This is a genomic window from Pseudomonas sp. MYb13 (genome assembly GCF_002980075.1).
Classification (GTDB): Bacteria; Pseudomonadota; Gammaproteobacteria; order Pseudomonadales; family Pseudomonadaceae; genus Aquipseudomonas; species Aquipseudomonas lurida.
In genome coordinates this window covers 1-225,223 of record NZ_PCQI01000009.1, presented here as the reverse complement: position 1 = coordinate 225,223, position 225,223 = coordinate 1, and the positions used below count along the sequence as shown (strand labels likewise).

Below are 225,223 nucleotides of genomic sequence, written 5' to 3'. Positions count from 1 at the left end.
GGGGGGACTGTTTGGGGTGGGCGGGGCAGTGGTTGCCACGCCCGTGCTGACCAGCCTGTTCGGCACCACCCAGGTGGTTGCCCAAGGCTTGTCCCTGGCCTTGGCATTGCCCAGCACAGGCGTGACATTGGTAACCTACGCCTGGCACCAGGAGGTGGACTGGATGATTGGCGTGCCGTTGGCCGTCGGCGGTTTGCTCAGTATCAGTTGGGGCGTGAAGGTGGCCCACGCACTGCCGGAGCGCGTACTGCGCGGCTTGTTCTGCGGCTTCCTGGTGGTGTGCGCGGTGATGCTGACCTTTAAAGTCTGAAGCCTTCGAGGATGTAGTCCGCCAGGCATTCGGTGATCGGCGAGGTCATCGCCGGGTTGCGCAGCAAGCGAAGATTCATCGACGGCAGCGGTGGAAAACCTTCTTCGCTGCCGAGGACGCGCAGGTCATCGGTCACCAGGCTTTCCATGCTCACCATCACCGCCAGGCCAGAACTCACCACCGCCTGAATCGCCGCTACATTGGAGCTGTGGTAGGCGAGCCGGTAGTCCCGACCCGCCGCATCCAACGCCGCGCGGGTCCATTGGGTGCAGAAGCTGTCGACGCCGGAAATCGCCAGTGGCAGTGCATCGTGCTCGTCCACGCAGAAGCACGGGGCCGCCACCCACACCATCCGCTCGGTGCGCAGCAACTCGCCGATCTCATTGCCGGGCTCACGGCTGATGACCGTCAGCGCCAGGTCGCGGCGCTGCATCAACACCGTCGACGCCTCGCAGTGCATCTCGATCTGGATCAGCGGATACGCCTTGGAAAACCGCTTGAGAATCCCCGGCAGGAAACGCATCACGTAGTCGTCCGGCGTGCCGATGCGCACCAACCCCACCATGTGCGGCTCGCGCAGGGTGTTGAACACTTCACTGTGCAGTTTCAGGATGCGCCGCGCGTACCCCAGCAACACCTGGCCCTCGGGCGTCAGCCGCACCTGCCGGCCATCACGTTCGAACAGCTTGCGCTGCAACACGTCCTCCTCCAGGCGCTTCATCTGCATGCTCACCGCCGACTGGGTGCGGTTGACCAGCTCGCCAGCGCGGGTAAAACCGCCCTGGTCGGCGATGGCGACGAAGGTGCGCAGCACTTCAGTGTCGATGCTTGGGTAGCCGGACAATTGATCAATCTCCGAGATGTATTGCATAAGAAACATTCGTTGGATTGATCTTAAGCCCGGGCACACACTGCCGTCATCCCCACTGGAGGGCGAGAAGATGAAAGGTCAAAAAGGTTTTGTGGTGATGGCGAAACGTCCGTTTTCCGGGCTGTTTCACAAGGTTGCCCGCTGGCAGGCGCTGCACGAGGAGCGCCAGATGCTAGCGTCCTTGAGTGATGATGCGCTCAAGGACATCGGCCTCAATCGCGGCGATGTCGAGCAGGAGCGTCACCTGCATTTCTGGCAGGACCCGCTGCGAAAATGAGCGCGGATGCAGTAGGGTAGTCGGCGAGCCTACCCGGAGAAACCCATGCCCGCCGACCTGTCTTTTTCACTCAAGCAAGCTCGACGCATGGCACTGGCGGCACAGGGTTTTTCCGGGCGCCAGGCGCCTGCGCTGGTCAAGGCCGCACACCTGAACCGCATGATCGAGCGCCTGGGCGTGTTGCAGATCGACTCGGTCAATGCCGTGGTGCGCTCCCATTACCTGCCGCTGTTTTCCCGCCTGGGCAACTACTCCCCGTTGATCCTTGAACAGGCCGCCTGGAGCCAGGGGCGGCGGCGTTCGCTGTTCGAGTACTGGGGGCATGAAGCGTCGCTGCTGCCGATGGCGCTGTACCCGTTGATGCGCTGGCGCATGGAGCGGGCCAAGCAGGGCCAGGGTATTTATTCGCAGATGGCGCGCTTTGGTCGTGAGCAACAGGCCACGATTCAGCGTGTTCTGCAGACCGTCGAGCAACAGGGCGCGCTGGGTGCCGGTAGCTTGTCGACCCGTGAGGGGCGCGCCGGCCCATGGTGGGACTGGAGCGACGAGAAACATGCGCTGGAATGGCTGTTTGCCGCAGGCCTGGTCACGGTGGCCGGTCGGCGAGGGTTTGAGCGGCTCTATGATTTGCCGGAGCGGGTCATTCCCCGCGACATCCTTCAAGCCACGGTCACTGAGGCCGAAGCCCAGCGCGGCTTGCTGCTGCACAGTGCGACTGCATTGGGCGTGGGCAGCGAAAAGGACCTGCGCGACTATTTCCGCCTTGACCCTGCCGACAGCCGTCATCGCCTGGCCGAACTGGTGGAGGACGGGCAGTTGCAGGTGTGCCAGGTGCAGGGCTGGAAGCCGCTTGCCTACTGCCTGCCCGCGCCGAAAGTGCCACGCAAAGTGCCGGCCAGCGCATTGCTGTCGCCGTTCGATTCGCTGGTGTGGGAGCGCAGCCGCACAGAGCGACTGTTCGATTTCCGTTACCGCCTGGAGATCTATACCCCGCAAGACAAACGGGTGTACGGCTACTACGTGTTGCCGTTTCTGCACAACGAACGGATCGCCGCGCGCGTCGACCTGCGCGCCGAACGCGCCAACGGGCGCTTGGCGGTGCATGCGGTGCACGAGGAAGCGCCAGGGTTGGATGAGGAGGGGATGCTCGCGCTGGCGCAGAACCTGCGGCAAATGGCCGACTGGCTGGGGCTGGACCACGTGCAGCTCAATTGCCAGCGGCCGAGTGCCGACCGGTTGCGGGTGGCAATGATCAATAGCGAGCGTGTGACGTAGGGGCCCATCGCGGGCAAGCCCGGCTCCCGCAGGCGTACGTGGGCACCTGTGGGAGCCGGGCTTGCCCGCGACGGCTTCAGCGACGTCGACTCAACGCCTCAGCGCTTGACCTGTTTCAACGTCTCGGCAATCAGGAACGCCAATTCCAGCGACTGGTCGGCATTCATGCGTGGGTCGCAGTGGGTGTGGTAACGGTCCGACAAGCCATCTTCGGTGATCGGGCGCGCGCCGCCGATGCATTCGGTGACGTTCTGGCCGGTCATCTCGATATGAATCCCGCCGGCATAGCTGCCTTCGGCCTGATGCACCTGGAAGAACTCCTTCACTTCGCCCAGGATCTGCGCAAAGTCGCGGGTCTTGTAGCCGCTGCTGGCCTTGATGGTATTGCCGTGCATCGGGTCCGAGCTCCAGAGCACCTGCTTGCCCTCGCGTTGCACTGCACGAATCAGGTTGGGCAGGTGGTCGCCGACCTTGCCTGCGCCCATGCGCGCGATCAGGTTGAGGCGGCCGGGGTCGTTGTCCGGGTTGAGGATGTCGATCAGCCGGATCAGGTCATCCGGGTTCATGCTCGGGCCGACCTTGACCCCGATCGGGTTGTTCACTCCGCGCAGGAACTCGACGTGGGCGCCGTCCAACTGACGGGTGCGATCGCCGATCCACAGCATGTGGGCCGAGCAGTCGTAGTAATCGTTGGTCAGGCTGTCGCGGCGCACGAAGGCTTGTTCGTAGTTGAGCAGCAGCGCTTCGTGGGCGGTGAAGAAACTGGTTTCGCGCAGTTGTGGCGAACTGTCCATGCCGCAGGCGCGCATGAAGGCCAGGGTTTCGTCGATGCGGTCGGCCAACTGGCTGTATTTCTCGGCCAGGGCGGAGTTGGCGATGAAGTCCAGGTTCCACTTATGCACTTGGTGCAGGTCGGCAAAACCGCCTTGGGCAAAGGCACGCAGCAGGTTCAGGGTGGCGGTGGACTGGTGATAGGACTGCAGCAGGCGGTCCGGGTCCGGCACGCGGCTTTTTTCGTCGAAGCCGATGCCGTTGACGATGTCGCCGCGGTAGGCGGGCAGGGTGATGCCGCCGATGGTTTCATCATTCGCCGAGCGAGGCTTGGCGAACTGGCCAGCCATGCGCCCGACTTTCACCACCGGGCAGCCAGCGGCGAAGGTCATCACGATGGCCATCTGCAGCAGCACCTTGAAGGTGTCGCGGATCTTCGCGGCGGAGAATTCGGCAAAGCTCTCGGCGCAATCGCCACCTTGCAGCAGGAACGCACGCCCCTGGGTCACCTCGGCAAACTGGCGGCGCAACTCGCGGGCTTCACCGGCAAACACCAGTGGCGGGTAGCTGGCCAGGTTCTGCTCCACTTGCAACAAGTGTGCAGCGTCCGGGTACTGGGGTTGTTGCTGGATCGGCAGGGCGCGCCAGCTGTCGGGGCTCCAGGGTTGGCTCATCATGAACTCGATTGGCTGATTGACGGTCGGGCGCCAATGTTATCAGCAATTAGTGCGTGACCTGTTGCCGCCGGTTGGCCGACAATCGCGCCTTTGCCGTGCAGCAAACCCGTTAGGAGTAGTGATGACCGAGGAGCGTGTCGAGCGCCTGCTGGCCGAAGTCCATGATGACTTCGGCATGATCCGTGTGCTCGAAGTGGCCGATTACCGTTTTCTCGAGTTTGGCGACGCCATCGAGCAAAGCTGCGTGTTCACCGCTGACCCGAGCTGGCTGGAGTACGACTACACCCGCGCGATGCTGATTGGCGCGTTATGCCATGAGCAGCCGGACAGCGCGCTGTTCCTCGGCCTGGGTGCGGGCACGCTGACCCAGGCGTGCCTGAAGTTCCTGCCGCTGGAGGACGTCGAGGCCATCGAACTGCGCCCCGACGTGCCGCGCCTGGCCATCGAATACCTGGGGCTGGACGATGACCCTCGGCTGTACATCCGCATTGGCGATGCCCTGCAATTGCTCGACAGCGCCGAGTCGGCCGACCTGATTTTCGTCGACCTCTATACTGACGTTGGCCCCGGCGTCGGGCACCTGGCCTGGTCCTTCCTGGAAAACTGCCAGAAAAAACTCAACCCTGGCGGCTGGCTGGTGATCAACCAGTGGGCCACCGACGACGGCAAACCCCTGGGGGCAGCGTTATTGCGTGGCTTGTACCACCGCCATTACTGGGAGCTGCCGGTGAAGGAGGGCAATGTGATTCTGCTGGTGCCGTCGGAGCTGGACCAGGAGCTGGAGATGGATGCGCTCTCGGCCCGTGCCGAAGCGTTGGCGCCGAGGTTGGGGTACTCGTTGCAGCCGTTGATCAAGGCGATTCGGCCGGCGACTTAGTCGCCTGTGACGACGCCATCGTGGGCAAGCCCGCTCCCACAGGGGAATGCATTTCAACGGGGAATGCGGCCAACATGCGGAAGCGGGCTTGCCGGCCAAGAGGCCGGTATTGCCAGTTCAAATACCCTTGAACACCCCGGGCCGCTTCTCGATCATCGCCCGCACGCCTTCCTTGGCATCCTCGCTGTTGAGCAATTTATCCACCATCGGCGGTAATGCGGCGGCCGCGACGGTCTCGCCTTCCATGCGCGCCAGGCGTGCCGACATCAACGTGGCCTGCACACCCAGTGGCGCCTGGCGGGCGATGCGGTTGGCGAGTTCGACCGCGCGGGGCAGCAGGTCTTCACTGGCCATCACTTCCTGCACCAGGCCCAGGCGCAGGGCGTCATGGGCGTCGAACTCATCGCCGGTGAGCAGCCAGCGCATCGCGTTGCCCCAGCCGGCGATCTGATGAAAGCGCAACGTCGCGCCGCCGAATGGGAAGATCCCACGCTGCACTTCCATCTGCGCAAAGCGCGTGTTGCTTGCGCAAAGATTGATATCGGCCGCCAGCATCAGTTCGATACCGATGGTCAGGCAGTAGCCCTGGGCCGCGACGATCACCGGTTTGCTCACACGCGGGCCGGCAAACACGCCCCAGGGATCGCAGCCCCCCAGCGGTGGTTGCCAGCCACCGGCCATCACGCCACTGACATTGGCCAGGTCCAGCCCGGCCGTGAAGTGATCCCCATGGGCAAACACCACCGCCACCCGTGCGTCGTCGTTTCGATCAAATTCGCCATACGCCAGGCTCAGTTCATTAAGCAGGTCCAGGTCGAAAGCATTGCGCTTGGCCACCCGGTCCAGGCCCAGCATCAGGACATGGCCCTGGAGTTCACGGCTGACGCGGCTGCTGCTGGCTTGATTCATCGGGTGTACCCTCGGGAGCGGGGAAGGCTTTCAGACCAAAGGGGCTGAAAGGTCAGGTGAACCGTTTAAGCGTTATGACCAGGCGGGCCGGGCCTTTGAAAAATAGACCCTGCCGGTGTTATCTGCAAAGGTGGTGACGCAGCGCGCTTTCTCGGTGCATTCCGATAAAAAAAGCTCCCTTTTTCAGCTATTTCCGGTATAGTGCGCGCCGGCCTTTAACCGGGCCGCGTTTAGGTAGCGCAATTCCCCGAAGTCAGCTTCGGCTGCACGTCCGCACAGCGGACTCTCCCTTGACGAATCTTTTTCATTCATTCGTTTTCGCAAATCCCCGCCGACAAAGCAGCCAGGGCGACTCTTGAGTCTCAACACGGCATGCGCAGCTTTGGAGCATGGGTCTTTGCGGATGCACTTAGAGGCAGACCCATGACCCAGGAAACCGGCGGCTTCGCCGCTTTTAATCTTAACCCGAATATTCTTGCAGCCGTCGCAGCGACTGGCTACGAAGAACCTTCGGCGATTCAGCAGCAATCGATCCCGATCATCATGGCCGGCCAGGACATGATTGGCCAGGCGCAAACCGGTACCGGTAAAACCGCCGCGTTCGCCCTGCCTATCCTGCACTGCATCGATCCTGCCAAGCGCGAACCGCAAGCCCTGATCCTGGCGCCAACTCGTGAGTTGGCGCTGCAAGTAGCAACCGCTTTTGAAACCTACGCCAAGCAAATGCCAGGCGTTACCGTTGTAGCCGTTTACGGCGGCGCGCCGATGGGCCCGCAACTCAAGGCTATCCGTAACGGCGCACAGATCGTTGTCGCCACCCCTGGCCGTCTGTGCGACCACCTGCGTCGTGACGAGAAAGTACTGTCGACCGTGAACCACCTGGTTCTCGACGAAGCTGACGAAATGTTGAAGCTGGGCTTCATGGATGACCTGGAAGTCATCTTCAAGGCGCTGCCACCAACCCGTCAGACCGTGCTGTTCTCGGCCACCCTGCCACAGTCGATCCGTGCCATTGCCGAACGCCACCTGCGCGATCCGCAACACGTGAAGATCCAGACCAAGACCCAGACCGTTACCGCGATCGAACAGGCTCACCTGTTGGTTCACGCTGACCAGAAGACCTCGGCTGTATTGAGCCTGCTGGAAGTCGAAGACTTCGACGCCCTGATCATGTTCGTGCGCACCAAGCAAGCGACCCTGGACCTGGCCAGTGCCCTGGAAGCCAAAGGCTACAAAGCTGCTGCGCTGAACGGCGACATCGCCCAGAACCAGCGTGAGCGCGTCATCGACTCCCTCAAGGATGGCCGCCTGGACATCGTTGTGGCGACCGACGTTGCCGCCCGTGGCCTCGACGTTCCACGTATCACCCACGTGTTCAACGTTGACATGCCTTATGATCCAGAGTCCTACGTTCACCGTATCGGCCGTACCGGCCGTGCGGGTCGCGAAGGTCGTGCATTGCTGCTGGTGACTCCGCGTGAGCGCCGCATGCTGCAAGTGATCGAGCGTGTAACCGGTCAGAAAGTCGCTGAAGTACGCCTGCCGGATGCCCAGGCAGTCCTGGATGCGCGCATCAAGAAACTGACCAACAGCCTGGCGCCTCTGGTGGCTGACGCTGAATCGACCCACGGCGACCTGCTGGACCGCCTGACCGCCGATATCGGTTGCACCCCGCGTGCCCTGGCTGCAGCCCTGCTGCGCAAAGCCACCAATGGTCAGGCCCTGACCCTGGCAGCCATCGAGAAAGAACGTCCACTGGTCCCGAACAGCGCGCCACGCGGTGATCGTCCAGAGCGTTCCGGTGACCGCCCAGAGCGTGGTGATCGCGAGCGTCGCGCTCCGGTTCCACTGGCTGAAGGCCGCGCTCGTTGCCGCACCGCGCTGGGCGCGCGTGACGGTATCGCTGCCAAGAACCTGCTGGGCGCTATCCTCAACGAGGGTGGCCTGGCACGTGAAGCCATCGGTCGCATCCAGGTCCGTGACAGCTTCTCCCTGGTGGAGCTGCCGGAAGACGGTCTGGAAAAACTGCTGGCCAAGCTCAAGGACACTCGCGTTGCCGGTAAGCAGCTGAAGCTGCGTCGCTACCGCGAAGATTGATCCGCCCCCGGGCTGATTGATCGAACATAAAAAATCCCCGACTGGTTCGGGGATTTTTTTTGCCTGGCGTTGGGTATGCACGCAAAAGCTACTCGCTTGGTGGGGTAGTGCTTCATAGAGCGGAGGGTGTTTAGGTATTTTCTGAACTATCGGTTTTCGTTGTCAGCTAATGATCACATCAGGTTTAAGAAAAGTCCGAGCGTATGACTGACCTGTCTGGCAGCCTGCTTGTAAGTGAGTCACTAATGTCGAGTGATGATTGAACTCACTGGAAAGAGGCTGTAGCTGTTATGCGCGTTGATAACTCACACCGTCCCCTATCAAGAATACCTGAGCCCGTTATTCATCCTCTCGTGCAACCTTCCTTTAATATGGCTGGTGAGCCACGTAATGATCAGTACCAAGAAGATAAAAATAGCCTTCGGTCATCAGGGGGCTTTAGCGTATTGAATGATGCTCCGAGGCGGCTATTAAGAGAAGTTTCCTCGAAAGCTATTTCGCCCACGATCACAATCCATCACTCGAAGCTTGATAAGGTGAGCGATCCAAAACTCGAAATCAAGAAGGAAGCCACAGCACCCAATGGGTTGTATGGTGTGAGTTACTCACTGTCCGCAACGCACCCTGGGTTGAGCAATATCACGTTTCCAATGAGTATTGACGAAGGCCTCCAAAGAAAGACAGGCAAGGATGCGGGTATTTATTATGCGATGCAATTTGGCGTTAATGACAACAATGGCAAGCCCCTCGGTCGCGGCTATATAGGGATGCAGCCACGTGGAGATGGCAAGGCGCTGGTTACATTTTCCGGATCCGGTTCGCATTTCAAAGCGCCACAAGGTCGCGGCGAGTTTGATGGGGGGAACGGCGCGAGTAATAGCACATTGGTCGATTTTAAGTTTGGGCATAAGTATAATTTGACGGTGGTGCGGGATCCTGAAAATCCCCGGAAGTTGAGCGCTTATATTCAGGATGTCACGGATCCCGATAATCCGGGGCCCAAACAGCACGTCCAAGATCTTTATGTCGACAGAGACGTTGCACTGGCGGGCAGAGAAGTTGGGTTTGTTGAGCAGTATGGCGAGAAAATAAACCGAAGTTCGCAGATTGCGCCAACGGGCGGCAGTTTTTCAGCGCCCTTTACTACAGACGATAAGGGGAATATTAAAGTTGGTGTAATCAACAGTACTGGTTTTTACGGCAGGTACAAGAACTCGATGGTGGGCACCCAACGGGTGACCAAAGACTCCGGTGTAGGAAAGGAAATCCACTTTTCCTTTAAAGGAGTGGGGTCTGAGAAGAAGGCCTAGCCCGTGCCCTTGATAGTTGCAGGGCTATCGCCTTAGTGTCTATCACCTACAGACTGTCCCATTCCAGCGACGGACTCTGTCAACCGAAGCGGTAGATGTCCATGCCCAGCGCGCCCAGGGTGAAGCCCTGGTGTGCCACGCTGAAATCGCCACCGGCACCGCGCGCGAAATACAGCGGCAGTAGGTGCTCATCACTGGGATGGCTACGCACGGCATTCGGCGCTTGGCGGCGATAGTCGTGCAAGGCGTTTGCATCGTTGGCTGCCAGTTTGTCGACGACCCAGTTGCGGAACTCTAGCGCCCATGGGGTGATGGTCTCGGGGCCGGCGCGCCAGTCAAGCTCACCCAGATTATGGGTAATACTGCCGGAGCCGATCAACAGCACACCTTGCTCGCGCAAACCGGCCAGGGCATGCCCGACGCGGGTCTGCAGGGCAGGGCCCATGCGGCTGGGCAGGGACACCTGCACCACCGGAATGTCCGCCGCCGGGTACATCAGCGACAGCGGCACCCACGTGCCATGGTCGAAAGGGCGTTGTGCATCGACGCGTGCATCCAGTCCATCGGCATGCAGCCGCTCGACGATCTCGCCGGCCAGTTGCGGGTCGCCTGGCGCCGGGTACTGCACGGCAAACAATTCGCGGGGGAAGCCGCCGAAGTCGTGCCAGGTCTCGGGCGCGGGACTGCCGCTGACCAGCAGCTCTTGGCTTTCCCAATGCGCCGACACCACCACGATTGCCTTGGGTCGTGGCAGCTCGGCCGCCAGGCGCAGCAATGCCGGGCCGCTGGCACCGGGTTGCAGGGCGAGCATGGGCGAACCGTGGGAGATAAACAGGCTGGGGAGCATAAGTGGGGTCCTGAGCGTTAACATGGGCCCATCTTCAATCAGATCATTGATCTAAATCTAATATAAGTTTTAGTGCCTTTTGATCGAATTTCCGGGGGGATCCATGGAGCCTAAGTTTTGGCAGGAGCGCTGGGCGCGCAATCAGATCGGCTTCCATTTGCCTGAGGTCAACCCGTACCTGCAACGACACTGGCCGCAGCTCGCGCTCGCCGAGGACACCCAAGTGCTGGTGCCATTGTGTGGCAAGAGCCTGGACCTGATCTGGCTGGCCAGCCGTGGGCTGCGGGTGTTGGGCGTGGAGCTGTCGGAGCAGGCCGTCGAGGCGTTCTTCAGTGAGCAGAACCTGGCGCCACGCATCACACAGCGGGGCGCCTTCACGGTTTATCAGGCTGATCGGGTCGAGGTGTGGTGTGGCGATTTCTTCGCCCTGGACGCCGACGTCCTGGCCGGTTGCACTGCACTGTATGACCGCGCCGCACTGATTGCCTTGCCGCCGCTGATGCGTGCGCGATACGCCGAACACCTGAACAGCCTGCTGCTTCCAGGCTGCCAGGGGTTGTTGATCACCCTCGATTACGACCAGGCGCAGAAAGCCGGACCACCGTTTGCGGTGACGGACGACGAGGTGAAGGTGCTGTTCGGTTCGGAATGGACCTTGGAGGCGCTGGAGGCGCAAGACATTCTGGGTGAGAGCTGGAAGTTCGTGCAGGACGGCGTCACGTGGCTCGACGAGCGTGTCTATCAGCTAACGATGCGTTGACAATATAAGCGCCCACAAAAAAGGGGCGATCAAATCGCCCCTTCTTGCGTAACGGCTGGTTATCAGCCCCGACGGCGCAGTGCGTCGATGCGCTCTTCCAGCGGCGGGTGGCTCATGAACAGGCGAGCCATGCCCTGCTTGATGCCACCGTTGATGCCGAAGGCGGTCAGGCTGTCCGGCATGTGCACCGGCAGGCCCTGTTCGGAGCGCAGGTGTTGCAGCGCTGCAATCATCGCCCCGGTGCCCGCCAGGCGCGCACCGGCTTCGTCTGCACGGAATTCGCGCTTGCGCGAGAACCACATGGTGATCGCGCTGGCCAGGAAGCCCAGCACCACTTCAGCGAAGATGGTTGCCACGAAGTAGGCAATGCCGCGGCCTTCTTCGTTCTTGAAGATCACCTTGTCGACAAAGTTGCCAATGATCCGCGCGAAGAACATCACGAAGGTGTTCACCACGCCCTGGACCAGCGCCAGGGTGACCATGTCACCGTTGGCCACGTGGCCGATCTCGTGAGCCAGTACGGCCTTCACTTCATCGTAAGAGAAGCGTTCCAGCATGCCCTGGCTGACCGCAACGAGTGCGTCGTTCTTGTTCCAGCCGGTGGCAAAGGCATTGGCTTCATAGGCCGGGAAGATCCCGACCTCGGGCATCTTGATGCCCGCCTCGCGGGACAACTGCTCGACAGTCTGCAGCAACCATTGCTCATGCCGGGTACGTGGCTGGGTGATGACCTGGGTGCTGGTGCTCATCTTCGCCATCCACTTGGAGATGAACAGCGAGAACAGCGAGCCGGCAAAACCAAAGACCGCACAGAAAACCAGCAGCTGATTGAGGTTCAGGTCAACCCCGTTGGCCGCCATGAACCCGTTGAAGCCGAAAAGGCTCAAGGTGATGCTGGCAATCAGCACGACCGCAAGGTTAGTGGCCAAGAACAGCAGGATGCGCATCATGGTTGTAGAGTTCTCCTCATGCTTAATATGTCGCTTACTGCGGGGTATATAAGGTGCGCCATGGGGTGATTCAACCGAGCGACTATTTCAAACTGTGTCCTACAGCCTGAATGTAGAGCCTTGAAGGGTTTTTCCGTGGTTGAAAAGGCGTCTTGATTGGTTCGCCGTTGCCATGGAACCCTTTAATCATAGGGGGGCGGTGGCGTTTTTGCTGCCAGCGAAGCGTTGATACGCAGGAGGAGCAGAGAAGTGTTGCCAGATACTCGCTGTACGACCGATTGTCGGTCGTACAGCGCCGTTTGCGTTACTGGCGATAGGACTTGAGGAAGTTACCGATGCGACCAATGGCCATGTCCAGGTCATCCACACGCGGCAGCGTCACTACGCGGAAGTGATCCGGCCACGGCCAGTTGAACGCGGTGCCTTGCACCACCAGCAGTTTTTCCGACAGCAACAGGTCGAGCACGAATTTCTCGTCATTGAGGATCGGGCACACTTTCGGGTCGATCCGCGGGAAGGCATACAGCGCGCCCATGGGTTTCACGCAGCTCACGCCCGGGATTGCGTTGAGCAGTTCCCAGGTGCGGTTGCGCTGCTCCAGCAGGCGGCCCTGGGGCAAGACCAGGTCATTGATGCTCTGGTAGCCGCCGAGGGCGGTCTGGATGGCGTGCTGGCTCGGCACGTTGGCGCACAGGCGCATGTTGGCCAGCATGTCGATGCCTTCGATGTAGCTTTGCGCGTTGTGCTTGGGGCCGGAGATGGCGATCCAGCCGGAGCGGAACCCTGCCACGCGGTAGGACTTGGACAGGCCGTTGAAGGTCAGGCACAGCAGGTCCGGCGCCAGGGAGGCGGTGCATACGTGCACGGCGTCGTCGTAGAGGATCTTGTCGTAGATCTCGTCGGAGAACACCACCAGGTTGTGTTGGCGCGCCAGTTCGAGCATGCCCAGCAAGACTTCCCTGGAGTACACGGCACCGGTCGGGTTGTTCGGGTTGATGATCACCAGGGCCTTGGTGTTCGGGGTGATCTTGGCCTTGATGTCGGCCAGGTCCGGGAACCAGTCGGCGCCTTCGTCACACAGGTAGTGCACCGGGTGTCCACCGGCCAGGGTCACGGCGGCGGTCCACAGCGGGTAGTCCGGAGCCGGCACCAGCACTTCGTCGCCATTGTTGAGCAGGGCCTGCATGGACATCACGATCAGCTCGGACACACCATTGCCCAGGTAGATGTCTTCGATACCGACACCTTCGACCTGCTTCTGCTGGTAGTACTGCATCACCGCCTTGCGCGCGCTGAACAGGCCCTTGGAGTCGCTGTAGCCCTGGGCGGTGGGCAGGTTGCGGATCACGTCCTGGAGGATCTCGTCCGGCGCTTCGAAACCAAACGGCGCCGGGTTGCCAATGTTCAGCTTGAGGATGCGGTGGCCTTCCTCTTCCAGGCGTTTGGCGTGCTTGAGCACTGGGCCGCGAATGTCGTAGCAGACGTTGGCGAGCTTGTTCGATTTGCTGACCTGCATGGCGATGTGATCCTGAAAATGAACGATCCAGACGGTGGGGACACTACCGTACTGTGAATCCTGCGGGGCCCGCACCCATAAATACGTTTGAATGCCGGTAGCGCGGGTGCCAGACTGGCGTTTTGAAGAGGCGCAATCATACGTGCCGCCTGATCCATGGAAAAGACACAGATCAGGCTTTTTCAGTTGCCGAGGTGTACCGATGGAAAAGTTGGAAAAAACCCTTCAGGAATGGCAGGACATGCTGGACCCGGCGCAGTACCAGGTGTGCCGTCTCAAAGGCACCGAGCGGCCGTTCTCCGGCAAGTACAACGCCACCACCACGGACGGCGTGTACCACTGCATTTGCTGCAACGAACCGTTGTTCGATTCCAAGACCAAATTCGATGCCGGCTGCGGTTGGCCGAGTTTCTACGAGCCGATTGCCGATAGCGCGATGATCGAGATCCGTGACGTCAGCCACGGCATGATTCGCACCGAAGTGACCTGCGCCAAGTGCGATGCGCACTTGGGCCATGTGTTCCCGGACGGTCCGCCGCCGACCGGCCTGCGTTATTGCATCAACTCGGTGTGCCTGGACCTGGTCCCGCGTTGATAATCCTTCTGCAAGAGCCCGGCAAGCCGGGCTCTTGCAGGGGGTTTGTGATGATTGGGTATTCGTCTGGTCAATTAAATTGCACGCAATTTAATTGCCTACTATGTTTACCCTTCTTTTCTCCCTATCGAGGCACTGCCATGAGTGACAACCTGCTGAGCATCCCTTGCACCACCATCAAGGGTGAGCAAAAGACCTTGGCCGATTTCGCCGGCAAGGCACTCCTGGTGGTCAACACCGCCAGCAAGTGCGGCTTCACCCCGCAGTACAAAGGCCTGGAGCAACTCTGGCAGCAGTACAAGGACCAGGGCCTGGTGGTGTTGGGTTTCCCTTGCAACCAGTTCGGCAAGCAGGAGCCCGGTAACGAAGGCGCGATTTCCGAATTCTGTGAGCTGAACTTCGGCGTCAGCTTCCCACTGTTCAAGAAGATCGATGTAAATGGCAGTGATGCCCACCCCTTGTTCGTTCAGCTCAAAAAACAAGCCCCGGGCCTGCTCGGCTCCAAAGGCATCAAGTGGAACTTCACCAAGTTCCTCATCGGCCGTGACGGCCAGGTGGTCAAGCGCTTTGCCCCGACCACCAAGCCACAAGACCTGACCCAAGAGATCGAAGCCCTGCTCAAATGACCGTATCCCTGGCCCTCGACCACCAACTGTGCTTCAAACTCTATGCCGCCTCCAGGGCCGTGACCCGCGCCTACAAACCGATGCTCGATGAGCTCGGCCTGACCTACCCGCAATACTTGGTGATGCTGGTGTTGTGGGAGTGGCATGCCGCAGCGCCAGCGCAGCCCACGGTCAAGGCATTGGGGGAACGCCTGATGCTCGACTCGGGCACGCTGACGCCGCTGCTCAAGCGGCTTGAGCAGCTCAAATGGGTCAGGCGCCAGCGCAGCGCCCAGGATGAACGGGAAGTGCACCTGAGCCTGAGCCAGGCCGGCGTGCAATTGCGCGACCAGGCTCATGGCCTCAAGACCCGGCTCTTGTGCGCCAGCGGCGTCGACTTGAACCAGGCCGACGCGTTGCGCGATGGCCTGGACCAATTGCTTGGACAGATCAGAGACTTGTCGTCTTCGGCACCCAAAGATCCAGTAGACCGCTGAGTTCCTCGCGGCGGAACGGCTTGGCCAGGTAGTCGTTCATGCCCGCGGCCCGGCAACGCTCGCGTTCTTCGGACAAGGCGTTGGCGGTCAGTGCGACAATAGGCAGGTCCGGCCAGCGCCCGCTGCGACGGATCTGCCGGCTGGCCTCGTAACCGTCCATCACCGGCATATTGCAGTCCATCAACACCAGGTCGAAGCGTTGTTCCTCCAGGCACTTGAGCGCCTCGCCACCGTGGGCGGCCACGATCACCTCGCACCCCAGTTTGCTGAGCATGCCCTTGGCCACCAGTTGGTTGACCGGATTGTCCTCCACCAGCAGGATGCGCGCCCGATGCGCCAGCGGTGCGGCTTCCATCTGGATCGGGTCGAGGATCAGTTGGGTGTCGCTGCGCAAATTACGTTGCAGGATCTGATACAGCGCGTTGCGGCTCAATGGGCGCGCCTGTTGCTGCAGCGGCGCCAGCGCCGCGACTTCTTCGCTGGGCATGAAGTTGCCATACGCGGTTACCACCAGGATGGGCGCGGTGATGGACGGTCGCAGGCGGAACAGGCATTCGGGGCAGTCGGTGATCAACAGGTCCGGGGTTTGCCCGCTCAGGTCTTCATCACGCGAGTAGCAGTGAGGCGTCAGCCCCCAGTGGGGCAACAGGGTGGTGAGCAGTTCCGTCAGGCCGCTGCCGGCACTGGTAATGGCGATCACTTCACCCTTGAGCGGTGTCGGTTGCACGGCGGGCAAATGGATCGGCAGCGGCAGGTCGGCGCAGAACTGGCTACCGAAGCCGACCTCCGAACTGATGCTCAGGCGGCCCTTCATCGCTTCACACAAGTTATGCGTCAGTGCCAGCCCCAGGCCTGTGCCGCCAAACTGGCGGGTGATACCGGCGCCAGCCTGGGTGAACGGCTGGAAGATCTTCACCTGGGCTTCCTGGGCAATGCCGATACCGGTATCACAGACCTCGATGCGCACCCGCCCATCCAGCGCGCTGAGGCGTACATCCACCCGGCCGAAGCGGGTGAATTTCAACGCGTTGGACAGCAGGTTGCTGACGATTTGCCGCACACGAGTCGGGTCGCCCAAGACTTGTGCAGGAAACTGCGGGTCGATCAGGCACGTCAGTTCAACGCTCGGCGCGGCGTTCTGCGACAACAGGTTGGCGGTGTCCTCGACCAGCGAGCCCAGGTCGAAGGGGATGCGTTCCAGCTCCAACTGACCGGCGTCGAACTTGGACAGGTCGAGGATATCGTTGAGCAACTCCACCAGCACCTTGCCCGAGTCGTGGGCGATGGACAGTTGCTGGCGCTGTTCAGCGTTGAGCGGGCTGTCCAGCGACAGCGCGATCATCCCCAGCAGGCCGTTGAGCGGAGTACGAATCTCGTGGCTCATGTTAGCCAGGAACGCCGCACGCGCCTGGGCCATGCCCAATGCATGCATCTTCGCCGCCTCCAGTTCATCGTTGGACTGGCTCAGGCGCTGGTTGCTGGTCTTGAGCTCCAGGGTGCGGGCGGAGACGATGTCTTCCAGTTGGCCCAGGTATTCGGTGAGGCGATCCTCGGCGTGACGGCGTTGCTGGATCTCGGTCTCCATGTTTTCGAATTGCTGGTTGGCCACGTTCACCAATACGCCGATTTCGTCGTGTTCGTGGCCGGGCGGGCAGTCCAGGCGTGCCTGCCTGCGGTTGCTCAGTTCACGGATAATGCGCACCAGCGGCTGGGTGAGCATCACGTAGAACAAGCCCAGCAGGATGCCGGTGAGCAGCAGGCTGCGGACAAAGCCATTGAGCAGGGTGATCTCGGCTCGGTGCAGGAAGCGGCTGCCAAAGGTATAGGTGTCCACGTCCAGGCGCAGCACGCCGAGGGATTCGTTGGGCATATGGCTGAGGAACAGCCGGTCTTCGAACTGGCGGTTGGCACCGAACAGGAAGTCGCTGAGCGGCCGGTAGGTGCTTTCCTTGCGCGGCCGGTCGACGTCGGCCAGCACCACGCCGTTGTTGTCGATCAACTGCGCGCGAATGATCGCGGGGGAGTGCAGCAGGCCCAGGGTCAGTTCCTGGGCCAACTCGGCGTCGATGTTGTAGGCGATGCGTGACGCGGGGTTGTGGCTGATTTCGATCAGTGAACGAATTTCACGGTTGATGGATGCGTCTTCGCTGGCATAATCAATGCCGATTTGGATCAGGCTGAGCAAGGTTCCCAAGACGAAACCGACCAGCACAGTCAATCTGGCTTGTTTATAAGACAAGCGGTGGGCGAACTTGATATCCATTGAGTGTTGAACCACTTCACGTTTCCCTTCGCCCGGCAAGCATAGCCGAACATCCACAGGCTCTGGCTTACCCGGCACGAATCGTTTTTTACGCAGCCACGTGCGGTCTGCCGCAGGGCTGCCAATACGCCATCTTTTGCAAGAACTTGCCAGAGGAATAATCGTGGATTCTCGATTGAATGCCTTTCTTGAGCGGGCCGATGCCGTGCTCGCCCGCCTGGAACCCCTGTTGCCGGCGCCCCGCCAGACCATCGATTGGAACCAATGCCTGGCTGCCCGCTGGCAGCGCGAAGGCCGCAGTGGGTTCCTGTTGCCGCTGGACGTCAGCCTGGAGATGCGCCTGTCCGACCTGATTGGCGTGGACAAGCAACGTGAAACACTGGCACGCAATACCCAACAATTCCTCGACGGCCTGCCCGCCAACCATGCACTGCTATGGGGTTCGCGTGGTACGGGCAAATCGTCCATGGTGCGTGCCTTGCTGGCCCAGCACGCCAAGGCCGGCTTGCGCCTGATCGAAATCGAACGTGACCACCTGGCCGACCTGCCGCGTGTGGTCGAGCAACTGGTCAAGCTGCCACAACGCTTTATCCTGTTCTGCGACGACCTCTCGTTCGAGGCCGGCGAAGGCGATTACCGCGTGCTTAAAAGCGTACTGGACGGCTCCCTTGAGCAAGCCCCGGAAAACGTGCTGCTGTATGCCACCTCCAACCGCCGCCACTTGGTGCCGGAAAACCAGAGCGACAATGACAACTGGAAGCGCGTGGATGGCGAACTGCATCCGAGCGAGGCGGTGGAGGACAAAATTGCCTTGTCCGACCGCTTCGGCTTGTGGCTGTCGTTCTACCCGTTCTCCCAGGAGCACTTCCTGGACGTGGTGGAACACTGGATCGGCGAACTGGCGGCCAAGGCCGGCTTGCAGTGGCAGCGCGACGAAGCACTCGACATCCTCGCCGTGCGCTGGGCCACCGGCCGCGGCAACCGCAACGGCCGTTGCGCGTATCAATTCGCCCGTTACTGGGTGGGTCTTAAATTGCTGGAGCTTCAACCATGATCGATCTAAACAGCGCCGGCACGGGCCTTGATGGCTACGCCATGCTCTGCGCGCAACTGGAGGCGCTGCTCGCCGATGAGCGGGATTTCATCGCCAACAGTGCGCAATTTTCGGCGTTCCTGTTCAACCAGTTGGACGACTTGAACTGGGCCGGCTTCTATCTCAACCGTAACGAAGAACTGGTGCTCGGACCGTTCCAGGGCCAGATCGCCTGTGTGCGCATTCCGTTCGGCCGTGGGGTGTGCGGTGCAGCAGCGGCGTCGCGGCAAACCCAGCGGGTGGAGGATGTACATGCGTTTGCAGGGCACATTGCCTGTGACAGCGCATCGAACAGCGAACTGGTGGTGCCGCTGGTCAAGGACGGCAAGCTGATTGGCGTCCTTGACCTCGACAGCCCGTCGCTCTCGCGTTTTACCCTCCAGGACCAGGCCGGCATTGAACAGCTGGCGGCAATTTTCCTGCGCCTGACTGACTGTTGATCACGCAAGGGGCGGCAACCGCCCCTTACTGACCATCAAGCCCACGAAGCTGCACCTGCAGTGCCCTCTCCAGTTCCAGCATGAGCTTTTCCAGGGATTTCGCCCCGGCTTCGATCAACGCCCGGTCATCGCCGCGGGCACACGCCTGCTCAAGGGTTTCGCACTGCCCGGCCAGTGATGTCGCCTGGACGATACGGGCAGCGCCCTTGATCCTGTGGGCCTGCTCGATGAGGTCCTGGAGCGGGGCATGCCCAGCAATCAGTGCGGTCAGCGCCTGGCGATCATGTCGACTGCTGCTCAACAGCTCCTCCAGCAAACGCCAGCTCAACTGCGGATCGCCGCCGGTCAGGGCCTGGAAGTTGCCAAGGTCCAAGTGCAGGTCGGCGGGCTGAGGGGCGATCTGCGCGAGTTGCCGCTCCAGTGCCGTGAGGCTGATCGGTTTGAACAGGCAATCGTTCATGCCTGCCTGCGCGCAGCGTTGCTTCTCTTCGGGCTGGGCATTGGCGGTAAAACCCAGGACCACGCACGGTGCCAGTTGCTCACGCTGTTCGTACTCGCGGATGGAGCGGCTCAACTCGTAGCCATTCATGATGGGCATGTTGCAGTCGGCGATGACCAGGTCGAAGCGTTCCTGGCGCCAGGCCTGGAAACCGGCTGCGCCGTTCTGGGCCGCCGAGAACTGATGGCCCAGGTAACCCAGTTGCTGGCACATCAGCAAGCGGTTTGCGGGATGATCATCCACCACCAGCACATTGAGTACCGGCGCGTTTGCCGGCGACTCGGGTTTGCGCTCATCCGTTGCCTGCTCCGGCTGCAGGCGCGTCATTTTCAGGCTGACATGCACCTGGGTGCCGACCATGGGCACGCTGCTCAGGCTCAGTTGGCCACCCATCATGGCGCACAGGCTGCGGCAGATCACCAGCCCCAGGCCAGCGCCGCTCCTGGCGAGTTGCCCGGAATTGTCGGCCTGGGCAAAGGGTTCGAACAGGCGCAACTGATCATCCCGGCTGATACCGATCCCGGTATCCTCGACCACCAGCTTCATCTCCACCTGTTGCGCCAGTTCGGTGGGCAATACTTCGACCTTGATGGTGACCTGGCCACGCTCGGTGAACTTGATGGCATTGCTGACCAGGTTCGACAACACCTGCTTGAAACGCAGCGGGTCGATCAGGACTTCGGTGTCGTCGCGGTCGGGGTTGAAGGCCAGGGACAGGCTGAGGGTTTTCTGGCGTGCCAGGCCGTCGAAGACACGCACCACCGACTCGATGACTTCGCGCAGGTTGACCCGTTCCGGCGCGAGACTCAGGCGGCCGGACTCGATGCGCGCGATGTCGAGGATATCGCCGATCAGTTCCAGCAGGTCCTTGGCCGAGTTGTACGCCACTTCGATGGCCGGGCGATCGAGATGGCCCTGGTCGGCGCGCTTGAGGGTCAACTCCAGCATCCCGATCACCGCATTCATCGGGGTGCGTATTTCATGGCTCATGGTGGCGAGGAACGTGCTCTTGGCCCGGTTGGCTTCATCGGCGCGCTCCTTGGCCGCACGGATTTCATCGAACAACTGGCGTCGCTCGCTGATGTCGATCCAGCCACCGATGATCCCCTGGACTTCTCCCGTCGAGTCGCGGTACGGCAGGATCCAGTGGTAGATCGTCAGTTTCTGTTCGCGAATGTGCAGGGTGCGATCGAGGATCAGCGGGTTCCCTTCGGCCATCACCCGCTCATAGTCGGCATGGTATTGCGTCGCGTCCGTTTCAAGGGCCTCGCTCATCTGGATGGCGCTTTTGCCGATGACATCTTCGCGCTTGACGTCGAACACTTGCAGGTAGCTGTCGTTGCAGGTCTGCAGCAGGCCCTTGCGGTCACGCACATAGATCGGATGCGGGGTTTCATTGACCAGCGCGCGCATGAACTCGAACTGGTCATTGAGGGCGCGCTCGGCCATTTTGCGGTGTTTGATCTGGCGGCGCATGTAGGCGTTCCAGGTCAGGGAGATCAACAGTAAAAGCCCAGTGCCGATGATGATGCGGGCGATCAGTTGGTGATAGTTGCGCCAATAGCTGTCGGAGGCGGCCGTGTAGCCACGCCAGCGACTGTTGATCACCCCCAGTTCATCCGGGGCGATGCTTAGCAGGGCCTTGTCGAGAATCGAGCTGAGTTCGGTGGCACTGCGGGCGGTCGCCAGGGCGAAGGTGGCGGGAGCGGTGCCGATGCTGGTGCTGATCTGCAGCTTGTCCTGGAACACATGGGACGACAGCAGGTAGTTGGCGACCACCAGCGAGTTCACTGCACCTTCCACATGCCCTTGGGCGAGCAACTCCGATGCCTTGAAGGTGTCGCTGGCGTCCACCAGTTGGACCCGCGGAAAGTCGCGGCGCAAGAGCGGTTCGAGAGGGTTGCCTGCAGTGATTGCCAGGCGCTTGCCGGCCATCTCCTCCAGGCTCGAGGGCGCGCCGACCTCTTTGCGTGTCAGCAGCACATAGGAGTTTTCCAGGTAGGGACGGCTGAAGTTCAGTTGCGCTTCCCGTTCCGTGCTCGGCACGATTGCGCCGATGATGTCGACCTTGCCGGTGTCCACCTGTTCGATCATCGCGTTTACGTCACGTCCACGCTGAATCTCGAAACGCAGCCCCGTGCGCAGGCGAATCAGTTCCAGCAGGTCGGCGGTGATGCCACGGAAATTGCCATCGGCGTCGAAGAAGGTCAGGGGGGCGAACGTTTCGTTCACGATCACCTTGACCACCGGATGATCGGTCAACCAACGTTCCTCTCGTTGGCTCAGTTGCAGCTTCTCGTCGGTGAGCAGGATGTCGCTGCCCGCGCTCCAGCGCTTGGCGATCGCGTCGCGTTCGGCGGTAGGCACGGCTGTCAGGACCGCGTCGACGATACTCAGGAGGGTGCGCTGGTGATTGGGCAAGGCAAAGCCGAACCCATAGGCTTCGTGCTTGCCGAAGTTGGCCATGCGGATGTTCTTGAGGTAGCCCTTGTTGATCATGTAATGGGTGGAAATGGTATCGCCGAGGAACACGTCGGCCTGGTCGAATGCCACCGCATTCAAGGCGTTCTGATAAGAGGGGTAGGCGCGGATGATCGCCTCGGGGTACAACTTTTTCACCTCATCCAGGGGCAGGTAGTGGTAGACCAGGGCCAAGCGCATCCCGGCCAGGCCATCATTCAGGCTGCGGGTTTCTCCTTCGCGCGTCACCAGTACCGGCTGGTCCACGGCGTACGGTTCGGACACGCTGAGATTCGGGTTCGCTGCCTCGAAGCCGTTCGAGGTGCCCAATAAGTCAATGTCCCCCGTTTCCAGGGCGCGGATGGCGTCCTCTCGGGAAGGGTAGCGCAACACTTTCACCGGCAAGGCCAGCGACTTGGCCAGCAAACCGGCGTAATCGGCGGTGAGCCCTTCATAGTCGTGACCACTGGACGTCAGGTCGAAGGGAGGGTAGTCAGGCGATGCGGTGCCTAGCACCAGTTCGCGCTTGTTTTGCAGCCATTGGCGTTGTGCCTTGTTCAGGTGGGTTTCCAGTTGAACCGAGCCGGCGCGGCTCAACAAGGTGAAATGTTCCGGGCCCGTTTGATGGTTCGCGAGCACGGCGGTGCTGAAGCACAAACCGGCACTCAATGTAATCAGATAGTCCTTTATACGCCTGGGCATCCGCTTTCTCACACTAGCGCGTTTCGTTTTGCCATCTCGATAAGTTCTACCAAGGATTTGGCTTGAAGTTTCTGCATCAGCCTCTTTTTATAGGTGCTTACTGTTTTGTTGCTTAGAAACATACCTTTGGCAATTTCCTTGTTGGTGCGACCTTGTGCAAAAAGTTGCAATACCATTAGTTTCCGGTCGTTGACGGTCTTGAACAATTCAAGTTCCTGGAATTCCACGCCATCGACACCACTGGTCGTCAATGCCTGGCTGGGGAAGTAGTTGTAGCCGGACAACACCGCGCGGATAGCGCTCAGCAACTCGCTCAGGTCGCCTTCCTTGCACACGTAGCCATCGGCGCCCGAGCGCATGCAGCGTGTGGCGAAGAGCGTGGGGGACTGGGCCGTCAGGATCAGGGTTTTCATCGGCGTATTCATCGCGTTGAATCGGCAGAGCACTTCGAGCCCATCCAGCTTGGGAATACTGATATCAAGGATGATCAGGTCAGGCTGGCATTCGCGGACCATTTGAATGGCGTCGCATCCGTTATCCGTTTCGCCCACCACTTTGTAGCCTTCGTGCTCCAGCAACATACGGATGGCAAGCCGTATAACCGGGTGGTCGTCGATAATAAAAACTGAGTTCATGATCACATTCCGTGCAAGTGCAAATAAAGCGGGCACATTAGCTCAGAAGAGGAGGCAGGCGCATGAGCGCAGGGGGGAACAGATATAAAACAGGAAAAGTCCTACATTAAAAAAGGTAAAGGCCTACCGGTTACTGAGGCTTTGTGCACCGATCTGTCAGGGGTTTGAAAATGCGTCGGTCAGATCGTGCTGCCAGGGAACTAAGTGGCGTGTTCAAGCCAACTTTCCCAGGGTGATAATGTTTAAAGTCCTACATTTTTAACCTGAGTAAGGGGCAGATCAAGCGTGCAAGTTCGTCTTTGTTCAACGGCTTGGATAAATAGCCAAGCAGCGGCAAGCCACGTTCCACGGCTTGTGCGATCAGGTTGGCGAGTTCCACCACAGGCAATCCGCTCAACAGGATGGCGGTCGTGGTAAAGCGTCGGCGACTGGCGATTTCTATCAGCTCGAGCCCCGGCAGGTCGGGCAGGCATTGGTCGCACAGGATGATGTCGAAGGGCACCTGCGCCCGCGACATCAAACGGATCGCCTGTTCGGCGCTGTCGGCCGGGGTCACCCGTGCAAAGCCGAAGCTCCTGAGCAGGTACTGGGTCGCTAGGAGTTGAAACGGATGATCCTCCACCAGCAGGATATGAAGCGGGTAACTGGGCATTGGGAGCACACGGTGAGTCAAGCGTCGATGAAGGGCGTGTAGGAACAGTTCTTTTGGGTCGCCCGGAGCGTGCGTGATTATTCATCGTGTGCTTGTGCGAATTCGATCAGGCCGCTCTGTTCCCTTCGTAGGTCGATTCCTTTCAGGGAACAGGCCGCTTGATCGTGCGCTTTATTGCGGGCTGGAACGCCCGGTCATTTCGCGTGCCATCTCGGTGGCATAGCTGTCGGTCATGCCCGCGATAAAGTCGATCATGCGCAGGAACGAGGCGTGCAAAGGCCATTCAGGGTTCGGCGCGTTGTTGCCCAGCAGGTCGAGAATGCGCCGGTTCTTGAACGACGGCGTGCGCCCACCATGCTGCTCCAGCGCCGCCCCGCAAAAGGCGTTCAACAGGATTTCCAGGGTGGTGTAGGCGCCGATCTCATGCAGGGTCTTGCGCTTGTCCTGGAAGATCTTCTTGCGGGCCATGTCCTTGGCGTCCAGTACGCAGCGTTTGGCCGGGCCATGCATGTGCTCGACCAGATCGCCGGGCAGGGTGCCGGCAAGCAAGGCATCCTGTTGTTCGACGAAGGCACTTGCCGCAGCGTTGGTCAGGTGTTCGATGGCCTTGCCGCGCAGGATTGCCAGTTTGCGTCGGCGCGAGTCCTGGGCACCGAGTTGGCGGTAGGTCTGTGGCAGGTCATCGCCCACCAGGTTGAGCAGCAGCGACTCGACTTCGGCATATTCCAGCAACTCCATTTCCAGGCCATCTTCCAAGTCGATCAAGGCGTAGCAGATGTCGTCCGCCGCCTCCATCAGATACACCAGCGGATGCCGCGCCCAGCGCTGTTCCTCGAGTTGCGGCAGGCCGAGCTTGTGGGCGATCTGCTCGAGGATCGGCAGTTCACTCTGGTAACAGCCGAACTTGTGTTTCTTGTAGCCCAGGGAGTCAGCGTGGCGGGCGGTCCAGGGGTATTTCAGGTACGTGCCGAGGGTGGCGTAGGTCAGCCGCGTACCGCCGTCGAACTGGTGGTATTCCAATTGGGTCAGCACACGGAAGCCCTGGGCGTTGCCTTCGAAATTGAGGAAGTCATTGCGCTCGGCACTGCTCATGTCGTCCAGCCAGCCGCGTCCGGCAGCCTGTTGGAACCAGTGGCGGATGGCATCTTCGCCGGAGTGCCCGAACGGCGGGTTGCCGATGTCATGGGCCAGGCAGGCGGACTGCACCACCATGCCCAGGTCGCTCGGGTCACACCAGTCGGGGAGGGCACTGCGCAGGGTTTCGCCGACGCGCATGCCCAGCGAGCGACCCACACAGCTCACTTCCAGCGAGTGGGTCAGGCGTGTATGGATGTGATCGTTGCTGGAGACCGGGTGCACTTGGGTCTTGCGGCCCAGGCGACGGAATGCGCCGGAGAAGATAATACGGTCATGGTCTTTGTGAAACGGGCTACGCCCCAGTTCTTCCGGGCTGTGCAGCGGTTTGCCTAGACGTTCGCGAGTCAGCAGGGTGGGCCAATCCAAGGCGGTTACTCTCCGTGCGGTGAATGACCCTCCCAGCTTCCCGGTTCAGCGCGGCCTGGGCAAGCGAAAATCTACAGCCCGGCCGCGTCGATATCGATTAACAGCAAACGCTGACCGTTATCGAAGAATTGTCCGGCGGTAAGGCAATACTGGTTGGTGGTTGCATCACGGTAGGTCGAGGACAGGGTCAGGCGGCGCTCCTCCCACCCTTCGGCCAGCAGGTGGTAGAAGTACGGGCGCCACGACCAGTTATGGCCCAGGTAGCGGCTGTCGGCCTGCCAGGCGTCCTGGCGCCATTCGAAATTGGGCGTCAGCTGGGTGCCATGCCGGTCGCACTGGTAAAAGCGCAGCAGCCAGGGAAAGGCGGGTAACTGAGGCAGTTTGCTCAACGGCGCCTGCGCCTGGGCCCAGGTTTGCAGGATCTTCATCAGTTCGGCCAACTGGTGGCGCAGTTGCATGATGCGCCCGCGCTCGGCCAGTTTTTGCTGCACATAGGCGCTGCGCAACTGCGCAAAGCGCGGCACGAAGGCGTCGGCGGCAAACCAGTCCAACTGCGCCTGGGCGAACAGGTAGCCCTGCACGTAGCGCGAGCCGCACTCCAGGGCGAAGTTCAGCTGTGCTTCGGTCTCTACGCCCTCGGCAATGATCCAGCACCCGGTCTTCTCCGCCATTTGCGCCAGTGCGCGCACCACTTCACTGCTCGGTCCGCCTCGAGCGGCCTCCTGGAACAGGCGCATGTCCAGCTTGAGAATATCCGGCTGCAGCGCCAGCACCCGGTCGAGTTGGGAATAGCCTGCGCCAAAGTCGTCGATGGCGATGCGCGCACCGGCTTCGCGATAACGCACGACCACGTCAGCCAGGCGCTGGATGTCGCCCCCCAGTTCGGTGATCTCGAACACGATGCGCCGTGGGTCGACGCCATGGTTGTGGATCTGCTTGAGGCTTGGCAGGGCTTGCCCCGGGCGCAGGCGGTTGATCCAGCGTGGCGAGATGTTCAGGCTCAGGAACCAGTCTTCGGGCGCTTCATGCAAACGGCTCAGCGCGTTGTCGCGGATCTGCCGATCGAGACGCCGCAAGGTCACGCCCGGCGTGCGCGGGTCGGCGAATAGCGGGCCCACGGACTGCAGGCGGCCGTCAGCCTGGCGCAGACGGCCCAGGGCCTCGACGCCGGCGATGCGGCCGGTGGCGGTGTCGATAAACGGCTGGAAGCAGGCGAGCGGTTGCCCGTCGATCACGGGGCCTCCTTAAGAGCGGTGGCGAAAAAAAGGCCCGGCCCTCGAAAACGAGGGCCGGGCCGATTCTGTTAGCAAGAATGCAGCCAGCCAGGCTCAACTTTTGCGCGAAGTGCCCTGCATGGCCAGTTTGATCAGTGGAATCAAGCCGGCACCCAGGCGCACCATGCGCGTCAGGCTGCCGATGCCGCCACCCTTGGCGCCTTTGCCGGTGAAGAAACCCATCAGCGTCACGGCCGCCACGCCCCACAGCGGCGCGTGCTTGATCCCCAGGCTGTCCTGCCAGTTCTGGCCCATGTTGCGGACCTTGTTCAGGGGCAGCATCAATTGCTGGGACTCGTGGCGGATTTCCTGGCGGTGCATTTCCATGCGCAGGCGAATCAACGCCTTGCGCATTTCCCGCCGTGAAGTGTTTTGAGGCATTTCGGTCAGGCTCATGGCAGCAGGCGCTCCCGGTCATTGGCCAGCTCTTCGAGGGTGGCGTGGAACGGCGTGGACTCATCGAACACCGCCGCTTTCAGGCGCACCCCGCAGAACGCTGCGGCCAGGCTGTAGAACACGCAGAGGCAGATGATCCCGGTGAGGCGGTAGCCGGTGTCCCACACCAGGATCATCACCAGTGTCGACAACCCCACCAGCAACAGCAGTGCAAACACCAGCGCCAAGCCGGCAAACAGCAGCAGGCTGACGGTGCGGGCCTTCTGTTCCTGCAACTCGATGCCAAACAATTCGACGTGGCTGTGCAGCAAGCCCAGCACGGCCGCGCCCAGACGCCTTGAGGTAGTACCTGTGGCCGAGCCAGTTTCGCCGATAGACATGATTAGCGCCTTGTGGCCAGCAGGCCGATCAGAAAGCCCACGCCGGCGGCAATGCCCACCGACTGCCAAGGGTTGGCCTGCACGTAGTCTTCGGTCGCGGTGACCGCTGCCTGGCCGCGTTCGCGCAGGGAATCTTCAGTCTGCTTGAGGGTTTCGCGGGCCTGCAACAGCGTGTCGTGAATCTTGGCCCGCAACTCATCGGCTTGGTCGCCGGCCAGGACCTTGGTGTCGTCCAGCAACCTTTCGGTGTCAGTCACCAGGGTTTGAAAATCCGCCATCAGTATTTCTTGAGCAGTCTTTGCAGTTCTTCTGGCCATGGTTATCTCCGTGATTGGCTGATCTGTACGTCTGTTTTCGAGTCACCGGCGTCGGTGAAGGTTCAGTTCAATTCTCTGGTACAGCTTTTGCTTTGCCTTGGTGCGCAGGCCCCGGGGCCTGCGCTGAATCCGGGCGGCCCTGGGCAATGCCTTGAAAAACCTTACCCTAAATAACTGAAACTCGCGGAAAAACCCTCTCGGCAAGGGCCTATTGCGTTGATCGCTGCGCTAAAGCGGTTCACACCCTCTGAAGAGGGGTGGGACCGGTGGGGCCAATTTAGTGCGCGCAACCGGGGCTTGAACCGCTTTGGTGCTTTTTGCCCTGACTGCAGGCCTGCCAACCTCCATGGAAAATTTGCAAAGTGCAGTGGACACGCTCGTCCATAGTTCCAACACCCTGTTTATCCTGATCGGTGCGGTCATGGTCCTGGCCATGCACGCAGGCTTTGCGTTCCTGGAAGTCGGTACGGTGCGCCAGAAGAACCAGGTCAACGCCTTGTCGAAAATCCTCAGCGACTTCGCCATCTCGACCCTGGCCTATTTCTTTATAGGCTATTGGATCTCCTACGGGGTGAGCTTCATGCAACCGGCGGCGGTGATCAGTGCCGACCATGGCTACGGTCTGGTGAAGTTTTTCTTCCTGCTGACCTTCGCGGCGGCAATCCCGGCGATCATTTCCGGAGGTATCGCCGAGCGCGCCCGGTTTGCACCGCAGCTCTGCGCGACGGCACTGATCGTAGCGTTTATCTACCCGTTTTTCGAAGGCATGGTGTGGAACGGCAACTTTGGCCTGCAGGCCTGGCTGCTCGCGACGTTTGGCGCCAGTTTCCATGATTTCGCCGGCTCGGTGGTGGTCCACGCCATGGGCGGCTGGCTGGCGCTGGCGGCGGTGTTGTTGCTCGGCCCACGCAACGGGCGTTACCGGGAAGGACGCCTGGTAGCGTTTGCGCCGTCGAGCATTCCGTTCCTGGCATTGGGCTCGTGGATCCTGATCGTTGGCTGGTTCGGCTTCAACGTGATGAGCGCGCAGACGTTGAACGGCGTCAGTGGACTGGTGGCGGTCAACTCGCTGATGGCGATGGTGGGTGGCACCGTTGCCGCGTTGATCATCGGCCGCAATGACCCAGGCTTCCTGCATAACGGCCCGTTGGCCGGCCTGGTTGCGATCTGCGCCGGTTCCGACCTGATGCACCCAGTGGGGGCGCTGGTCACGGGCGCCGTTGCCGGTGGGTTGTTTGTATGGTTTTTCATCGCTGCCCAGGATCGCTGGAAGATCGACGATGTACTCGGTGTGTGGCCCCTGCATGGCCTGTGCGGCGTGTGGGGCGGCATCGCCTGCGGCATTTTCGGCCAGGCGGCCCTGGGCGGGTTGGGCGGCGTCAGCCTGATCAGCCAGTTGATCGGCACGGCCCTTGGCGTGCTGGTGGCATTGGTGGGTGGCCTGCTGGTGTACGGCGTGATCAAGCGCGTGCATGGGCTGCGCCTGAGCCAGGAAGAGGAGTACTACGGCGCGGACCTGTCGATCCACAAGATCGGCGCGGTCAGTCAGGATTGATCGGCGCTTCGTCCGGTGCGTTCGGGTGTGAGTAAAAGCCGTGCAGCAGGCGATAGCGGTTCTGCCGCACTTCATCGACTCGCGCCTGTACTTGCTCGTCCGGCAGGCCCAGCAGGATCAAGGCGTGGGAGGCGAGCATCAGGCTCGATTCCAACAACTCGGGCACCACTTCGCTGGCGCCCGCCGCTTTCAGCTCGGCGAGCTGGCTGTCGTCGCGGGTGCGCACCAGGATCGGCACCTCGGCGTTGATCCGGCGCGCCTCTTTGAGCACCGCCAGGGCGACATCGCTGTTGTCCACCGCAACCACCACCAGCCGCGCGCGCTCCACGCCGACCGCGCTGAGCAGGGCGCCGCGCCGACAGTCGCCGTAATGCACGCTGCTGTCTTCGGTGGCCGCTTCCTGTACCCGTTCAGGGTCGTCATCCAGGGCGATATACGCCTGTTGTTCCTTGCGCAGAAAACGCCCGATCGATTGGCCGACGCGTCCATAGCCGCAGATCACCGCGTGCCCGCGTAACTCGGCGTTCAGTGCAGTGATTTCTTCCAGCTGCACTTGCTGGTTGGGCTTGCGGTGCAGGCGCAGGGCAATGCCCGGCGCGGCGCGCAATAGCAGTGGCGTCAGCAGCATTGAGCAGAAGGTGGCCGCGAGCAGCAACCCGTTGAATTCGTCGGGGATCAACCGGCTCTGCTGCATCTGCGCCATCAAGGCAAAACAGAACTCGCCGCCCTGGGCGAGTGCCAGGCCACTGCGCCAAGCGGTTTCACTGTCACTGCCGCGCAGCCTGACCAGCGCGGCCACCACGCAGCCTTTGACGAGCATGAGTGTCAGGGTGAAGCCGAGGATCAGCAGGCTATGGCTGACAAACAGTTGCAGGTCGATGAGCATGCCGATGCTGACGAAAAACAGCCCCAGCAAGATGTCGCGAAACGGGCGGATATCCGCCTCGATCTGATGGCGGTAGTGGCTTTCTCCCAACAACATGCCGGCCAGGAAAGCCCCGAGGGCAGGGGAGAGCCCCAGCAGGTGGGTGAGCCAGGCGGTGAGCAACACGATCACCAGTGCCAGCAGCACAAACAGCTCCGCCGAATGGGAGGCGGCGACCTCATGAAACAAGCGTGGCAGCAGCCAGCGACTGGCAAGCAGCAGCCCTACGAACAGCACCACGGTCTTGCCCAAGGTCAGCGGCAGTGCCCAATACCAGGCTTGCTCGCCGGTGCCAGCAAACACCGGCACCAGGGTCAGCAGCAACACCGCCACCACATCCTGGAACAGCAATACGCCAATGGCGTTCTGGCCATGGCTGCTGAAGATTTCCCCCAGGCTGGTCAGCTCCTTGCTGACGATGGCCGTGGATGACAATGCCAGCCCCGCACCCAGCAACAGCGCAATACCCGGCGCTACACCCAGGGTCATCAGCAACAGCCCCAGCAGGGCGGCGCAACCCAACACCTGCAAGCTGCCCAGGCCAAACACCACGCGGCGCAGGGCGAGCATCTTCGTCAGGGAAAACTCCAGGCCCAGGGAGAACAGCAGGAACACCACGCCCAGTTCGGCAAGGTCGGGCAGCTCTTCGCTGTCATTCACCCAGTCGAGCGCGGTGGGCCCCACGGCCAGGCCGACGCACAGGTAGCCCAGCACGGGCGGCAACTGCAGTCGGCGAAACAGCGCAATGACCACCAGGGATGAGGCCAGAATGATCAGCAGGTTGGCAAACACACGCATCTCCGTTGCAAGGGGGCAGGCAAAAAGCCGCGAGAATCGCTGAATCAGTTATAGGCCATGCTGACCTGGGTCAGGGTTTTTGTGAGGGTGGGCTTCATGCCGCCACCGGGCTTAGAATGTTGGCCTACTTTCTCATCAGGTCCATTCGCCATGCTTCCTGAATGCCAGCTATTGGGCACCCTGGGTTGCCATCTTTGTGAGATTGCCGAAGCCGAGATCATGCCGCTCGTCGATAACGGGTTGCTCGTTGAACTGGTGGATATTACCGATCCCGAAGACCTGACCGACGTCTACGGCCTGCGGATTCCGGTACTGCGCCGGGTGGACACCGGGGCGGAACTGGATTGGCCGTTCGACACACAACAGGTGGTGGCCTTCCTTCGTTGAGCGTTATGCGATGGCAGGTTTCCAAATATTAAGTTACTGTATGTTTGTACAGCGATTGAATAGAGGGAACGCCCGTGGTGAATGTCGAACAACTGAAAAGCAGCGTCAATCGCATGTCCGCCGACGTCGTGCGCGATGCGGTGAACGAGCTGCGCCTCGATGGCCTGGTCACGGAAGGCAAGACGCCGTTCAACAAAGTGCATTTCAATACCTGCTTCGCCGAGATCGAGGCGCTGTTCCAGCGCGCCGGTTACCACAAGCAATTGGATGTGGTGGGCTACCAGGGCTTGTTGTACGCGCTGTACGATCCGGGCCGCTGGGAAGCGGTGGATGTGCTGCGTTGGCTCAAGGAATTCACAGACGCCGCCAGTGCCTCGAAGGTCTTGCGGGCGGAGTTGGCCAAGGCCTGATATCCGCCCTAGGCTCGATCGCGTTCCATGCGGGATAATGCCTGCCTGTTTTTTTCCAGGCTTCGAGCAATTCCATGTCCACATCCGGTTTTTCCGCGTCCCAGCACCAAGCCAGTACCTTGTATCTGCCGCCCGGTTCCTGGGCGACGGTGCTCGATTGCCTGTGCGAGCACTTCCCGGCGATTGCCCGTGAACACTGGCTGGACCGCATCGCCCGGGGCCGGGTGCTGGACATCAACGGCAGCCCGATCAGCCAGGACCTGGCCTACAAGGAAGGCCTGTGCATCTATTATTTTCGCGAAGTGCCCAACGAGAAAGTCATCCCGGTGCAGGAAACCATCCTGTATGCCGACGAGCACCTGGTGGTGGCCGACAAACCGCATTTCCTGCCCGTGACCCCGGCCGGTGAATACGTCGAGCAAACCTTGCTGCGTCGCCTGATTCGTCGTCTGGACAATCCGTCGCTGGTGCCCCTGCACCGCATTGACCGGCATACGGCGGGGCTGGTGCTGTTCTCGGCCAACCCGGCCAGCCGCTCGGCTTATCAGCAACTGTTTCCCACCCGCCAGATCGACAAGTTCTACGAGGCCATCGCGCCCGCCCTGCCACACCTGACCTTTCCCCTGGTGCATAAGAGCCGCCTGGTGGATGGCGAGCCGTTCTTCCGCATGCAGGAAGGTCCCGGCGCCAGTAACACCGAAACGGCTGTGGAGGTGCGGGAACAGCACGGTGATCTGTGGCGATACGGCCTGTTCCCGGTCACTGGCAAGAAGCACCAGCTGCGCGTGCACATGACCGCACTCGGCGCGAGTATCTGCAACGATCCGTTCTACCCCGACGTGATCAAGGACGCCGTGGACGATTACACCAACCCGCTGAAACTGCTGGCCCAGGGCGTACGTTTTATCGACCCGGTCACCGGTGTCGAACGCAGCTTCCGCAGCCAGATCACCCTCGACTGGTAACCCTCAGAAACGACAAGGCCCGCGCGAGGCGGGCCTTGTGGACAAGCGCTAAGACTTACAGGTCTTTAACGGTGCGGACCTGATCTTTGTTGATACGGGTGCGCTTGCCGTCAAGTTGTTCGAATTCGTAGAAACCCGAATCTTCGTTGTATTTCGGGGTGTCGACGGCCTGGATTTCGCGCCCGTCATTCAGGGTGATCACTGTTGGCGAGGCGCAACCGGCGAGGGTGGCGAGGCCCAGTGCAAGCATGAGAGCGGCGATGGTCCGTTGAGTCATGAGTTCGTCTCCGAGAGAATTCTTTTAAATAGCTGACCTTGTGACGCATACGGCGTCGACAAAGTTCCTTGTGCGAGGTTCATTCTGACACGCCCGACGGCGTCTGTAACAGCTCCGGCGTATTAAGGTTGGCCAGGCGCGGGTCATCCGCCGGGCACTCCAGGCCCACGCCGCCCAGTTGCAGGAAGATCTTGCGCGGGCTGCGCTCACCGGCGTGCCAGGCGCTTTGCACTGCGTCCCGCAGGGCGGTCGGGACGCTGCAGATCAGCGGTTCCCAGAACTGGCCATGGCGTACCATCACCGGTTGTCGCGGGTGGCGCCGCACGGTCTCGCGCAGGTCGGCGAGCAGGTCGGCGTCGATCTGCGGCACATCGCACGGCAATACCAACAGGTGCGCGTGGCGCGCGACGTCGAGCCCGGCGCGGATGCCCGCGAGCGGGCCTGGAAAGTCCGGGCTGTCGTCGCTGACCAGTTGGTCGGCAAACGGCGCGTACCGGTCATGGTTGCGGTTGCACGAGATGATCAAATCGTCTGTGAGCGGGCGCACCAGGCGCTGCAGGTGCGCGATCAAGGGCAGGCCACGCCAGTCGAGCAAGCCTTTGTCCTGGCCGCCCATGCGCTGGCCGCGCCCCCCGGACAGCAGCAGAATCGAGCAGGGCAGGGGTGAAGAATCAATCGACATGGCGGTTCCGCTGCGGCAGGTAAATAGGGGCCTGTGATATAACATCGGGCTGTTCCTTCGACAACCGGACCGTGCCATGAAAGCCAAGGCAGATGCGCCCTTCGTACCCCTGAATATTGCTGTATTGACCGTCAGCGACACCCGCACCCTCGAAACCGATACCTCCGGGCAGGTCTTCGTCGACCGCCTCACTGCCGCCGGCCACAACCTGGCCGAGCGCGTGCTGCTCAAGGACGACCTCTACAAGATCCGTGCCCAGGTTGCCCACTGGATCGCCGAAGACGTGGTGCAAGTGGTGCTCATCACTGGCGGCACCGGCTTTACCGGCCGCGACAGCACGCCCGAGGCCGTGAGCTGCCTGCTCGACAAACAGGTCGACGGCTTTGGCGAACTGTTCCGCCAGATCTCCGTGGCCGATATCGGCACCTCCACCGTGCAGTCCCGCGCCTTGGCCGGCCTGGCCAATGGCACCCTGGTGTGTTGCCTGCCGGGTTCCACCAATGCGGTGCGCACCGGCTGGGACGGCATCCTCGCCGAACAATTGGACAACCGTCATCGCCCGTGCAATTTCGTGCCGCACCTGAAACAGGCCGAGCCTTGTGAATCCCGTGGGTAAGCCCGGCAAGACCGGTGCCCTGATGCCGGTGGAACACGCACTGCAACAGCTGTTGGCCATGGCCGAAGCCGCGCCGATCCGCGAGCAGCAAACCTTGCCCCTGGCGGACTGCGATGGGCGTGTCCTGGCTCAAGACCTGGTCTCCACCCTCGACTTGCCGCCGTGGCCGAACAGCGCCATGGACGGTTACGCCGTGCGCCTGGCGGACTGGACCGGTGAACCGCTGGTGGTCAGCCAACGCATCTTCGCGGGCCAGGCGCCGCAGCCCTTGGCCGTTGGCACCTGCGCGCGCATCTTCACCGGTGCACCGGTACCCGAAGGTGCCGACTGTGTGGAGATGCAGGAAAACGCCGTGGTCCACGCCGATGAGCGCGTGAGCTTCACCGAACCCCTGCACCTGGGCCAGAACATCCGCCCCCAAGGGCAGGAAACCACGGTCGGCGAGCGGGTGCTGACGGCCGGCACGCGCCTGGGTCCGATTGAACTGGGCCTGGCCGCGTCCCTCGGCCATGACGGCCTGGCCGTGATCCGCCGCCCACGCGTGGCCGTGCTGTCCACTGGCGACGAGTTGGTCGAACCCGGTTTGCCGCTGGGGCCGGGCCAGATCTACAACAGCAACCGTCGGGTGCTGTGTGCCTGGCTCAGCCGCATGGGCTGTGAGGTGATCGATGCCGGCATTCTCCCGGATGACCTGGAGAAAACCCGTGCGCAACTGGCGAGCCTGGGCAGTGTCGACCTGATTCTGTCGACAGGCGGTGTGTCGGTGGGCGAGGCGGATTTCCTCGGCATCGCCCTGCGTGAAGAGGGTGAGTTGGCGTTGTGGAAACTGGCGATCAAACCCGGCAAGCCGCTGACCTTTGGCCACTTCCGTGGCGTGCCGGTGATCGGCCTGCCGGGCAACCCGGCCTCGACGCTGGTGACGTTCGCGCTGTTGGCACGCCCTTATCTGCTGCGCCGCCAAGGCGTGCTGGACGTCGAGCCGCTGCGTTTTGAAGTGCCGGTGGGGTTCACATGGCCCAAACCGGGCAACCGCCGCGAGTACCTGCGCGGGCGTATCGAGCAGGGCAAGGCGATCATCTACCGCAACCAGAGCTCCGGCGTGCTGCGCAGCGCGGCGTGGGCGCAAGGGTTTGTGGAGGTGCTGGAGGGCACGACGCTGGAGATTGGCGATACCGTCAACTTCATCCCGCTGAGTGAAGTCCTGAACTGAACACAGATCAAAAATGTGGGAGCGGGCTTGCTCGCGAATGCGGTGTTTCAGCCACTAAATGCGCTGACTGATCCACCGCTTTCGCGAGCAAGCCCGCTCCCACAGTTAGTTTTGTGTTGTCTGTGAGTCAGTAGTCATCCCCACGCTCCGTCACATCCCTCTCCACCGGCCCTGCATTCGGGTCATAGCCCACCGGGAACTTGCCCTTCAACGTCCACGCAAACGCGATGATCTCGGCAACCGTGCGGTACAACTCCTCCGGAATACTGTCGCCCAGTTCCATGCGCGCCAACAGCTTCACCAGCTCGGCGTTTTCGTAGATGGGCACTTCATTCTCGCGCGCCAGCTTGAGGATGGCTTCGGCCAGGGCATCATCGCCCTTGGCCGTCAGGGTCGGTGCCTGCTGGCCGTCGTACTTGAGGGCAATCGCCTGGCGCGGTGGCGTGGGGTTCTTCATGCGGTTTCATCCACCCAGCGTTGCTCCAGTCCGGTCTTTGGCCCACGTGGCGGGGTGCCGAGGTGGCAATCGAGGTCGCCGACGTTGATGCCTGATGTCACCAGGCGTTCGCGCAGGTTGCCCAAGTGGCTTTCGATCAGGCTGGCAGTGAACGGTCGGGAGGCCCATAGCTGGCTGGACAGCTTGCCCTGGCTCAGTTGCACCTGGACCTGCAGCGGTCCCAGCGGCTCCATGTCGAAGGCCAGTTCGACGCGCCAGAGCATTTGCTTGGCATCCTTCTTGTCCTTGCGCTCGGGCTCGTCCTTGTCCGGCGTCGGCTCTTCGCGTTGGAATTTGACCTGTAGCGGCACGATGTCTTGCAACGTGCGCATCGGGATTTCCAACTGCCATGTGGTCTGCAGGCGACCGTCGGCGGTGGTGCCGGTTTGCTCCAGGCTCGACAGCTGGTGGCTCTGCAGCCGCGAGATCGCCCCGGCGGCCAGGCGCAGCAGGTTTTCCAGGTCGCCTTCGCCTTCCAGTTTTGCCATCAGCCGCTCGGGCAACGGGAAGCCGCTTGGTATCTGTCGGGCGCTGACTTGGCCGAGGGTGTTAAGGGGGCTGCGCACGAAGTTGGGTAGCACCTGGGCCAGGGTATTGGCGGCGAGAATGGCATTCATATTGGTGCTGGCAGGCACGGCGGGCAATAAGTCCGCGACCAGGCGCAGCAGTGCGCCTTTCATATCCAGCGGTGGGATCTGAGGGTTTTGCCCCGCGAGCAGTTTGGCTTCAAGAAACGCACCACTGTTCTGGATGACTTGCGCCAGCACCTTGGGGTTGCTGACTTGGGCCAGGTCTGGCAAGGCGGCGAGAAGACGGTCGGCGGCGGCGCGCAGGTCGGCGGAGGTACTGTCGCCACGGGGCAGGTTCTGCAGCGCGGTGAACACCGCGTCCAGCGAGCCTTGGCGACTTTGCTGGGTCGACAGTTGCTGGCTGACGGCCAGTTGATCCTTGAGCCCGCTCAGTGGCACAAAACTCAAGGTCTGGGCGTTCTGCACCACGGCGCTGAGCAAGCTGCCGACGCGCAGGGGTTGCGGGCTTTCCACGGTCAAGGTCGCGCCCGCCAGGGCGTTGTTGAGTACCGTGACCAGCGAACGGTAGATCGCCGGTTGCGCCGTGCCCTGGGGCAGCATCTGGGTGGTCAACACCTTGGCCTGCAACAGCGTGCCTACCGGCATCTGGTTGGTATCGATGCGGGTAAGGGCGGCGACATTGGCGCTCAGGGCCTGCTGCAAGCTGAGGGTGAGGTTGCCCGCCGGCGTCTGGCTCACGGCCACATTGCTGCCCAGCGGCAGCGGCTGGGGGCTGCTCGCCTGCACCAGGGTCTGGCGACCGCCTTCAAGGGTCAGCTTGAGCAGCAACTGGAAGGCTTCGCCGCCTTGTTTCAGGGCAATGACTTCGGCATTCGCGGTTTTCCCAGGGTCGATCAGGCCGATCTGCGGCTCCAGCAGTTTCAGCAACTCGCCGGTCGCAGGCGCAGGGCCGGGCCCGGCTGCAGGGGCGGGTGGAAGCGTAGGAAGGTTGATCTCACCGGTCATCGCGCGCGTCGTCTCTGGGGAAATTGCCCTCTTTAGAGTAGGGCATCACATGTATAATGCCGCCCGTCTGCAAAGAGAGCGGTAAAAACCTCACAACTATTTGATCCAGCTCTCTAAAATCGGTCGCCAAAGCCGTTATTGTGCATTTCTCTTTAACGGCCGCTGCACCGCCGACTTGAACCGTAAAGGCCCGCGATCTTTTGACCAGCCCTCTTCTAGAAGCCGTAGCGCTCTCCTGTGAACGCGACCTGCGCCTGTTGTTCGAGCACCTCGAGCTGCGACTGGCGGGTGGCGACATGGTGCAGGTCAGCGGGCCCAATGGCAGCGGCAAGACCAGTCTGCTGCGCCTGTTGGCGGGGTTGATGCAGCCGACGGCAGGCGTTGTGCGGTTGAACGGCAAGCCGTTGAGCGAGCAACGTAGTGAGCTTGCGCGCAACCTGGTCTGGATCGGCCACGCTGCCGGCATCAAGGATGTGCTCACCGCCGAAGAAAACCTCAGCTGGCTCAGCGCCCTGCATCGTCCTGCTTCCCGCGACGCCATCTGGCAGGCCCTGGCCGCCGTCGGCCTCAAGGGCTTCGAAGACGTTCCCTGCCACACCCTGTCCGCCGGCCAGCAGCGCCGCGTGGCCCTGGCGCGCCTGTACCTGCCGGGCCCGCCGCTGTGGATTCTCGACGAGCCCTTCACCGCCCTCGACAAACACGGTGTTGCCCAGTTGGAAGAACACCTGGCCCGCCATTGCGAACAGGGCGGCTTGGTGGTGCTCACCACCCATCACACGCTTGCCCGCATGCCCGCGGGTTACCGGGACCTGGATCTGGGACGGTGGTCGGCATGAGCGTCTTCGCCCTGTTGGTCGCTCGCGAAGCGCGGTTGCTGTGCCGTCGTCCGGCCGAACTGGCCAACCCCCTGGTGTTTTTCGCGATTGTCATCGCGTTGTTCCCCTTGGCGGTCGGCCCCGAGACTAAACTGTTGCAAACCTTGTCCCCCGGACTGGTGTGGGTCGCCGCGCTTTTATCGGTCTTGCTCTCGCTGGACGGGCTGTTTCGCAGTGATTTCGAAGACGGTTCCCTCGAACAGTGGGTCCTTTCGTCGCACCCCTTGCCACTTCTGGTACTGGCAAAGGTACTGGCACACTGGGCTTTTTCCGGCTTGGCGCTAGTCTTGCTCTCGCCGCTGCTGGCGATGATGCTGGGCTTGCCCGTTGAATGCCTGTCGGTGTTGCTCCTGTCCTTGTTGCTCGGAACGCCGGTGCTCAGCCTGTTGGGGGCGGTGGGCGCAGCGTTGACCGTCGGTTTGAAGCGGGGTGGCCTGTTGCTGGCCCTGTTGATTCTGCCTTTGTACATCCCGGTATTGATCCTGGGCAGCGGCGCTTTGCAAGCCGCGCTCATGGGCATGCCGGCGACCGGTTACCTCCTGTGGCTTGGTAGCCTGACCGCCCTGGCGGTAACCCTGACACCCTTTGCTATAGCAGCTGGGCTGAAGATCAGCATCGGCGAATAATGAGGTCTGGTTAGGCTTAATACCCTTAACCAGTAAAGACCCTGAGAGCTTCTTGCCAAGACAAGAGGCCACCGTGATGGAAACAGCAATGAACTGGACCTGGTTTCACAAGCTCGGCTCGCCCAAATGGTTCTATGGCATCAGCGGCAAGCTGCTGCCGTGGCTGAGCGTCGCCGCCGTGTTGCTGATCGGCATCGGCCTGGTCTGGGGCCTGGCCTTCGCGCCGCCGGACTACCAGCAAGGCAACAGCTTTCGCATCATCTATATCCACGTTCCCGCGGCGATGCTCGCCCAGTCCTGCTATGTGATGCTGGCGGTGTGCGGCGTCGTGGGCCTGGTGTGGAAAATGAAACTGGCGGACGTCGCCCTGCAATGCGCGGCGCCGATTGGTGCGTGGATGACCGCCGTGGCGCTGGTCACCGGCGCGATCTGGGGCAAACCGACCTGGGGCTCGTGGTGGGTGTGGGATGCGCGTCTTACGTCCATGTTGATCCTGCTGTTCCTGTACTTCGGGCTGATTGCCCTGGGCAACGCGATCAGCAATCGTGACAGCGCCGCCAAGGCCTGTGCGGTGCTGGCGATTGTCGGCGTGATCAACATCCCGATCATCAAGTACTCGGTGGAGTGGTGGAACACGCTGCACCAGGGCGCCACCTTCACCCTCACCGAAAAACCGGCCATGCCCGTGGAAATGTGGGCGCCGCTGCTGTTGATGGTGCTGGGGTTCTACTGCTTCTTTGGCGCCGTGCTGCTGATGCGCATGCGCCTTGAAGTGCTCAAGCGTGAAGCCCGCACCCGTTGGGTCCAAGACGAAGTGCAAACCAGCCTGGGAGCACGTGGATGAGTTTTGCTTCTTTCAGCGAGTTTCTCGCCATGGGCCATCACGGCCTCTATGTCTGGACGGCCTATGGCATCTGCCTGGCGGTGCTGGCCCTTAACGTCGCCGCGCCGATCCTGGCCCGCAAGCGTTACCTGCAACAAGAGGCGCGTCGTCTGCGCCGGGAGACCGATAAGTGAATCCGCTGCGTAGAAAGCGTCTGTTGATCATCCTTGCCATCCTGGCCGGCGTCGGCATTGCCGTGGCCCTGGCCTTGAGTGCCCTGCAGCAGAACATCAACCTGTTCTACACCCCGACCCAGATCGCCAATGGCGAGGCGCCTGTCGATACACGCATCCGTGCTGGCGGCATGGTGGAGAAGGGCTCACTGAAACGCTCTTCCGACTCCCTCGACGTCACCTTTGTGGTCACCGACTTCAACAAGGCCGTGACCATCACCTACCGCGGCATCCTTCCGGACCTGTTCCGCGAAGGCCAGGGCATCGTTGCCCTGGGCAAACTCAACGCCGACGGCGTGGTGGTGGCCGATGAAGTGCTGGCCAAGCACGATGAGAAATACATGCCGCCGGAAGTGACCAAGGCTTTGAAAGACAGCGGCCAGTCGGCCCCAACCGCTAATTCACAGCCTGCCAAGGAGGGCTAAGTGATGACGTCCGCACTGTTTATTCCGGAGCTGGGCCAACTGGCGATGATCCTCGCGCTGTGTTTTGCCGTCGTCCAGGCGGTGGTGCCGTTGCTCGGCGCCTGGCGTGGTGATCGCCTGTGGATGAGCCTGGCGCAACCGGCGGCCTGGGGCCAGTTCGCGTTCCTGCTGTTCGCCTTCGGTTGCTTGACCTACGCCTTTATGACCGACGACTTCTCCGTCGCTTATGTGGCAAATAACTCCAACAGTGCCTTGCCCTGGTACTACAAGTTCAGCGCCGTGTGGGGCGCCCACGAGGGGTCGTTGCTGCTGTGGGCGTTGATCCTCGGCGGCTGGACCTTTGCCGTCTCGGTGTTCTCGCGCCAACTGCCGCAAGTCATGCTGGCTCGCGTGCTGGCGGTGATGGGCATGATCAGCATCGGCTTCCTGCTGTTCCTGATCATGACCTCCAACCCGTTCAGCCGCATCCTGCCGCAGATCCCGGTGGACGGGCATGACCTCAACCCATTGCTGCAAGACATCGGCCTGATCGTGCACCCGCCGATGCTCTACATGGGCTACGTGGGTTTCTCGGTGGCCTTCGCCTTTGCCATCGCCGCCTTGCTCGGCGGGCGCCTGGATGCCGCGTGGGCACGCTGGTCGCGGCCGTGGACCATTGTGGCCTGGGCCTTCCTCGGTATTGGTATCACCTTGGGGTCGTGGTGGGCCTACTACGAACTCGGTTGGGGTGGCTGGTGGTTCTGGGACCCGGTGGAAAACGCTTCCTTCATGCCCTGGCTGGTGGGTACGGCGTTGATCCACTCGCTGGCCGTCACCGAAAAACGCGGCGTGTTCAAAAGCTGGACCGTGCTGCTGGCGATTGCCGCATTTTCCCTCAGCCTGCTCGGCACATTCCTTGTGCGTTCCGGTGTGCTGACCTCGGTGCATGCATTTGCGTCCGACCCTGAGCGTGGCGTGTTCATCCTGATCTTCCTGCTGTTCGTGGTCGGCGGCTCCCTGACCCTGTTCGCCCTGCGCGCGCCAGTGGTCAAGAGCCAGGTCGGCTTCAACCTGTGGTCGCGGGAAACCCTGTTGCTGGGCAATAACCTGGTGCTGGTGGTCGCCGCGTCGATGATCCTGCTGGGCACCCTGTACCCATTGGTGCTGGACGCCTTGAGCGGCGCCAAACTGTCCGTCGGCCCGCCGTATTTCAACGCATTGTTTATCCCATTGATGGGTCTGTTGATGGTGGTGATGGCGGTCGGTGTGCTGGTGCGCTGGAAAGACACCCCGGTCAAATGGCTGGCCGGCATGCTGATGCCGGTGCTGCTCGGCAGCGTGGCCTTGGCGGTGATCGCCGGTATCGCTTATGGCGACTTCAATTGGGCCGTACTCGCGACCTTCCTGCTCGCCGCCTGGGTATTGCTGGCGGGCGTGCGCGACATCGTCGACAAGACCCGCCACAAAGGCCTGGTCAAAGGCTTGCCGAGCCTGACCCGCAGTTACTGGGGCATGCAGATCGCCCACATCGGCATCGCCGTGTGCGCCCTTGGCGTAGTCCTGTCCAGCCAGAACAGCGCCGAGCGCGACCTGCGCCTGGCACCGGGCGAGTCCATGGACCTGGCTGGTTACCACTTCATTTTCGAAGGTGCCAAGCACTTCGAAGGGCCGAACTTCACGTCAGACAAAGGCACGGTGCGCGTCGTCCGTAACGGTAAAGAGATCGCCGTGCTGCACCCGGAAAAACGCCTGTACACAGTGCAGAGTTCGATGATGACCGAGGCCGGCATCGACGCTGGTTTCACCCGTGACCTCTACGTGGCGCTGGGTGAACCGCTGGGCGAGGGCGCCTGGGCGGTACGCGTGCATGTGAAACCGTTCGTGCGCTGGATCTGGTTCGGCGGTTTGCTCACCGGTTTTGGCGGTTTGCTGGCGGCGCTGGACCGTCGTTATCGGGTCAAGGTCAAGAGCCGGGTGCGTGAAGCCCTCGGCCTGCAAGGAGCGGCGGTATGAAACGTTGGTTGATGGTCGTCCCGCTGGCGATGTTTCTGGTGGTGGCCGTGTTCTTGTATCGCGGCTTGTACCTGGACCCGGCCGAGTTGCCCTCGGCGATGATCGGCAAACCGTTCCCGGCGTTTTCGCTGCCGACGGTGCAGGGCGATAAAACCCTGACCCAGGCCGATCTGCTCGGCAAGCCTGCCTTGGTCAACGTGTGGGGCACCTGGTGCATCTCCTGCCGCGTCGAACACCCGGTGCTGAACACACTGGCCGAGAAGGGCGTGGTGATCTACGGCATCAACTACAAGGACGACAACGCCGCAGCCTTGAAGTGGCTGGCCGAGTTCCACAACCCGTACCAGCTGGATATTCGCGATGAAGACGGCAACCTCGGCCTGAACCTCGGCGTCTACGGCGCCCCGGAAACCTTCTTCATCGATGCCAAGGGCGTGATCCGCGACAAGTACGTCGGTGTGATCGACGAGGTGGTCTGGCGCGAGCAACTGGCCGCCAAGTACCAGGCGCTGGTCGATGAGGCCACGCCATGAAGCGTCTACTAGCCGCTGCGGTCCTGGCGTTTGGGCTGGCCGGAATGGCCCACGCCGCTATCGACACTTATGAATTCGCCAAGGACGGCGACCGCGAGCGTTTCCGCGAACTCACCAAGGAACTGCGCTGCCCCAAGTGCCAGAACCAGGACATCGCCGACTCCAACGCGCCCATCGCTGCCGACTTGCGCAAAGAGATCTTCCGGATGCTGGGGGAGGGCAAGGACAACCAGCAGATCATCGACTTCATGGTCGACCGCTACGGTGATTTCGTGCGCTACAAACCGGCCCTCACCGGCAAGACCGCGCTGCTCTGGTTCGGCCCCGCCGGGCTGTTGCTGGCGGGAGTGGTGGTGATGGCCGTGATCGTCCGCCGTCGCCGCGCCGCGCCCACCGATGGTTCGGACGCGCTGTCCCCTGAAGAGCGTAAACGCCTCGACCAATTGCTGGACACCAAGACTGATGATTGATTTCTGGCTCGCAGCCGGCTTGCTGCTTCTGATTGCCCTGAGTTTCCTGCTGATCCCTGTACTGCGCGGTCGCCGCGCCCAGCGTGAAGAAGACCGCACCGCGTTGAACGTGGCGCTGTACCAGGAACGCGTCGCCGAGCTGCAAGTGCAGCAGGACGAAGGCGTGCTGAATGCCGCGCAGCTCGACACCGGTCGCGCCGAAGCCGCCCGTGAATTACTGGCCGACACCGAAGGCGTGGAACAACCACGTGAGTCGCGTCTGGGCAAGCCGCTGCCTTTTTTGGCGGCGTTTCTGGTGCCGGTCCTGGGTGTCGCGCTGTACCTGCACTATGGGGCGAGCGACAAGGTCGAACTGACCCGCGAATTCTCCCAGCCGCCGGTGTCCATGGAAGACATGACCCACCGCCTGGAACGCGCGGCCGCCGCCCAGCCGGATTCGCCGGAAGGCCTGTACTTCCTCGGTCGCGCCTACATGGCCCAGGATCGCTCCGCCGATGCCGCCAAGGTTTTCGAACGCACGGTGGCCCTGGCCGGGCGCCAGCCGGAACTGCTCGGCCAGTGGGCCCAGGCGCAGTATTTTGCCGACAATAAGCAGTGGTCGCCCAAGGTCCAGGCTCTGACGGATGAAGCGCTGAAGCTCGACCCGAAAGAAGTCACCAGCCTGGGCCTGCTCGGTATCGCTGCGTTTGAAGGTCAGCGTTATCAGGAGGCGATCGACTACTGGAATCGCCTGCTGGCCCAGTTACCCCCCGAAGACAATTCTCGCGCAGCCCTGCAGGGCGGCATCGACCGCGCTGCGGAAAAACTCAAGGAAAGCGGCGGCACCGTCGCGCAGAAGGCGGTGATGAAAGTCCGTGTGGACCTGTCTGCCGAGGCGAAAGCCAAGGCCCTGCCAACCGACAGCGTGTTCATCTTCGCCCGTGCCGTCTCCGGCCCACCGGCGCCATTGGCGGCCAAGCGCGTCACCGTTGCCGAGCTGCCGATCACCGTCGAACTGGGCGATGCCGACGCGATGATGCCGCAGTTGAAACTGTCGAACTTCCCTGAAGTCCAACTGGTTGCGCGCATATCCCGGGCAGGTATTCCAACCGCTGGCGAGTGGATCGGCCGCAGCCAACCCTTGGCCAGCACCACCACTGCCTTGCAGCAGCTGACCATCGACAGTCCGGACCCGTAAATCGAGGAAACGCCTATGACCGCATTTGCACGCATCACCTTGCTCAGCCTGGTATTGGGCCTGAGCGCTTGTGCGGTCCACCGCCCGCCTGCGGCACCCACCGGCCCGACCATCCCGCCCTCGGGACCGTCGACCCAGCCGAGCACCAAGCCCTCGGGCCCGGTGACTCCAGCGCCGAAACCTGTGCCGACCAAATCGCCGACTTTCGCCCCACCACCGGGCGCCGCCAGCCACTGGGACGGCAAGATGCAGGTGTACGTGCTGGAAGAACAGCCCGACACCTTCTACCGCCAGCGCACTTATTACCGCTGGAGCAACGGCTGGAGCCGCTCCATCAGCCCGAACGGGCCCTGGGAAGAGACCGACGTGCAGGGCGTGCCGCCGGGGCTGAGCAAGCAGTACGCACAATGAAAAAAGGCGACCTTCGGGTCGCCTTTTTCATGCCGGTGAAACGCGCTATCCAACCAAATGAAGCACCCCGTGGGAGCCGGGCTTGCCCGCGATGGCGGCGTATCAGGCGCCGAATCGATTACAGGGGTACCGCCATCGCAGCGGTGCGGCGATCCGACAAGCCAGGTCCCACAGTAGACCTCATCGGCTGTCAGTCCACCGGGCACTCCCGGTTCAGTGTTTCATTAACCCACAACTGCGCAATCTCAATCATCTGCTCTCTGATTTTGCAGCGACCCGCGAAGGTTGGCGGCGAGGTTACTCGGACGCGACCCGAAAACAGTGTAGGGCGGGTCCTGAACGCAGGATATCTGAATACACGGCAATCCCTGTGGCTAGCCTGCTCGCCACAGGGTGAGTCACCACAGGGTCAAGCTGATTTCCGGCACGTTCAACCTTTCACAAAACCTTCATCCAACCGACCCCCTCCAGTCATGTGCAAGTAATAGCACTGACACCTCCCGCGCCTACTGTCGTTTGAACTCAACCGCAGCCATCCCCTGGCTGTTCAAACAAGACAGAGAAGCCCATGACTCACGCTATCCATGTCGATCACTTGAACAAGACCTTTGCGAAGAAATCGGCATTGGTCGACCTCGAACTCACCATTGCCTCGGGTGAGATGGTCGCGCTGATTGGCGCTTCCGGTTCCGGCAAGTCCACGTTGTTGCGTCACCTGGCGGGCCTGGCCTGTTGCGACAAGAGCAACGGCGGCAGCGTCAAGGTGCTGGGCCGGGAAGTGCAGGCCAGTGGGCGCTTGAATGGCAAGGTGCGGCGGTTGCGGGCGGACATCGGCTACATCTTCCAGCAGTTCAACCTGGTCAATCGCCTGAGTGTGCTCGACAACGTGCTGCTCGGTTGCCTGGGCCGCATGCCGCGCTGGCGTGGCAACCTGGGGTTGTTCAATGCCGAAGAGAAGGCCTTTGCCCTCGAATCCCTGGCACGCGTTGGCCTGGCCGATCTGGCTGCACAACGTGCGTCTACCTTGTCTGGCGGCCAGCAGCAGCGCGTGGCGATTGCCCGCGCGTTGACCCAGCGCGCCGAGGTGATTCTGGCCGATGAACCTATCGCCTCCCTCGACCCGGAGTCGGCGCGCAAGGTCATGGAGATCCTCGCCGACATCAACCGCCGCGACGGCAAGACCGTGGTGGTGACCCTGCATCAAGTCGATTACGCCATGCGTTATTGCCCACGGGCCGTGGCGCTCAAGGGCGGGCGTATTCATTTCGACGGGCAGGGCAGCGCGATGAGCAGCCAGTTCCTCAATGATTTGTACGGTGCCGACGTCGACACCAGCCTGATGTTTTCCGACCAGGCCCGCCACACCACCGTCACCCCTCGGCTGGCCCTGGCGCGCGCTTGAAACCCTACTCACGACCCACAGGAGTCCCGTCCATGTTCAACCGTATCGGCCACGTGTTTCTGTCTGCCGTGTTGCTGGCCAGCGTCGCGATGGGCAATGCCCAGGCCGCCGACAAAGCCATCAACTTCGGCATCATGTCCACCGAGTCCTCGCAGAACCTCAAGAGCATCTGGCAGCCGTTCCTGGATGACATGCACAAGAAGACCGGCCTGACCATCAACGCCACGTTCGCCTCTGACTACGCTGGCCTGATCCAGGGCATGCGTTTCAACAAAGTTGACGTGGCCTGGCTCGGCAACAAGGCGGCGATGGAGGCGGTGGACCGTTCCAACGGCGAGATCTTCGCCCAGACCGCCGCCGCCAACGGTGCTGCCGGTTACTGGAGCGTGCTGATCGTGCGCAAGGACAGCCCGATCAACAACGTCGAAGACATGCTCAAGAACGCCAAGAACCTGACCTTCGGCAACGGCGACCCGAACTCCACCTCGGGCTACCTGGTGCCGGGCTACTACGTGTTCGCCAAGAACAATGTGGATGCCGCCACGGCGTTCAAACGCACGCTGAACTCCAGCCATGAAGTCAACGCGTTGAGTGTGGCCAAGGGGCAGTTGGACGTGGCCACCTTCAACACCGAGAGCTGGGACCGTCTTGAGGTCACCCAGCCTGACAAGGCCGCCATGCTCAAGGTGATCTGGAAATCGCCATTGATCCCTGCCGACCCGATGGTGTGGAACAAGGCGCTGAGCGACAGCGAGAAGACCAAGATCCGCGACTTCTTCGCCCACTACGGCGACACCGATGAAGAGAAGGCCGTGCTCAAGAACATGCAACTGGGCAAATTCCTCGCTTCCAACGACGACCAGCTGTTGCCAATCCGCCAACTGGAGCTGTTCAAGCAGCGCACCACCATCAGCGCCGACGACAAGCTGGAAGCGGCTGACAAGGCCAAGAAGCTCGCCGACATCGATGCCGACCTGGCCAAGCTGCAACAGCGCATCTCCGAGCTGGACAAAAAGACCGCAGCCAACGGCTAACCCCCGGGGGAGTGGGCTTGCCCGCGATTGCGGTGCATCAGCCAACACCGGTGTACCTGGCAGACCGCTATCGCAGGCAAGCCGCTCCCACACTGAGATTAAGGCGATCCAATGACTACCTTGCACGCTGAAGCCGTCGGCAAACGCACCTGGCCGCAGTACCTTGGCTGGGGCCTGTTCCTGGTCCTGCTGGCCTGGGCCTGGCATGGCGCTGAGATGAACCCGCTGGCGTTGTACCGCGATTCCGGAAACATGGCGACCTTCGCCGCCGACTTCTTCCCGCCGGATTTCCACGAATGGCGCGCCTACCTCAAGGAGATGATCGTCACCGTGCAAATCGCCCTCTGGGGCACGGTCCTGGCCATCGTCTGCTCGGTGCCGCTGGGCATCTTGTGCGCCGACAACATCACCCCATGGTGGATCCACCAACCGCTGCGCCGCGTGATGGACGCCTTCCGTTCCATCAACGAAATGGTCTTCGCGATGTTGTTCGTGGTCGCCGTCGGCCTTGGTCCCTTTGCCGGCGTATTGGCCCTGTGGATCAGCACCACCGGCGTGCTTGCCAAGCTGTTTGCCGAAGCCGTCGAGGCCATCGACCCAGGCCCGGTGGAAGGCGTACGTGCCACCGGCGCGAGTGCCTTGCAGGAAGTGATCTACGGCGTGATCCCCCAGGTGATGCCGCTGTGGGTGAGCTACGCGCTGTACCGCTTCGAAGCCAATGTACGTTCGGCCACGGTGGTGGGCATGGTCGGCGCGGGCGGGATCGGCGTGATCCTGTGGGAAAACATCCGCGCTTTCCAGTTCGTCCAAACCTGCGCGGTGCTGCTGGTGATCATCGTGGTGGTGAGCTTGATCGACGTGCTGTCCCAACGCCTGCGCAAGCGGTTCATCTGACATCGGAGGGGTGCCCGCGCGGCGCTTTTTTTAAACATGCAGTTGTCTAGACAAGATGAGCCGGTGTACCGCGAACTCGCGGATATCCTGCGCCGTGAACTGAGCAGCTACCAGGCCGGCGACTTCCTGCCCGGCGAAGTGCACATGGCCGAGCGCTTTGGCGTCAACCGCCATACCTTGCGCCGCGCCATCGACGAGTTGGTGTTCGAAGGCAGCCTGTTGCGTCGCCAGGGCAAGGGCACCCAGGTGCTCGACCGCCCGCTGATTTACGCGATGGGCGCCGAGACCTCCTACAGCCAGTCATTGTCCGCCCAGGGCGTGGGTGTGCAGGCCGTGTTGCTCAAGCGCCGCTATTGCTACGCCAGTCGCGACGAAGCGCAGCACCTGGGCATTGCCGAGATGGCGCCCATGATCGAGCTGCAAACCCTGCGCAAGCTTGACCACCAGCCCGTCAGCCTGATCCGCCATCGTTACTGCGCCAGCCGTGCGCCGCTGCTGGCCGACTACAACGGTGGTTCCTTGCGCCAGTACTTGCGTGAGCGCGACCTGCCGTTGACGCGCACCCAAAGCCTGATCGGCGCGCGTTTGCCCAACCGTGATGAAGCCGCGCTGCTGCTGATGCCCCGGCACTTGCCGGCCCTCACCGTCTTTACCCTTTCCTGCGATCACGACGGCCGCCCGGTGGAGCTGGCGCAGTCCACCAGCCGTTCGGACCGCTTCCAGTACCAGGTGGTGACTTGATGGAGCCTTTAATGAGCCTGTCCCAGCGTCAACATTGGATCGGTGTGCTTGCCCGCGCCCAGCTCAATGAATTGCAACCTCACGAAGCGGCATTGAAGGATGCCGAATATCAGCTGATCCGCGCCCCGGAAATCGGCATGACCCTGGTGCGTGGCCGCATGGGCGGTAATGGCGCGCCGTTCAACGTCGGCGAAATGAGCGTGACCCGTTGCGTGGTGCGCCTGGCCGATGGGCGCACCGGCTACAGCTACCTGGCCGGGCGCGACAAGGTCCATGCCGAGCTGGCCGCCCTGGCGGATGCCCATCTGCAAGGCGCTCATCCAAGCACTTGGCTCAGCGACCTGATCACCGCGCTGGCCAATACCCAGGCACAACGGCGGGCGCAAAAAGACGCCGACACCGCGGCCACCAAGGTCGAGTTCTTCACCCTGGTGCGAGGAGAAAACTGATGAATGCTCAGCTGTTGCAACCGGCGTTTGTCGACCCGGTACTCGATGCCCAACGCGGTTTTCGCGCTGCGCTCAAAGCCTTGGCCGAACCGGGCCTGATCCAGCACCTGCCGTCTGCGCCGTGCCTCGACGGCCTGGCGCCCGCCACGTACGCCTTATGCCTGGCGCTGCTGGATGGCGACACGCCGCTGTGGCTGGCGCCCCGTTTCGACACGCCGCTGATCCGCGCCAACCTGGCCTTCCACTGCGGCTGCCCGCTAACGCAAAACCGTGAAGACGCCGCGTTCGCGCTGCTCGATGAACAGGACCTGCTCGACCTCAGCGGCTTTGACCACGGCAATGACCGCTACCCCGATCAATCCTGCACCTTGCTCGTGCAGCTCACCGACCTGGAAGCCGGTCGCGGCCTGATCTGGCGCGGCCCGGGCATCAAGGCCCAGCGCCAGGTGCACCTGCCGGTGCCAACCGCCTTCTGGCACGAGCGCCGGCGCCGCGAAGCCTTCCCCCGTGGCCTGGATGTGCTGTTTGCCGCCGGCCATCACCTGATCGGGCTGCCGCGCAGCAGCCGCATCGCAGAGGAGCACGCCTGATGTACGTAGCCGTCAAAGGTGGCGAACAGGCCATCGACAATGCCCACCGCCTGCTGGCAAAAAAGCGCCGTGGCGATACGGCGATTCCTGAATTGAGCGTGACGCAAATCCGCGAGCAATTGCCCCTGGCCGTGGCGCGGGTGATGACCGAAGGTTCGCTGTTCGACGAAGAGCTCGCCGCGCTCGCGATCAAGCAAGCGGCGGGGGACCTGGTGGAAGCGATCTTCCTGCTGCGCGCCTACCGCACCACGCTGCCGCGCTTCAGCCCGAGCCTGCCGATCGACACTGCGCAGATGTCGTTGAGCCGGCGTCTGTCGGCTACGTTCAAGGACGTGCCCGGCGGCCAACTGCTCGGCCCGACCTTCGACTACACCCATCGCCTGCTGGATTTTGCGCTGCTCGCCGAGGGCCAGCACCCCGGCCCGCAGACCACGCCGGGCGCGGCGTTGGAAGCCTGCCCACGCGTACTGGGTCTACTCGCCAAAGAAGGCCTGATCAAGAACGAAGCCGACGACAACGCCAGCGTCGCCGACATCACCCGTGACCCGCTGGAATACCCCGCCAGCCGCGCCGAGCGCCTGCAAGCGCTGGCCCGTGGCGATGAAGGTTTCCTGTTGGCGTTGGGCTACTCGACCCAGCGTGGCTACGGCCGCAACCACCCGTTTGCCGGCGAGATCCGCATCGGCGAGGTGGACGTGTGGATCGAGCCCGAAGAGCTGGGTTTCCCCATCTGCCTGGGCAGCATCGAAGTGACCGAATGCGAGATGGTCAACCAGTTCGTCGGCTCGGCCACCGAGCTGGCGCAGTTCACCCGCGGCTACGGCCTGGCGTTCGGGCATGCCGAGCGCAAGGCCATGGGCATGGCATTGGTCGACCGCTCGCTACGCGCCGGGGAATACAACGAAGAGATTGTCTCGCCGGCCCAGCGCGAGGAGTTCGTGCTGGCTCACTGCGACAACGTCGAGGCCGCAGGCTTCGTCTCGCACCTCAAATTACCGCACTACGTGGACTTCCAGTCCGAACTGGAACTGATCCGCAAACTGCGCCAACCGGCCGAGGGCCCAAGCCATGAATGACACGGCCTACAACTTCGCCTACCTCGACGAACAGACCAAACGCATGATCCGCCGCGCCTTGCTCAAGGCCGTGGCGATCCCCGGTTACCAGGTGCCGTTCGGGGGCCGCGAGATGCCATTGCCCTACGGCTGGGGCACTGGCGGCATGCAATTGACGGCCGCCATCCTGGGGGCGGACGACGTGCTCAAGGTCATCGATCAGGGGGCGGACGACACCACCAATGCGGTCTCCATCCGTCGGTTCTTCGCCCGCACCGCAGGTATCGCCACGACCGATGCGACCCCGCAAGCGACGGTGATCCAGACCCGCCACCGTATCCCGGAGACGCCGTTGCAGGCCAACCAGATCATGGTCTACCAGGTGCCGATCCCGGAGCCGCTGCGCTTCATCGAGCCCTCGGAAACCGAGACCCGCACCATGCATGCGCTCAACGACTACGGGGTGATGCACGTGAAGCTCTACGAGGACATCGCCACCTTCGGCCATATCGCCACCAGCTACGCCTACCCGGTGATGGTCGACGAGCGCTACGTGATGGACCCGTCGCCGATTCCCAAATTCGACAACCCCAAGCTCGACATGAGCCCGGCGCTGATGCTGTTCGGCGCCGGTCGCGAAAAGCGTCTGTACGCCGTGCCGCCCTACACCGAAGTCACCAGCCTCGACTTTGAAGACCACCCGTTCGCCGTGCAGAAGTGGGAACACAACTGCGCCATCTGCGGCAGCCACGAATCGTTCCTCGATGAGCTGATTCTCGACGACGCCGGGGCCCAGCGCTTTGTGTGCTCTGACACGTGGTACTGCGCGCAACGCGTCAAGGAGAAAACCCAGTGAGCCAGCCTTTGCTACACGTGCGTGACCTGTCGTTGCTCTATGGCCCGGAGAAGGGTTGCCAAGGCGTCAGCTTCGACCTGTACCCCGGCGAAGTGCTGGGTATCGTCGGCGAGTCCGGCTCGGGCAAATCCACCTTGCTCTCGCTGTTGAGCGGGCGCCTGCCACCGCAGGCCGGCAGCATCGGCTACCGCAGCAAGGACGGCGAATGGCTCGACCTCTACAGCGCCAGTGAAGCCGAGCGCCGCACCTTGCTGCGCACCGAGTGGGGCTTCGTCGAGCAGAACCCCCGCGATGGGTTGCGCATGGGCGTGTCGGCCGGCGCGAATATCGGCGAGCGCCTGATGGCCCAGGGCGTGCGCAATTACCAGCAACTGCGCGGCGCCGGCCTCGACTGGTTGGGCCAGGTGGAAATCGACCCGCAACGCATCGATGACTTGCCGCGCACCTTCTCCGGCGGCATGCAGCAGCGCCTGCAGATCGCCCGCAACCTCGTCTCCAGCCCACGCCTGGTGTTTATGGACGAGCCCACCGGCGGCCTGGACGTGTCGGTGCAAGCACGCCTGCTAGACCTGCTGCGCGGCCTGGTGCGTGAGCTGGATCTGGCGGTGGTGATCGTCACCCACGACCTGGCCGTTGCACGCCTGCTCGCCGACCGCCTGATGGTGATGCGTCGCTCGCGGGTGGTGGAGACCGGGCTCACCGACCAGATCCTCGACGATCCACAGCACCCTTACTCTCAACTGCTGGTGTCTTCGGTATTGCAGCCATGATGAATGCCTTGATCGAGGTCCGTGACCTCTCGAAAACCTTCACCCTGCACCAGCAGAGCGGCGTGGTGCTCAACGTGCTGCGTGGGGTTGAGTTCAGTGTGCGGGGCGCAGAATGCCTGGTGCTGCACGGCCAGTCCGGCGCGGGTAAAAGCACCTTGCTGCGCACCTTGTACGGCAACTATCTGCCGGCGGGTGGCAGCATTCGTGTGCAACATGCCGGCGAGTGGCTGGAGTTGGTCGGCGCCGAACCCCGCGACATTCTCCAGGTGCGCCAACAGACCCTCGGTTACGTCAGCCAATTCCTGCGCGTGATCCCCCGTGTCGCCTGCCTGGATGTGGTGATGGAGCCGGCCCTGGCTCGTGGCTGGTCCAAGGCGAATGCGCAGTCGCGCGCCGAACACCTGCTGACCCGCCTGAACATCCCCCAGCGCCTCTGGCAACTGGCGCCCGGCACCTTCTCCGGTGGTGAGCAACAGCGCGTCAACATCGCTCGCGGCTTCATGGTCGATTGGCCGGTGATGTTGCTGGATGAACCCACTGCATCCCTGGACGACAACAACCGCCAGGTGGTGCTGGAACTGATGAACGAAGCCAAGGCCGGCGGTGCCGCGCTGATCGGCATCTTCCACGACCGCGCAGTTCGTGAAGCCGTCGCCGACCGCCATCTCGACATGACCCCAACGCCTGTTGCACCAGAGGAATACGCCCATGCCCGCTGAACAGATCCTCAGTAATGCCCAGATCGTCACGGCGGATCGCATGTTCCTGGGGGCCGTGGTACTGCGCGACGGCAAGATCGTCGACATCGCCGAAGGCCGCAGCCAGTTGCCCCAGGCCCAGGACCTGGGCGGTGATTACCTGCTGCCGGGCCTGGTGGAGTTGCACACCGACAACCTGGAAAAACACATGACCCCGCGTCCCGGCGTTGACTGGCCGTCGACTTCGGCGGTGCTCAGCCACGATGCACAGATCATCGCGGCCGGTATCACCACGGTCTTCGACGCGGTGTCCATCGGCGACGTGAACCCCAAGGGCAACCGCATGAAGAAGCTGCCGGCGATGCTCGACGCTATCGCCCAGGCGGAAGGCGCCGGCCTGACCCGCGCCGAGCACCACCTGCACCTGCGCTGCGAGTTGTGTCACCCGGACACCCTGAGTGTGTTCCGCGACCTGGTGGAAAACCCGCTGGTGCAACTGGTGTCGGTGATGGACCATTCGCCGGGCCAGCGCCAGTTCGTGCTCGAATCCAAGTACCGTGAGTACTACATGGGCAAGTACCACCTGAACGACGAAACCATGGACGCGTTCATCGTGCTGCAAAAGGCCAACTCGCTGGCGTACAGCGACCGCTACCGGGCGGCTATCGTCGAGCATTGCCTGGCGCGCGGCCTGTCGGTGGCCAGCCATGACGACGCAACCCTCGCGCATGTGCAAGAGTCGGCGCGCTACGGCATGACCATTGCCGAATTCCCCACCACCCTGGAAGCCGCGAAGGGCTGCCAGGCACTGAACATGAAAGTCTTGATGGGCGCGCCGAACGTGGTGCGCGGTGGGTCGCACTCGGGTAATGTGGCCGCCGCGGGCCTGGCAGCCGAGGGATTGCTGGATATACTTTCCAGCGACTACTACCCGGCCAGCCTGTTGCAGGCTGCGTTTGTGCTGGCCGACCAGCAGGACGGCGGCGACCTGTCGCGAGCGGTCAAGATGATCAGCCTGGCGCCCGCGCAAGCGGCCGGCCTCGAGGATCGCGGAGAAATTGCGATTGGCCTGCGCGCCGACCTGGTCCAGGCCCGCAGCCGCGAAGGGCTCCCGGTGGTGCAACAAGTATGGCGACAAGCGAAGAGGGTGTTTTGATGGCAGGCAGGTTGATCTATCTCATCGGGCCCTCCGGCTCGGGCAAGGACAGCCTGCTGGATGCCGCACGTCCCCGTCTGGCCGAGCGCGGTTGCCGCATCGTGCGCCGCGTCATCACCCGCTCGGCGGAAGCGGTGGGCGAGGCGGCGCAGGGAGTGAGCCCGGAGCAGTTTGCCGCGTTGCAGGCCGACGGCGCATTTGCCCTCAGCTGGCAGGCGAATGGCTTGTCCTACGGCATTCCCAGGGCGATCGACGACTGGCTGGCGGCGGGGGATGACGTGCTGGTCAACGGCTCCCGGGCGCACCTGGCCCAGACGCGTGAACGTTACCCCACGTCGTTGGTGTTACTGCTCACGGTCGATCAGGCTGTGTTGCGCCAGCGCTTGATCGCACGCGGGCGCGAGGCGTTGGTGGACATCGAGGCGCGCCTGGCACGCAATGCGCGGTTCACGGCTGACTTGATCGCCGGTAACGGCGCGGGGTTGTTTGTACTGGACAACTCCGGGCCGCTGGCACATACGGTCGAACGCCTGCTGTGCTGCCTGGACCACGGGCACTCGGCATGCGCCTGACCCTGCTGGGCACCGGCGACGCGCGGCAAGTCCCGGTGTATGGCTGCGAGTGTGCTGCGTGCGGGTTGGCGCGCAGCGATGCCACCTTGCGCCGGCGCCCGTGCAGCGCACTGATCGAATGCGGCGACCAGCGCTGGTTGATCGACAGCGGCCTGCCCGACCTCACCGAACGCTTCCCGCCGCGTAGTTTCAACGGGATTTTCCAGACCCACTATCACGCCGACCATGCCCAGGGCCTGCTGCACCTGCGCTGGGGGCAAGGGCTGGTGATTCCGGTACACGGGCCGGCGGATCCGGAGGGTTTGTCCGACCTCTACAAGCATCCGGGCATCCTGGATTTCAGCCAGCCATTCAGCGAATTCGAAACCCGCCAGTTTGGCGCACTGAGCGTCACGGCGTTGCCGTTGCAGCATTCCAAACCGACCCTCGGTTACCTGCTGGAAGGCGAGGGGCGGCGCATCGCCTACCTCACCGACACCGTCGGCCTGCCGCCGGCGACCCTGGCCTGGCTGCAACGCGACCCGCTGGACGTGCTGGTGCTGGATTGCTCCATGCCACCGCAGCCGCAGGCACCGCGCAATCACAATGACCTGACGCTGGCGTTGCAGAGCATCGAGGACACTGGCGCGCAGGTGGGCGTACTGACCCACGTGGGGCATGCGCTGGATGCGTGGTTGCTGGTTCATCGCCGCGAGTTGCCACGGCATGTGACGGTTGGCTGGGACGGCCGAATCATCTGAACACGACATGACCCTGCAGGCGTCGACTACCGTGTCCTGCGGCCTGTATTCCAAACCGACCTGCCAGTGCCTTGCGGCGCTTGGGCGTTATACCGAGTGCACGGCTGTCCAGGTCCTGAGTGACCCATTCGCGGCGAATCGCACCTTGCAGGAACGCCGCGCCCAAGGCGCCTGACAGATGCGGGCGGCGCATGCTCCAGTCCAGGCACGCACAGGCAAAGCGACTGGGCGTGTTTGGCGCTAAGCCAGTAACCCTTCCACATACTCCACGAACGCCCGCGCTTTCGCACTCGCCATGCGTCCGGTGGGGAACACCGCCCATAGGGCCCTGGGCGGCAACTTCCAGTCGGTCAGCACGGTCTTGACCTCGCCACTGGCCAGCTCCGGGGCGAACATCCAGGTGGATGACAGGGTCAGTCCCATATGGCTGAGCACGCCTGCGCGGACACCTTCGGCTGCGGTGACGCGCAGGCGACCGTGGGCGACGATGGGGTGGTGCGTGTCGCCTTGGGTGAAGCTCCAGTGCGAGCCTTCGCCACGGGTGTAGATGATCGCCTGGTGTTGCAGCAAATCCGCCGGGGTGGCGGGTTCGCCGAAGCGTTCGAAGTAGGTCGGGGTAGCGAGGATCACGCAAGGCGATTCACCGATCTTGCGCGCGGTGAGGCTGGAGTCATTCAGGTTGCCCATGCGCAGGCCAACGTCGATACCGTCTTCCACCAGGTTGAGGTTCCGGTCATCCAGCACTACCTCGATGTTCACATTCGGGTACTGCTCCAGGAACGGTCCCAGGCGAGGAATGATATGCATGCGGGCGAAGGTCACCGCCGCGCTGATACGCAGGTTGCCTGACAGCCCGGCACCAGCGCCACGGGCGGCCTCGTCTGCCTCGTTGGCCTCATCGATGGCACGCCTGGCTTTATCAAAAAATGCCAGGCCCGCTTCGGTCGGCGTCAGGCCCCGGGTCGAGCGCAACAGCAACCGCACTGCCAGGCGCGCTTCCAACTGCGCGATGCTTTTGGAGACGGCGGGTTGGCCGATACCCAAGCGCTTGGCGGCCGCCGAGAACGAGCCGGTTTCGACAACGTGGACGAAGGTTTCCATGGCGCTAAGGCGGTCCATCGGTTGTCCTTGGGTTAGCGGGTGAGGGCGTCGAGCATCGCTGACGGTTCTGGGCGTTGAGTGTAATCCGGGTTGACCTCGGCGTAACGGATCACGCTGTCCTGGCCGATCACATAGCGGGCGGGCATGGGCAGGGTCCAGGCCGGGTCATCGTTGATCAACGGCAGGTTGTTGCCCAGTGCCTTGTACAATTGGACCAGGTAATCCGGCAGTTCAAAGCGCAAGCCAAACGCATCGGCGACGTCGCTGTGGGTGTCGCTGAGGATCGGGAATTGCAGGCCGGTAAGGCGTGTGGACTTGCGACTGTTGGCGGCGGTCTGCGGTGACAGTGCCAGCAGGTGGGCGCCGGCGGCTTCAATCGCAGGCAGAAAGGCTTGCAGCGCCTGCAGTTCCAGATTGCAGTACGGGCACCATGCGCCTCGGTAGAAGGTCAGCACCAGTGGGCCTTTTGCCAACAACTCGGCCGAGGAAACCAGCGTGCCGTCGGCGTCCTTGAGGCTGAACAGCGGCGCCTTGTCGCTCAGCTTCAGCGCACGTTGCGCCGCGCCGGAAGCAATCAGCTCGGCAGTGGCGCGTTCCATGATCGGATGAATATGCGCCGGGGCGTTGTAAGGCGGCTTGCCGGCCTTGAAGTCGGCGCGCAAGGCATCGAGCGTGGCTTGAAGTGTCATGGTGGTATTCCCTCGGGTGATCAGCCGGGCTGGCTGGAGGGGATGATGGGCGCGCCGGTGAGGGGCTGGAAGCGGGGTGGGGGGCATAGGATTTATGCGTGGTTGGAATGGGCACAACCGAGAAGGTCAATGTGCCCTTGCCCGGTTATGTCATCCAGCGCAGCGACCGGTAGGTGCGCGAGCACAAGGTCAAGCGCCGCTCCTCATTTCTGGCGGACGCGGCGTTGCAGACGTGGGTGCGTTCCTGAGCCGAACCCTGTGGGAGCTAGGCTATGACTGCGGCACCCCGGCGCGATGCGCTCAAGAACCGCAGCAGTGCCAGCAATGGGAAGGCACTGCCCACCAGCATCACCCCCAGCCAGCCACCGTGTTCATACACGCTGCTGGCAATCGCCGAACCGAAGGCGCCGCCGATGAAGATGCTGGTCATGTACAGCGCGTTCAGGCGGCTGCGGCTGTTGGCGTCGAGGGCGTAGATGGCACGCTGGCCCAACACCATGTTCATCTGTACGCAGAAGTCGAGGACCACGCCTGTCACGGCCAGGCCGATCACGCTGTACAGCGGGTGCACGAAGGCTGGCAGGAAGCTCAGCGCGGCGAACAGCATCGCCAGCAGTGAAGCGCGGTGGGTGTGGCCGGCATCGGCCAGGCGCCCGGCGATAGGCGCGGCGATGGCTCCCAGTGCGCCGACCAGGGCGAACAGCGCGATTTCGCTCTGGCTCAGGCCGTGGTTGCGCGCCAGTTCCAGCGGCGCGGCGGTCCAGAACAGGCTGAAGGTGGCGAACATGCAGCCTTGGTAGAACGCTCGTTGGCGCAAGACCGGTTGCTTGCGCAGCAAGGTGCCCAGTGAGCCCAGCAGTTGGCCATAGCTGGCGGAGTGATCCGGCTGACGCTTGGGAATGGTCAGCATCAATACCACGCTGATAAACGCCATCAACGCCGCCGCCGCCATGAACATCGCGCGCCAGCCGAAGTGGTCCGCCACCACGCTGGACACCGGCCGCGCCAGCAGGATGCCCAGCAACAGGCCGCCCATGATGCTGCCGACCACGCGGCCACGGGACTCGGCGGGCGCCAGGTGCGCGGCCAGCGGAATCAGGATCTGCACCGACACCGAGCTGAAGCCGATCAGCAACGACACCAGCAGGAACAGGTTCGGCTGCTCGGTAAACGCTGCACCCAGCAGGCTGGCGATAGCGAGTACGGTGGTGGCAATCATCAGCTTGCGGTTTTCCAGCAGGTCGCCCAGAGGCACCAGGAAAAACAGGCCCAGGGCGTAGCCGATTTGCGTCAACGAGACGATCAGGCTTGCCATCGCTGGCGTCAGGCCAATGTCCGGCGCGATCAGCTCGATGATCGGTTGCGCATAGTAGATGTTGGCAACGATGGCGCCGCAGCAAAACGCAAACAGCATCACCATGCTCCGGGTCATGGTGCTTGTAGCGTGGGAAGTAGCGTTCATGGTGTTCTCATAAAAGCGAAGGAAAGTGGGGCGAGCCTAAAGACAACACCGTAGCCCGGGTAGGCCGCTGGCAGTGATAACACTCATGCCCGGTAATGATGAGTGAATCGTTAACTTTCTGCGCGAGGGGTGATGATACATTCAGACACAACTGCCGAAACAGGAAATTGATCGTCATGAAAATCACGTTGAACAAGATGCTCCTGGCTTCCACCCTTGCCGCCGCCATGGCGGTGGGCCTGGCCCAGGCTGCCGACGCCCCGCGCGTGGGCGTACGCGGCGCTATCACGGCGATGGAGGGCGATGCGATGCACGTCAAGGTCAACAGTGGCGAAGACGTCATCGTGCACCTGAACCCGGACACCCAGGTACGCGCGGTCACCCTCGCCAAGATCGACGAGATCAAGCCGGGCAGCTACATCGGCTCCGCCGCCATGCCCAACGCCGACGGCAGCCTGACGGCGCTTGAAGTGCACGTGTTCCCTCCGGCCATGGCCGGCACGGGCGACGGGCATCGCGCGTTTGACTTGAAAGAAGGCAGCAGCATGACCAACGGCACCGTCGGCGACCTGGTGGTCAGCAACGGGCGCACGTTGACGGTGAAATACAAAGGTGGCGAACAGAAGATCGTGGTGCCGGAGGACGTGCCGATCGTCAACCTGGAGCCGGGCGATCGCAGCTTGCTCAAGCCGGGGGTGAAGGTGGTGATGTTTGCGGCGAAGGGGGCGGACGGGACGATTACCGCGCAGGCGATCTCGGCCGGGAAGGATGGCGTGACCCCTCCGATGTAGTCGCCGGACAAAAAAATGTGGGAGCTGGCTTGCCTGCTCCCACACTGACCGCGTTTGTTCCCTTACTGACCGGAATAGATCTGGTCGAAAACACCGCCATCGTTGAAGTGCGTCTTCTGCACCGTGCGCCAGTCACCAAAGGTCTTCTCTACCGAGAGGAAGTCGACTTTCGGGAAGCGGTCGGTGTATTTGGCCAGCACGTTCGGGTCACGTGGACGCAGGTAGTTGTTGGCGGCGATTTCCTGGCCTTGCGGCGACCACAGGTACTTCAGGTAGTCTTCGGCAGCCACGCGGGTACCTTTCTTCTCGACCACTTTGTCGACCACCGACACCGGCGGCTCGGCTTCCGCGGACACGCTTGGGTAGATCACCTCGAACTGATCACGGCCGAACTCACGGGCGATCATCTCTGCTTCGTTCTCGAAGGTCACCAGCACGTCGCCGATCTGGTTGGTCATGAAGGTCGTGGTGGCGGCGCGGCCACCGGTATCGAGCACCGGTGCTTGCTTGAACAGCTTGCCGACAAAGGTCTTGGCCTTTTCTTCATCACCGCCGTTCTTCAGCACATAACCCCAGGCCGACAAGTAGGTGTAGCGGCCGTTACCCGAGGTTTTCGGGTTGGGCACGATCACCTGCACGCCATCCTTGAGCAGGTCCGGCCAGTCCTTCAGCGCTTTCGGGTTGCCTTTGCGCACGATAAACACAGTGGCGGAGGTGAACGGCGCGCTGTTGTTCGGCAGACGGGTGACCCAGTTGTCCGGCACCAGTTTGCCGTTGTCGACCAGGGCGTTGATGTCTGTGGCCATGTTCATGGTAATCACGTCAGCCGGCAGGCCATCGATCACCGAGCGTGCTTGCTTGCTGGAGCCGCCGAAGGACATCTGCAAGGTCAGCTTGTCGTTCGGGTGCTCGGCTTCCCAATGTTTCTGGAAGGCGGCGTTATAGTCCTTGTAGAAGTCGCGCATCACGTCGTAGGAGACGTTGAGCAGTGTGACGGGGGCCGCCTGGACGGCGCCCGCCAGAGCAAGGCCGGCGGCCAGGAGAGAGGCGCTAACGAATTTTTTCACTGCTCATTCCTTGTTGTTCGAGAGGGTTGTCGATTGAGTGAGGGCATTTTGCCAGCGACTATAGCTGGCAGCGCATAGACGTTTAAAGATTAAAACGCACTTTGCTTATTCCATTTTCTTGAACAGTGCATTGCCGCAGCGCGAACAGAAGGCCGCGTTCGGCTCATGGCTGTCTTTCTTGCACACCGGGCAGTCGGCTTGCAGTTGTTCACCGCGCATCGCACTGGCCAGTTCGGCGGTGAAAATACCGGTGGGTACGGCGATGATCGAGTAACCCGTGATCATCACCAACGACGAAATCACCTGGCCCAGCGGCGTCTTGGGCACGATGTCGCCAAAGCCCACGGTGGTCAGGGTCACGATAGCCCAGTAGATGCCCTTGGGGATGCTGGTAAAGCCATGCTCGGGGCCTTCGATCACGTACATCAAGGTGCCGAACACCGTCACCAGGGTGCACACGCTGACCAGGAACACCACGATTTTCTGCTTGCTGCCGCGCAGCGCCGCCATCAGGTAGTTGGCCTGCTTGAGGTACGGGCTGAGCTTGAGCACCCGGAAAATTCGCAACATCCGGATGATGCGGATGATCAGCAGGTACTGGGCGTCGCTGTAGTACAGGGCGAGGATGCCGGGCACGATGGCGAGCAAATCCACCAACCCATAAAAACTGAAGGCATAGCGCAATGGCTTGGGCGAGCAATACAGGCGCAGGCCGTACTCGATCAAGAAGATCAGCGTGAAGCCCCACTCGATATAGGCCAGCACATCGGCGTAGTTCTGGTGTATCTGGTCGATGCTGTCGAGCATCACGATCACCAGGCTGGCGAGGATGATCAGCAGCAGGATGCCGTCGAAGCGCCGCCCGGCGACCGTATCGCTTTGAAAAACCATGACGTAGAGCCGCTGGCGCCAGTCGTTGTTGCTGTCCATAAATCCCGCCTGAATCGAATATCGAGCAAGCCTAGGGGGATTCGAAGGGCCTGTCCATGCGGGGTTTGCGCAGCACGCGAGCACCTGCGCGCACCAGCCAGCAGGCGAGGATGAACGGCGCGGTCAACGCTGGCAGATGCAGGGCGGCAAAGCCCGGCGTGAGGGTGACCGCCAGCAGGATGCCGAGCAGCGGCAGCCAGGGTTGCCGGCGCACCTGGCTCAGGGCCAGTGCGGCCAAGGCCGGGTTATAGCTGTGCAGGCCAAGCAGGGCGCCAGCGGGTTCCTCCAGCCACAGCGCAATCAATACGCCGGCACTGGCGCCGATCAAGGCCCATACGGCGGCGCGGCGGTTGGCCAGCCACAGGCCCAGCGCAATCAGGGCACCGGCTAACGGCTGGTCCAGCAGCATGATTTGCGCCAGGCCAGTGAACGGGGCGGTGAGCATGGCCACGGTATCGGGTTCGCTCAGGCTAAAGGTGCTTTCAGGCACCGTGCCTATCAGCAACCAACCGAGGAACACAAACGGCGCGGTATACGCTGGCAAGTCATCGGGCTGGCTGGCGTGCTTCAACCATTGCCGCGTCAGGATCGCGCTCAAGCCGCCGCACGCCAGGATCAGCGGCGGCAGCAAGGCCGACCAGGCGAAATGCTGGCTGATCAACACGCCCAGCAGCACGCCGTTGTAGCTGTACAGGCCGGCTTGGCGCTCGGCTTTCGGGTAACCCCGGCGCTGGGCCGTGAGCAAGCCCGCCACGCCACCGAGCAGCGCACCGCCGAGCAAGGTCGGCGCGCCTACCAGGATGGCCAGCAGGCACAGCAGGCCACACAGTGGCTGGCGTTGCAGGAAGATCTGGCTGAAGCCATTGAGCAAGGCTTCGGCCCAGTCGGGGCAGGTTGGGTTGTGCATGTGGGGTCATTCAGTCAGACCGAGTTGCCCTTATCGCAGGCAAGCCAGCTCCCACAGTTGACCGAATTTTCATGTCGAACATCGATCAAATGTGGGAGCGGGCTTGCCCGCGATGAGGCCCTTACAGACGCTAAATCAACGTCTCGATACGCAGTGAGTTCGTAGACCCCGGCTGCCCGAACGGCACCCCCGCGGTAATCACCAAGGTATCCCCGCGCTCCGCCATGCCCTGCGCCTGCGCAATCTCCAGCGCCGTGGAACACACCTCGTCCACCTGGCGCAGGCGGTCATTGACCACCGAATGCACCCCCCACGCCACACTCAAGCGCCGCGCCGTGGACAGGTTCGGCGTGAGGTTGAGGATCGGCGCCACCGGCCGTTCCCGCGCCGCGCGCAGGCTGGAGCTGCCGGACTCGCTGTAGTTGACCAGCACCGCCACCGGCAGAATGCTGCTGATGCGGCGGATCGCGCAGCTGATGGCGTCCGACACCGTGGCATCCGCCTTGGGCCGACTGACATCCAACTGGGCCTGGTAGTCCGGACCGTTTTCCACCTGGCGGATGATTTTGCTCATCATCTGCACGGCTTCCAGGGGGTATTCGCCGGACGCGGTTTCCGCCGACAGCATCACCGCGTCCGCGCCTTCGGCCACGGCATTGGCGACGTCCGTCACCTCGGCACGGGTTGGCGCCGGGGAGAAGCGCATCGACTCCAGCATCTGCGTGGCCACCACCACCGGTTTACCCAACTGGCGGCAGGCGCTGATGATGTCCTTCTGGATCTGCGGCACGCTCTCGGCCGGCACTTCCACGCCCAGGTCGCCCCTGGCCACCATGATCGCGTCGCTCAGTTCGGCGATTTCCTGCAGGCGCTGCACGGCCGAGGGCTTTTCGATCTTGGCCATCAGGAAGGCCTTGTCGCCGATCAGCTCGCGGGCTTCGCGGATGTCTTCCGGACGCTGCACGAACGACAGCGCCACCCAGTCCACGCCCAGTTCCAGGCCAAAGCTCAGGTCGCGCCGGTCCTTGGCGGTCAGTGGGCTCAGTTCCAGCAGGGCTTGGGGGACGTTGACGCCTTTGCGGTCAGACAGTTCGCCGCCATTGAGCACCGTGGTGTCGATGGCATCAGCGTGTTTGGTGATGACCCGCAGCCGCAGTTTGCCATCGTCCAGCAGCAGGTCCATGCCGGGTTCCAGTGCTTTGAGGATTTCCGGGTGGGGCAGGTTGACCCGGCGCTGGTCGCCGGGAGTCGGGTCCAGGTCCAGGCGCAGGGCCTGGCCGCGTACCAGTTGCACCTTGCCCTCGGCAAAACGCCCGACCCGCAGCTTCGGCCCTTGCAGGTCCATGAGGATGCCCAGCGGGTAATTCAACTGGCGCTCCACCTGGCGAATCCATTGGTAGCGCTGGGCGTGGTCGGCGTGGTCGCCATGGCTGAAATTGAGCCGGAAGATATTCACCCCGGCTTCCACCAGTTCGCGGATGTCGTCGATACCGTGGGTGGCCGGGCCCAGGGTGGCGAGGATTTTGACCTTCTTGTCAGGCGTCATGTTTGGCAGTCTCAAGGATCAGGATGGCGCGGAAGTCGTTGACGTTGGTGCGCGTCGGCTCGGTGACGATCAACCCGTCGAGGGCGGCGAAGTAGCCGTAGCCGTTGTTGTTATCCAACTCGTCGCTGGCTGATAGGCCGAGGGCTTCGGCGCGGCGGTAGCTGCACGGGGTCATGAGGGCGCCGGCGTTGTCTTCCGAACCGTCGATGCCATCGGTGTCACCGGCCAGGGCATAGACGCCGGGCAGGCCCTTGAGGCTGTCGGTGAGGCTCAGCAGGAATTCCGCATTGCGCCCGCCACGGCCATTGCCGCGCACGGTCACGGTGGTTTCGCCACCGGAGAGGATCACGCAGGGTGCCGCCAATGGCTGGCCATGCTGCACGATCTGCCGGGCGATGCCGGCGTGCACCTTGGCCACGTCCCGCGCTTCGCCTTCGAGGTCGCCGAGGATCAACGGGCTGAACCCGGCCTGGCGTACTTTGACCGCCACCGCTTCGAGGGATTGCTGCGGGCGGGCGATCAATTGGAAGTGGCTGCGGGCAAGCACCGGGTCGCCGGGCTTGACGGTTTCCGAGGCCGGGTTCTGCAACCAGCTGCGCACTGAAGCGGGGGCCTCGATGTTGTAGCGCTTGAGGATCGCCAGCGCCTGTTGCGAGGTGCTCGGGTCGCCGACGGTGGGGCCGGAGGCGATCACCGTGGCCTGGTCGCCCGGCACATCGGAAATCGCATAGGTGTACACCGTGGCCGGCCAGGCCGCTTTAGCCAGGCGGCCGCCCTTGATGGCGGAGAGGTGCTTGCGCACGCAATTCATCTCGCCAATGGTGGCGCCGGACTTGAGCAGGGCTTTGTTGATGGCCTGTTTGTCGGCCAGGGTGATGCCTTCGGCGGGCAGCGCCAGCAGGGCCGAGCCGCCGCCGGACAGCAGGAAGATCACACGGTCGTCTTCGCTGAGGTTGCTGATCAATGCCAGCACGCGCTGGGCCACCGCCAGGCCGGCGGCGTCGGGCACGGGGTGGGCGGCTTCGACCACTTCGATTTTCTGGCACGGCGCGCCGTGACCGTAGCGGGTCACCACCAGGCCGGTGACGTCGCCCTGCCAGCAGTTCTCCACGACCAGGGCCATGGCCGCAGCGGCCTTGCCGGCGCCGATCACGATCACACGGCCGCTGCGGTCGGCGGGCAGGTAGGGTTCGAGGACTTGCCGAGGGTGGGCGGCGTCGATGGCTGTGGCAAACAGCTCGCGAAGCAGGTGTTGCGGATCGACCGACATAAGCGGGCTCCCGGGGGGATTCTTGTTATTAGGGGTGAGGCTTGGAATGGAGATCAAAGGTGGGAGCTGGCTTGCCTGCGATAGCCGTGTGTCAGGCAGCAGATCTCTAGATGAAAGACCGCTATCGCAGGCAAGCCAGCTCCCACACTGGGTTGCCTTTCAAGTGAGGCTTACTTATCGCGAATCGAAAAATTCGCCATATGCTCCAGCCCCTTGATCAGCGCCGAATGGTCCCAGTTGCCGCCACCTAGTGCGGTGCATGTGCTGAACACCTGCTGGGTGCCGGCGGTGTTCGGCAGGTTGATCCCCAGCTCCTTGGCGCCGGCCAGGGCCAGGTTGAGGTCCTTCTGGTGCAGGTTGATACGGAAGCCCGGATCAAAGGTGCCCTTGATCATGCGCTCGCCATGCACTTCGAGGATTTTCGACGAAGCGAACCCACCCATCAGCGCTTCACGCACCTTGGCCGGGTCGGCGCCGTTCTTGGAGGCGAACAGCAGCGCTTCGGCCACTGCCTGGATGTTCAGCGCGACGATGATCTGGTTGGCGACCTTGGCGGTCTGGCCATCACCATTGCCGCCCACCAGGGTGATGTTCTTGCCCATGGCCTGGAACAGCGGCAGCGCGCGTTCAAAGGTGTGCGGCTCACCACCGATCATGATGCTCAGGGTGCCGGCCTTGGCGCCGACCTCACCACCGGACACGGGGGCATCCAGGTACTGCGCGCCGGTCTCGTTGATCTTCGCCGCGAACGTCTTGGTGGCGGTGGGGGAGATCGAGCTCATGTCGATCACCACCTTGTTCGGTGACAGGCCAGCAGCTACGCCGTCTTTGCGGAACAGCACGTCATCGACCTGCGGGGTGTCGGGCACCATCACGATGATGAACTCGGCTTCCTGCGCCACTTGCTGCGGGTTGGCCAGGGCAACGGCACCGGCGTCGATCAGTGCTTGCGGGGCCTTGCCGTGGTGCTCGGAGAGGAACAGTTGGTGACCTGCTTTCTGCAGGTTCGCGGCCATGGGTTGGCCCATGATGCCAGTGCCGATGAATCCGATTTTAGCCATGATCAATTCCTCTTTTTATTCGATGGGCAGACCTGACTTGGTCTGCCAAACACAGGAGGTCTAAATGTGGGAGCGGGCTTGCTCGCGAAGGTCTTTCATTCAACATAGGCGTCGACTGATACACCGCTTTTCGCGAGCAAGCCCGCTCCCACATGGGGATTGTGTTGTTTCAGTTAGAGGGCGTTATGGGTTTTGAGCCAGCCCAGACCCGCTTCGGTGGTGGTCAACGGCTTGTACTCGCAGCCGACCCACCCCTGGTAACCGATGCGGTCCAGGTGTTCGAACAGGAAGCGGTAGTTGATCTCGCCGGTGCCCGGCTCGTTACGGCCCGGGTTATCCGCCAGTTGGATGTGGTTGATCTCGCCCAGGTGCGCGGCCATGGTGCGGGCCAGGTCGCCCTCCATGATTTGCATGTGATAGATGTCGTATTGCAGGAACAGATTGTCACTGCCCACCTGTTCGCGAATCGACAGGGCTTGCGCCGTGTTATTGAGGTAGAAGCCTGGAATGTCGCGGGTATTGATCGCTTCCATCACCAACTTGATGCCCGCCGCCTGCAGCTTGTCGGCGGCGTACTTGAGGTTGGCGACGAACGTTTTTTCCAGGGTCTCGTCATCGACACCTTGGGGGCGAATCCCTGCCAGGCAGTTGATCTGGGTGTTGCCCAGCACGTGTGCATAGGCGATCGCGAGCTTGACCCCGGCACGGAATTCCTCGACCCGGTCCGGGTGACACGCCAGGCCGCGTTCGCCCTTGGCCCAGTCACCGGCCGGCAGGTTGAACAGCACCTGGGTCAGGCCATGGGCGTCAAGTTGTGCCTTGATTTCGGCAGAGCTGAATTCATACGGGAACAAGTACTCGACCCCTTCGAAGCCAGCATCGGCGGCCGCTTTGAAGCGTGCAAGGAAGTCCTGTTCGGTAAACAGCATGGACAGGTTGGCGGCGAAGCGCGGCATAGGGTTCTCCTTAATCGAGCAGGGAAATGGCAGTCGGCGCATCGTTGCCGACCAGTGCCAGATCTTCGAATTCATTGACGGCGTTGATCTCGGTGCCCATGGAAATGTTGGTCACGCGTTCCAGAATAATCTCAACGATCACCGGAACCTTGAATTCTTCGATCATTTCCTCGGCACGGCGCAGTGCTGGCGCGATCTGGCTTGGCTCGAACACGCGCAGGGCCTTGCAACCCAGGCCTTCGGCGACGGCGACGTGGTCCACACCATAGCCGTTGAGTTCCGGGGCGTTGAGGTTGTCGAAGGACAACTGCACGCAGTAATCCATTTCAAACCCGCGCTGGGCCTGGCGGATCAGACCCAGGTAGGAGTTGTTTACCACCACGTGGATGTACGGCAGCTTGAACTGCGCGCCCACGGCCAACTCTTCGATCATGAACTGGAAGTCATAGTCGCCCGACAGTGCGACCACCTTGCGGCTCGGGTCGGCCTTGACCACGCCGAGGGCGGCGGGGATGGTCCAGCCCAGTGGGCCGGCCTGGCCGCAGTTGATCCAGTGGCGCGGCTTGTACACATGCAGGAATTGCGCACCGGCGATCTGCGACAGGCCGATGGTGCTGACGTAGCAGGTGTCTTTGCCGAACACCTGGTTCATTTCTTCGTAAACGCGCTGTGGCTTGACCGGCACATTGTCGAAGTGGGTCTTGCGGTGCAGCGTAGCCTTGCGTTGCTGGCAGTCGTTGAGCCAGGCACTGCGGTCCTTGAGCTTGCCGGCGGCTTTCCACTCGCGGGCCACTTCGATAAACATGGTCAGTGCGGAACCGGCGTCGGAAACGATGCCCAGGTCCGGCGTGAAGACGCGGCCAATCTGCGTCGGCTCGATGTCGACGTGGATGAACTTACGGCCCTCGGTATAGACCTCGACTGAACCGGTGTGACGGTTGGCCCAGCGGTTACCGATGCCCAGCACCACGTCCGACTTGAGCAGCGTCGCGTTGCCATAGCGGTGGGAGGTTTGCAGGCCGACCATGCCCACCATCTGTGGGTGATCGTCCGGAATGGTGCCCCAGCCCATCAGGGTCGGGATCACCGGGATGCCGGTGAGTTCGGCGAATTCAACCAGCAGCTCGCTGGCGTCGGCATTGATCACGCCGCCACCGCTCACCAACAGCGGGCGTTCGGCCTGGTCCAGCAGGGCCAGGGCTTTCTCCACCTGCACGCGGGTTGCCAATGGCTTGGCCAGGGGCAATGGCTGATAGGCGTCGATGTCGAATTCGATCTCGGCCATCTGCACGTCAAATGGCAGGTCGATCAGTACCGGGCCGGGGCGGCCGGAGCGCATTTCGTAAAAGGCTTTCTGGAAGGCATACGGCACTTGGCCGGGTTCCAGGACGGTGGTTGCCCACTTGGTCACCGGCTTGACGATGCTGGTGATGTCCACGGCCTGGAAGTCTTCCTTGTGCATACGGGCGCGGGGTGCCTGGCCGGTAATGCACAGGATCGGGATCGAGTCGGCCGAGGCGCTGTACAGGCCGGTGACCATGTCGGTACCCGCCGGGCCCGAAGTGCCGATGCACACGCCGATATTGCCCGCCTTGGTGCGGGTGTAACCCTCGGCCATATGGGAGGCGCCTTCAACGTGGCGAGCAAGGACGTGATCGATGCCACCCACCTTCTGCAAGGCCGAGTACAGCGGGTTGATCGCGGCGCCTGGGATACCGAAGGCGGTGTCCACGCCTTCACGGCGCATCACCAGGACGGCGGCTTCGATTGCTCTCATTTTGCTCATGGTTTTGGTGCCTCTTGCGTTTTGTAATTGTATACAAGTGGTGTCTGGTCAAAGTGTATTCACGGCGGGCGGCACAGGTCAATGCATTTTATAAACTGGCCTTTGCGTTCGTCGGAACCGCTTTTTTCGACGTATGGAGCCTTTGTGCGAAAATATTGTATACAAAAATAAAAGTCATTGTGTTCTATTTGTTTGATCGAGCATCTGATCATCCAGACCTCCACCGCATTCCCAATAACAAAAGAAGGACGGCACCATGAGCGCTTTAACCTTGAAACTCGCCACCCAACTGGCCAGCCAGGCCCTCACCGCAGGGCGCACCATTTCGGCGGCGCCGCTGACCATTGCGGTGCTCGACAGCGGCGGTCACCTGATCACCCTGCAACGCGAAGACGGCGCCAGCCTGCTGCGTCCGCAGATCGCCATTGGCAAGGCCTGGGGCGCGATTGCCTTGGGCAAGGGCTCACGCCTGCTGGCGCTGGACGCGCAGCAACGCCCGGCGTTTATCGCTGCGCTGAATAGCCTGGGGCAGGGCAGTGTGGTGCCGGCACCGGGTGGGGTGTTGATTCGGAGTCAGGAGGGGGCTGTGCTGGGGGCGATCGGGATCAGCGGGGACACGTCGGATATTGATGAGCAGTGCGCGATCACGGCGATCGAGGGGGTGGGGTTGATGGCGGATGCGGGGGTGTCAGCCTGATTTTTTGCTGATTGGTCTGGCCCCTTCGCGAGCAAGCCCGCTCCCACAATGTGATCGTGTTTGCAGATCAAAATGTGGGAGCGGGCTTGCTCGCGAAGGAGGCAACTCAGTTTCGACCCTACAGCCAAACTGCATCCCACAACGGATAGTCGCCAATCCGACTTACCAGTCCAGCCCGCAATGGATTGGCCACCACATACCTGGCCATTTTAACCAGGTCATCTTCCTTGCGCAGCGCACGGTCATGAAAGCTGGTTTGCCAAAGCCTACCTTTGCGCCCTGTAGCGCCGTTCACGCTTCGAGTGCTTTTGGACTTCACTTGGCATATCAAGTCGCCCAGTGATCCTTTTTGCAATTGGACCAACCAGTGGAAATGGTCTGGCATCACCACCCATGCCAGGGAGTTTGCCAGCCCCTGGTGCTGAGCAAGCCTGAATTGCCAAACCACCAGGCGACCCAAATGAAAGTCACTGAATATCGGCACGCGTTCGTGAGTATTGGTGGTGATCAGATAGATGCGATTGGGTTCGCTGACTCGCCCGATACGCAGGCGATGTGAGGTGGCTAGATCAGGCATTCCTTAGCCTATTTTCAGGTAGTGTCCTGAAAGGCTAGGTCTAGGGGGTAGATGCTGATCGGCTGGCTCTTGGCAGGATGTGTCCGGGAGGGCACTTTCGCGAGCAAGCCCGCTCCCACATTGGTTTCGCGGTGTTCATACAGGCTGTGCCTGCGCGGATCAAGTGTGGGAACTGGCTTGCCTGCGATAACCGCACCACGTCCCTCAGTCCGGCTCACACCCCTTGAGCACCAACCGAATGATCGTCTGCGCCGCGGCCTCGTAGTCCGCTTCATCCAACTTGGCCTTGCCGGTCACCGCCGAGATCTGCCAGTCGAAGTCCGCATACGTCTGCGTGGCCGCCCAGATGCTGAACATCAAGTGATTGGGGTCGATCGTCGCGATCAGTCCGCGGTCTACCCAGTCCTGGATACACGCGATGTTGTGCTTGGCCTGGGCGTTAAGCTGCTCGACCTGATCAGCGCTCAAGTGCGGGGCGCCGTGCATGATTTCGCTGGCGAAGACCTTGGAGGCAAACGGCAGGTCGCGGGAGATGCGGATTTTCGAGCGGATGTAGTTGCTCAGTACTTCCTTGGGCGCGCCTTGCGGGTTGAATGGCGTGGATGCGGCCAGGATCGGCTCGATAATGCTCTCGAGCACCTCACGGTAGAGGTTGTCCTTGGATTTGAAGTAGTAGTAGACGTTGGGCTTGGGCAGCCCGGCCTTGGCGGCGATGTCGCTGGTTTTGGTCGCGGCGAAGCCCTTGTCGGCAAACTCCTCGCTGGCCGCCCGCAGGATCTTTTCTTTGTTGCGCTCGCGAATGGTGCTCATAAACCAGGGGTTTCCTTGCCAGTACAGGCGGTTGCGCATGGTAGCACCGGCCATCCGCGAGCCTCAACAATGTGCCCGCAAAGCTTTGCGCCGCGCTATGCTCCGCCCATCTCTCTCTAATGGAAGCCCGATTCATGGCAGGAAGCAGCTTGTTGGTGTTGATCGACGATATCGCCGCAGTACTCGATGACGTAGCGCTGATGACAAAAATGGCGGCGAAGAAGACCGCTGGCGTGCTCGGTGATGACCTGGCGCTCAATGCCCAACAGGTCTCTGGCGTTCGCGCGGAGCGGGAAATTCCTGTGGTGTGGGCGGTGGCGAAGGGTTCGTTCGTCAACAAACTGATCCTGGTGCCGGCCGCCTTGCTGATCAGCGCCTTTGCGCCATGGGCGGTGACCCCTTTGCTGATGCTCGGCGGCGCGTACTTGTGTTTCGAAGGTTTCGAGAAGCTCGCGCATAAATTCCTCCACAGCAAGGCCGAGGACCACGCTGAACACGCGCAGTTGGTCGAGGCCGTGGCCAACCCGGCAACCGACCTGGTGGCCTTTGAGAAGAACAAGATCAAAGGCGCCATCCGCACCGACTTCATCCTTTCCGCCGAAATCATCGCGATCACCCTCGGCACCGTGGCCGACGCGCCGTTGATGCAGCAAGTGATCGTGCTGTCCGGCATTGCCATCGTCATGACCATCGGTGTCTACGGGCTGGTGGCTGGCATCGTCAAGCTGGATGACCTGGGCCTGTGGCTGACCCAGAAGCCTGGCCAGGCGGCGCGTAGTATCGGCGGCGCCATCCTGCGTGCGGCGCCCTACATGATGAAGAGCCTGTCGGTGATCGGGACGGCGGCGATGTTCCTGGTGGGCGGTGGGATCCTCACCCATGGCGTGCCGGTGGTGCATCACTGGATCGAGACGGTCAGTCAGGGCGCGGGCGGGGTGGCGTGGCTGGTGCCGACGTTACTGAATGGGGTGGCGGGGATTATTGCCGGTGCAGTGGTGTTGGCGGTGGTCAGCGTGGCCGGCAAAGCGTGGAAAGCGCTGAAGGCCTGACACGGGCGGCAAAAAAAGGCCATTCAATCGAATGGCCTTTTTTGTGGGCGTTTACTCCGCAATCTGCAACTTGCGCGATTCGGTGTAGATGTAACGCACCTTCTCATACTCGAACGGCGAGTTCATCTGACCATAACGGAAGCTGGTCTGATAACGCTTGTCTACTGCACGCAGCGCCCAGATTTCCGGGTGGTTGGAGCTGACTTCGGAGACGTTGAGGTAGTTGATCTGGGTTTCGGCGGCGTAGTCGACGATCAGGCCGGTGGTGTCGCGCAGGTTCGATGGGCCGAAGATCGGCAGCACCAGGTACGCGCCGCCAGGCACGCCGTAGAAACCCAGGGTCTGGCCGAAGTCTTCACTCTGGCGCGGCAGGCCCATGGCGGTAGCAGGGTCCCACAGGCCGGCGATGCCGATGGTGGTATTGACCAGCAGGCGGCCGGTGGTTTCCAGGGAGCGGTGGCCCTTGAGCTGCAGCAGGCTGTTCAACAGGTTGGGCACGTCGCCCAGGTTGTTGAAGAAGTTGCTCACACCAGTACGCAGGAAGCTGGGCGTGACGTAGCGGTAGCCATCGACCACCGGCAGGAACACCCATTGGTCGAACCGGTAGTTGAAGTGGTACACGCGACGGTTCCACGATTCCAGCGGGTCATACACGTTGAGTGCGGTGAGCGACGAGCGCTCGAATTCGCGCTGGTCCAGGCCCGGGTTGAACTTGAGCTTGGTCAGCGGCTCCTTGAAACCGTCGGCGTCGACGTTGACCGGCTCATGGGCCTTGCTGTTGTCGGCATTGGCCACGCCTGCGCACATCAAGGCGGCAAGCAGCAGAAGATATTTAGCCACGGAAGAACTCCAGCATGGCGTCGGCGTTGACGCGGTAATTGAGGTTGCCGCAGTGGCCGCCCAGCGGGTAGACGGTCAAGCGATCGCCGAAGGTTTTACGCAGGAAACCGAGGTCGCCAGGGCCGAGGATCACGTCGTCGGCGTTGTGCATGACGGCAATCTTCGGGTTGGTATGCAGGTAGTCCTTGAGGGCGTACAGGCTGACCTGGTCGACCAGTTGCAACAGGCTGCCGCCGTCGGAGCGGGCGCGCCACATAGGGATCACTTGTTCAGTGAGGTAGCAGTCGAAGTCACATTGCAGCGCACGCTTGAGGAACGGCGTGAGACTGGTGCTTTCGGTGATCGGGTATTTCGGCGGGATGATCAGGCCACGGCGGTTGATCAGGTCCGAGGTAAAGGCGATGTCGGCCGCCGAGAAGCGGAACGAGGTGCCGATCAGCATGGCCATCTGTTCGTTGGTCAGGTGCTGTTTGGAGTTCTGGAAGTCGTAGAGCAGGGCGTCATTCAGGTCGATGTAGCCCTTTTGCTGGAAGTAACGGGTCAGCTTGTTCAGCACCAGCTCATAGAAGGTGGTGGTGTTGTTGATGCCTTTGACCTCGGTCTGTACCAGCTTGTCGAGGTTGGTGATCGATGTGTAGAGGTTGACCGGCGGGTTCAGCAGCAGCACTTTCTTGAAGTTGAAGCTGCGGCGGGTCTCGTCGAGCTTGCTGACAAATGCCGCATCCAGGGCGCCGAGGCTGTAGCCGGTGAGGTAAAAGTCGGTCACCGGCAGCGAAGCGTTTTGCGCACGCACGGCCTGCATCACGCGATACATGTCTTCGGCGTCTTCCTGGGTGATCCCCGGAGTGGCGAAGCGCGAGGCGGCGCTGATGAAGTCGAAGCTGGTGGGCGATGACAACTGCACCACGTGGTAGCCGGCCTGGTAATACAGTTTCTTCAGGTATTCGTTGATGCTGCTGTCGAACCGTGCGCCAGTGCCCGCGATCAGGAAGATCAGCGGCGCGGCGCGGTCCTGCTTGGCGATACGGTAGGTGAGTTTCTTCACCGCCCAGAAGTTGTCCGGCAGGCTGAACTCACGCTCGGGGCGCATGTTCAGGGTGTAGTCGGACTGGTTGATCTCGTCGTCGCTTGGCAACTTGGGCCGAAGGTCGGGCGGGGTAGTGGCGATGGTCGCTTCGAACGGGTTGGTCAAAGGGTAGCCATAGCTGGCCTGGTCGATGTCGACGGCCAGTGCTGACGCACTCAAAAAAAGGCTGCCGAGTAAGGCAGCACAGCGCAAGGAACGGAGCATGACTTAATCCCTAGGAGGAAACGTGCTTAATGAAGTTCGCAGGCTATGACCACCGCGTCTTCGCCGAAGTGCCATCACTCAGCACTAAATGTCGGAAAAAAACGTCGGAATCGGGGTAATAGTAGCGAGACGATACACTTTGCCACGCCTTGATGAACACTAATTGTGTGTATGCGCCTTGCTAACGGCCGCCGGGGCATTAAGCTGAGCGCCGTTTTTGCCTTTCGGAGTACCCCATGTCCCGTCGTTTGCCGCTGATTTTGCTGCTTATTGCCCTGCCGTTATGGTTGGCCGCCAGTTATGGCGCACGCTACGGCTTTATGGAGGACGGCCAATGGGTCGGCATCTGCGCGGACGAGGCCAGCCGCTGGGAATGCCAGCTGCGTTCGAACCTGGGGTTGATGATCCACTTCAAGGTGCTGGGGTGGGCGGCGCTGATCACGTCGGTGCTGGCGTTTTTTGTGCCGGGTCGCGCGGGCTGGGGGTTGGCAGTGCTGGGGATGGTATTCGGGCTGCCGGCGCTGGCGTTGTACAACACCACGTTTGCGGTGTTCGCAGTGGTGATTGCGGGGTTGCGGTTGGTGCGTAAACCCAGGGCTGTCTGATGGCGCGTTATCGCAGGCAAGCCAGCGTCCACCTTTAATCGTGTGAACCCGAGCAAAGGTGGGGGCTGGCTTGCCGGCGATAGCGGTATTAAGCCCGACGCACCCGCAGGCAACGCCACAACGCGATCACCATGAGCAGGCTAACCACCGCCCAGCCCCATGCCTGCTGGTTCAGCACCCCTTCACGGTAAAGCTGCGGCGCAATGCCGGCACCGATGATGAAGGTCAGCAGCGCAATCTCCCGGCGTGGTCCGGTCACTGGACGCACCAGGTACACCAGGGCCGGCAGCACCAGCGCCGCGCTCGGAAAACTGCGATAGCGTGGGTCGAACACCAGCGCCAGCATCATCACGGCTCCCGCAAACCCGGCAATTGCCACCAGCCAGCCTGAACGCTGCTCCAGCCAGTCGAATGCGCGTCCACGCCAACCTTCCCGCGAGCTCAGGGCCAATGCTGCGTGCGCCAGTACCAGCAGATTCAGCACCACCAGCAGGCCTGCCCATGCCCATTCATCATTAAAGCGCGCGGTCACGCGGGTCAGCTCGGCCCAGGTGCCGAGCGAGCAAGCCGCGACGGCACCCAGCAGCGGCAGGGCCAGGGCGGCGCGCACGCTGCGTACACGACCACCCAGCGCCAAGGTGCCCAGCAGGATGAGCCCGCCAATGCCCAGCCACAGCGGCCAGTACGGCACATTGGTGACCGGCCCGGCGAGGATGGCCTTGTCCTGGCGGTCTGCATCAAACAGGCCCCAGTAACCCCCCACGGCGCCTTCACTTGCACGCTTCCACGGCTGGTCAAAGGCTTCGATCAGGTTGTAGCGCCAGCCATTCGCCTCGGCCATGGCCACGAAACCACGCATGAACTTGGCCTCGTTGACCCGGCTCGGCACTGCGGTTTCACGCTGGCGGCCTTCGCTGGGCCAGCCGGTTTCACCGATCAATATGTCCTTGGGCGCAAACTTGTTACCGAAGGTCTGGCGCACATCGCCCACATGCTTGAGGGCCTGGTCGATGCCGGACGGGTCATCTTCCCAGTACGGCAACAGGTGGATGGTGATGAAGTCCACCGCTGGAGCGATTTCCGGGTGATGCAGCCAGAACTCCCACACGTCCGCATACGTCACCGGCTGCTTGATCTGGCGTTTAACCGTTTGGATCAGCGCCACGAGCTGATGGGCGGTGACTTCCTTGCGCAGCAGGGCCTCGTTGCCGACGATCACCGAGGTCACGACATCGGGGTTGGCATTGGCCGAGGCGATCAGTTGGTCGATTTCCTTGGCGGTTGCCACTGGGTCGCTGCTGACCCAGGCGCCGGCCATCACCTTCAGCCCATGTTTGCGCGCTATTTCCGGCAAGGCTTCCAGGCCGACCATGGTGTAGGTGCGGATGCACTCGAAGCGGGTCGCCAGCAGGGCGAGGTCGGCGTCCATGCGTTCCGGACGCAGGGTGAGCGGCTGGTCAAACGGCGATTGGTCTTTATCGAAAGGCGTGTAGGACGCGCACTGCATCTTGTGCGTGGCGCTGGCGACATCGGGCAGCACCACGGGCCGGCCGAGGCCATACCAGTAACCGATCAGGGCCAGCAGGCCGAGGATCAAGGCAAATACATAGGACAGGGCAGGGAAGCGGGCAGTCGCGGGCATGGTCGGCTTATCTGGAGGAGCAAAGGCGCGCATCTTACCCGGATTTGGCCCGTCCCAGTGGGGCTGCATAATTTTGACATGCAAAGTTCGGGCGGGATTTCGAGGGTAAGTCCTACAAAGTGTCCTGCTGGCGATGTGATGTCGTTCCTTGCTTGTAGGATGTCGCTGACAGAGAAGGTCGAATGGCCTGGCAGGTTGATGATCGAAGTGTCAGTACTCCGCTGACGGCGCACTACCGTGATCGATGCGCGTGAAGGGGGCGCGGTGCACCACATAACAACAGGTTGACGTCGCTCGGCATCCGTCGGGCGCAGCACTTTCGGGGAAGTACTATGAAGATGCGACGACTCTTGGGCGCAGCTGCCACTCTGGTAGTTGCGATGAGCTCCACACTGGCCAGCGCCGACAGCAAAACCCTGAGCATCGGCTACGTGGATGGCTGGTCCGACAGCGTTGCCACCACCCACGTGGCGGCAGAGGTGATCAAGGCCAAGCTCGGTTATGACGTCAAACTGCAAGCGGTCGCCACCGGGATCATGTGGCAGGGCGTAGCCACCGGCAAGCTCGATGCCATGCTCTCTGCGTGGCTGCCGGTTACCCACGGTGAGTACTGGGCCAAGAACAAGGACAAGGTGGTCGACTACGGCCCCAACTTCAAGGATGCGAAGATCGGCCTGATCGTGCCGGAGTACGTCAAGGCCAAGTCCATCGAAGACCTCAAGACCGACACCACCTTCAAGAACAAGATCGTCGGCATCGACGCCGGTTCAGGCGTGATGCTCAAGACCGACGAAGCCATCAAGGCCTATGGCCTGGATTACAAGCTGCAAGCCAGCTCGGGTGCGGCGATGATCGCCGAGTTGACCCGTGCCGAAGACAAGCAGGAATCCATTGCGGTCACCGGTTGGGTGCCACACTGGATGTTCGCCAAGTGGAAACTGCGTTTCCTGGACGATCCAAAAGGGATTTATGGTGCTGCTGAAACCGTCAACAGCATCGGCAGCAAGGGCCTGGAGAAGAAAGCGCCGGAAGTTGCGGCCTTCCTGAAGAAATTCCAGTGGGCCTCCAAGGATGAAATCGGCGAAGTCATGCTCGCCATTCAAGAGGGCGCCAAGCCTGACGCGGCGGCCAAGGACTGGGTTGCCAAGCACCCCGAGCGTGTGGCCGAGTGGGTCGGTAAATAACCGTTGACCCTCTAGAAGTTACACCGCAGCCCTAACGTGGGAGCGGGCTTGCTCGCGAATGCAATGTGTCAGTCGGCCTGTGTATTGGCTGATACACCGCATTCGCGAGCATGCTCGCTCCCCTTTTTTTTGGCTGCATTCAGGCGATTGTTTATTTGTTGATTGAAAAACTTGCGAAGTCGCGATGTCGTTCTACTACTAAGGTCGTCTGGAACCTGTTCCGCAGCCGCATACAGTGGATACGTTCCAATAATAAAAAAGCTGTGCTGCGAGGATAAAAACAATGAACGACAGCATTTACCTCTCGATTCAAAACAGCCCGCGTTTCAAGGAGCTGGTGAGAAAAAGGGAAAGGTTCGCCTGGATTCTCTCGGCGATCATGCTAGGGCTTTACTCCGCTTTCATCCTGTTGATCGCTTATGGGCCACAAGTGCTGGGGGCCAAGCTCAGCCCCGGTTCGTCGATTACCTGGGGCATTCCCCTGGGCGTCGGGCTGATTGTGTCCGCCTTCATCCTGACCGGCATCTATGTGCGCCGGGCCAATGGCGAGTTTGACGACCTGAACAATGCGATTCTCAAGGAGGCTGCGCAATGATCCGGCGTCTACTGGCAGTATTCGGCGCTTCGCTCTTTGCACCCGCCGTCTGGGCGGCGGATGCATTGACCGGTGAAGTGCACAAGCAACCGCTGAACATCTCAGCGATCGTAATGTTTGTCGCGTTCGTCGGCGCCACGCTGTGCATCACCTACTGGGCCTCCAAGCGCAACAAGTCGGCGGCCGACTACTACGCGGCCGGCGGCAAGATCACCGGTTTCCAGAACGGCCTGGCGATTGCCGGTGACTACATGTCGGCGGCGTCCTTCCTGGGGATTTCCGCGCTGGTATTCACCTCCGGTTATGACGGCCTGATCTACTCGATCGGCTTCCTGGTGGGCTGGCCGATCATTCTGTTCCTGATCGCCGAACGCCTGCGTAACCTGGGCAAGTACACCTTTGCCGACGTGGCGTCCTACCGCCTCGGGCAAACCCAGATCCGCAGCCTGTCGGCCTGTGGCTCGCTGGTGGTGGTGGCGTTCTACCTGATCGCGCAGATGGTGGGCGCGGGCAAGTTGATTCAACTGTTGTTCGGCCTGGATTACCACGTAGCGGTGATCCTGGTGGGTATCCTGATGTGCATGTACGTGCTGTTCGGCGGCATGCTGGCGACTACCTGGGTGCAGATCATCAAGGCAGTGCTGTTGCTGTCCGGTGCCTCGTTCATGGCGCTGATGGTGATGAAGCACGTCAACTTCGACTTCAACACGCTGTTCTCCGAGGCGATCAAGGTTCACCCCAAAGGTGAAGCGATCATGAGCCCTGGCGGCCTGGTGAAAGACCCGATCTCGGCATTCTCCCTGGGCCTGGCACTGATGTTCGGTACTGCTGGCCTGCCGCACATCCTGATGCGCTTCTTCACCGTAAGCGATGCCAAGGAAGCCCGTAAGAGCGTGCTGTATGCCACTGGCTTCATCGGCTACTTCTATATCCTGACCTTTATCATCGGCTTTGGCGCGATCCTGCTGGTCAGCACCAACCCGGCGTTCAAGGATGCAGCAGGCGCCTTGCTGGGCGGCAATAACATGGCGGCGGTGCACCTGGCCAATGCGGTGGGTGGCAGTATTTTCCTGGGCTTCATCTCGGCCGTGGCCTTTGCCACCATCCTGGCAGTGGTTGCCGGCTTGACCCTCGCGGGTGCTTCGGCGGTGTCTCACGACCTGTACGCCAGCGTGATCAAGAAAGGCAAGGCCAACGAAAAGGATGAGATTCGTGTGTCGAAGATCACCACCATCGCGCTAGCGGTGCTGGCCATCGGCCTCGGTATCCTGTTCGAAAGCCAGAACATCGCGTTCATGGTCGGCCTGGCGTTCTCCATTGCCGCCAGCTGTAACTTCCCGGTGCTGCTGCTTTCCATGTACTGGAAAAACCTCACCACCCGCGGCGCGATGATTGGCGGCTGGCTGGGCCTGGTCAGTGCGGTTGGCCTGATGATCCTGGGCCCGACCATCTGGGTCTCGATCCTGCACCACGAAAAAGCCATCTTCCCGTACGAATACCCAGCGCTGTTCTCGATGATCATTGCGTTCGTCGGTATCTGGTTCTTCTCCATCACCGACAAGTCGGCGGCGGCAGAGAAAGAGCGTGCGCTGTACTTCCCGCAGTTTGTGCGTTCGCAGACTGGCCTGGGGGCGAGTGGGGCGGTTAACCATTAAGGACTAACGGCTACAAAAAAAATGCCCCGGTCGAGAGACCGGGGCATTTTTTTGCTTTTATTGGTAACGGATACGACAAAACTGTTTCTCAAATCCTGCAGCAATAAATTGCTCATCATCGGTGCCCGATGCGCCACCCACTCTAGGAGCCGGCTTGCCGGCGATGACACACTTGAACCTGGAGCTGTCCCTGAGTGCCTTAGCGCCGTCAAGCCAGCGCCTGCAGGGAGGGGCGGGGGCAGAAACAAATAAGGCCTCCAGAGGAGGCCTTATTCAGTGCAAGGAAGCGGTCTACTGCTTACTTGCGATCTTCCAGCTTGGTGATGTCACGCGACTCGTAGCCGGTGTACAGCTGGCGTGGGCGGCCAATCTTGTACGGGCTCGAAAGCATTTCTTTCCAATGGGAGATCCAGCCCACGGTCCGCGCCAGGGCGAAGATCACGGTGAACATGCTGGTTGGAATGCCGATCGCCTTGAGGATGATCCCCGAGTAGAAGTCGACGTTCGGGTACAGCGAACGTTCGATGAAGTACGGGTCGGTCAGGGCGATCTCTTCCAGGCGCATGGCCAGTTCGAGTTGCGGATCGTTCTTGATGCCCAGTTCCTTCAACACTTCGTCGCAGGTCTGCTTCATGACAGTGGCGCGCGGGTCACGGTTCTTGTAGACGCGGTGACCGAAGCCCATCAACTTGAACGGGTCGTTCTTGTCCTTGGCCTTGGCGATGAACTTGTCGATGTTCGAGACATCGCCGATTTCATCGAGCATGGTCAGCACGGCTTCGTTCGCACCGCCGTGGGCAGGGCCCCACAGTGCGGCGATACCGGCGGCGATACAGGCGAACGGGTTGGCACCCGAAGAACCTGCCAGGCGCACGGTAGAGGTGGAGGCGTTCTGCTCGTGGTCGGCGTGGAGAATGAAGATCCGGTCCATTGCCTTGGCAAGCACAGGGCTGATCGGTTTGATCTCGCACGGCGTGTTGAACATCATGTGCAGGAAGTTTTCCGCGTACGTCAGGTCGTTGCGCGGGTACATCATGGGTTGGCCCATGGAGTACTTGTAAACCATTGCGGCCAGGGTCGGCATCTTGGCAACCAGGCGGATCGCGGAAATTTCGCGATGCTGCGGGTTATTGATGTCGAGGGAGTCGTGATAGAAGGCCGACAGGGCGCCGACCACGCCGCACATGACGGCCATTGGGTGGGCGTCGCGACGGAAGCCGTTGAAGAAGGTCTTCAACTGCTCGTGAACCATGGTGTGGTTCTTCACGGTGCTGACGAACTGGGCTTTTTGCTCGGCTGTTGGCAATTCGCCATTTAGCAGCAGGTAGCAGGTTTCCAGGTAGTCCGACTGTTCGGCGAGTTGCTCGATCGGGTAGCCGCGGTGAAGCAGAATGCCATTATCGCCATCGATATAGGTGATCTTCGACTCGCAAGAGGCGGTCGACATGAAGCCTGGGTCGAATGTGAAACGGCCCGTGGCCGTCAGGCCCCGTACGTCGATAACATCGGGACCAACGGTGCCGGTTAAAATGGGCAGCTCGACGGGGGCTGCGCCCTCGATGATCAACTGCGCTTTTTTGTCAGCCATGTGGCCTCCTATTTATGCTTCAAATCATCAGACAGACCCCCCACGCAGGGCCCGCACCACTATATTGATATAAATCCAGATGTCAATTTGCCTAAAGTCTTGCGCCAGAAGGCTTTAACCGTACTTTTTCCTCGAAATTGACTGCCATTTACGCCTTTTATTCCCCCAGCGCAATCCGCTATTAGGGTGAGGAGTGCGCGTTGTCATTAGTAACCTAACTGTCTATACTCGGCCACCGACCGCCAAGGGCTTTTGGGCTTGCTTTCATTGGGGGTCGCACTCCCTGGGTGGTGCTTACCTGACCAGTGCACTCCCCAACAACTTTGCCCTGATTGTTAGGGGCTCTTCAGTGTGAAAAAAAGCCGTGAATAGCCAACGACCTGTAAACCTAGACCTAAGGACCATCAAACTCCCCATCACCGGCGTTACGTCGTTCCTGCACCGTGTTTCCGGCATCATCCTGTTCCTGGGCTTGGGCATCATGCTTTATGCATTGAGCAAATCCCTGGGTTCCGAGGAAGGATACGCCGAGGTGAAGGCATGCTTGACCAGCCCGCTGGCCAAGTTCGTAGCATGGGGCCTCCTGTCCTCTCTTCTGTATCACCTGGTAGCCGGTGTGCGCCACTTGATCATGGACATGGGCATCGGTGAGACGCTGGAAGGCGGCCGCCTTGGCTCGAAAATCATCATCGCCATTTCCGTGGTGCTGATCGTTCTCGCAGGAGTTTGGATATGGTAACCAGCGTTACGAATCTGTCGCGTTCGGGCCTCTATGACTGGATGGCACAGCGTGTGTCTGCGGTCGTTCTCGCGGCTTATTTCATTTTCCTGATCGGATACCTCGTCGCAAACCCGGGCATCGGCTATGAGCAATGGCACGGCCTGTTTTCCCACAATGCGATGCGAATCTTCAGTCTGCTGGCCCTTGTTGCCCTGGGCGCACACGCCTGGGTTGGCATGTGGACCATCGCGACCGACTACCTGACGCCGATGGCGCTGGGCAAGTCCGCGACTGCAGTACGTTTCCTCTTCCAGGCAGTATGCGGCGTCGCGATGTTCGCTTACTTCGTCTGGGGTGTGCAGATTCTTTGGGGTATCTGATCCATGGCTAACATTCCAACTATTTCATTCGACGCCATCATTATTGGTGGCGGCGGTGCTGGCATGCGCGCTGCACTGCAGCTGGCCCAGGGCGGTCACAAGACTGCCGTGATCACCAAGGTGTTCCCGACCCGTTCCCACACCGTATCGGCCCAGGGTGGCATCACCTGCGCCATCGCGTCTGCCGACCCGAACGATGACTGGCGCTGGCACATGTACGATACCGTCAAGGGTTCCGACTACATCGGTGACCAGGACGCTATCGAATACATGTGTCAGGAAGGCCCGGCCGCGGTGTTCGAGCTGGACCACATGGGTCTGCCGTTCTCCCGTACCGAGCAAGGCCGTATCTACCAGCGTCCTTTCGGCGGTCAGTCGAAGGATTACGGTAAAGGCGGGCAGGCTGCCCGTACCTGCGCGGCTTCCGACCGTACCGGTCACGCGCTGCTGCACACCCTTTACCAAGGCAACCTGAAAGCCGGTACCACGTTCCTGAACGAGTACTACGCGGTGGATCTGGTGAAGAACGCGCAAGGCGAGTTCGTCGGTGTGATCGCCATCTGCATCGAAACCGGTGAAACCACCTACATCCGCGCCAAGGCTACCGTGCTGGCGACGGGCGGTGCAGGCCGTATCTACGCCTCCACCACCAACGCCCTGATCAACACCGGCGACGGCGTTGGCATGGCGCTGCGTGCCGGCGTGCCGGTGCAAGACATCGAAATGTGGCAGTTCCACCCGACCGGTATCGCCGGCGCTGGTGTACTGGTTACAGAAGGTTGCCGTGGTGAAGGTGGTTACCTGATCAACAAGCACGGCGAGCGTTTCATGGAGCGTTATGCTCCGAACGCGAAGGACCTTGCTGGTCGTGACGTGGTTGCCCGTTCGATGGTTAAAGAGATCATCGCCGGTAACGGCTGTGGCCCGAACGGCGACCACGTATTGCTGAAGCTCGATCACCTGGGCGAAGAAGTACTGCACAGCCGCCTGCCTGGTATCTGCGAGCTGTCCAAGACCTTCGCACACGTTGACCCGGTGGTTGCTCCGGTTCCGGTTGTTCCGACTTGCCACTATATGATGGGCGGCGTGCCGACCAACATTCATGGTCAGGCGATCACCCAGAACGCCGAAGGCGAGGATGAAATCATCCACGGCCTGTTCGCGGTAGGCGAAGTGGCTTGCGTATCGGTTCACGGTGCCAACCGTTTGGGCGGCAACTCGCTGCTCGACCTGGTGGTCTTCGGCCGTGCTGCTGGCCTGCACCTGGAGAAGGCGCTGACCGACGGTATCGAGTACGACGACGCTACCGACGCCAACATCGAGGCCGCCCTGGCGCGCCTGAACGCGCTGAACGAGCGCACTGATGGCGAAGACGTAGCGACCCTGCGTCGCGAGCTGCAAAGCTGCATGCAGAACTACTTCGGTGTATTCCGTACTGGCGAATACATGCAGAAGGGTATCGCCCAGCTGGCTGACCTGCGCAAGCGTATTGCCAACGTCAAGATCAACGATAAGAGCCAAGCGTTCAACACCGCTCGTATCGAAGCCCTTGAGCTGCAAAACCTGTTGGAAGTGGCTGAAGCGACTGCGATCGCCGCCGAGGTTCGTAAAGAATCCCGTGGTGCTCACGCTCGTGAAGACTATGAAGACCGCGACGACGAAAACTGGTTGTGCCACACCCTATACTTCCCGGGTGACAAGCGTGTAACCAAGCGTGCCGTGAACTTCTCGCCGAAGACAGTTCCGACCTTTGAACCGAAGATTCGGACTTACTAAGGGTGGCTGCCATGTTGAAAGTCAGTGTTTATCGCTACAACCCTGATCAGGACGCTGCGCCGTTCATGCAGGAATTCCAGGTCGATACCGGTGGTAAAGACCTCATGGTGCTGGATGTATTGGCACTGATCAAAGAGCAGGACGAAGGTTTCTCCTATCGTCGCTCTTGCCGTGAAGGTGTGTGCGGTTCCGACGGCATGAACATCAACGGCAAAAACGGCCTGGCGTGCATCACGCCGCTGTCCGCCGTCGTCAAAGGCAACAAGCTGATCGTTCGTCCTCTGCCAGGTTTGCCGGTTATCCGTGACCTGGTCGTCGATATGAGCATCTTCTACAAGCAATACGAGAAAGTTAAGCCGTTCCTGCAGAACGACACGCCGGCTCCGGCCATCGAGCGTCTGCAGTCCCCGGAAGAGCGCGAGAAGCTCGACGGTCTGTACGAGTGCATCCTGTGCGCTTGCTGCTCGACTTCGTGCCCGTCCTTCTGGTGGAACCCGGACAAGTTCCTGGGTCCAGCTGCCCTGCTGCAAGCGTACCGCTTCCTGGCAGACAGCCGTGATACCAAGACCTCCGAGCGTCTGGCTTCGCTGGATGATCCGTTCAGCGTATTCCGCTGCCGCGGGATCATGAACTGCGTCAACGTATGTCCCAAAGGCCTGAACCCGACTAAGGCCATTGGTCACATCCGTAACATGCTGCTGCAAAACGGCGTGTAACTGACGTTGTAGTAAAAGCAGGACCGTTGTGCCCGTAAATGCTACGGCGCAGGCTTCAACCGGCGCCGTAGTTTTAACTTGAGCAGCGACTTACAAAGCCGCGGCTCTTATTTTGAAGAAATGAGACAAGCAGGGGCATTCGGGTTGGTACCCGAACTATCAGCGTGATCCTAAGTGGCTTGTTTTGGTCGCTGCACTTGGCCTTTTGCAAGCAAACTCGGTGTTTCCGCCGGTGGTGTCCCCAAATCGAGGGTGACCAAGCATGCAAGAAAGCGTGATGCAGCGCATGTGGAACAGCGGCTATCTTTCAGGTGGTAACGCTGCCTATGTGGAAGAGCTTTATGAGCTCTACCTGCACGACCCTAACGCTGTGCCAGAAGAATGGCGCACCAAATTTCAGACGTTGTCTTCAGACGGCAACGCTGCCACCGATGTATCGCACGCAACAATTCGCGATCAGTTTGTGCTGCTGGCAAAGAACCAGCGCCGCGCCCAGCCGGTTTCTGCCGCAAGCGTGAGCAGTGAGCACGAGAAGAAGCAAGTTGAAGTATTGCGACTGATCCAGGCGTACCGGATGCGTGGCCACCAGGCGGCCCAGCTTGACCCGCTGGGGCTCTGGAAGCGTCCTGCACCTGCTGACCTGTCGATCAATCATTACGGCTTGACCAATGCCGATCTTGATACGACCTTCCGTGCCGGCGACCTGTTCATCGGCAAAGAGGAAGCGAGCCTACGCGAAATTCACGAAGCGTTGCAGCAGACATATTGCCGCACCATTGGCGCTGAGTTCACGCACATCACCGATTCCGAGCAACGCCACTGGTTCCAGCATCGCCTGGAAGGTGTGCGTGGTCGTCCGGTGCTTTCCGCCGACGTGCGCAGCCACCTGCTTGAGCGCGTAACCGCTGCCGAGGGCCTGGAAAAATACCTGGGCACCAAATACCCAGGCACCAAGCGTTTCGGTCTCGAAGGCGGCGAAAGCCTGATCCCGATGCTCGACGAGCTGATCCAGCGTTCCGGTTCCTATGGCACCAAGGAAATCGTGATCGGCATGGCCCACCGTGGTCGCCTGAACGTGTTGGTCAACACCTTCGGCAAGAACCCGCGTGAGCTGTTCGACGAGTTCGAAGGCAAGAAGAAGGTCGAGCTGGGTTCCGGTGACGTTAAATACCACCAGGGCTTCTCGTCCAACGTGATGACCACCGGCGGTGAAGTGCACCTGGCCATGGCCTTTAACCCATCCCACCTGGAAATCGTTTCTCCAGTGGTCGAGGGTTCGGTGCGTGCTCGCCAGGATCGTCGCAACGACACCACCGGTGAAAAAGTCCTGCCGATTTCCATCCACGGTGACGCGGCATTCGCCGGTCAAGGCGTGGTCCTGGAAACGTTCCAGATGTCGCAGACTCGCGGCTTCAAGACGGGCGGTACCGTTCACATCGTCATCAACAACCAGGTTGGCTTCACCATCAGCAACCCGCTGGACGCGCGTTCTACCGAGTACGCCACCGACGTTGCCAAGATGATCCAGGCGCCGATCCTCCATGTGAATGGTGATGATCCGGAAGCCGTGCTGTTCGTGACACAGCTTGCCATCGATTACCGCATGCAGTTCAAGCGTGACGTGGTCATCGACCTGGTTTGCTACCGCCGTCGCGGTCACAACGAAGCCGACGAACCAAGCGGCACCCAGCCGTTGATGTACCAGCAGATCACCAAGCAGCGCACCACCCGTGAGCTGTATGCCGAAAGCCTGACCAAGGCCGGTGTGGTTGACGACGCGCGCGTTCAGGCGAAAGTCGATGAATACCGCAACGCCCTGGACAATGGCTTGCATGTAGTAAAAAGCCTGGTCAAGGAGCCGAACAAAGAGTTGTTCGTTGACTGGCGTCCGTACCTGGGCCACGCCTGGACTGCACGTCACGATACGTCGTTCGACCTGAAGACCTTGCAGGAACTGTCCGCCAAGCTGCTGGAAATTCCAGAAGGCTTCGTGGTTCAGCGCCAGGTCGCGAAGATCTACGAAGACCGTCAGAAGATGCAAGCCGGCGGCCTGCCGATCAACTGGGGTTACGCCGAAACCATGGCGTACGCGACCCTGGCGTTCGAAGGTCACCCGATCCGCATGACCGGCCAGGACATCGGCCGTGGTACGTTCTCGCACCGTCACGCGGTTCTGCACAACCAGAAAGACGCGGGCACCTACATCCCGTTGCAGAACCTGTACGAAGGCCAGCCACGTTTCGACCTATACGATTCGTTCCTGTCCGAAGAAGCCGTACTGGCGTTCGAATACGGTTACTCGACCACCACGCCAAACGCGCTGGTGATCTGGGAAGCCCAGTTCGGCGACTTTGCCAACGGTGCCCAGGTGGTTATCGACCAGTTCATCACCAGCGGTGAGCACAAGTGGGGTCGCCTGTGCGGCCTGACCATGCTGCTGCCACACGGTTATGAAGGTCAGGGGCCAGAGCACTCCTCGGCCCGTCTGGAGCGTTACCTGCAGCTGTGCGCCGAGCACAACATCCAGGTGTGCGTGCCGACAACCCCGGCCCAGATCTACCACTTGCTGCGTCGCCAGGTGATCCGCCCGCTGCGCAAGCCGCTGGTAGTGCTGACGCCGAAGTCGCTTCTGCGTCATAAATTGGCCATCTCGACCCTGGAAGATCTGGCTGATGGTTCGTTCCAGACCGTTATTCCAGAAATCGATGCGCTGGATGCCGCCAAGGTGACTCGCCTGGTCCTGTGCAGTGGCAAGGTCTACTACGACCTGCTGGAAAAACGCCGTGCCGAAGGCCGCGAAGACATCGCCATCGTGCGTATCGAGCAGCTTTACCCGTTCCCGGAAGACGACCTGATGGAGGCCATCGCGCCTTACACCAACCTCACGAACGTGGTGTGGTGCCAGGAAGAACCGATGAACCAGGGCGCGTGGTACAGCAGCCAGCATCACCTGCGTCGCAGCATCGGCAACCACAACAAGGCCCTGGGCCTGGAATATGCCGGCCGTGATGCTTCCGCTGCACCTGCGTGTGGTTATGCGTCGATGCACGCCGAGCAGCAGGAAAAACTGCTGCAAGATGCTTTCACTGTTTAACGCCTTCGCGCTGACTGAAACCGAATTTTAAGGACCCACAGATAATGGCTATCGAAATCAAAGCCCCGTCATTCCCGGAATCGGTTGCCGATGGCACCGTTGCCACCTGGCACAAGAAACCAGGCGACGCCGTAAAGCGTGATGACCTGATCGTCGACATCGAGACCGACAAAGTCGTTCTGGAAGTGTTGGCCGAAGCTGACGGCGTGCTGGGCGCAATCGTTGCCGAAGAAGGCGCTACCGTTCTGTCGAACCAGGTGCTGGGCTCGATCGAAGAGGGCAGCGCTGCTGCCGCCGCTCCTGCTGCCGCCGCTGCACCGGCTGCTGCTTCGGCCTCTGCAGCCGCTCCGGCTGCTGGCGCTGAAGACCCAATCGCTGCACCGGCTGCCCGTCAGCTGGCTGACGAGAACGGCATCAACCTTGCGTCCATCAAAGGCACCGGCAAAGACGGCCGTGTGACCAAGGAAGACGTGGTTGCCGCGGTTGAAGCCAAGAAAAACGCTCCAGCTGCCGCGCCTGCCAAGGCTGCTGCCCCGGCTGCCGCTGCACCTGTGTTCGCCGCTGGCGACCGCACCGAGAAGCGTGTACCGATGACTCGCGTACGTGCCACCGTGGCCAAGCGTCTGGTTGAAGCACAGTCGAACATGGCGATGCTGACCACTTTCAACGAAGTCGACATGACCGAAGTCATGGCCCTGCGTTCGAAGTACAAGGACCTGTTCGAGAAGAGCCACAACGGCGTACGTTTGGGCTTCATGTCGTTCTTCGTGAAAGCGGCCACCGAAGCGCTGAAACGCTTCCCGGCAGTCAACGCTTCCATCGACGGCAACGACATCGTTTACCATGGCTACGCAGACATCGGCGTTGCCGTGTCCAGCGACCGTGGCCTGGTAGTTCCGGTACTGCGTAACGCCGAGCTGATGAGCCTGGCTGAAATCGAAGGCGGCATCGCGACCTTCGGCAAGAAAGCCCGTGACGGTAAGCTGACCATCGACGAGATGACCGGCGGTACCTTCACCATCACCAACGGTGGTACCTTCGGTTCGATGATGTCGACCCCGATCGTGAACCCGCCACAAGCTGCGATCCTGGGCATGCACAACATCATCCAGCGTCCGATGGCCATCAACGGCCAAGTCGTGATCCGCCCGATGATGTACCTGGCACTGTCTTACGATCACCGCCTGATCGATGGTAAAGAAGCCGTGACTTTCCTGGTGACCATCAAGAACCTGCTGGAAGACCCGGCTCGTCTCCTTCTGGATATCTAAAAAGCAGCTGCAAGTTGCAAGCTGCAAGCTCCAAGCTCGAAGCGGGCGATCGGTGCTTTCAACGTGTGGCTTGCAGCTTGTAGCTTGCAGCTAAAATGGGAACCTTTTTATGACACAGAAATTTGACGTTGTAGTGATTGGTGCAGGTCCTGGCGGCTACGTTGCCGCCATCAAGGCCGCACAACTGGGCCTCTCGACTGCTTGCATCGAAAAATACACCGACAAGGAAGGCAAACTGGCGCTGGGCGGTACTTGCCTGAACGTTGGCTGCATTCCTTCCAAGGCACTGCTGGACAGCTCCTGGAAATTCCACGAGGCCCAAGACGGTTTCGCGATCCACGGCATCAACCATGCTGGCGTGACCATGGACGTCCCTGCAATGGTCGGCCGTAAAGCCAACATCGTTAAAGGCCTGACTTCCGGCGTTGCTACCTTGTTCAAGGCCAACGGCGTGACTTCCCTGCAAGGCCACGGCAAGCTGCTGGCCGGCAAGAAAGTTGAAATCACCAAGCCAGACGGTTCGGTAGAAGTCATCGAAGCCGAGAACGTGATCCTGGCGCCAGGCTCGCGTCCAATCGACATTCCACCGGCTCCGGTTGACCAGAACGTGATCGTCGATTCGACCGGCGCCCTGGAATTCCAAGCAGTGCCCAAGCGCCTTGGCGTGATCGGTGCTGGCGTGATCGGCCTGGAACTGGGTTCGGTATGGTCCCGCCTGGGTGCCGAAGTCACCGTGCTGGAAGCCCTGGATACGTTCCTGCTGGCTGCCGACACCGCGGTGTCCAAGGAAGCGCTGAAAACCCTGACCAAGCAAGGTCTGGATATCAAGCTGGGCGCCCGTGTCACCGGTTCTAAAGTCAACGGCGAAGAAGTTGTCGTGACCTACACCGACAAAGACGGCGAGCAGACCATCACTTTCGACAAGCTGATCGTCGCCGTGGGTCGCCGTCCAGTGACCACCGACCTGCTGGCTTCCGACAGCGGCGTGAACATCGACGAGCGTGGCTTCATCCACGTTGACGATCACTGCGCTACCACCGTGCCTGGCGTCTACGCCATCGGCGACGTGGTTCGCGGCATGATGCTCGCGCACAAGGCTTCCGAAGAAGGCATCATGGTTGTCGAGCGCATCAAGGGCCACAAAACCCAGATGAACTACGACCTGATCCCGTCGGTTATCTACACCCACCCGGAAATTGCATGGGTCGGCAAGAACGAACAGCAGTTGAAAGCTGAAGGCGTTGAAGTTAACGTCGGCACCTTCCCGTTTGCCGCTTCTGGCCGTGCCATGGCAGCCAACGACACCGGTGGTTTTGTCAAAGTCATCGCTGATGCCAAGACTGACCGCGTATTGGGCGTCCATGTGATTGGCCCAAGCGCTGCAGAACTGGTTCAGCAAGGCGCAATCGGTATGGAATTCGGCACCAGCGCCGAGGATCTGGGCATGATGGTCTTCTCCCATCCGACCTTGTCCGAAGCGCTGCATGAAGCCGCGTTGGCAGTGAATGGCGGCGCCATCCACATCGCCAACAAGAAGAAGCGCTAAGCGAGATAATAAGAAACCACGGCGGAGTTGCCCGTCGTGAGCCTTGCGCGCAAGACTCACCGCGGAATATCCGCTGGACGCAGCCTTGCGCAGCTTTACGGGCCTTGAGCCCCGCAAGTTGCGCAAGCAGCAGTCACAGGTGGCGCGGCACTCATAATGAGCGCAGCGCCGAATGCGCAGTACCTAACGAAGACGGTAAAAAGCATGAATCTTCACGAGTATCAGGGTAAGCAGCTGTTCGCTGAATACGGCCTGCCAGTTTCCAAGGGTTACGCAGTAGACACCCCGGAAGCAGCAGCAGAAGCTTGCGACAAAATCGGCGGCAGCGAGTGGGTTGTCAAAGCCCAGGTCCACGCCGGTGGTCGCGGTAAAGCGGGCGGCGTTAAGCTGGTTCGCAGCAAAGAAGACGCCAAGGCCTTCGCACAGCAGTGGCTGGGCAAGCGTCTGGTGACTTACCAGACTGATGCCAATGGCCAGCCAGTCACCAAGATCCTGGTTGAATCGTGCACTGATATCGCTAAAGAGCTGTACCTGGGCGCTGTCGTTGACCGTTCGAGCCGTCGTATCGTGTTCATGGCTTCCACCGAAGGTGGCGTGGACATCGAGAAGATCGCTCACGAAACCCCAGAAAAGATTCTGAAAGCCACTATCGACCCACTGGTTGGCGCTCAGCCATTCCAGGGTCGCGAGCTGGCTTTCCAGCTGGGCCTGGAAGGCAAGCAAGTTGCCCAGTTCGCCAAGATCTTCGTCGGTCTGGCCAAACTGTTCCAGGATCACGATCTGGCTCTGCTGGAAGTGAACCCGCTGGTGATCAAGGCTGACGGCGATCTGCACTGCCTGGACGCCAAGATCAACATCGACGCCAACGCCATGTACCGTCAGCCTAAGCTGAAGACTTTCCACGATCCGTCGCAAGACGATCCGCGCGAAGCGCACGCTGCCAAGTTCGAACTGAACTACGTAGCGCTGGAAGGCAACATCGGTTGCATGGTCAACGGTGCTGGCCTGGCCATGGGTACCATGGACATCGTCAACCTGCATGGCGGCAAACCAGCCAACTTCCTCGACGTGGGCGGTGGTGCTACCAAAGAACGCGTAACCGAAGCCTTCAAGATCATCCTGTCCGACTCCAACGTCGCTGCAGTACTGGTCAACATCTTCGGCGGCATCGTTCGTTGCGACATGATTGCCGAAGGCATCATCGGTGCAGTGAAAGAAGTCGGCGTTAAAATCCCGGTTGTTGTTCGCCTTGAAGGCAACAACGCTGAACTGGGCGCTAAAGTACTGGCAGAAAGCGGTTTGAACATCATCGCGGCTACCAGCCTGACCGACGCTGCTCAACAAGTTGTCAAAGCTGCGGAGGGCAAATAATGAGCGTCCTGATCAATAAAGACACCAAAGTTATCTGCCAGGGTATTACCGGTTCGCAAGGTAGTTTCCACACCCAGCAAGCCATCGAATACGGCACCAAGATGGTTGGTGGTGTAACTCCTGGTAAAGGCGGCACCGAGCACCTGGGCCTGCCAGTGTTCAACACCGTGAAAGACGCTGTAGCTGCCACCGGCGCCACTGCCAGTGTGATCTACGTTCCAGCGCCATTCTGCAAGGACTCCATCCTGGAAGCAGCATTCGGCGGCATCAAGCTGATCGTCTGCATCACCGAAGGCATTCCTACCCTGGACATGCTGGACGCTAAAGTTAAGTGCGACGAGCTGGGCGTAGTCCTGATCGGCCCTAACTGCCCAGGCGTGATCACTCCAGGCGAATGCAAGATCGGCATCATGCCAGGTCACATTCACTTGCCAGGTAAAGTCGGTATCGTTTCCCGTTCCGGCACCCTGACCTACGAAGCTGTCAAGCAAACCACTGACGCCGGTTTCGGTCAGTCGACTTGCGTCGGCATCGGCGGTGACCCGATCCCAGGCTCCAACTTCATCGACATCCTGAAGCTGTTCCAGGAAGACCCGAAGACCGAAGCGATCGTGATGATCGGTGAGATCGGCGGTTCGGCTGAAGAAGAAGCGGCTGCCTACATCAAGGCACACGTGACCAAGCCGGTTGTTTCCTACATCGCTGGTGTGACTGCCCCTGCTGGCAAGCGCATGGGCCATGCTGGCGCAATCATCTCTGGCGGCAAAGGCACTGCAGACGAGAAATTCGCTGCGCTGCAAGACGCAGGCGTAAAAACCGTGCGTTCGCTGGCAGACATCGGCAAGGCCCTGGCCGAGCTGACCGGTTGGGCTGTCAAGTAAGCCTCGCGCTTAGCTGACGCTCTACCAGCAAAGGCCACCTTCGGGTGGCCTTTGTGCGTTTAGACGGTGGGTGAAAATCTAATGTGGGAGGGGGCTTGCCCTCCGATAGCGGCGTTTCAGTCACGCACGAAGCGACTGGCCCACCGCATCGGGGGCCAGCCCACGCCCACATTTTGGCTTTACTGCCAGATTAGGTATGAAAACGCGACATGAAAGTGTCGCTTATCGGACAGTGCGCCCCGCAACAGTGCGTTTGTCAGCCCAATTCTGTACTCTAGCCGCCTCTTTATGCGTCCGCATCCCAAAAGGAAGCCGCGCGCTAGACCGGTCGGCTCCCATAAGGGCTGGCAGTATTTCCCTCATCCATAGGGAATCCCCCTCTAAATTCCGATTCAGTAGTGTGGTATTTCCTCAAATGAAAGTATTGAAAAGCCAGGATGTCCTGGCGTTGGGCTTCATGACGTTTGCCCTGTTCGTGGGCGCCGGTAACATCATTTTCCCGCCTATCGTTGGTTTGCAGTCCGGGCCTCATGTCTGGATGGCAGCGCTGGGCTTCCTGATCACCGCGGTCGGCCTGCCGGTGGTCACCGTGATCGCCCTGGCCAAGGTTGGCGGCGGCATGGACGCGTTGAGCAGCCCGATCGGCAAGATCGCCGGTGGCCTGCTGGCGGCGGCGGCGTACCTGGCGGTAGGGCCGCTGTTCGCCACCCCGCGTACCGCGACCGTATCGTTCGAAGTGGGCCTGGCGCCGCTGACCGGCGAGAGCCCGCTGGCGCTGTTCCTCTACAGCTCGGTGTACTTCCTGGTGGTGTTCTTTGTCTCCCTGTATCCAGGTCGGCTGTTGGACACAGTGGGTCGTTTTCTCGCGCCGCTGAAGATCATCGCACTGGCCATCCTCGGTATCGCCGCGTTTGCCTTGCCGGCCGGTGAGGTGGGCGTTGCCACCCCGGAATACGTGGCTGCACCGTTCTCCCAAGGCTTCATCAATGGTTACCTGACCATGGATACCCTGGGCGCCCTGGTGTTCGGCATCGTGATCGTCAACGCCATTCGTTCCCGTGGTGTCGAGTCGCCGACGTTGATCACCCGCTACGCCATCATTGCCGGCCTGATTGCCGGCGTGGGCCTGGCGCTGGTGTATGTCAGCCTGTTCCGCCTGGGCTCGGGCAGCCATGCAGTGGCCGCTGGTGCCAGTAACGGCGCGGCGGTGCTGCACGCCTATGTGCAACATACCTTCGGGTCCCTGGGCAGCGGTTTCCTGGCCGTGTTGATCTCCCTGGCGTGCCTGGTTACTGCCGTGGGCCTGACCTGTGCCTGCGCCGAGTACTTCAGCAAAATCCTGCCGCTGTCCTACAAGACCCTGGTGGTGATCCTTGCGCTGTTCTCGCTGTTCGTATCGAACCTGGGCCTGACCAAGCTGATAGCCTTTTCGATCCCGGTGCTCACCGCGATCTATCCGCCGTGCATCGTGCTGGTGGCGCTGAGCTTCTGCAAAGACTTCTGGCAGGAGCAAGGCCGCATTGTTGGCCCGGTAATGCTGGTGTCGTTCATCTTTGGTTGCATCGACGCGCTCAAGGGCGCTGGCCTGGCCGACTGGCTGCCGTCGCAATTGGCGCACCTGCCATTGAGCGAGCAGGGCCTGGCGTGGTTGGTGCCATCGGTGATGACCCTGGCTGTGGCGGTGGTGGTTGATCGCATGCTCGGTAAGCGCAGCGAAGCCATCGCTTGATCCGCTAAAGGCTCTACCGAAATGCCCTGTATCAATCGATACGGGGCATTTTTTTTGGGTGTCAGGCAGTGTCTTTTCGCCTGAGTTAACGTCGAACAGGTTAAGAAAATTTCAAGTTGAAACGCGGTCAGTGTGGGAGCTGGCTTGCCTGCGACAGCGGTGTGCAAGTTAGCTCAGCAGTGACTGAGCAGACGCCATCGCAGGCAAGCCAGCCCCAACACGGGTCGCGCTCGTCATAGGGACCCGCATGTCGTTCGTCGAAGCCAATCAGATCCACCTGCTTGCCGCGCTCTGGTTCGTCCTGTGCTGGGGCGGCTACACCCGTTATGCCACGTGGAAGGCTCGGGATACAGCGTGCCTGGCCAGTGTGCTGCACCTGTACCGCGAAGACTGGATGCGCCGCATGCTGCTGCGCGACAACCGCATCGCCGACGCGAGTGTGATCGGCAACCTGGAACGCAATGCCTCGTTCTTTGCCTCCAGTACCTTGATCATCCTGGCCGGTATCCTCACCGTGTTGGGTGCCTCCGAGCGCGCGGTGTCGCTGCTGGCAGACATTCCCATGGTGCAGCAGGCCTCCCAGGGCATGTCGGAGATCAAGCTGCTCTGCCTGGCGCTGGTGTTTGTCTATGCATTCTTCACGTTCAGTTGGTGCATGCGCCAGTACAACTTCGCGGCGGTGCTGGTCGGCTCGGCGCCAATGGTCGGTGAGCGGCATGTGTCGGAGCAGGAACGCAAGGCGTTCGCACTGCGCGCGGCGCGGGTGATTTCCATGGCCGCCAACCAGTTCAACTTTGGCCTGCGTTCTTATTACTTCGGCATGACCATGCTGGCGTGGTTTGTCAGCCCCTGGTTGTTCATGTTGATGAGCAGTGGAGTGGTGCTGGTGCTGTATCGCCGGGAGTTTCATTCCGACGTACTGCAAGTGATGGTGTACACGCAGACGGATACGCCGCCGGCGGAAGCGGTTAAAGAGACCGCTTGATTATCCCAGGCAATAAAAACACCAGGCAAAGTAAAGCCCGCTATCTAAGCGGGCTTTCTTTTTGCAGCGAAGCTATTACAAGCCGCGGTCTCAAGAACCGGTGGCAGGGGTAGCAGGTGCTGCTTCTTTCGCGGCGGCTTCGTTCGATTCAGCCTGAGCTTTGGCAGCATCGGCGTTTTCTTTCGCAGCGTCGTTCACTTTATCCTGAGCCTTCGCCATATCTTTCTGAGCTTGCTCGGAGTGCGCAGCAGCATCTTGGGCTTTGTCTTCGGATTTCTTGTCACAGGCGGCCAGACCGAGGGCAGCGGCCAACATCATGGAAATAGCTAACGTCTTGCGCATGGGGTGTTTCTCCTTATTGAAGATATCTACTGGCCTTTCGAGCATGGGGGTTCAGCATTAGTTCCTTTTATTACGCAGATATATAAACGACGCTCGCCGAGGAACTTCCAGCCGTCACCTCTATTGCGCGGATCCACACAAATAAGAGTCTGTATCGAATGACCGAAAATCCTTTGCTGGCGCGTGCGACGCGCTTTGTGTCCGCCTTGCGCCACTGTCAGGTGCTGGGTATCACCGCTTATCAGGCCAGTGAGGAGGGCATAACGTTGCTCATGCCTTACGCCCCGCATCTGGTCGGCGATCCGCGCACCGGCGTTATCCACGGCGGCGCGCTGACGTCCCTGATGGACACCGCCTGCGGCATGGCCACCCTCTGCGTATTGCCGGAATTCGAGGTGTGCCCGACCCTCGACCTGCGCGTTGACTACATGCATCCCGCTGCGCCACACCAGCCGGTGTACGGCTTCGCCCAATGCTACCGGGTGACCACCGACGTGATCTTCACCCGTGGCTTTGCCTACCAGGATGATCCGCAACAACCCATCGCCCATGTGGTGGGCACGTTTATGCGCATGGGCAAGCGCCTCAAGGGTGCGCAAGGGTTGAGCAATACGATCAAGGGAGGACAGGCATGACACATCGATTCAAGACGCGCTTGGAGCAGGCCCACGAACGGGGTGATTACGAGGCGCTGCTCAACCTGATCCCCTACGCCAAGCTGATCGGCATTGAATGCACGCGGCTCGGGGATGAGTTGCTGTTCCGCCTGCCGGCCAACAAGGACAATATTGGTAACCCCATATTGCCGGCGCTCCACGGCGGAGTGATCGCCGGCTTCATGGAGCTGTCCGCCGCGCTGCACCTGCTGGTGCTCACCGGTGCGCCAGGCGTTCCGAAAATCATCGATTTTTCCCTGGATTACCTGCGCGCCGGCCAGTTTCGCGACACCTACGCCAAATGCCAGGTGTGGCGCCAGGGCCGGCGCGTGGCCAATGTGGCCATCACCGCCTGGCAAAGCACGGCGGCCGAGCCGATCGCCACCGCCCGCGCGCATTTCAAGATCGAGGAATCGAGCCGCCCTTGAAATCCTGGTCTTAGCCCCCAACTTTGATGACAACCCGCCGCTAACCCTCACGGATGCGGCCACTGCCATCCAATTGGAGTTTGATGACCATGAGTGTGGAAACTCAAAAGGAAACCCTGGGCTTCCAGACCGAGGTGAAGCAACTGCTGCACCTCATGATCCATTCGCTGTATTCCAACAAGGAAATCTTCCTTCGCGAATTGATCTCGAACGCCTCTGACGCTGTCGACAAATTACGTTTCGAAGCCCTGTCCAAGCCTGAGTTGCTGGAAGGTGGCGCCGAACTGAAAATCCGCGTGAGCTTCGACAAGGACGCCAAGACCGTCACCCTCGAAGACAACGGCATCGGCATGAGCCGCGAAGACGCGATCACCCACCTGGGGACCATCGCCAAATCCGGTACCGCCGACTTCATGAAGAACCTGTCGGGCGACCAGAAGAAAGATTCGCACCTGATCGGCCAGTTCGGCGTGGGCTTCTACTCGGCCTTCATCGTGGCTGACAAAGTTGAAGTGTTCAGCCGCCGCGCCGGCCTCGACGCCAGCGAAGGCGTGCACTGGTCGTCCAAAGGCGAAGGCGAATTCGAAATCGCCACGATCGACAAGGCCGACCGTGGCACGCGTATCGTGCTGCACCTGAAATCCGGTGAAGACGAATTCGCCGATGGCTGGCGCCTGCGCAACATCGTCAAAAAGTACTCCGACCACATTGCCCTGCCGATCGAGCTGCCGAAAGAACAGGCGGCCGCTGAAGGCGAAGAAGCGCCTGCCCAGGAATGGGAAGTGGTCAACCGCGCCAGCGCGCTGTGGACCCGTCCGCGTACCGAGATCAAGGACGAGGAATACCAGGAGTTCTACAAACACATCGGTCACGACTACGAAAACCCGCTGAGCTGGAGCCACAACAAGGTCGAAGGCAAGCTGGAATACAGCTCGCTGCTCTACGTACCGGCCCGTGCTCCGTTCGACCTGTACCAGCGTGAAGCGCCAAAAGGCCTGAAGCTCTACGTACAACGCGTGTTCGTGATGGACCAGGCGGAATCCTTCCTGCCGCTGTACCTGCGCTTCATCAAGGGTGTGGTCGACTCCAACGACCTGTCCTTGAACGTGTCGCGGGAAATCCTGCAGAAAGACCCGATCATCGACTCCATGAAGTCGGCGCTGACCAAGCGCGTGCTCGACATGCTGGAAAAACTGGCGAAGAACGAGCCTGAACAATACAAAGGCTTCTGGAAAAACTTCGGCCAGGTCATGAAAGAAGGCCCGGCGGAAGACTTTGCCAACAAGGAAAAAATCGCTGGCCTGCTGCGTTTTGCCTCGACTCAGGGCGACGACGGCGAGCAGGTCGTGTCCTTGGCCGAGTACCTGGCACGCGCCAAGGAAGGTCAGGACAAGATCTACTACCTCACCGGCGAAACCTACGCTCAGGTCAAGAACAGCCCGCACCTGGAAGTCTTCCGCAAGAAAGGCATCGAAGTGCTGCTGCTGACCGACCGTATCGATGAGTGGCTGATGAGCTACCTCAACGAGTTCGACGGCAAGTCCTTCGTCGACGTGGCCCGTGGTGACCTCGACCTGGGTAACCTGGACTCTGAAGAAGAGAAGAAAGAAGCCGAGGAAGTCGCCAAGTCCAAAGAGGGCCTGGTTGAGCGGATCAAGGCGTCCCTGGGCGATGCCGTCAGCGAAGTGCGGGTTTCCCACCGCCTGACCGATTCCCCGGCGATCCTGGCCATCGGCGAGCAGGATTTGGGCATGCAGATGCGCCAGATCCTGGAAGCCAGCGGCCAGAAGGTTCCGGATTCCAAGCCGATCTTCGAGTTCAACCCGGCTCACCCGCTGATCGAGAAACTCGACGGCGAGCAGAGCGAAGAGCGCTTTGGCGACCTGTCGCACATCCTCTTCGACCAGGCGGCCCTGGCCGCTGGCGACAGCTTGAAAGACCCGGCCGCCTATGTGCGCCGACTGAACAAGCTGTTGGTTGAACTGTCGGTCTGACACCGTTGTAGAAAAACCCGCTTCGGCGGGTTTTTTCGTTCTGACGCACCTCAACTGGAGTAAATGATGAGCCAAGTCACTGTACGTTCCGTGGTCTATCAGATTGATGGCCAGTCTTATGAGAGCCGCCTCGCGTTCGATGCCAGCCACAAGGGCCCGTTGCCGGGCCTGCTGATGGCGCCGAACTGGATGGGTGTGGGGGCGGGTGCCGAAGAGATCGCCAAGAGCGTGGCCGGCAAGGGCTATGTGGTGCTGATCGCCGACCTCTACGGGCAGACCGTACGCCCGTCGAATGGCGATGAAGCCGGCGCTGCGATGATGCCGTTGAAGAACGACCGTGCATTGTTGAACAAGCGCATGCAGGCGGCGTTCGAGCAACTGCAGCGCCAGACCGAGGCTGGCGTTGATACGTCGAAACTGGCGACGTTCGGTTTCTGTTTCGGTGGTTGCTGTTCCCTGGAACTGGCGCGCACCGGTGCGCCGCTCAAGGCTGCCATCTCGTTCCACGGCACCCTCGACACGCCGAACCCGGCGGACGCGAAAAACATCAAGGGCTCAGTGCTGGTCCTGCACGGCGCTTCCGACCCATTGGTGCCTAAAGAGCAACTGCCTGCGTTCGAAGATGAAATGAATGCGGCCGGCGTGGATTGGCAATTGCTGAGCTACGGCGGCGCGGTGCATTCCTTCACCGATCCGCATGCGAATGTGCCGGGCAAGATGATGTATGACGCGAAGACCGCCAAGCGGGCATTCCAGTCGATGCATAACCTGTTGGATGAAGTGTTCAAGGCCTGATTCTTCAGCGCCTGCTGCGGCTTCATCGCGCTCAAGCCCAGCGCCCACATTTTGATCGGTGCACACCGGTAGATGTGGGCGCTGGCTGGCCTGGGATGGCTATCTCAACGGCAGCTCGATTCTTTCAGACTCACCCGGCACCGTCGGCCAATCCCCGGCCGCCCAGCGCTGCCTGGCCTGGTCGATCACCGCCGGATCACTCGCGACAAAATTCCAGTTGATCCGCCGAGGCCCATCCAGCGGTGCGCCACCCAACACCACCAGGTGGCAACCACTCTCGGCAAACAGTGTCATCTCCTGACCGGCCGGCAACACCACCAGGCTGTGAACTTCAAGCGCCTCACCGTCCAACTGGGCGTCACCCTCCAGCACATACACCGCGCGTTCTTCATGCTCATCGGCAATCAGCAGGGTCGTGGCCGTTTGCATCTGCACCTCGGCATACAGGGTGGGCGATAGCACTGGCACTGGTGACTTGAGGCAGAACCCGCTGCCCGCAATCAGGCGGATCTGTACACCCAGGTTGTCACTCACCGGCAGGCTCGCCGCCGGGTGATGGCTGTAGTGCCCGGGGCCCGTCTCGTGGTCCTTGGGGGAGGCCAGCCACACCTGCAGCCCATGCAGGCTGAAACCCTTGGCCCTGACCGCCTCGGGTGTGCGTTCGACGTGGGCAATCGCGCTGCCGGCGGTCATCCAGCTGACATCACCGGCCTGCACCACCTGGTCCGAGCCCAGGCTGTCCTTGTGCTGCAACGTACCTTCAAACAGATACGTCAGGGTCGACAGCCCGATATGCGGGTGTTGGCGGATGTTCATGCCATCACCCGGCGCGTAGCGGGTCTGCAGCATATGGTCGAAGAACACGAAAGGCCCGACGCTGCGGCATTCCCGCGAGGGCAGCGGGCGCAGGATGGGCTGGCCCTCGACATCTTCGGGGCGAGGGCGGATCACGGTGAAGGGGGTCATGGTGCGTCCCAGTCTGAGCGGGTTAGGTACTGCTGAGCATAACCCGCTCGACGGGAGGTTGCCGCTATTGGCTGAACGCGCCTTCCGACAGTTGCGTGTCGATGCTGATTTCGGCTGTGGTCATCAATTTGTGCACCGGGCAGCGATCCGCCACGCGGTGCAGTTCATCACGCTGCTCATCGGTGAGTACGCCCTTGAGCGTCAGCTTGACGTTGAGCGTGTATTTGCCCTTTTGCTCTTCGGCGGCGTCATGGGTGACCTCCACGGTCACGCCGGTGAGCGGGATGTCTTTTTTCTGCGCGTACAGCTTGAGCGTCAGGGCTTTGCACGAGGCCAGGGCGGCGTCGAAGTAGTCATGGGGGGAGGGCGCCGAATCATCCCCACCCAGGCTTTTGGGCAGGTCGGTGAACAACTCGTGGTTGTCGATGTTGAGGCTGTGGCGAAAATTGTCCTGGTTCAGGGTATTTACGGTAACAGGCATGGTAAACCTCACAGGATGGCAGGATGAAGGTCATGCAGTTATAGAGCATGCTGGCACTGCGGTGTTCCGCGTTTTTTGCTGGATGAACCCCGGCGGGGCGCGCAAGGTCTACCCGTATCAGCCCTTATCGAGGTTTTACCGTGCCCTGGACCCGCCTGACTCTTGCCCTGATGCTCGCCGCCAGCAGCCTTGCCGTGCAGGCCCGTGACTATGCCTACAGCGATGCGCACCTGCATTACGTCGACTTCTTCCAGGAAACCGCGGGCATGGACAAGCTGCTCAAGGCGATGGCCGATAACCGCATCGATCACGTGATGATTTCCGGCATACCGGTCGCAAAGAAATGGCACGAAGACGAACCCAAGCGCCCGCGCTATTACGCCGGTGATGACGCGGATGCCTACTGGTACAGCGCCACCGATGTGATCGTGGCCGCAGCGGTCAATAAACTGACCCCCGAGCAGCGCCAGCACTTTCATCCGTTCCTGTCCGGCTTCAACCCCAATGACAAGAACTCCGCTGCCCACATCCAGCGCATGCTCGACCTCAACCCAGGGTTGTGGCAAGGCATCGGCGAAGTCTTCACCCGTCATGACGACCTCACGGCCATCACCGCGGGTGACACACCGCGCGCCAATAACGAAGCCATGACGCGCATCTATCACCTGGCGGCGGAAAACGACCTGCCGGTGATGCTGCACTCCAACATCACCTCCAAGCGCGAGCGCAACCCGCTGTACCTGGCCGAGGTGGAGGAGCCGCTGCGCAACCATCCCCATACCCGCTTCATCTGGGCCCATGCTGGCACCAGCAAGGAAATTCACCGCCACCAGGTGCAGATGGACTTTTTGCTGCCCACCTTGAGCCGCATGCTCGAGGCCTATCCCAACCTGTACATCGACCTGTCCTGGAGCATGCTCACGCCATACTTGCTGGATGACGCGGGTGAGCCACGCCCAGAGTGGGTAACGCTGGTGGAGCGCTTCCCGGAGCGCTTTATGTTGGGTTCGGACGTCGTGGGGCGTTTCAATAAGCTGGGTAATGAAATGCGCCGCTTTGACCCTTTCCTGGATGCATTGCCTGAGGCGGTCGCCCGTAAAGTCGCGCGTGACAACTTCCTGGCCATCCTGCCTAAACCTGCTCGCGATGGTGAGCGGCGTTGATATCGCGTTTTCGTCTTACGCAAAGGCGATAAGGCGCCGATACCTTTCAAGAGCCAGCTGCAATTGGATGCAGCGCAATTGGAAGGAGCCAAGGCATGAGTATCAGAAGTCTGAATATCGCCCCGCGCGCAGGCTTGGGGTTTGGCATATTGGCCTTGATGGTGTTTGCCCTGGGCGGCTTTGCCCTGTTGCAGATGGGCAATATGCGCCAGCAGTCGGACCAGGTGGAAAACAACTGGCTGCCCAGCGTCATGGCGGTGGGGGAGATGAGCCAGGATTTGCTGCGTATTCGTGCACTGACCTTGCGTCTGCTGGTCAACCGCGATCCCCAGGCGCTGGCGCAGAACGAGCAGAAGCTGGGTGACCTGAAAAACGGCCTGCACCAGGCCCAGGCGCTCTACGAGGCGCTGATCGTGTTACCTGAGGAGCGTACGCTGTTTGATCGCTTCAAGGCCCAGGAGCAGCAATACCTGCAACGCCAGGAGCAGGTCATGGGGTTTTCCAAGGCCAACCAGTTGGACAACGCGATCCGGGTGGTCAATGGCGAGATGAACCAGCTCGCTGATGAGCTGGCGGCGACGCTGCATGAGTTGGTCAACCTCAACAAAGCCAGTGCCAACCAGGCAGCTAGCCTGGCGCAAACTGTGTTCACCCAGTCACGCAGTTGGGTGATCGGCATGATCCTGCTCACGGCGCTGATCACCATCGGCCTGGCGGTATGGCTGACGCGCAGCATCGTATTGCCCTTGGCGCAGTCATTGAAAGTGGCCCAAAGCGTAGCCAGTGGCGATCTGACGGGTGAGATCAGCCTCAGTGGCAACGATGAGCCAGCGCGCCTGCAGCAGGCGCTCAAGGGCATGCAGGAGAACCTGCGCGATACCATCCGGCGTATTTCCGAGTCATCCAACCAACTGGCCTCGGCTTCCGAGGAGCTCAACTGCGTCACCGAAGACGCCACCCGCGGGTTGCACCAGCAAAGCCAGGAAATTGAACAGGCAGCTACGGCGGTCAACCAGATGACCGCTGCGGTGGAGGAAGTGGCGAGCAATGCCGTGGCCACGTCCCAGGCGTCACGCGAGTCCGATCGCATTGCCCAGCATGGGCGCGAGCAGGTGCACCAGACGGTGGTGTCGATCGAGGCGCTGGCCACCGATGTGACCGACAACGTGATGCAGGTCGAGGACCTGGCCCAGAAGGTCTACGGCATCAGCAAGGTACTGGACGTCATTCGCTCGATTGCCGAGCAGACCAACCTGCTGGCGCTGAATGCCGCGATTGAAGCCGCACGCGCCGGGGACGCCGGGCGTGGCTTTGCAGTAGTGGCCGATGAGGTGCGCGCCCTGGCCCATCGCACCCAACAGTCGACCCGGGAAATCGAACAGATGATCAGCGGGATCCAGCAAGGCACCGATCAGGCGGTCAGCTCGATGCAGCAGAGCAACAGCCGCGCACGCTCGACCCTGGACATCGCCAAGTCGGCGGGCACGGCGCTGGAGGAGATTGCCTCGGCGTTCACCTTGATCAATGAGCGCAACCTGGTTATCGCCAGTGCGTCGGAGCAGCAGGCGGCGGTGGCGCGTGAGGTGGATCGCAATCTGATGAATATCCGCGACCTGGCGCACCAGACCTCGACGGGGGCGAATCAGACCAGTGCGGCCAGCCAGGAGCTGTCGCGGTTGGCGGTGGACCTGAACACCATGGTGGCGCGATTCTCGGTGTAGGGCAGTAGACCGAGGTGGCCCCTTCGCGAGCAGGCCCGTTCCTACACTCGAGCGCATTCCTTCAGGATGTACTCGGTCAAATGTGGGGGCGGGCTTGCTCGCCACGCAGGCAACTCGGTTTTGAATTGAGTCACCCACAAAAAAGCCCCGAACCAGTCGGGGCTTTTTCATGTGATCAACCTGCGGGGTTTATTTACCCTGCCAGCGTTTCAGCACCAGGGTGGCGTTAGTGCCACCGAAGCCGAAGCTGTTGCTCATCACGGTGTCGATTTTTGCGTTCTCAACGGTCTTGGTCAGGATCGGCATGTCAGCCACAACCGGATCAATCTCGTCGATGTTGGCCGAACCGGCCATGAAGTTGCCTTCCATCATCAGCAGGCAGTAGATCGCCTCGTGAACGCCGGCGGCGCCCAGGGAGTGACCGGACAGGCTCTTGGTGGAGCTGATGGCCGGGGCCTTGTCGCCGAATACCGCACGCACGCCTTCCATTTCCTTGGCGTCGCCGACCGGAGTCGAGGTGCCGTGGGTGTTCAGGTAGTCGATTGGGGTGTCTACGGTGGACATTGCCATCTGCATGCAACGGATGGCGCCTTCACCGCTTGGGGCAACCATGTCATAGCCGTCGGACGTCGCGCCGTAGCCAACGATTTCCGCGTAGATCTTGGCGCCACGGGCCAGGGCGTGTTCCAGCTCCTCGACCACCACCATGCCGCCACCGCCAGCGATGACGAAACCGTCACGCTTGGCGTCGTAGGCGCGGGAGGCCTTTTCCGGGGTTTCGTTGTACTGGGTGGACAGTGCGCCCATGGCGTCGAACAGGAACGACTGGCTCCAATGCTCTTCTTCACCGCCGCCGGCGAACACGATGTCCTGCTTGCCCAGCTGGATCTGCTCAACGGCAGTACCGATGCAGTGAGCACTGGTGGCGCATGCGGAGGAGATCGAGTAGTTCACGCCCTTGATCTGGAACGGCGTGGCCAGGCAGGCCGAAACGGTGCTGCCCATGGTCCGCGTGACACGGTAAGGGCCAACGCGCTTCACGCCTTTTTCGCGCAGGATATCCAGCGCTTCCATCTGGTTGAGGGTCGATGCGCCGCCGGAGCCGGCGATCAGGCCGGTGCGTACGTTCGATACCTGGTCTTCGCTCAGGCCTGAGTCGGCAATCGCGTCTTTCATCGCCAGGTAGGCGTAGGCGGCAGCGTGGCCGACGAAGCGATAGATCTTGCGATCGATCAGTTCTTCGAGGGGCAGGTCGATGGAGCCGGAAACCTGGCTACGCAGACCCATTTCGGCATATTCCGGGTTGAAGCGGATGCCAGGGCGACTTGCACGCAGGTTAGCGGTGACGGTCTCTTTGTCATTGCCCAGGCAAGAAACGATGCCCAGACCAGTGATAACGACGCGGCGCATGCGGATAACCCTTAAAAGTTGTCAGTGGAAGTGAATACGCCGACCCGAAGGCCTTCGGCAGTATAGATCTCGCGACCGTCGACGCTCACCGAACCATCGGCGATGGCCAGGTTCAGCTTGCCCTTGAGGACGCGCTTGATTTGAATGTTGTAGGTGACTTTCTTGGCGGTCGGCAGGACCTGGCCAAAGAACTTCACTTCGCCCGAACCCAGGGCGCGACCGCGGCCTGGCAGGCCTTGCCAGCCGAGGAAGAAGCCGACCAGCTGCCACATGGCGTCGAGGCCCAGGCAACCTGGCATGACAGGGTCGCCTTCGAAATGGCAGGCGAAGAACCACAGGTCCGGGGTGATATCCAGCTCGGCGACCAATTCACCTTTGCCGTACTTGCCACCCTCTTCACTGATATGGGTGATGCGATCCACCATCAGCATGTTCGGGGCGGGCAGTTGCGCGTTACCTGGGCCGAACAGCTCACCGCGACTGCAGCGCAGCAGGTCTTCCCGAGTAAAGGCGTTTTGTTTGGTCATGCGAGCTCCTCAATAATCCCATGCGGCAGGGTAGGGCAAATCTTCCCGAACCGAATGAAGCGTTCATGCCTCATGTCGGCAGCCTACACATAGACTATTGCGTTGTAGTGAAAGTCACAGCGGCAAGGTACTGAATGTACACTTGTTCACTGAAATTTTAAACCGGGCCTGTTTATGGGCCCGTTCGGGTGCCTAAGACTGCCGCACTTTCGTCTTTCACGCCAGTCGGAGTTGGCTGATGGCGCGGCGCTATTGCACCCAGCGTTGCAGGATTTGCTGCAAATCCGTGCGTTTGAACGGCTTGGCCAGGTAATCGTTCATTCCGGCCGCCAAACAGGCTTCGCGGTCGCCCTGCAAGGCGTTGGCCGTGAGGGCAATGATCGGCAGGTCGGCGCAGCCCGGCAACTGGCGAATCTGCCGGGTGGCTTCGTAGCCATCGATCAGCGGCAGCCGGCAATCCATCAGGATTACCGTGAAAATCAGGCTTTCAGCGCTGCGAATCGCCTCGGCGCCGTCGGCGGCCAGGCTCACTTCAAAGCCCAGGCTGCGCAGCATGGCTTCGACCACGGCGCGGTTGACCGGGTTATCTTCCACCAGCAGGACATGGCGGCCATTGCCAGCGCTGGCCTTGCCGTCAGCGTCGCTGGCAATGGCCGGTACGTTGTGCTGGTCGATGGCCAGGGGGATTTCCAGGGTGAACACCGAACCGCGGGCTTCTTCGCTCTGGGCGCGCAGGGTGCCGCCCATGCGTTCAGCCAGGGTGCGGGCGATGGGCAGGCCCAGGCCGGTGCCGCCGTAACGTCTTGAAATGGAACTGTCGGCCTGCTGGAACGCATCGAACATCAATTCCAGGCGCTCGGCGGAAATCCCGATGCCGCTGTCGCGCACGGTGCAGGTGAACCACACCAGTTCATGGTCGAGTGCCTGCCAATGCGGCTCGATACTGACGTTGCCGTGCTCGGTGAACTTCAGCGCGTTGCCGATCAGGTTCACCAGGATCTGACGGATCCGCGTCGGGTCGCCCTGCACCCGCAAGGTGTCCATCCCTGGCGGAATCGACAGCTCCAGCGCCAACCCGCGCTGCTGGGCGCTGTGCTGGAACGCCTGGGCGCAGCTGTTGATCAGGTCGGCCAGGTTGAACGGAATGTGCTCCAGTTCCAGGGCGGCCCGTTCGATGCGCGAAAAGTCGAGGATATCGTTGATGACCTTGAGCAGATGCTCGGTCGACTCGGAGGCCAACGCCGCGTATTCGGCCTGCTCCTCGGTCATCTCCGTGGTTTCCAGCAACTGCAGCATGCCCAGCACGCCATTCATGGGCGTGCGCAGCTCATGGCTCATCATCGCCAGGAAATCCGACTTGGCATTGTTGGCGCGCTCGGCCTCTTCGCGGGTCTGGATCAATTGGGCCATGGCTTGTTGCTGTTCGCGACTGGCCTGGTTGAGACCTTCGGCGAGGTTGTTGATATGCCGCGACAGGTCGCCCAGCTCCGAGTCATCCACGATCGGCAGCGGCGTCTTGTAGTCACCTTGCTGGATGGCCTTCACCGCATGGCCCATGGCGCTGATCGGCTGCGAAAGGCTGGCGGCGAGGCGCCGGGCGAGCAGGAAGGTAAACAGCAGGGCGAACAGCGCGAGGATGCCAGCCTTGAACAGGATCTCCTGCTGGCGCTGGCTGAAGGCGTCGTTGGACATGCCGACGATGACCCGTCCCAGGTAGTCCGCACGGGGTGCCTTGGATTCGTTGAGGTTGTCCTGGAAGAAATCATTGCCCAACTGAATGTGTTGCAGGCGGATCGGCGCCTGGAAGACTTTTACCGACAGCGAGCGGTCGTGTTTCTCCGAGGGTTGCTCGACGTAAACCAGGATGTTCTCGCTGCTGTCCTGAATCTCCAGGAAACGCACGTGAGGCGTGGCCAGCGTGGCGCGCAGCAGGCTGTCGAGCACATCATTGTTGCCGGAAATCACCCCGTACTCGGTGGCAGGCGCCAGTTGGTTGGCGATCAGTTGGCCCGTGTGGTCCAGTTCCTGGCGCAGGTCCTGGATGCGCACGAAGGTGAAGAAGCTGATCAACAGCAACGTCAGCAACAGCGCCGGGCCCAGGGTGATGAGCTGCGTGCGGGTGTTGATGTCCCAGCGACGACGCAAGGTCATGGGCGTTTTTCTCCTTCGGCCAATCGGGTGGCGACGCTGGTTTCGTCCACCTGTTCGATCCCCAGTGAGCGCGCGACTTGCGGGTTGCCCACGACTTTGAAGTGTTCCGGGTAGAGCGAGCGTGGCCAGTTGGCCGGCGAGTGGTCGAGCAGGCGGTCGAGCACGGCCAGCCAGTCGGCCTGGTCGCTGTAGGTGCTGGCCAGGCTGCCCGCTCGCACGAAGCCCGCATTCGGGCCCACCAGCGGCAATTGCTGGGCATAGCTGCTCAGCAACAGGTTCTTCGCGGTTTTCGGGTTGTACAACTGCGGGTCGTCGAGGCCGAGCAACACGTCACTGTTGCGGAACAGGGTCTGCAGTGGCCGACTGTCATTAATGTTGTCCCAGCGCTGAGGCACGATCTCCAGGCCCAGGGGGGTGGCGTGCTGGCGCAACTCGGGCAGGAGGAACTCACTGTCGTCGCCGTAGAGCACGCCGATCCGCCGCGCCTGGGGCAGGATGCTGGCGATCAGGTGCAGTTGGCGATCCAGCGGCGGGTCACTCCACAGCAGGCTGATGCGCGGGTGCTGCGTGCTGCCCAGGCGCTGGTGGGCCTGCAGCCGGCTGATGCGCAGCACCAGGGTTGGCGGGCCCTGGTTGTCCTGCAGGCGCCATTCGAGGCCGGGCAGGTCGAGCAGGATCAACCGCGTGTTGGCCGGCAGTCGACCAGGGGCTGGCAAGTCCTTGAGGGCCGTGAAGGTGACGTGGTCTTCGGGACGTTGCTGCGCCAGGGCCTGGGCAAAGGCCTGCACCCCAGCGCCGTCTTCGGCGGCGGTCAGCAGGATATCGGCGCTCCAGGCCGGCGCGGGCAATAGCAGGCACACGAGCAGCACCGCGCGTCGCCAGAGCGTGGTGATCAAGAGGCAGGTCATCCGTGACGAGTCGCCCATGTCAGAACTCTAACTCCGCGCTGAAGTAGAGCACGTGGCGATGGTCATAATTGTTATCGGCCCAGGTGGTGGGCTGGTTATCCAGGCGTTCTTGCAACATGCCGGCCAGCTCCACGTTGGCTTTGCCCAGGGCAATGCGCTTGGCCACCCGCAGGTCGACCCGTTCGAAGCGATATTGGTTGAGCGCGTCATCGCCATAGTAGAACAGCGCGCTGGACCAGCCATGGCCCCACTCACGCAACCAGCCGGCGGAGCCGCTATTGCGTGCGGTCTGCGCCTTGTCCCGCGGGTTGCTGGTGTCTGCATCGACGTAAGCATAGGTCAGCCGCAGTCGGTCGGCGTTGCTCACGCGCCAGTCGAATTGGGATTCGGCGCCGGTGAACCGTGCGCTGTTGGCGTTGCTGGCAATGTATTGGTTGTTGCGCAGCGGTGAGCTGATCATGTCGGTGATCTCGTCGTAGAACAACTTCACGTCCATGTTCAGCCCGATGTCGGCAAAGAAGCCGTTGTACCCCAGTTCCCGCGACTTCATCATCTCTTTATCGAGGTTGCCCGGGCCCCGGGTCTTTACGAAGTATTGCCCGGTGGTCTGCCCGTAGGCGGGGGAGCTGAGGTTGGTGACGCGATAACTCCAGTTGACGTTGTTCTCGAACATGTCCGGCGAGCGAATCGCTTCGGAATACACCGCGCGCAAGCCATGGCGCGGGTTGATCAGGTAGTTGACCGCCACCCGAGGCGTCAGCGAGTTGCCGCTCAGGTGAGTGTCTTCATACATGGCGCCGCCTTGCAGCAGCCAATGCTCGCTGGCGCGCCATTCCAACTGGCCGAACAGGCGCCAGGTGGTGTCGTCCAGGGTACCGTCGAAGTAGGTATCGGAGTCTGCCCGGTCGTAGCGGTAGTTCATGCCGCTGACCAGGCGCAGGCTGTCGGACAGGCTGAGGGTGTCCTGAATCTCCAGGTCGTAGCGGCTTTCGCGGGTGCTCTGGTCGATATCACCGCACACGCTTTGGCTGGCACCGTCGCGCCACTGCTGCAGCACCTGGTTGGCCAGGGCCTGCTCGGCGGCGCTACCTGGTGGCGCGCTGCCTTGACTGTAGGTGTCCATATGCCGTGCGAGCAGTTCGGCGTAGTTGGGGTTCAGCTGCCATAACTGGGTCAGCTCCGGGCTGAAGGACACCTTGGCATCACAGGCCTTCCAGATTTGCCGGCGGTCCCACTGTTGCGCCGAGCCCTGGATGTACAGGCTGTGGTCAGGGTTGAAGTCGAAGTTCCAGCGCAGGGAGCCGGCGTAGTCCTTGGCCGTGACGTCGGAATTGTTGCCACCTTCGGTAATCCCGGCAAATACCGGACTGTAAGTATAAGGACGCTGGTTAGTACCTTCCTTCGCATCCAGTTGCCAGTCGATGCTCTGTTGCGCGTTCAACGTCTGGCTGATCGCCAGGCTGAAGCGGTTGAGGCGGCGGCTGTCACGGCGGTCGGCGCCCGCTGCATCGCTGTCGAAGCCGTCGTCCTGCTGACCGGAGAGGGACAGGCGCAAGTCACCGGTTTCCCACCCCACGCCCTGGCTGGCATAGAAGTCATTGATCCCGAGTTCGCCGCGCACCACCTTGACCCGCGTGCCGTGGCTGTTGGCCGGTGAGCGCGTAAGGATGTTGACCACCGCCATCAAGGCATTGGCGCCATAGCTGACGGTGTTGGGGCCGCGGAAGACTTCGATCCGCTCGATATCTTCCATGGCCACCGGAATGTCGCTCCAGTCGACGGTGGCCAGGCCCGCGCGGTATACCGAGCGGCCGTCGATCAACACCTGCATGCGCCGCGCATCGCTGGCACTGGTGCCGTGGTAGTTCACGGCCGCCTGGTTGCCGGTGGTGTAGCCGACCATCATCCCGGGTACCAGGCGCAGTAACTCACTGATGTCCCGCGCGCCGCTGGCCTTGATCAGCTCGCTGTCGATCACGGTCATGCTGCCGGGCACGGCGGCGGCCGATTGCTTGAGGCGCGTAGCGGTCAACACTTGGGGCAGCGGCTGGCTGTCGAGGAACAGGTCATCGGCCAGCGCTGCGCTGCTGCACAACGGCATGCCCAATAGCATCAGCCACACAGATGAACGAGGAGGAGGGCCCAGATACACGGCACGGCCTTGATAATTGCGGATAGCCGCCCATGTTAACTGAGGTGGGGCCTTTTGCCAGTCGTAGGACTTGCAATTACTTCATGTAAACGTGGCATTTTCCGACAAACGCATGAATTCATTCGGGGGCTGGCCGCAAGCGGGTCGGCCCGTATAATGCCGCCATCGCCACTGGTATGGATTAACGGATTGCATATGACTGAACAGCGCCCTATCGCGGTCCTGGGAGGCGGAAGTTTTGGTACCGCCGTGGCAAACCTGCTGGCCGAGAACGGCCACGCTGTGCGCCAGTGGATGCGCGACCCCGAACAAGCCGAGGCCATTCGGGTGCACCGGGAAAATCCGCGTTACCTCAAAGGCATCAAGATTCATCCCGCGGTCGAACCCGTGACGGACCTGCTGGAAACCCTCACGGCCTGCGACCTGTGCTTCGTCGCGTTGCCCTCCAGTGCCTTGCGCTCGGTGCTGGCGCCCCACGCCGAACGTTTGGCGGGCAAGCTGCTGGTCAGCCTGACCAAGGGCATCGAGCCGCAGACCTTCAAGCTGATGAGTGAAATCCTTGAAGAGATCGCGCCCCTGGCGCGCATTGGCGTGCTGTCCGGGCCGAACCTGGCACGGGAAGTCGCCGAGCACGCGCTGACCGCCACGGTGGTCGCCAGTGAAGACGAAGCACTCTGTGAACGTGTCCAGGCCGTGCTGCATGGCCGCACCTTCCGGGTCTACGCCAGCAGCGACCGCTTTGGCGTCGAACTGGGCGGTGCGCTGAAGAACGTCTACGCGATCATTGCCGGCATGGCCGTGGCGCTGGGCATGGGCGAAAACACCAAAAGCATGTTGATCACGCGTGCCTTGGCCGAGATGACCCGCTTTGCAGTGAACCAGGGCGCCAACCCGATGACCTTCCTGGGGCTGGCGGGCGTGGGCGACTTGATCGTCACCTGCTCCTCGCCGAAGAGCCGCAACTACCAGGTCGGGTTCGCCCTGGGCCAGGGCCTGAGCCTGGAAGACGCGGTGACGCGCCTGGGCGAAGTGGCCGAAGGGGTCAACACCCTCAAGGTGCTCAAGGCCAAGGCTCAGGAGGTCGGCGTCTATATGCCGCTGGTCGCCGGGCTGCACGCGATTCTGTTTGAAGGGCGCACCTTGAACCAGGTCATCGAGTTGCTGATGCGCGCCGAACCCAAAACCGATGTCGACTTTATTTCCACCAGTGGTTTCAACTGAGGAACGCGTCATGAACGATCCCAAAGCAGCCCCCACGTACGAATCCATTGCCCTGCGCATCCTTTGGATGCTGGTGTTCGCGCTGGTCTGGCAGGTAGCGCAGTTCCTGCTTGGTGCGCTGGTGGTGGTGCAACTGATCTACCGCCTGGTCTACGGCGCACCGAACCTGGGCCTGATGAACGTGGGCGACAGTCTTAGCCAGTTCCTCGCGCAGATCGGCCGTTTCGGCAGCTTCCATACCGAACAGAAGCCCTGGCCGTTCGCCGACTGGCCAACCCCGCGAGCGCCTGAGGGCGAAGCCGCCCACAGCGTGCCGCCGGCGCCGCACCCGGTGCGCGATGAAGAGCCGAAGCTGTGAAGCTGTGGGTACTGCGCCACGGAGAGGCCGAAGGGCATGCGCGCACGGATGCCGAGCGCAACCTCACTGAGCATGGCCGCGCCGAAGTGTTGCGCAGTGCTGCGCACCTGATCGGCCAGCCGCTCAGCGCCATCATCGCCAGCCCCTATGTGCGAGCGCAGCAGACCGCGCACCTGGTGCGTGAGGCGTTGGGCTTCGAACCGGACATTCGCACGGTGCCGTGGCTGACCCCCGAGGGTAACCCGCAGCAGGTGTTGGAGAAACTCGACAGCGATGACAACGTGCTGCTGGTCAGCCATCAACCGCTGGTGGGCAGCCTGATCAGCTTCCTGCAGCATGGCCATCAGCGTCAGCCGCAGCCGATGTACACCGCCAGCCTGGCGGAACTGGAAGGGGATTTCCCGCTGGCGGGGCTGATGAGCCTGGTCAGTGTGAATAATCCGTAGGCGTTTTCGCTGCTTTGTGTGTGCTATATAGTCAACCGAGCAAGTGCTTGGTTGGCTATCGTCGGACCACAAAGGAGCGCGTCCCATGCCCGTCGCTTTTCGTTTGCCGTTGCAGGTCTTCTTCAAACGTGAAGCGCGACATCCGCGCCAAACCTTTCTGGTCCAACCCGTAGGCGGTGGCGAGGTGCACCGCCTCACGTGGGGCGACGTCGGCCACCAGGCGCGTTGCGCCGCGCACTGGCTGCGCGCCCGGGAGTTGCCCCGGGGCTCTCATATTGCGCTGATCTCGAAGAACTGCGCCCACTGGATCATCGCCGACCTGGCGATCTGGATGGCCGGGCATGTCTCGGTGCCGCTGTACCCCAACCTCACTGCCGACTCCGTCGCCCATGTGCTCACCCATTCCGAGGCGGCACTGGTGTTTATCGGCAAACTCGACGACTGGAGCGCCATGGCGCCCGGAGTACCGGCGAGTGTGCCGACAGTCAGCTTGCCGTTGTGCCCGTCGGGCGCATTCGATTTCAGTTGGGCCGACCTGCAAGCCTGCTCACCGATCCAGGACGAGCCACAGCCCGCCGCTGCGGACCTGGCCACGATCATCTATACCTCCGGCACCACTGGCCTGCCCAAAGGCGTGATGCACAGCTTCGGCGCCCTGGGGTTTGCGGCGACCCGTGGCACCGAGTTGTTTGGGTTGGGGGAGGGCGACCGGCTGCTGTCGTACCTGCCGTTGTGTCATGTGGCAGAGCGGATGTTTGTGGAAATGGCGGCGATCTACACGGGACAAACGGTGTTTTTTGCCGAAAGCCTGGACACGTTTCTGGCCGATCTGCGCAGGGCACGTCCCACCGCGCTGTTTGGCGTGCCGCGTATCTGGACCAAATTCCAGATGGGCGTGTACGCCAAAATCCCGGCGAAGCGCCTGGACACGCTGCTGCGCCTGCCTTTCATCGGCAAGCGCGTGGGCCACAAGGTGCTCGCCGGCCTGGGCCTGGACGCATTGCGTATCGCCCTGTCCGGTGCGGCGCCCGTGCCTGAAGCGCTGCTGAGCTGGTATCAACGCCTGGGCCTGGACGTGCTTGAGGTGTATGGCATGACCGAGAGCTGCGGCTACTCCCATGTGTGCCGTCCCGGCCAGCAGACCCTCGGCTGGATCGGCCTGCCATGCCCCGGCGTGGAAGTCCGCATCGATCCCGTGGGCGAAGTCCAGGTGCGCAGTGGTGCGACCATGCTCGGCTACTACAAGGACCCGCAGAAAACCGCCGAGACGATCACCGCCGATGGTTTCCTGCGTACAGGGGACAAGGGCGAACAGGATGCCGATGGCCGCCTGCGTCTCACCGGGCGTCTCAAGGAAATCTTCAAGACCAGCAAAGGCAAATATGTGGCCCCGGCGCCGATTGAAAACCGCCTGGCCGAACATGTGTGTATCGAGCAGGTGTGCGTGGTGGGCGATGGCCTCACCGCACCGATAGGCCTGTGCGTGCTGTCGGCGGTGCACGAGGACCCACATGCGCTGCGCAGCAGCCTTGAACGCTGGTTGGAACAGGTCAACCAGGCGTTGGATAAACATGAACGCCTGCGCCAGTTGGTGGTGGTGAAAGACAACTGGGCGGTAGAGAACGGCTTCCTGACCCCGACCCTGAAGATCAAGCGCAACGTGATCGAATCGACTTACGGTGCACAATTCCAGGCCTGGAGCGAGCGTTCCGAATCTGTTCTGTGGCAGGATTAGGACCATCATAAAACCAAAAAGGACAACGGCATGAGCCTGTGGCGCACCCAACCGAATATCGATCAACTCAATGCGATCCAGAAAAACACCATCGGTGAACTGCTGGATATCCGCTTTGAAAGCTTCGACGACGACTCCCTGACCGCCAGCATGGTGGTCGACCACCGTACCCATCAGCCCTATGGTTTGCTGCATGGCGGTGCGTCGGTGGTCCTGGCGGAGAGCGTCGGCTCGATGGCGGCCTACTTGTGCATCGACGCCAGCAAGTTCTATTGCGTAGGGCTGGAGGTCAACGCCAACCACTTGCGCGGTGTGCGCAGCGGGCGCGTGACGGCGGTGGCCAAGGCGATTCATATCGGTCGCACCACGCAGGTCTGGGACATCCGCTTGACCAGCGACGATGGCAAGGCCAGTTGCGTCTCGCGCCTGACCATGGCCGTGGTGCCGCTGGGCGAGAACCCACCGGCGCGATAGGCGTGGCGTGAGTGTCATCATTCCTGGCAGTTACAGTCATTGCTGTGCCGGCCGGGCATGGTGACAATCAATCTCTGTTTTTTTAGATGGGTCCGGTATGTCGCAGCACGTGTTTTTTGCCCACGCCAATGGGTTTCCCTCGGCCACCTACGGCAAGTTATTTGCCGCGCTGGCCCCGGAATACGCGGTGGCTCACCTGCCGCAGCACGGTCACGACCCCCGTTTTCCGGTGGACGATAACTGGCAGAACCTGGTGGACGAACTGATCCATCACCTGGAGCAGCAACCGGAGCCGGTGTGGGGCGTGGGCCATTCACTCGGTGGCGTGCTGCACCTGCACGCAGCCATGCGTTGCCCGCAGTTGTATCGCGGGGTGGTCATGCTCGACTCTCCGGTGCTGACCCGCGCCGACCGCTGGGTGATCCGCGCAGCCAAGCGCTTCGGGTTCATCGACCGCCTGACCCCGGCCGGCCGCACCCTCGGCCGTCGCGAAGAATTCAGCGACCTGGATGCCGCGCGCAGCTACTTCGCTGGCAAGACCCTGTTCCGTGGTTTTGACCCGGAATGCTTCGACGCCTACTTGCAACACGGGCTGCATCAGGTGGGTGACCGCCTGCGGCTGCGTTTCGACCCGGCCACCGAGATCAGCATCTACCGGGGCGTGCCCCACACCAGCCCCGGCCAGGTGCGCCAGTTGAAGGTGCCGCTGGCGGTGGTGCGGGGCCGGCAGAGCCGGGTGGTGATGCGTCACCATGCCAGTGGTGTCGGGCGCCTGCCCATGGGGGAAATGCTCACCATGCCCGGCGGCCACATGTTCCCCCTCGAACGCCCACAGGACACCGCGACGTTGATCAAGAACCTGTTCTCCCGCTGGGAAGCCCGCGAGCGCAGTTGCGCATGAGCACACCCGTCGAAGAAGTGCGCCTGGGCCTGCCGCATATCGAACTGGCGGCCCATCTGTTCGGCCCTGAAGACGGTTTGCCGGTGATCGCCCTGCATGGCTGGCTGGACAACGCCAACAGCTTTGCGCGACTGGCGCCCAAGCTCCAGGGCTTGCGCATCGTTGCACTGGACATGGCCGGGCATGGGCATTCGGCGCATCGTCCTACGGGCGCCGGTTATGCGCTGTGGGATTACGTTTTCGATGTGCTGCAAGTGGCCGAGCAACTGGGCTGGAAACGTTTTGCATTACTTGGCCACTCCCTCGGCGCCATCGTGTCGCTGGTGTTGGCCGGTGCGTTGCCGGAGCGCGTGACGCACCTGGGATTGATCGACGGTGTGATCCCGCCGACTGCCAGCGGCGAGAATGCTGCCGAGCGCCTGGGCATGGCCTTGCAGGCGCAGCTGAACCTGCAGGACAAACGCAAGCCGGTCTACAACACCCTGGATCGAGCGGTCGAGGCGCGCATGAAAGGCGTGGTGGCGGTCAGCCGCGAAGCCGCAGAACTGCTGGCCCAACGGGGCTTGATGCCGGTGCCTGGCGGTTACACCTGGCGTACCGACAGCCGCTTGACCCTGGCGTCGCCGATGCGTCTGACCGACGAGCAAGCCATGGCCTTCGTGCGGCGAGTGAGTTGCCCTACGCAACTGGTGGTCGCCGCTGAGGGCATGCTGGCGAAACATTCCGAATTGCTTTCTCAGCTACCTTTTACGGTCACTACGCTGCCGGGTGGCCATCATTTACACCTGAATGATGAGTCCGGCGCGGTCCTTGTTGCAGACTGTTTCAATCGGTTCTTCTCCGCGCCTTGACTTGGGGCGGTCAACTGCCGAGGCTGGGCGGATTGAAAGGGAGTCAACCATGAACCATCTCAACACCGCTGTGCGCACCGATGGCCAGGGCTTATTTATCCGATGAGCCTACGTAAAGGATGTCTCCGTGCCCTCGGGCTGTGCTGTTTCAGCCCCCTGGTGTTCGCCGCCGATGTGCCGGGAAGTCAGGATTTACCTGCAGTGTCCCGGCAGCTCGACTCACAGATCGTCGACTACCGGCCGGCCGAAGAGAAGGAACGCATCTACCCCATGGGCGCGATTCGCAAGATCAGCGGCCAACTGCGTTACGAAGGCCAGGCCACCGCCCGTGGGCAAGCCACGGCCATTACCTATGAACTGCCCGCCGAACACAGCTCCAGCGCGGCGTTTACCGCAACGCGCGAAGCGTTGCAGGCGCAGGGCGCGCAGTTGCTGTTCTGGTGCCAGGCCCGCGATTGTGGCGAAAGCAGCCTGTGGGCCAATGAAGTATTCGGCAACGCCAAGCTGGTCGGTGCCGACGGCCAACAGGAATACCTGCTGCTGCGCCTGGCAGCCCCGCAGGACAACTCCCTGGTGGCGCTGTACGGCATCACCCGCGGCAATCGCCGCGCCTACCTGCATGTGGAGCAACTGGATGCCAGTGCGCCGCTGGGCAACCTGTTGCCCACCTCGGCGACCCTGCTGCGTGAGTTGAAAAGCACCGGTGAGCTGGATTTTCCCGCGCTCGGCGGTGACCCTGACGACACCTGGCTGACCCTGATTTCCCGCGGGTTGAACCTTGACGCGACCTTGCGCGTAAGCTTGACCGGCCCGAACGCCGAAGCGTGGCGCCAGGCCTTGGTCGACAAAGGCGTACGCGCCGCGCGCATGGAAACCGGCACCGCTGAAACCAAAGGCCTGCACCTGCATCTGATACGCTGACCGTTACAGGGCGAACGGACCCGCGCCGTTCGCCTAAGCTCTCTTCCTACAGCCTTTTTTCAGAGATACCCCATGCTCAATAACGATCGCCTGCTGGTGCAAATCCTGCTGCTGGTGCTGTTCGGTGCCAGTTTCTGGGTGATGGCGCCGTTCTGGTCGGCGCTGTTCTGGGGCGCGGTGCTGGCGTTTGCCAGTTGGCCGCTGATGGTCCTGCTCACCCGCTGGCTGGGTGGGCGCGAATCCCTGGCAGCCGGCATCCTCACGTTGTGCTGGATGTTGCTGGTGGCGCTGCCGCTGGTGTGGCTGGGCTTTAACCTCGCGGACCATGTGCGCGATGCAACGGCCTTGATCAAGGATATCCAGGTCGATGGCCTGCCGGAGGCACCCACCTGGCTGGGTTCGATCCCCTTTGTTGGCGAACGGCTGGTGGCGATGTGGGACAGCATCGACCAGCAGGGCGCGGCCTTGATGGTCAGCATCAAGCCGTACTTGGGGCAAGTCGGCAATTGGTTGCTGGCGCGCAGTGCGCAGATCGGCGGTGGCATCCTGGAACTGACCCTGAGCCTGGTCTTCGTGTTCTTTTTCTATCGCGACGGGCCGCGCCTGGCGATGTTCGTCCATCGTCTGCTGGAGCGCTTGATCGGTGACCGTGCCGGCTACTACATCGAACTGGTGGCGGGGACGGTACAAAGGGTGGTCAATGGCGTGATCGGCACCGCCGCCGCCCAGGCCTTACTGGCGCTGATCGGCTTCCTGATCGCTGGCGTTCCGGGTGCATTGGTGCTGGGCATCGTCACCTTCCTGCTCAGCCTGATCCCCATGGGCCCGCCGCTGGTGTGGATTCCGGCCACAGCCTGGCTGGCCTGGAAGGGCGATTACACCTATGCGGTGTTCCTCGGTGTGTGGGGCACGTTCATCATCAGTGGCGTGGACAACGTGCTCAAACCTTACCTGATCAGCCGAGGCGGCAACCTGCCGCTGGTGATCGTGCTGCTCGGGGTGTTCGGCGGCTTGATTGCCTTTGGTTTTATCGGTTTGTTCATCGGCCCGACCTTGCTGGCGGTGGCCTACAGCCTGCTGATGGATTGGAGTGCGACCCAGGCCCAGGGGCGCCGCGAAGACAAGCCGCTGTAACTGTTATGTGAGGGCTAATGTGGGGCTTGGCACTCAGGTCCTTGGCAGCCACATCACCGCAGTCAAGCCACCGCCTGGTGTTTCCTCCAACTCCAGTCGACCGCCGAGGCGTTCGGCCGCTTCCTTGGAAATCGTCATGCCCAGGCCGACGCCGCCGGAGTTGCGATTGCGTGACCCCTCCAGCCGATAGAACGGCTCGAACACGGCCTCACGCTTGTCGGCGGCGATGCCGGGGCCGTGGTCGATCACGCGGATGATCAACGCTTCGCGGCTGTCCGTCAGCTCGATGCGCGCCGTGCCGGCATAGCGCAAGGCGTTGTCGATCAGGTTATTGAGGCACGAACGCAAGGCCATGGGCTGCACTTGCAGGGGCGCGCAGGTGCCGGCAAATTGCACATCGGAGCCTTGGTCCTGGGCGTTTTCGCTCATCGACTCGACCAACGCTTGCACGTCCAGCCAATGCCGGGTTTCGCCGGTGCGTTGTTCGTGCAGGTAGCTCAAGGTGGCGTCGAGCATGCCGATCATGTCGTCCAGGTCCTGCCGCATCTGGCCCTGCAGCTTGGTGTCTTCGATTTGTTCCAGGCGCAGCTTGAGGCGTGACAGCGGGGTGCGCAGGTCATGGGAAACCGCGCCGAGCATGCGCGCACGCTGGCTGACCTGCTCGCGGATACGCCGTTGCATCAGGTTGAAGGTCGATGCCGCCTGCCGTGCCTCCTGTGGCCCCGACTCGTCCAGGGGCGGGCTGTCGAGGTCCAGGCTCAAGCGCTCAGCGGCTTCACTCAGGCGCTGGATCGGCCGGCTCAGCAACTTGGCGCCATACCAGGCCGCGATGATCAGCGAGATGAACTGGAACGTCAGCGGCACCACTGGGCCACCGAACCAGGGGCGGCGGTGCTCTTTATGCAGTGGCTTCATGGAGCCGTCCGGCTGCTCGACGAACACTTCCTGAGGCGGTGGTGGAGGGGGCGGGCCGTAATAGCGAAACCAGGAGATCGCCAGCACGTGGGCCAGGACAATGGCCACCAACAACACGCCAAACAGTCGACCGAACAGCGTGTTGAAGGCGTTGCGCATCAGCCGATATCCCGGGCGTCGAACAGGTAGCCTTCACCGCGTACGGTCTTGATCAGTTGCGGTGCCTTGGGGTCATCCCCGAGTTTTTGCCGCAGTCGCGAGACCAGCAAGTCGATGCTGCGATCAAAGGCTTCGATGGAGCGGCCACGTGCGGCATCCAGCAATTGCTCGCGGCTCAACACCCGGCGCGGGCGCTCGATAAACACCCAGAGCAAGCGGAATTCCGCGTTGGACAGCGGCACCACCAGGCCATCGTCGGCCACCAGTTGGCGCAGCACGCTGTTGAGGCGCCAGTTGTCGAAGCGGATATTGGCGCGCTGTTCGGTGCGGTCATCGCGCACGCGGCGCAGGATGGTCTGGATACGCGCGACCAGTTCACGCGGTTCGAAGGGCTTGGACATATAGTCGTCGGCGCCCAGTTCCAGGCCGATGATGCGGTCGGTGGGTTCGCAGCGGGCGGTGAGCATCAGGATCGGGATGTCCGATTCCGCGCGCAACCAGCGGCACAGCGACAGGCCATCCTCGCCCGGCAGCATCAGGTCGAGCACCACCACGTCAAAGGTTTCAGCCTGCATGGCCTGGCGCATGGCGGTGCCGTCGGTGACGCCTGTGGCGAGAATGCCGAAGCGCGCGAGGTAGTCGATCAGCAGTTCGCGGATCGGCACATCGTCGTCGACGATCAGCGCGCGGGTGTTCCAACGCTTGTCATCGGCGATCATCGCGCCTTTTTGCTCGTCGTTCATGGAGACGGGAGGGGTATGCATAATGCGATCATCTGCCCTGTTGTTGCGGTCAGCATAGGCGCCCAGCCCCATGGCTGGAAGTGCTGCTCGGTGGGTCGTGCGGGCGAGGCTAGCCGTGGGGCGTGTTGGGGGCATGTCGTGAATGTATCAGCTTTGAAATAATTGCCCGAAAACGCCCGCCTAATGGCGCTTGGTCAGTATTTACCGATCATCGGATCCCGCAACGGCGCTGCTTGCGCTACAATCCGCGCCGATTTCGACTTGCCTGAGAGCTCATTCCAATGTCCGTCTGCCAGACTCCTATCATCGTCGCCCTGGATTACCCCACTCGTGACGCCGCACTGAAGCTGGCTGACCAGTTGGACCCGAAGCTTTGCCGGGTCAAGGTCGGCAAGGAGCTATTTACCAGCTGCGCCGCGGAAATCGTCGGCACCCTGCGCGACAAAGGTTTCGAGGTGTTCCTCGACCTGAAATTCCACGATATCCCGAATACCACTGCCATGGCGGTCAAGGCTGCTGCCGAAATGGGCGTGTGGATGGTCAATGTGCACTGCTCCGGTGGCCTGCGCATGATGTCGGCCTGCCGTGAAGTGCTGGAGCAGCGCAGCGGGCCTAAACCCCTGCTGATTGGTGTGACCGTGCTCACCAGCATGGAGCGCGAAGACCTGGCTGGTATCGGCCTGGATATCGAGCCTCAGGAGCAGGTGCTGCGCTTGGCAGCCCTGGCGCAGAAAGCCGGCCTTGATGGCCTGGTGTGCTCGGCGCTGGAAGCCCAGGCGCTGAAAACTGCGCACCCGTCGCTGCAACTGGTGACCCCGGGGATCCGCCCGGCGGGCAGCGCCCAGGATGACCAGCGCCGCATCCTGACTCCGCGTCAGGCACTGGACGCGGGTTCCGATTACCTGGTGATCGGCCGTCCGATCAGCCAGGCGGCCGATCCGGCCAAGGCGTTGGCGGCAGTGGTCGCCGAAATCGCCTGAAACCTGAGGCGAACACTGTGGAAAATGTGGGAGCGGGCTTGCTCGCGAACGCGGCCCGACAGCCAACCACTATCTAACTGTCACCCCGCGATCCAAAAATGTGGGAGCGGGCTGACAGCCGACCACTGTCTAACTGTCACCCCGCGTCCCAACTGTGGGAGCGGGCTTGCCCGCGAAAGCGCCCTGGCAGCCAACCACTCTCTGCCTGTCACCCCGCGATCCAACTGTGGGAGCGGGCTTGCCCGCGAAGGCGGCCTGACAGCCGACCTGGATGTTGGATCAGACCGGGTACATATCCGTTATTGAGGCAACGGCTGCTATGGGTTCCGCTCTTACAGCGGGTCACTTTGGAAAAGAGCCCCAAAGTAACCAAAAGGCTCTTGCCCCAACACTCGGCACCTCGCCTAGGCTCGGTGTGCCCGTAATCCGACAGTGATTTGGGGGGCCGCCGCCACGCGCCCTCCATGGCGCGGGGCGGCTAAACCGGCATCCCTGCCGGTTTACCCCCCAAATCCCTGTCGAATTCCGGCCAGCGTGTTTGATGGGGCGCCTGAGATCAAAAGCAAGATCACGATCAACAGCGGCTCGCTTCGCATCGTGGTTAGCGCTGGTTGCGCAGTGTGTCAGCTGACTTTGAGCACCAGTTTGCCGAAGTTTTCCCCGTTGAACAGTTTCATCAACGTCTCCGGGAACGTCTCCAGCCCTTCAACGATGTCTTCTTTGCTCTTGAGCTTGCCCTGGGCCATCCAGCCGGCCATTTCCTGGCCGGCGGCGGCGAAGTTGGCAGCGTGATCCATCACCACGAAGCCTTCCATGCGCGCGCGATTGACCAACAGTGACAAGTAGTTGGCCGGGCCCTTCACGGCTTCCTTGTTGTTGTATTGGCTGATGGCGCCGCAGATCACCACGCGCGCCTTCAACGCCAGGCGGCTGAGCACCGCGTCGAGAATATCGCCGCCGACGTTATCGAAATACACGTCTACACCTTTCGGGCACTCGCGCTTGAGCGCAGCGGGCACGTCTTCGCTTTTGTAATCGATGGCCGCGTCGAAGCCGAGTTCATCCACCAGGAACTTGCACTTGTCTGCGCCGCCAGCAATACCCACTACACGGCAGCCCTTGATCTTGGCGATCTGCCCGGCAATGCTGCCCACGGCACCGGCTGCGCCGGAGATCACCACGGTTTCGCCGGCCTTGGGCGCGCCGGTGTCCAGCAGTGCGAAGTAAGCGGTCATGCCGGTCATGCCCAGGGCAGACAGGTAACGGGGCAGGGGTGCCAGTTTCGGATCAACCTTGTAGAAACCCCGTGGCTCGCCCAGGAAGTAATCCTGCACGCCCAAGGCGCCGTTGACGTAGTCCCCGACCGCAAACTTCGGAGTGTTCGAGGCAATCACTTTGCCCACGCCGAGGGCACGCATCACTTCACCGATGCCGACCGGCGGAATATAGGATTTGCCTTCATTCATCCAGCCACGCATGGCCGGGTCGAGGGACAGGTATTCGTTGCGCACCAGCACCTGGCCGTCCTGGGGCGTGCCCACCGGCACTTCCTGATAGGTGAAGGTTTCCCGGGTGGCCGCGCCGACCGGGCGCTTGGCGAGCAGGAATTGGCGATTGGTCTGGGCGGTCATGGCAGCGACTCTTCTGGAAATGAACCTGAAGTGATAGACCTTGAGCGGGCTGTGAGCAAGGTTCACAGAAGGCGCGAATGCCGCCCGATAGGCGCTGCTGATAGTTGTGCCGTGGCTCTTATCACTGCGATTCATGCAGCCTCACACGGCCTTCTGATAGTGCTGACGCGCCCCATGCTGCGTTGGCTAGACTCGACCCACGGTTATTTTCCCCACAGGACATCCTCCATGAGCATGACGTTTTCCGGCCAGGTCGCCCTGGTAACCGGCGCCGCCGCCGGTATTGGCCGCGCCACCGCGTTGGCCTTCGCCGCCGAAGGTTTGAAAGTAGTGGTTGCCGACCTGGATGTCGCGGGCGGCGAAGGCACCGTCGCATTGATCCATCAGGCTGGCGGTGAGGCGCTGTTCGTTCGTTGCAACGTCACGCTCGAGGCGGATGTGCAGCAATTGATGGCCCAGACCATCGACGCTTATGGCCGCCTGGACTACGCCTTCAATAACGCCGGGATCGAGATCGAGAAGGGCAAGCTGGCGGACGGCAGCCTGGATGAGTTCGACGCGATCATGGGCGTCAACGTCAAAGGCGTGTGGTTGTGCATGAAGCACCAATTGCCGCTGCTGCTCGCGCAGGGCGGCGGGGCGATCGTCAACACTGCGTCGGTCGCGGGTTTGGGCGCGGCGCCGAAAATGAGCATCTATGCGGCGTCCAAGCATGCGGTGATCGGCCTGACCAAATCGGCGGCCATCGAGTATGCGAAGAAGAAAATCCGCGTCAACGCTGTCTGCCCGGCCGTGATCGATACCGATATGTTCCGGCGTGCCTACGAAGCCGACCCACGCAAGGCCGAATTTGCCGCCGCCATGCACCCGGTCGGGCGCATTGGCAAGGTCGAGGAAATTGCCAGTGCGGTGCTGTACCTGTGCAGCGATGGTGCGGCCTTTACCACGGGCCAAGCCTTGGCGGTAGACGGCGGTGCGACGGCTATCTAGGACCTCAGGTTGTCCTCCAATCGAAAAGGTTTGGGGGACTGTGGGGCGTTTCCACAGCTGGCAGTGTGCCCTGTCAGAATGTGTATCAACAGGTAAATAACTCAATAAAATCAATACTTTAATAAAACTTGGCAAGCGGTCTCCGGGGGCTTCTGTGCTTAACTGTCCAGGGTTGAATAACAGACAGTTGAAGTGAGTGGCGCATGGATTTAGGGATCGATCGACAAGCCCTTGTACCGGTGGTTCAGCAGATCATCAGCGCAGTGGCGCAATGGATTCGCACGAGCGGGGCGAGCCCTGGCACACGCTTACCGTCCGTTCGACAGGTGGCCCTCGATAACCTGCTCAGCCAGTCCAGCGTGATTGAGGCATTCGAGCGAATGGTCGCCCAGGGCATGTTGGTTTCCAAACCGGGGGCAGGTTTCAGCGTGGCCCAGCCGCCGACGCCGCATGAAGGCCAGTGGTACGAAGGTGCCGAGCGAGACTGGGGAGCCTTCGCCGATAACCCATTGGGCGAGCTGAAACTGGGCTGCGGCTGGTTGCCGGATGCCTGGCGCGAAAGCGATGACATCAGCTACGCGATTCGCGAAGTCACCCGTACCGACACGGCGGGCCTGTTCAACTACAGCACCCCGTTGGGTCTGCCGGCGTTGCGCGAGCAATTGCTCAAGCGCCTGACCCAGACCCACATCGCCACCAACCTCGACCGTATCCTCACGACGGCCGGCGCCAGCCATGCCCAGGACCTGCTGATACGCACACTGCTCAAGGCCGGTGATTGCGTGGTGGTGGAAACACCAGGGTACGGCAACCTCTATCGGCAACTGGCGTTCCACGGTGTGCAACTGCTGGAAGTACCGCGTACGCGCGGTGGTCCGGATATCCCGGCGTTGGAAACGCTGCTGCGGCAGCATCGGCCCAAGTGCCTGTTCATCAACAGCCTGTACCACAACCCCACCGGCTCGAGTTTGTGCCGTGCGGTGGCCGAGCGTTTGCTGGAGCTGGCGCGTCGCGAAAACTTCCTGATCATCGAAGAAGATGTTTTCGGCGACTTGCAACATGCCAGTTGCACGCGGCTTTCGGCACTGCCCCATGATGACCGGGTGATTTACGTCGCGAGCTTTTCCAAGACCCTGAGCAGCGCCTTGCGCGTGGGGTATCTGAGCGCCAGCACGGCGATCATCGCGCAGTTGACCTGCCTCAAGACCTTGACCGGCTTTGGCACCTCGCGGTTTGCAGAGGCCGTGGTGGCCACGCTTCTGGCGAATGGCACCTACCGCAAATGGGTGCAGCGTCTGCGCAAGCGGCTGAGTACGCAAATGGCCGCCACGTTGCAGGTGCTCGAAGATGAGGAGTGGGAGGTGTTCGCCACGCCCGCTGGCGGGATGTTCCTGTGGGCGCGGCCGGGGGCAGGGGATCGGTCGCGGTTGCAGGCGTGCGCCCGGCGGCTCGGCGTTTTATTGTCGCCGGGGGCACTGTTCAGCCCGACCAGCGAGCCCAGTGAGTGGCTGCGCATCAATGTGGCCTATGCTGCTGATCAACGCGCCTTGGCGTTTTTCCGAGCCATGGGACCCGTCAGATCGACCTCGACCATTCTGAAAACGACGAGGGTGTAGCTTTTTGCCATTATTGTGGCGCCAACGACTTGTGTTCAGTGCCTTGTGGTTGCGAATCTCGCTTGTATAAACCGGGCTTGATGGCATCTGCCATTGCAAGAGGATTCAAGTGCAATGATTTCGGCCGTGCAACGACGCTTCGCCAACCTCGGTATGGCAAAAAAACTGGGCTTGGGCTTCACCCTGGTGCTGCTGTTGACGGCCTTGGTCGCGGCTATCGGCGTGTGGTCCCTGCAAACCGTTGGCCAGCGCTTCGAAGGGCTCAAGACCATGTCGTCGCTCAACAGTGGCCTGCTCAAGGTGCGCCTGATCGAGCAGGACTACGCGTTGCATGCCGACCCCAAGGCCGTTGACGCCCTGCATGAGAGTGTCGATGCCTTGGCCGCTCTCGCCGCCAGCCTCAAGGCCCAGTCGGCGGCCAACATGCCGGTCATGACGGATGTCGAACAGGCCCTGGCCGCCTACCGCAAGGCATTCGATGAGTTCGTCGAATTGACCCAGACCAAGGACCTGGCGTTGGAAATGACCAGTTGGTCTGTGTCCAGCGTGGCCAATAATCTCGACGTATTGCAGGCCGGGTTGGCGGACGACGGCGCCTATGGCCTCAAGGAAAGCCAGGGCAAGGAGGGGGCCGAGTTTATCGAGCAGGCCGGGCAGGTCAGCCAGGTGTCGCGCCTGATGCTGCAAGCCATGAACGAAGCGCGGGTACGCCTGGACCAGAGCCGCAAGGCGAGTGAGGAAGAAACCGAACAGGGCAAGATCGAGCAGGCCGACCAGGCCCTGGCCCAGGTGGAGCAACTGAAGACCTCGGTCAAGGACCCCGGCTACCAGACCGTGCTTAACGAAGTGGCTGGGCATATCGCCGCGTTCAGTGAAAAGCTCGGTGAGTACACCGGCCTGCTGGCCCAGGAGAAAGTGGTCTACAAGCAGTTGCATGATCGGGCAGACCAGGTGGTGAGCCGGGTCAACCAGGCTTATGACGCCGAAGACCAGTCGATGCAGGCGCAGTTGAAGAAAAGCGCGATGCTGATCATCGGCTCTTCGGCCCTGGCGCTGCTGGTGGGGTTGATCGCGGCCTGGGTGATTACCCGGCTGATCGTTGCGCCGCTGCGCAGTGTGATCGCCGTGGCCCAGCAGATTGCCGCCGGCGACTTGAGCGGGCGCATGGAGGTCAGCCGTCGCGATGAAATCGGCCAACTGATGCAGGCGATGCAACAGATGGGCAACGGGCTGAGCCAGATGGTCAGCGGCCTGCAAGCCGGTATCGAGCAACTGGCCAGCTCGGCGCATTCATTGTCCAGCGTCACCGAGCAGACCAATGTCGAAGTCAGCAGCCAGAAAGAAGAAACCGAACAGGTCGCCACGGCGATGAACCAGATGACCGCCACCGTGCACGACGTGGCGCGCAACGCCGAAGAGGCCGCGCAAGCCGCACAGACGGCGGATGACAAAGTCGACAGCGGCCAGCAAGTGGTGCGCCAGAGCCTGCAGCGCATTGAATTGCTCGCCACCTCCAGCACCAGTGCCAGCGCCAGCATCGAGAGCCTGAGCGCAGAAATCCAGCATATCGGCACCGTGTTGAGCGTGATCAAAAGCGTGGCCGAACAGACCAACCTGCTGGCCCTCAACGCTGCCATCGAAGCCGCACGCGCCGGAGAGCAGGGGCGCGGCTTTGCGGTGGTGGCCGATGAAGTGCGGGCCCTGGCCAAGCGCACCCAGCAATCCACCGAGGAAATCGAGCGCCTGGTCAGTACCTTGCGCAGCGCGGCCCAGTCATCGGTGCAGCAGATCCAGCAGAGCGGTGAGCTGGTGAAGCTGGCGGTCAGCGATGCGCTGGAAACCGAGAGCGCCTTGGGCAGCATCGCAGTGGCGGTATCGTTGATCCAGCAGATGAACCAGCAGATTGCCGCTGCGGCCGAGCAGCAAAGCTCGGTGGCCGAAGAGATCAACCGCAGTGTCACCAGTATCCGCGCCAGTGCCGATCAATCGGCGCTGAGCATGCAGGGCAACGCCGCGTCGAGTATTCAACTGGCGCAGTTGGGCGCGGAGCTCAAGGGCATGGTAGGGCACTTCCGCCTGTGATCGCGGCGTTGACGCAGCGACCACAGGGGAGGGCGGTCAGGCGTTGTTGGCGAGGAAGGTCAGCAGCGCTTCGTTGACGAAGTCCGGGTTTTCCCTTGCGCTGATATGGCCCGCTTGCGGGATCAGGATCACGCTGCAGCCAATCAGGCCGGCCATTTCCTCTGATTCGACGGGCGGGCGCGGTTTGTCTTGTTCGCCGCACATCACCAGCGTGGTGTCGGCGTCCAGGCGTGGCAATTGCTCCAGCACATCCTCGCGACTGAAGATCAACCGGCCTAGGGGCACGATGCTGTGCAGCAGGCGCTCTTTGGAATAGCCCTGCAATTGCGTGCGAAAATCCTGGTACAGCGCTGATTCTCGGTCGATATCCGGGCGGAAGAAAATCGGTGCGACCACATCCAGCAAGGGCTCGGGGATGGCGCCGGCGTCTTCGATCATCTTGAACAGCGAGAAATAGTACTGGCGCGTGGCCTCGGGCTCGGCACCCAGGTAAGTGTCCATCAGTACCAGGCTGTTGATCCGCTGCGGTGCCAGCAACGCCAGGCGTGCGCCCCACATGCCACCCACGGAGAGCCCCACCAGGTTGATCTGGGGGATATCCAACTGGTCCAGCAAGGCCAGGGCCTGGCGCGTCAGGTCGTCGAGGGCGTGCGTTTGCGCGGGCAACGGACCGGATTCGCCATGGCCCCACAGTTCGGGAACGATGACGCGGTACTGTTGCGACAGGGCTTCGATCTGCGGCGCCCACATATCGGCGCCCCACAGGTAGCTTGAACCCAGCAGGACGACGGGGCCGCAGCCCTGGTCGACGTAGTGCAGCGGTTGTCCATCAATGACGGCGACAGGCATAGCAGGCCTCTGACTTCATGGAGTTAGGGGCACTTTTGTACGCTAGTCGGGGGCGGGGGGATAGATGCAAAGTGATGGCATGTAGCGAACTGGGGGCTATACCGCGCCGGGTACGGTGCTGTGCCTGTGGCGAGGGAGCGTGCTCCCTCCGGCGACCTGACAGCCAACCACTGTCTGACTGTCACCCCGCGATCCAACGGTGGGAGCTGGCCTGCTCGTGAAAGCGGCCTGGCAGCCGACCTGGAGGTTGGATCAGGCCGGGTACCTATCCATTTCTGCGGTAACGGCTGCGATGGGTTCCACTCTTACAGCGGGGCACTTTTGGAAAAGAGCCCGGAATTCCGACCCGCGCGTTTGATGGGGCGGCTCAGATCAGAAGCAAGATCAAAAGCTCGATCAAGGTCGGCTCGGTTCGCATCGCAGTTAGCGTTGGTCGCTAAAGTGTCGTGTAGGTACCTGTGTACAGGAGGGGCATCAGTCGTAGATGACCTTCTTCTTCCACTCGGCGTCGGCGTCGACCACCTTGAGGCCTTCGGTCAGCTCGTTGACCTCGTCTTCGGCCGGCTTGCTGTTGGTCAGCACTGTTGAGTTGGCGCGGGCCAGTTGGCCTTCCAACTGCTGCAGCTGTGCGCTGTAGATCACCGGCTCCGGCTGTTTGCGCAGATACTGCACGCCACGTTCGAAGGCCAGGCGCGCCTGGCCGGGTTGGCCTTGTTGCAGCGCGTGCTGGCCGAGGTTGTTAAAGAACTCGATATGCAGCAACACCAGGATATGGCGGATTTCCCTGATCCAGTGCTTGGCCTCATTGGCCGGCAGGAAGCCGTCCTGGGCAGCACGGGTGACCTGGCCATGCAGGGCTTCAAGCAAGAAACGCACGTCCTTGGCCTTGGCTTCGGTCTGGATCGGCGCGGGCGGGTTGTTCACCGGGATCGATTCGCCCTGGGCCACCAGCGTATTCAGCTCGGTGATGCGGGCCTTGATCGGTGCACTGCCTTTATTGAGGTTCAACAGGCGCTGGTTGACGTTGAGCTCCAGGCGGGTCAGCAACAGTTTGAGCGCCGGGGTCATCAACTGGCCGGGAAAGGTCTCGGTGATTTCACCGCAACGGCGCAGGCGATCGTTTAACTCGATCTCGGTGCGCTTCTTTTCCAGCTTGTTGTTTTCCACCACGTGGTTCATGTAGCCAATGGCGATCAGTATTGCGATCCCGGCTATTACCAGCAGGGTGATCATGAGTGGTGTCACCGGTGTGACCTCTTTATAGGGTTTACAGTGGAGTGTAGTGACTGGGCCTTCCGGCGGATAGGACTGATCGACCAGTTGCCCAGGCAGTGCGCTTCTATATAGGTAGGCGTTGCCTGGGTAGATGCACATTGCCATCATTTGCCGGAACGAACTATAGCGTCTTGTCGGGCGCCAGAATATAGGCGTCAAAGCCCGGACGGGCACAATCCCCCCGCAAGCCCGTAAAGCAGGGCGAAGTCATTGATTTAAATAAATTTATCCTTGGGGGTTGACGACCTTTCAATCCATCCATAGAATGCGCGCCACTTACAGCGTAAAGCACACAGCGAAACGCGGTAGGGAGTGAATGTTGTACGTGTGTCCCCTTCGTCTAGTGGCCTAGGACACCGCCCTTTCACGGCGGTAACAGGGGTTCGAGTCCCCTAGGGGACGCCATTATGCGGGAATAGCTCAGTTGGTAGAGCACGACCTTGCCAAGGTCGGGGTCGCGAGTTCGAGTCTCGTTTCCCGCTCCAAATTTAAGCAGTGTGGCCCTCGGGCGACACTGAGTGAAACCAGGGCATAATCTTCGGATTTAATCCCTGGACACTGAAATACACACCATGTGTTTCAGTTGTGTGTCCCCTTCGTCTAGTGGCCTAGGACACCGCCCTTTCACGGCGGTAACAGGGGTTCGAGTCCCCTAGGGGACGCCATTTGCGGGAATAGCTCAGTTGGTAGAGCACGACCTTGCCAAGGTCGGGGTCGCGAGTTCGAGTCTCGTTTCCCGCTCCATATTCAACGAAAACGCCGATCAGCAATGATCGGCGTTTTTGTATGTGCGTGATTTGTGGAGAAACGCCGCAGGCTCGCTGCGGCGCCGCTTAATGCGTTGTCAGGGCGTCCTGCCCGGGCATGAAAAACCGCGCAAACAACTCGGATTGAGACTTGATGCTCAGTTTGTTGTAGAGGTTGCGACGGTGGACTTTTATGGTCTCTGTCGACAGTTTCAATTTGCCGGCGATCTCTTTGTTGGAAAAACCACTTAATAGCAGCCTGAGCACATCTTTTTCACGCGCTGTGATGAGTGCGCCGAGTTGCGCGATCGCTTCTGACCATGGCGGCGGCTCGGCCTGGCTTTTTTCCGCGTCACTTTCAAAGCACATGCGTTGATGCATCAATGCCATCACCCAGGGCTTGATGATGTCCAGCATCGTGATCTGCTGCGGGCTGTACCTCACGTTGCTGCCCAATGAAATACACAGCGTCCTGTCGGCGTCGAGTTGTACGTTGTATTGCACCTCATCCACGCTGACGTACTGGGCGAAATACTGGTGGTAATACTCGGTGGTCAGGAAGTGCTCCGGCGCAATGTCGGACAGGTGAAAAAAACCACTCTGCGGGTTTTCCCGGTTGGCAATGTAGAACGGGTCGAGCAGGTACAGACCTTTTAAATAGCGCTGGATCAGCGCGTCCACTTCTTCCGCATCGGCGACTTCGGTCATGCTGATGACCCGTACCTGCTGATCACTGAAGATCAGCACGACCCAGTTGTCGATCTGGACATATTCCTTTAACACGCGGACCAGTGAGCCCCAGAAGGCTGGGCGGTTCAGCTGCATGATCAGCGTCCCGGCCGACCGGTGCCAGGCGAGGTTATGAAGGTCGAGCGACATTTACTACCTCTTTAGGGTTAGGTATTCCTGGCGTTGAGCTAAGTACTTCTAGGTATTTACTAATCGGACGTGCCGAGTATATTCACCCCCCAGTGGATGAAGGCCATGATGGCCTGTCGTTTTTGACAAGGATAGCTATATGAGTCAACCCCATTTGCGCGCCATTTTTATGTCCGCGTTAATCTGCCTGTGTGCCAGTGCGCCGGCTTCGGCGGCCGAGTCACGGGTCAACCTGTACAACTGGTTCGGGCTGATCGCGCCGGAAACGCCAAAGGAATTTCAGCAGAAGACCGGTACGCGGATGCATATCGATGCCTTCGACAGTGCCGAGATCATGCAGAGCAAGCTCATGGCCGGGCGCACCGGGTATGACGTCGTCGTTGCCACCTCGAATGTCTTGCCAAGCCTGATCCAGGCAGGCGTACTTGCGCCGCTGGACCGCTCTCAACTGAGTAATTTCTCACACATCGATCCGGAGATGCTGGCGCTGCTTGAAGCCAATGACCCGGGTAACCGTTACGCCGTCCCCTACTTGTGGGGCACCACCGGCATTGGTTATGACGTGGATAAGGTCAAGGCCGCCCTGGGTGACGATGCCCCGGTGGACAGCTGGGACTTGATCTTCAAGGAAGAGAACATCAGCAAGCTCAAGTCGTGTGGCGTGGCGATGCTCGACTCCCCAAGTGAAATCATTTCGATTGCCTTGAATTACCTCGGGCTGCCGAGCAACAGCCAGAACCCTGAGGATTACCAGAAAGCCCAGGCGCTGCTGCTGAAGATCCGCCCTTACGTGCTCTACTTCGATTCATCCCGAACCGACGCCGACTTTGCCGATGGCAATATCTGTGTGGTGGTGGGCTGGGCGAACGGGGCGCTGATGGCGCAGGCCATCAATGAGAAAAATAGCACCGGCCGCAAAATTGCCTACAGCTTGCCTCGTGAAGGTGGGCTGGTGTGGTCGGAAAACTTTGTGCTGCTCAAGGATGCGCCGCATGCCCGCCAAGGTCTGGCGTTTATCAACTACATGCTGGACCCGCAAGTGATCGCCAAGAGCTCCAACCACACGCTGTACCCCAACGCCAACAAGGATGCCACCGCGTTGGTCGAGCAGAAGCTGCGCGACAACCCCTGGATTTATCCGTCCAAAGAGACGATTGCCACCTTGGTTCCCCTTGAACCGCTGCCCTTGAAGTTGGAGCGAATCCGTACGCGGGTGTGGACCAAGGTGAAGAGTGGGACCTGATCGCACGAATCCATAGGCATGTCGGGCGCTTGGCTCTGCAGCAGTCGCAGATGTTCCAGTGAAGGAGGTCAATCATGGGCCAAGGCTATTATCAGCGTGACGTTAATTCGAACGATGACAAGGCGTACAAGGAAATCGAAGAACAGATTGGCCACTGTACGCCTGAGCAAGCCTGGGCCATGTATTACGTCTCGACGGGCATGGTGCGTGAGTACATTACACGGGCGGTGATGGAGCATATCGGCCGCGGCAACCGCGCGCTGTTGCTGGAGTTTCCGGAACTTGCCCGGGCCGAAGAGAGATCCCGCTTCCTGCTACCGCTCTAACCGAATGCCGATCAGTGATGATCGGCATTTTTGTAGGTGCGCACATTGGCTGCCTTGGCCAGACGCAACGTGGCCTCACGGATTTCTTCCTGATTGAGTGACGCGAAGCCCAGGCGCAGTGCATTTTCCGGCTGGTCCAGTGGCGAAAACTGCCTGCCACTGCGTACCACCAGCCCATGGTCCACGGCGCTCGCCACCGTCTGATCGACGTTTATCTGATCTTCGAACCGCACCCACAGCGCCAGCCCGCCTTCCGGTTCCCGCACACTGATCCGCTCGCCGAAGGCCTCGTGCAGGCAGGTCTGCAAGGCTTCGCGGCGGGCGCGGTATTCCTTGGAAACACGGCGCAGATGCTTCTTCAATTCGCCATCATTGATCAGGTCCGCGAGCATCTTCTGCGCGATCGCATCGGCATCGCCCAGCATCAGTGCGGCGTTGATGTGCAAGGTTTCAATCACATCAGTGGGCGCAACCACATAGCTGCAGCGAAACGTCGAGCCGAGGGCCTTGGATAACGAACCGACATAGATCACATGACGCTGCGAGCGGTCGCTGGCCAGGGGCAGGTAGGGCCGCCCGTTGAAGTGATACTCGTGGTCGTAGTCTTCTTCGATGATGCAGAAGTCATGCTGCGCCGCCAAGGCCAATAGCTGTTGCCGCCGCGCCGCGTGCAAGCTCACGGTGGTGGGGAATTGGTGGTGTGGCGTGAGATAGATCATCCGCACCTGATGTGCACGGCACAGGCGATCGATCTGGTCCGTGCGACAGCCTTCTTCGTCCAGGTCCACCGTGACCAGTTGCGCGCCCAGTTTGCGGAAAATTTCCCAGGCCGGCGGGTAGCTCAGCCGCTCCACCAGCACCACGTCGCCGGGTTTCAGCAGCAGGCTGGCAGTCAGGTACAGCGACATCTGGGTGCCTTGGGTCAGGCAGATATTCTCGGCGCTGACCCTCAACCCCCTGTTGTTGCGCAGCATCTCGGCCAGGGCACAGCGCAAATGGTAGCCGGTGCCCTCACTGCCGTAGCGCACGGAGTTCGAGGCGAAACTGCTGCGCAGGGCATTGCGGTAGTAGCGATGCAGGACGGCTTGGGGCAGCAAGCGGTGGTCGCTGGTGCCGTTATCGAAAAACAGCGCGCCATGTCGATGCTGCAGTGCCGTCACCTGGGCGTTCTGGGCGAAATACGGGACGACCGCCTGCGCCAGGATGGGCGGTGCGAAGGACGGCTGCGCGCGACTCGGCAATTGCTTGGGCGTCAACTGCGCATTGACGAAGGTCCCGCGTCGCGGCTCGCTGACCAGCCAGCCTTTGGTCAGGGCTTCTTCGTAGGCCAGGATCACGGTCTTGCGGTTGACGTCGAGCAACTGCGCCATTTCCCGCGTGCCCGGCAGCAAGGTGCCAGGCGGCAATCGGCCGTCAAGGATCGCGGTCACCAGGCCTTCGGCAATCTTGCGGTAGGACGCCTTGCTGCCACTGTCGTCGAGGTTGAGGAGTGGACGCCATTTACGCATCTGGACCATCTGAATTATCCAAAACTGGAGGTTCTAATGGGCCTAGTCTAGCGCAACAATCAAGCCTCACTTACCCCCGAGGTTGTTATGAATACACGTCATGTCATCGAACTGTGCCCCTCGGGGAAAACCGTTGAGGCCGGTGACGAGCTGTTGCTGGATGCGATGCTCGCCAACGGCCTGTTCGTGCCGTTCTCCTGCCGGCGCGGTGCCTGCGGATCGTGCAAGGTGGTGGTTGCAGAGGGGGAGTACCGGGCCAAACACCTGGCGCCGGACGCCCCCGCGCCGTGCTATCCGTTGGCGGCCAATGAAATGCTGTTGTGCCAGAGCCATGCCTGCGGCGACATGCGCCTGGAAATTCCCGGCTGGTCACTGGACACGCCTACGTCGGTGGTCGAGGCACAGGTTGTGAGTAAACGCGCGGTGGCACCCGACATCATTGAGCTGGTGGTGATGCCGGACAGGCCGTTGGCGGTGCGGGCTGGCCAATACCTCAAGGTCCGTCTGGTCGATGGCGACTCGCGGTGTTTCTCCATCGCCAACCTGCCGGCTGAAGACGACGGCCGCCTGGTTTTTCAGATTCGACGGGTGAGCGGCGGGCTGTTTTCCGAGGCAATCCTGGACGACCTTGATGCGGGCGACGTGTTGCAACTGGAAGGGCCTTTTGGTGCCTGCACCTGGCAGGACAATGACGCTGCGTCTGTGGTCTTGTTCGCCACCGGCACCGGCTACGCCGGCATCAAGCCGATCCTGCTGACCGCCTTGAAGCGTGATATCGACGTGACGTTGTACTGGGGAGGCGCGCAGCCGGCAGATTTCTACGACCACGCGTTCCTGGACAAATCGGTCATCGACCACCCGCGTTTTCACTGGCACCCGGTGCTCGCTTCGCAGGGGCGGGTGCAGGAAGTCGCGCTGAGCCACGGGCATCACTGGGAAACGGTCCAGCTGTATGCGTGCGGTAACGGCGCAATGATCAGCCAGGTGCGTACGGAGTGCCTTGCATCGGGCTTGCCCAGCCATCGGTTTGTCGCCGAAGCCTTTGTGCCCAGCGGCCGCTCAAGCGCTGAAACGACGCCAAGGCTGCTGCACCCGGTCTGGGAAAAAGTCGGCCCGCGCTACTCTCTCGACGGCATGCTGGCGGCGCGCGAACAGTCCATACGTGCCCTGGCGGCGATTGCCAGCCGACTGCGGGTGGGCATGACCACCGGCGAAGCCCTCGACATGGCCGCCGAACAACTGCAGGCCATGGGCGCATCCCACACGTGGCACCCCACCTATATCCGCTTTGGCGACGACACGGTCCGGCCACCCCGTGAAGGGATTGACCGCCAGCGCAGGCTGCGCGCCACCGATATCGCCGTGGTAGACCTGGGCCCGGTGTGGGACGGCTATGAAGGCGATTATGGCGATACCTTTGTGTTCGGTGACTCACTGTTGCACCTCGCGTGCAGAACCGCACTGCACGCCGTGTTCGACGAAACCCGCGAAGCCTGGTTGCGCGGCCTTACCGGTCGTGAACTCTATGACTTTGCCGAGCAAAGCGCGGAGTCAAAAGGCTGGAGGCTGGCACGCAACCTCGCCGGCCATCGCCTCGCGGATTTCCCCCACGCGTTGTTCGAGAACAAGGAGCTGGCCGATCTGGAGATCCCCCCGAGCGAAATGGCCTGGGTCCTGGAAATCCAGCTGTGCCATCCCACCGAACCGGTCGGTGGTTTTTTCGAGGATATGTTGATGCTGCAAGCGTGAAGAGCCCGCCGTCGCGGCGGGCTCCTTTACATCAGCGCTTGGCTCAGAGCTTCGGCAGTTGGCCGATACGGCCCATCATTTCAGTCACGATCTGCAGGTCGAGCAGGAACTGGTCGACGGTCTTGAACTCGTTGTCGGTGTGCCCGGTGTATTTCACTTCCGGGCGCGCCAGGCCGAATTGCACGCCGTTGGGCAGTTCATGCACGGAGGTGGCGCCGGCCGAGGTACCGAACTTGTGCTCCATGCCCAGGTTTTCCGTGGACACCGCGAGCAGGGCCTTGACCCATTCGCCTTCCGGGTTACGGTACATTGGCTCGGCCACCGAGTAGGTGAAGTCCACCTTGACCTTGGATTTCTTGTCCCAGGCGCTCAGCTTGTCGGCGATCTCGGCCTTGAGTTTCTCCGGCGACTTGCCCTTCGGCACGCGCAAGTTCACCGCCAACTTGAAGGCGTTGTCATCCAGGCCGACAAAAGTCAGCGACGTGGTCAGCGGGCCCATGAATTCATCGGAGAAGCCCACGCCCAACTTGCCGCCCAGGTAATCCAGGCCCCAGTTGTCGGACGCATAACGCGCAGCGTCGGTGATGTGGTTGTGCTTGAGGGCGATCTTGCCGTCGACGCTGTGGATCAGCTCCAGCATGCGCGATACCGGGTTAACCCCGGATTCTGGCTCGGACGAGTGAGCGGACACGCCGGTGACGGTCAGCTTGACGTCTTTGCCATCGACCTTGGCGGCCACTTCAAAATCACCACCGTTGCGCTTGGCGTATTCAGTGCCGGCTTTTTGCAGGCTGGCGGCCAATTCGGCAGGTTTGTCGCTGACAAAAGTAGCCACCGACGCCGACGGAATCTGATTGGTGGCCATGCCGCCGGTCATCGCGATGATTTCCGCGCCTTTGCCTTCACCCTGGCGGCGTGGGAACGTCGCCATCACTGTGCCGTAGCCTTTCTCGGCAATCACCACCGGGTAGCCGCCATCCAGCGCCAGGTTGTACGGCGGGGTCGGATTTTTTTCGAAGTAGTAAGGGATCGCGTCGCCGGAGGTTTCTTCGGTGGTGTCGACCAGCAGCTTGAAGGTGCGCGCCAGCGGCAGCTTTTCTTCCTTGATCACTTTCATGGCGTACATGGCTACCACGATGCCGTTCTTGTCATCCTCGGTGCCACGGCCGTACATGCGGTCGCCGATCAGCGTGACCTTGAACGGATCGAGCTTGGTGCCATCTTTCAGCACCCAGTTTTCCGGCGTTACCGGCACCACATCGGCGTGGGCGTGGATGCCGACCACTTCATCGCCGCTGCCTTGCAGGGAGATTTCGTAGACGCGGTTGTCGATGTTGCGAAAGTTCAGGTCAAAGGCCTTGGCCAGGCCCTGGATCTTCCCGGCGATCTTGATGAACTCCGGGTTTTTGTACTGGGGCAAACCGTCGACGTTAAAGGTCGGGATTTCCACCAGCTCGCGCAGGGTTTCGGTGGCGGCCTTGCCGTATTTCACCCGGGTGTAGAGGCCGAGCAGACGATTGATTTCGTTCTGTTGGTCGGCGCTCAGGGTTTTGTTGTCGAGGAAGGTCTTGATCGCCGGGCCGACATCGCCGGTCTTGCCCAGGTCGCCCTTGGCCACGGCACTGAGGAAACCACGAAAATCGGTGACAGACGTTTCGTTGAAACTCTTGAGAATCGCCGTGCTCTGGTCAGGGGTGATGTTGGCGAAGGCGGGGCTGGTGATGGCCGAGAGGCTCGCCGCGAACAGGGTGGTCGCCGCCAGTTGCTTGAGTGGAAAGTGCATTGAGAGACGCATTCCTTTGCAGGTAGTGAGTAGGACGTTTCTGATCGAATTGTCAGAAACATTTCCACACACTACCACTACACAGGTGCCCTTGGTCAATGCTGGCCAGGATGCGGTTCTGGGTACTCTTCGGTCACGTTCAAGGCTCTAGCATAGGGTCCATCCCACAACTGTTCATGCAATTCCCCGACACGTTTGGCCATCGCTTCGCTGTGCATGACCACTTCCAGGTTGCGCGAATTATCCAGGTACCCACCCAGCCAGTTGCTGGTGCCGATCCAGGCGACCTGCCCGTCGATCTCCATGGTCTTGCTGTGGATCACCCGCGCGTAGGGGATAAACCCTTGCTTGGCTTGCGGCAGAGTGACGATTTTGATTTGGACGTTGGGCAGCACTGCCAGGCTCTTGAGGTAGGGCAGCTCCCGCTTGTCGGTGTTCCAGTTAGACACCATCAGCTTGACCGACACCCCACGCGCCGCTGCGGCGCGCACGGCGTTGTCGATCACCGCGTAGTACGGGCGGGTCTTGTCCGGGCCGTAGGAAAGCGGCGCGTAATCCAGCAGTTGCACACGCACTTCCTGTTTGGCTTCGCCCAGCAACCGTGGCAGTTCCAACTGTGAATCGCCGACGCCTGGCGGGTTGTAGCGGTGCGGACTGGCGACCAGGTAGTTGCCGGTGCGCGGTGGCTCCTGGCTCGCGGCAGGCAGCGGCACCGGTTGGTTGTCGGTCAGCGCTTGCTGGGCGTTCCAGTCTTGCTCGAAGACCGCCTGCACCTGGCCCACCACGGCTGCATCACTGATACGCAACCCGGTTTCGTGAATGTGTTCCAGCGAGCGCCAATCGAAGTTCTGACTGCCGATAAATGCCCGCTTGCCATCCACCACCATGTATTTGGCGTGGATGATGCCACCGCTCACACGGGCGTAGGGCAATACGCGAAAGGTCAGGTTGGGGATCGCGCGCAAGCGCTCAAGCGTGGCCGGTTCCGACAGCGTCAAACCCTTTTCTTCCAGCAGAAAGCGAATCTTCACACCGCGTTTGCCGGCGGCTTCCAGGCGTTCGATCACGTGGTCCATCACCGAGCCCGGGTGGTCGGCGGCGTAGAACTGGCCAATATCAATGCGGCGCTTGGCACCGTCGAAGAGTTCGCTCCATACCGGGCCGGGCTGGCGCAAGTCGTCTGTGCCGAGGGCGGTATCCACCGGCACCGTGTGCACCAGCTCAAACCCTGGAATCGAAAAGTCCGCCTGGACCAGCGGACTTATCAGCACGCCAGCCAGGCCTGCAACACGCAACTTCAAGGAAACGGACATAGGGATTCCTGTCACAAAAGAAAGCGGGCGCATTGCGCGCCCGCGGGTACGTCTACGCCGTGCGGCTGTGCAAGGGCGTTGGCACCAGGTGTGGTACTTCACTCTGCACGCGCGCGCCGGTGGCGGCGCGGATCAGCAGGATCTTCAGTTGGTCGTTGATGCGCTCCAGGCTGTCCTGGAAGAAGTTATGAAACACCACGCAGAACAGCGCGATGGCGATCCCCAGGCCGGTGGCAAACAGTGCCGTGCCGATGCCACCGGAGATCTGCCCTGGATCGGACACACCCGCCGTGGCCAGCGCCTTGAACGTGTCGATGATGCCGAGAATGGTGCCCAGCAAGCCCAATAGCGGGGCGGCAGTGGTGATGGTCTCGATGATCCACAGGCTGCGTGCCAGCGGTGCGCGGGTGGTCAGGTACTGGGTTTCGATGACGTCATCCAGGTCTTTGCGCGACCCCTGCGACGCTTTCTGTGCCAGGACCGGCAACACCATGTTCAGCGGTAGGCTGTCGCGGCGTTTCAGGTCTTGCGGCAAGTCGCGCTCGCTGTGCACGTGGGCGCCGAGCACGTCGGTCAGCGCTCGGGCCTGGCGGCGTACGTAGGCGAAGTAGATACCGCGCTCGATGGTGATAAAGATGGCGATGGCCATCGCGGCATACATCACATAAAAGGTGATGTCGTGGAGCAGGTTCATGTCCATGTTCAATTACCTCGCCGTTAGAAATTGGCTTCCAGGGAAACCGTCACAGTGCGCTCCAGGCCCACGATGTAGGCCGGGTCGCCATCGCGGAAGCCGCCGTAGGTGGCCGCGTTGGTCTTGGTGGTGTACACGCCGTCCAGGTACTTCTTGTCGAACAGGTTGTCGACGTTCAGGCGCAGGGTCGCGTCCTTGACCACCTTCTTGTCCACCGGCAGGTAGATACCGGCGCCGGCGTTGAATACCGTGCGGCCGGAGATGGCTTCATCGTTGGTCAGGTCGCCGTAGAGCTTGCTGGTGTACTTGCCGCCGAAGGTGCCGTAGAAGCGGCCATCGTCGTAACCGATGTTGGCCGCCAGCATGTTTTTCGGCACGTTGGCGAACTGCTTGCCGCTGGTCGGCAAGAGGATGGCCCGGCCCGCGTTGTAGACGGTCAGGTCGTCCTGCTGTTCGGCCTTGGTGTAGGTGTAGGAGGTGTAGTAGTTGAAGTGGTTGGGCAGCAGGCCACTCCACTCCAGCTCCAGGCCACTGTTGTTGACGGAACCGGCGTTGATGTCGGCAAAGTCACCGTTGATGTCGCGCGACGACACCTGGCGGTCCTTGAACTGCATGTAGAACAAGGTGGCGGCCACGGTCATGTCTTCATCGGTGTAGCGCCAGCCCAACTCGTGGTTCCAGCTGGTTTCCGGCTTGGCATCGATGGAGCCGGCGCCCTTGTCGTACAGCACGTAGTTCTGCGGGATGCGCATGTTGCGCGACAGGCTGTAGAACAACTGGTCGCGTTCATCCAGCTGGTATTTAAGGCCGACGTTGGGCAGCAGTTTGTTGTAGGTCTGGTTACGTTTTTCCGCCTGTTCGGTGAGGCTGCCGTGGTTGGTGCCGTCACGCTTGACGTTCATGTAGGCCAGGCCGGCCACCAGGGTCCAGTCCGGGTTGAGGTACCAGGTGTCCTGGGCCCAGACCTTCTGTGCCGGGGTGACGGTGAAGCGGTCGCGGCCCTGGACGGTATTGCCGTTGGCATCGACCACGGCGTCGTTGGAGTCCGGCCAGGTGTCGACGGGTTTGCCGCTGGCCTTGAGCGCAATGAAGGGTTGGGTCTGGCTCTGGCGTGCGCGCTCGTACCAGTAGCCCACTTGCACGCTGTGATCGCCCAGGTCCCAGTTCAGCTTGGTGGTGATGCCCGGACGCCAGGTCTGCGTGCGTGAAGGGCGGTAGTACACGCCATTGTTCGGGGTGCCGTCCGCGTTGTACTGGGCGCCGGTGGGCAGGTTGCCCAGGTCGAACACGCCGCCCTGGTTCGAGCCGCGGTTCAGTGCATAGCTGGACGCGCCGACGCCGCTGCCGTTACCCCAGTAGTAATACGGAATCACCGACAGCGCGAGGTTGTCTGCCAGTTTGAACTGGGTGTTGAGCACGGCGGTGAACGTCTGGAAAGGATTCTGCGCCAGGGCGTAATAACTGTTGTACTTGCCGTTGCTGCCCACGGTCGGTGTGGCCGGGTAGGGATCGTACTTGCGGCCGTTCTGCTGGTATTGGGCCTTGGTCAGTTGGCTGTAACTGTTGTTGTCCTGCTCGTGGTACTTGAGGATCATGTTGGCGGTGTTGCCATCGCCTGCATCGAAGAAGCTGTTCCACTCCACTTTGTCCGCGCGCACGGCGCCCGAGCCACGCCACATCTGGCCTTCGGTATGGGACGCCGACAGCCAGTTGCTCAGGCCATTGATCTCGCCGGTGTTGAGGCGGGCAAAGGTCTTGCGCGTGGCGTTGCTGCCCATGACCTGCTTGACGAACGCACCGGTTTCCTTGGTCGGGCGAATGGTCACGATGCCGATGTTGCCGCCGCTGGAACCAATGTGCGGGCCGTCGGCTTCGGCCGAGCCCTGGGTGACGAAGATCTGCTCGATGTTTTCCGGGTCGCCCAGCAAGTTGGAGTACAGCGCGTAGTTGCCAGAGTCGTTGATCGGCATGCCGTCCACCGACATTCCCACCTGGTCGGAGTTGAGGCCGCGCATGGTGAAGCGGAAGCCCGACAGGCCGGTGGCGTCTTCGCTGGAGATGTTCAAGCCTGGGGTGTACTTGAGCTTGTCCACGGCGTTGCCGGTGGCGGTCTGTTTATCCAGCGCCTCTTTGGTGACGGTGGAGCGGCCCTTGATGCTTTCTTCCTGCACCATGTAGCCGCCACCTGCCGTGGCCTTGCCCTGGACCCCAATGGTCCCGACGTCGCTGTCGCGGGTGTCGGCCATGACCATGCCATGGCCCATGCTTGCGGCAACGAGTGCCAGATGAATCCGTGTGAACCTCATCACTGTCGTCCTGGTGTCGGGTGCTTATTGCACGCTGTAGTTGAAGGTGGCGGTGAAGCGCTGCTCATTGCGCCCCCCGAAGGCTTGCTCGGGGAACGGCTTGACTTGCTTGATACGGCGCAAGCTGTTGGTAGCGGCCCGGTTGAGCAACATGCTCGAGGCCTGGGTCTGCAAGCCGGAATCGAGAACCCGGCCCTGACGGTCTACCAGCAGCCAGACCACCACCTCGCCGGTTGGGCGTTCGAGGGAGGCCTGGCGTCCGGTGGGGTACTGCTTGTAGGTGTCCAACTCGTTGCGCAAACCCTTGAGGTAACCGCCTTCCAGGGCTTGGCCATCGACCTTGGGCGGAGCGGGCGGCGCCGGTGTCGGTGCAACCTGGGCGACAGCCGTCGGTGCGGGTTTGGCCGCGACCGGTGGCGGCGTGGGCGCAGGTGCGGGCTTGGCCACCACCGGCTTGGGCAGCGGTTTTGGCTTGGGCTTGGGCTCAGGTTTTGGCAGCGGTTTGGGCGGTGGTGGAGGCGGGGCGGGCTCGGCCTCTTCATCCTCGATGACCGGCGGTGGTGGCGCTTGTTCCACCACCGGCTGAGGGATCACTTCCGGCTCTGGCTCGACCAGCGCCAACTCCACCGCCGACTCGTCATAGACGGGCTCGACCTTCAACGTCTGGGACTGGATTCCCAGTGCAATCAGCACCAGGGCGATCAGGGCCGGCACACTGCCCAGCAGCTGACGCGCACGGAACAGGACGTACATGATCAGGACTTGCGCGTGGCGATGGACACAGAGGTAAAGCCACCCAGACGCAGGGTGTCCATCACCTCCACCAGGCGCGAAACTTCGACGCCTTTGTCGCTGTTAACGATGATGGTCGACTTGGTGTCGGGCTTTTCTGCGGCTTTCAATGCCGGCACCAGTGCATCGACCGTGAGGTCTTTGCCATCGAGCTGCAACTGACCTTCCAGACCCAGGGTCAGGATGAATTTGTTCTGTGGCTTGAGCTGTTGCGAACTGCTGGCACTCGGCAGTTGGGTCTTCATGCCGAGGGCCGGAATCACGTTCAGGCTCACGAGTACGAAAAACACCAGGAGGAACATCATCACGTCGATCATCGGGATCAGTTCGATGTGCGCCTTGCGTTTTTTCGGTTCGTCCCAGGTTCTCATTCCGTTACCCCGTTATTGAATTAGGGGCGACACGCTAACAACCAAAAATGACCGATTGGTTAACTTTTATTGACGTTTTAAGCGCTCTAGGACGCGTCTTACAGAAGACTCGTCAGTCATTTTAGTGACGTAACAGAATTGAAACCCGGCGGGGCCATTCTCGAAAACTTTACATCGAGGCCCCCCCAAAAATGCGTAGTGAACTGCCACAGTTGTCCACCCCGCGACTGTTAATGCGCGCACTGGAAAACCACCAGGCCGAGACGTTGTGCGCCCTCGCCAACGGCCCGAAGATCGCCGACAACACTGCGAGTATCCCGTCGCCCTACACCCTGGAAACGGCGCTGGATTTTATCGCGGGCATGCAGGCGAAATTTCGCTCGGTAGGGCTGTTGAGCCTCGGTGTGCATGTGCGCGACACCGGCGCGTTGATCGGTATCGCCAGCTTGCGCATCAATGCGACCCATCACTATGGGCACCTTGGCGGCTGGACGGCGGCAGATGCGCGCAACCTGGGGTACGCGACCGAGGCGGCGACCGTGCTGATGGACCACGGCTTCGCCGACCTCGGCCTTCATCGTGTGGGCAGCCAGTGCTTCAGTCGCAACAAGGCGTCGGCACGGGTCATGGAGAAGATCGGCTTGCAGTACGAGGGCTGCCTGCGCGGGGCATTCCTCAAGAACGGCGTGCATGAAGACATGCTGGTGTTCGCCACGCTGCGTGAGGATTGGGAGTGTCGGCGGTGAGGGGCGAGGTTGATCAGGGCCGGCGTCGGGTACTCGCCGGGCTGGCCGTTGCAACCACCTTTTCGATCCTCAGCCCATTCGCCCGCAGTGCCGGGGTGGACTATCCATTCACCCTGGGCGTGGCTTCCGGGGACCCGTTGCCGGATGGTTTTGTGATCTGGACGCGCCTGGCGCCGCTGTTCAATGCCGCCGATGGCCATGGTGGGCTGAGCCGCACGGTGCCGGTGCGTTGGCGGGTCGCCAGCGATGCCGCGATGACCCGCGTGGTGCGCCAGGGTGAGGTCATGGCCAGCGAGCGATGGGCGCACTCGGTGCATGTGGAGGTGGCGGGGCTGCAGCCGGGCAGGCCGTACTGGTATCAGTTCGAAGGGCTCGGCGCGCAAAGCCCGGTGGGGCAGTCGCGCACAGCGCCGGCCTTGGATGCCATGCCGTCGGCGCGCTTGGGGTTTGTCTCGTGCTCGCATTGGGAGCGAGGTTATTTCAGTGCGTATCGCCACCTGGCGCAGGAACAGCCTGACCTGGTGTTTTTTCTGGGCGACTACATCTACGACAGTTCCTACGCGGTGGGCTCGGGCAAGATCATTCGCCCCCATGGCAGCGGCAATGCGGTGAGCTTGAGTGACTACCGCAACCGCTATGCCCTGTATAAAACCGACCCGGACCTGCAAGCCTTGCACGCCGTAGCCCCCAGCGTCGCGACCTGGGACGATCACGAAGTGCAGAACGACTACGCCAACCGCTGGTCCCAGGACCCGAAGATCCCGGTCGGGCAATTTCTGCAACAGCGGGCTGCGGCTTACCAAGCCTATTACGAACACATGCCGCTGCGTGTCAGCAGTGTGCCCAAAGGGCCGGACATGCGCATTTATCGGCGCCTGGACTACGGTCGGTTGGCTCGTTTCCATGTGCTGGACGGCCGACAGTACCGCTCCGAACAACCCTGTATTTTGGCCAATGGCAGCCATCAGGGGCACATCGCCGATGACCTCTGCCACGACTTGCGCGACCCCGGTCGCACGATGCTCGGTTGGCAACAAGAGGCCTGGTTGGATCAGGGCTTTGCCCAGTCGAAGGCGCAGTGGAATGTTATCGCCCAGGACCTGCTGGTAGCGCCGCTGACCCAGCGTGACTTGACCAGCCACACGCCGGGGCGCTGGACCGATGGCTGGGACGGCTACATGGCCAACCGCTCACGGATGCTGGCGTCCATCGTGCGCAATCGGGTTGACAACCCAGTGTTCTGGGGCGGCGATATCCATTCGTTCTGGGTGACGGATGTGCATGCCGATGGCAATAATCCGGATTCGCCCGTGGTCGCCACGGAGTTCGTCGGTACGTCAGTGACGTCGGATGGGCCGCCGTTCGAGGCGTTCAGCAAGATCCTGCCGCTCAACCCCCATGTGAGGTTTTTCGACAGTCGTCAGCGCGGGTATGTATCGGTGGAAGTGGATGAGCACCAGATGCTCACTCAGTTGCGGGTGATCACCGACCCGCGTGATCCGGCGGCCACGGTGTCGACCCTCAAGTCGTTTGTGGTGGCGTCGGGGCGGGCGGGGGCGATGGTGGTGTAGGTGGAAAAGCCTGCTCTGGCAGGCCGGTTTTCTGTGGTGAACGGGGCACACCCGCTCACCAGGGGGCGATGTGCCGTCTCAGGCGATTTCGTAGCGCACCGACAGCGCGCCCTTTTTTTCTGAAAGGGCCAGGATGGTCACTTGGCCAAGTTCGCCCAACGTTTGCACGTGGGTGCCGCCGCAGGCATACGCGGGCAATTGGCCGAAGCCGACTTGGCGGGTGCCGTCTTCCAGGTTCATATGGCGCGGGTAGTCCGCAGCGATCCACTGGTTGACGTGATGCTGGATGGTCTCGGCCTCCATGGCTTGCGCGGCTTCGCCACGGATGAAGGTGATCTTGCCTTCGCCTGGCCAGTGATGGGCCTTGATCGGCATCCAGCCCAACGTCTCGCCCACGTTGCCGATCAAGTGTCCGGCGGAATGCAGCCGAGTGTGCAAGGCGCGACGCTGTTCATCGACCCGCGCGGTGATCGGGCCTGGTTCCAGCGGGCGGTCGACGTAGTGCACTACACGATCGGCCTCCTGGGTGACACGCAGCACAGCACTGTCACCGAGCCAACCGGTATCGAAGGGTTGCCCACCGCCCTGGGGGTGAAAAATCGTCGACTGCAGGATGACCGCAAACTGGTCCTCATGAGGGGTGCAACTCAGCACCTCAAGCTCGGCAGTCAAGTGGTCGTGGGTAAAAAACAGGCGCTCGGTCATGATCTACATCCGCATCAGGGTTCTGCCGGCAGTATAAATAGTGCGCGGATGGGTGATAATCCGCTCATCTATCAATGGACCTGTGCACCATGAGCATCAATCTACCGTTGCCGCTGCTGGGCGAAATGGCGATTTTCGTCAAAGTGGTGGAAACCGGCAGCTTCTCCGAAGCCGCCCGGCAAATGGGCGCCTCGCCATCCTCGGTGAGCCGCAGTATCTCGCGCCTGGAGAAGGCCCTGGCGACACGGTTGCTGCAACGCACCACGCGCAAGTTGCGCCTGAGCGAGGGCGGGGAAGAGGTGTTCAAGCGTTGCCAGGAGATGGTCAACGCGGCGCGCTCGGTGATGGAGATCAGCGGCCAGTTCACCCACGAAGCCGAAGGGCTGGTGCGGGTCAGCGTGCCCAAGGCGGTGGGGCGCTTTGTGGTGCACCCGCATATGCCGGAGTTTTTGCGGCGTTATCCCAAGGTGGACGTGCAGTTGATCCTGGAGGACCGACAGGTGGACCTGATCGATGACAACGTCGACCTGAGCATTCGCATCACTGACAGCCCGCCGCCGGGGTTGGTCGGCCGGCAGTTATTGCCGATCGAGCATCTGCTGTGCGCGACCCCGCAGTACCTGGCCGAGCACGGAACACCGGGCCACCCCCAGGATTTGCTGGCGCACAGTTGCATCTACCTGGGGGAAACCCCGGGGGATTCACGCTGGAAATTTCGCCAGGCTGGCAAGGCGGTGACAGTCGCGGTGCGCGGACGCTACGCGGCGAACCACACCGGTGTACGGCTGGATGCGGTGTTGCAGCATCTGGGCATTGGCAGCTTGCCGTACTTTACGGCGCGGCATGCGTTGGAGGAGGGGCGGTTGGTGCAGGTGTTGCTGGGGTGGGACTTCATTGCGTCCTACCATGGCGAGGCGTGGTTGCTGCATTCGCCAACGCGGTATTTGCCACCGAAGCTGCGGGTGTTCATTGATTATCTGGTGGCGTGCATGGCGAAGGAGCCGACATTGCGCCGACAAAACGGGTAGACGCCGGCAAGCCGGCGCCTACAGGGGGAATCAGTGCTTACTCTGGTCGTCCGGCATGGCCAGCAGCTGCTTTTCCTGGTTCCAGTCGAACGGTTCGTCGTTCTGTTCGGCTTCGAAGCGACGCTCTTCCAGGGCCTGGTACAGGTCCAGTTCCTCATCGGGCATGAAGTGCAGGCAGTCACCGCCAAAGAACCACAGCAGGTCGCGCGGGACCAGGTGGGCAATCTGCGGGTAGCGCAGGATGACCTGGCTCATCAGGTCCTGGCCCAGGTACTGGCTTTCGATCGGGTCGATCGGCAGCAAGGCGCGCAATTCGTCGAAACGCTCCAGGAACAGCGAGTGGCTTTCCTCGGGTACCTGTTCGGCTTCGCCGACGGCAACCAGGATGCTGCGCAAGTGGTCGAGCAAGACGAGATGATCGGCAACGACGTTGGACACGAGATAAGTCCTCTAAAGCAAAAACGGGCGCGAGAGTATATAGCTCCCGCGCCCGTATTTATATGACCGCTCGACTCAGCGGACTTTACCCTCAGCCTGGGTCAGTTCTTCCTTGCTGAAATCATCCACGTCGATCACCTTGCGCCGTGCGGCTTCAGCGTCACGCAGCGTCTGCGCTTCAGCCGGTTGCAGCACGCCGGCGTGCAGTGCCGCATCGATGGCGTGTTCCCCGGCCGTCGGTTTGACCTGGCCGCTCTTGAGCGCGGTGTGCAGTTTCTTCTGCAACGGATGGCTGGCGCCGAGCAGGTCGTAGGCATGTTGCAGGGCGCCTACGGGGTCTTCCGACGATTGCGGGCGGTAGCAGCCGGCCAGCAACTCTTCCAGGGTCGGGTCGCCTTTGGCACGGCCAATCACCGCCGCCACTTCGGCATCCAGCGCATCGGACGGCCCGGTATGGCGACGTCCGAACGGGAACACGATCACCCGCAACAGGCAACCCAGCACCTTGTTCGGGAAGTTGCTCAGCAGTTCATCCAGCGCACGCTCCGATTCCCCGAGGCTTTCTTCCATGGCCCAGGCGAACAACGGTTCAAGGTGGTCCGGTGAATCGAGATCGTGATAACGCTTGAGTGCGGCCGATGCCAGGTACATATGGCTCAGCACATCACCCAGGCGTGCCGACAGGCGTTCGCGACGCTTCAGTTCGCCACCCAGCAGCATCATGCTCAGGTCGGCCAGCAGCGCGAACGCGGCAGCCTGACGATTCAATGCGCGGAAATAACCCTGGCTCAAACGGTTGCCCGGGGCCTTCTCGAAATGACCCACCCCAAGGTTCAGTACCAGGGTGCTGGCGGCGTTGCTCACGGCAAACCCGATGTGCTGCATCAGCAGTCCGTCGAATTCCTTCAGCGCCTGGTCATGGTCCTCGCGACCCGCCAGGGCCATTTCCTTGAGCACGAACGGATGGCAACGGATCGCACCCTGACCGAAGATCATCAGGTTGCGCGACAGGATATTCGCGCCTTCTACGGTAATGAAGATCGGTGCGCCTTGCCAGTTGCGTCCCAGGTAATTGTTGGGACCCATGATGATGCCCTTGCCGCCGTGCACGTCCATCGCATGGCTGATGCACTCGCGACCGCGTTCGGTCAGGTGATACTTGAGGATCGCCGAAAGTACCGAGGGTTTTTCCCCCATGTCCACGGCATTGGCGGTCAGCATGCGCGCACTGTCCATCAGCCAGGCGTTGCCGCCGATGCGGGCCATGGCTTCCTGGATACCTTCGAACGCCGACAGGGGCACGTTGAATTGCTCGCGCACCTGGGCGTATTGGCCAGTCACCAGGCTGGTGAACTTGGCCGCACCTGTGCCGACCGCAGGCAGGGAAATAGAACGGCCCACCGAGAGGCAGTTCATCAACATCATCCAGCCCTTGCCGAGCATTTCCTGGCCGCCGATGAGGAATTCCAGGGGAATGAACACGTCCTTGCCGGAGTTGGGGCCGTTCATGAACGCCGCGCCCAGGGGCAGGTGGCGACGGCCGATTTCCACGCCGGGGGTGTCGGTGGGGATCAGCGCCAGGCTGATGCCCAGGTCTTCCTCTTCACCCAAGAGGTGGTCCGGGTCATGGGCCTTGAAGGCCAGGCCCAGCAGCGTCGCGACCGGGCCGAGGGTGATGTAGCGTTTTTCCCAGTTCAAGCGCAGGCCGAGGGTTTCCTTGCCTTCCCATTCCCCTTTGCAGATCACGCCGGTATCGGGCATGGCGCCGGCATCGGAGCCAGCCAGCGGGCCGGTGAGTGCAAAGCAGGGGATGTCATCACCACGGGCCAGGCGTGGCAGGTAGTGGTTGCGTTGTTCGTCGGTGCCGTAGTGCAGCAGCAGCTCGGCAGGGCCGAGGGAGTTGGGCACCATCACGGTGGAGGCCAGGTCACCGCTGCGGGTGGCAAGTTTCATCGCCACCTGGGAGTGGGCGTAGGCGGAGAAGCCCTTGCCGCCATATTCCTTGGGAATGATCAGGGCGAAGAAGCCATGGGTCTTGATGTGCTCCCAGGCAGCGGGTGGCAGGTCCATGGCTTGGCCGATTTCCCAGTCGCTGACCATGGCGCAGAGTGCTTCGGTAGGGCCGTCGATGAACGCCTGTTCTTCTTCGGTCAGTTGCACCTTGGGGTAGGCCAGTAGCTTGTCCCAGTCGGGGCGCCCACTGAACAGCTCGCCGTCCCACCACACGGTGCCCGCGTCGATGGCATCACGCTCGGTCTCGGACATGGGCGGCAGGACTTTCTGGAACCAACTGAAGAGCGGCTTGGTGAAGTATTGGCGGCGCAGGTCGGGCAGCAGCAGGGGAGCGGCCACGGCGGCGATCAACACCCAGAAGATCAGCAGCAGCCAACCCGGTGCGTGGCTCCACGCGCCCATCGCCAGCAGGTAGACGGCAACCACACCCAACGCGGGCAGGGGGGCGACGCGGCGGTGTGCGAGGTAGGCAATGCCGACCACCAGAACCAGTATCCACAACAACAGCATATTCAATCCTCCGTGAAACCAGGGGCGAAACCACCAGGGAGCTTAGTCGGCATCCGAACAAGCAGGGTGATCAGGGTGTTACAAGTTGTACTGGGAGCACCTGGCTTCAGGCGCCGACATTTGGCCGAATCGTCGTTATCGCTGTGGCAGACCTGTCGTTAAACTCCAGGCTTATCCCGGAGATCACGCGCATGGATACGTACCTGAGTCCCAGCCGCTTCATCGATAGTGACCACCCTGCGGTGGTGGAGTTCGCCGAAAAACACCGCGGAACCCGCGCGGCTGCAAGTGACCAGGCAGTCAGCCTTTATTACGCCGTGCGCGAAGCGATTCGCTACAACCCCTACACTTTCAGCCGTGATCCGGACACGCTGAACGCCAGCTTCGCCCTGGCCACCGGCGAAAGCTATTGCGTGCCCAAGGCCACTTTGCTGGCTGCCTGCGCCCGGCATTGCGGGATCCCGGCGCGCATCGGCCTGGCGGACGTGCGCAATCACTTGTCGACGCCGCGCCTGATCGCCTTGCTCAAGAGTGATGTGTTCGCCATGCACGGTTATACCGAGCTTTACCTCAATGATCGCTGGGTCAAGGCCACCCCCGCGTTCAACCAGCAATTGTGTGCGGTGTTCGACGTGCCACCGCTGGACTTCGACGGCATCCATGACAGTGTCTTCCACGCGTTCAACCGTCAGGGCCAGCGTTCGATGGAGTACGTGGTGGACCACGGGCAATTTCCTGATGTGCCCGAGGCATTTTTCTTCGCCCATATCCAGCAGTGCTACCCCCACCTGTTTGGCGAGGACATGCCCGCGCTGCTCGGCGACATGCAGAGCGATTTAAGCCGCGCGTGAACCGGCGTATGCTGCTGCGTTCATCAAGCCATGTTCATCAACAATAAAAGGCGCGGTCATGCTGAAAATCTGGGGTCGTAAAAATTCATCAAACGTCAGGAAGGCACTGTGGTGCGCCGAGGAGCTCGGCCTGGACTATGAGGCAATTGATGCGGGCGGGGCTTTTGGTGTGGTCGACACGCCGCAGTACAGGGCGTTGAACCCCAACGGTCGAGTGCCGATGATCGAAGACGGCGACTTTGTGCTGTGGGAGTCCAATACCATCGTGCGTTACCTCTGCGCCAAGCAGGCCTCGAGCTGGTACCCGAGCGACCTGAAGGCCCGCGCCAACGCAGAAAAGTGGATGGACTGGACCACTTCCACCTTTGCCGAACCGTTCAAGATCGTGTTCTGGGGCGTGTTGCGCACCCCGGTGGAAAAACAGAACTGGGACACTATCCACGCTGGGCGCCAAGCCTGTATCGATGTGCTCAAGACGGTCGACCAAGCGCTCGCCACACAGCCGTATCTGTCGGGCGAAGAGATCGGCATGGGCGATATCCCCTTGGGCAGTTTCATCTACGCCTGGTTTGAAATGCCCATCGAACGGCCTGCAATGCCCCATCTAGAGGCCTGGTACCAGCGCCTGCAACAACGTCCAGCCTATCGTAAGGCGGTCATGACTGCGTTGACTTAATACCCACTATTAATACGGGTGACTGTACTTGTGCGGCGCGGGCAAGCACCATGCTTGTCATGCGCCGCCGTTGAACTACCTGGGCTGCGCCCCCATCTACTCTTTCTATTCCCTTCTTTGGTGCGTAATCCGATATGAGTTCCGCTCTGTCCATCCGGCAGCTAACCAAAACCTACGGCAACGGTTTCCAGGCCCTGAGTGGTATCGATCTGGACGTTGCCGAAGGTGACTTCTTCGCCTTGCTCGGCCCTAACGGCGCCGGCAAATCCACCACCATCGGTATCCTCTCCACCCTGGTCAACAAGACCAGCGGCTCGGTGAATATCTTCGGCCATGACCTGGACAAATCCCCGGCGGCGCTCAAGCGTTCCATCGGCGTGGTGCCCCAGGAATTCAACTTCAACCAGTTTGAAAAGACCTTCGACATCGTCGTGACCCAGGCGGGCTACTACGGCATCCCGGCGAAAGTCGCCAAGGAGCGCGCCGAGCAGTACCTCACTCAACTGGGCCTGTGGGACAAACGCGATGTGCCTTCGCGTTCGTTGTCCGGTGGCATGAAGCGCCGCCTGATGATCGCCCGAGCACTGGTGCACGAGCCACGCCTGCTGATCCTCGATGAGCCCACTGCTGGCGTGGACATCGAGCTGCGTCGCTCGATGTGGACCTTCCTCACCGAGCTGAACGAGAAGGGCATCACCATCATCCTCACCACCCATTATCTGGAGGAGGCTGAGCAGCTGTGCCGCAACATCGGCATCATCGACCACGGCACCATCGTCGAGAACACCAGCATGCGTAATCTGCTGGGCCAGTTGCATGTGGAAACCTTCCTGCTCGACCTGAAGAACAACCTGTCGGTGTCGCCGCAATTGCTGGGCTACCCGAGCCGTCTTGTCGACAGCCACACCCTGGAAGTGCAGGTGGACAAGGCCATGGGCATCACCGCGCTGTTCACTCAGTTGGCGGCCCAGAACATCGAAGTACTGAGCCTGCGTAACAAAACCAATCGCCTTGAGGAGTTGTTCGTGTCCCTGGTGGAGAAAAATCTGGCGAAGGTGGCGGTATGAGTTCCGAACTGCAACCCAACCTCGTCGCGCTGCAAACCATCGTTTATCGCGAAGTGAAACGCTTTACCCGGATCTGGCCGCAGACCCTGCTGCCGCCGGCGATCACCATGGTCTTGTACTTCGTGATCTTCGGTAACCTGATCGGCCGGCAAATCGGTGACATGGGTGGCTTCACCTACATGGAATACATCGTGCCGGGCCTGATCATGATGTCGGTGATTACCAACTCCTACGGCAACGTGGTCTCCAGTTTCTTCGGCAGCAAGTTCCAGCGCTCCATCGAAGAGCTGATGGTGTCGCCGGTGTCGCCGCACACCATCCTGATCGGCTACACCCTTGGCGGCGTGCTGCGTGGCCTGATGGTCGGCGTGATCGTGACCCTGCTGTCGCTGTTCTTCACGCACCTGCAGGTGCATCACCTCGGGGTCACCATTCTGGTGGTGGTACTGACGGCGACGATCTTCTCGCTGCTGGGCTTCATCAACGCCGTGTTTGCGCGCAACTTCGATGATATTTCGATCATCCCGACGTTTGTGCTGACGCCGCTGACGTACCTGGGCGGGGTGTTCTATTCCATCACCCTGCTGCCGCCGTTCTGGCAGACCGTGTCGCTGGCCAACCCGGTGCTGCACATGGTCAACGCCTTCCGCTATGGCATTCTGGGTGTGTCGGACATCAAGATCAGTGTGGCGATCACTTTCATGATCGTGGCCACCGTGGTGCTGTATGTTGGCTGCGCGCGGTTGCTGGTGAGCGGGCGCGGGATGCGTACGTAAGCGGCGATCCGCAATGAAAAACGGCCTCAAATGAGGCCGTTTTTTATTGTTTCACGACCTGGCGAAGGCGGCCCGACAGCCAACCACTATCTAACTGTCACCCCGCGATCCAAAAATGTGGGAGCGGGCTTGCTCGCGAAGACGGCCTGACATCCAACCACTGTCTGCCTGTCACCCCGCGATCCAAAATGTGGGAGCGGGCTTGCCCGCGAAAGCGGCCTGACAGCCAACCACTCTCTGCCTGTCACACCGCGATCCAACTGTGGGAGCGGGCTTGCTCGCGAAGGCGGCCTGACAGCCGACCTGAATGTTGGATCAGACCGGGGACATATCCGTTATTCAGGTAACGGCTGCTATGGGTTCCGCTCTTACAGCGGCTCACTTTTGAACAGCGCAAAAGTAAGCAAAACGCTCTTGCCCCAACACTCGGCACCTCGCTCACGCTCGGTGTGCCCGTAATCCGACAGGGATTTGGGGGGCCGCCGCCACGCGCCCTCCATGGCGCGGGGCGGCTAAACCGGCATCCCTGCCGGTTTACCCCCCAAATCCCTGTCGAATTCCGGCCAGCGTGTTTGATGGGGCGCCTAAGATCAAAGGCTAGATCAAAAGCCAGATCAAGATCACGATCAACAGCGGCTCGCTTCGCATCGTGGTTAGGCTTGGTGCTACGCAGTTGTGTAGAGGCCGCCATCTTCCCACCGGGAAGTGTCAGGCGTTGAGCGCCAGTTCGATCAGGGCGTGCAGTTCTTGCACCGTCAGCGGCGCGTTAGAGAACAGGATACGAAACACCGTCGGCGCCGCCAGCAGGTTGATCAGGTGGTCCACGCTCGGTGGCGCCGCGTCTGGATAGCGATCGACGATGGCCTGCAATTGCCCACTCAGGATGCTCACGCAGTACCCTGGCGTGATCATGCACTGCAAGTCGCGCATCATGTTGCGACCCGGCTCCGAACTCATTTCATCCAGGTATTGCTCGGCCCAGGCCTGCAAATCGCCGCGCAGGCTGCCGGTGTTGGCGGGCTCGCTATCGGGTCGCATCCGCGCGAGGGCAACGTCCGCGAGCAGCACGGAGAGGTCGCCCCAGCGGCGATAGATCGTCGAGGGCGTGACGCCTGCGCGCGCGGCAATCATCGGCACGGTGACGCTGGAGCGCTCATGGGCTTCCAGCAGTTCTCGCACCGCTGAATGGACGGATTCTTGTACCCGGGCACTGCGGCCTCCCGGGCGAAGGCCTTCTTTTATCGCCATGCGTGTGACCTTAACACAAAGAATTTGCTTTAAGCGCTGGGAGGTCGCACACTCCGCAAAAGCAAAATATTAGCTTTAGCGGAGCGTGCCCATGTCCAGTCCTGTTTCTCATCGTTCCAGCCTGGTGTTCCTCGCGATCACGTTGCTGACGTTTCTCGCGGCCTCCAGTGCGCCGACGCCGTTGTACCACCTGTATCAGGAGGGCCTGCATTTTTCGGCAGGCATGCTCACGCTGATCTTCGGTGTCTACGCCTTGAGCCTGCTGGCGGCGCTGTTGACCGTCGGTTCACTGTCGGATCACCTGGGACGCAAGCCGGTGATTTTTGCCGCACTGATCCTGGATATGTTGGCGATGCTGCTGTTTATCAATGAAGACAGCGTGGCCTGGCTGATTGCCGCGCGGACCTTGCAGGGGTTCGCTACCGGCATGGCCACCGCCGTACTGGGCGCCGCATTGCTCGATACCGACCGCCAGCAGGGCCCGCTGGTCAACAGCGTGGCGCCGCTGCTCGGCATGGCCTGCGGCGCGATGGGCAGCAGTATGCTGGTGGAGTTCGCACCATTGCCGACTCAATTGATCTATTGGACGTTGCTGGCCTTGATGCTGGTGCAGGCTCTCTACGTATGGCGCCTGCCGGAAACGGTGAGCCGCATCCCCGGCGCACTGGCGTCGCTGCGCCCGACCTTGCATGTGCCGCCCCAGGCGCGCCGGGCGTTGTGGCTGTCATTGCCGGTGGACGTGGCGGTGTGGGCGATGGGCGGGTTCTACCTGTCCCTGGCGCCGTCGCTGGTGCGGGCAGCCACCGGGTCCACCTCCAACCTGATCGGTGGCGGCCTGGTGGCCGTACTGACCCTGAGCGGTGCGCTGATGATCTTCACCCTGCGCAATCGCCCGGCCGACAAGGTGCTACGTCTCGGCGCCGGGCTGCTGGCCATCGGTGTAGCGCTGATCCTCACGGCGGTGCACAGCGCCAGCCTGCCATTGTTCTTCATCGCCACCCTGATCGCCGGCAGCGGCTTTGGCGCGGGCTTTCTCGGCGCCTTGCGCAGTGTGGTGCCGCTGGCCTTGCCCCATGAGCGCGCGGGGTTGATGTCGGCGTTCTATGTGCTGAGCTACCTGGCCTTCTGCTTGCCTTCATTGCTGGCAGGCAACCTGATTCGCAGCTTTGGCCTGATCGCCACCACCGACGGCTACGGTGCGGTCCTCATGGTGCTGGCCCTCGGCGCGTTGGTTGCGTTGCTGCTCCAGGACTCGGCGCGCGTGCGGGCGACGACAGGCGGCTGATGAGTAATAATCAGTGCCCCGTATCCGCCTGATCGAGATTCGAGCATGAAGATCATCCGCAGCAAGGACTTCACTGGCAGCCGTGCCTGGGAAGCGCTGGACATCGCCACGATGAACGGCATCACCACGCGCCTGCACTGGACCGACCAGCCCTATCGCTGGCATATCAACGACGGTGAAGAAGTGTTTGTGGTGCTGGACGGCCGGGTGCAGATGCACTACCGAGACAATGGTTTCGAACAGGTGGCTGAGTTGGGCGTGGGCGACATCTTCTACGCCAGTGTCGGCACCGAGCACGTGGCCCACCCGCAAGGGCAGGCGCGGATTCTAGTGATCGAATGCGAAGGCAGCGTCTGACGCTATATTGGCAAAGTAGATAACAGATAGAGATATTACCCGTTATATAGATATTCGATTCGGTTCTACCATGGTCTCAACCTCATGCGAGGAAGAGGATTGCCATCATGACCTGCTCGAATAGCATCAGCTACAAACCCTTCAGTCACCTGACCCGTCCACGGGAAGTGATACGCCAGTTCACGCCGAACTGGTTTGCCGCCACCATGGGCACTGGTGTGCTTGCACTGGCTCTGGCGCAGCTACCGGTCAACCTGCCAGGCCTGCACGCCATCGCCCAAGCGCTGTGGTTGTTCACCATTGGCCTCTTTGTGTTGTTCAGCGTGCTGTACGCGGCCCGTTGGGTGATGTTTTTCCACGAGGCTCGGCGGATCTTCGGGCACTCCACGGTTTCGATGTTTTTCGGCACGATCCCCATGGGGCTCGCGACGATTCTCAACGGCTTGCTGCTGTTCGGCCTGCCGCGCTGGGGCGCCGACGTGATACCGCTCGCCGAGGCCCTGTGGTGGCTGGACGTGGCCATGGCGCTGGCCTGCGGTGTGCTCATTCCGTTCATGATGTTCACCCGCCAGGAACACAGCATCGACCAGATGACCGCCGTCTGGCTGCTGCCCGTGGTCGCTGCGGAAGTCGCCGCCGCCAGTGGTGGCCTGCTCGCACCGCACCTGGCGGATGCCCATTCGCAACTGGTGATGCTGGTGACCAGCTACGTGCTGTGGGCGTTCTCCCTGCCGGTGGCGTTCAGCATCCTGACCATCCTCATGCTGCGCATGGCCTTGCACAAACTGCCCCACGCCAATATGGCCGCGTCGAGCTGGCTGGCCCTGGGGCCCATCGGTACCGGGGCGCTGGGCATGTTGCTGCTAGGGGGCGATGCGCCGGCTATCTTCGCGGCCAATGGTTTGCCCGGTGTCGGCGACATGGCCAACGGCCTCGGGTTGGTGGCGGGCATTACGCTGTGGGGCTTTGGCTTGTGGTGGATGCTGATCGCGGTGTTGATCACCCTGCGTTACCTGCGCGCCGGTATTCCGTTCAACCTCGGCTGGTGGGGTTTTACCTTCCCTCTGGGCGTGTATGCCCTGGCGACGCTCAAGCTGGCGAGCCTGCTGCACCTGGCATTCTTCAGCGTATTGGGCAGCGTGCTGGTGGTGGCGTTGGCGCTGATGTGGCTGATCGTCGCCAAGCGCACCGTGCAGGGCGCCTATAGAGGTGAGCTTTTTGTTTCACCGTGCATTGCGGGACTAGCGAATAAGTAAGCAGGATTAGGTAAAGTCGTGGCCTGAATCGATAACAGGCCACGCAGGAACACGGACGATGAGCCACCCCTCGCAATTCACCTTGCTGCGCACACGGCGCTTCCTGCCGTTCTTCATCACCCAGTTGCTGGGCGCTTTCAACGACAACATCTTCAAGCAATCGCTGATCCTGGCCATTCTCTACAAGCTCACCATCGACGGTGACCGTTCGATCTGGGTCAACCTCTGTGCGTTGTTGTTTATCCTGCCGTTCTTCCTGTTCTCGGCATTGGCCGGGCAGTTTGGCGAGAAATTCAACAAGGATGCGTTGATCCGCGCGATCAAGATCGGCGAAATCGTGATCATGGCCGTGGGCGCGACGGGCTTCCTGACCAACCACCTGGAGCTGATGCTGCTGGCGCTGTTTGCCATGGGCACCCATTCGGCGCTGTTCGGCCCGGTGAAGTACTCGATCATGCCCCAGGCGTTGCACGACGATGAGCTGGTCGGTGGTAACGGCCTGGTAGAGATGGGCACGTTCCTGGCGATCCTGGCCGGCACCATTGGCGCTGGCATCATGATGTCGTCCACCCATTACGCACCCGTGGTGTCAGTGGCGATTGTTGGCGTGGCGGTATTGGGTTACCTGGCCAGCCGCAGCATTCCACGGGCAGCGGCGTCGACCCCGCAGCTGCGGCTGAACTGGAATATCTTCAGTGAGTCCTGGGCCACCCTGCGCCTGGGCCTGGGGCAGACGCCCGCCGTTTCGCGCTCCATCGTCGGTAACTCGTGGTTCTGGTTTGTCGGCGCGATCTACTTGACGCAGATCCCGGCCTACGCCAAGGAGTGGTTATACGGCGACGAGACCGTGGTGACGCTGATTCTCACGGTGTTCTCGGTGGGTATCGCGCTGGGTTCGATGCTCTGCGAAAAGCTTTCCGGGCGTAAGGTCGAAATCGGCCTGGTACCGTTCGGTTCATTCGGCCTGACCGTGTTCGGCCTGTTGCTGTGGTGGCACTCCGGCGGTTTCCCTCAGAACGTCCAGGCCAACGACTGGCTGGCCGTGCTCAGTTACGGCCAGGCCTGGTGGGTGCTGTTCGATATCCTCGGCCTGGGCGTTTTCGGCGGCTTCTATATCGTGCCGCTGTATGCGCTGATCCAGTCGCGTACCGCCGAGAACGAGCGCGCGCGCGTGATCGCGGCCAACAACATTCTCAATGCGCTGTTCATGGTGGTCTCGGCCATCGTGTCGATTCTGCTGCTGAGCGTGGCCAAGCTGTCGATTCCCGAGTTGTTCCTGGTGGTGTCGCTGCTCAACATCGCGGTCAACACCTATATCTTCAAGATCGTCCCTGAATTCACCATGCGTTTCATGATTTGGCTGCTCAGCCATTCCATGTACCGCGTGGAGCATCGCAACCTGGAGGCGATACCGGATGAAGGCGCGGCGTTGCTGGTGTGCAACCATGTGTCGTTTGTCGATGCACTGTTGATTGGCGGCGCGGTGCGTCGGCCGATTCGCTTTGTGATGTACTACAAGATCTATCGCTTGCCGGTGCTCAACTTCATCTTCCGCACCGCTGGGGCGATCCCGATTGCGGGGCGCAACGAAGACATCCAGATCTACGAAAAAGCCTTCACGCGTATTGCGCAGTATCTGAAGGAAGGGGAGTTGGTGTGCATCTTCCCGGAGGGCAAGCTGACCGCCGATGGCGAGATGAACGAGTTCCGTGGCGGCGTGACGCGCATTCTGGAAGAGACGGCGGTGCCGGTGATTCCAATGGCGCTGCAAGGGTTGTGGGGAAGTTTCTTCAGCCGCGATCCGAACAAAGGGTTCTTGCATCGCATCTGGTCGAAGGTGGTGTTGGTGGCGGGTGAGCCGGTGACGGTAGAGGCCGCTACGCCTGCGCAGTTGCAGGAAAGGGTGGGGGTGTTGAGGGGCAGTGTCAGGTAGTTTTTTTACTGGCTTCAAGGCCCTCATCGCAGGCAAGCCCGCTCCCACTTCTGACTGTATCTATACATTCAAATGTGGGAACGGGCTTGTCGGGTCGCCGCATCGCCGCGATAGCGGCAGTGGCTCAGGTGCTGATCTTGAGGCCGATAAGCCCGCAAATGATCAACGCCACACTGGCCAAACGGAACAACGCCATGGACTCTCCAAACAGGATAATCCCCGCAATCACGGTGCCCACCGCACCCACGCCGGTCCAGATGGCGTAGGCGGTGCCCAGCGGCAGTTCTTTCATGGCCAGCCCCAGCAGGCCAAGGCTGATGGCCATGGCGACAATCGTCAGGGCGGTGGGAAGCGGCTTGCTGAAGCCGTCGGTGTACTTCAGGCCAACGGCCCAGCCGACTTCAAACAACCCTGCGAAAAACAAAATGACCCAGGACATGATGACCTCCTAACACTAGGTGGGGTCGTCCCCGGATTAGGCGCTTGAGAGCGTCGCGGGGTCGTCCCCGCGAAGCTCGGTAGAGTGCCGAAAAGTGCTCGGCTGATCAAGTTTGTGGCGTGTTCTCGAGGACGCGACGGTCTTCCTTTTCGCTCATGCGGCGGAAGTAAGTCGACAGCAATGCACCGGAAATGTTGTGCCAGACACTGAACAGCGCACTCGGTACCGCCGCCAGTGGCGAAAAGTGTGCACTGGCCAACGCGGCACCCAGCCCGGAGTTCTGCATGCCCACTTCCAGCGCCAGCGACTTGCGCTGCGCCAGCGGCAGCTTGAACACGCGACCGGTGAAGTAACCCAGCAGGTAGCCAAAGCTGTTGTGCAGCATCACCACGGCCATGATCAACAGGCCTGACTCGGCGATCTTCGCCTGGCTGGCGGCAACCACCGCCGCAACGATGATCACGATGCTCACCACCGACACCAGTGGCAGCACCTCGACCGCATGGCGAACCCGATCACCGAGCACGCGTTGCGCCAGTACGCCGAGCACGATCGGCAGCAGCACCACTTGCAGGATCGACCAGAACAACTCCATGAACGAAACTGGCAGCCAGGCCGAGGCCAGTAGCCAGATCAGCGCCGGGGTGAGCAGTGGGGCGAGGAGGGTGGTGACGGCGGCGATGGCCACCGACAACGCCAGGTCGCCTCGGGCCAGCCAGGTCATCACGTTGGACGAGGTGCCGCTTGGGCAGCAACCGACCAGGATCACGCCGACAGCGATTTCCGGGGGGAGATGGAAGGCCTGGCACAAAAGCCATGCCACGCCCGGCATGATCACAAAGTGCGCCACCACGCCCAACGCCACCCGCCATGGATGACGGGCGACTTCGGCGAAGTCATCGAGTTTGAGGGTCAGCCCCATGCCGAACATCACCAGGCCCAGCAACGGGACGATGGCGCTTTTTAGGCCGATGAACCAGCCGGGTTCGAGGAAGGCGACGACGGCAAAAATCAACACCCAGTAAGCGAAGGTGTTGCCGACGAAGCGGCTCAAGGCGGCGAGTGCGCGCATGGGGGTGTCCTTGTTATTAGAGAGGTGGTCGGATTGGAAACCGGATCCAAATGTGGGCGCGGGCTTGTGTGGGAGCTGGCTTGCTTGCGATAGCATCAACTCGGTTCAACTGAAGACCGAGGTGCCTGCATCGCGGGCAAGCCCGGCTCCCACACAAGCCCGCTCACACACTGACTGTGCCCACTTGGGAGCTGTGTTGCTTAGATACCCTGTGGGGTCTCTTCACCGCCGAGTGCTTCGACCAGCGCAGGGATGAAATCACCAAACGTCAGCATCATCAGGGTAAAGCTCGCATCCAGTTGGCCCAGGGCTTCTTCACCGCCGTCCTGTTCCGCCTGGTCTTGCAGCAGGTCTTCGAACTTCAGGCGCTTGACGGTCATCTTGTCGTCGAGCATGAAGGACAGCTTGTCCTGCCAGGCCAGGGACAGTTGGGTCACGACTTTGCCGGTGGTCAGGTGCAACTGGATTTCTTCGCCGGTCAGGTCCTGGCGCTTGCAGCGCACGATGCCACCGTCTTCGTGGGTGTCGCGCAGCTCGCATTCGTCGAGGACGAAGAAGTCATCGGCCGGCTTCTGGGTGGTGACCCAGTCGGTCATGATCGCTGTCGGTGCGGTCTTCACGGTGAGTGGGCGAACCGGCAGGGTGCCGATCACTTCACGCAGGGTCGACAGCAGGTCTTCGGCGCGTTTCGGGCTGGCGGAGTTGACCAGGATCAGGCCCTGCTTCGGCGCGATGGCGGCGAAGGTCGACGAACGACGGATAAAGGCGCGTGGCAGGAAGGCCTGGATGATTTCATCCTTGATCTGGTCGCGTTCTTTCTTATAGACCTTGCGCATTTGCTCGGCCTCGATCTCTTCGACTTTCTCCTTGAGCGCGTCACGTACCACGCTGCCCGGCAGGATGCGTTCTTCCTTGCGCGCGGCGATCAGCAGGAAGTCACCGCTGACGTGAACCAGGGGAGCGTCTTCACCTTTACCGAAGGGGGCGACGAAACCGTACGTGGTCAACTCCTGGCTGGCACAAGGGCGCGCCAGTTTGGTGGCCATGGCCGCTTCCAACGCCTCGGCATCAACAGGCAGATCTTGGGTCAGGCGATAGATAAGCAGGTTCTTGAACCACATGGGGTGAGTCTCTCCTCTATACAAAGGGGGGCATTATTCTCTTGATAACGTCTCAGGCCAACCCTGCCTAAGCCATTGGAAGCTATCAAAAAAAAGATTTAAGAAAGTGCTTGCCAGACCCAGGGTCGCTCCGTAGAATGCGCGCCACACCGAAACGAAGGGTGATTAGCTCAGCTGGGAGAGCATCTGCCTTACAAGCAGAGGGTCGGCGGTTCGATCCCGTCATCACCCACCATTCGCTTCAAGTGTTACGCGCAGCGGTAGTTCAGTCGGTTAGAATACCGGCCTGTCACGCCGGGGGTCGCGGGTTCGAGTCCCGTCCGCTGCGCCATATTCGGTAACCTGGAACGCTGAACGCCAGGTCACCACAAGAAGCCCGCTCATTGAGCGGGCTTTTTGCTGTCTGGGCTTTGCACAAGCCGAAAAAACGCCGCCGATCATTTCCGATGATCGGCGGCGTTTTTTATTGGGAATCTAGAAATCCCAGCGAGTGGTCACCATGAAGTTGCGCGGCTCGCCGTAAGCGGCGGAGTTATAGAAGCCGATGTTGGTGTAGTAGTGCTTGTCGAACAGGTTGTTGACGTTCAGCGTGGCCGACAGGTTCTGGGTGACCTGATACTTGGTCATCAGGTCCACCAGCCAATAGGCGTCCTGGGAGAACTCTTCGTATTGCTTGCGCGGGTTGTTGTAGATGTCCTGCCAGCCCACGCTCTGCCAGCGCACACCACCGCCGACGGTCAACTTGTCCAGGTTGCCCTTGAGTGTGTAGGTAGTGAACAGCTTGACCTGGTCTTCAGGTTCGAAGGTGGAGATCTTCTCGTCCTTGTCGTCGCGCACCACCTTGTGGGTGTAGCCGGCCTGGAGTTGCCAGCCAGGCGCGATCTCGCCGGACATTTCCAGCTCGTAACCCTTGGTGACGGCCTTGCTGCTCTTGTAGGCGTAGTTGTTCGGGATGGGCGTCTGGTTGTTGTACTCGTCATCCGACAGTGCGCGATTGGATTCATGGATTTCGAAGTAGGCTGCGCTCGCGTTGACCCGACCGTCGAGGAAGTCGGCTTTCAGGCCCAGCTCCCAGTTCTGGCCTTCATCCGGCTCAAGCAGCTTGTTGTCGCGGTCGCGGTTGTAATTCTCCTGCGGCATGAAGATGTCGGTGTAGCTGGCGTACACCGAGTACGTGTCGTTGAGGTCGTACACGGCACCGATGTAAGGGACGAAACGCCCGGACTCACGGTAGTTGGGGTTGTAGCCCGTCACCTGGTAGTTGACCACGCGCCCACCCAGCAGCAGCTTGAGGTCGTCGGCGAGGTTCAGGCGCGTGGTCACATAGGCGCCTGTCTGGCGCACGGTGTCATCGGTCAGCGATTGCGCCTGGCCCCAGTCGGGTATCGCGGCGTGGCCGCGCCAGTTGTTGAAGTCGACGATATTCGGGGAGAGGTTCCAATAGCCTTTGCCTTTCCATTCCGAGGCGCTGATGGAGCCGCCCATCACCAGTTCATGTTCGCGACCGCCCAGGCTGAATGGGCCGCTCACGTACAGGTCGGCGGAATCGCTGACGGTTTCCCCGGTGTACTTGCCGGAGGTGAGTTGCGCGGTGCCGTCCGGTTGCGGCTGGTCGCCCTGGATCGAGCCCATCAAGGCGTGGTAGCCGTTGATTTTGTGATCCAGTTGCAGCTTGGTTACCCAGCCATTGCCCAGGTCGTGTTCGAGCATGGCAAATACGGTGCGGGTGTATTGCTCCCAACTGCTCCAGTCGGCGGCGTTGTTGAATGAGCGCTTGACGCTATTGCTGTCGCCTCGGGCGTTGATCAGCGGGAAACTGCCCGACCATGAAGAGCCTTTTGGCAAGGTGTCCTGATAGTCGCCGCCTACGGTCAGCAGGGTATCGGGTGACAGGTCGAACTCCATGATGCCGTAGTAGGTCGGGCTCTGGCGCGAGTAGTGATCCATGAAGGAATGCTTGTCCTGGTAGGCCGCCACGGCCCGGCCACGGACGTTGCCGCTTTCGGTCATCGGGCCGCTGACATCCAGCTCGCTGCGGTAGTTGTCCCAAGAGCCGGCACCGAGGGTCGCGTGCCCCTGGAAGTCTGCGGTGGGCTTCTTGCGCACCAGGTTGATCGTCGCGCCCAACGAGCCGGCACCGGTGAGCAGGCCAGTGGCACCCTTGAGCACTTCGACACGGTCGTAGATCGCCATGTCGCTCAGGGTGTTGCCCGCCGAATAGGCGACGTTGCGCGCCGTGGACGGGATGCCGTCGTACTGGAAGTTGTTGATGGAAAAGCCCCGGGCATAGTAGTTGGTACGCTCGGTGTCGAAGGCTGAAACGGTGATGCCGGGTGTGTGGCGCATCACGTCGTCGACGTTGTTCAGGCCGAAATCATCCATGTGCTGGCGGGTGACCACCGAGACTGACTGCGGGGTTTCCTTGGGCGTCAGCACCAGCCGGGTCGAGGTCGCGATTGTGCCGGGCGTATAGGAGCCGGTGCCTTCGGTGACGTTACCGAGCTGGTTACCGCTGACCTGGGTCGGGCTTAGCTCCATGGTGCCGTCGCCGGTGGTGGGGGCAGGTTGCAGCGCATAGACCTGATCGCCTTTTACCGCGCGGTAGCCGCTGCCCTGCAGCAAGCTGTCGAAACCGTCCTGGAGTGTGTAGGTGCCTTTCAAACCTCGTGCTTTGCGGCCTTCCAGTTCCCGGGACTGGAACACGATGGCCACGCCTGCCTGTTGGGCAAAGCGGTTGAGCGAACTGCCCAGCGGCCCGGCTGGAATGTCGTAGGTCCGGGTGGTGTTGCTGGTGGCGTCTGCCAGGGCCAGGCTGATGTGCAATGGGGTGGCGGTGAGCAGCGCCAGGGACAGCGGCGCGCTTTTCAGTAGCCGAAAGCGTCCGCGCGGGTAGGCAGGGGTGTGCATGGTGAAGGCAGTCCTTTATGTGTCGAATTACCTTCCTTGACGGGCAGCCTCGAAAAAACCGGAAGCAAATGCGAATAATTATTTATTGGGCCGTGGCTCGGGGCTTACCACGATCAGCCATGGGGTAAAGGCCTGCAGGTGGATCGGTAGCGTTTGCGCCAGTAGTTGCAAGGCATGGTCGCTGTTGTCCAGCGGGATGACGGCAGACACTCGCAGGTCTTGCAGCGCGCGCCGATCAAATTGCACGCGGCCGGCGCGATGCCGGGCGATTTCGTCCAGCACTTCGGGTAACGGCCGGTTCTCCACCACCAACTGATGGCGGCGCCACGCCTCGTTGATACTGCTCGGGTCGACAGTGCCGGTCAGGCGTACGTCATCCGAGCGCATCCTGGCCTGCGAGCCTGCGTCGACTTCCAGCGTTTGCTCGCCGTTGGCGCTGTGGGCGGCCACGCGGGACTCGAGCATGCTCAGCACCGTGACATCACCGTCACGCTTGACCACAAACCGTGTGCCCAGTGCACGCAGCGTGCCTTGAGGCGTCTGCACGACAAACGGCCGCGTGCGGTCGTGGGCCACCTCCACCAGGATTTCGCCTTGCAGCAGTTCGATGCGGCGCTGCTTGCCATCGAAATGCAGGTTTGCCGCGCTGATACCGTTGAAGGTCAGCGTTGAGCCATCCGCCAGTTGCAGGGTTTGCCATTGGCCCGGGCCGTTGCGCACGTCGGCCATCCACTGTGGCGGGTAAGGGCTGGCCAGCCATGCCGTTGCAGGAATTGCCAGGCTGCACGCCAATACCAGTGCGCGCACGGCGTTCTTGCCGCGACGGTTTTTGGGCCGCGCAAACGCGGCGCTCAATGCCGCCCGTGCCGGGGCTTTTTTGCCACGCAAGGCCTGCAGGCTGGAAATGACCGCTTCCATTCGGGCGGCAGCCGCGGCGTGATGCGGGCCTTGCTGTTTCCAGCACTCGAACGCCCGTCGCTGGGCCTCGTTCAGTTCGCCGTCGTGCAGGCGCAGCAGCCATTCGGCGGCTTGTTCTTCGATCTGCTGGTGGGTGTCCGGCATGCTCAGTCAAGTGTCCATACTGTGGCCGCAGTGCATGAGCGCCTGGATCAGGTATTTGCGCACGGTGCGTTCCGACAGGTTGAGTTGCCGGGCGATTTGCTGTTGGGTCATTTCTTCGAGGTAATACAGTACGAAGGCCTGGCGTGAATACTCGTGCATGCCTTCCAGGATAAACGCGATCTGTTCGAGGGCCTCGAGGGTGGTGTGGATCTGCTCCGGGGACTCAAACCCCTCGAGTGCGTCAACCGTGAGGGCCAATGCCTGCAGGTAAGCCTGTTCTATCTGCTTGCGCCGCGCTTGGTCGATGAGCAGGCGCCTGGCCGTGGTGCTCAAATACGCTCGGGGTTCGCGGATGCCGGCGACGGATTCGCGCGCATTCAGGATGCGTGCAAACGTATCCTGCGCCAGGTCGGCAGCATTGTGTCGGCAGCCCAGTTTGCGTCGCAGCCAGGTGAGCAGCCAGCCATGATGCTCGCTGTAGAGCTGGGTAATTTCCCGTTGAAATAGCGGTTCACCCACAGGCATAGGCGTGGCTCAGGCGTTATTGAGAATGGTTTTTAATTGTGCGGCCAAGCCGATGGTAAACGCAATAGACTCGCGTTTAAGGGGGCAGGAGCCCGTTTTTATGGGGGTTTACCTATGACGAGAAAATATTTCAAATAAATTGCATTTAAATCAAGACATTGCGGATTTTTGGTGTATGATGCCGCCCACACCGAAAGTGAAGGGTGATTAGCTCAGCTGGGAGAGCATCTGCCTTACAAGCAGAGGGTCGGCGGTTCGATCCCGTCATCACCCACCATTCGCTTCAAGTGTTACGCGCAGCGGTAGTTCAGTCGGTTAGAATACCGGCCTGTCACGCCGGGGGTCGCGGGTTCGAGTCCCGTCCGCTGCGCCATATTCGGTAACCTGGAACGCTGAACGCCAGGTCACCACAGGAAGCCCGCTCATTGAGCGGGCTTTTTTTCGTCCGCGATTTATCCTCCCGGTGCCTTGCCGTTGTGCACTGCATGTTCGTCCTGAACTGTGCTGGTGCGCCATGACGTGAGGGAATACCCCCATGCAGATTGGTTGATTGCGCCCTCGGCCGCTTAAACGGTTATCTATAGCCACGCGAAGACTTCCAGGCGAGTGACTGGCAGCAGGATGCTGCCGTACCCGCTCATTCACATAAAAATAGTCTGCAAGGGGAATGGCTCTAGATGAAATATCCACTGCGTCCGTTGGTGTTCTGGCCAACTTTCCTGATCCTGCTGGCGGCGGTGATTGTCAGCTACATCGACCTGAATGCATTCCTTGCAGTCAGCAAACAACTGAACAACCTGATCCTGAAAAACTTCTCATGGCTGTTCAGCGCTGGCTCGTTTGCCATGGTGGTACTGACCGCCATCGTCTACTTCTCTGCGCTGGGCAAGGTGCGCATAGGCGGTGAAGACGCCAAGCCGTTGCTGAGCAAATGGCGTTGGTTCATGGTGGCGCTGTGCACCACGCTGGCGGTGGGTGTGCTGTTCTGGACCACGGCTGAACCGCTCTATCACCTGTACGGCCCACCCACCAGCCAGCCCATCCAGGCGGGCAGTTCGGCGGCCAAGAGCTTTGCCATGTCGACGATGTTCCTGCACTGGACCATCACCCCCTACGCCATCTACCTGGTGCCCTCGCTGGTGTTTGCGCTGGTGTTCTATAACCGTCGCAGCCACTTCTCCATCGGCGCCATGCTCGAGCCGCTATTGGGCGAGGCGCGCGTCAAGCGCTACGCGGGGCTGATCGATACCCTGGCGATGTTCGCCCTGGTGGCCGGCATGGCCTCGTCCCTGGGCACCGGCGCGCTGACCCTGGCCGGTGGCCTGGCCCAGTACATCGGTGGGGAAACCACGCCGTTCCGCCTGGCCATCATCATTGCAATCATCGTCATCACCTTTGTCGCGTCGGCCGCCAGCGGTCTGCAGAAAGGTATTGTGATGCTGTCATCGTTCAACACCTGGATCATGCTGGCCCTGGGGTTGTTCGTGCTGCTGTGCGGGCCGACCTTGTACATGTTCAGCCTCGGCGTCGAATCCCTTGGCGTGTACCTTGACACCTTCTTCAGCCGCAGCCTGTTCACCGGCGCTGCCAGCGGCGACACCTGGCCGCATAGCTGGACGGTGTTCTACTGGTCGGTGTGGTTTGCCTGGGCGCCCGTGAGTGCGCTGTTCCTCGGCAAGATCGGCCGTGGTTACACCGTGCGCGAATTCATCCATATCAACATGTTCTACCCGGCGTTGTTCACCGCGGTGTGGATCTGCATTTTCTCCGGCACCAGCCTGTACTTCGATGCGCTGGGTGATGGCAGCCTCAACCGTGTGCTGAACGAGCAGGGTGTGGAGCACGTGCTTTACCAGATGTTCCAGCAATTGCCGGCCAGTGGCCTGATGATCGCGTTCCTGCTGTTCGTGGCGTTCATCTCTTTCGTCACCGCGGCCGACTCCAGCACCGACGTGATTGCCAACCTGTGCAGCAAAGGCGTGACGGCTGATTCCGACCTCGACGGCAACCCGCTGCTGAAGATCATCTGGGGCCTGATCATCGGCTCGGTGTCGTGGGTGATGGTCGCGTTCGTGGGCATCGACGGCGTGAAGATGCTCTCCAACCTCGGTGGCTTGCCGGGAATGATCCTGGTGTTGCTGGCCAGTACCTCACTCATCTTTTGGCTGAAGAACCCGGCGCTGCTCACTGTGAAAACCGTCGGGCCGGCGACTGAGCCCGAGCCGAGTGGCGCCAGGCCCGTCGCGGAATTCGCCCGCTAGGCGCCACACCCTGTGTGTCTCCCCGCGCTCCCGTCCGGGCGCAGGGGAGCTGTTTGTTCGCAATGAACGTGTTTGGAGTTACCGATGGAAATCGTTACCGAGTTTGCCTACAAGGTCCGCGAAATCGAGCACTGCCTTATCCCCCTCAAAGACGGCACCCAACTGGCCGCCCGCATCTGGCTGCCGGAAGTTGCCGGCCTGCAGACCTTCCCGGCAATCCTGGAGTACCTGCCGTACCGCAAACGCGATGGCACGGCTGTGCGCGATGCGTTGACCCACCCGTGGATGGCGGGGCAGGGATATGTGTGCGTACGCGTCGATATGCGCGGCAACGGCGAATCCCAGGGGCTGATGGCCGATGAATACCTGCTGCAGGAACAGGAGGATGCCCTCGAGGTGATCGACTGGCTATGCCAGCAACCCTGGTGCGATGGCAACGTCGGCATGATGGGCATCTCCTGGGGCGGCTTCAATGGCCTGCAAGTGGCGGCACGCCAGCCCGAGGCGCTGAAGGCAATCATTACCCTGTGCTCCACCGATGACCGCTTTGCTGACGACATCCATTACAAAGGCGGCAACCTGCTGATGGAAAACTTCGGTTGGGCCGCCACCATGCTCAACTTCAGCGCTGCCGTGCCCGATCCCTTGTTGGTCGGCGATGACTGGAAAACCCTCTGGCACCAACGTCTGGACGCCATGCCGTTGCTTGCCGAAACGTGGCTGCAGCATCAGACCCGCGATGACTACTGGCGCCATGGCTCAGTGTGCGAGGACTACGCGCAGATCAAGGCCGCGGTCTATGCCGTGGGCGGGTGGGGCGATGCCTACCGCAATACCGTTTCGCGCCTGATGGAAAACCTGCCGGGGCCGAAGAAGGCCATGATCGGTCCATGGATCCACAAGTACCCGCATTTCGCTGTGCCTAATCCGGCCATCGGTTTTCTGCAAGAAGCCAAACGCTGGTGGGATCACTGGCTCAAGGGCATCGATAATGGGGTGATGGATGACGCCGCCTGTACTTTTTACCTACAGGATGTTCTGCCGCCAAAGGGCAGTTATGCCGAACGGCCGGGCATCTGGGTGCAGACGGCCGGCTGGCCGGATCCGCAGGTGCAATGGACTGATTTCAGCCTCGGCGAACACGGCCTCAATGCGGGCGCGGACCTTCTGGTCACGCCGCGCAGCATTTGCTCGCCGCTGAATACCGGGCTGCATCAGGGCGAATATTGCGCGATCTGGTTTGGCCCCGATGGCCCGACGGATCAGCGTCGCGATGATGCCCACTCGCTGTGCTTTGACTCTCAACCGTTGACCGAACCTCTGGCACTGCTGGGCGACGCGCGCCTCAAGCTGCGGGTGGCGAGTGACACATCCTGTGGTCAATTGGTCGCCCGGTTGAATGCAGTGGCTCCGGATGGGCAGGTCACGCAGATCAGCTATGGCGTGCTCAATCTCACGCTTCGAGAGGATGTTTCCTATGTAACACCTGTAGTCCCGGATGAGCCGATGGACGTGCAATTAAACCTCGACCATATTGGCATGCGCCTGCCCGCCGGCTACCGTTTGCGCCTGGCCCTGAGCACCGCGAGTTTCCCGCTGTTGTGGCCGAGCCGCGAGTTGACTACCCTGACCTTGCTGCCGACCCTGCAAAGCCTGCAACTGCCGGTGTTCAAGGGCGAAGCGGTGGCGTGTCCGTTCGAAGCGCCACAATCGGCGCCTCCGGCCAACCTGGAAGTACTGCGCGCCGCCGCGCCGAAACGCACCCTGGTCGAAGACGTGGGCAGCGGTGCCGTCTGCGTGAAGATCGAAGATGACCTGGGCGCGGTGCGTTTTACCGACCATGGCCTGTCGGTGGATCAGCGTTGCACCGAGCAATATCGCACCCTGCCCTGGGATCCGCTGTCGACGCGTGCTGATATCGAATGGCACTACCGAGTTGGCCGCGATCAGTGGGCGGTAGAGGTGGAGAGCCGCTTGAGCGTGCACGCCGATGCCGAGTGGTTCTACATCGACGCGGAGCAGACCGCCTGGGAAAACGGACAGCTGGAGCACCGCCGGCAATGGAGCAAACGCGTGGCGAGGGTCGCACTGTGAGCGGGCAAATGGCAGGATGCCTGCCAACGTGATCTCTGCGGGCCTGGGGAAACCTGGGCCCGTGACTGCCAATGGAACTGCCCATGTCGCGCCGAAACGTCGATCTTCCACCCCTCAACTGCCTGCAGACCTTCGAGGCGGCGGCCCGTCATTTGAGCTTCACCCAGGCGGCCCATGAACTGAACCTGACCCAGAGTGCCGTCAGCCGCCAGGTCAAGCGCCTCGAGGAAGACCTGGCGCGCCCACTGTTTTATCGGCTGGCCCAGGGCTTGAGCCTGACGCCCGCCGGTGTGCGTTACTTCCGTACCATCCAACGCCTGTTGCGCGAACTCGATCGCGAGTCCGCCGAGTTGCGCCGTCGCGGCGCCGATCGCCAGTTGACCCTGGCCAGCACCCCCACCATCAGTTCGATCTGGCTCGCCGGTCTGTTGCCACAGTTCCAGCGCGAACACCCGGATCTGGATATCCGTATCCTGTGCAGCGAAAGCCCCAGCCACCTGGACGTCAGCGAATATGACCTGGGCCTGTTCTATCACCTGGATGACCTGCCGGCACCACACGGCCTGGAGTTGTCGCCAGTGTTCGATAGCGAGCAGGTCATTACCGTATGCAGTCCCGGCTACGTCGAGCGTCACGGTCCGATTCGCGACCTGCAACACTTGTTGCACGCTCACACCTTGTTGATTGTCGAGGACCATTATCACGACTGGCTGACCTGGACCGACTGGTTCGCTGACGCCGGCGCCGACTACTACACCCCGCGTCATGCGCTGCGTACCAACAGTTATCAACTGCTGATGCAGTCGGCGGTGATGGGGCATGGTGTCGCGTTGGGCTGGAAGAGTCTGCTGGAGGACGACCTCGCGTCCGGCCGCCTGCAAATGGCCTTGCCCCACACCATGCATAGCCGCGGCCGCCTGCATTTGATGCAACCCCATCATCGCAACCCGCCCTTGGCGGTGCGCAGTTTTCGCCAATGGTTGCTCGCCCATGGCGGTCGCATGAACAGCCATGAGCCCGAGCCTACACACCCACCAGCCGGTAACCCACTTGCAGTTCGGTAATGAAATGCTGTGGCTGGGCAGGGTTCGCCTCGAGTTTTTGCCGTAAATGCGCCATGTGCACGCGCAGGTAATGCGCGCGGTCGACGTAATCCAGCCCCCAGACTTCCAGGAGTAACTGCCGGTGTGTCAGCACCCTGCTTTGGCCGCGAATCATGGCGCATAGCAAGCGGTATTCGATGGGCGTCAGGTGCACTGAGTGGCCTTGGCGTGACACTTCATGGGTCGCCAGGTCAACTTCGATTTCGCCGAATGCCACCTTGCTGGTGGCTACCACGTTACCGGTCTGTCCATGCCGGCGCAGTTGGGCACGGATGCGTGCGAGCAACTCGGGCACGCCGAAAGGTTTGGTCAGGTAGTCATCGGCACCTGCATCCAGGGCGGCGACTTTCTCTTCTTCGCGATCACGGGCCGACAGCACCACAATCGGCACCGACAGCCAGCCACGCAGTTCGCTGATCAGTTGTTTGCCGTCGCCATCCGGCAGGCCAAGGTCGACGATCACCACGTCAGGTTGGCGGCTCGCGGCGTGAATCAAGGCGCGTTTGACGCTGTCGGCCTCGAACACCTGAAAGCCTTCATCCTGCAAGGCGATCCCGACAAAGCGGCGAATATTGGCTTCGTCCTCGACAATCAAAATACGTGCAGTGCTCATAGGGGTTCCATGGAGGGCGGGCTACCCGCCGGTAGCGTGATGATGAAATGCATGCCGCTTTGGTGGCCGGGGCTGGTTTCAATATGGCCGCCGTGTGCCTCGACGATGCGTTTGGCCAGTGCCAGGCCCAGGCCGATGCCCGTGATGGACGACTCCTGCTGGCCGCGTGCAAAGGGTTCGAACAGATGGGTCGGCGCGTAGCCGGGGCCGGTATCGCTGACCTCCAGCACGATGCTGTCCGCCGTCTTGTCGGCGCTGACGGTAATGGCCGTGCCGGGCGGCGTGTACTTGGCCGCATTGTCCAGGAGGTTGACCAGCACCCGTTCGATCATCAGCGCGTCAACCTCCACCAGTGGCAAATGCGCACTCAGCCTGGTGTGCACGACGTGTCGCGCCAGCGGTTCACGCAACTGGCGCAGTGCGCTGCCGACGATCTCTTCCAGGGAGTGCCATTGGCGGTTCAGGCGCACGCCGCGCTCTTGCATGCGTGCCATGTCCAGCAGGTTTTCGATCAGGCGCTGCATCGACGTGGCTTGTTCGTGAATACCCTGCAGTAGCTCGGCCAATGGGCCGGGCGGGGCGTGGGGCAGGGCGGTGTCGGCGGCGCCGATCAGGGTGGTCAGCGGTGTACGCAGGTCGTGGGAAATGGCGGCCAGCAGGGTGTTGCGCATTTTTTCACCCTCCATCTGCACCAGGGTGCTCTGAGCGACTTCGACGAAGTGCACCCGCTCCAGAGCGATCGCCAATTGGCTCATGCACGCCTCCAGCAGGCGGCGCTCCTGCGGATCGTTAAGGCGCTCGCTCTGGGCGAGTTCCAGCACCAGCACGCCACGTACACGCATCGGTGCTTTCAGCGGCAAGTAGCAGCCCTGGGCTGCCGACAGCGTGTCGGTGCCGTGACCGGCGGCCTGGCCATGGTCGTAGGTCCATTGGGCGATACTGTCGTCAATCGGCAGCCCGCCTCCGGCGACACTGTGCACGCCATCGGCGGCGTCTGGCAGTGCCAGGCCGACACGCGCCTCGAAAACGCCGCTGAAGGTGCGCAATGCCACTTCGCTGATTTGCTCCACCGTCAGCGCCGCCGACAGGTCGCGGGCCAGGCGGGCCAACGAAGTCGCCCGGCGTTCCCGAGCAGCGGCGGTTCGGGCCTCATGGCGCAGGCGGGCGGTGAGTTGCCCGGTGATCAGGGCGATGCCGAGCATCAGTGCAAAGGTGAAGAAATATTGCGTGTCGTTGACGGTGAACGAGTAGCGCGGCTGCACGAAAAAAAAGTCGAAACACAGCACCGCAAGCATGGCGGCCCACACGCCGGGGCCGCGTCCGTAGCGCAAGGCCACCAGCACGACAGTCAGCAAAAACACCATGACCACGTTGGCCAAGTCGAACACCTGGAGCAGCAGCGCAGCGATGGCGCTGGCAGCGAAACAGGCGAGGCTGGCCCAGAGGTAGGCCAGCCGTGTACCGGGTTGCGGTGCGGGTTTTTCGATCACAGGCGGTTTGCCCGGCAGTACCCCGTGGGCAATCACGATCTGGTCGATTTGCGGATGATGTCGGCTGATCCGATCACTGACCGATTGGTGCCACAGCCGCCACGCCTGGCGCGGGTGATGGCCCAGTACCAGGCGATTGGCGTTGTGCTCGCGGGCACAGGCGGCCAGGGCTTCGGCCACGTCCATGCCCGGCAGCGTCGCAGTGTCGGCACCGAACTCACTGGCCAGGGCCAGGGTTTTCATGGCGGTCAGGTAACGCTTGGCGCCGTGCCCTTGCTGCGTGGCCACATGCACCACGATCCAGTCGGCTTCGAGTTTTTGGGCCAGGCGCGCGGCTTCCCGCACCAGTCGCTCATCGCCGCTGTCGCCGGCTACGCCCACCAGCAAACGCTCGCGGGCCGGCCACAGCGTATTGATCGAGCGTTCGCGGCGGTAGGTGCGCATCTGCATGTCGACGCGGTCGGCGGTGCGTCGCAAGGCCAGCTCGCGCAAGGCCAGCAAGTTGCCCTTGCGGAAGAAGTGCCGCGACGCGCGCGCCGCCGCAGGGCCCAGGTACACCTTGCCATCCTTGAGGCGTTGCAGCAGATCATCGGGGGGCAGGTCGATCACCACCACTTCGTGGGCGTTGTCGAACACGTGATCCGGTACGGTTTCACGCACGCGAATTCCGATGATCCCACTGACCAAGTCATTCAAGCTTTCAAGGTGCTGGACATTGAGCGTGGTCCACACGTCGATGCCAGCGCCCAGCAATTCTTCGACATCCTGCCAGCGTTTGGGGTGGCGTGAACCAGGGGCATTGCTGTGGGCGAGTTCGTCGACCAGCACGACAGCGGGATGCCTGTGCAGTGCGGCGTCGAGGTCGAACTCTTCGAGTGGGAACTCGCGGTGCAAGAGGGCGGCGCGGGGCAATTGCTCCAGGCCATGGAGTAGATCAGCCGTCTCCGCGCGGCCATGGGTTTCTACCACGCCCGCCAGTACGTCGCGGCCCTGCGTGACTGCACGTTGCGCCGCCGCGAGCATGGCGCAGGTCTTGCCCACGCCTGCGTTGGAGCCAAAGTAGATACGCAGTTTGCCGCGCAAGGCGGCCTGTTCTTCCTGCTGGACCCAGGCGAGCAGGGCGTCGGGGTCGGGGCGTTCGTCGGGTGGGACGTCGAGTCTTTTGATAATTGCCATAAACCTGCCTGTATGTCGAAGCCGTTCAAAGTCCTTTTAGGCATCAGCTTGCCGAAGATGAGGCCCTGGAGGACGCCATCGCCGGCAAGCCGAGGCCACAGCGCGCGGTGTTACACCAGGCCCAGCCCCGTCAGCAGCATGTCGATCAGCTTGATCCCGGCAAACGGCACCAGCACTCCGCCCACGCCATAGACGAGCAGGTTGCGGTTGAGCAACGCCGCCGCGCCGATCGCCCGGTAGGTCACCCCGCGCAAGGCCAGTGGAATCAGCGCGATGATGATCAATGCGTTGAAAATCACTGCGCTGAGGATCGCTGAGTTAGGGCTGCCGAGGTGCATCACGTTCAGGGCGCCGAGCTGTGGATAGGTGGCCACAAACGCCGCCGGAATGATTGCGAAGTACTTCGCCACATCATTGGCCACGCTGAAGGTGGTGAGGGCGCCACGGGTCATCAGCATCTGTTTGCCCACCTCGACCACTTCGATCAGCTTGGTCGGGTTGCTGTCGAGGTCGACCATGTTCCCAGCCTCTTTCGCCGCCTGGGTCCCGCTGTTCATCGCCACTGCCACGTCAGCCTGGGCCAGCGCTGGCGCATCGTTGGTGCCATCGCCGGTCATGGCCACGAGCTTGCCCTGTGCCTGGTAGTCGCGGATCAATTGCAGCTTGTCTTCCGGGCGCGCCTCGGCGAGGAAGTCATCCACACCGGCCTCGACGGCGATGGCGGCGGCGGTCAGGCGGTTGTCGCCGGTGATCATCACGGTCTTGATGCCCATGCGTCGCAGCTCGGTGAAGCGCTCCTTGATGCCGCCCTTGACCACGTCCTTGAGCTCGACCACGCCGAGTGCCTTGGCACCGTCCGACACCACCAGTGGGGTACTGCCGCGACGCGAGACTTCGTCGACTTTTGCCTGCAGCGCTGCCGGGAAACTCCCACCCAGAGCTTCAATATGGCTGCGAATCGCATCTGCTGCGCCCTTGCGAATCGCCCGGCCCTGGGGCAGGTCGACGCCGCTCATGCGAGTTTGCGCGGTGAAGTGCACAAAGCTTGCGCCCAATGCGTTGATATCCCGCGCGCGGATATCGAACTTCTGCTTGGCCAGCACCACGATGCTGCGGCCTTCAGGGGTTTCATCGGCCAGCGAGGCGAGTTGCGCAGCGTCGGCCAGATCGGCTTCCTTCACGCCCGGTGCCGGCAAAAAGTGGCTGGCCTGGCGGTTGCCCAACGTGATGGTGCCGGTCTTGTCCAGCAGCAGCACGTCGACATCTCCCGCTGCCTCGACCGCGCGGCCTGAGGTAGCGATCACGTTCGCTGACATCATCCGGCTCATGCCCGCCACGCCGATGGCCGAAAGCAGGCCGCCGATGGTGGTGGGGATCAGGCACACCAGCAACGCCACCAATACCGTGGCACTGATCACGCTGCCGCTGCCGCTCATGGCCACGGCGAAAATCGAGTAGGGGCTCAGCGTGGCAATCACCAGCAGGAACAGCAGGGTCAGGCCCACCAGTAAAATCGTCAACGCGACTTCATTGGGGGTCTTCTGCCGCTTGGCTGACTCGACCATCGAGATCATACGGTCCAGGAAGGATTCGCCGGGGTTGACGCTGATGCGCACCACCAGCCAGTCCGACAGCACGCGCGTACCACCGGTGACCGAGGAAAAGTCGCCCCCGGCCTCGCGGATCACCGGAGCCGACTCGCCGGTGATTGCACTTTCATCCACCGACGCGACTCCTTCAATCACCACGCCATCCAGCGGCACCAAGTCGCCGGCCTCGATCAATACCACGTTGTCCTTGCGCAATTGGCTGGCTTCCAACGGCAGCCATGCGCTGCCGTGACGGGGTTGCTGCAGCAATTTGGCCAGGGTCTGGCGCTTCATGCCTCGCAGGCTGGCAGCCTGGGCCCGGCTGCGACCTTCGGCCAGGGCCTCGGCGAAGTTGGCGAACAGTACCGTGAACCACAGCCATAACGTGATGCTGAGGATGAAACCACTGGGTGCTTCACCCTGGCCGCCCAGGGACTGCAGCCACAGCAGGGTGGTGAGGATGCTGCCCAGGTACACCACGAACATCACCGGGTTTTTCCATTGGGCCTGGGGCAGCAGTTTCTTCAGCGCATCGAGACCGGCAGTGAGCAGGATGCGTCGGTCGAACAGGGGTAGACGGGCGTTCTTCATCATCTCTTACTCACTGACCGCGATGGCGGGCTGACGAGCATCCAGCGCCAGGTTGAGTTGCAGTACATTGACCCGTGGCTCGCCGAGCAGCCCCAAGGTGCGGGCGCTGGTGTGCTCGCTGAGCAGTTGCAGCAGCTCGGGTTCCGGGAGGTGCCGCAGGCGAGCCACCCGTGCCAGTTGCAGGCGAGCGTTGGCCACCGAGATATGCGGGTCAAGGCCGGAGGCGGAAGCGGTCACCGCATCGACTGGCACGGGGGCATCGGCGGCGAGGGCGTTTTCCTGGCGATAGGCCTGCGCCCGCGCGGCGACCTGGTCCACCAGTTTCTGGCTGGTCGGGCCTAGGTTGCTGGCGCCGCTGGAACCTGCGTTGTAGGGCTGCGAGATGCTCTTGCTTGGGTCCTGCGGGTCGGCCCCGAGGGTCATGCTCGGGCGGCCATGGAAGTACGCGGGTTGGGTGAAGTGTTGGCCAATCAGGGTTGAACCGATCACCCGCCCGTCGTGTTCAATCAATGAACCGCGGGCCTGAAACGGGAACAACAGCTGGGCGGCAACGGTGGTGAAAGCCGGGTACGCCAGCCCCGTCAGCAGCATGAAAAACACCGCCGAAACCAGCACCGGGCGCAACAGCCCTTTAAATATCGATTGCGTTGTCATCCACATGTCCTCAGTTGTACGTCTGGCCGGACAGCAACTGCAGTTGCTCTACCAGCGGACCGAGCGCGAGCGCCGGCAGGAAGGTCAGGCCACCGACCACCAACACCACGAACACCACCAGCAGCATGAACAATGGTGTGGCGGTCGGGATGGTGCCGGCACCGGCAGGCACGGTCTTTTTCATCGCCAGGGAACCGGCCACGGCCAGCATCGGCAGCATGGTGAAGAAGCGCCCGATCAACATCGCCAGGCCGATGGTGGTATTGAAAAACGGCGTGTTGGCATTCAACCCGGCAAAGGCCGAACCGTTGTTGGCGGTGCCGGAGGTGTAGGCGTAAAGCACTTCGCTGAAACCGTGTGGGCCGAGGTTGTTGAGGCTCGCCAGGGTGTCCGGCCACAGGGCGGCGAGGGCTGTGAAACCAAGGATGCTGATGGGGTGCGCGAGTACCGAGAGCATCACCAGTTTCATCTCTCGGGCCTCGATCTTCTTGCCGAGGAATTCCGGGCTGCGGCCGATCATCATGCCCACCAGGAACACCGTCAGCAGGGCGTACTGGATCAGGTTGATAAAGCCCACGCCGTCGCCGCCGAACACGCAGTTGAGCATCATCTGCGCCAAGGGCACGAAGCCTCCCATGGGGGTCAGCGAGTCGTGCATGGCGTTGACCGAACCGGTGGTTGCCGCTGTGGTGGTCGCGATGAAGAGGCTGCTGTCGGCGATACCGAAGCGCAGTTCCTTGCCTTCCATATTGCCGCCGCTTTGTTCCAGCGACAGGGCCTGGTTTGCGCCGGCCTGGGTCAGCAGCGGGTTGCCACTTTGCTCGGCGCCGTACACCAGCGCGAGAAAGCCGATGAACATCACCAGGAAGGTACCGAAAAACACCCAGCCCTGACGGCGTTGCAAGAGCATGCTGCCGAAGGTGTAGGTCAGCGCTGAGGGAATCAGCAGCATGCTGAGGATGTGCAGGATGTTGGTCAGTGGCGTCGGGTTTTCGAACGGGTGTGCAGCGTTCATGCTGAAGAAGCCGCCGCCATTGGTGCCGATATGCTTGATCGATTCAAAGCTGGCGACTGCGCCGACGATCAACTGTTGCTGCGCGCCCTCCAGCGTAGTGGCCAGGGCCTGGGACGCAAAGGTCTGCGGCATGCCCTGCCACACATAGACCAACGCCATGCCGACACACACTGGCAGCATCACACGGTAAAGCGTGCGCGTGAAGTCGACCCAGAAGTTGCCGATATCGGCCGAACTGGAACGACTCAATCCGCGGATGAAGCCCGCAGCCGCGACCACGCCAGAGGTGGCGCCGACAAACATCAGAAAGGTGATGACCGCCATTTGGCTGAAGTTCGACAGGCTGGTTTCACCCGAGTACGCCTGCCAGTTGGTGTTGGTAATAAAGGAGGCGGCGGTGTTGAACGCCAGGTCCGGTGTTTGTGCGGCGAGCCCCAGGGGATTGATCGGCATCACTGCCTGCAGGCGCAGGACCACATAGCCGAGCAGCATCATCGCCGCATTCGCCAGCAACAACGCTGAGCCGTAGCGGGCCCAGCCCATGGTCTCGCGTGGGTCAATACCCAGCAGGCGATAGGTACAACGTTCCGGCAGGGCGTGGTGAACCCCGGTGAACACCCGGGCCAGCCACTTGCCCATCAGCACGGCGAGCCCGGTCATCAACCCCAGGACCAACGTAAATTCCAGCAAAGTGCTTAACATGTCGTGGCTCCGTTCAAATCTTGCCCATGGCGACGATGGCCATGGCAGTCGCTGCAAAAAACATCAGGCAGAGGCCGATAAACATCAGGTCGTACATGGCCAACTCCCTAGAACTTTTCAGCACGAATGAGGGCGTAGCCCAAGTAAGCGAACAGCCCGACAGCACATAAGCCGCTGGCGATGTAAATGAAGGTCAGTGTGAACACGGTGAAACTCCCCTTGATGAATAAGCCGGGGAGGTTAAGCGCTCGGGTATCAAGTCCGGACACTGATTGCGCGGGTCGGTATTAAGACGGCATAGAGATAAAGTGTTGCCCGACAAACAAAAAAAGGGATAGCCCGCCGCCCGGGTATCCCTTTGAAACTGGGGTGCTGCTGATGTTTGACGCGCCGCTTACTTGGCCTTCTTTTTCTTCTCGCTGCGGGTGGCAAGGTGTTCGAAGCAAAACGCAGCCGTGCCGAAGAGCGCAATCATTGACAGGACGACCATGCCTAGAGTTGAACTTTCCACGATGACTTCCTACGGGTGTTGGGGGTAGGAGGTGACGGTAGAGCGTGGAGGGTTAGTTGCTCAATAGGGACGACGTAATCGTTATGGGGAATGAGCGATTTATACGGGTTCTTTACGTGGGGGGCTGCCCGTTAGTTGGGTGATGGCCGCTTACGGTCCCGCCTTGACGGCAGGTTAGTGTGGAAAAGCCGGAAGCCCAGCCTGTTTGAAGGGCACCTGCGATCAAGACCACAAGCACGGCAGCCTGAGTGGTGTATTGCAAAAGCGGCTGGGTGTGCGCCGCAGATGGCTGCTCTGTGAGAGCTGGCTTTGACCGAGTTCGATGCTCAGTAACCGGTCGGCTTCAAGGCCGCCGCGCTTGTGCGCTGGATCTCGGACACACTGCGTGTCGGGGTGACTGGGCCGGCATCTCGGCTGTTCAAAAGTGCGCCGCTTCAAGAGCGCAAACCCTACCCGCCATCCCCCAGATAACGGATAGGTGTGCCTCCAAAAACTACAAGTTACGACTATGCCGATAGTCGCTGACCGCCTCATACACCGCCTTGCGCAAGCGATTGATCCCCCCGATCGGCCGATGCTCCCCCACCCCAAACCACGGATTGAACGACTGGTTATCGCACGCCAGGTTCTGCTCGGGCGTGTCGAAGTCCTGCGCCGGGATACGCACCTTGGCCACGCTCTCGTATGGCGCATCGCTCTCTTTCCACTCGATGCTGGTGTCTTCGATGGGCATGAACTTCTGCGGGTTCTGCCGCTGGATCTGCAACACAAAACACGCCGGTACACGGTCGGTAGACAGTTGCTGGCTCAAAGCACTACGCAGAAAATTCGGCAGGTCCTGATTCTGTTTGGGCAACACATACTCCGGGCAGCTTTGCGGGTCAGGCGCGACACGGAACTTGGCGTTGGCGGCACCGAACTTGTAGGGCGAGACCGAAAAATACGTAGTTTGTGTAGGGCTCGCCGGTGCTGGCGCCAAGGTGGCCAGGGCGATGAACAAGTGGCGTACCTGCCAGGTGCGCGGGTCGGCCTTGGGGAAGAACGCCAGCACTTTCTTGCCATCCGCTTGCGCGCCGATGTTCTGCGCATATTCCGCCACATCGCTGACAAAGAAGTTCGGGTGGCTGAACATCACGAAGTCCTGTTCCGTGCGCGCCTGCTGGTCGGCCAGCAATTGCTTGCCCGGTACGTCCAGCAGCTTGAGCGCCATGCCCCGTGCGTCACGAATGCTGTCGAACTGCGGATAGGCGTTGCCATTGGACAGTCGGATCAGCGCCTGCCAGGTCTTGCCCGGCTCGGCAAACACGCCCTGGCGCAGCGCCGGGTCGAGATCGGCCAGCACGCTGACGTCGGCCTTCACGCAACCATGCGCCTTGGCGTGGGCATCGCGCAGGTAGCGGGTGCCTTCGCGATGCTGGTCAACGATGCGCACCGCTGTCTGGATAATGCCCTGGGTCATCGCCGCTTCGCCTGGCGGGATCTGCTCATTCGGCGATACCGGTCCGCTGTGTTGCCAGGCGTACCAGGCGGTAGCGGCCAGCCAACCGAGCAGGCCGAGGCCTACCAGCCACAGTAGAGTCTTGCCGAGAAACGCGCCGATGCGCAGCCAGAGGCGGGCGAGCAGGGAGGGTTGGTCGTATCGGGATCGAATCATCATGGCAGTTGTTGCTCCAGCGGGCCGCCCAGCACTTTGAGGTATTCCAGCAGCGCCCAGCGTTCCTGCGGCAGCAGGCCACGGCCGATGACGCCGTTGCCACGAGCGCCTGCACGGAATTCGTGGCCGCTGTTGTGGTTGCCGGTGATACGGGTATCGAACAGGAAGGCATTCTTGAACGACGCGGTCTCGAAGCCGAGATGGCGCGGGTCGTAATTGAACGTGCCTTTATAGAAGGTGGTGCTGCGCTCGTCCTGGGGCGAGAGCAACTGATAGATCGTCGGCACCGAGCCGTTATGCAGGAACGGTGGCGTTGCCCACACGCCGGCCAGCGGCCGCGCTTTGTAGGCGCGCAATTCACGCACGCCGATGGGTAGGCCGTAGCCGTCCAGGCGCGGACGTTCGGCCGGGGTCACGCCCGCGGCGCGGTAGGCATGCTCTTCGACGAAGGCGGTGACGTAGGCGAGGCCCTTGGCCACGGACATTTTCTTCAGGTCCAAGGGTTCCGTCGGTGTCGGGTGCAGTTCGACATTGAGCCTGGCCAGTTCTGCCGGGTCCCACTGCAGCGCGCTGAGGTCGTAGCGTTGGTCGGCAATGTTGCTGGCGGTGCCCGGGTCGGTGCCCATGTAGTCCACCGGCAGCATTTTCAGCTGCTGCACTGGACGACCGTTTTCCTGGGTCACGCTGGGCACGTGGCAACCGGCGCAGTTTTCGGTGAACAGGGCGCGGCCCTGGGCTGCAAGAGGTTTGTCAATGGCGCCGAACAGGGCCTCGGGCCAGGTCGGCGGCTTGAGCCGTTGCAGGGTTTCTTCGATGAGATTGAGGTCGCGCACGCGCACGCTGGACGGGTAGCGCGCATCGCCCTGGAGCGGCTGGCCGGCGGCGTCGAAAAAGGTCAGTGTCGCGCCTACACCCAGGGCTTCACCGATGTTGCGGGCCATGGGTTGCTGGGCCGAGCCGTTCCATTGCACCCAGTCGAAGGTCCAGATATCCCACAAGTGCGGGTAGTCCACGGGTGCATTGGCGACGCGATAATTGTCCGGGGAAATGGCGTCGCCAAAGCTGGCGTTGGCGATCCGGCCAAAGGCGTCCGTGCGGCCGGGGCCTTCTTCGGTGGGGTAGAGGCCGCGGTGGGTATCGTTCCAGGCTACTTTCAGAAACTGATTGAGTGACTGCTTGAAGTCCTGGCGCAGGTGTTTGTGTTCCGCGTCGTAGCGCTCGCCCAGCACGTGGCGGGCGAAGCGCTCGAACTTCCATGGGTTGTAATAGGTGGCGGCAAGGCTGGCAACCAGGGCCTGGCCAAAACTGCCTCCGCGCAGGGTCGGTACACTGGAGGGCAATACATGCTGGGCCGAGCCACCGTCGATGCGCAGGGCCTGGCCTTTGAAATGCAGCTCGCCGGTATGGCAGGCGGCGCAGGTGATATCCAGGTAGTCAACGTTGCTGCCGGCGTTCTTGTGCCGGGCGAAACCCACGGGCAGGTTGCCCGGATTCTGCGCGGTAGGCACTTGCTTGGGGTCGACCAGGAAACCGAAGCGCGCCAAGTACTCCGGCGTGGCGAAGCGTTGCTCGGAAAAGGGCAGCTCCAGGGCGGTGAACCAGTCGTAGTGCAGGCCTTTTACTTGAGTGCCCTGGGGCGTGAAGTAGTAGGTCTGGCGGTCGGCGGTACTCCATTGGTCCTGGTAGTGCACCTGTTCCACGGGCACGTAGTCGGGCAACTTGGGGTTGATGGTGTAATAGAGCACCACGGCCAGCAATAGGGCCACCGTGACGAATATCAGGAGTAAAACACGGGAAAAAATGCGCAAGATAACTATCCTTGTCGAGTTGTCGCGTTGTTATGCCACTACGCCACAGGTGCGGCAAGTGGCCATGAGCCTGGTAGTAGGCGGTCCCACGATCCATCGCGGGCCCCCATCATGAATGAAAATGCTTTTAAACACGTGAACTTATCAGAAGTTTCCTGCTCACATGCCGGTAGCCATTGGTCGTGGCCGCCTGATAAGCTCGCGACTTTATTCGAATGCCCTATTGGCGCATGAACAAGGAAATAGCATGAAACAGCATCGGTTGGCGGCGGCGGTGGCCCTGGTTAGCCTGGTACTTGCGGGTTGTGATTCGCAGACCAGCGTAGAGCTGAAAACCCCGGCGCAGAAAGCTTCCTACGGCATCGGCCTGAACATGGGCAAGAGCCTTGCCCAAGAAGGCATGGATGACCTGGATTCCAAAGCAGTAGCCCAAGGCATCGAAGATGCCGTCGGCAAAAAAGAGCAGAAGCTCAAAGACGACGAGCTGGTTGAAGCGTTTGCCGCACTGCAAAAGCGTGCTGAAGAACGCATGACCAAGATGAGCGAAGAGTCGGCAGCCGCCGGCAAGAAATTCCTCGAAGACAACGCCAAGAAAGACGGCGTCGTCACCACTGCTTCCGGTCTGCAGTACAAGATCACCAAGAAAGCCGACGGCCCTCAGCCTAAGCCGACTGACGTGGTGACTGTTCACTACACCGGCAAGCTCACCAACGGCACTACCTTTGACAGTTCCGTGGACCGCGGTAGCCCGATCGACCTGCCGGTCAGCGGCGTGATCCCGGGTTGGGTCGAAGGCCTGCAACTGATGCACGTGGGCGAGAAGGTCGAGCTGTACATTCCTTCTGACCTGGCCTACGGCGCCCAGAGCCCGAGCCCGGCGATCCCAGCCAATTCCGTGCTGGTATTCGACCTGGAACTGCTGGCCATCAAGGACCCAGCCAAGGCAGAAGCACCTGCAGCACCAGCCGCCAAGAAGTAATCGGCGCCTGAACATACAACGCCCCGTCTAGACGGGGCGTTGTTGTTTCTGGGGGCACCGGCTTCAATGTGGGGGCTGGCAAGCCAGCTCTCACATTGAAGCCTGTGCAGATCCAAACGAACGTCTGTGGCGCGTAACAGTCAGATATAAGACTCGAGTACGGGTAGCCGCACATCAACGCCAAGTCAATGAAATCTTGGGTTTTTTTTATGTGCGCAAAAAACGCCCGATCTGACTGTAGGCCTTGTACCACGTGGCTTTCAGCCCGGAAAATAGGCTCTGTTCACAAGGTTATCCACAATTTGTGTGGATAACCTTTTCTGTCGCCTGGAACTGGAGTGACGAATGAAACCACCCTTCAATTTCACCCGTTTTCTGCCCATGGCCGCGCGCTTGCTCGGACGTGGCCGGTTGCCCACCTTGCTGTTTGCAGTGGCTGCCAAGGGCTCGAGCCAGGGCAATCGGTTGGGCAAACTCAAGGATGATCTCAAATTGCTCCAGGCCCTGTGCCTGGCCTACTGGCGCGGCGAGTACCGTGCGATCAGTCCTAAAGCGTTGATCTCGGTGGTGGCAGGGCTGATGTATTTCTTGAGCCCGATCGATGCCATCCCGGACTTCATCCCCATGTTCGGCATGCTTGACGACATCGCAGTGCTGGCGTGGGTCATGAAGACCCTGGAAGGCGAACTGAGCGCCTTTCGTGCCTGGCGTGACGCCCAGCGTCCGGAAAAGCTCGCGGTGGTTGAGCGCTTGCCAGCGACGCCAGCGCTGCTGTCCAAGGAAAATCCGCAAAAAAACTAATGGCACAGGATATCCCCCTGCGACCTTTGTGGCTGTTAGGATTACACTCCTAAGGAAAGGGCTTACATAGTAAGTGTTGTTATCCTACGGGGCAGTCATGGATATTCAGATAATTTCACGGAATGGCGAACCCGAATACGCGGTGTTGCCATGGGATCAGTACCAGGCGCTGCTAAAAGCTGCCGGTCAGCAACAACCCACGCTACCTTCTCCTGCATCGACTGCCCAAGCCGCCCCCGGAGAGGAACTGCGCCCACTCGCAGACCTGCGCGGCTTGCGCGAAGCCAAGGGCCTGGCTATCGAGACCCTGGCGCGCACCGTGGGTATCAGCCCCTCATATCTTGGATTGATTGAAAGTGGTGAACGCCAGCCGGATGCCGCGATCCGCCGCAGCCTGGCCTGGGAATTGGGCGTTGCAGGTTGGAGGGATGAGTCTTGAGCCTACGTATCAGCCGTCAACACTGGGATGGGTTACTCAACGAACTGGACCAGGCGCGTCGCCAGCGCCATCTGCTGACCTACCGTGCGCTCTTGGAGCGCCTGCAGTTCCCCACGCCGGCCATGCAAACCCTGGCGGCGGCCCTTGAGCACCTGGCGGCGCTGGACGCCAAGGCCGAGCAGCCATTGCGCAGCTCGCTGGTGATCAGCCAGGGCGCCAGCCGCTTGCCGCGTACCGGTTTTTTTGAATGCGTGGAGCGCCTGGGGCGTTTCAGCGGGCCATCCGATGGTGTGGCCGCTGCCTCCTGGCACGCTTCGGAAGTGGTGCGGGTGTTCGAATACGAATATCCCGAGTCTGCCCAAGCCTAGAGCGCCTGGGTTAGCACGTCCATGCTGTCGATTACATGGATGCTGTAGCCCGCCACATCCTTGGCATGGTGCTTGGCTTTCGACGCCAGTTCCGCCAACTGGCTGGCATCGAGTTGCCCACAGGCCTGTGGGTATAAATGCACCACGCCGATAGACAGCGACAACAGCGCGAATTCCTGCCGCACGCCTTGGCGGTTCAACGCCACGAAACAGCCAGCATCCAGGTGTTCGGCACGGTAGAAGCGCCGGCATTGTGTGTGGAAATCATCCAGCAGTTGGTTAAGCCGCTTGCGCCAATCCTGCGGGCCCAGCACCAGTAGAAAGTCATCACCACCGATATGCCCCACAAAGTCGCGGCTGGGATCGACGCGGTCGTTCAAGCACTGCGCCAGGCACAGCAACACCTCATCCCCACGCCCGTAGCCATAGATATCGTTGAATGGCTTGAAGCTGTCGATATCCACGTAGCAGATCACCGACTCCCGTTGTTGTTGCAACAGGCGTGTAAGGCACTGCTGGATCGGCACGTTGCCCGGTAGCAGGGTGAGCGGGTTGGCGTAGCGCGCCTGCTGGATCTTCAGCTCGGTGATCAGCTTGAGTACGTCGATCACCCGGCCCAGTCCCAGGTAGTCGCCATTGAGCGTGATGATGAAGTCTTCTTCGATGCGTTGCCGTGCGCGACTGGTGAGCAGGCGGCTGACTTGCTGCAGCGACTGGCTCAGTTCCACCGCCAGGAAGTCGGTGCTCATCAATCGGCTGATGGGCTTGCGCGCAAACAGGTCGGTGGCGAACGGCTTGAGCAGCGCATCCGACAACAAGTGCCGGTGGACGATACCGATCGGGCGGCCGCACGGGTCCAGTACCGCCAGGGAATTGAGGTTGGCCTGGCGACGGAACGCTTCGAGCACTTGGGCAGTGGCGGTGTCCTGGTCCACTGCTGGGTGTTCGCTGAGCAGGGCGCTGAGGTCACTGGCTTCGTCGTTGAGTGCCACGCTGGCGCTGTCGGGCTTGGGCAGCATCAGGCGCGCTTCCTGTGGCGGTTGCTCCTGGGGACGGCAGAGCAGGTAGCCCTGGACCAAGTCCACGCCCATCTCCGTCAGCACCGCCAGCTCCTCGGGCAACTCGATGCCCTCGGCAATCACCTGGGCGCGTGAGGCCTTGGCGATTTGCAGGATGGAGCCGACGAACTCGCGCTTGAGCGCATCCTGGTGGATGCCGTCGATGAAGTGACGGTCGATTTTCACGTAATCCGGGCGCAACTCCGACCACAGCCGCAGGCTGGAATACCCGGCGCCCAAGTCATCCAGTGCGATGGCGAACCCCATGTTGCGGTAATGGTGCAGGGCGGTTTGCAGCAGGTCGAAGTCGTCGGTAGGCGTCTGCTCGGTGAGTTCGATCACCACCTGGCTGGGAGGAATGCCAAAGTCGCGCAGCAGTTGCAGTGTACGTCCCGGCTGGTGCGCCGTTTCCATCAGGGACTCCGGCGAGACATTGAGGAACAGCTTGCCCGGCAACTTCTGCTCACTGAAGCGTCGGCAGGCGCTTTCGCGGCAGGCCATCTCCAGTTCACTGAGACGCCCGGCCTGGCTGGCCACCGAGAACAGGGCGACGGGGGAGTGCAGCGGGCTGTTGGAAGGGCCGCGGCTGAGGGCTTCGTAGCCGAGGATGCGCCGTTCGGACAGGCAGATGATCGGTTGGAACAGGCTGTGCAAACTACCTTGAGCCAGGATAGAGCCCAATGCATCCAGCTGTTCGGTCATGGTCATGGCGATCTCGATCGAAAAAAAAGGACCGCAGGCTTGAAACCTGCGGTCCTTCATTTCACGACAGAATGATGTCTATATGATGACACTCTAAGGTGCGATCACATTAAATCGCTATCATTTACTGCTTGGCCACCTGTTTGGTGATCTTCAGGTAGTCCAGCAGGATCCGGCCAGTCTCGGCCAGGTACGCGTCGTCTTCCGGCTTGGTTTTTTCGGCTTCAGCCGGCAGCGCGTCCTCGTCTTCTTTCTTCAGCTCCTTGAGTGGGTCCTCACCCTTGGCCTTGCGGCGGATGTTTTCCAGTACAAGCTGCTTGTTTTCGATGTCGGAGTGCTGCGCACGACGGTCCACTTCATTGAGGCTGACCGTTTTTTCTTCCATCAGCTTCTTGGCCAGGGCCAGCTTGTCGCGGATGAATACGAACTCGGCATCCTTGGCGGAGCGGGTGTCGTGGTCAGCCTTCAACTGTGCCAGGAATGGCTTGAACGGATCCGACGCCGGCTTGATGGCAGGGCGGATGGTGTCCCACGGCATGGCTTCCGGCAGGGCGCTTTCGCCGATTTCCTTGGTGTCGATGATCGACGGGAAATCGATGTCCGGCAGTACACCCTGGTGCTGGGTACTCTGGCCGGAAACCCGATAGAACTTGGCCAGCGTCAGTTTAAGCTCGCCATGGTTCAGCGGCTGGATGGTCTGCACGGTGCCTTTGCCGAAGGTCTGGCCGCCGATGATCAACGCGCGGTGATAGTCCTGCATGGCGCCGGCGAAAATCTCCGAGGCCGAGGCCGAGAGGCGGTTGACCAGCAACGCCATCGGGCCTTTGTAGAAGGCGCCCGGGTTCTCGTCTTCGAGCACGTCGACACGGCCGTCAGCATTGCGTACCAACACGGTCGGGCCCTTGTCGATAAACAGGCTGGTCAGCTCAGTGGCTTCCTGCAGGGAACCGCCGCCGTTGTTGCGCAGGTCAATGACCACGCCGTCGACTTTTTCCTTCTGCAGTTCAGTCAGGATTTTCTTCACGTCGCGGGTGGTGGACTTGTAGTCCGGGTCGCCAGCACGGAACGCCTTGAAATCCAGGTAGAAGGCCGGGATTTCAATCACGCCCAGCTTATAGTCCTTGCCATCCTGCTTGAGGTTGAGGACTTTCTTCTGCACGGCCTGGTCTTCGAGCTTCACCGCTTCACGGGTGATGGACACGATCTTGCTGGTCTGGTCGTTCGGCGCATTGGTGTGCGGAATCACTTCCAGGCGCACCACGCTGCCTTTCGGCCCACGGATCAGCTTGACCACTTCGTCCAGGCGCCAGCCGACCACGTCGACCATCTCTTTGTCGCCCTGGGCAACACCGATGATCTTGTCGGCCGGAGCGACCTGCTTGGTCTTGTCCGCCGGACCTGCCGGCACCAGGCGCACGATCTTGACTTGGTCATTGTCGCTTTGCAGGACGGCACCGATGCCTTCCAGCGACAGACTCATGTTGATATCGAAATTTTCCGCGTTATCTGGCGACAGATAATTGGTGTGCGGATCGTAGGACATCGCGAAGGTGTTGATGTAGGCCTGGAAGATATCTTCGGCCCGGGTCTGGTCCAGGCGCGCCAGCTGATTCTTGTAGCGCTTGGTCAACAGCTCCTGGATGGCCTTCGGCTCTTTGCCAGCGATCTTCAGGCGCAGCACTTCGTCCTTGACGCGTTTGCGCCACAGGTCGTCAAGGGCGGCGGTGCTGGTCAGCCAAGGCGCGTCCTTGCGGTCCACCAGAAGGGTTTCCTTCTGGGTGAAGTCGAGTTTGTCGACGCCTTTGCCCAGTTCACCCAGGGCGAAGTCCAGGCGCGCTTTGACGCGGTCCAGGTAACGCTTGTAGATGGTGAAGCCGGGCTGCAGGTCGCCGCTCTTGAGGAAGTCGTCGAACTGGGTTTTCCACTTGTCGAACTCGGCGATATCGCTGGCCAGGAAGTAGCTGCGCGACGGATCCAGCAGCTTGAGGTAGCTGTCGTAGATGATCACCGAGCGAGCGTCGTCCAGCGGCGGCTTGCTGTAGTGATGGCGCTTGAGCAATTCGACGACGTTAAGGCTGGCAATCACCTCATCGCGATCCGGCTGAAGGTTGTCCCAGCTGTTGGCTGCGAACGTATTGGTCGACATCGACGCGAAGCCGAGACCAATGAAAAGAGCGAGGGCGGTGCTGGGGAACAAATGCTTCATGCTGATTCGACGCGGGGGCAATTGATAACGCATATTAGGCCGTCTTTGAGGGAGCCGGTTCCATATGGTCCGGTCGCATAATGCAAAAAGCCCGGCGATACAGCTACGGGCTCAGTCCAGACTCACTATGGAGGCACTGTGAAAGCATTGCAAGGCGTTGACGGTCATGTGGAGTGGTTGGAAGAACCCAGTCCTACCTGCGATGTAGGGCAAGTTCGCATCCGCGTGGCCGCTGCGGGCCTCAATCGCGCCGATTTATTACAGCGTGCAGGGCTCTATCCACCGCCACCGGGCGCCAGCCCTGTGTTGGGCCTCGAGTGTTCCGGGGTGATCAGCGAAGTGGGCGCGGGCTCATCCTGGCAAGTGGGTGACCGGGTCTGCGCGCTGCTCGCTGGCGGCGGGATGGCCGAAGAGGTGGTAGTCGATGCTCGCCACGTACTGCCTGCACCAGAAGGCTTGTCGCTGGTGGAAGCGGCAGCGCTGCCTGAGGTGTACAGCACGGCGTGGCTCAATCTGTTCCAGCTGGCGGGCCTCAAGCCGGGTGAGAAAGTGCTGCTGCACGCCGGCGCCAGCGGCGTGGGCTCGGCGGCGATCCAGTTGTGCAAGGCGTTTGGCAGCCCGTGCTGGGTCAGCGTCGGCTCGGCGGAGCGCCTGGCCTACTGCGAGGAACTGGGCGCCCAGGGCGGCGTGGTACGGACCGACGGGATCGAAGGGCTGCGGGATTTCGGGCCGTTCGATGTGATCCTCGACCCCGTCGGTGGCAACTACGCAGCACTGGACCTCAAGCTGCTGGCGCTCGATGGGCGCTGGGTATTGATTGGCTTGATGGGCGGTCGCGACGCACAACTGGACCTGGCACAGGTGCTGGGCAAGCGTATTCAGCTACTGGGCTCGACGCTGCGCAGCCGCAGTGATCAGTTCAAGGCGGACCTGTTCAGCGACCTGAGCCAGCATGTATGGCCGCTGTTCGTTGAAGGGCGGCTGAGCCCGCAACTGGCCAGGACCTTCCCGATAAAGGATGCCGAAGCGGCGTTTGCCGAGTTGGCGACCAATCAGATTTCCGGGAAGCTGGTGTTGGTGATTGACGAAAACCTGAGCTGATCCTGGATTGAAATGCAGTCCATGTGGGAGCGGGCTTGCTCGCGAAGGCGGTGTATCAATGAAGAATATTTCATCTGACACACCGCCTTCGCGATCAGGCCCGCTCCCACATTTTGATCGCACTTCAATTTCTGAAGGGGCTGTGTCAGGTCCAATGGTGGATCGGCCAGCCGGCCTTTTCGGCGTGCTCGCGCAATACCGGGTCCGGGTTCACCACCTGCGGGTGGTCCACCTTCAGCAGCAAGGGCAAGTCATTGCGCGAGTCCGAATAGAAATACGCGCCTTCCAGCGATTCACCTTCCTGCTCCAGCCATTCCAGCAACCGCGTGATCTTGCCTTCCCGGTAAGTCAGCACACCCACGGTTTGCCCGCTGTACACGCCATGGCTGACGTCCAGCTCGATCCCCAACACTTCCTCAATGCCGATCCGCGCCGCGATGGGCGTGACCAGGTGCGTGCCCGACGCGGAGATCACCAGGATCCGGTCGCCATTCGCCCGGTGGCGGGCGATGGTCTTGGTGGCGTCGCTGTAGATCAGCGGTTCGATCACATCCTCGACCCAAGGCTCTACCAAATGCTCGATTTCTTCCGGCGTGCGGCCGATCATCGGCTCGAGGCTGAAGTCCATGAAGTCTTCCATGCGCAGCTTGCCCTGGCTGTAGGCGTCCATCAGTTCGTTGTTCTTGCGCATGAACGACTCAGGGTCGACCCAGCCCAGGCGGCCCATCTGCTCACTCCACAGGGTGGCGCAGTCGCCGTGGATGAGGGTGTCGTCCAGATCAAAAATTACCAATGCCATCCGTCATGCTCTCTCAAATGAAACGTTGCCTCAGGCTACTTCACACAGGGCACTGGGGTCGATGGAAAGTGCCAGGCGTTGCCCGTCTGGGTGCAGGTCGTCGGCCGAGCGGTTGAGCACGTCCACCACCAATTCCACACCGCGCGCTTCGATACGGTAGCGAATCACGTTACCCAACAGGCTGTGGCTGCGCACCAGCGCATCCAGTTCGCCAGTACGGCTCAGCTCGATGGCCTCCGGGCGAATGGCGATACGGCTGCTGACCGGGCGCTGCAGCAGTTGGGTGGCCTTGTCGGCGTCCAGCAGGTTGTAGTTGCCGATGAACCCTGCAGCGAATACATCCACCGGCGCGGTGTAGAGCGTCTCGGCATCGCCGCTCTGCACGATCTTGCCCTGGTTCATCAGGAAGATCCGGTCGGACATGGTCAACGCTTCTTCCTGGTCATGGGTCACGAAGATGGTGGTCAGCCCCAGTTCGCGCTGGATCTGGCGGATCTGTTCGCGCAGGTGCTTGCGAATCCGTGCATCCAGCGCTGACAGCGGCTCATCCAGCAGCAACAGGCGCGGGCGGGTGACCAGGGACCGGGCCAGGGCCACGCGCTGGCACTGGCCGCCGGACATCTGGTGCGGGTAGCGGCCCGCCAGGTCCTTGAGTTCGACCAGTTGCAGCACTTCCTGCACGCGTTTGTGGCTGTCGTCGGCATTGACCTTTTGCATGCGCAGGCCGAAGGCGACGTTCTGTTCCACGGTCATGTTGGGAAACAGCGCATAGCTCTGGAACACCATGCCGATATGGCGTTTCTGCGGGCTCAGCGGCACGATGTCCTGGCCATCCAGGAGGATTTTGCCACTGTCCACCGTGGTCAGGCCGGCGATGCAGCGCAGCAGGGTGGACTTGCCGCAACCAGACGGGCCGAGCAAGGTGACGAACTCGCCCTTGGCGATCTCGCAGTTGATATCACTGAACACCGGGGTGCCGGCGTAGCCTTTTTGCAGGTGTTGGACGCTGACGAAGCTCATTGGCTTTTGTCCTTGTTCAAGATATTGGCGGCCCAGGTCAGCACCAGCACAAAGAAGAAATAGGAAATGACCACGGCACTGGTGAAGTGGCCGCTGCTGTTGCGCATGTTGTTCAGGTAGACCTGCAGGGTTTCGTAGCGGGTGCCCACCAGGATGTTGGCAAACACGAACTCCCCGAACAGGAACGAGAACGACAGCAACAGCGCCACCATCAGGCCTTTGCGCAGGTTGGGCAGTACCACCAGGATCGCTGCCTGCCAGGTGCTGGCACCGAGCAGTTGGGAGGCGTCCATCAGGTCGCGCAGGTTGATCGCCTGCAGGTTGTTGGTGATCGCCCGGTACATGAACGGCAGCGCGACGGTGAAGTAGCAACCGATCAGGATCCACGGGGTGCCCACCATCGCCATCGGCCCGGAGCCATACAGCTGCAGCAGGCCCACCGACGACACCACGGGCGGCACCGCGAAGGGCAGCAGGATCAGGATGTTCATCAGCGCATCGAGCCGGGGAAAGTGGTAATGCACCACGAACAGCAATGGCAGGATCAGCACCACTGACAGCACCAGCGCACCCACGCACACCAGCAGCGATTGCCCGAAGGCGATCAGAAAGCGTGGGTCGCTCCACAGCTGCACGTACCATTTCACGGTGAAGCCGGCGGGCAGGATCGTCGCCGACCAACTGCTGGCGATGGAGTAGACGAAGGTACCGATCAGCGGCAGCACCAGGATCGCAAACAACAGGTACACCACCACGCGGTGGTAGAGGGAGGCCGGGCCGGCTTCAGCGCGAGACATGGTAGCTCCTCTTGAGCAGCAGTTGATGGACCACGGTGACCACGGTCATCAGCACCACCAGCACAACGGCCAGGGCGCTGGCCAGGTTCGGGTCGAGCGATACGTCGCCGGAGACCAGCCCCGCGATACGGATCGGCAGCACGTTGAAGTTGCCGGTGGTCAAGGCGTAGACCGTGGCATAGGCGCCCAGGGCATTGGCCAACAGGATCACGAAGGTACCGAGCAGGGCAGGGGTCAGCACGGGCAGGCCAATATGTCGCCAGAACTGCCAGCCGTTGGCGCCCAGCAGGGACGCCGACTCACGCCAGTCTTCGCGCAGCGCATCGAAGGCCGGGTAAAGCAGCAGCACACCCAGCGGAATCTGGAAGTAGGTGTAAAGGATGATCAACCCGGTCTTGGAGTACAGGTTGAAGTCCTGAATGATCCCCGCCTGCTTGAGCATGAGGGTGATGCTGCCGTTGAACCCCAGCAGGATGATGAAGGCGAACGCCAGGGGCACACCGGCAAAGTTGCTGGTCATGTTGGCAAAGGCGGTGACGAAGTTGCGCAGCGGAGAATCCACCCGACGCAACGAGTAACTGCCCAGCACGGCGATGATGATGCCAAAGACGCTCGAGTAGAAGCTGATCTCAAGGCTGAACTGGATCGCTTGCAGGTAGAACTTCGAGCTGAAGATCCGCGTGAAGTTTTCAAGCCCCCAGCCAGCCTCTTCGGTTTGCAGGCTGTTGATCAGCACCCACACCAGTGGGGCGATTTCGAACACGATAAAGAACAGTGCGAAAGGCACCAGGCACAGCAGCGCCAGCCATTTGCCGCGGGTCATTTCAGCAGCTCCCGGCATACAGGTTTGTCGTGGGGCACGCCCAGCAGTTCGCACACGGTGCCGCACAGCTCGGTCTGTTTCGGCGCAGCCGTGGCGTCCAGGCTGAATGCGTCGCCGAGCACAAACAATGGCACCTCGCGTTCTTCCGGCAGCAGGCCGTTGTGGGAGCGGTCGTTGTTCATGCCGTGGTCGGCAGTCACCAGCACCTGGTAACCGGCGTCGAGCCAGGCTTGCAGGTAGTCGGCCAGGATGATGTCGGCCACCCGTGCGCTGTTGCGGTATTGCGCGGTATCGAGCCCGTGCTTGTGGCCGGCGTCATCAATGTTCATCGGGTGGGCCACCAGGAAGTTCGGCGCGTGTTTGAGGCGCAGGCTTTCGGCGTCGGCAAACAGGTGGGAATCCGGGTAGTGGTCATTCCAGTAGAAATGCCCATGCTGGATCGCCAGCGCCTTGTCGTCGGTATGACGGTCGCGGGCGGCGAGAAAGGGCGTGCGGTTATACAACTCGCTGACCCAGTGATAAGCCGCCGCCGCCGTGGTAAGGCCTGCGTCGGTGGCGTAATGGAAAATGCTGCGCTGGTTGGACAGGCGCGAGACGTTGTTGTGGACGATGCCGCTCTGGATCGGAGGCACGCCGGTCAGGATGCATTCATACAGCGGGCGGGACAGGGCAGGCAGTTCACATTCCAGCTTGTAGAGGGCTGCGCGTCCTGCGCCGACATAGGCCTGCAAGTGCCCCATGGCGTGTCGGGCAACCTCGAAGTTCAGGCCGTCGAGCACGACAAGGATGACATTGTGCTTCATGGGGGCTGGCGCTCCGCAACAGATGGGCTTGGATCAATTTCCGATTGCCGCCGGATCAACCTGTGGGAGCAGGCAAGCCCGCTCCCACATTGATCACGTTTCGATCAAATAGACCGATTACTTCATTTCAACGATGACCTGCTCGTTCCACAGTTGTGGCAGTTTCTTGGACGTCACTTCCCAGGCATCGGCATCCTTGATCGGCTGCGGGTTGGCTTTGGTGTACTGCTCGCCCGGGATGAGGTTCTTGGCGATGTCGGCCGGCAGTTTCAGGTCGGTTTCAGCGCGGATCGGGCGTGCGTTGCCTTTCGCCAGGTTGAGCTGGCCGGCGTCGCTGAAGATGTACTCACGCGTCAGCTTGGCGGCGTTCGGGTGCTTGGCGTATTTGTTGATGATGGTGGTGTAGCCGGATTTCACCGAGCCATCCGACGGGATCAGCACCACGTAGTCATCCGGGTTGGCCATCTTCGCCTTGTAGCTCAGACCGTTGAAGTCCCAGACCACGCCCACCTCGACTTCGCCTTTTTCCAGGGTGGCGATGGTTGGGTTGGACAGCGAGAGACGGCCTTGCTGGGCGATCTTGGTGAAGAACTGCAGGCCAGGGGCGATGTTCTTTTCGTCACCTTTATTGGCAATGGCTGCTGCGAGTACACCGTTGGCCGCTTGCGCCGCGGTGCTCACGTCACCGATGGAGACTTTGTATTTGCCGTTCTGCAGGTCAGCCCAGCTGGTTGGCACTTCAGAACCGTGCAGCAGCTTCTTGTTGACGATAAACGCGATGGTGCCGGTGTAGGCCAGTGCCCAGTGACCATCCTTGTCCTTCGCCCAATCCGGAACCTGCGCCCAGGTGGACGGTTTATACGGCTGGGTGACTTCCTGCTTCACCGCAATCGGGCCGAATGCTGCGCCCACATCGCCGATATCGGCGCTGGCGTTGTCTTTCTCGGCCTTGAACTTGGCGATTTCCTGAGCCGAGCTCATGTCGGTGTCGATGTGCTTGAGGCCGTAGGTCTTGGCGAGGTCTTCCCAGGTGCCTTTCCAGTTGGCCCAGTCATCGGGCATGCCGACGCTGTTGACGGCACCTTCCGCTTTCGCGGCGGCTTCCAGAGTTTTTAGATCGGTATCAGCGGCCATGGCGGCGGTGCACATGGCAATGGTCGAGCCTAACAGTGATGCCAGGAAAAGCTGTTTCATCCGAAGCTCCTTTGGGCGTTTTCAACGCTGCGTTTTTTGTCGACGTTTGCGGGCGGGCGATTCATCACTGATTTCTTTGTGCGCGTTGCGCCTGAAAGCCGGCCAGCTACAAGAAATCAGTGATGAATCGCCCCAGTTGGTCTAGGTCAGCAATACCTGAGCCAATCTAGGCCCGGTGGATGACAGTTTCATGTCGATGTCGTTTTTAAATCGCTGATGTCGCTAGTCGCAGAGTGAGCGTAGACCATGCTCAAGTGCCCGCAGGAATGGGACTTGGCCGATGTATTGCAGGGTGTGCTGCTGGGGATGCACACGGACTGTCATCTGTCGGTCATCTGTAATGCCTAGGCTGGCACGCAACCGTGCAAGCCCATTTACAGAGCGGTTTGTGCACCTTGTCGGTGCTGGTCTAGTCCAGATAGGTAACGTTGATGCGTGATGAGGCAATCAAGGCGGTGACATCCATCGGCCTGGCGCTGCAAGAGCAGATCGACCATGGCCTGTTGCCGCCAGCCAGCAAATTGCCCGCCGAGCGCAAGCTCAGCGAGTTGTTTGGTACCACTCGGATTACGGTGCGGGAAGCCTTGTTACAACTGGAAGCCCAAGGGCAGATCTACCGTGAGGAGCGGCGCGGCTGGTTCGTCTCGCCGCCACGGTTGGCCTACAACCTGATGCAACGCAGCCACTTTCACGCGATGGTCAACGCCCAAGGGCGCGTGGCGTCCACTGAAGTGATCTCTGCGCGGCTGCAACCGGCGTCGGCAGCGGTGTGTGCCTGGTTGCAGTTGCCGGCGCTGTCCAGCGTGATCCAGATCTGCCGGAGCCGGCGCATTGATGGGCGCTTGGTGTTATACGTGGAGCACTACCTGAACCCGCAGTATTTCCCGGGGATCCTGGCGTGCGATTTGAATCAGTCGATGACCGAGCTATATGCCCGCAAATACGACCTGCATTACGGTCGGGTGCGCTTTGAAATCGTGCCGACGTCACTGCCGGTTGAGGCCGCCGCCGCATTGCGCGTATCGGTAGGCAGCCCGGGCTTGCGTATTGCCCGGGTCAACTACGACCAGCACCAGCGGCTGATCGACTGCGACCTGGAGTTCTGGCGCCATGACGCTATTCACGTTGGCGTGGATGTGATCTGAACGCACATCTCGGAGCTGCCTTGCCGGCAATCCCGACAGTTACACCCGTGTACCAACCAACGCTAACCACGATGCGAAGCGAGTCGCTCTTGATCTTGTTTTTTGATCTTGTTTTTGATCTTGCCTTTGATCTCAGGCGCCCCATCAAACACGCTGGCCGGAATTCGACAGGGATTTGGGGGGTAAACCGGCAGGGATGCCGGTTTAGCCGCCCCGCGCCATGGATGGCGCGTGGCGGCGGCCCCCCAAATCACTGTCGGATTACGGGCACACCGAGCCTGGGCGAGGTGCCGAGTGTTGGGGCAAGAGCCTTTTGGTTACTTTGGGGCTCTTTTCCAAAGTGACCCGCTGTAAGAGCGGAACCCATAGCAGCCGTTGCCTAGATAACGGATATGTACTCAGTCTGATCCAACACCCAGGTCGGCTGTCAGGGCGCCTTCGCGGGCAAGCCCGCTCCCACAGTTGGATCGCGTGGTGACAGGCACATAGTGGTTGGCTGTCAGGGCGCCTTCGCGAGCAAGCCCGCTCCCACATTGTTGGATCGCGGGGTGACAGGCAGATGGTGGTTGGCGGTCAGGGCGCCTTCGCGGGCAAGCCCGCTCCCACATTGTTGGATCGCGGGGTGACAGGAGGATGGTGGTTGGCTGTCAGGGCGCCTTCGCGGGCAAGCCCGCGCCCACAGACACGCCTATGGCGTGAGCGCCTTGATCACCTGGTCCACATTGCCCTCCAGTTCCGTGACCGGCTCCGCGCCGTCGACATCCAGCACCAGCAACTGCGCACCACCGGCTGCGACCGCCGCCTTCACCGCCTCGCTCGGCTGACGATGGTGCAGCACGACCGCTATATCGTTGTCCTTCAATTCGGTACTGAGTGTCAGCAGCGCTTCTGGCGTCCAGTCGGCGTCAGGGCGTGCATCGGTGCTGAGCACTTCCAGGTTCAGGCTGCTGACCAGATACGCGAAGTGATCACTCAGGCTGACCACGCTCAGGTTATCCGCCTTGGCCAGTCGCGCCTCGCTGTCGGCGGTGAGTTTGAGCAAGCGTTGCTTGAGGGCGGCGAGGTTGGCATCGATCTTCGGCTTGGCAGAGGGGGCCAGCCGGCTCAGGTCGGCGGCCAGCACATCGGCCATGCGTCCCATGTTGTTGCTCGACTGCCATGGCTGGCTGTTGAGGCCATCGGTGACGCCCGGCTGCACCGCGATGCCCGGCAGGCCGCCGTCTACCGGGCGTGCGGCGTCGACTTCGACGATGCGGATATTGCTGCGCCGCGCCACTGGGTACAGCGGATCATCGGCCCACAGTGAGCGCAGGCCGATGGCCGCATCGGCGTCCAGCGCCAACTTGCTGAGGGCCGGAGCGCCACGGCCGGTGAAGTAGGACACCTGGCGCGAACCCGGCAGGTTGGCCGGGGCAGCGCGCTCGAGTTGTACGTCGGTGCCCTTGAGCAGCACCTCGGCCAGGCCATAGGTGATCGGCAACGAGGCCAGCACTTTGACCGGTTTTGCCGCGTGGGCAGCCGGTTTGGCCGCTTCGGCCGCCATCAACGGCGTGGTGAATAAACAAGCGATGGCGAGGGCCAGAGGATGAAGAACGGAACGCATTATCCAAGATTCCCTTTGAGGCTGGGCACGGTGCCGCGCGCGATGGCGGCCAGGGCGAAGGCGATACCGGCGACCAGGATGATGGCGGCGCCGGACGGCACGGGCAGGTCGAAGATGATCGGCAGCAGGATCCCGCACAGGGTGCTGACGGTGGCAATCGCGACCGAGACCCAGAAGAAACCCTTGAGCGACTGGCTCAACAGGCGCGCCGCAGCGGCCGGAATCACCAGCAGCGCACCGACCAGGATCGCGCCGATGACCTTGACCGCCGCGACGGTGATCAGCGTCACCAGGATCACGAACAGGTAGTCCAGGGTCTTTACGGCGACGCCGCGCACTGCTGCCAGTTGTGGGTTGAAGCTGGCCAGCATGATGCGGTTGTACAGCGGCAAGGCCAGGGCCATCACCAGCGAACCGACGATGGCCAGTACCAGCAGGTCATTGCCGTTGACCGTCAATACCGAACCAAAGAGCACGTTCTCCAGGATGTGCACGTTGATCTTGCCCGCCAGGATCAGCAACAGGCTTGCGCCCAGCGCCAGGGACACCGACAGGAACACCCCGATCAAGGTATCCGGCGCCAGGCCGGTTCGGTTGCGCAGGTAGTTGAGCAGGATGCCGAACAGCAGGCAGTAGCCGAACAGGGCACCGTACGGACCGGTGTAGGGTTCGCCCAGCAGAATGCCCACGGCGACGCCGGTCAGTGCGGCGTGGCCGACGGCTTCGGAGAAAAACGCGAAGCGCTTGACCACCACCAGCGTCCCCAGGCAGCCCAGCACCGGGCCAATGAGTAAGCCGGCGAGCAGCGCGTTGACCACAAAACCGTAGGCCAGCGCCTCCGGCAGATAGCCGGAAGACGCCCAACCCTGGACCATCAAGCGAAAGGCTTCATAACTCATTGCGCCGGGCTCCGAGGGTGGGTGGAGAACAGGGTGAGCAGGCGATCTGGGGTCAGCGCCTCCTTTGGCGTGGCATCGAACAGTACGCGACGGTTGAGGCCGGTGACGCGGTCTGCCAGGCGTCCCACGGCTCCCAGGTCATGCTCGATCCACAGCACGGTGATCCCGGCCAGGCGCCAGTCATTGAGCAGGCGTTCGAACACCTGGATACCGGCTTCATCGAGGGCCGACATCGGCTCATCCAGCACCAGCAGGTGCGGTGCCGGAATCAGCCCCTGGGCCAGCAATACGCGCTGGCGTTCACCGCCGGACAGCGCGCCCATGCGCCGCTTGCGTTTGTCCTGCATGCCAACGCGTTCCAGCGCATCCCCAATCGCGCCGGCGTAATGCTTGGACAGTCCAAGAAACGCAGGGCGTCGTTGACACATGGCTGCCATGAAATCATCCACGGTCATCGGCAAGCCACGGTCGAACTCCAGGGCCTGGGGCACATAACCGATGGTGCCGGGCGCGGCCGGCCAGTGCAGGCTCAAGCGCCCCTGATGGGGCGTTTGCCCCAGCAGGGTCTTGATCAGCGAGCTCTTGCCGCCGCCATTGGGGCCGACCAGTGCATGGATGCTGCCCGGCTGTACCTGAAAGCTCACGGCATCGAGGATCACCGTGCGGCCCAGGGTCAGCGACACCTGGTCGAACTCAAGCGTCGGGCCGACGCTGATCGCATTCAGTCGTTGCGCCGCCGTCATGCCCCCGACTCCTGAATGGCCCGAACCACGGTGTTGAGGTTGCCGGTCATTTCCACTTCGTACTTCTCGGCGCTGTATTCGCCGTAGGAAATATGCGACAGCGGGTACAGCTTGACCCCGGATTCACGCTGGATGGTGTCGACGTACGTGGAGGGGAAGTCCATCTCCGAGAAAATCACCTTCACGTCCAGGGCACGCAGTTCATCGATGGTTTTCTTCAACTGGCTGGGGCTTGGCTCGATCCCGTGGGCCGGTTCGACCACGGCGGTGACTTCCAGGCCGAACTCACGCAGCAGGTAGTCGTAGGCCGCGTGCACGGTGGCTACGCGCAGGTCCGGGTTGGGGGCGCTGGTCAACTTGGCCAGGGCATCGGCGCGCATCTGGCGCAGGCGCTTGCCGTAGGCGCGGGCGTTCTGCGTGTAGCTCTTGGCGTTTTCGGGGTCGAGCTTGCCCAGCTCGCGGGCGATGTTGTTGACCTGGGCAATCGACGCACTGATCGACAGGAAGGTATGCGGGTTGACCACCTTGCCTGCACCGCGCGCGGCGTTACCGGTGGCGGCGAGCAGCGGCACGTTGGCGTTGGCCTCGATGACCGGGATGTCCGGGCGTTCACTGGTGGCGATCATGCGGTCGGCGAAATCATCATGGCCGACGCCGTTGAGCACGATCACGTCCAGGGTGCCGATGCGCTTGATGTCTTCGGCGCGGGGCTCGTAGGCATGAGGGTTGAAGCCAGCCGGAATCAGCGGTACCACCTCGGCCTTGTCGCCGACGATATTGGCCACGTAGCTGTAATAAGGGTGCAGGGTGATGCCGATACGCAGGCGTTTAGCCGGCTCCTGATTAGGAAGTGCGTTCGCGAGGGGGGCGAGCATCAGGCTGAACAGGCCAACCAGCAACAGGCGTAACAGGGGCGATGAAATAGACATGGGCAATCGGTCTTCTCGTTCAGTGACGGTGCTGGCGGGTCACGCCGGCATCGAATTGCGCGACCACCTGCTGCCAGCCGGCTGCGATCAGCGCCTGGTCAGAGAGGTCGGAGGGAACTGCGAGGTTGGCTTGGCGGTTGAGCCAGATGTCCGGCTCGGCAGCGTCCACGCGCATCAGCAGCGAACCACTGGTGCCGGGCGCCTGGCTCAAGCCCAGGTAAGCCGAGGGTTGGAGCAATTGCCAGCGATGATCGCCACGGCTGACCGAGCTGGCGTCCTGGGCAAACGGTGCGAAGCCTTCTTCGGCCAATTGTGCTGGGCTGGGCAGCGCGCTTTGCTCCTGCTGCAATAGCTGGATCTCATCCAGGGTCACGAGCAGGTCGGCGTAGATGCCTTGTTCAGCGGCGCTCAGGTCGCGGCGGGCGTCCAATTGATGGCTGGGCACCGCTGCAACGTCCTGGGTTTCGCCGTGCAAGGCCACCACCGTGCCGGCCACCGCGAGGATGACCAGGCACAACAGCAGCACGTAGAGGGTTTCATGACCGGCCCCGGCGGGGCGTACAACCTGTGTGGTACTCATTGTGGCTGGATATCCGCTTGGTCGATTTCCACCACGTGGCCCGGGCCTGCGTCGAACAGCACATAGAATTCGGCGGACGGCTTCTTGAAGGTCAGGGTCGAGTCCTCGCCCAGCTTGCCGGGCACCAGGATGGTTTCGTCGTAGCCGATCACGTCCAGCGTCACGCCGGGTGCGCCGCTGCCGTCGGAGAAGCCGCCTTTGCACTGGATCTGCTCGCCGGGGATTTCCTTGCACTCGCACATCGGGTTGTGGGCCAGGGCAACAGTGCTGAAGCCGGCGCCCAGCAACAGAACGCCACAGGCGCGCGTCAGGCGCATCAAAGTCATGGTTTAACTCCTTGCTTGTTCAGCCAGGCAATAGTGGCAGGCGAGGCCTGGCTCAGCGGGATGGAACCCTGGTGCATGCTGCCGTCCCAGCCTTCCATGGTGACCCACAGTTCGGCATCGGCTGGCGTGCGTTCCGGAATCGGCAGGCCGGCGCCCATGCGATACGGCGTACCGAAGAAGATCACCCCGGCGGCGCGCAGGCTACGGGGCTTGCCGATACGCAGGTAGGTGGCCTTGACCTGATTGGCGCAGGTGTCGCACAGGGCGGCGTTGAAAAACTTCATCGGGCCGGCCGGGTCCGGGCGTGGGGCCTCATTGCGAAATTCAGCGAGGGTCAGGCTCCACGGACCGACCTGCACTTCGCCAGCCACTCGCTCGCCGATACCGGTGTCGCCGCGAAACAGCGCGGCATCAGCGAAATACTTGGGCATGAAGCCCAGGGGTATCAGCAACAGCAGCACGTTGATATGGAAGCGCCATTTCAGCCAGAAGGCTCGCAGTGGCGACGTCGGTACAGCCGCAACCTTGCTCATGAGTTGGCCTCCGAGGTTTCAGCCTGCATGGCCGGGATGGAAACGGGCTTATTTTGGGTCTTGGCTTCGCGCTTGAGGGCATTGAGCGTGGCCAGGGCGGTGCGCTTGGTCCAGATAAGCAGGCCGCTGAGCACCATCATGCTCATGACCAGGCCGAAGAACGCCCAGATCAGCTTGATCCATATCCCGCCAAAGTCGCCGGTGTGCAGTGGGCGCATGGACTCGGTGACGAACTCCAGTTTCGAGCGGTCGGACAGCAGGTGTGCCGCAGCGACTTCACCGTCATAGGGGTTGATCTGCGCGGTCTGGAACATCAACGGGTACCAGCCCCGTCCGCCGATCTGCAGATGACTGTAGGCGTTGAGCGGCAGGCTGATGAAACTCGCCTCCAGGCCAGGAATACGCTGGGTGGCGATCTTGATGGCCTCGTCGACCGGAATCATCGGGGCCGGTACGCCGGGCGCCGACATCGGCACCTTTTCACGCGCAATCACCGGGATGACCGGTTCGGTGGAAATCGAAATCTGGTTGTCGCCCAGGATCGCCCGGATCAGGAACCAGATGCCGGTGACGGAAATGACCGCGATGAACCAGATCGACCAGATACCGCTCAAGCGGTGGAAGTCACCCCAGAATATCCGCGCGCCGTGGCGGATGCGCAGGGTAGGGCGCAGGAAGCCCTTCCAGAAACGCTTGTACACCACCAGCCCGGTGACCAGCGACGCCAGCAACGGGATGCCGAGTGCCGACACCAGGTACCAACCCCAGCTGTAGCCATTGGTAAACGGCACCAGCCACCAGCCGTGCAGGGCGCGGGTGAATTGCTGGAAGTTGAAGGATGGGCTGATGCCCTGGATCGCACCGGTGTAGGGGTTGACGTAGACCTCCACCGAACGCCCGTCGGGGTAGCTGAGGTCGACGCTGAGGGCGAAATGGGACTCGTCGGGACGGCTGATCGACTGGACGAACACCTGCGGTTCCTCGCGCTTGATGGCGGCGATCACCTGGTCATAGCTCAGGGGTTCGGCGTCGTCCGTCGGCTTGCTTGCGCGGATATCCGGGTTGGCCAGCCAGACGATCTCCTGGCTGACCACCGCCAGGGTCCCGGTGACGCAGACGATCAGTACAAAGAACCAGATGGGCAACGCCAGCCAGCTATGTACGAGAAACCAGAGTTTGGAGCGTGACTTCTTCGACATGTGAATGAGGGTCTTGATCGGAGGGGGGCAGTGAAGGCCCGGAAAAGGCCAGTCGTAGCTTTTGCTGACGCGACAGGCTGTATCTAAGTTAAGACGGATGAGAATGAGAAATCCCTAACCCGGATATGAAAGAAAATGTTTCAGGTTCACATTCAAGCGTCTTTAACGCCTGGATCGAACACGAAACATGTTCCAAGCCATCACCCAGGCGCCATTGATGGGGCGGGGCGGCTGCGTAGGATGGGCTCATGCCGTTGAGTGAGCCCCATCCCAAGCGAGCCTAAGAAAAATGACTGCCAGAACCCTCTATGACAAACACATCGATTCCCACACGGTGTGCTCCCTGGATGATCAGGGCCATGTCCTGCTCTATATAGACCGCCAGGTGATCAACGAATACACCAGCCCGCAGGCCTTCAGTGGCCTGCGTGACGCAGGGCGTAAGGTTTGGCGCCCCGGCACGGCGTTGGCCGTGGTCGATCACGTGAACCCCACTACCCCTGAACGTATTGCGGCGATGCCGGACGCAGGCGGCGCACGGCAGGTGTCCTACCTGGCCGAGAACTGCCGGGACTTCGGCATCGAGTTGCTGGATATCCTCGACAAGCGCCAAGGCATCGAACACGTGATCGCCCCGGAACAGGGGTTTATCCTGCCGGGCATGGTGATTGCCGCCGGTGACAGCCACACCACCACCTATGGTGCCCTCGGGGCCTTCGGTTTCGGCATCGGCACGTCGGAAATCGAACACCTGCTGGCTTCACAGACCCTGGTCTACAAGCGACTGAAGACGATGCGCGTGAGCGTAGACGGCGAGCTGGCGCCAGGCCTGACCTCCAAGGACGTGATCATGGCGCTGATCGGCAAGATCGGTGCTTCGGGCGCGACCGGCTACGCCATTGAATTTCGCGGCTCGACCCTCGATGCGCTGAGCGTCGAGGCGCGCATGACCATCTGCAATATGGCGGTGGAAGCCGGTGCACGGGGCGCGTTCATGGCGCCGGACGAAAAAGTCTTCGCCTACCTCAAGGGCAAGCCGCGCGCGCCAAAAGGCGAGTTGTGGGACCAGGCACTGGTAGGTTGGCGGCAGTTGCACTCGGATGCCGACGCAGTGTTTGACCGAGAAGTGCAACTCGACGCCACCACCCTGGAACCCATGGTCACCTGGGGCACCAGCCCCGACCAGGCTGCGCCCATCGGCGCCCGTGTGCCGGACCCGCAGGACGTCAGCGACCTGATCCTGCGCCAGGACATGCGCCGCGCCCTCCACTACATGGGCCTGCAAGCCGGCATGCCGCTGAGCGAAATCGTCATCAGCCATGCGTTTATCGGCTCCTGCACCAACGCCCGCATCGAGGACCTGCGCGACGCCGCCCGCGTGGTGCGCGGCAAACACGTGGCCGACCACGTGCGCGCGATGATCGTGCCCGGCTCCACCGAAGTGCGCGACCAGGCCGAAGCCGAAGGCTTGGCGACGATTTTTATCGACGCCGGTTTTGAGTGGCGCCAGTCGGGCTGCTCGATGTGCCTGGCGATGAACGACGATGTGCTGGCCCCCGGCGATCGCTGCGCTTCCAGCACCAATCGTAATTTCGAAGGCCGCCAGGGCGCGGGCGCACGCACTCACTTGATGAGCCCGGCGATGGTCGCGGCCGCCGCCATTACTGGCCGCCTCACTGATATCCGCCACTTTGGAGCGCGCCCATGAGCCAGCTACCGTTTACCTTGGTCACCGGCAAGGCCGCGCCGATGCTGGCGGCCAACATCGACACCGATGTGATCATGCCCAAGCAGTTCCTCAAGGGCATCGACCGCAGCGGCCTGGACCGTGGGCTGTTCTTCGACTTGCGCTTCTTGCCGTCCGGCGAGCCCAACCCCGCTTTCGTGTTGAACCAGCCGGCCTGGGAGGGCGCGAGTTTCATGGTGGTCGGGTCTAACTTCGGCTGCGGTTCCAGCCGTGAACACGCGGTGTGGGGGCTGAAGCAGATGGGCATCCGCGCGTTGATCGGCAGCAGCTTTGCCGGGATTTTCTATGACAATTGCCAGCGTAACGGGGTGTTGTTGATCACCCTGGACGAGGCCGTGCTGCAGCAGTTGGGCAAGACGGTCAGCCAGGCGGACCAGGCGCAGATCAGTGTGGACCTTGACGCCCAAAAGATTTACCTGGCGGATGGCCAGGTGATCCCGTTCCAGATCGATACGTTGCGCAAGACCGCCCTGCTGCTGGGCCTGGATGCCATCGGCAGTACCTTGCAGCGCAGTGACGAGATCAAGGCCTTCGAACGTCGACACCTGCAAGCCAACCCCTGGCTCAACTGACACACCCAGCTCCAAAAAAGGTGGAGCGAGCCCGCTCCCACCTTTTTGATTGGCTTTGCAACGCTATGGGCTAGATCGAGAGCCCTTTGAAGTGCTCCTGCAAGAACTCCACGCAGGCGCGCAGTTTCCCGGAATACGCCAGCCGTGTCGGGTACACCGCCCACACATTCGCGCTCTGGGTATATCCGTGCAGTACCTGCACCAGCTTGCCCTGTTCCAGCAGTGGCTTCACATCCCACATCGAACGCAGCAGCACCCCGCGCCCATCCAATGCCCACTGCAACACAATCTCGCCATTGTTCGACGACAGCGGGCCACGCACGCGCACGCTTTCCTGGGCGCCGTCGTGCTCCAGGTTCCAGATGCCAAACGCGTTATCGCGCTCCTTGAGCACCAGGCAGTCGTGCTGCTCCAGGTCGCTCAATTGGTGCGGTGTCCCGCGTCGCTGCAGATAAGCCGGCGCGGCGCACAGTACGCGGCGGTTGCTCACCAGCCGGCGACCGATGTGCTGGCCGGGGATGTCGTCACCCACGCGGATCTCCAGGTCGAAGCCTTCGCTGACGATGTCTACCACGCGGTCGAACAGGTCCAGGCGGATTTCCAGGTCCGGGTACTGCTCTGCCAGCAACGACAGGGCCGGGGCCACATGATTGCGGCCGAAGCCGAAGCTGCTGCACAAGTGCAGGCGGCCGCGAGGGCTGTCATGGGCGTCGGAGAGTTCATCGGAGAGTTGCTGGAAGTCTTCCAGGATGCGCACGGCCCAGCGCTGTACCCGTTCACCGTCTTCGGTCAGGGCGATGCGTCGGCTGGTGCGATGTAGCAGGCGGGTGGCCAGGGTGGTTTCGAGGATCTGGATGCGCTTGCTGACGTAGGCCGGCGACAGCCCGAGCTCATCGGCAGCCGCTGCGAAGCCGGCCTTGCGGATCACGGTCAGGAACACCCGTAGGTCTTCGGGTAGGGGCACGGTATCTTTCTTGTTAGTCATCAGAAACAAGCGTGGCGGCATGAGCCGCCAGAATAGCACCGGTTGGGCATGCCTTCCGACACGCCCAGGTGTTGTCGCTTACTCGGTGGCCACCTTGGCCTGGGCCGCCGTCTCGGCCGCGCGGGCATGGCGGCCACGCTTGAGCGCGATGGGCGCCATTTTTTCGCGGTCCAGTTCACCTTCCCACGCGGCCACCACCAGGGCGGCCACCGCGTTGCCGATGATATTGGTCAATGAGCGGCATTCGGCCATGAACCGATCGACGCCGAGGATCAACACCATCGCCGCCACCGGCACCGTCGGCACCACCGCCAGGCTGGCAGCCAGCGCCACAAAGCCTGCGCCGACTACCGCACCTGCGCCTTTGGAGGTCAGCATCGCCACCGCCAGCAGGGTCAACTGCTGCTCCAGCGGCAAGTGGATGTTGGTGGCCTGGGCCAGGAACAGCACCGCCAGGGTCATATAGATGTTGGTCCCGTCGAGGTTAAAGGTGTAGCCGGTCGGCACCACGATGCCCACCACCCCTTTGGAGGCGCCCAGGCTTTCGAGTTTCTGGATCAGCTGCGGCAATGCTGACTCCGACGAACTGGTGCCGAGCACGATCAACAACTCCGACTTGATATAGCCCATCAACTTGAAAATGCTGAAGCCGGCATAGCGGGCGATGCTGCCGAGCACCACGGCAACAAAGAAAAACGCAGTGACATAGAAGGTGCCCACCAGTTTGAGCAGCGGCAGCAACGAACCGACACCGTATTTTCCGATGGTGAACGCGATCGCGCCAAAGGCGCCGATCGGCGCGACGCGGCTGATAATGCCGACGATGCGGAAGAATACTTCGCTGGCCTGGTTGATCACGCCCACCAGCGGCCGACCCTTTTCACCGACCATCACCAGGCCCACGCCAAACAGCACTGAGACGAACAGCACCGGCAGGATTTCGCCCTTGGAAAACGCATCGAAGAACGTTGCGGGGATCACGTGCAACAGGAACCCGGTGACGCCTTCGCCATGCTCAGCCTGACCGACAAAACCGGCGATGGCCGAACTGTCGAGAGTCTTCACATCGATATTGAAGCCCACGCCCGGATGCAGCAGGTGCGCAGCAAGAATGCCGATCAACAGGGCGATGGTCGAGACCACCTCGAAGTACAGCAGCGCTTTGCCGCCGACCCGGCCCACCTGTTTCACGTCGTGCATGCTGGTGATGCCGGAGACCACCGTGCAGAAGATGATCGGGCCGATGATCATCTTGATCAGCTTGATAAAGCCATCGCCGAGGGGCTTGAGGTCGATGCCGATCTGCGGCCATTGATGGCCGATCAACACGCCCAGCGCAATCGCGATGAGCACCTGGATATACAGGGTTCCCAGCAGTTTTCTGATTGTCATTGTTATTATCTCGGTACGTTTCTTGGGGCAAAGCGAACCCGTCGCAGGCGTTTGCAGCCTGCGAGGTGGGTGGGTCAGGTCACGGGGTTACTGAGTGGCTCAGCGAAGGAAGGTCAGGACTTCGCCCAGCAATAATTCGGGGGCTTCTTCGGCGATGTAGTGGCCGGCCGGCAGGGCTTTGCCGCGTACGTCGGTGGCAACTTTCTGCCATTCCTTGAGCGGCTCGAAACAGCGGCCAACGGTGCCTTCGGCACCCCACATCACCAGTAATGGCAGGGTCAGGTGATGGCCGGCGTCGATGTCCGCCTGGTCGTGCTCAAGGTCGATACCGGCAGCGGCACGGTAGTCCTCGCAGATGCCGGTGGCGGCGCCCGGCAGTTTCAGGCAGCGCAGGTATTCGGCGAAGGCCTCGTCGGTGAACGGCTTGAGCCCGGCGCTGCGGCTGCCCATGACGCTGCGCAGGTACAGTTCCGGGTTGCTCTCGATCAAGGCTTCCGGCAACGGCGCCGGGCGGATCAGGAAGAACCAGTGCCAGTAGGCGCGGGCAAACGCTTCGTCAGTCTGTGCATACATCGACAGGGTGGGGGCGATGTCCAGCAGCACCATGCGCTGCACGGCGGCGGGATGGTCCAGGGCCAGGCGATGGGCCACGCGGGCGCCACGGTCATGGGCCAGCACCGAGAACTGTTCGAAGCCCAGCGCACTCATCAGCTCGACGCCGTCCCGGGCCATTTCCCGTTTCGAATAGGTGGAGTGATCGTCATTGGCCGGTGGCTTGCTGCTGTCGCCATAACCACGCAGGTCGGCAGCCACGACGGTAAAGTGTTCGGCCAGTTGTTCGGCGACTTTGTGCCAGATGACGTGGGTTTGCGGGTGCCCGTGCAACAGGAGCAGACCGGGACCTGTGCCGCCTTTGCGGTAGCTGATGTCCACGCCGTTGACGTGGCACTGGTCTTTCTGGAATCCGGCGAACATGGAATGACTCCTCTTTGTAATGGCTTGCATCCTGGAATCACACAGCGCTGGGGGCAAGGGCGAAAACGTGGAGGGGTTGTTCATGAAGTGTGATGCAGCAGCGTAAAGGCCGGGCCCTGTTTCTCGATCAACAAAGGCTCACGTGGGCGCAGGCAAGCCAGCTCCCTCACTGATTGGGGTGTTACTTCAGGGCTGGGTGGTTGGCTCCAACAGCTGTGCCCCCGGCCCATGCTCACCCAACTGATCATCCTGATTGCGCAACGGACACGCCTCCAGCGACAAGCACCCACAGCCAATACAGCCGCTGAGCTTGTCGCGCAGCAGCATCAACTTGTTGATGCGTTCATCCAGGTCCTCCTGCCACAGCGCTGACAAGCGCTCCCAATCCTGGGCGTTCGGCGTTCGCCCATCCGGCAGCGTCTGCAGCGCCTGGCCAATCGTCGCCAGCGGAATGCCCAAACGCTGCGCGATCTTGATCACCACCACCCGCCGCAATACATCCCGTGGATAGCGGCGCTGGTTGCCGGCATTGCGATTGCTCTTGATCAGCCCCTTGGCTTCATAGAAATGCAGGGCCGTGACCGCGACGCCGCTGCGGGCGGCGAGCTGGCCGACGGTGAGTTGCTTGTTGAGCATGAAAAAACTCCAAGACAGCGCTTGACCTTGACTTAACTAGAGGTTTTACCCTGCGTGGCATCGAATCGCAATATCTTGCCTACAGAGAAAGGGGAGTGTTCATGCAGGTATCAGAGAAAAATCGCAGCTTCACTCAATTGATCGAGTTTCAGATCGAGCCCCAGCAACAACTCGCCCTGGTGGCTGCATTGAGCACCCAAAGTGAACGCCTGGCCCAGCGCCATGGTGGCTTCATCAATGCGAGCGTGCAGGTCAGTGATGACGGGCGGCGGGTGCTCAATTACCTGCAATGGCGCTCGCGTGAAGATGGCGAGGCGGCGTTCAAGTGTTTTGAACACGGCGAGGAAGATTTCTGGACGCTGATCCGCGCCCACCAAGCCACGGCCGTGACCTTTGGTTCGTTCCAGGTGTTGCGCAGTTTCGAGCGCAGCCATGACAACGCGTTGCACTGCCGCCTAAATGGATAGGTGCAACATGCGCTCGCCCTGCACGTTTTCGCCTGGACGACGCTTGTTCACGGCCAGCTCGCCTATCTTGATAAGACGCGTGCGCGTGACGTTGCGGCTCAAGCCGAGCAGGTTGGCGGTGTGCACCTGGTTGTAATGGCTGAAACGATAGGCCGCGCGTAACAGGGCGTCCTCGACCTTTTCATGCAGGGCGCCGGCCTGTTCTTCGAACAGCTTCTGGAAGGCCCGCGCGAGCAAGGCTTCGGCGCTGTTGTCGGTAGCGTACTGGCTGTCGTCCTGACGCTCGATGCGCATGTTCGACAGGCGCAGATCGTCGCGTTCGATCACGCCGTTGCGGCAGATCAACAGGGTATGGTGGATCACGTTTTCCAGCTCACGGATGTTGCCGGGCCAACTGTAGCTTTTGAGTTTGTGCTCGGCCTCGCGGCTGATCGTGATCGGGCCGTAGCCCAGCCGCTGGCTGTAGGCTTCGATGAAGTGCCGGGTCAGCGGCAGGATATCGCCGGGGCGCTCGCGCAACGGGCTGAGTTCCAGGCTGACCACGTCGAGACGGTAGTAGAGGTCCTCGCGGAAATGTCCGGCGTTGATGGCTTTTTCCAGTTGCACATTGGTCGCGGCAAGCACGCGCACATCAATCGGAATGCTCTTGCGCGAACCCAGGCGCACCACCTCGCGTTCCTGTAGGACGCGCAGCAACTTGACCTGGATCGCCATCGGCAAATCGCCGATCTCATCCAGGAACAAGGTGCCGCCGTCGGCTTCTTCGAACCAGCCTGCCTTGGCACTCAAGGCGCCGGTGAAGGCGCCTTTTTCGTGGCCGAACAACTCGGCTTCCACCAGTGATTCGGAGAACGCCCCGCAGTTCACCGCCACGAACGGCCGGTTGCGCCGCGCGCTGAGGTTGTGGATATGCCGAGCCACCAGCTCTTTACCGGTCCCGGTCTCGCCGATGATCAGCACGCTGGCTTCGCTGGGCGCCACTTGCTGGATGTGGTCGAGCAGCGCCTGGGATTTCGGGTCTTCGAAGACCTGGGCCGTGGCGCGGATCGACGTCGCGAGGGCGGGCGAGGGCGGTAGGGTCAAAAGCTGCATGGGCACCTCTCTTAGGAATAGAACGTCGGGATCGGCAGGGATTGGTTCAACGCCCAGTCCCCCAGTTCATGAAGCTTGTAGTCCACCGGGTCGTGCAGGGTTTGCGTGCGCAGGTTGCGCCAGTGACGGTCCAGGCGCAGCGACGCATGGGTGGAGCGTGCGCCGGTGACTTCGAACAGGCGGCTGCACAGGTCCAGGCCCTGGCGGGTCGCGGCGACCTTGGCGGTAGCGATTGCGATAGCCAGTTGGCCGCGTTCGCTTTCGCTGAGGTTCGGGCCCTTGGCCCACGCCTGGTCGAGCAACTCGGCGGCGCGTTCCACCAGCAGGCGCACACCTTCCAGGGCGACCCAGAATTCGCCGTAGTGATGCAGCACGTAAGGGTCCTGGCGCACGTCTTCGGCGCTGGATTTGTGCCACGAGCGGGTTTCGGTGAGCGTGTAGTTGCGCGCCTCTTCGAAGGCGCCTTCGGCAATACCCAGGAACATATGCGTGAAGGTCAGCTGGGCGATCAACGGGCGCAGGCAGGCGAAAGGCGTACTCAGCGGGCCGGGGTCGAGCAGCAGTTCTGATTCCTCGACGCGTACTCGCTCGAAGCTGGCGCTGCCACTGTCGGTCTGGCGCTGGCCAATATTGTTCCAGTCGTTGTGCAGCGTAATGCCGCTGCGACCGCTGGGGATGGCCGCGATCAGCAACTTGCCGCCGGCGGTTTCATCCACCGCCGAGGCGATCAGCATTTCCGAGTCGCTGGCACCAGAGCAGAAGCTCTTTTTGCCGGAGAACTCGCGCCAGCCGCCGAAGTCCTTGACCACCGTGCGCGTGTCCAACGGGTTGAGGGCGTTGCCCCAGAACCAGTTCTTACGTGCGGTCTGTTCGAACCAGGGTTGCCATTGATCCGGACGCGAAAACAGGCGCACGGTGGCGAGCATCAGGTGGTGAAAGCCGAAGACATGGGCAATGGAACTGTCGACCTTGGCGAACTCGCGCACGATTGCCAGGGTGTCGCTCCAGCGTGCACCGAGGCCGCCGTATTGGGTGGGAATGCTCAGGGCCAGCAGGCCGCTTTGGCGCAGGGCGTCGCGTTCGGCTTTGGGCGTGCCACCGCGCTCGTCGCGTTCGACGGCGGTGAGGGCGAATTCGGCGGCCAGCATTTTGGCGGTCTGCAATGGGGAGGGCAGGACGCTGTGGGGTTTGGCTGTCACGCGGGGTTCCTCAATGTCTATTTGGCAATGAAGGCCAACTGTAGGAGCGGGCTTGCTCGCAAAAGCGGAGTGTCGGGCGGTAAGTCAATTGACTGAACCGACGCCTTTCGCGAGTAAGCCCGCCCCCACATAAAACCGACCTCACTGCACTCAGGCCTTTGTCGTTGGCAATACATCGTTGGCAATCATTTCGCCGAACGGGCCAGTGAGGTTGGTGATGCCGCGCCCGGCAAGGCTGGCATAGGGTTCCGGCAGCAGCGGGAACACCAGTTCCGCGAAGCGATAGGCTTCTTCCAGGTGCGGGTAGCCGGAGAAGATGAAGCTCTCGATGCCCAGGTCCGCGTACTCCTTGATGCGTTCGGCCACTTGTTGCGGGTTGCCGACCAACGCGGTACCGGCACCGCCGCGCACCAGGCCGACACCGGCCCATAGGTTGGGGGCGATTTCCAGGTTGTCGCGGCGCCCGTCGTGCAGGGCGGCCATGCGGCGCTGACCTTCGGAGTCAAAGCGCGAGAAGGATTTTTGCGCCGCGGCAATGGTTTCGTCGCTGATGTGCTCGATCAACGTGTCGGCGGCTTTCCAGGCGTCCTCTTCGGTTTCGCGCACGATCACGTGCAGGCGTATCCCGAACCTCACGGTGCGTCCGCGGCGGGCGGCGCGCTCACGTACATCCGCGAGTTTTTCCGCGACGGCGGCGGGCGGTTCGCCCCAGGTCAGGTACACATCCACCTGCTCGGCGGCGAGGTCATGAGCCGCGTCGGAAGACCCACCGAAATACAACGGCGGATAAGGCTTCTGCACGGGCGGGTAAAGGGCCTTGGCGTTCTGCACGCGCAAGTGCTTGCCTTCGAAATCCACCGATTCACCTTGCAACACGCGGCGCCAGATCTGCAGGAATTCGTCAGAGACCTCGTAGCGTTCACTGTGATCGAGGAAGCTGCCGTCGCCACGGTTTTCGTCAGGGTCACCGCCGGTGACCACGTTGATCAGCAGGCGGCCGTTGGACAGGCGATCCAGGGTCGCGGCCATGCGCGCCGAGACCGTGGGCGAAATGATGCCCGGACGAATCGCCACCAGATAACGCAGGCGCTCGGTCAGCGGCACCAGCGCCGAGGCGATCACCCAGGAGTCTTCGCACGAACGCCCGGTAGGAATCAGCACGCCGTGGTACCCCAGGCTGTCAGCGGCTTGGGCGACTTGCTTCAGGTAATTGAGGGTGACAGGGCGTGCACCTTGAGTGGTGCCCAGGTAATGACCGTCGCCGTGAGTGGGCAGAAACCAGAAAACATCCATGGCAAATCCTTACGCGATTTTCAGCAGAGAGGGGGAGTGCGCAGTGAACAAAGGCGCTGCACGTTCTGCTGCCAGTTGAATACGGGCTTTCAATAATTCGCTGGTTATTTGGTAGTCGGTGAAGTCCGCCTCGGTGGCGTACACGCCGATCGGCAGGGTCAGTGCCTGGAAGAAGCTGAACAGCGGGCGCAACTGATGATCGAGGACCAGTGCGTGGCGTTCGCTGCCGCCGGTGGCTGCGAGCAATACCGGTGTGTTGATCAGCGCGTTGAGGCCGACGAGGTCGAACAGGTGCTTGAGCAAACCCGGGTAGGAACCGCGATAGACCGGCGCGGCGACGATCAGCAGGTCGGCCTGTTCGATGGCCAACAGATGCGCTTCGACGTCAGCGGGCAACTCGTCGCGCGACAGCGCGCCGCCCAGAGGCCGGGCAATGTCGCCCAGTTCGATCAGGGTGGTCTCGATCGGCAGCAAGGTGGCCAGTTCAGCCAGTACAGCCTGGGTCAGGACCAGGGTGCGAGACGGGCGCCAGGTTCCGCCGGAGAGGGCTACGACATTCAGGGGACGGGTCATGAACAGTTCCTTTTTCAACAGTGATTCATCGCAGGTGGGGTGCAACCTGTTGAGCAAGAGCTGTACCAACGGGCGCAGGCCTTGATCGGCGTGGGTTGCAGGCTCACTGGTGAAAAAGCCGCTGTTGCCTGCCTGGTGATTTGTTGAATGACTGTTGCCAGGGCAACAGTTGCGTGGGCAACAGTGCCGTTGCGGTGCAGCGCCATTTATAGAGGGTTACATTTATTCCGTAAATGAACGTATTTCCATATTTATAGATCATAAGGAAATATAAAGGTGTCGTTATCGAGAGTGCCAACGTGGTTGATAGCAACTATCACGGGAGGTGATTTTTCACTGCGCAAGGGCGGGAGTAGCCTGTGTTCATTGACTCGAAACCAACTTTGCAAGGCCACTACCGTGAACCGATTCCTCGCTGTTTCCTTATTGATTGTCAGTGCTGTCCTTGGCGGATGCGCGACCCATCCCTCGCCAGAATTGCGCCCTTACACTGCCGCAGAAACCCAACAGTTGGCCCTGGAAGCACTGGGTCGTCGTGGGTTGTCATTTGATGAATATCAACGGCAGCGCGCCGCACTGACCGGACAGCCGCAGAAAGCGTTCGGGTTTGATCAACAGGCTGAGATGAACGCGCAGCGTGCCGCCCAGCGCAGTGGCCGTCCTAGTTGAGCCACCCGACGGCAGGTACGTGTTGCAGTTGACGGCGAGATGTCCGCCAACTAGACCTTACGTGTAGCAAGTCATTTCGCCTGCACAGGCGAGTGATTGAGTCGAGTGTCTATTGGTTCCTGACTCTATGGCTTTACGCCATGTCGTAGTTTCGCAGTGGATTAGCCTTGCAAGACATTCCAAATTGAATCGTCGGGGCTCACTGGCCTTTTCCGGCTGCAGCCCCAGCCAGGCGCTTTCTAACGGGATTGTGAAGCTGTGCAGTCTTTCTTCGATGGAGCGACACCTGGCCTCATAACGAGGCTGTGAGTCATGGAGATGTCGTTCGGGTCAAGTCGTATTGTTTCGCGTTGTGGCTGGTTTCTTTTCGTGTCCCTGCTGGCTTCTGAAGCGTGTGCAGCGGCGTGCACGGCCCCGGCCTATGAACCGGGAAAGGTGTACGAGCAGGGCGACCAGGTGCAGAACGTTGGTCGCCATTTTGAGTGTTGGCGGGATGAAGAGGCACCTCTTGGGGTCGGCAGTTGGCAATGGTGCAGGCAAGCGGGCTATAACCCCGGCCTGCCCGCGGGCAACGGCGCCAACATTTGGCCGGACGCCTGGAAAGACCTGGGTGAATGTGGCGGTTTTGAAGGCAATCGCCTCACCTTGAACTTCACCACGCTCCAAGGCCGAGCGTCTATCGCCAAGCCGGTCCCCGGAGTGGCCGACGCCGATCAGGTCGTCACCGGCGTATTGCGCTGCAAGGCCGACGCCATACCGATCAGCGCCAAATCGGGCGAAACAGTCCACCTCGATAACCTGAAGGCATGCGACTACCAATTGGTGATGAACGTCGCCGATGGGTTTGTGCCGTTGAATACCCCGCGCATCATTTCCTTCCAACGTAACGAAGGCGAGGAACAGGCCGTCACCCTGAAATACCGGCCACCGGTGCAGGTGAGCAAATTGAGCGGCCTGCCGGGAATCAAGATCGAACTGTTTGCCCAGGGGTTGATTCAGCCACGGCAAATGGCCATGGGCAAGAACGTGCTCTACGTCGGGTCCAGCGCGATTCCTTCCTACGTCTATGACGGAAAAATCGCGGATATGATCTACGCCTTGCCGCTGGACAGTGCGGGCAAGCCGACAGGCATCTACGTGATCGCCAGTGGGTTGGAGGAGCCCCACGGCGTGGTGTATCGCGACGGTGATTTGTATTACTCGACCACCGGCGGCCTCTATCGTTTGCGCGACGCCGATGCGCACTATCAGGATCCTTCGCCCGAATTGGTGTTCAAGTTCCCGGCCGATGATTCGTTGTTTCCATTGCCGCCCGTGGCGTCCGGTTCCAGCACGCGCATCTGGCACATGAAACACCCTCTGCATTTCAACCCGCTGGACCCCACCGATACAGGCCTTTACACCGCCGTCGGCACGCCTTGCAACCTCTGCATGATCCCGGCTGACCCACGTTACGGCACGCTGTTGCGTTACGACACGGTGACCGGTAAAGCGCAGATTCTTGCCCGGGGCGTACGTAATTCCGTGGGGTTCGACTGGAACGCGAAGACCGGTGAAATCTGGTTCACCGATAACAATCGCCAGGGCTTTCCCAACCCTGATGAAGTCAACCGGATCAGTGGTCCTGGCCTGCATTTTGGTGTGCCGTATCTATTTGGCAAAGGCACACCGGGCTTTACCGACGAGGAGTTTCGCAACCCGGGCGTGATTCAGCCGCCCTTGGTGCAAGGCGCCATCGTTTCCGATAAATCCCTGGAGCAGGTCGATCCCAAGGACTATGTGCCGGCCGCCTTTGAGTTGGGCACCAACACCGCGCCCTTGGGGTTGAAGTTCTGGGACGGCTACCCCGCGACTGCACATACCCAGCCTATGCTGGTCGCCGTGCACGGCGCCGGCACCGCGGAACGGCCGGGCATGGATATTCGGCTCGTGACCGTCCAGGGCGGTACGCGGGTGGTCAACCAGATCCCGTTGATCAATGGTTTTATCCAGGACCCCGAGCGCTTTGATGTGTATTGCCTGGACAATTCCTGTGTGGGGCGGCCGGTGGATTTCCTGGAACTGCCCGACAAGAGCCTGCTGGTGTCCGATGACGTCGCCGGGGTGATCTACAGGGTCTGGTATGACCCGGTGGGCCTACCTGATACGCAACTGACCTTGCGCCCGATGCTGGCAGCGTCGCCTGAGCTGGAGAGCGAGATGGCCAGCGGTACGTTGATCTCGCCCGATGGCAATACCCGGTTGTTCCACATGTCCCTGAACCCTGGCGACAACGAGGCGGCGTTGGTCCTGCAAGGCCTTCCCTATGGTGTCTACCAGGTAAAACTCGACGATGTGAAGCACTGGATTCCCGAGCAGCGCACGGTGTCGCTGAACCTGTCCGCCGAGAACAACAGGCCGTCTTTCAACATTCAATACCGCGAACGGCCCATCAAGTTGAATATCAAGATCACCGTGATGGCGCCGTCCAAACCGGCATCGGTGGCTGCCGCCAAATGGCACTTCAGCCTCAAGCAAAAAGACCTGCCGGATACAGCGCCAAAGGTGATGGAAGTGCCATGGGGTGAAAGCGTCACTGAGCTGCTGGATTACGGGAAGTACGAGATCATTTATCCCTTCTACCCAGAGGAGAAGCCGCAACCGGAACTGGTGTCGCTGACTATCGATGAAGCGAGCCAGGACCAGCAACTTGCGCTGGTGTCTTATCGTCACGAGGAGAAGTTGGGTGAAACGGTGCTGTCCGAATCGTGCACCAAATGCCATGCAGTAGAGTATTTCAAAAGCTTGCGCATGGCCGTGGCCTGGAGTGCCGCAGGCCAGGATGCCTTGGTGCGCCAGATCCAGAGCATGCCGGTGGCTGGGCATTGCGACAGCACCTGCGCCACGCAGATCAGCAAGCACCTGCTGGAGGTTGTGTGGGCACCGTATCTTAACCCGGCGGACACCCATGGCCAGCGTCAGCTGCGCCTGCTGACACGTGATGAGTACGTCAACAGCGTCAGGGATGTCCTGGCAGTGGAGGTCAACAAAGAGAAGTTGCCGGCGGATAAATCCGACAAGGATTTCAAGTACCCCGGCGAAGCCAGCAAGGGAGTGTTGCAGGCTGAAGATATCAAGAAGCTGTATGACATGGCGCTATCGATCGCTGAGCGGGTGGCTCCCGAACAGCTGCAGCGTCTCAAGGCCGCCAACGGCACGGACTCGACCACGGCTTTGGGTTACCAGTTGTTCCGGCGCCATCTGAACGAGGCTGAGCGTGCCCGTTACCAGGCGCTGTCGGATGAACATGGCGAGCAGGCACTGATCGCCGCGCTGCTGCTGTCGCCCAACTTTCTCTATCGCTCGGAGCTTGGGCAGGCTGTCGACGGGCAATCCGACGTTTACAAGCTGACGCCCTATGAGATGGCGACGGCGTTGTCCTACACCTATCTAGGAACAACGCCAGACGCGCAACTGTTAGCCAAGGCCGAGCGCAACGAGTTGCAAACGCCGCAGCAGATCAGTGCCGAGATTGATCGGATGATGCGCACTGAACGGGGTATCGAGCAGTTCAACCGGTTTATCAGCTACTACATCCGGACCCAGCGCGGCGTCCAGGAAAAACCCGGGCTGGATGAGCAGAAGATCCAACTGATGACGCAGGAACAGGCCCTGTTGACGCGTGAGGTGATGCTTGGCACTGAGCCTACGCTCGATAAGTTGTTCAACCCGGGTTTCACCTATCTCAATCAGGTATTGGCCGAGCACTACGGCATCAATGGGGTGGCGGGGACTGCAATGCGCAAGGTTGCCGTGGACGATAAGCGCGGAGGCCTGCTGCACCTGGGGCTCTTCCAGGCGTCTACCTCCGACTACGCGGTCACCTCACTGGTCAAGCGCGGTATCACGATTCGCGAACAACTGTTCTGCCGTGAGTTCGGGGCGCCAGTGGAAGCTGAGCCGACGGAGCCGACGTTCCCGCCTCGGGCGATCACCACCCGTGAGCGTTGGGACCTGGTCAACGGCGAACAGGCTTCCGGAGGACGTTGCTGGCAGTGCCACCAGTACATGAACGATACCGGTGCCTCGATGGAGCACTACGACGCTACGGGGCGCTATCGCCAATAAGAGCCGGCCTACAACTACGCGCAGTTTCCGCAAATGCTGCCGATCAAGTCGTCCGGCCCATTTGTTGGCGTTGATGGGACGGTGCCCATCGACGATGTGCGGGATATTTCCAAGCTGATCGCCCACAACTCAGCGTCGCTGTTCTGCATGGCGGACAGCTACTTCCGCTTCGCGTCGGGGAACAAATCCGACGAATCCACTTCCGCGACGGTGAAGGCACTGACTGATGGGCTGAAGAACACTGGCTCATTACCGTCGATGTTACGCACGCTGGGCACTTCCAACGCGTTCCAATTCAAGATGCAGAGGGATTGATCATGGATATCTTGAAAAGTCGTCGTCGTTTCCTCGCCGGTCTTGCAGCCGTCGGTATCTATGGTCCGCTCACCCAGTTTGGCTTGGCACGGTTGGCGCTGGCGGGACAAAGCCAGCAGGCGAAGCTCAAAGTCGTGTTTTTCATCGTACCGGACGGCTTGGCCGTCGACTCCTCCAGCGCATACTCGAGTGACGGCCGGGGCCTTTGGCACCCCCAGGCCGCTGCGTTGGATACCTCAGACTTCACGCTCAATGAAGTCAGCCAGGAACTGGCCGCGTACAAGAGCCAGTCCCTGTACCTGCGTGGCACGATCCTTGGGCCGGGTAATGAAGGCCACAATGGATGGACCTGGCTCCTGCGCGATCGCGAGAAGAAAATGGCTTCGATCGATGTGTTGCTGGGGCAGCATATGCCCGGGACGGATCCGACCCTGCGCAGTGTGTTTGCCGGGCCGCATGCGGGCATTGATGGCACTGACTGGTATGTGTCGTGGAATGGTCCGAAGATTCGCAGTGATATTCGCAAGCCTGTACAGGACCCGGAATTACTGGCGCAGTATATCTTTGGGACCGTCAGCAGAGCGGTGCGTGATCGGCAGGTACGAAATCGTCACGTCTTCGACCCGGTGCTGGCCGATATCAATGAGATGCGAGGACGGCTTGCTGGCGCGCAAAAACAGAAGGTCGAGATGCAACTCGATGCTGTCGAGCAGACCCTCAAGGACATGGAAGAGACGCTGCCGCCGATTGGCGAGTGTTCTCCGCTGGAGCTGGAGTCGGTGCCTTTCAAGTCCGCGCAATTTCGCAATCAGATCCAGAACAGCCATCACCAGGTGGTCGCGACGGCGCTGTCGTGCGGCATCACGCGGGTCGCCACGATTCAGGTCGGGCGCTCGGCAGAGTCACTGAATATCCTCGACGTCAGTGACGTCACCAATCCGCATGATTGCGCGCACCGCTATGCGGGGCTGGACGTCTGGAAAAAGTCCCGGCAGTGGTACACCCAACGACTCAAATTGTTTATGGACGAACTGGCGCGTCATGCCGACCCTGATGTGCCGAGTGACAGCCTGCTCAAGCACACGTTGGTGATCTTTACCAGCGAGATGGCCGACGGCGCGCCCGAACACACGCTGGATATGCCGCTGGTATTGATGGGGGGCGCCAGCGGCTTGTTGAAGAGCGGCGCGGGTGCGGGGCGTTATTTCAACATCACGGCCCAGGGTGACCGTCAGCAATATGGCAACCCCGTGATTGGCAATACGTTCGTTGACATGCAGCGGATCTGGGCGACTGTTGCCAGGGCGGCGGGGACCAGCGTGCCCTATAATGGAAATATCGACCCGGTGAGTGGCATATTCACCAACGTTTGAGTCGTTTCGCACTGCATCAAAAAGCCGAAAGGTCCGGAGGGCGGACTTTTCGGCTTTTTGCGTTTGCGCCCAATCGATCTAACGGCGGCGCCTTTGAGCCTGTTAAGCTCAAATTCCAGGAGCGTTCCTACGCACATTTACATAAAGTGGTTCTTCTTTCACGGCATGCGATCGGTTAAACCTGACGACCTCTGTCCCGGTCCATGCCCCTGAGACGCTGCTCTCGGGAACCTGCTCTGCGAGTTTCTAACGTTATGAATAAACGTCCGCTGTATTTCGACTACGCCGCCACTACCCCGGTGGATGAACGGGTCATCCAGGTAATGGTCGAGTGTCTGGGCTTCAATGCCAATTTCGGTAACCCCGCGTCCAGTTCCCACGCGTTCGGCCAGGCGGCCCGGCAAACGGTTGAACAGGCGCGTCGCCAGGTGGCCGAGTTGGTCGGTGCCAACCCTGAACAAATCGTCTGGACGTCCGGCGCCACAGAATCCAACAACCTGGCGATCAAGGGCGTGGCGCAGGCGCGGGGCGTGGCGGGTGGGCA

The 225,223-nt window shown here is 61.3% G+C and carries 209 protein-coding genes, 8 tRNA genes and 4 pseudogenes; 120 read left to right on the top strand and 101 right to left on the bottom strand.

Features of this window, described 5'->3' with window-relative positions; translation table 11 throughout:
* On the top strand, positions 1–310 hold a 310-nt coding region (locus tag CQ002_RS18080; protein WP_146119694.1), incomplete at its 5' end, for a sulfite exporter TauE/SafE family protein.
* Here the strand turns inward: CQ002_RS18080 and CQ002_RS18075 are convergent.
* Positions 300–1,181 carry a LysR family transcriptional regulator gene (locus tag CQ002_RS18075; protein WP_034102789.1) on the bottom strand — a complete coding sequence of 294 codons (882 nt, stop codon included), beginning with the start codon at positions 1,179–1,181 and terminating at the stop codon, positions 300–302. The two genes, CQ002_RS18080 and CQ002_RS18075, sit on opposite strands and share 11 nt — an antisense overlap.
* A gap of 70 nt (positions 1,182–1,251) precedes the next feature.
* Here CQ002_RS18075 and CQ002_RS18070 point away from each other — a divergent pair, with 70 nt between their 5' ends.
* Positions 1,252–1,458, top strand: a complete 207-nt coding sequence (locus tag CQ002_RS18070) for a DUF1127 domain-containing protein (RefSeq protein ID WP_069022513.1) — start codon at positions 1,252–1,254, stop codon at positions 1,456–1,458.
* 45 nt (positions 1,459–1,503) lie between these two features.
* Positions 1,504–2,733, top strand: coding sequence for a winged helix-turn-helix domain-containing protein (locus CQ002_RS18065; RefSeq protein ID WP_105161874.1), 1,230 nt, complete (start codon positions 1,504–1,506; stop codon positions 2,731–2,733).
* Between the two features lie 98 nt (positions 2,734–2,831).
* Here CQ002_RS18065 and CQ002_RS18060 read toward each other — a convergent pair whose 3' ends face one another.
* Complete coding sequence (locus CQ002_RS18060) at positions 2,832–4,178, bottom strand: class II 3-deoxy-7-phosphoheptulonate synthase (protein WP_034102795.1); 1,347 nt, start codon at positions 4,176–4,178, stop codon at positions 2,832–2,834.
* Positions 4,179–4,302: 124 nt separating this feature from the next.
* Here CQ002_RS18060 and CQ002_RS18055 point away from each other — a divergent pair, with 124 nt between their 5' ends.
* A complete protein-coding gene (locus CQ002_RS18055) occupies positions 4,303–5,058 on the top strand; it encodes a spermidine synthase (protein WP_034102797.1) in 756 nt (251 codons plus the stop codon).
* 117 nt (positions 5,059–5,175) lie between these two features.
* Here the strand turns inward: CQ002_RS18055 and CQ002_RS18050 are convergent, their stop codons facing one another.
* Positions 5,176–5,967, bottom strand: a complete 792-nt coding sequence (locus CQ002_RS18050) for a crotonase/enoyl-CoA hydratase family protein (protein ID WP_034102798.1) — start codon at positions 5,965–5,967, stop codon at positions 5,176–5,178.
* 423 nt (positions 5,968–6,390) lie between these two features.
* Between CQ002_RS18050 and CQ002_RS18045 the strand changes: the two genes are divergently transcribed.
* On the top strand, positions 6,391–8,064 hold the full coding sequence (locus tag CQ002_RS18045) for a DEAD/DEAH box helicase (protein ID WP_034102799.1): 1,674 nt from the start codon (positions 6,391–6,393) through the stop codon (positions 8,062–8,064).
* A 290-nt stretch (positions 8,065–8,354) separates the two neighbouring features.
* Positions 8,355–9,374, top strand: coding sequence for a hypothetical protein (locus CQ002_RS28600; protein ID WP_234010405.1), 1,020 nt, complete (start codon positions 8,355–8,357; stop codon positions 9,372–9,374).
* Positions 9,375–9,453: 79 nt separating this feature from the next.
* Here the strand turns inward: CQ002_RS28600 and CQ002_RS18035 are convergent, their stop codons facing one another.
* Positions 9,454–10,221, bottom strand: a complete 768-nt coding sequence (locus CQ002_RS18035; protein WP_069022519.1) for a class III extradiol ring-cleavage dioxygenase — start codon at positions 10,219–10,221, stop codon at positions 9,454–9,456.
* 103 nt (positions 10,222–10,324) lie between these two features.
* On the opposite strand from CQ002_RS18035, the gene CQ002_RS18030 reads away from it, so the two are divergent.
* Positions 10,325–10,981 carry a thiopurine S-methyltransferase gene (locus CQ002_RS18030; RefSeq protein ID WP_105161875.1) on the top strand — a complete coding sequence of 219 codons (657 nt, stop codon included), beginning with the start codon at positions 10,325–10,327 and terminating at the stop codon, positions 10,979–10,981.
* Positions 10,982–11,043: 62 nt separating this feature from the next.
* Here the strand turns inward: CQ002_RS18030 and htpX are convergent, their stop codons facing one another.
* Both htpX and CQ002_RS18020 read right to left on the bottom strand, forming a co-directional pair.
* Positions 11,044–11,931 carry a protease HtpX gene (gene htpX, locus CQ002_RS18025; protein ID WP_034102803.1) on the bottom strand — a complete coding sequence of 296 codons (888 nt, stop codon included), beginning with the start codon at positions 11,929–11,931 and terminating at the stop codon, positions 11,044–11,046.
* A 304-nt stretch (positions 11,932–12,235) separates the two neighbouring features.
* A complete protein-coding gene (locus tag CQ002_RS18020; RefSeq protein ID WP_025857865.1) occupies positions 12,236–13,447 on the bottom strand; it encodes a pyridoxal phosphate-dependent aminotransferase in 1,212 nt (403 codons plus the stop codon).
* Between the two features lie 202 nt (positions 13,448–13,649).
* On the opposite strand from CQ002_RS18020, the gene msrB reads away from it, so the two are divergent.
* The 3 genes from msrB (at position 13,650) to CQ002_RS18005 (ending at position 15,144) form a co-directional block, all read left to right on the top strand.
* A complete protein-coding gene (gene msrB / locus CQ002_RS18015; protein ID WP_034102807.1) occupies positions 13,650–14,042 on the top strand; it encodes a peptide-methionine (R)-S-oxide reductase MsrB in 393 nt (130 codons plus the stop codon).
* Between the two features lie 140 nt (positions 14,043–14,182).
* Positions 14,183–14,668 (top strand): glutathione peroxidase, encoded by a 486-nt coding sequence (locus CQ002_RS18010; protein WP_098466109.1) that lies wholly within the window; start codon positions 14,183–14,185, stop codon positions 14,666–14,668.
* The gene (locus CQ002_RS18005) at positions 14,665–15,144 is read left to right on the top strand and encodes a MarR family winged helix-turn-helix transcriptional regulator (RefSeq protein WP_034102810.1); all 480 of its coding nucleotides are present in this window, start codon (positions 14,665–14,667) and stop codon (positions 15,142–15,144) included. The genes CQ002_RS18010 and CQ002_RS18005 overlap by 4 nt, the downstream gene beginning before the upstream one ends.
* Here CQ002_RS18005 and CQ002_RS18000 read toward each other — a convergent pair.
* Positions 15,098–17,407 carry a response regulator gene (locus CQ002_RS18000; RefSeq protein WP_034102812.1) on the bottom strand — a complete coding sequence of 770 codons (2,310 nt, stop codon included), beginning with the start codon at positions 17,405–17,407 and terminating at the stop codon, positions 15,098–15,100. The genes CQ002_RS18005 and CQ002_RS18000 overlap by 47 nt on opposite strands.
* Before the next feature lie 163 nt (positions 17,408–17,570).
* Between CQ002_RS18000 and CQ002_RS17995 the strand changes: the two genes are divergently transcribed.
* Complete coding sequence (locus CQ002_RS17995; protein WP_034102814.1) at positions 17,571–18,461, top strand: ATP-binding protein; 891 nt, start codon at positions 17,571–17,573, stop codon at positions 18,459–18,461.
* On the top strand, positions 18,458–18,940 hold the full coding sequence (locus CQ002_RS17990) for a GAF domain-containing protein (protein ID WP_105161876.1): 483 nt from the start codon (positions 18,458–18,460) through the stop codon (positions 18,938–18,940). The genes CQ002_RS17995 and CQ002_RS17990 overlap by 4 nt, the downstream gene beginning before the upstream one ends.
* A 25-nt stretch (positions 18,941–18,965) precedes the next feature.
* Here the strand turns inward: CQ002_RS17990 and CQ002_RS17985 are convergent, their stop codons facing one another.
* From CQ002_RS17985 to CQ002_RS17950, 8 genes are all read right to left on the bottom strand, one after another.
* Entirely contained in the window at positions 18,966–22,601 is a 3,636-nt protein-coding gene (locus CQ002_RS17985; protein ID WP_052211070.1) for a transporter substrate-binding domain-containing protein, read from the bottom strand.
* An 8-nt stretch (positions 22,602–22,609) separates the two neighbouring features.
* Positions 22,610–23,236 (bottom strand): response regulator transcription factor, encoded by a 627-nt coding sequence (locus tag CQ002_RS17980; RefSeq protein WP_105161877.1) that lies wholly within the window; start codon positions 23,234–23,236, stop codon positions 22,610–22,612.
* Positions 23,237–23,486: 250 nt separating this feature from the next.
* Complete coding sequence (locus tag CQ002_RS17975; protein ID WP_098466113.1) at positions 23,487–23,888, bottom strand: response regulator; 402 nt, start codon at positions 23,886–23,888, stop codon at positions 23,487–23,489.
* 171 nt (positions 23,889–24,059) lie between these two features.
* Positions 24,060–25,391, bottom strand: a complete 1,332-nt coding sequence (locus CQ002_RS17970; protein ID WP_016978472.1) for a deoxyguanosinetriphosphate triphosphohydrolase — start codon at positions 25,389–25,391, stop codon at positions 24,060–24,062.
* A gap of 71 nt (positions 25,392–25,462) precedes the next feature.
* Positions 25,463–26,626 (bottom strand): EAL domain-containing protein, encoded by a 1,164-nt coding sequence (locus tag CQ002_RS17965; RefSeq protein WP_069022532.1) that lies wholly within the window; start codon positions 26,624–26,626, stop codon positions 25,463–25,465.
* A 93-nt stretch (positions 26,627–26,719) separates the two neighbouring features.
* The gene (locus CQ002_RS17960) at positions 26,720–27,061 is read right to left on the bottom strand and encodes a hypothetical protein (protein WP_034102826.1); all 342 of its coding nucleotides are present in this window, start codon (positions 27,059–27,061) and stop codon (positions 26,720–26,722) included.
* On the bottom strand, positions 27,058–27,441 hold the full coding sequence (locus CQ002_RS17955) for a phage holin family protein (protein WP_034102828.1): 384 nt from the start codon (positions 27,439–27,441) through the stop codon (positions 27,058–27,060). The genes CQ002_RS17960 and CQ002_RS17955 overlap by 4 nt, the downstream gene beginning before the upstream one ends.
* Positions 27,442–27,443: 2 nt before the next feature.
* Positions 27,444–27,758 (bottom strand): YqjD family protein, encoded by a 315-nt coding sequence (locus CQ002_RS17950; RefSeq protein WP_012723021.1) that lies wholly within the window; start codon positions 27,756–27,758, stop codon positions 27,444–27,446.
* A 346-nt stretch (positions 27,759–28,104) separates the two neighbouring features.
* Here CQ002_RS17950 and CQ002_RS17940 point away from each other — a divergent pair, with 346 nt between their 5' ends.
* Positions 28,105–29,313, top strand: coding sequence for an ammonium transporter (locus CQ002_RS17940; RefSeq protein WP_034102997.1), 1,209 nt, complete (start codon positions 28,105–28,107; stop codon positions 29,311–29,313).
* Here the strand turns inward: CQ002_RS17940 and CQ002_RS17935 are convergent.
* Entirely contained in the window at positions 29,300–31,036 is a 1,737-nt protein-coding gene (locus tag CQ002_RS17935) for a monovalent cation:proton antiporter-2 (CPA2) family protein (protein WP_080758232.1), read from the bottom strand. The genes CQ002_RS17940 and CQ002_RS17935 overlap by 14 nt on opposite strands.
* Positions 31,037–31,186: 150 nt before the next feature.
* Between CQ002_RS17935 and CQ002_RS17930 the strand changes: the two genes are divergently transcribed.
* From CQ002_RS17930 to CQ002_RS17920, 3 genes are all read left to right on the top strand, one after another.
* On the top strand, positions 31,187–31,423 hold the full coding sequence (locus tag CQ002_RS17930; protein WP_034102831.1) for a glutaredoxin family protein: 237 nt from the start codon (positions 31,187–31,189) through the stop codon (positions 31,421–31,423).
* 74 nt (positions 31,424–31,497) lie between these two features.
* Entirely contained in the window at positions 31,498–31,833 is a 336-nt protein-coding gene (locus CQ002_RS17925; protein ID WP_034102833.1) for a hypothetical protein, read from the top strand.
* A gap of 74 nt (positions 31,834–31,907) precedes the next feature.
* On the top strand, positions 31,908–32,798 hold the full coding sequence (locus CQ002_RS17920; RefSeq protein WP_105161879.1) for a pseudouridine synthase: 891 nt from the start codon (positions 31,908–31,910) through the stop codon (positions 32,796–32,798).
* Between the two features lie 55 nt (positions 32,799–32,853).
* On the opposite strand, the gene CQ002_RS17915 is transcribed toward CQ002_RS17920, so the two are convergent.
* Both CQ002_RS17915 and mobA read right to left on the bottom strand, forming a co-directional pair.
* A complete protein-coding gene (locus tag CQ002_RS17915) occupies positions 32,854–33,075 on the bottom strand; it encodes a YgdI/YgdR family lipoprotein (protein ID WP_010211805.1) in 222 nt (73 codons plus the stop codon).
* A gap of 79 nt (positions 33,076–33,154) precedes the next feature.
* The gene (gene mobA / locus CQ002_RS17910; protein ID WP_105161880.1) at positions 33,155–33,757 is read right to left on the bottom strand and encodes a molybdenum cofactor guanylyltransferase MobA; all 603 of its coding nucleotides are present in this window, start codon (positions 33,755–33,757) and stop codon (positions 33,155–33,157) included.
* 76 nt (positions 33,758–33,833) lie between these two features.
* Between mobA and moaB the strand changes: the two genes are divergently transcribed.
* Together moaB and glp are read left to right on the top strand one after the other, a co-directional pair.
* Positions 33,834–34,373, top strand: a complete 540-nt coding sequence (moaB, locus tag CQ002_RS17905) for a molybdenum cofactor biosynthesis protein B (RefSeq protein ID WP_025857889.1) — start codon at positions 33,834–33,836, stop codon at positions 34,371–34,373.
* A complete protein-coding gene (glp, locus tag CQ002_RS17900; protein ID WP_105161881.1) occupies positions 34,357–35,583 on the top strand; it encodes a gephyrin-like molybdotransferase Glp in 1,227 nt (408 codons plus the stop codon). Before moaB ends, glp begins: the two co-directional genes overlap by 17 nt.
* A 127-nt stretch (positions 35,584–35,710) precedes the next feature.
* Here the strand turns inward: glp and CQ002_RS17895 are convergent, their stop codons facing one another.
* A complete protein-coding gene (locus CQ002_RS17895; protein WP_034102842.1) occupies positions 35,711–36,040 on the bottom strand; it encodes an EscU/YscU/HrcU family type III secretion system export apparatus switch protein in 330 nt (109 codons plus the stop codon).
* Positions 36,037–37,614 carry a flagellar hook-length control protein FliK gene (locus tag CQ002_RS17890; protein ID WP_105161882.1) on the bottom strand — a complete coding sequence of 526 codons (1,578 nt, stop codon included), beginning with the start codon at positions 37,612–37,614 and terminating at the stop codon, positions 36,037–36,039. Before CQ002_RS17890 ends, CQ002_RS17895 begins: the two co-directional genes overlap by 4 nt.
* A gap of 200 nt (positions 37,615–37,814) precedes the next feature.
* Between CQ002_RS17890 and ccmA the strand changes: the two genes are divergently transcribed.
* The 23 genes from ccmA (at position 37,815) to phnP (ending at position 56,136) form a co-directional block, all read left to right on the top strand.
* Positions 37,815–38,450, top strand: coding sequence for a cytochrome c biogenesis heme-transporting ATPase CcmA (gene ccmA / locus CQ002_RS17885; RefSeq protein WP_034102846.1), 636 nt, complete (start codon positions 37,815–37,817; stop codon positions 38,448–38,450).
* On the top strand, positions 38,447–39,115 hold the full coding sequence (ccmB, locus tag CQ002_RS17880; RefSeq protein ID WP_105163112.1) for a heme exporter protein CcmB: 669 nt from the start codon (positions 38,447–38,449) through the stop codon (positions 39,113–39,115). Before ccmA ends, ccmB begins: the two co-directional genes overlap by 4 nt.
* An 88-nt stretch (positions 39,116–39,203) precedes the next feature.
* Positions 39,204–39,959: a heme ABC transporter permease gene (locus tag CQ002_RS17875; protein WP_069022542.1), complete on the top strand. Its 756-nt coding sequence runs from the start codon at positions 39,204–39,206 to the stop codon at positions 39,957–39,959.
* Positions 39,956–40,132, top strand: a complete 177-nt coding sequence (gene ccmD, locus CQ002_RS17870; protein WP_010211791.1) for a heme exporter protein CcmD — start codon at positions 39,956–39,958, stop codon at positions 40,130–40,132. Before CQ002_RS17875 ends, ccmD begins: the two co-directional genes overlap by 4 nt.
* Positions 40,129–40,596 carry a cytochrome c maturation protein CcmE gene (gene ccmE, locus CQ002_RS17865; RefSeq protein WP_034102851.1) on the top strand — a complete coding sequence of 156 codons (468 nt, stop codon included), beginning with the start codon at positions 40,129–40,131 and terminating at the stop codon, positions 40,594–40,596. The genes ccmD and ccmE overlap by 4 nt, the downstream gene beginning before the upstream one ends.
* Positions 40,597–40,599: 3 nt before the next feature.
* Complete coding sequence (locus tag CQ002_RS17860; protein ID WP_105161883.1) at positions 40,600–42,588, top strand: heme lyase CcmF/NrfE family subunit; 1,989 nt, start codon at positions 40,600–40,602, stop codon at positions 42,586–42,588.
* Positions 42,585–43,121: a DsbE family thiol:disulfide interchange protein gene (locus CQ002_RS17855; RefSeq protein WP_069022548.1), complete on the top strand. Its 537-nt coding sequence runs from the start codon at positions 42,585–42,587 to the stop codon at positions 43,119–43,121. The genes CQ002_RS17860 and CQ002_RS17855 overlap by 4 nt, the downstream gene beginning before the upstream one ends.
* Complete coding sequence (locus CQ002_RS17850; RefSeq protein ID WP_034102857.1) at positions 43,118–43,591, top strand: cytochrome c-type biogenesis protein; 474 nt, start codon at positions 43,118–43,120, stop codon at positions 43,589–43,591. The genes CQ002_RS17855 and CQ002_RS17850 overlap by 4 nt, the downstream gene beginning before the upstream one ends.
* Positions 43,584–44,768, top strand: coding sequence for a c-type cytochrome biogenesis protein CcmI (gene ccmI, locus CQ002_RS17845; protein ID WP_098466121.1), 1,185 nt, complete (start codon positions 43,584–43,586; stop codon positions 44,766–44,768). The genes CQ002_RS17850 and ccmI overlap by 8 nt, the downstream gene beginning before the upstream one ends.
* A 15-nt stretch (positions 44,769–44,783) precedes the next feature.
* Positions 44,784–45,179: a hypothetical protein gene (locus CQ002_RS17840; protein WP_069022552.1), complete on the top strand. Its 396-nt coding sequence runs from the start codon at positions 44,784–44,786 to the stop codon at positions 45,177–45,179.
* Positions 45,180–45,747: 568 nt separating this feature from the next.
* Positions 45,748–46,581 (top strand): phosphonate ABC transporter ATP-binding protein, encoded by an 834-nt coding sequence (gene phnC / locus CQ002_RS17835; protein ID WP_034102860.1) that lies wholly within the window; start codon positions 45,748–45,750, stop codon positions 46,579–46,581.
* Positions 46,582–46,613: 32 nt separating this feature from the next.
* Positions 46,614–47,615, top strand: a complete 1,002-nt coding sequence (gene phnD, locus CQ002_RS17830; RefSeq protein ID WP_105161884.1) for a phosphonate ABC transporter substrate-binding protein — start codon at positions 46,614–46,616, stop codon at positions 47,613–47,615.
* A gap of 111 nt (positions 47,616–47,726) precedes the next feature.
* Positions 47,727–48,509: a phosphonate ABC transporter, permease protein PhnE gene (gene phnE / locus CQ002_RS17825; protein WP_034102865.1), complete on the top strand. Its 783-nt coding sequence runs from the start codon at positions 47,727–47,729 to the stop codon at positions 48,507–48,509.
* A 36-nt stretch (positions 48,510–48,545) separates the two neighbouring features.
* The gene (gene phnF, locus CQ002_RS17820; protein WP_164403619.1) at positions 48,546–49,250 is read left to right on the top strand and encodes a phosphonate metabolism transcriptional regulator PhnF; all 705 of its coding nucleotides are present in this window, start codon (positions 48,546–48,548) and stop codon (positions 49,248–49,250) included.
* A gap of 11 nt (positions 49,251–49,261) precedes the next feature.
* A complete protein-coding gene (gene phnG, locus CQ002_RS17815; RefSeq protein ID WP_080758233.1) occupies positions 49,262–49,699 on the top strand; it encodes a phosphonate C-P lyase system protein PhnG in 438 nt (145 codons plus the stop codon).
* Positions 49,699–50,289 (top strand): phosphonate C-P lyase system protein PhnH, encoded by a 591-nt coding sequence (phnH, locus tag CQ002_RS17810; RefSeq protein ID WP_034102871.1) that lies wholly within the window; start codon positions 49,699–49,701, stop codon positions 50,287–50,289. The genes phnG and phnH overlap by 1 nt, the downstream gene beginning before the upstream one ends.
* On the top strand, positions 50,289–51,365 hold the full coding sequence (locus CQ002_RS17805; protein WP_034102873.1) for a carbon-phosphorus lyase complex subunit PhnI: 1,077 nt from the start codon (positions 50,289–50,291) through the stop codon (positions 51,363–51,365). Before phnH ends, CQ002_RS17805 begins: the two co-directional genes overlap by 1 nt.
* Positions 51,358–52,200, top strand: coding sequence for an alpha-D-ribose 1-methylphosphonate 5-phosphate C-P-lyase PhnJ (locus CQ002_RS17800; protein WP_069022556.1), 843 nt, complete (start codon positions 51,358–51,360; stop codon positions 52,198–52,200). Before CQ002_RS17805 ends, CQ002_RS17800 begins: the two co-directional genes overlap by 8 nt.
* Entirely contained in the window at positions 52,197–52,970 is a 774-nt protein-coding gene (gene phnK / locus CQ002_RS17795; RefSeq protein ID WP_052211071.1) for a phosphonate C-P lyase system protein PhnK, read from the top strand. The genes CQ002_RS17800 and phnK overlap by 4 nt, the downstream gene beginning before the upstream one ends.
* Positions 52,970–53,689, top strand: coding sequence for a phosphonate C-P lyase system protein PhnL (gene phnL / locus CQ002_RS17790; RefSeq protein WP_098466123.1), 720 nt, complete (start codon positions 52,970–52,972; stop codon positions 53,687–53,689). The genes phnK and phnL overlap by 1 nt, the downstream gene beginning before the upstream one ends.
* The gene (locus CQ002_RS17785; RefSeq protein WP_034102880.1) at positions 53,679–54,824 is read left to right on the top strand and encodes an alpha-D-ribose 1-methylphosphonate 5-triphosphate diphosphatase; all 1,146 of its coding nucleotides are present in this window, start codon (positions 53,679–53,681) and stop codon (positions 54,822–54,824) included. The genes phnL and CQ002_RS17785 overlap by 11 nt, the downstream gene beginning before the upstream one ends.
* Positions 54,824–55,396, top strand: coding sequence for a phosphonate metabolism protein/1,5-bisphosphokinase (PRPP-forming) PhnN (gene phnN, locus CQ002_RS17780; RefSeq protein WP_069022560.1), 573 nt, complete (start codon positions 54,824–54,826; stop codon positions 55,394–55,396). Before CQ002_RS17785 ends, phnN begins: the two co-directional genes overlap by 1 nt.
* Positions 55,387–56,136, top strand: coding sequence for a phosphonate metabolism protein PhnP (phnP, locus tag CQ002_RS17775; protein WP_105161885.1), 750 nt, complete (start codon positions 55,387–55,389; stop codon positions 56,134–56,136). Before phnN ends, phnP begins: the two co-directional genes overlap by 10 nt.
* On the opposite strand, the pseudogene CQ002_RS17770 reads toward phnP, so the two are convergent.
* From CQ002_RS17770 to CQ002_RS17760, 3 genes and pseudogenes are all read right to left on the bottom strand, one after another.
* Positions 56,129–56,359, bottom strand: a pseudogene (locus tag CQ002_RS17770) (transcriptional regulator); the annotation flags it as partial. The gene phnP and the pseudogene CQ002_RS17770 sit on opposite strands and share 8 nt — an antisense overlap.
* Before the next feature lie 17 nt (positions 56,360–56,376).
* The gene (locus CQ002_RS17765) at positions 56,377–57,255 is read right to left on the bottom strand and encodes a LysR family transcriptional regulator (protein ID WP_034102887.1); all 879 of its coding nucleotides are present in this window, start codon (positions 57,253–57,255) and stop codon (positions 56,377–56,379) included.
* Between the two features lie 14 nt (positions 57,256–57,269).
* Complete coding sequence (locus CQ002_RS17760) at positions 57,270–57,926, bottom strand: peroxiredoxin-like family protein (RefSeq protein ID WP_105161886.1); 657 nt, start codon at positions 57,924–57,926, stop codon at positions 57,270–57,272.
* A gap of 107 nt (positions 57,927–58,033) precedes the next feature.
* Here CQ002_RS17760 and CQ002_RS28595 point away from each other — a divergent pair.
* Positions 58,034–58,174 (top strand): annotated as a pseudogene (locus CQ002_RS28595) (type II toxin-antitoxin system HicB family antitoxin); the annotation flags it as partial.
* A gap of 17 nt (positions 58,175–58,191) precedes the next feature.
* On the opposite strand, the gene CQ002_RS17750 reads toward CQ002_RS28595, so the two are convergent.
* On the bottom strand, positions 58,192–59,388 hold the full coding sequence (locus CQ002_RS17750) for an MFS transporter (protein WP_080758234.1): 1,197 nt from the start codon (positions 59,386–59,388) through the stop codon (positions 58,192–58,194).
* Positions 59,389–59,564: 176 nt separating this feature from the next.
* Here CQ002_RS17750 and CQ002_RS17745 point away from each other — a divergent pair, with 176 nt between their 5' ends.
* Positions 59,565–60,179, top strand: coding sequence for a DUF5666 domain-containing protein (locus CQ002_RS17745; protein WP_098466129.1), 615 nt, complete (start codon positions 59,565–59,567; stop codon positions 60,177–60,179).
* A 62-nt stretch (positions 60,180–60,241) separates the two neighbouring features.
* On the opposite strand, the gene CQ002_RS17740 is transcribed toward CQ002_RS17745, so the two are convergent.
* From CQ002_RS17740 to gcl, 8 genes are all read right to left on the bottom strand, one after another.
* Positions 60,242–61,246 (bottom strand): sulfate ABC transporter substrate-binding protein, encoded by a 1,005-nt coding sequence (locus CQ002_RS17740; RefSeq protein ID WP_034102895.1) that lies wholly within the window; start codon positions 61,244–61,246, stop codon positions 60,242–60,244.
* Positions 61,247–61,351: 105 nt separating this feature from the next.
* Positions 61,352–62,176, bottom strand: coding sequence for an ion transporter (locus CQ002_RS17735; RefSeq protein ID WP_105161887.1), 825 nt, complete (start codon positions 62,174–62,176; stop codon positions 61,352–61,354).
* Between the two features lie 31 nt (positions 62,177–62,207).
* A complete protein-coding gene (locus CQ002_RS17730; protein WP_034102900.1) occupies positions 62,208–63,083 on the bottom strand; it encodes an urea transporter in 876 nt (291 codons plus the stop codon).
* Positions 63,084–63,213: 130 nt separating this feature from the next.
* On the bottom strand, positions 63,214–64,629 hold the full coding sequence (gene pyk, locus CQ002_RS17725; protein ID WP_034102902.1) for a pyruvate kinase: 1,416 nt from the start codon (positions 64,627–64,629) through the stop codon (positions 63,214–63,216).
* Complete coding sequence (locus CQ002_RS17720) at positions 64,619–65,899, bottom strand: glycerate kinase (RefSeq protein ID WP_098466131.1); 1,281 nt, start codon at positions 65,897–65,899, stop codon at positions 64,619–64,621. The genes pyk and CQ002_RS17720 overlap by 11 nt, the downstream gene beginning before the upstream one ends.
* A gap of 170 nt (positions 65,900–66,069) precedes the next feature.
* Positions 66,070–66,960: a 2-hydroxy-3-oxopropionate reductase gene (locus tag CQ002_RS17715; protein WP_105161888.1), complete on the bottom strand. Its 891-nt coding sequence runs from the start codon at positions 66,958–66,960 to the stop codon at positions 66,070–66,072.
* A 173-nt stretch (positions 66,961–67,133) separates the two neighbouring features.
* On the bottom strand, positions 67,134–67,916 hold the full coding sequence (hyi, locus tag CQ002_RS17710) for a hydroxypyruvate isomerase (protein WP_034102909.1): 783 nt from the start codon (positions 67,914–67,916) through the stop codon (positions 67,134–67,136).
* Between the two features lie 10 nt (positions 67,917–67,926).
* Positions 67,927–69,702, bottom strand: a complete 1,776-nt coding sequence (gene gcl / locus CQ002_RS17705; protein ID WP_034102911.1) for a glyoxylate carboligase — start codon at positions 69,700–69,702, stop codon at positions 67,927–67,929.
* A 256-nt stretch (positions 69,703–69,958) separates the two neighbouring features.
* Here gcl and CQ002_RS17700 point away from each other — a divergent pair, with 256 nt between their 5' ends.
* Complete coding sequence (locus tag CQ002_RS17700) at positions 69,959–70,399, top strand: heme-binding protein (protein ID WP_034102912.1); 441 nt, start codon at positions 69,959–69,961, stop codon at positions 70,397–70,399.
* 118 nt (positions 70,400–70,517) lie between these two features.
* Here CQ002_RS17700 and CQ002_RS17695 read toward each other — a convergent pair whose 3' ends face one another.
* Positions 70,518–70,976, bottom strand: a complete 459-nt coding sequence (locus CQ002_RS17695) for a transposase (RefSeq protein WP_105161889.1) — start codon at positions 70,974–70,976, stop codon at positions 70,518–70,520.
* A 204-nt stretch (positions 70,977–71,180) separates the two neighbouring features.
* On the bottom strand, positions 71,181–71,786 hold the full coding sequence (locus CQ002_RS17690) for a TetR/AcrR family transcriptional regulator (RefSeq protein ID WP_034103005.1): 606 nt from the start codon (positions 71,784–71,786) through the stop codon (positions 71,181–71,183).
* A 134-nt stretch (positions 71,787–71,920) separates the two neighbouring features.
* Between CQ002_RS17690 and CQ002_RS17685 the strand changes: the two genes are divergently transcribed.
* A complete protein-coding gene (locus CQ002_RS17685) occupies positions 71,921–72,835 on the top strand; it encodes a DUF808 domain-containing protein (protein WP_105161890.1) in 915 nt (304 codons plus the stop codon).
* Positions 72,836–72,886: 51 nt separating this feature from the next.
* Here CQ002_RS17685 and CQ002_RS17680 read toward each other — a convergent pair whose 3' ends face one another.
* Positions 72,887–73,675: a VacJ family lipoprotein gene (locus CQ002_RS17680; RefSeq protein WP_034102918.1), complete on the bottom strand. Its 789-nt coding sequence runs from the start codon at positions 73,673–73,675 to the stop codon at positions 72,887–72,889.
* Complete coding sequence (locus CQ002_RS17675; RefSeq protein ID WP_034102920.1) at positions 73,668–74,966, bottom strand: serine/threonine protein kinase; 1,299 nt, start codon at positions 74,964–74,966, stop codon at positions 73,668–73,670. Before CQ002_RS17675 ends, CQ002_RS17680 begins: the two co-directional genes overlap by 8 nt.
* Positions 74,967–75,202: 236 nt before the next feature.
* Here CQ002_RS17675 and CQ002_RS17670 point away from each other — a divergent pair, with 236 nt between their 5' ends.
* Entirely contained in the window at positions 75,203–75,571 is a 369-nt protein-coding gene (locus CQ002_RS17670) for a hypothetical protein (RefSeq protein WP_034102922.1), read from the top strand.
* An 88-nt stretch (positions 75,572–75,659) separates the two neighbouring features.
* On the opposite strand, the gene CQ002_RS17665 is transcribed toward CQ002_RS17670, so the two are convergent.
* On the bottom strand, positions 75,660–77,213 hold the full coding sequence (locus tag CQ002_RS17665; protein ID WP_105161891.1) for a glycosyl hydrolase family 17 protein: 1,554 nt from the start codon (positions 77,211–77,213) through the stop codon (positions 75,660–75,662).
* 332 nt (positions 77,214–77,545) lie between these two features.
* On the opposite strand from CQ002_RS17665, the gene CQ002_RS17660 reads away from it, so the two are divergent.
* The 3 genes from CQ002_RS17660 to CQ002_RS17650 all read left to right on the top strand — a co-directional run bounded on the left by CQ002_RS17660 (position 77,546) and on the right by CQ002_RS17650 (position 80,647).
* A complete protein-coding gene (locus CQ002_RS17660) occupies positions 77,546–78,397 on the top strand; it encodes a glycine betaine ABC transporter substrate-binding protein (RefSeq protein ID WP_069022581.1) in 852 nt (283 codons plus the stop codon).
* A 283-nt stretch (positions 78,398–78,680) separates the two neighbouring features.
* Positions 78,681–78,992, top strand: coding sequence for a DUF485 domain-containing protein (locus CQ002_RS17655; protein WP_016972153.1), 312 nt, complete (start codon positions 78,681–78,683; stop codon positions 78,990–78,992).
* Positions 78,989–80,647, top strand: coding sequence for a cation acetate symporter (locus tag CQ002_RS17650; RefSeq protein WP_034102928.1), 1,659 nt, complete (start codon positions 78,989–78,991; stop codon positions 80,645–80,647). The genes CQ002_RS17655 and CQ002_RS17650 overlap by 4 nt, the downstream gene beginning before the upstream one ends.
* A gap of 298 nt (positions 80,648–80,945) precedes the next feature.
* On the opposite strand, the gene gltA is transcribed toward CQ002_RS17650, so the two are convergent.
* Positions 80,946–82,235 carry a citrate synthase gene (gene gltA / locus CQ002_RS17645; protein ID WP_012723087.1) on the bottom strand — a complete coding sequence of 430 codons (1,290 nt, stop codon included), beginning with the start codon at positions 82,233–82,235 and terminating at the stop codon, positions 80,946–80,948.
* A gap of 364 nt (positions 82,236–82,599) precedes the next feature.
* Here gltA and sdhC point away from each other — a divergent pair, with 364 nt between their 5' ends.
* The 11 genes from sdhC to CQ002_RS17590 all read left to right on the top strand — a co-directional run bounded on the left by sdhC (position 82,600) and on the right by CQ002_RS17590 (position 96,705).
* Entirely contained in the window at positions 82,600–82,974 is a 375-nt protein-coding gene (gene sdhC, locus CQ002_RS17640) for a succinate dehydrogenase, cytochrome b556 subunit (protein ID WP_003190005.1), read from the top strand.
* A complete protein-coding gene (gene sdhD / locus CQ002_RS17635; protein WP_003172805.1) occupies positions 82,968–83,336 on the top strand; it encodes a succinate dehydrogenase, hydrophobic membrane anchor protein in 369 nt (122 codons plus the stop codon). The genes sdhC and sdhD overlap by 7 nt, the downstream gene beginning before the upstream one ends.
* A gap of 3 nt (positions 83,337–83,339) precedes the next feature.
* Entirely contained in the window at positions 83,340–85,112 is a 1,773-nt protein-coding gene (gene sdhA, locus CQ002_RS17630; protein WP_034102929.1) for a succinate dehydrogenase flavoprotein subunit, read from the top strand.
* An 11-nt stretch (positions 85,113–85,123) separates the two neighbouring features.
* On the top strand, positions 85,124–85,828 hold the full coding sequence (locus CQ002_RS17625) for a succinate dehydrogenase iron-sulfur subunit (protein ID WP_034102931.1): 705 nt from the start codon (positions 85,124–85,126) through the stop codon (positions 85,826–85,828).
* A gap of 262 nt (positions 85,829–86,090) precedes the next feature.
* Entirely contained in the window at positions 86,091–88,922 is a 2,832-nt protein-coding gene (locus tag CQ002_RS17620; protein ID WP_034102933.1) for a 2-oxoglutarate dehydrogenase E1 component, read from the top strand.
* 44 nt (positions 88,923–88,966) lie between these two features.
* Complete coding sequence (gene odhB, locus CQ002_RS17615) at positions 88,967–90,193, top strand: 2-oxoglutarate dehydrogenase complex dihydrolipoyllysine-residue succinyltransferase (protein WP_105161892.1); 1,227 nt, start codon at positions 88,967–88,969, stop codon at positions 90,191–90,193.
* Between the two features lie 109 nt (positions 90,194–90,302).
* Entirely contained in the window at positions 90,303–91,739 is a 1,437-nt protein-coding gene (gene lpdA / locus CQ002_RS17610) for a dihydrolipoyl dehydrogenase (protein ID WP_034102937.1), read from the top strand.
* A gap of 204 nt (positions 91,740–91,943) precedes the next feature.
* Entirely contained in the window at positions 91,944–93,110 is a 1,167-nt protein-coding gene (gene sucC, locus CQ002_RS17605; RefSeq protein WP_003190011.1) for an ADP-forming succinate--CoA ligase subunit beta, read from the top strand.
* A complete protein-coding gene (gene sucD / locus CQ002_RS17600) occupies positions 93,110–93,991 on the top strand; it encodes a succinate--CoA ligase subunit alpha (RefSeq protein WP_003172813.1) in 882 nt (293 codons plus the stop codon). The genes sucC and sucD overlap by 1 nt, the downstream gene beginning before the upstream one ends.
* Before the next feature lie 415 nt (positions 93,992–94,406).
* Positions 94,407–95,720, top strand: a complete 1,314-nt coding sequence (brnQ, locus tag CQ002_RS17595; protein WP_034102940.1) for a branched-chain amino acid transport system II carrier protein — start codon at positions 94,407–94,409, stop codon at positions 95,718–95,720.
* 247 nt (positions 95,721–95,967) lie between these two features.
* On the top strand, positions 95,968–96,705 hold the full coding sequence (locus CQ002_RS17590) for a DUF599 domain-containing protein (protein WP_034102942.1): 738 nt from the start codon (positions 95,968–95,970) through the stop codon (positions 96,703–96,705).
* A gap of 90 nt (positions 96,706–96,795) precedes the next feature.
* Here the strand turns inward: CQ002_RS17590 and CQ002_RS17585 are convergent, their stop codons facing one another.
* Positions 96,796–97,047: a hypothetical protein gene (locus tag CQ002_RS17585; RefSeq protein WP_010211724.1), complete on the bottom strand. Its 252-nt coding sequence runs from the start codon at positions 97,045–97,047 to the stop codon at positions 96,796–96,798.
* Between the two features lie 158 nt (positions 97,048–97,205).
* Between CQ002_RS17585 and CQ002_RS17580 the strand changes: the two genes are divergently transcribed.
* The 4 genes from CQ002_RS17580 (at position 97,206) to CQ002_RS17565 (ending at position 100,920) form a co-directional block, all read left to right on the top strand.
* Positions 97,206–97,682, top strand: coding sequence for a PaaI family thioesterase (locus CQ002_RS17580; protein ID WP_034102944.1), 477 nt, complete (start codon positions 97,206–97,208; stop codon positions 97,680–97,682).
* Positions 97,679–98,131: a PaaI family thioesterase gene (locus CQ002_RS17575; RefSeq protein ID WP_034102946.1), complete on the top strand. Its 453-nt coding sequence runs from the start codon at positions 97,679–97,681 to the stop codon at positions 98,129–98,131. The genes CQ002_RS17580 and CQ002_RS17575 overlap by 4 nt, the downstream gene beginning before the upstream one ends.
* A gap of 89 nt (positions 98,132–98,220) precedes the next feature.
* Positions 98,221–100,125: a molecular chaperone HtpG gene (htpG, locus tag CQ002_RS17570; protein ID WP_025858543.1), complete on the top strand. Its 1,905-nt coding sequence runs from the start codon at positions 98,221–98,223 to the stop codon at positions 100,123–100,125.
* Positions 100,126–100,191: 66 nt separating this feature from the next.
* Entirely contained in the window at positions 100,192–100,920 is a 729-nt protein-coding gene (locus tag CQ002_RS17565; RefSeq protein WP_105161893.1) for a dienelactone hydrolase family protein, read from the top strand.
* Positions 100,921–101,019: 99 nt separating this feature from the next.
* Here CQ002_RS17565 and CQ002_RS17560 read toward each other — a convergent pair whose 3' ends face one another.
* Positions 101,020–101,886, bottom strand: coding sequence for a pirin family protein (locus tag CQ002_RS17560; RefSeq protein WP_105161894.1), 867 nt, complete (start codon positions 101,884–101,886; stop codon positions 101,020–101,022).
* Positions 101,887–101,950: 64 nt separating this feature from the next.
* On the bottom strand, positions 101,951–102,367 hold the full coding sequence (locus CQ002_RS17555) for an OsmC family protein (protein WP_034102952.1): 417 nt from the start codon (positions 102,365–102,367) through the stop codon (positions 101,951–101,953).
* Positions 102,368–102,537: 170 nt separating this feature from the next.
* Between CQ002_RS17555 and CQ002_RS17550 the strand changes: the two genes are divergently transcribed.
* From CQ002_RS17550 to CQ002_RS28935, 3 genes and pseudogenes are all read left to right on the top strand, one after another.
* Positions 102,538–103,530: an amidohydrolase family protein gene (locus CQ002_RS17550; RefSeq protein WP_197984508.1), complete on the top strand. Its 993-nt coding sequence runs from the start codon at positions 102,538–102,540 to the stop codon at positions 103,528–103,530.
* A 95-nt stretch (positions 103,531–103,625) separates the two neighbouring features.
* A pseudogene (locus CQ002_RS28940) lies at positions 103,626–104,396 on the top strand (MCP four helix bundle domain-containing protein); the annotation flags it as partial.
* Positions 104,388–105,251, top strand: a complete 864-nt coding sequence (locus tag CQ002_RS28935) for a methyl-accepting chemotaxis protein (protein ID WP_371919462.1) — start codon at positions 104,388–104,390, stop codon at positions 105,249–105,251. The pseudogene CQ002_RS28940 and the gene CQ002_RS28935, both read left to right, overlap by 9 nt.
* 189 nt (positions 105,252–105,440) lie before the next feature.
* Here CQ002_RS28935 and fabB read toward each other — a convergent pair whose 3' ends face one another.
* The 5 genes from fabB to CQ002_RS17520 all read right to left on the bottom strand — a co-directional run bounded on the left by fabB (position 105,441) and on the right by CQ002_RS17520 (position 112,399).
* Positions 105,441–106,661, bottom strand: a complete 1,221-nt coding sequence (fabB, locus tag CQ002_RS17540; protein WP_017134470.1) for a beta-ketoacyl-ACP synthase I — start codon at positions 106,659–106,661, stop codon at positions 105,441–105,443.
* A gap of 11 nt (positions 106,662–106,672) precedes the next feature.
* Positions 106,673–107,188, bottom strand: a complete 516-nt coding sequence (fabA, locus tag CQ002_RS17535) for a 3-hydroxyacyl-[acyl-carrier-protein] dehydratase FabA (protein ID WP_010211704.1) — start codon at positions 107,186–107,188, stop codon at positions 106,673–106,675.
* Between the two features lie 249 nt (positions 107,189–107,437).
* Positions 107,438–109,339 carry an ATP-binding protein gene (locus CQ002_RS17530; protein WP_034102960.1) on the bottom strand — a complete coding sequence of 634 codons (1,902 nt, stop codon included), beginning with the start codon at positions 109,337–109,339 and terminating at the stop codon, positions 107,438–107,440.
* Positions 109,336–110,265 carry an ABC transporter substrate-binding protein gene (locus CQ002_RS17525; protein ID WP_034102962.1) on the bottom strand — a complete coding sequence of 310 codons (930 nt, stop codon included), beginning with the start codon at positions 110,263–110,265 and terminating at the stop codon, positions 109,336–109,338. The genes CQ002_RS17530 and CQ002_RS17525 overlap by 4 nt, the downstream gene beginning before the upstream one ends.
* A gap of 1 nt (position 110,266) precedes the next feature.
* The gene (locus CQ002_RS17520; protein ID WP_316249714.1) at positions 110,267–112,399 is read right to left on the bottom strand and encodes a TonB-dependent siderophore receptor; all 2,133 of its coding nucleotides are present in this window, start codon (positions 112,397–112,399) and stop codon (positions 110,267–110,269) included.
* 195 nt (positions 112,400–112,594) lie between these two features.
* On the opposite strand from CQ002_RS17520, the gene CQ002_RS17515 reads away from it, so the two are divergent.
* From CQ002_RS17515 to CQ002_RS17475, 9 genes are all read left to right on the top strand, one after another.
* Positions 112,595–113,620, top strand: coding sequence for an NAD(P)H-dependent glycerol-3-phosphate dehydrogenase (locus CQ002_RS17515; protein WP_034102966.1), 1,026 nt, complete (start codon positions 112,595–112,597; stop codon positions 113,618–113,620).
* Between the two features lie 10 nt (positions 113,621–113,630).
* Positions 113,631–113,978 carry a DUF4389 domain-containing protein gene (locus tag CQ002_RS17510; RefSeq protein WP_034102968.1) on the top strand — a complete coding sequence of 116 codons (348 nt, stop codon included), beginning with the start codon at positions 113,631–113,633 and terminating at the stop codon, positions 113,976–113,978.
* Positions 113,975–114,424, top strand: coding sequence for a phosphohistidine phosphatase SixA (sixA, locus tag CQ002_RS17505; RefSeq protein ID WP_105161897.1), 450 nt, complete (start codon positions 113,975–113,977; stop codon positions 114,422–114,424). The genes CQ002_RS17510 and sixA overlap by 4 nt, the downstream gene beginning before the upstream one ends.
* An 85-nt stretch (positions 114,425–114,509) precedes the next feature.
* On the top strand, positions 114,510–116,159 hold the full coding sequence (locus CQ002_RS17500; protein ID WP_105161898.1) for an AMP-binding protein: 1,650 nt from the start codon (positions 114,510–114,512) through the stop codon (positions 116,157–116,159).
* A 30-nt stretch (positions 116,160–116,189) separates the two neighbouring features.
* Complete coding sequence (locus tag CQ002_RS17495) at positions 116,190–116,633, top strand: hotdog fold thioesterase (protein ID WP_034102975.1); 444 nt, start codon at positions 116,190–116,192, stop codon at positions 116,631–116,633.
* A 97-nt stretch (positions 116,634–116,730) separates the two neighbouring features.
* Positions 116,731–117,534, top strand: coding sequence for an alpha/beta fold hydrolase (locus CQ002_RS17490; protein ID WP_034102977.1), 804 nt, complete (start codon positions 116,731–116,733; stop codon positions 117,532–117,534).
* Entirely contained in the window at positions 117,531–118,385 is an 855-nt protein-coding gene (locus tag CQ002_RS17485; RefSeq protein ID WP_034102979.1) for an alpha/beta hydrolase, read from the top strand. The genes CQ002_RS17490 and CQ002_RS17485 overlap by 4 nt, the downstream gene beginning before the upstream one ends.
* A gap of 102 nt (positions 118,386–118,487) precedes the next feature.
* The gene (locus CQ002_RS17480; protein WP_105161899.1) at positions 118,488–119,306 is read left to right on the top strand and encodes a DUF4892 domain-containing protein; all 819 of its coding nucleotides are present in this window, start codon (positions 118,488–118,490) and stop codon (positions 119,304–119,306) included.
* Between the two features lie 72 nt (positions 119,307–119,378).
* Positions 119,379–120,440: an AI-2E family transporter gene (locus CQ002_RS17475; RefSeq protein ID WP_034102983.1), complete on the top strand. Its 1,062-nt coding sequence runs from the start codon at positions 119,379–119,381 to the stop codon at positions 120,438–120,440.
* Between the two features lie 33 nt (positions 120,441–120,473).
* On the opposite strand, the gene CQ002_RS17470 is transcribed toward CQ002_RS17475, so the two are convergent.
* Both CQ002_RS17470 and CQ002_RS17465 read right to left on the bottom strand, forming a co-directional pair.
* The gene (locus CQ002_RS17470; RefSeq protein WP_105161900.1) at positions 120,474–121,514 is read right to left on the bottom strand and encodes a HAMP domain-containing sensor histidine kinase; all 1,041 of its coding nucleotides are present in this window, start codon (positions 121,512–121,514) and stop codon (positions 120,474–120,476) included.
* Positions 121,514–122,278, bottom strand: coding sequence for a response regulator (locus CQ002_RS17465; RefSeq protein ID WP_105161901.1), 765 nt, complete (start codon positions 122,276–122,278; stop codon positions 121,514–121,516). Before CQ002_RS17465 ends, CQ002_RS17470 begins: the two co-directional genes overlap by 1 nt.
* Positions 122,279–122,538: 260 nt before the next feature.
* Between CQ002_RS17465 and pyrF the strand changes: the two genes are divergently transcribed.
* On the top strand, positions 122,539–123,237 hold the full coding sequence (gene pyrF, locus CQ002_RS17460; RefSeq protein WP_010211681.1) for an orotidine-5'-phosphate decarboxylase: 699 nt from the start codon (positions 122,539–122,541) through the stop codon (positions 123,235–123,237).
* A 623-nt stretch (positions 123,238–123,860) separates the two neighbouring features.
* On the opposite strand, the gene CQ002_RS17450 is transcribed toward pyrF, so the two are convergent.
* Positions 123,861–124,868, bottom strand: a complete 1,008-nt coding sequence (locus CQ002_RS17450) for an NADP-dependent oxidoreductase (RefSeq protein WP_034106548.1) — start codon at positions 124,866–124,868, stop codon at positions 123,861–123,863.
* Positions 124,869–125,096: 228 nt separating this feature from the next.
* On the opposite strand from CQ002_RS17450, the gene CQ002_RS17445 reads away from it, so the two are divergent.
* From CQ002_RS17445 to CQ002_RS28925, 4 genes and pseudogenes are all read left to right on the top strand, one after another.
* The gene (locus tag CQ002_RS17445) at positions 125,097–125,858 is read left to right on the top strand and encodes an SDR family oxidoreductase (RefSeq protein ID WP_034106546.1); all 762 of its coding nucleotides are present in this window, start codon (positions 125,097–125,099) and stop codon (positions 125,856–125,858) included.
* Between the two features lie 203 nt (positions 125,859–126,061).
* Complete coding sequence (locus tag CQ002_RS17440; RefSeq protein WP_069022612.1) at positions 126,062–127,474, top strand: PLP-dependent aminotransferase family protein; 1,413 nt, start codon at positions 126,062–126,064, stop codon at positions 127,472–127,474.
* Between the two features lie 114 nt (positions 127,475–127,588).
* Positions 127,589–128,698: pseudogene (locus CQ002_RS28930) on the top strand (HAMP domain-containing protein); the annotation flags it as partial.
* The gene (locus CQ002_RS28925) at positions 128,675–129,556 is read left to right on the top strand and encodes a methyl-accepting chemotaxis protein (protein WP_371919461.1); all 882 of its coding nucleotides are present in this window, start codon (positions 128,675–128,677) and stop codon (positions 129,554–129,556) included. The pseudogene CQ002_RS28930 and the gene CQ002_RS28925, both read left to right, overlap by 24 nt.
* A 36-nt stretch (positions 129,557–129,592) precedes the next feature.
* On the opposite strand, the gene CQ002_RS17430 is transcribed toward CQ002_RS28925, so the two are convergent.
* A complete protein-coding gene (locus CQ002_RS17430) occupies positions 129,593–130,405 on the bottom strand; it encodes an alpha/beta fold hydrolase (protein ID WP_105161904.1) in 813 nt (270 codons plus the stop codon).
* A gap of 474 nt (positions 130,406–130,879) precedes the next feature.
* Positions 130,880–131,650, bottom strand: a complete 771-nt coding sequence (locus CQ002_RS17425; RefSeq protein WP_034106538.1) for a hypothetical protein — start codon at positions 131,648–131,650, stop codon at positions 130,880–130,882.
* A gap of 359 nt (positions 131,651–132,009) precedes the next feature.
* On the opposite strand from CQ002_RS17425, the gene CQ002_RS17420 reads away from it, so the two are divergent.
* The 4 genes from CQ002_RS17420 to CQ002_RS17405 all read left to right on the top strand — a co-directional run bounded on the left by CQ002_RS17420 (position 132,010) and on the right by CQ002_RS17405 (position 132,424).
* Positions 132,010–132,085, top strand: a tRNA-Glu gene (locus CQ002_RS17420).
* Positions 132,086–132,089: 4 nt separating this feature from the next.
* A tRNA-Gly gene (locus tag CQ002_RS17415) sits at positions 132,090–132,165 on the top strand.
* Between the two features lie 104 nt (positions 132,166–132,269).
* Positions 132,270–132,345 (top strand) — tRNA-Glu (locus CQ002_RS17410).
* Between the two features lie 3 nt (positions 132,346–132,348).
* A tRNA-Gly gene (locus CQ002_RS17405) sits at positions 132,349–132,424 on the top strand.
* 89 nt (positions 132,425–132,513) lie between these two features.
* Here the strand turns inward: CQ002_RS17405 and CQ002_RS17400 are convergent.
* Positions 132,514–133,305 carry a LuxR C-terminal-related transcriptional regulator gene (locus CQ002_RS17400; protein ID WP_105161905.1) on the bottom strand — a complete coding sequence of 264 codons (792 nt, stop codon included), beginning with the start codon at positions 133,303–133,305 and terminating at the stop codon, positions 132,514–132,516.
* Positions 133,306–133,444: 139 nt separating this feature from the next.
* On the opposite strand from CQ002_RS17400, the gene CQ002_RS17395 reads away from it, so the two are divergent.
* A complete protein-coding gene (locus tag CQ002_RS17395; RefSeq protein ID WP_105161906.1) occupies positions 133,445–134,548 on the top strand; it encodes a polyamine ABC transporter substrate-binding protein in 1,104 nt (367 codons plus the stop codon).
* Between the two features lie 74 nt (positions 134,549–134,622).
* Positions 134,623–134,874: a hypothetical protein gene (locus CQ002_RS17390; protein WP_034106532.1), complete on the top strand. Its 252-nt coding sequence runs from the start codon at positions 134,623–134,625 to the stop codon at positions 134,872–134,874.
* 11 nt (positions 134,875–134,885) lie between these two features.
* Here CQ002_RS17390 and CQ002_RS17385 read toward each other — a convergent pair whose 3' ends face one another.
* Complete coding sequence (locus CQ002_RS17385) at positions 134,886–136,391, bottom strand: PLP-dependent aminotransferase family protein (RefSeq protein ID WP_105161907.1); 1,506 nt, start codon at positions 136,389–136,391, stop codon at positions 134,886–134,888.
* A gap of 78 nt (positions 136,392–136,469) precedes the next feature.
* Between CQ002_RS17385 and CQ002_RS17380 the strand changes: the two genes are divergently transcribed.
* The gene (locus CQ002_RS17380; protein WP_105161908.1) at positions 136,470–138,131 is read left to right on the top strand and encodes a M24 family metallopeptidase; all 1,662 of its coding nucleotides are present in this window, start codon (positions 136,470–136,472) and stop codon (positions 138,129–138,131) included.
* A gap of 43 nt (positions 138,132–138,174) precedes the next feature.
* Here CQ002_RS17380 and CQ002_RS17375 read toward each other — a convergent pair whose 3' ends face one another.
* The 6 genes from CQ002_RS17375 to CQ002_RS17350 all read right to left on the bottom strand — a co-directional run bounded on the left by CQ002_RS17375 (position 138,175) and on the right by CQ002_RS17350 (position 145,390).
* On the bottom strand, positions 138,175–139,914 hold the full coding sequence (locus CQ002_RS17375; protein WP_034106526.1) for a dipeptidase: 1,740 nt from the start codon (positions 139,912–139,914) through the stop codon (positions 138,175–138,177).
* 95 nt (positions 139,915–140,009) lie between these two features.
* Positions 140,010–141,227, bottom strand: coding sequence for a phospholipase D-like domain-containing protein (locus CQ002_RS17370; RefSeq protein WP_105161909.1), 1,218 nt, complete (start codon positions 141,225–141,227; stop codon positions 140,010–140,012).
* Positions 141,228–141,279: 52 nt separating this feature from the next.
* The gene (locus CQ002_RS17365) at positions 141,280–141,927 is read right to left on the bottom strand and encodes a MotA/TolQ/ExbB proton channel family protein (RefSeq protein ID WP_034106522.1); all 648 of its coding nucleotides are present in this window, start codon (positions 141,925–141,927) and stop codon (positions 141,280–141,282) included.
* A gap of 17 nt (positions 141,928–141,944) precedes the next feature.
* The gene (locus CQ002_RS17360) at positions 141,945–144,227 is read right to left on the bottom strand and encodes a TonB-dependent receptor (protein ID WP_034106520.1); all 2,283 of its coding nucleotides are present in this window, start codon (positions 144,225–144,227) and stop codon (positions 141,945–141,947) included.
* Between the two features lie 24 nt (positions 144,228–144,251).
* A complete protein-coding gene (locus CQ002_RS17355) occupies positions 144,252–144,980 on the bottom strand; it encodes an energy transducer TonB (RefSeq protein ID WP_034106518.1) in 729 nt (242 codons plus the stop codon).
* 2 nt (positions 144,981–144,982) lie between these two features.
* On the bottom strand, positions 144,983–145,390 hold the full coding sequence (locus CQ002_RS17350) for a biopolymer transporter ExbD (RefSeq protein ID WP_005786670.1): 408 nt from the start codon (positions 145,388–145,390) through the stop codon (positions 144,983–144,985).
* A 191-nt stretch (positions 145,391–145,581) separates the two neighbouring features.
* On the opposite strand from CQ002_RS17350, the gene CQ002_RS17345 reads away from it, so the two are divergent.
* Together CQ002_RS17345 and CQ002_RS17340 are read left to right on the top strand one after the other, a co-directional pair.
* Positions 145,582–146,136 carry a GNAT family N-acetyltransferase gene (locus CQ002_RS17345; RefSeq protein ID WP_098466158.1) on the top strand — a complete coding sequence of 185 codons (555 nt, stop codon included), beginning with the start codon at positions 145,582–145,584 and terminating at the stop codon, positions 146,134–146,136.
* Positions 146,133–147,707, top strand: a complete 1,575-nt coding sequence (locus tag CQ002_RS17340) for an alkaline phosphatase (protein ID WP_105163113.1) — start codon at positions 146,133–146,135, stop codon at positions 147,705–147,707. The genes CQ002_RS17345 and CQ002_RS17340 overlap by 4 nt, the downstream gene beginning before the upstream one ends.
* Before the next feature lie 78 nt (positions 147,708–147,785).
* On the opposite strand, the gene CQ002_RS17335 is transcribed toward CQ002_RS17340, so the two are convergent.
* Positions 147,786–148,412, bottom strand: coding sequence for a serine-tRNA(Ala) deacylase AlaX (locus CQ002_RS17335; protein WP_034106513.1), 627 nt, complete (start codon positions 148,410–148,412; stop codon positions 147,786–147,788).
* A gap of 89 nt (positions 148,413–148,501) precedes the next feature.
* Between CQ002_RS17335 and CQ002_RS17330 the strand changes: the two genes are divergently transcribed.
* Positions 148,502–149,440 carry a LysR family transcriptional regulator gene (locus tag CQ002_RS17330; RefSeq protein WP_105161910.1) on the top strand — a complete coding sequence of 313 codons (939 nt, stop codon included), beginning with the start codon at positions 148,502–148,504 and terminating at the stop codon, positions 149,438–149,440.
* A 30-nt stretch (positions 149,441–149,470) separates the two neighbouring features.
* On the opposite strand, the gene CQ002_RS17325 is transcribed toward CQ002_RS17330, so the two are convergent.
* The gene (locus CQ002_RS17325) at positions 149,471–149,878 is read right to left on the bottom strand and encodes a PA2817 family protein (RefSeq protein ID WP_010211653.1); all 408 of its coding nucleotides are present in this window, start codon (positions 149,876–149,878) and stop codon (positions 149,471–149,473) included.
* Between the two features lie 75 nt (positions 149,879–149,953).
* The gene (locus tag CQ002_RS17320) at positions 149,954–152,401 is read right to left on the bottom strand and encodes an acyl-CoA dehydrogenase (protein ID WP_098466159.1); all 2,448 of its coding nucleotides are present in this window, start codon (positions 152,399–152,401) and stop codon (positions 149,954–149,956) included.
* A gap of 191 nt (positions 152,402–152,592) precedes the next feature.
* On the opposite strand from CQ002_RS17320, the gene CQ002_RS17315 reads away from it, so the two are divergent.
* From CQ002_RS17315 to CQ002_RS17300, 4 genes are all read left to right on the top strand, one after another.
* The gene (locus CQ002_RS17315) at positions 152,593–153,252 is read left to right on the top strand and encodes a transglutaminase family protein (protein WP_034106507.1); all 660 of its coding nucleotides are present in this window, start codon (positions 152,593–152,595) and stop codon (positions 153,250–153,252) included.
* Positions 153,253–153,310: 58 nt separating this feature from the next.
* Positions 153,311–153,928 (top strand): glutathione S-transferase family protein, encoded by a 618-nt coding sequence (locus CQ002_RS17310; RefSeq protein ID WP_034106505.1) that lies wholly within the window; start codon positions 153,311–153,313, stop codon positions 153,926–153,928.
* A gap of 134 nt (positions 153,929–154,062) precedes the next feature.
* Positions 154,063–154,995 carry an ABC transporter ATP-binding protein gene (locus CQ002_RS17305; RefSeq protein WP_034106503.1) on the top strand — a complete coding sequence of 311 codons (933 nt, stop codon included), beginning with the start codon at positions 154,063–154,065 and terminating at the stop codon, positions 154,993–154,995.
* Entirely contained in the window at positions 154,992–155,771 is a 780-nt protein-coding gene (locus CQ002_RS17300; RefSeq protein ID WP_034106501.1) for an ABC transporter permease, read from the top strand. The genes CQ002_RS17305 and CQ002_RS17300 overlap by 4 nt, the downstream gene beginning before the upstream one ends.
* Positions 155,772–156,479: 708 nt before the next feature.
* Here CQ002_RS17300 and CQ002_RS17295 read toward each other — a convergent pair.
* Complete coding sequence (locus CQ002_RS17295) at positions 156,480–157,019, bottom strand: TetR/AcrR family transcriptional regulator (protein WP_034103016.1); 540 nt, start codon at positions 157,017–157,019, stop codon at positions 156,480–156,482.
* A gap of 91 nt (positions 157,020–157,110) precedes the next feature.
* Between CQ002_RS17295 and CQ002_RS17290 the strand changes: the two genes are divergently transcribed.
* From CQ002_RS17290 to CQ002_RS17275, 4 genes are all read left to right on the top strand, one after another.
* Positions 157,111–158,304: an MFS transporter gene (locus CQ002_RS17290; protein ID WP_105161911.1), complete on the top strand. Its 1,194-nt coding sequence runs from the start codon at positions 157,111–157,113 to the stop codon at positions 158,302–158,304.
* Positions 158,305–158,349: 45 nt separating this feature from the next.
* Complete coding sequence (locus CQ002_RS17285; protein ID WP_034103021.1) at positions 158,350–158,661, top strand: cupin domain-containing protein; 312 nt, start codon at positions 158,350–158,352, stop codon at positions 158,659–158,661.
* A 107-nt stretch (positions 158,662–158,768) separates the two neighbouring features.
* Positions 158,769–159,917, top strand: a complete 1,149-nt coding sequence (locus CQ002_RS17280; protein WP_034103024.1) for a TDT family transporter — start codon at positions 158,769–158,771, stop codon at positions 159,915–159,917.
* Positions 159,918–159,975: 58 nt separating this feature from the next.
* Positions 159,976–161,850: an MFS transporter gene (locus CQ002_RS17275; RefSeq protein ID WP_034103025.1), complete on the top strand. Its 1,875-nt coding sequence runs from the start codon at positions 159,976–159,978 to the stop codon at positions 161,848–161,850.
* A 124-nt stretch (positions 161,851–161,974) separates the two neighbouring features.
* Here the strand turns inward: CQ002_RS17275 and sugE are convergent, their stop codons facing one another.
* The 3 genes from sugE to rdgC all read right to left on the bottom strand — a co-directional run bounded on the left by sugE (position 161,975) and on the right by rdgC (position 164,482).
* Positions 161,975–162,289, bottom strand: coding sequence for a quaternary ammonium compound efflux SMR transporter SugE (gene sugE / locus CQ002_RS17270; protein WP_034103027.1), 315 nt, complete (start codon positions 162,287–162,289; stop codon positions 161,975–161,977).
* A 106-nt stretch (positions 162,290–162,395) separates the two neighbouring features.
* On the bottom strand, positions 162,396–163,361 hold the full coding sequence (locus CQ002_RS17265) for a bile acid:sodium symporter family protein (RefSeq protein ID WP_034103029.1): 966 nt from the start codon (positions 163,359–163,361) through the stop codon (positions 162,396–162,398).
* A 200-nt stretch (positions 163,362–163,561) separates the two neighbouring features.
* Positions 163,562–164,482, bottom strand: coding sequence for a recombination-associated protein RdgC (gene rdgC, locus CQ002_RS17260; protein WP_034103031.1), 921 nt, complete (start codon positions 164,480–164,482; stop codon positions 163,562–163,564).
* 159 nt (positions 164,483–164,641) lie between these two features.
* On the opposite strand from rdgC, the gene CQ002_RS17255 reads away from it, so the two are divergent.
* Both CQ002_RS17255 and CQ002_RS17250 read left to right on the top strand, forming a co-directional pair.
* Positions 164,642–164,717, top strand: a tRNA-Val gene (locus CQ002_RS17255).
* Between the two features lie 19 nt (positions 164,718–164,736).
* A tRNA-Asp gene (locus tag CQ002_RS17250) sits at positions 164,737–164,813 on the top strand.
* Positions 164,814–164,956: 143 nt separating this feature from the next.
* Here the strand turns inward: CQ002_RS17250 and CQ002_RS17245 are convergent.
* The 3 genes from CQ002_RS17245 to CQ002_RS17235 all read right to left on the bottom strand — a co-directional run bounded on the left by CQ002_RS17245 (position 164,957) and on the right by CQ002_RS17235 (position 168,976).
* Positions 164,957–167,389, bottom strand: a complete 2,433-nt coding sequence (locus CQ002_RS17245; RefSeq protein ID WP_105161912.1) for a TonB-dependent siderophore receptor — start codon at positions 167,387–167,389, stop codon at positions 164,957–164,959.
* 78 nt (positions 167,390–167,467) lie between these two features.
* A complete protein-coding gene (locus CQ002_RS17240) occupies positions 167,468–168,451 on the bottom strand; it encodes a FecR family protein (RefSeq protein ID WP_069022667.1) in 984 nt (327 codons plus the stop codon).
* A 6-nt stretch (positions 168,452–168,457) separates the two neighbouring features.
* A complete protein-coding gene (locus CQ002_RS17235) occupies positions 168,458–168,976 on the bottom strand; it encodes a sigma-70 family RNA polymerase sigma factor (protein ID WP_105161913.1) in 519 nt (172 codons plus the stop codon).
* A 201-nt stretch (positions 168,977–169,177) separates the two neighbouring features.
* On the opposite strand from CQ002_RS17235, the gene CQ002_RS17230 reads away from it, so the two are divergent.
* From CQ002_RS17230 to CQ002_RS17210, 5 genes are all read left to right on the top strand, one after another.
* Positions 169,178–169,253, top strand: a tRNA-Val gene (locus tag CQ002_RS17230).
* Between the two features lie 19 nt (positions 169,254–169,272).
* Positions 169,273–169,349: transfer RNA gene (locus CQ002_RS17225), tRNA-Asp, on the top strand.
* Positions 169,350–169,653: 304 nt separating this feature from the next.
* On the top strand, positions 169,654–171,237 hold the full coding sequence (locus CQ002_RS17220; protein WP_105161914.1) for a BCCT family transporter: 1,584 nt from the start codon (positions 169,654–169,656) through the stop codon (positions 171,235–171,237).
* Between the two features lie 84 nt (positions 171,238–171,321).
* Positions 171,322–173,331: a CocE/NonD family hydrolase gene (locus CQ002_RS17215; protein ID WP_105161915.1), complete on the top strand. Its 2,010-nt coding sequence runs from the start codon at positions 171,322–171,324 to the stop codon at positions 173,329–173,331.
* 83 nt (positions 173,332–173,414) lie between these two features.
* Complete coding sequence (locus CQ002_RS17210; RefSeq protein WP_052211072.1) at positions 173,415–174,395, top strand: LysR substrate-binding domain-containing protein; 981 nt, start codon at positions 173,415–173,417, stop codon at positions 174,393–174,395.
* Here the strand turns inward: CQ002_RS17210 and CQ002_RS17205 are convergent.
* The 8 genes from CQ002_RS17205 to CQ002_RS17170 form a co-directional block, all read right to left on the bottom strand.
* The gene (locus CQ002_RS17205) at positions 174,355–175,047 is read right to left on the bottom strand and encodes a response regulator (protein ID WP_034103043.1); all 693 of its coding nucleotides are present in this window, start codon (positions 175,045–175,047) and stop codon (positions 174,355–174,357) included. The two genes, CQ002_RS17210 and CQ002_RS17205, sit on opposite strands and share 41 nt — an antisense overlap.
* Positions 175,044–177,713, bottom strand: coding sequence for a sensor histidine kinase KdpD (locus CQ002_RS17200; RefSeq protein WP_105161916.1), 2,670 nt, complete (start codon positions 177,711–177,713; stop codon positions 175,044–175,046). The genes CQ002_RS17205 and CQ002_RS17200 overlap by 4 nt, the downstream gene beginning before the upstream one ends.
* 110 nt (positions 177,714–177,823) lie before the next feature.
* Positions 177,824–179,896: a potassium-transporting ATPase subunit KdpB gene (kdpB, locus tag CQ002_RS17195; RefSeq protein ID WP_105161917.1), complete on the bottom strand. Its 2,073-nt coding sequence runs from the start codon at positions 179,894–179,896 to the stop codon at positions 177,824–177,826.
* Positions 179,897–179,899: 3 nt separating this feature from the next.
* Positions 179,900–180,547 (bottom strand): K(+)-transporting ATPase subunit C, encoded by a 648-nt coding sequence (kdpC, locus tag CQ002_RS17190; protein ID WP_034103050.1) that lies wholly within the window; start codon positions 180,545–180,547, stop codon positions 179,900–179,902.
* A 10-nt stretch (positions 180,548–180,557) separates the two neighbouring features.
* Positions 180,558–182,264, bottom strand: coding sequence for a potassium-transporting ATPase subunit KdpA (gene kdpA / locus CQ002_RS17185; protein WP_034103053.1), 1,707 nt, complete (start codon positions 182,262–182,264; stop codon positions 180,558–180,560).
* Positions 182,265–182,371: 107 nt separating this feature from the next.
* Positions 182,372–182,470, bottom strand: a complete 99-nt coding sequence (kdpF, locus tag CQ002_RS17180; RefSeq protein ID WP_028615778.1) for a K(+)-transporting ATPase subunit F — start codon at positions 182,468–182,470, stop codon at positions 182,372–182,374.
* 798 nt (positions 182,471–183,268) lie between these two features.
* Positions 183,269–184,432 (bottom strand): catalase family protein, encoded by a 1,164-nt coding sequence (locus CQ002_RS17175; RefSeq protein ID WP_034103056.1) that lies wholly within the window; start codon positions 184,430–184,432, stop codon positions 183,269–183,271.
* Positions 184,429–186,237: a di-heme-cytochrome C peroxidase gene (locus CQ002_RS17170; protein WP_034103058.1), complete on the bottom strand. Its 1,809-nt coding sequence runs from the start codon at positions 186,235–186,237 to the stop codon at positions 184,429–184,431. The genes CQ002_RS17175 and CQ002_RS17170 overlap by 4 nt, the downstream gene beginning before the upstream one ends.
* Before the next feature lie 247 nt (positions 186,238–186,484).
* Here CQ002_RS17170 and CQ002_RS17165 point away from each other — a divergent pair, with 247 nt between their 5' ends.
* From CQ002_RS17165 to CQ002_RS17150, 4 genes are all read left to right on the top strand, one after another.
* Entirely contained in the window at positions 186,485–187,216 is a 732-nt protein-coding gene (locus tag CQ002_RS17165; RefSeq protein ID WP_012723274.1) for an FKBP-type peptidyl-prolyl cis-trans isomerase, read from the top strand.
* Between the two features lie 345 nt (positions 187,217–187,561).
* Positions 187,562–188,017: a YkvA family protein gene (locus CQ002_RS17160; protein WP_034103060.1), complete on the top strand. Its 456-nt coding sequence runs from the start codon at positions 187,562–187,564 to the stop codon at positions 188,015–188,017.
* 97 nt (positions 188,018–188,114) lie between these two features.
* A complete protein-coding gene (locus CQ002_RS17155) occupies positions 188,115–188,456 on the top strand; it encodes a helix-turn-helix transcriptional regulator (protein ID WP_098467661.1) in 342 nt (113 codons plus the stop codon).
* Positions 188,453–188,824 carry a hypothetical protein gene (locus CQ002_RS17150; RefSeq protein ID WP_105161918.1) on the top strand — a complete coding sequence of 124 codons (372 nt, stop codon included), beginning with the start codon at positions 188,453–188,455 and terminating at the stop codon, positions 188,822–188,824. The genes CQ002_RS17155 and CQ002_RS17150 overlap by 4 nt, the downstream gene beginning before the upstream one ends.
* Here the strand turns inward: CQ002_RS17150 and CQ002_RS17145 are convergent.
* Together CQ002_RS17145 and CQ002_RS17140 are read right to left on the bottom strand one after the other, a co-directional pair.
* Positions 188,821–190,590, bottom strand: coding sequence for a bifunctional diguanylate cyclase/phosphodiesterase (locus CQ002_RS17145; RefSeq protein ID WP_034103134.1), 1,770 nt, complete (start codon positions 190,588–190,590; stop codon positions 188,821–188,823). The two genes, CQ002_RS17150 and CQ002_RS17145, sit on opposite strands and share 4 nt — an antisense overlap.
* A 118-nt stretch (positions 190,591–190,708) precedes the next feature.
* Entirely contained in the window at positions 190,709–192,790 is a 2,082-nt protein-coding gene (locus CQ002_RS17140) for a carboxy terminal-processing peptidase (protein WP_174555851.1), read from the bottom strand.
* A 138-nt stretch (positions 192,791–192,928) separates the two neighbouring features.
* Here CQ002_RS17140 and CQ002_RS17135 point away from each other — a divergent pair, with 138 nt between their 5' ends.
* A complete protein-coding gene (locus CQ002_RS17135; protein ID WP_034103064.1) occupies positions 192,929–193,891 on the top strand; it encodes a zinc-binding dehydrogenase in 963 nt (320 codons plus the stop codon).
* Positions 193,892–194,036: 145 nt separating this feature from the next.
* Here the strand turns inward: CQ002_RS17135 and CQ002_RS17130 are convergent, their stop codons facing one another.
* The 6 genes from CQ002_RS17130 to CQ002_RS17105 all read right to left on the bottom strand — a co-directional run bounded on the left by CQ002_RS17130 (position 194,037) and on the right by CQ002_RS17105 (position 199,327).
* The gene (locus CQ002_RS17130; RefSeq protein WP_034103066.1) at positions 194,037–194,690 is read right to left on the bottom strand and encodes an HAD family phosphatase; all 654 of its coding nucleotides are present in this window, start codon (positions 194,688–194,690) and stop codon (positions 194,037–194,039) included.
* A 30-nt stretch (positions 194,691–194,720) separates the two neighbouring features.
* On the bottom strand, positions 194,721–195,710 hold the full coding sequence (locus CQ002_RS17125; protein ID WP_034103068.1) for an ABC transporter ATP-binding protein: 990 nt from the start codon (positions 195,708–195,710) through the stop codon (positions 194,721–194,723).
* Positions 195,707–196,507: an ABC transporter permease gene (locus CQ002_RS17120; RefSeq protein WP_034103070.1), complete on the bottom strand. Its 801-nt coding sequence runs from the start codon at positions 196,505–196,507 to the stop codon at positions 195,707–195,709. The genes CQ002_RS17125 and CQ002_RS17120 overlap by 4 nt, the downstream gene beginning before the upstream one ends.
* The gene (locus CQ002_RS17115) at positions 196,494–197,330 is read right to left on the bottom strand and encodes an ABC transporter permease subunit (RefSeq protein ID WP_034103072.1); all 837 of its coding nucleotides are present in this window, start codon (positions 197,328–197,330) and stop codon (positions 196,494–196,496) included. Before CQ002_RS17115 ends, CQ002_RS17120 begins: the two co-directional genes overlap by 14 nt.
* A complete protein-coding gene (locus CQ002_RS17110; RefSeq protein WP_034103073.1) occupies positions 197,327–198,133 on the bottom strand; it encodes an alkaline phosphatase family protein in 807 nt (268 codons plus the stop codon). The genes CQ002_RS17115 and CQ002_RS17110 overlap by 4 nt, the downstream gene beginning before the upstream one ends.
* A 117-nt stretch (positions 198,134–198,250) precedes the next feature.
* Positions 198,251–199,327: an ABC transporter substrate-binding protein gene (locus tag CQ002_RS17105; protein ID WP_034103075.1), complete on the bottom strand. Its 1,077-nt coding sequence runs from the start codon at positions 199,325–199,327 to the stop codon at positions 198,251–198,253.
* Positions 199,328–199,758: 431 nt separating this feature from the next.
* On the opposite strand from CQ002_RS17105, the gene CQ002_RS17100 reads away from it, so the two are divergent.
* Positions 199,759–200,472 carry a UTRA domain-containing protein gene (locus CQ002_RS17100; protein WP_034103077.1) on the top strand — a complete coding sequence of 238 codons (714 nt, stop codon included), beginning with the start codon at positions 199,759–199,761 and terminating at the stop codon, positions 200,470–200,472.
* Between the two features lie 688 nt (positions 200,473–201,160).
* Here CQ002_RS17100 and CQ002_RS17090 read toward each other — a convergent pair.
* Genes CQ002_RS17090 through CQ002_RS17055 form a run of 8 tightly spaced genes read right to left on the bottom strand, consistent with a single transcriptional unit; the run spans position 201,161 to position 207,284 of the window.
* Positions 201,161–202,075 carry a metal ABC transporter solute-binding protein, Zn/Mn family gene (locus tag CQ002_RS17090; RefSeq protein ID WP_105161920.1) on the bottom strand — a complete coding sequence of 305 codons (915 nt, stop codon included), beginning with the start codon at positions 202,073–202,075 and terminating at the stop codon, positions 201,161–201,163.
* Positions 202,075–202,974 carry a metal ABC transporter permease gene (locus CQ002_RS17085; RefSeq protein WP_105161921.1) on the bottom strand — a complete coding sequence of 300 codons (900 nt, stop codon included), beginning with the start codon at positions 202,972–202,974 and terminating at the stop codon, positions 202,075–202,077. The genes CQ002_RS17090 and CQ002_RS17085 overlap by 1 nt, the downstream gene beginning before the upstream one ends.
* Positions 202,971–203,717: a metal ABC transporter ATP-binding protein gene (locus CQ002_RS17080; RefSeq protein WP_105161922.1), complete on the bottom strand. Its 747-nt coding sequence runs from the start codon at positions 203,715–203,717 to the stop codon at positions 202,971–202,973. Before CQ002_RS17080 ends, CQ002_RS17085 begins: the two co-directional genes overlap by 4 nt.
* On the bottom strand, positions 203,714–204,646 hold the full coding sequence (locus tag CQ002_RS17075; protein WP_105161923.1) for a metal ABC transporter substrate-binding protein: 933 nt from the start codon (positions 204,644–204,646) through the stop codon (positions 203,714–203,716). The genes CQ002_RS17080 and CQ002_RS17075 overlap by 4 nt, the downstream gene beginning before the upstream one ends.
* Before the next feature lie 19 nt (positions 204,647–204,665).
* Positions 204,666–205,226, bottom strand: a complete 561-nt coding sequence (locus CQ002_RS17070) for a DUF6162 family protein (RefSeq protein ID WP_105161924.1) — start codon at positions 205,224–205,226, stop codon at positions 204,666–204,668.
* Positions 205,223–205,552 (bottom strand): hypothetical protein, encoded by a 330-nt coding sequence (locus CQ002_RS17065; RefSeq protein WP_034103092.1) that lies wholly within the window; start codon positions 205,550–205,552, stop codon positions 205,223–205,225. The genes CQ002_RS17070 and CQ002_RS17065 overlap by 4 nt, the downstream gene beginning before the upstream one ends.
* Positions 205,549–206,085: a hypothetical protein gene (locus CQ002_RS17060; RefSeq protein ID WP_034103094.1), complete on the bottom strand. Its 537-nt coding sequence runs from the start codon at positions 206,083–206,085 to the stop codon at positions 205,549–205,551. Before CQ002_RS17060 ends, CQ002_RS17065 begins: the two co-directional genes overlap by 4 nt.
* A complete protein-coding gene (locus CQ002_RS17055; RefSeq protein WP_034103095.1) occupies positions 206,082–207,284 on the bottom strand; it encodes a PepSY domain-containing protein in 1,203 nt (400 codons plus the stop codon). Before CQ002_RS17055 ends, CQ002_RS17060 begins: the two co-directional genes overlap by 4 nt.
* Positions 207,285–207,573: 289 nt before the next feature.
* On the opposite strand from CQ002_RS17055, the gene leuC reads away from it, so the two are divergent.
* Both leuC and leuD read left to right on the top strand, forming a co-directional pair.
* Positions 207,574–208,992 (top strand): 3-isopropylmalate dehydratase large subunit, encoded by a 1,419-nt coding sequence (gene leuC, locus CQ002_RS17050; protein WP_105161925.1) that lies wholly within the window; start codon positions 207,574–207,576, stop codon positions 208,990–208,992.
* Positions 208,989–209,603 (top strand): 3-isopropylmalate dehydratase small subunit, encoded by a 615-nt coding sequence (gene leuD, locus CQ002_RS17045; RefSeq protein WP_034103097.1) that lies wholly within the window; start codon positions 208,989–208,991, stop codon positions 209,601–209,603. Before leuC ends, leuD begins: the two co-directional genes overlap by 4 nt.
* A 70-nt stretch (positions 209,604–209,673) precedes the next feature.
* Here leuD and CQ002_RS17040 read toward each other — a convergent pair whose 3' ends face one another.
* The 4 genes from CQ002_RS17040 to soxR all read right to left on the bottom strand — a co-directional run bounded on the left by CQ002_RS17040 (position 209,674) and on the right by soxR (position 213,591).
* Entirely contained in the window at positions 209,674–210,588 is a 915-nt protein-coding gene (locus tag CQ002_RS17040; protein WP_197984510.1) for a LysR substrate-binding domain-containing protein, read from the bottom strand.
* Positions 210,589–210,666: 78 nt separating this feature from the next.
* The gene (locus tag CQ002_RS17035; RefSeq protein WP_034103101.1) at positions 210,667–211,980 is read right to left on the bottom strand and encodes a dicarboxylate/amino acid:cation symporter; all 1,314 of its coding nucleotides are present in this window, start codon (positions 211,978–211,980) and stop codon (positions 210,667–210,669) included.
* 99 nt (positions 211,981–212,079) lie between these two features.
* The gene (locus CQ002_RS17030) at positions 212,080–212,955 is read right to left on the bottom strand and encodes an alpha/beta fold hydrolase (protein ID WP_034103103.1); all 876 of its coding nucleotides are present in this window, start codon (positions 212,953–212,955) and stop codon (positions 212,080–212,082) included.
* 186 nt (positions 212,956–213,141) lie between these two features.
* Positions 213,142–213,591: a redox-sensitive transcriptional activator SoxR gene (gene soxR, locus CQ002_RS17025; RefSeq protein ID WP_034103105.1), complete on the bottom strand. Its 450-nt coding sequence runs from the start codon at positions 213,589–213,591 to the stop codon at positions 213,142–213,144.
* A 101-nt stretch (positions 213,592–213,692) separates the two neighbouring features.
* On the opposite strand from soxR, the gene CQ002_RS17020 reads away from it, so the two are divergent.
* Complete coding sequence (locus CQ002_RS17020) at positions 213,693–214,058, top strand: antibiotic biosynthesis monooxygenase (RefSeq protein ID WP_034103108.1); 366 nt, start codon at positions 213,693–213,695, stop codon at positions 214,056–214,058.
* Here CQ002_RS17020 and CQ002_RS17015 read toward each other — a convergent pair.
* The 4 genes from CQ002_RS17015 to msuE all read right to left on the bottom strand — a co-directional run bounded on the left by CQ002_RS17015 (position 214,047) and on the right by msuE (position 218,215).
* A complete protein-coding gene (locus tag CQ002_RS17015) occupies positions 214,047–215,150 on the bottom strand; it encodes a sigma-54-dependent Fis family transcriptional regulator (RefSeq protein WP_034103109.1) in 1,104 nt (367 codons plus the stop codon). The two genes, CQ002_RS17020 and CQ002_RS17015, sit on opposite strands and share 12 nt — an antisense overlap.
* Before the next feature lie 11 nt (positions 215,151–215,161).
* Entirely contained in the window at positions 215,162–216,298 is a 1,137-nt protein-coding gene (locus CQ002_RS17010) for an acyl-CoA dehydrogenase family protein (RefSeq protein WP_164441143.1), read from the bottom strand.
* A 201-nt stretch (positions 216,299–216,499) separates the two neighbouring features.
* On the bottom strand, positions 216,500–217,642 hold the full coding sequence (gene ssuD, locus CQ002_RS17005) for an FMNH2-dependent alkanesulfonate monooxygenase (protein ID WP_034103111.1): 1,143 nt from the start codon (positions 217,640–217,642) through the stop codon (positions 216,500–216,502).
* 9 nt (positions 217,643–217,651) lie between these two features.
* A complete protein-coding gene (msuE, locus tag CQ002_RS17000; RefSeq protein WP_069022697.1) occupies positions 217,652–218,215 on the bottom strand; it encodes an FMN reductase in 564 nt (187 codons plus the stop codon).
* 399 nt (positions 218,216–218,614) lie between these two features.
* Here msuE and CQ002_RS16995 point away from each other — a divergent pair, with 399 nt between their 5' ends.
* From CQ002_RS16995 to CQ002_RS16980, 5 genes are all read left to right on the top strand, one after another.
* Positions 218,615–218,884 (top strand): hypothetical protein, encoded by a 270-nt coding sequence (locus tag CQ002_RS16995; protein ID WP_098466173.1) that lies wholly within the window; start codon positions 218,615–218,617, stop codon positions 218,882–218,884.
* Positions 218,885–219,253: 369 nt separating this feature from the next.
* Positions 219,254–222,991 carry a DUF1592 domain-containing protein gene (locus CQ002_RS16990; RefSeq protein WP_234010406.1) on the top strand — a complete coding sequence of 1,246 codons (3,738 nt, stop codon included), beginning with the start codon at positions 219,254–219,256 and terminating at the stop codon, positions 222,989–222,991.
* Positions 222,992–223,024: 33 nt separating this feature from the next.
* Complete coding sequence (locus CQ002_RS28590) at positions 223,025–223,306, top strand: hypothetical protein (RefSeq protein WP_234010407.1); 282 nt, start codon at positions 223,025–223,027, stop codon at positions 223,304–223,306.
* Between the two features lie 2 nt (positions 223,307–223,308).
* Positions 223,309–224,679, top strand: coding sequence for a DUF1552 domain-containing protein (locus CQ002_RS16985; protein ID WP_098466175.1), 1,371 nt, complete (start codon positions 223,309–223,311; stop codon positions 224,677–224,679).
* A 254-nt stretch (positions 224,680–224,933) separates the two neighbouring features.
* The coding region (locus CQ002_RS16980; RefSeq protein ID WP_146119693.1) for an aminotransferase class V-fold PLP-dependent enzyme at positions 224,934–225,223 on the top strand (290 nt) is incomplete at its 3' end.

Excerpts from the sequence above, each read along its gene's own strand:
- CQ002_RS18035 (WP_069022519.1), bottom strand. The coding sequence starts at position 10,221 with ATGCTCCCCAGCCTGTTTATCTCCCACGGTTCGCCCATGCTCGCCCTG.
- CQ002_RS17890 (WP_105161882.1), bottom strand. The coding sequence starts at position 37,614 with ATGACCGGTGAGATCAACCTTCCTACGCTTCCACCCGCCCCTGCAGCC.
- ccmI (WP_098466121.1), top strand. The coding sequence starts at position 43,584 with ATGATTGATTTCTGGCTCGCAGCCGGCTTGCTGCTTCTGATTGCCCTG.
- CQ002_RS17175 (WP_034103056.1), bottom strand. The coding sequence starts at position 184,432 with ATGATGATTCGATCCCGATACGACCAACCCTCCCTGCTCGCCCGCCTC.
- brnQ (WP_034102940.1), top strand. The coding sequence starts at position 94,407 with ATGAAAGTATTGAAAAGCCAGGATGTCCTGGCGTTGGGCTTCATGACG.
- ccmB (WP_105163112.1), top strand. The coding sequence starts at position 38,447 with ATGAGCGTCTTCGCCCTGTTGGTCGCTCGCGAAGCGCGGTTGCTGTGC.
- CQ002_RS17625 (WP_034102931.1), top strand. The coding sequence starts at position 85,124 with ATGTTGAAAGTCAGTGTTTATCGCTACAACCCTGATCAGGACGCTGCG.
- sdhD (WP_003172805.1), top strand. The coding sequence starts at position 82,968 with ATGGTAACCAGCGTTACGAATCTGTCGCGTTCGGGCCTCTATGACTGG.
- CQ002_RS17070 (WP_105161924.1), bottom strand. The coding sequence starts at position 205,226 with ATGAGTACCACACAGGTTGTACGCCCCGCCGGGGCCGGTCATGAAACC.
- kdpB (WP_105161917.1), bottom strand. The coding sequence starts at position 179,896 with ATGATGAAGAACGCCCGTCTACCCCTGTTCGACCGACGCATCCTGCTC.
- CQ002_RS17510 (WP_034102968.1), top strand. The coding sequence starts at position 113,631 with ATGAACGATCCCAAAGCAGCCCCCACGTACGAATCCATTGCCCTGCGC.
- CQ002_RS17950 (WP_012723021.1), bottom strand. The coding sequence starts at position 27,758 with ATGGCCAGAAGAACTGCAAAGACTGCTCAAGAAATACTGATGGCGGAT.
- CQ002_RS18065 (WP_105161874.1), top strand. The coding sequence starts at position 1,504 with ATGCCCGCCGACCTGTCTTTTTCACTCAAGCAAGCTCGACGCATGGCA.
- moaB (WP_025857889.1), top strand. The coding sequence starts at position 33,834 with ATGAAAGCCAAGGCAGATGCGCCCTTCGTACCCCTGAATATTGCTGTA.
- CQ002_RS18050 (WP_034102798.1), bottom strand. The coding sequence starts at position 5,967 with ATGAATCAAGCCAGCAGCAGCCGCGTCAGCCGTGAACTCCAGGGCCAT.
- CQ002_RS17730 (WP_034102900.1), bottom strand. The coding sequence starts at position 63,083 with ATGCACAACCCAACCTGCCCCGACTGGGCCGAAGCCTTGCTCAATGGC.
- kdpA (WP_034103053.1), bottom strand. The coding sequence starts at position 182,264 with ATGTTAAGCACTTTGCTGGAATTTACGTTGGTCCTGGGGTTGATGACC.
- CQ002_RS17665 (WP_105161891.1), bottom strand. The coding sequence starts at position 77,213 with ATGCCCGCGACTGCCCGCTTCCCTGCCCTGTCCTATGTATTTGCCTTG.
- CQ002_RS17330 (WP_105161910.1), top strand. The coding sequence starts at position 148,502 with ATGAGCATCAATCTACCGTTGCCGCTGCTGGGCGAAATGGCGATTTTC.
- CQ002_RS17745 (WP_098466129.1), top strand. The coding sequence starts at position 59,565 with ATGAAAATCACGTTGAACAAGATGCTCCTGGCTTCCACCCTTGCCGCC.
- CQ002_RS17765 (WP_034102887.1), bottom strand. The coding sequence starts at position 57,255 with ATGGACCGCCTTAGCGCCATGGAAACCTTCGTCCACGTTGTCGAAACC.
- pyk (WP_034102902.1), bottom strand. The coding sequence starts at position 64,629 with ATGACGCCTGACAAGAAGGTCAAAATCCTCGCCACCCTGGGCCCGGCC.
- CQ002_RS17365 (WP_034106522.1), bottom strand. The coding sequence starts at position 141,927 with ATGGACATGAACCTGCTCCACGACATCACCTTTTATGTGATGTATGCC.
- phnL (WP_098466123.1), top strand. The coding sequence starts at position 52,970 with ATGAATGCCTTGATCGAGGTCCGTGACCTCTCGAAAACCTTCACCCTG.
- CQ002_RS17565 (WP_105161893.1), top strand. The coding sequence starts at position 100,192 with ATGAGCCAAGTCACTGTACGTTCCGTGGTCTATCAGATTGATGGCCAG.
- CQ002_RS17700 (WP_034102912.1), top strand. The coding sequence starts at position 69,959 with ATGAGCGCTTTAACCTTGAAACTCGCCACCCAACTGGCCAGCCAGGCC.
- phnH (WP_034102871.1), top strand. The coding sequence starts at position 49,699 with ATGAATGCTCAGCTGTTGCAACCGGCGTTTGTCGACCCGGTACTCGAT.
- CQ002_RS17015 (WP_034103109.1), bottom strand. The coding sequence starts at position 215,150 with ATGCAGCTTTTGACCCTACCGCCCTCGCCCGCCCTCGCGACGTCGATC.
- leuC (WP_105161925.1), top strand. The coding sequence starts at position 207,574 with ATGACTGCCAGAACCCTCTATGACAAACACATCGATTCCCACACGGTG.
- CQ002_RS17280 (WP_034103024.1), top strand. The coding sequence starts at position 158,769 with ATGACCTGCTCGAATAGCATCAGCTACAAACCCTTCAGTCACCTGACC.
- CQ002_RS17035 (WP_034103101.1), bottom strand. The coding sequence starts at position 211,980 with ATGACAATCAGAAAACTGCTGGGAACCCTGTATATCCAGGTGCTCATC.
- CQ002_RS17030 (WP_034103103.1), bottom strand. The coding sequence starts at position 212,955 with ATGTTCGCCGGATTCCAGAAAGACCAGTGCCACGTCAACGGCGTGGAC.
- sucD (WP_003172813.1), top strand. The coding sequence starts at position 93,110 with ATGAGCGTCCTGATCAATAAAGACACCAAAGTTATCTGCCAGGGTATT.
- soxR (WP_034103105.1), bottom strand. The coding sequence starts at position 213,591 with ATGCTCAACAAGCAACTCACCGTCGGCCAGCTCGCCGCCCGCAGCGGC.
- sucC (WP_003190011.1), top strand. The coding sequence starts at position 91,944 with ATGAATCTTCACGAGTATCAGGGTAAGCAGCTGTTCGCTGAATACGGC.
- CQ002_RS17935 (WP_080758232.1), bottom strand. The coding sequence starts at position 31,036 with ATGCGTGTGTTTGCCAACCTGCTGATCATTCTGGCCTCATCCCTGGTG.
- CQ002_RS17120 (WP_034103070.1), bottom strand. The coding sequence starts at position 196,507 with ATGTCTCGCGCTGAAGCCGGCCCGGCCTCCCTCTACCACCGCGTGGTG.
- CQ002_RS17930 (WP_034102831.1), top strand. The coding sequence starts at position 31,187 with ATGCTTCCTGAATGCCAGCTATTGGGCACCCTGGGTTGCCATCTTTGT.
- CQ002_RS17040 (WP_197984510.1), bottom strand. The coding sequence starts at position 210,588 with ATGACTAACAAGAAAGATACCGTGCCCCTACCCGAAGACCTACGGGTG.
- CQ002_RS17315 (WP_034106507.1), top strand. The coding sequence starts at position 152,593 with ATGGATACGTACCTGAGTCCCAGCCGCTTCATCGATAGTGACCACCCT.
- phnG (WP_080758233.1), top strand. The coding sequence starts at position 49,262 with ATGAGCCTGTCCCAGCGTCAACATTGGATCGGTGTGCTTGCCCGCGCC.
- lpdA (WP_034102937.1), top strand. The coding sequence starts at position 90,303 with ATGACACAGAAATTTGACGTTGTAGTGATTGGTGCAGGTCCTGGCGGC.
- CQ002_RS28600 (WP_234010405.1), top strand. The coding sequence starts at position 8,355 with ATGCGCGTTGATAACTCACACCGTCCCCTATCAAGAATACCTGAGCCC.
- CQ002_RS18075 (WP_034102789.1), bottom strand. The coding sequence starts at position 1,181 with ATGCAATACATCTCGGAGATTGATCAATTGTCCGGCTACCCAAGCATC.
- CQ002_RS17125 (WP_034103068.1), bottom strand. The coding sequence starts at position 195,710 with ATGAGCTTCGTCAGCGTCCAACACCTGCAAAAAGGCTACGCCGGCACC.
- htpX (WP_034102803.1), bottom strand. The coding sequence starts at position 11,931 with ATGATGCGCATCCTGCTGTTCTTGGCCACTAACCTTGCGGTCGTGCTG.
- fabB (WP_017134470.1), bottom strand. The coding sequence starts at position 106,661 with ATGCGCCGCGTCGTTATCACTGGTCTGGGCATCGTTTCTTGCCTGGGC.
- CQ002_RS17355 (WP_034106518.1), bottom strand. The coding sequence starts at position 144,980 with ATGTACGTCCTGTTCCGTGCGCGTCAGCTGCTGGGCAGTGTGCCGGCC.
- CQ002_RS17380 (WP_105161908.1), top strand. The coding sequence starts at position 136,470 with ATGAATACACGTCATGTCATCGAACTGTGCCCCTCGGGGAAAACCGTT.
- phnE (WP_034102865.1), top strand. The coding sequence starts at position 47,727 with ATGACTACCTTGCACGCTGAAGCCGTCGGCAAACGCACCTGGCCGCAG.
- CQ002_RS17550 (WP_197984508.1), top strand. The coding sequence starts at position 102,538 with ATGCTCGCCGCCAGCAGCCTTGCCGTGCAGGCCCGTGACTATGCCTAC.
- CQ002_RS17975 (WP_098466113.1), bottom strand. The coding sequence starts at position 23,888 with ATGCCCAGTTACCCGCTTCATATCCTGCTGGTGGAGGATCATCCGTTT.
- phnC (WP_034102860.1), top strand. The coding sequence starts at position 45,748 with ATGACTCACGCTATCCATGTCGATCACTTGAACAAGACCTTTGCGAAG.
- CQ002_RS17220 (WP_105161914.1), top strand. The coding sequence starts at position 169,654 with ATGAAATATCCACTGCGTCCGTTGGTGTTCTGGCCAACTTTCCTGATC.
- odhB (WP_105161892.1), top strand. The coding sequence starts at position 88,967 with ATGGCTATCGAAATCAAAGCCCCGTCATTCCCGGAATCGGTTGCCGAT.
- CQ002_RS17800 (WP_069022556.1), top strand. The coding sequence starts at position 51,358 with ATGAATGACACGGCCTACAACTTCGCCTACCTCGACGAACAGACCAAA.
- CQ002_RS17145 (WP_034103134.1), bottom strand. The coding sequence starts at position 190,590 with ATGACCATGACCGAACAGCTGGATGCATTGGGCTCTATCCTGGCTCAA.
- CQ002_RS17860 (WP_105161883.1), top strand. The coding sequence starts at position 40,600 with ATGACGTCCGCACTGTTTATTCCGGAGCTGGGCCAACTGGCGATGATC.
- phnP (WP_105161885.1), top strand. The coding sequence starts at position 55,387 with ATGCGCCTGACCCTGCTGGGCACCGGCGACGCGCGGCAAGTCCCGGTG.
- CQ002_RS17675 (WP_034102920.1), bottom strand. The coding sequence starts at position 74,966 with ATGCTCCGTTCCTTGCGCTGTGCTGCCTTACTCGGCAGCCTTTTTTTG.
- CQ002_RS17110 (WP_034103073.1), bottom strand. The coding sequence starts at position 198,133 with ATGAAGCACAATGTCATCCTTGTCGTGCTCGACGGCCTGAACTTCGAG.
- CQ002_RS18055 (WP_034102797.1), top strand. The coding sequence starts at position 4,303 with ATGACCGAGGAGCGTGTCGAGCGCCTGCTGGCCGAAGTCCATGATGAC.
- CQ002_RS17485 (WP_034102979.1), top strand. The coding sequence starts at position 117,531 with ATGAGCACACCCGTCGAAGAAGTGCGCCTGGGCCTGCCGCATATCGAA.
- CQ002_RS17390 (WP_034106532.1), top strand. The coding sequence starts at position 134,623 with ATGGGCCAAGGCTATTATCAGCGTGACGTTAATTCGAACGATGACAAG.
- CQ002_RS17525 (WP_034102962.1), bottom strand. The coding sequence starts at position 110,265 with ATGGGCGACTCGTCACGGATGACCTGCCTCTTGATCACCACGCTCTGG.
- CQ002_RS18020 (WP_025857865.1), bottom strand. The coding sequence starts at position 13,447 with ATGCAGGTCAGCAAATCGAACAAGCTCGCCAACGTCTGCTACGACATT.
- CQ002_RS17090 (WP_105161920.1), bottom strand. The coding sequence starts at position 202,075 with ATGCGTTCCGTTCTTCATCCTCTGGCCCTCGCCATCGCTTGTTTATTC.
- CQ002_RS17990 (WP_105161876.1), top strand. The coding sequence starts at position 18,458 with ATGATCGATCTAAACAGCGCCGGCACGGGCCTTGATGGCTACGCCATG.
- CQ002_RS16985 (WP_098466175.1), top strand. The coding sequence starts at position 223,309 with ATGGATATCTTGAAAAGTCGTCGTCGTTTCCTCGCCGGTCTTGCAGCC.
- CQ002_RS28935 (WP_371919462.1), top strand. The coding sequence starts at position 104,388 with ATGCAGGAGAACCTGCGCGATACCATCCGGCGTATTTCCGAGTCATCC.
- CQ002_RS17590 (WP_034102942.1), top strand. The coding sequence starts at position 95,968 with ATGTCGTTCGTCGAAGCCAATCAGATCCACCTGCTTGCCGCGCTCTGG.
- CQ002_RS17735 (WP_105161887.1), bottom strand. The coding sequence starts at position 62,176 with ATGGACAGCAACAACGACTGGCGCCAGCGGCTCTACGTCATGGTTTTT.
- CQ002_RS17075 (WP_105161923.1), bottom strand. The coding sequence starts at position 204,646 with ATGTCTATTTCATCGCCCCTGTTACGCCTGTTGCTGGTTGGCCTGTTC.
- rdgC (WP_034103031.1), bottom strand. The coding sequence starts at position 164,482 with ATGTGGTTCAAGAACCTGCTTATCTATCGCCTGACCCAAGATCTGCCT.
- CQ002_RS17020 (WP_034103108.1), top strand. The coding sequence starts at position 213,693 with ATGCAGGTATCAGAGAAAAATCGCAGCTTCACTCAATTGATCGAGTTT.
- CQ002_RS17010 (WP_164441143.1), bottom strand. The coding sequence starts at position 216,298 with ATGCTGGCCGCCGAATTCGCCCTCACCGCCGTCGAACGCGACGAGCGC.
- CQ002_RS17140 (WP_174555851.1), bottom strand. The coding sequence starts at position 192,790 with ATGAAGCATTTGTTCCCCAGCACCGCCCTCGCTCTTTTCATTGGTCTC.
- CQ002_RS28925 (WP_371919461.1), top strand. The coding sequence starts at position 128,675 with ATGCAGGCGATGCAACAGATGGGCAACGGGCTGAGCCAGATGGTCAGC.
- CQ002_RS17100 (WP_034103077.1), top strand. The coding sequence starts at position 199,759 with ATGCGTGATGAGGCAATCAAGGCGGTGACATCCATCGGCCTGGCGCTG.
- CQ002_RS17400 (WP_105161905.1), bottom strand. The coding sequence starts at position 133,305 with ATGTCGCTCGACCTTCATAACCTCGCCTGGCACCGGTCGGCCGGGACG.
- CQ002_RS17245 (WP_105161912.1), bottom strand. The coding sequence starts at position 167,389 with ATGCACACCCCTGCCTACCCGCGCGGACGCTTTCGGCTACTGAAAAGC.
- kdpC (WP_034103050.1), bottom strand. The coding sequence starts at position 180,547 with ATGACAACGCAATCGATATTTAAAGGGCTGTTGCGCCCGGTGCTGGTT.
- CQ002_RS17310 (WP_034106505.1), top strand. The coding sequence starts at position 153,311 with ATGCTGAAAATCTGGGGTCGTAAAAATTCATCAAACGTCAGGAAGGCA.
- CQ002_RS17215 (WP_105161915.1), top strand. The coding sequence starts at position 171,322 with ATGGAAATCGTTACCGAGTTTGCCTACAAGGTCCGCGAAATCGAGCAC.
- CQ002_RS17450 (WP_034106548.1), bottom strand. The coding sequence starts at position 124,868 with ATGACCGCCCAGACCAATCGCCAATTCCTGCTCGCCAAGCGCCCGGTC.
- CQ002_RS17295 (WP_034103016.1), bottom strand. The coding sequence starts at position 157,019 with ATGGCGATAAAAGAAGGCCTTCGCCCGGGAGGCCGCAGTGCCCGGGTA.
- CQ002_RS17080 (WP_105161922.1), bottom strand. The coding sequence starts at position 203,717 with ATGACGGCGGCGCAACGACTGAATGCGATCAGCGTCGGCCCGACGCTT.
- CQ002_RS17920 (WP_105161879.1), top strand. The coding sequence starts at position 31,908 with ATGTCCACATCCGGTTTTTCCGCGTCCCAGCACCAAGCCAGTACCTTG.
- CQ002_RS17240 (WP_069022667.1), bottom strand. The coding sequence starts at position 168,451 with ATGCCGGACACCCACCAGCAGATCGAAGAACAAGCCGCCGAATGGCTG.
- CQ002_RS17805 (WP_034102873.1), top strand. The coding sequence starts at position 50,289 with ATGTACGTAGCCGTCAAAGGTGGCGAACAGGCCATCGACAATGCCCAC.
- gltA (WP_012723087.1), bottom strand. The coding sequence starts at position 82,235 with ATGGCTGACAAAAAAGCGCAGTTGATCATCGAGGGCGCAGCCCCCGTC.
- phnN (WP_069022560.1), top strand. The coding sequence starts at position 54,824 with ATGGCAGGCAGGTTGATCTATCTCATCGGGCCCTCCGGCTCGGGCAAG.
- ccmD (WP_010211791.1), top strand. The coding sequence starts at position 39,956 with ATGAGTTTTGCTTCTTTCAGCGAGTTTCTCGCCATGGGCCATCACGGC.
- CQ002_RS17850 (WP_034102857.1), top strand. The coding sequence starts at position 43,118 with ATGAAGCGTCTACTAGCCGCTGCGGTCCTGGCGTTTGGGCTGGCCGGA.
- CQ002_RS17235 (WP_105161913.1), bottom strand. The coding sequence starts at position 168,976 with ATGCCTGTGGGTGAACCGCTATTTCAACGGGAAATTACCCAGCTCTAC.
- CQ002_RS17285 (WP_034103021.1), top strand. The coding sequence starts at position 158,350 with ATGAAGATCATCCGCAGCAAGGACTTCACTGGCAGCCGTGCCTGGGAA.
- CQ002_RS17960 (WP_034102826.1), bottom strand. The coding sequence starts at position 27,061 with ATGAGCCTGACCGAAATGCCTCAAAACACTTCACGGCGGGAAATGCGC.
- CQ002_RS17445 (WP_034106546.1), top strand. The coding sequence starts at position 125,097 with ATGAGCATGACGTTTTCCGGCCAGGTCGCCCTGGTAACCGGCGCCGCC.
- CQ002_RS17265 (WP_034103029.1), bottom strand. The coding sequence starts at position 163,361 with ATGCGCGCACTCGCCGCCTTGAGCCGCTTCGTCGGCAACACCTTCGCT.
- CQ002_RS17490 (WP_034102977.1), top strand. The coding sequence starts at position 116,731 with ATGTCGCAGCACGTGTTTTTTGCCCACGCCAATGGGTTTCCCTCGGCC.
- CQ002_RS17065 (WP_034103092.1), bottom strand. The coding sequence starts at position 205,552 with ATGACTTTGATGCGCCTGACGCGCGCCTGTGGCGTTCTGTTGCTGGGC.
- CQ002_RS17345 (WP_098466158.1), top strand. The coding sequence starts at position 145,582 with ATGCGTAGTGAACTGCCACAGTTGTCCACCCCGCGACTGTTAATGCGC.
- CQ002_RS18070 (WP_069022513.1), top strand. The coding sequence starts at position 1,252 with ATGAAAGGTCAAAAAGGTTTTGTGGTGATGGCGAAACGTCCGTTTTCC.
- sdhA (WP_034102929.1), top strand. The coding sequence starts at position 83,340 with ATGGCTAACATTCCAACTATTTCATTCGACGCCATCATTATTGGTGGC.
- CQ002_RS17690 (WP_034103005.1), bottom strand. The coding sequence starts at position 71,786 with ATGAGCACCATTCGCGAGCGCAACAAAGAAAAGATCCTGCGGGCGGCC.
- CQ002_RS17840 (WP_069022552.1), top strand. The coding sequence starts at position 44,784 with ATGACCGCATTTGCACGCATCACCTTGCTCAGCCTGGTATTGGGCCTG.
- CQ002_RS17060 (WP_034103094.1), bottom strand. The coding sequence starts at position 206,085 with ATGAGCAAGGTTGCGGCTGTACCGACGTCGCCACTGCGAGCCTTCTGG.
- CQ002_RS17350 (WP_005786670.1), bottom strand. The coding sequence starts at position 145,390 with ATGAGAACCTGGGACGAACCGAAAAAACGCAAGGCGCACATCGAACTG.
- CQ002_RS17395 (WP_105161906.1), top strand. The coding sequence starts at position 133,445 with ATGAGTCAACCCCATTTGCGCGCCATTTTTATGTCCGCGTTAATCTGC.
- CQ002_RS17760 (WP_105161886.1), bottom strand. The coding sequence starts at position 57,926 with ATGACACTTCAAGCCACGCTCGATGCCTTGCGCGCCGACTTCAAGGCC.
- CQ002_RS17115 (WP_034103072.1), bottom strand. The coding sequence starts at position 197,330 with ATGACCCGCGGCAAATGGCTGGCGCTGCTGTGCCTGGTGCCTTTCGCA.
- CQ002_RS17720 (WP_098466131.1), bottom strand. The coding sequence starts at position 65,899 with ATGTCGGTCGATCCGCAACACCTGCTTCGCGAGCTGTTTGCCACAGCC.
- CQ002_RS17785 (WP_034102880.1), top strand. The coding sequence starts at position 53,679 with ATGCCCGCTGAACAGATCCTCAGTAATGCCCAGATCGTCACGGCGGAT.
- CQ002_RS17470 (WP_105161900.1), bottom strand. The coding sequence starts at position 121,514 with ATGCGCAACGCCTTCAACACGCTGTTCGGTCGACTGTTTGGCGTGTTG.
- CQ002_RS17955 (WP_034102828.1), bottom strand. The coding sequence starts at position 27,441 with ATGTCTATCGGCGAAACTGGCTCGGCCACAGGTACTACCTCAAGGCGT.
- msrB (WP_034102807.1), top strand. The coding sequence starts at position 13,650 with ATGGAAAAGTTGGAAAAAACCCTTCAGGAATGGCAGGACATGCTGGAC.
- pyrF (WP_010211681.1), top strand. The coding sequence starts at position 122,539 with ATGTCCGTCTGCCAGACTCCTATCATCGTCGCCCTGGATTACCCCACT.
- CQ002_RS17750 (WP_080758234.1), bottom strand. The coding sequence starts at position 59,388 with ATGAACGCTACTTCCCACGCTACAAGCACCATGACCCGGAGCATGGTG.
- CQ002_RS17685 (WP_105161890.1), top strand. The coding sequence starts at position 71,921 with ATGGCAGGAAGCAGCTTGTTGGTGTTGATCGACGATATCGCCGCAGTA.
- CQ002_RS17305 (WP_034106503.1), top strand. The coding sequence starts at position 154,063 with ATGAGTTCCGCTCTGTCCATCCGGCAGCTAACCAAAACCTACGGCAAC.
- CQ002_RS17585 (WP_010211724.1), bottom strand. The coding sequence starts at position 97,047 with ATGCGCAAGACGTTAGCTATTTCCATGATGTTGGCCGCTGCCCTCGGT.
- phnD (WP_105161884.1), top strand. The coding sequence starts at position 46,614 with ATGTTCAACCGTATCGGCCACGTGTTTCTGTCTGCCGTGTTGCTGGCC.
- ssuD (WP_034103111.1), bottom strand. The coding sequence starts at position 217,642 with ATGGATGTTTTCTGGTTTCTGCCCACTCACGGCGACGGTCATTACCTG.
- CQ002_RS18000 (WP_034102812.1), bottom strand. The coding sequence starts at position 17,407 with ATGGATATCAAGTTCGCCCACCGCTTGTCTTATAAACAAGCCAGATTG.
- CQ002_RS17940 (WP_034102997.1), top strand. The coding sequence starts at position 28,105 with ATGGAAAATTTGCAAAGTGCAGTGGACACGCTCGTCCATAGTTCCAAC.
- sugE (WP_034103027.1), bottom strand. The coding sequence starts at position 162,289 with ATGTCCTGGGTCATTTTGTTTTTCGCAGGGTTGTTTGAAGTCGGCTGG.
- CQ002_RS17620 (WP_034102933.1), top strand. The coding sequence starts at position 86,091 with ATGCAAGAAAGCGTGATGCAGCGCATGTGGAACAGCGGCTATCTTTCA.
- CQ002_RS17290 (WP_105161911.1), top strand. The coding sequence starts at position 157,111 with ATGTCCAGTCCTGTTTCTCATCGTTCCAGCCTGGTGTTCCTCGCGATC.
- CQ002_RS17655 (WP_016972153.1), top strand. The coding sequence starts at position 78,681 with ATGAACGACAGCATTTACCTCTCGATTCAAAACAGCCCGCGTTTCAAG.
- CQ002_RS17895 (WP_034102842.1), bottom strand. The coding sequence starts at position 36,040 with ATGAAGAACCCCACGCCACCGCGCCAGGCGATTGCCCTCAAGTACGAC.
- CQ002_RS17560 (WP_105161894.1), bottom strand. The coding sequence starts at position 101,886 with ATGACCCCCTTCACCGTGATCCGCCCTCGCCCCGAAGATGTCGAGGGC.
- leuD (WP_034103097.1), top strand. The coding sequence starts at position 208,989 with ATGAGCCAGCTACCGTTTACCTTGGTCACCGGCAAGGCCGCGCCGATG.
- CQ002_RS17480 (WP_105161899.1), top strand. The coding sequence starts at position 118,488 with ATGAGCCTACGTAAAGGATGTCTCCGTGCCCTCGGGCTGTGCTGTTTC.
- CQ002_RS17695 (WP_105161889.1), bottom strand. The coding sequence starts at position 70,976 with ATGCCTGATCTAGCCACCTCACATCGCCTGCGTATCGGGCGAGTCAGC.
- CQ002_RS18045 (WP_034102799.1), top strand. The coding sequence starts at position 6,391 with ATGACCCAGGAAACCGGCGGCTTCGCCGCTTTTAATCTTAACCCGAAT.
- CQ002_RS18005 (WP_034102810.1), top strand. The coding sequence starts at position 14,665 with ATGACCGTATCCCTGGCCCTCGACCACCAACTGTGCTTCAAACTCTAT.
- CQ002_RS17875 (WP_069022542.1), top strand. The coding sequence starts at position 39,204 with ATGAACTGGACCTGGTTTCACAAGCTCGGCTCGCCCAAATGGTTCTAT.
- fabA (WP_010211704.1), bottom strand. The coding sequence starts at position 107,188 with ATGACCAAACAAAACGCCTTTACTCGGGAAGACCTGCTGCGCTGCAGT.
- CQ002_RS17715 (WP_105161888.1), bottom strand. The coding sequence starts at position 66,960 with ATGGCTAAAATCGGATTCATCGGCACTGGCATCATGGGCCAACCCATG.
- CQ002_RS17360 (WP_034106520.1), bottom strand. The coding sequence starts at position 144,227 with ATGAGGTTCACACGGATTCATCTGGCACTCGTTGCCGCAAGCATGGGC.
- htpG (WP_025858543.1), top strand. The coding sequence starts at position 98,221 with ATGAGTGTGGAAACTCAAAAGGAAACCCTGGGCTTCCAGACCGAGGTG.
- CQ002_RS17300 (WP_034106501.1), top strand. The coding sequence starts at position 154,992 with ATGAGTTCCGAACTGCAACCCAACCTCGTCGCGCTGCAAACCATCGTT.
- CQ002_RS17205 (WP_034103043.1), bottom strand. The coding sequence starts at position 175,047 with ATGAGCACTGCACGTATTTTGATTGTCGAGGACGAAGCCAATATTCGC.
- CQ002_RS17430 (WP_105161904.1), bottom strand. The coding sequence starts at position 130,405 with ATGCCTGTCGCCGTCATTGATGGACAACCGCTGCACTACGTCGACCAG.
- CQ002_RS17320 (WP_098466159.1), bottom strand. The coding sequence starts at position 152,401 with ATGCTGTTGTTGTGGATACTGGTTCTGGTGGTCGGCATTGCCTACCTC.
- CQ002_RS17155 (WP_098467661.1), top strand. The coding sequence starts at position 188,115 with ATGGATATTCAGATAATTTCACGGAATGGCGAACCCGAATACGCGGTG.
- CQ002_RS17855 (WP_069022548.1), top strand. The coding sequence starts at position 42,585 with ATGAAACGTTGGTTGATGGTCGTCCCGCTGGCGATGTTTCTGGTGGTG.
- CQ002_RS17915 (WP_010211805.1), bottom strand. The coding sequence starts at position 33,075 with ATGACTCAACGGACCATCGCCGCTCTCATGCTTGCACTGGGCCTCGCC.
- CQ002_RS28590 (WP_234010407.1), top strand. The coding sequence starts at position 223,025 with ATGCTGCCGATCAAGTCGTCCGGCCCATTTGTTGGCGTTGATGGGACG.
- CQ002_RS17165 (WP_012723274.1), top strand. The coding sequence starts at position 186,485 with ATGAAACAGCATCGGTTGGCGGCGGCGGTGGCCCTGGTTAGCCTGGTA.
- CQ002_RS18010 (WP_098466109.1), top strand. The coding sequence starts at position 14,183 with ATGAGTGACAACCTGCTGAGCATCCCTTGCACCACCATCAAGGGTGAG.
- CQ002_RS17160 (WP_034103060.1), top strand. The coding sequence starts at position 187,562 with ATGAAACCACCCTTCAATTTCACCCGTTTTCTGCCCATGGCCGCGCGC.
- CQ002_RS17660 (WP_069022581.1), top strand. The coding sequence starts at position 77,546 with ATGAAGATGCGACGACTCTTGGGCGCAGCTGCCACTCTGGTAGTTGCG.
- CQ002_RS17200 (WP_105161916.1), bottom strand. The coding sequence starts at position 177,713 with ATGGCAATTATCAAAAGACTCGACGTCCCACCCGACGAACGCCCCGAC.
- CQ002_RS17500 (WP_105161898.1), top strand. The coding sequence starts at position 114,510 with ATGCCCGTCGCTTTTCGTTTGCCGTTGCAGGTCTTCTTCAAACGTGAA.
- CQ002_RS17580 (WP_034102944.1), top strand. The coding sequence starts at position 97,206 with ATGACCGAAAATCCTTTGCTGGCGCGTGCGACGCGCTTTGTGTCCGCC.
- CQ002_RS17555 (WP_034102952.1), bottom strand. The coding sequence starts at position 102,367 with ATGCCTGTTACCGTAAATACCCTGAACCAGGACAATTTTCGCCACAGC.
- CQ002_RS17375 (WP_034106526.1), bottom strand. The coding sequence starts at position 139,914 with ATGCACTTTCCACTCAAGCAACTGGCGGCGACCACCCTGTTCGCGGCG.
- CQ002_RS17335 (WP_034106513.1), bottom strand. The coding sequence starts at position 148,412 with ATGACCGAGCGCCTGTTTTTTACCCACGACCACTTGACTGCCGAGCTT.
- gcl (WP_034102911.1), bottom strand. The coding sequence starts at position 69,702 with ATGAGCAAAATGAGAGCAATCGAAGCCGCCGTCCTGGTGATGCGCCGT.
- CQ002_RS17465 (WP_105161901.1), bottom strand. The coding sequence starts at position 122,278 with ATGCATACCCCTCCCGTCTCCATGAACGACGAGCAAAAAGGCGCGATG.
- CQ002_RS17650 (WP_034102928.1), top strand. The coding sequence starts at position 78,989 with ATGATCCGGCGTCTACTGGCAGTATTCGGCGCTTCGCTCTTTGCACCC.
- CQ002_RS18030 (WP_105161875.1), top strand. The coding sequence starts at position 10,325 with ATGGAGCCTAAGTTTTGGCAGGAGCGCTGGGCGCGCAATCAGATCGGC.
- CQ002_RS17495 (WP_034102975.1), top strand. The coding sequence starts at position 116,190 with ATGAGCCTGTGGCGCACCCAACCGAATATCGATCAACTCAATGCGATC.
- CQ002_RS17980 (WP_105161877.1), bottom strand. The coding sequence starts at position 23,236 with ATGAACTCAGTTTTTATTATCGACGACCACCCGGTTATACGGCTTGCC.
- CQ002_RS17475 (WP_034102983.1), top strand. The coding sequence starts at position 119,379 with ATGCTCAATAACGATCGCCTGCTGGTGCAAATCCTGCTGCTGGTGCTG.
- CQ002_RS17085 (WP_105161921.1), bottom strand. The coding sequence starts at position 202,974 with ATGAGTTATGAAGCCTTTCGCTTGATGGTCCAGGGTTGGGCGTCTTCC.
- hyi (WP_034102909.1), bottom strand. The coding sequence starts at position 67,916 with ATGCCGCGCTTCGCCGCCAACCTGTCCATGCTGTTTACCGAACAGGAC.
- CQ002_RS17275 (WP_034103025.1), top strand. The coding sequence starts at position 159,976 with ATGAGCCACCCCTCGCAATTCACCTTGCTGCGCACACGGCGCTTCCTG.
- CQ002_RS17440 (WP_069022612.1), top strand. The coding sequence starts at position 126,062 with ATGGATTTAGGGATCGATCGACAAGCCCTTGTACCGGTGGTTCAGCAG.
- CQ002_RS18060 (WP_034102795.1), bottom strand. The coding sequence starts at position 4,178 with ATGAGCCAACCCTGGAGCCCCGACAGCTGGCGCGCCCTGCCGATCCAG.
- CQ002_RS17370 (WP_105161909.1), bottom strand. The coding sequence starts at position 141,227 with ATGTCCGTTTCCTTGAAGTTGCGTGTTGCAGGCCTGGCTGGCGTGCTG.
- msuE (WP_069022697.1), bottom strand. The coding sequence starts at position 218,215 with ATGACCCGTCCCCTGAATGTCGTAGCCCTCTCCGGCGGAACCTGGCGC.
- CQ002_RS17385 (WP_105161907.1), bottom strand. The coding sequence starts at position 136,391 with ATGGTCCAGATGCGTAAATGGCGTCCACTCCTCAACCTCGACGACAGT.
- CQ002_RS17985 (WP_052211070.1), bottom strand. The coding sequence starts at position 22,601 with ATGCCCAGGCGTATAAAGGACTATCTGATTACATTGAGTGCCGGTTTG.
- CQ002_RS17130 (WP_034103066.1), bottom strand. The coding sequence starts at position 194,690 with ATGGCATTGGTAATTTTTGATCTGGACGACACCCTCATCCACGGCGAC.
- CQ002_RS17670 (WP_034102922.1), top strand. The coding sequence starts at position 75,203 with ATGTCCCGTCGTTTGCCGCTGATTTTGCTGCTTATTGCCCTGCCGTTA.
- mobA (WP_105161880.1), bottom strand. The coding sequence starts at position 33,757 with ATGTCGATTGATTCTTCACCCCTGCCCTGCTCGATTCTGCTGCTGTCC.
- CQ002_RS17210 (WP_052211072.1), top strand. The coding sequence starts at position 173,415 with ATGTCGCGCCGAAACGTCGATCTTCCACCCCTCAACTGCCTGCAGACC.
- CQ002_RS17105 (WP_034103075.1), bottom strand. The coding sequence starts at position 199,327 with ATGAAACAGCTTTTCCTGGCATCACTGTTAGGCTCGACCATTGCCATG.
- CQ002_RS17575 (WP_034102946.1), top strand. The coding sequence starts at position 97,679 with ATGACACATCGATTCAAGACGCGCTTGGAGCAGGCCCACGAACGGGGT.
- CQ002_RS17515 (WP_034102966.1), top strand. The coding sequence starts at position 112,595 with ATGACTGAACAGCGCCCTATCGCGGTCCTGGGAGGCGGAAGTTTTGGT.
- phnF (WP_164403619.1), top strand. The coding sequence starts at position 48,546 with ATGCAGTTGTCTAGACAAGATGAGCCGGTGTACCGCGAACTCGCGGAT.
- CQ002_RS17055 (WP_034103095.1), bottom strand. The coding sequence starts at position 207,284 with ATGTCGAAGAAGTCACGCTCCAAACTCTGGTTTCTCGTACATAGCTGG.
- CQ002_RS17530 (WP_034102960.1), bottom strand. The coding sequence starts at position 109,339 with ATGACCTTGCGTCGTCGCTGGGACATCAACACCCGCACGCAGCTCATC.